General features: G+C 73.2%; 182 protein-coding genes, 13 tRNA genes, 1 other RNA gene, 3 pseudogenes and 1 riboswitch (1 of these 200 running past the window's edge). Of the genes and pseudogenes, 113 read left to right on the top strand and 86 right to left on the bottom strand.

The genetic code is table 11. The features are described 5' to 3' along the window. The 4 genes from gyrB to ACZ6KF_RS15265 form a co-directional block, all read left to right on the top strand. On the top strand, positions 1-526 hold the 3' end of the coding sequence (gene gyrB, locus ACZ6KF_RS15280) for a DNA topoisomerase (ATP-hydrolyzing) subunit B (protein ID WP_356629354.1). Its footprint begins 1,559 nt before the window's first position; only the last 526 of its 2,085 coding nucleotides appear in the window; its start codon lies beyond the left edge, outside the window; the stop codon is at positions 524-526. Between the two features lie 42 nt (positions 527-568). Further along, entirely contained in the window at positions 569-3,163 is a 2,595-nt protein-coding gene (gyrA, locus tag ACZ6KF_RS15275) for a DNA gyrase subunit A (protein ID WP_356629352.1), read from the top strand. A gap of 18 nt (positions 3,164-3,181) precedes the next feature. Next, the gene (locus tag ACZ6KF_RS15270) at positions 3,182-3,892 is read left to right on the top strand and encodes a DUF3566 domain-containing protein (RefSeq protein ID WP_356629350.1); all 711 of its coding nucleotides are present in this window, start codon (positions 3,182-3,184) and stop codon (positions 3,890-3,892) included. 93 nt (positions 3,893-3,985) lie between these two features. Beyond that, a tRNA-Ile gene (locus ACZ6KF_RS15265) sits at positions 3,986-4,062 on the top strand. 501 nt (positions 4,063-4,563) lie between these two features. Here ACZ6KF_RS15265 and ACZ6KF_RS15260 read toward each other — a convergent pair. After that, a complete protein-coding gene (locus ACZ6KF_RS15260; protein ID WP_469238656.1) occupies positions 4,564-4,929 on the bottom strand; it encodes a DUF6344 domain-containing protein in 366 nt (121 codons plus the stop codon). A gap of 314 nt (positions 4,930-5,243) precedes the next feature. On the opposite strand from ACZ6KF_RS15260, the gene ACZ6KF_RS15255 reads away from it, so the two are divergent. Both ACZ6KF_RS15255 and ACZ6KF_RS15250 read left to right on the top strand, forming a co-directional pair. Beyond that, the gene (locus ACZ6KF_RS15255; RefSeq protein ID WP_003999697.1) at positions 5,244-5,372 is read left to right on the top strand and encodes a DLW-39 family protein; all 129 of its coding nucleotides are present in this window, start codon (positions 5,244-5,246) and stop codon (positions 5,370-5,372) included. A 248-nt stretch (positions 5,373-5,620) separates the two neighbouring features. Further along, positions 5,621-6,910: a hypothetical protein gene (locus ACZ6KF_RS15250; protein WP_469238654.1), complete on the top strand. Its 1,290-nt coding sequence runs from the start codon at positions 5,621-5,623 to the stop codon at positions 6,908-6,910. A 28-nt stretch (positions 6,911-6,938) separates the two neighbouring features. Here the strand turns inward: ACZ6KF_RS15250 and ACZ6KF_RS15245 are convergent, their stop codons facing one another. Together ACZ6KF_RS15245 and ACZ6KF_RS15240 are read right to left on the bottom strand one after the other, a co-directional pair. Then, positions 6,939-8,468, bottom strand: a complete 1,530-nt coding sequence (locus ACZ6KF_RS15245; protein WP_469238652.1) for a serine/threonine-protein kinase — start codon at positions 8,466-8,468, stop codon at positions 6,939-6,941. A gap of 78 nt (positions 8,469-8,546) precedes the next feature. Beyond that, positions 8,547-9,095 carry a helix-turn-helix domain-containing protein gene (locus ACZ6KF_RS15240; RefSeq protein ID WP_356629325.1) on the bottom strand — a complete coding sequence of 183 codons (549 nt, stop codon included), beginning with the start codon at positions 9,093-9,095 and terminating at the stop codon, positions 8,547-8,549. Positions 9,096-9,277: 182 nt separating this feature from the next. Between ACZ6KF_RS15240 and ACZ6KF_RS15235 the strand changes: the two genes are divergently transcribed. Beyond that, positions 9,278-9,350 (top strand) — tRNA-Ala (locus ACZ6KF_RS15235). A 480-nt stretch (positions 9,351-9,830) separates the two neighbouring features. Here the strand turns inward: ACZ6KF_RS15235 and ACZ6KF_RS15230 are convergent. After that, positions 9,831-10,541, bottom strand: a complete 711-nt coding sequence (locus tag ACZ6KF_RS15230) for a DUF5324 family protein (RefSeq protein WP_356629323.1) — start codon at positions 10,539-10,541, stop codon at positions 9,831-9,833. A gap of 351 nt (positions 10,542-10,892) precedes the next feature. Here ACZ6KF_RS15230 and ACZ6KF_RS15225 point away from each other — a divergent pair, with 351 nt between their 5' ends. Both ACZ6KF_RS15225 and ACZ6KF_RS15220 read left to right on the top strand, forming a co-directional pair. Next, positions 10,893-11,426 (top strand): peptidylprolyl isomerase, encoded by a 534-nt coding sequence (locus ACZ6KF_RS15225; RefSeq protein ID WP_356629321.1) that lies wholly within the window; start codon positions 10,893-10,895, stop codon positions 11,424-11,426. Between the two features lie 142 nt (positions 11,427-11,568). After that, a complete protein-coding gene (locus tag ACZ6KF_RS15220; protein ID WP_356629319.1) occupies positions 11,569-12,456 on the top strand; it encodes a rhomboid family intramembrane serine protease in 888 nt (295 codons plus the stop codon). A gap of 251 nt (positions 12,457-12,707) precedes the next feature. Here the strand turns inward: ACZ6KF_RS15220 and crgA are convergent, their stop codons facing one another. Continuing rightward, a complete protein-coding gene (gene crgA, locus ACZ6KF_RS15215) occupies positions 12,708-12,962 on the bottom strand; it encodes a cell division protein CrgA (RefSeq protein WP_356629317.1) in 255 nt (84 codons plus the stop codon). Positions 12,963-13,103: 141 nt separating this feature from the next. Between crgA and ACZ6KF_RS15210 the strand changes: the two genes are divergently transcribed. Genes ACZ6KF_RS15210 through ACZ6KF_RS15190 form a run of 5 tightly spaced genes read left to right on the top strand, consistent with a single transcriptional unit; the run spans position 13,104 to position 16,687 of the window. Continuing rightward, positions 13,104-13,904 (top strand): DUF881 domain-containing protein, encoded by an 801-nt coding sequence (locus ACZ6KF_RS15210; RefSeq protein ID WP_356629315.1) that lies wholly within the window; start codon positions 13,104-13,106, stop codon positions 13,902-13,904. 52 nt (positions 13,905-13,956) lie between these two features. Further along, on the top strand, positions 13,957-14,118 hold the full coding sequence (locus ACZ6KF_RS15205) for a hypothetical protein (RefSeq protein WP_356629313.1): 162 nt from the start codon (positions 13,957-13,959) through the stop codon (positions 14,116-14,118). Further along, a complete protein-coding gene (locus tag ACZ6KF_RS15200) occupies positions 14,115-14,753 on the top strand; it encodes an aminodeoxychorismate/anthranilate synthase component II (protein ID WP_356629311.1) in 639 nt (212 codons plus the stop codon). Before ACZ6KF_RS15205 ends, ACZ6KF_RS15200 begins: the two co-directional genes overlap by 4 nt. Next, a complete protein-coding gene (locus ACZ6KF_RS15195) occupies positions 14,750-15,886 on the top strand; it encodes a class E sortase (RefSeq protein ID WP_469238650.1) in 1,137 nt (378 codons plus the stop codon). Before ACZ6KF_RS15200 ends, ACZ6KF_RS15195 begins: the two co-directional genes overlap by 4 nt. Before the next feature lie 42 nt (positions 15,887-15,928). Continuing rightward, positions 15,929-16,687, top strand: a complete 759-nt coding sequence (locus tag ACZ6KF_RS15190; protein WP_469238649.1) for a class E sortase — start codon at positions 15,929-15,931, stop codon at positions 16,685-16,687. An 82-nt stretch (positions 16,688-16,769) separates the two neighbouring features. Here ACZ6KF_RS15190 and pknB read toward each other — a convergent pair whose 3' ends face one another. From pknB to ACZ6KF_RS15160, 6 genes are all read right to left on the bottom strand, one after another. Next, the gene (gene pknB / locus ACZ6KF_RS15185; protein ID WP_469158860.1) at positions 16,770-18,782 is read right to left on the bottom strand and encodes a Stk1 family PASTA domain-containing Ser/Thr kinase; all 2,013 of its coding nucleotides are present in this window, start codon (positions 18,780-18,782) and stop codon (positions 16,770-16,772) included. A 173-nt stretch (positions 18,783-18,955) separates the two neighbouring features. Further along, the gene (locus ACZ6KF_RS15180) at positions 18,956-20,428 is read right to left on the bottom strand and encodes a peptidoglycan D,D-transpeptidase FtsI family protein (protein WP_356629303.1); all 1,473 of its coding nucleotides are present in this window, start codon (positions 20,426-20,428) and stop codon (positions 18,956-18,958) included. After that, complete coding sequence (locus tag ACZ6KF_RS15175) at positions 20,425-21,873, bottom strand: FtsW/RodA/SpoVE family cell cycle protein (RefSeq protein ID WP_356629301.1); 1,449 nt, start codon at positions 21,871-21,873, stop codon at positions 20,425-20,427. The genes ACZ6KF_RS15180 and ACZ6KF_RS15175 overlap by 4 nt, the downstream gene beginning before the upstream one ends. A 27-nt stretch (positions 21,874-21,900) precedes the next feature. Then, entirely contained in the window at positions 21,901-23,433 is a 1,533-nt protein-coding gene (locus ACZ6KF_RS15170; protein WP_356629299.1) for a Stp1/IreP family PP2C-type Ser/Thr phosphatase, read from the bottom strand. A gap of 140 nt (positions 23,434-23,573) precedes the next feature. Continuing rightward, entirely contained in the window at positions 23,574-24,089 is a 516-nt protein-coding gene (locus tag ACZ6KF_RS15165; RefSeq protein ID WP_356629297.1) for an FHA domain-containing protein FhaB/FipA, read from the bottom strand. A gap of 10 nt (positions 24,090-24,099) precedes the next feature. Then, on the bottom strand, positions 24,100-24,954 hold the full coding sequence (locus tag ACZ6KF_RS15160; RefSeq protein WP_356629295.1) for a DUF3662 and FHA domain-containing protein: 855 nt from the start codon (positions 24,952-24,954) through the stop codon (positions 24,100-24,102). A gap of 397 nt (positions 24,955-25,351) precedes the next feature. Here ACZ6KF_RS15160 and ACZ6KF_RS15155 point away from each other — a divergent pair. After that, positions 25,352-25,435, top strand: a tRNA-Leu gene (locus ACZ6KF_RS15155). Positions 25,436-25,736: 301 nt separating this feature from the next. Here ACZ6KF_RS15155 and ACZ6KF_RS15150 read toward each other — a convergent pair. Further along, positions 25,737-26,930, bottom strand: a complete 1,194-nt coding sequence (locus ACZ6KF_RS15150; RefSeq protein WP_356629293.1) for an MFS transporter — start codon at positions 26,928-26,930, stop codon at positions 25,737-25,739. A gap of 295 nt (positions 26,931-27,225) precedes the next feature. Between ACZ6KF_RS15150 and ACZ6KF_RS15145 the strand changes: the two genes are divergently transcribed. From ACZ6KF_RS15145 to ACZ6KF_RS15135, 3 genes are all read left to right on the top strand, one after another. Then, positions 27,226-28,692, top strand: coding sequence for a DUF2252 domain-containing protein (locus ACZ6KF_RS15145; RefSeq protein WP_469158915.1), 1,467 nt, complete (start codon positions 27,226-27,228; stop codon positions 28,690-28,692). Between the two features lie 288 nt (positions 28,693-28,980). Then, positions 28,981-29,829: a hypothetical protein gene (locus ACZ6KF_RS15140; protein ID WP_469238647.1), complete on the top strand. Its 849-nt coding sequence runs from the start codon at positions 28,981-28,983 to the stop codon at positions 29,827-29,829. A gap of 99 nt (positions 29,830-29,928) precedes the next feature. Next, positions 29,929-30,276, top strand: a complete 348-nt coding sequence (locus tag ACZ6KF_RS15135; RefSeq protein WP_469238644.1) for a rhodanese-like domain-containing protein — start codon at positions 29,929-29,931, stop codon at positions 30,274-30,276. A 138-nt stretch (positions 30,277-30,414) separates the two neighbouring features. Here ACZ6KF_RS15135 and ACZ6KF_RS15130 read toward each other — a convergent pair whose 3' ends face one another. From ACZ6KF_RS15130 to paaA, 5 genes are read right to left on the bottom strand one after another with little or no spacing between them, the layout of a single operon-like run. Further along, on the bottom strand, positions 30,415-31,497 hold the full coding sequence (locus ACZ6KF_RS15130) for a 2Fe-2S iron-sulfur cluster-binding protein (protein WP_469238642.1): 1,083 nt from the start codon (positions 31,495-31,497) through the stop codon (positions 30,415-30,417). Beyond that, complete coding sequence (gene paaD / locus ACZ6KF_RS15125) at positions 31,497-32,063, bottom strand: 1,2-phenylacetyl-CoA epoxidase subunit PaaD (RefSeq protein ID WP_356629285.1); 567 nt, start codon at positions 32,061-32,063, stop codon at positions 31,497-31,499. Before paaD ends, ACZ6KF_RS15130 begins: the two co-directional genes overlap by 1 nt. After that, the gene (paaC, locus tag ACZ6KF_RS15120; RefSeq protein WP_356629283.1) at positions 32,057-32,791 is read right to left on the bottom strand and encodes a 1,2-phenylacetyl-CoA epoxidase subunit PaaC; all 735 of its coding nucleotides are present in this window, start codon (positions 32,789-32,791) and stop codon (positions 32,057-32,059) included. The genes paaD and paaC overlap by 7 nt, the downstream gene beginning before the upstream one ends. Continuing rightward, complete coding sequence (gene paaB, locus ACZ6KF_RS15115) at positions 32,788-33,078, bottom strand: 1,2-phenylacetyl-CoA epoxidase subunit PaaB (RefSeq protein WP_356629281.1); 291 nt, start codon at positions 33,076-33,078, stop codon at positions 32,788-32,790. The genes paaC and paaB overlap by 4 nt, the downstream gene beginning before the upstream one ends. Next, positions 33,075-34,100, bottom strand: a complete 1,026-nt coding sequence (paaA, locus tag ACZ6KF_RS15110; RefSeq protein ID WP_469238640.1) for a 1,2-phenylacetyl-CoA epoxidase subunit PaaA — start codon at positions 34,098-34,100, stop codon at positions 33,075-33,077. The genes paaB and paaA overlap by 4 nt, the downstream gene beginning before the upstream one ends. A gap of 282 nt (positions 34,101-34,382) precedes the next feature. Between paaA and ACZ6KF_RS15105 the strand changes: the two genes are divergently transcribed. From ACZ6KF_RS15105 to ACZ6KF_RS15095, 3 genes are read left to right on the top strand one after another with little or no spacing between them, the layout of a single operon-like run. Further along, positions 34,383-35,288 (top strand): DUF5819 family protein, encoded by a 906-nt coding sequence (locus ACZ6KF_RS15105; protein ID WP_469238740.1) that lies wholly within the window; start codon positions 34,383-34,385, stop codon positions 35,286-35,288. After that, the gene (locus tag ACZ6KF_RS15100; RefSeq protein ID WP_469175710.1) at positions 35,285-36,520 is read left to right on the top strand and encodes an HTTM domain-containing protein; all 1,236 of its coding nucleotides are present in this window, start codon (positions 35,285-35,287) and stop codon (positions 36,518-36,520) included. Before ACZ6KF_RS15105 ends, ACZ6KF_RS15100 begins: the two co-directional genes overlap by 4 nt. Further along, positions 36,517-37,272, top strand: a complete 756-nt coding sequence (locus ACZ6KF_RS15095) for a TrmH family RNA methyltransferase (protein ID WP_469238638.1) — start codon at positions 36,517-36,519, stop codon at positions 37,270-37,272. Before ACZ6KF_RS15100 ends, ACZ6KF_RS15095 begins: the two co-directional genes overlap by 4 nt. A gap of 92 nt (positions 37,273-37,364) precedes the next feature. On the opposite strand, the gene paaN is transcribed toward ACZ6KF_RS15095, so the two are convergent. Then, the gene (gene paaN / locus ACZ6KF_RS15090; protein ID WP_356629273.1) at positions 37,365-39,056 is read right to left on the bottom strand and encodes a phenylacetic acid degradation protein PaaN; all 1,692 of its coding nucleotides are present in this window, start codon (positions 39,054-39,056) and stop codon (positions 37,365-37,367) included. Positions 39,057-39,248: 192 nt separating this feature from the next. Here paaN and ACZ6KF_RS15085 point away from each other — a divergent pair, with 192 nt between their 5' ends. Together ACZ6KF_RS15085 and ACZ6KF_RS15080 are read left to right on the top strand one after the other, a co-directional pair. Beyond that, positions 39,249-40,763: a 3-hydroxyacyl-CoA dehydrogenase gene (locus tag ACZ6KF_RS15085; RefSeq protein WP_469238636.1), complete on the top strand. Its 1,515-nt coding sequence runs from the start codon at positions 39,249-39,251 to the stop codon at positions 40,761-40,763. Next, the gene (locus ACZ6KF_RS15080) at positions 40,763-41,350 is read left to right on the top strand and encodes a TetR/AcrR family transcriptional regulator (protein ID WP_356629269.1); all 588 of its coding nucleotides are present in this window, start codon (positions 40,763-40,765) and stop codon (positions 41,348-41,350) included. Before ACZ6KF_RS15085 ends, ACZ6KF_RS15080 begins: the two co-directional genes overlap by 1 nt. A 14-nt stretch (positions 41,351-41,364) precedes the next feature. Here ACZ6KF_RS15080 and ACZ6KF_RS15075 read toward each other — a convergent pair whose 3' ends face one another. Further along, complete coding sequence (locus ACZ6KF_RS15075) at positions 41,365-41,865, bottom strand: Lrp/AsnC family transcriptional regulator (RefSeq protein WP_469158852.1); 501 nt, start codon at positions 41,863-41,865, stop codon at positions 41,365-41,367. Between the two features lie 175 nt (positions 41,866-42,040). Between ACZ6KF_RS15075 and pdhA (ACZ6KF_RS15070) the strand changes: the two genes are divergently transcribed. The 5 genes from pdhA (ACZ6KF_RS15070) (at position 42,041) to ACZ6KF_RS15050 (ending at position 48,923) form a co-directional block, all read left to right on the top strand. Beyond that, on the top strand, positions 42,041-43,177 hold the full coding sequence (gene pdhA / locus ACZ6KF_RS15070) for a pyruvate dehydrogenase (acetyl-transferring) E1 component subunit alpha (RefSeq protein ID WP_469238634.1): 1,137 nt from the start codon (positions 42,041-42,043) through the stop codon (positions 43,175-43,177). Further along, on the top strand, positions 43,174-44,178 hold the full coding sequence (locus tag ACZ6KF_RS15065; protein ID WP_356629265.1) for an alpha-ketoacid dehydrogenase subunit beta: 1,005 nt from the start codon (positions 43,174-43,176) through the stop codon (positions 44,176-44,178). The genes pdhA (ACZ6KF_RS15070) and ACZ6KF_RS15065 overlap by 4 nt, the downstream gene beginning before the upstream one ends. Next, on the top strand, positions 44,178-45,722 hold the full coding sequence (locus tag ACZ6KF_RS15060) for a dihydrolipoamide acetyltransferase family protein (RefSeq protein WP_469175707.1): 1,545 nt from the start codon (positions 44,178-44,180) through the stop codon (positions 45,720-45,722). The genes ACZ6KF_RS15065 and ACZ6KF_RS15060 overlap by 1 nt, the downstream gene beginning before the upstream one ends. Positions 45,723-46,455: 733 nt before the next feature. Next, positions 46,456-47,466 (top strand): NTP transferase domain-containing protein, encoded by a 1,011-nt coding sequence (locus tag ACZ6KF_RS15055; RefSeq protein ID WP_469238632.1) that lies wholly within the window; start codon positions 46,456-46,458, stop codon positions 47,464-47,466. Next, positions 47,463-48,923 carry a molybdopterin molybdotransferase MoeA gene (locus tag ACZ6KF_RS15050; protein ID WP_469238630.1) on the top strand — a complete coding sequence of 487 codons (1,461 nt, stop codon included), beginning with the start codon at positions 47,463-47,465 and terminating at the stop codon, positions 48,921-48,923. Before ACZ6KF_RS15055 ends, ACZ6KF_RS15050 begins: the two co-directional genes overlap by 4 nt. 103 nt (positions 48,924-49,026) lie before the next feature. Here the strand turns inward: ACZ6KF_RS15050 and ACZ6KF_RS15045 are convergent, their stop codons facing one another. Next, positions 49,027-50,163, bottom strand: coding sequence for a potassium channel family protein (locus tag ACZ6KF_RS15045; protein WP_356629257.1), 1,137 nt, complete (start codon positions 50,161-50,163; stop codon positions 49,027-49,029). A 212-nt stretch (positions 50,164-50,375) separates the two neighbouring features. Between ACZ6KF_RS15045 and ACZ6KF_RS15040 the strand changes: the two are divergent. Next, positions 50,376-51,056, top strand: a pseudogene (locus ACZ6KF_RS15040) (potassium channel family protein); the annotation flags it as partial. A 33-nt stretch (positions 51,057-51,089) separates the two neighbouring features. Here ACZ6KF_RS15040 and ACZ6KF_RS15035 read toward each other — a convergent pair. Beyond that, complete coding sequence (locus ACZ6KF_RS15035; protein ID WP_356629255.1) at positions 51,090-51,938, bottom strand: ABC transporter permease; 849 nt, start codon at positions 51,936-51,938, stop codon at positions 51,090-51,092. After that, a complete protein-coding gene (locus tag ACZ6KF_RS15030; protein WP_356629253.1) occupies positions 51,935-52,957 on the bottom strand; it encodes an ATP-binding cassette domain-containing protein in 1,023 nt (340 codons plus the stop codon). The genes ACZ6KF_RS15035 and ACZ6KF_RS15030 overlap by 4 nt, the downstream gene beginning before the upstream one ends. Before the next feature lie 125 nt (positions 52,958-53,082). Here ACZ6KF_RS15030 and ACZ6KF_RS15025 point away from each other — a divergent pair, with 125 nt between their 5' ends. The 3 genes from ACZ6KF_RS15025 (at position 53,083) to ACZ6KF_RS15015 (ending at position 55,717) form a co-directional block, all read left to right on the top strand. Further along, a complete protein-coding gene (locus ACZ6KF_RS15025; protein WP_356629251.1) occupies positions 53,083-54,063 on the top strand; it encodes an NAD(P)H-quinone oxidoreductase in 981 nt (326 codons plus the stop codon). A gap of 477 nt (positions 54,064-54,540) precedes the next feature. Continuing rightward, a complete protein-coding gene (locus ACZ6KF_RS15020) occupies positions 54,541-55,140 on the top strand; it encodes a hypothetical protein (protein ID WP_469238628.1) in 600 nt (199 codons plus the stop codon). Positions 55,141-55,174: 34 nt separating this feature from the next. After that, positions 55,175-55,717 (top strand): bacterial proteasome activator family protein, encoded by a 543-nt coding sequence (locus ACZ6KF_RS15015; protein WP_469238626.1) that lies wholly within the window; start codon positions 55,175-55,177, stop codon positions 55,715-55,717. Positions 55,718-55,848: 131 nt separating this feature from the next. On the opposite strand, the gene ACZ6KF_RS15010 is transcribed toward ACZ6KF_RS15015, so the two are convergent. Continuing rightward, complete coding sequence (locus tag ACZ6KF_RS15010; protein ID WP_356629245.1) at positions 55,849-57,489, bottom strand: protein kinase domain-containing protein; 1,641 nt, start codon at positions 57,487-57,489, stop codon at positions 55,849-55,851. Positions 57,490-57,841: 352 nt separating this feature from the next. Between ACZ6KF_RS15010 and ACZ6KF_RS15005 the strand changes: the two genes are divergently transcribed. Further along, entirely contained in the window at positions 57,842-59,506 is a 1,665-nt protein-coding gene (locus ACZ6KF_RS15005) for a protein kinase domain-containing protein (RefSeq protein ID WP_469158846.1), read from the top strand. Positions 59,507-59,521: 15 nt separating this feature from the next. Here the strand turns inward: ACZ6KF_RS15005 and ACZ6KF_RS15000 are convergent, their stop codons facing one another. Further along, positions 59,522-60,565, bottom strand: coding sequence for a phosphotransferase (locus tag ACZ6KF_RS15000; protein WP_356629241.1), 1,044 nt, complete (start codon positions 60,563-60,565; stop codon positions 59,522-59,524). A gap of 431 nt (positions 60,566-60,996) precedes the next feature. Here ACZ6KF_RS15000 and pdhA (ACZ6KF_RS14995) point away from each other — a divergent pair, with 431 nt between their 5' ends. From pdhA (ACZ6KF_RS14995) to ACZ6KF_RS14985, 3 genes are read left to right on the top strand one after another with little or no spacing between them, the layout of a single operon-like run. Further along, positions 60,997-62,196, top strand: coding sequence for a pyruvate dehydrogenase (acetyl-transferring) E1 component subunit alpha (pdhA, locus tag ACZ6KF_RS14995; RefSeq protein WP_469238624.1), 1,200 nt, complete (start codon positions 60,997-60,999; stop codon positions 62,194-62,196). A 1-nt stretch (position 62,197) separates the two neighbouring features. Further along, positions 62,198-63,175, top strand: a complete 978-nt coding sequence (locus tag ACZ6KF_RS14990; protein ID WP_356629237.1) for an alpha-ketoacid dehydrogenase subunit beta — start codon at positions 62,198-62,200, stop codon at positions 63,173-63,175. 19 nt (positions 63,176-63,194) lie between these two features. Then, on the top strand, positions 63,195-64,637 hold the full coding sequence (locus ACZ6KF_RS14985; RefSeq protein ID WP_469238738.1) for a dihydrolipoamide acetyltransferase family protein: 1,443 nt from the start codon (positions 63,195-63,197) through the stop codon (positions 64,635-64,637). A 74-nt stretch (positions 64,638-64,711) separates the two neighbouring features. Here ACZ6KF_RS14985 and ACZ6KF_RS14980 read toward each other — a convergent pair whose 3' ends face one another. Continuing rightward, entirely contained in the window at positions 64,712-65,611 is a 900-nt protein-coding gene (locus tag ACZ6KF_RS14980) for a D-alanyl-D-alanine carboxypeptidase family protein (RefSeq protein WP_356629233.1), read from the bottom strand. A gap of 204 nt (positions 65,612-65,815) precedes the next feature. On the opposite strand from ACZ6KF_RS14980, the gene ACZ6KF_RS14975 reads away from it, so the two are divergent. Then, positions 65,816-66,466: a GntR family transcriptional regulator gene (locus tag ACZ6KF_RS14975; protein WP_356629231.1), complete on the top strand. Its 651-nt coding sequence runs from the start codon at positions 65,816-65,818 to the stop codon at positions 66,464-66,466. Further along, positions 66,463-67,758: an MFS transporter gene (locus ACZ6KF_RS14970; RefSeq protein ID WP_356629229.1), complete on the top strand. Its 1,296-nt coding sequence runs from the start codon at positions 66,463-66,465 to the stop codon at positions 67,756-67,758. Before ACZ6KF_RS14975 ends, ACZ6KF_RS14970 begins: the two co-directional genes overlap by 4 nt. Positions 67,759-68,235: 477 nt before the next feature. Here ACZ6KF_RS14970 and ACZ6KF_RS14965 read toward each other — a convergent pair whose 3' ends face one another. Together ACZ6KF_RS14965 and ACZ6KF_RS14960 are read right to left on the bottom strand one after the other, a co-directional pair. Then, entirely contained in the window at positions 68,236-69,057 is an 822-nt protein-coding gene (locus ACZ6KF_RS14965) for an SAM-dependent methyltransferase (RefSeq protein ID WP_356629227.1), read from the bottom strand. A 165-nt stretch (positions 69,058-69,222) separates the two neighbouring features. After that, a complete protein-coding gene (locus ACZ6KF_RS14960) occupies positions 69,223-70,047 on the bottom strand; it encodes a maleylpyruvate isomerase family mycothiol-dependent enzyme (RefSeq protein WP_356629225.1) in 825 nt (274 codons plus the stop codon). 228 nt (positions 70,048-70,275) lie between these two features. Between ACZ6KF_RS14960 and ACZ6KF_RS14955 the strand changes: the two genes are divergently transcribed. Further along, complete coding sequence (locus tag ACZ6KF_RS14955) at positions 70,276-71,076, top strand: carbon-nitrogen family hydrolase (protein WP_469238622.1); 801 nt, start codon at positions 70,276-70,278, stop codon at positions 71,074-71,076. Between the two features lie 92 nt (positions 71,077-71,168). Here the strand turns inward: ACZ6KF_RS14955 and ACZ6KF_RS14950 are convergent, their stop codons facing one another. Next, complete coding sequence (locus ACZ6KF_RS14950) at positions 71,169-71,660, bottom strand: LURP-one-related/scramblase family protein (RefSeq protein WP_356629221.1); 492 nt, start codon at positions 71,658-71,660, stop codon at positions 71,169-71,171. Further along, on the bottom strand, positions 71,657-72,664 hold the full coding sequence (locus tag ACZ6KF_RS14945; RefSeq protein ID WP_469238620.1) for a helix-turn-helix domain-containing protein: 1,008 nt from the start codon (positions 72,662-72,664) through the stop codon (positions 71,657-71,659). The genes ACZ6KF_RS14950 and ACZ6KF_RS14945 overlap by 4 nt, the downstream gene beginning before the upstream one ends. Positions 72,665-72,715: 51 nt before the next feature. On the opposite strand from ACZ6KF_RS14945, the gene ACZ6KF_RS14940 reads away from it, so the two are divergent. Together ACZ6KF_RS14940 and ACZ6KF_RS14935 are read left to right on the top strand one after the other, a co-directional pair. Continuing rightward, complete coding sequence (locus ACZ6KF_RS14940; RefSeq protein WP_356629217.1) at positions 72,716-73,129, top strand: cupin domain-containing protein; 414 nt, start codon at positions 72,716-72,718, stop codon at positions 73,127-73,129. Positions 73,130-73,158: 29 nt separating this feature from the next. Beyond that, positions 73,159-75,024 carry an NHL domain-containing thioredoxin family protein gene (locus tag ACZ6KF_RS14935; protein WP_469238618.1) on the top strand — a complete coding sequence of 622 codons (1,866 nt, stop codon included), beginning with the start codon at positions 73,159-73,161 and terminating at the stop codon, positions 75,022-75,024. A gap of 181 nt (positions 75,025-75,205) precedes the next feature. On the opposite strand, the gene ACZ6KF_RS14930 is transcribed toward ACZ6KF_RS14935, so the two are convergent. The 3 genes from ACZ6KF_RS14930 to ACZ6KF_RS14920 form a co-directional block, all read right to left on the bottom strand. Next, positions 75,206-75,457, bottom strand: coding sequence for a DUF6458 family protein (locus tag ACZ6KF_RS14930; RefSeq protein ID WP_356629213.1), 252 nt, complete (start codon positions 75,455-75,457; stop codon positions 75,206-75,208). A gap of 159 nt (positions 75,458-75,616) precedes the next feature. Then, the gene (locus ACZ6KF_RS14925; protein ID WP_469238616.1) at positions 75,617-76,912 is read right to left on the bottom strand and encodes a M18 family aminopeptidase; all 1,296 of its coding nucleotides are present in this window, start codon (positions 76,910-76,912) and stop codon (positions 75,617-75,619) included. Between the two features lie 105 nt (positions 76,913-77,017). Beyond that, positions 77,018-78,844 (bottom strand): acyl-CoA dehydrogenase, encoded by a 1,827-nt coding sequence (locus ACZ6KF_RS14920; protein WP_356629209.1) that lies wholly within the window; start codon positions 78,842-78,844, stop codon positions 77,018-77,020. A 166-nt stretch (positions 78,845-79,010) separates the two neighbouring features. Here ACZ6KF_RS14920 and ACZ6KF_RS14915 point away from each other — a divergent pair, with 166 nt between their 5' ends. Together ACZ6KF_RS14915 and ACZ6KF_RS14910 are read left to right on the top strand one after the other, a co-directional pair. After that, positions 79,011-79,475, top strand: coding sequence for an SseB family protein (locus tag ACZ6KF_RS14915; protein ID WP_356629207.1), 465 nt, complete (start codon positions 79,011-79,013; stop codon positions 79,473-79,475). Between the two features lie 675 nt (positions 79,476-80,150). Next, complete coding sequence (locus ACZ6KF_RS14910; RefSeq protein ID WP_356629201.1) at positions 80,151-81,122, top strand: pirin family protein; 972 nt, start codon at positions 80,151-80,153, stop codon at positions 81,120-81,122. 156 nt (positions 81,123-81,278) lie between these two features. On the opposite strand, the gene ACZ6KF_RS14905 is transcribed toward ACZ6KF_RS14910, so the two are convergent. Further along, positions 81,279-83,429 carry a SpoIIE family protein phosphatase gene (locus tag ACZ6KF_RS14905; protein ID WP_356629199.1) on the bottom strand — a complete coding sequence of 717 codons (2,151 nt, stop codon included), beginning with the start codon at positions 83,427-83,429 and terminating at the stop codon, positions 81,279-81,281. A gap of 161 nt (positions 83,430-83,590) precedes the next feature. Between ACZ6KF_RS14905 and aspS the strand changes: the two genes are divergently transcribed. Further along, the gene (aspS, locus tag ACZ6KF_RS14900; protein WP_356629197.1) at positions 83,591-85,354 is read left to right on the top strand and encodes an aspartate--tRNA ligase; all 1,764 of its coding nucleotides are present in this window, start codon (positions 83,591-83,593) and stop codon (positions 85,352-85,354) included. 362 nt (positions 85,355-85,716) lie between these two features. Here the strand turns inward: aspS and ACZ6KF_RS14895 are convergent, their stop codons facing one another. From ACZ6KF_RS14895 to ACZ6KF_RS14880, 4 genes are all read right to left on the bottom strand, one after another. Beyond that, complete coding sequence (locus ACZ6KF_RS14895; protein WP_469238614.1) at positions 85,717-88,848, bottom strand: FG-GAP repeat domain-containing protein; 3,132 nt, start codon at positions 88,846-88,848, stop codon at positions 85,717-85,719. Between the two features lie 84 nt (positions 88,849-88,932). Further along, positions 88,933-89,298, bottom strand: coding sequence for a PH domain-containing protein (locus tag ACZ6KF_RS14890; RefSeq protein WP_469238612.1), 366 nt, complete (start codon positions 89,296-89,298; stop codon positions 88,933-88,935). A gap of 200 nt (positions 89,299-89,498) precedes the next feature. Continuing rightward, entirely contained in the window at positions 89,499-91,214 is a 1,716-nt protein-coding gene (gene metG, locus ACZ6KF_RS14885) for a methionine--tRNA ligase (RefSeq protein ID WP_469158833.1), read from the bottom strand. Between the two features lie 174 nt (positions 91,215-91,388). Next, a complete protein-coding gene (locus tag ACZ6KF_RS14880; RefSeq protein WP_469238610.1) occupies positions 91,389-93,164 on the bottom strand; it encodes a VWA domain-containing protein in 1,776 nt (591 codons plus the stop codon). Positions 93,165-93,423: 259 nt separating this feature from the next. Between ACZ6KF_RS14880 and ACZ6KF_RS14875 the strand changes: the two genes are divergently transcribed. Beyond that, positions 93,424-95,493, top strand: coding sequence for a PhoX family protein (locus tag ACZ6KF_RS14875; RefSeq protein ID WP_356631426.1), 2,070 nt, complete (start codon positions 93,424-93,426; stop codon positions 95,491-95,493). Between the two features lie 159 nt (positions 95,494-95,652). Here ACZ6KF_RS14875 and ACZ6KF_RS14870 read toward each other — a convergent pair whose 3' ends face one another. Next, on the bottom strand, positions 95,653-96,450 hold the full coding sequence (locus tag ACZ6KF_RS14870; RefSeq protein WP_356631424.1) for an alpha/beta fold hydrolase: 798 nt from the start codon (positions 96,448-96,450) through the stop codon (positions 95,653-95,655). 77 nt (positions 96,451-96,527) lie between these two features. On the opposite strand from ACZ6KF_RS14870, the gene ACZ6KF_RS14865 reads away from it, so the two are divergent. After that, positions 96,528-97,946 carry an aminotransferase-like domain-containing protein gene (locus tag ACZ6KF_RS14865; protein WP_469238608.1) on the top strand — a complete coding sequence of 473 codons (1,419 nt, stop codon included), beginning with the start codon at positions 96,528-96,530 and terminating at the stop codon, positions 97,944-97,946. Here ACZ6KF_RS14865 and ACZ6KF_RS14860 read toward each other — a convergent pair. Together ACZ6KF_RS14860 and ACZ6KF_RS14855 are read right to left on the bottom strand one after the other, a co-directional pair. Beyond that, on the bottom strand, positions 97,852-98,772 hold the full coding sequence (locus ACZ6KF_RS14860) for a hypothetical protein (protein WP_469238606.1): 921 nt from the start codon (positions 98,770-98,772) through the stop codon (positions 97,852-97,854). The genes ACZ6KF_RS14865 and ACZ6KF_RS14860 overlap by 95 nt on opposite strands. A 540-nt stretch (positions 98,773-99,312) precedes the next feature. Then, on the bottom strand, positions 99,313-99,819 hold the full coding sequence (locus ACZ6KF_RS14855) for a hypothetical protein (protein WP_356631418.1): 507 nt from the start codon (positions 99,817-99,819) through the stop codon (positions 99,313-99,315). Between the two features lie 345 nt (positions 99,820-100,164). Between ACZ6KF_RS14855 and ACZ6KF_RS14850 the strand changes: the two genes are divergently transcribed. The 3 genes from ACZ6KF_RS14850 (at position 100,165) to ACZ6KF_RS14840 (ending at position 103,472) form a co-directional block, all read left to right on the top strand. Then, positions 100,165-101,313, top strand: a complete 1,149-nt coding sequence (locus ACZ6KF_RS14850) for a PP2C family protein-serine/threonine phosphatase (protein WP_469238736.1) — start codon at positions 100,165-100,167, stop codon at positions 101,311-101,313. An 82-nt stretch (positions 101,314-101,395) separates the two neighbouring features. After that, a complete protein-coding gene (locus ACZ6KF_RS14845; protein WP_469238604.1) occupies positions 101,396-102,466 on the top strand; it encodes a hypothetical protein in 1,071 nt (356 codons plus the stop codon). 190 nt (positions 102,467-102,656) lie between these two features. Then, a complete protein-coding gene (locus tag ACZ6KF_RS14840; protein WP_356631412.1) occupies positions 102,657-103,472 on the top strand; it encodes a mechanosensitive ion channel family protein in 816 nt (271 codons plus the stop codon). A 67-nt stretch (positions 103,473-103,539) separates the two neighbouring features. On the opposite strand, the gene ACZ6KF_RS14835 is transcribed toward ACZ6KF_RS14840, so the two are convergent. Next, positions 103,540-103,875 carry a DUF6401 family natural product biosynthesis protein gene (locus ACZ6KF_RS14835; protein ID WP_356631410.1) on the bottom strand — a complete coding sequence of 112 codons (336 nt, stop codon included), beginning with the start codon at positions 103,873-103,875 and terminating at the stop codon, positions 103,540-103,542. Between the two features lie 58 nt (positions 103,876-103,933). Further along, on the bottom strand, positions 103,934-104,125 hold the full coding sequence (locus tag ACZ6KF_RS14830) for a hypothetical protein (protein ID WP_469175674.1): 192 nt from the start codon (positions 104,123-104,125) through the stop codon (positions 103,934-103,936). 192 nt (positions 104,126-104,317) lie between these two features. On the opposite strand from ACZ6KF_RS14830, the gene ACZ6KF_RS14825 reads away from it, so the two are divergent. Continuing rightward, the gene (locus ACZ6KF_RS14825; protein ID WP_356631408.1) at positions 104,318-104,992 is read left to right on the top strand and encodes a GAF and ANTAR domain-containing protein; all 675 of its coding nucleotides are present in this window, start codon (positions 104,318-104,320) and stop codon (positions 104,990-104,992) included. Between the two features lie 32 nt (positions 104,993-105,024). Here ACZ6KF_RS14825 and ACZ6KF_RS14820 read toward each other — a convergent pair whose 3' ends face one another. Next, positions 105,025-105,807: a hypothetical protein gene (locus ACZ6KF_RS14820; RefSeq protein ID WP_356631406.1), complete on the bottom strand. Its 783-nt coding sequence runs from the start codon at positions 105,805-105,807 to the stop codon at positions 105,025-105,027. 92 nt (positions 105,808-105,899) lie between these two features. Next, a complete protein-coding gene (locus tag ACZ6KF_RS14815; protein ID WP_469238602.1) occupies positions 105,900-106,874 on the bottom strand; it encodes a nucleoside hydrolase in 975 nt (324 codons plus the stop codon). Between the two features lie 178 nt (positions 106,875-107,052). On the opposite strand from ACZ6KF_RS14815, the gene ACZ6KF_RS14810 reads away from it, so the two are divergent. Beyond that, positions 107,053-108,708, top strand: coding sequence for a glycoside hydrolase family 13 protein (locus tag ACZ6KF_RS14810; protein ID WP_356631402.1), 1,656 nt, complete (start codon positions 107,053-107,055; stop codon positions 108,706-108,708). Positions 108,709-109,047: 339 nt separating this feature from the next. Here ACZ6KF_RS14810 and ACZ6KF_RS14805 read toward each other — a convergent pair whose 3' ends face one another. Continuing rightward, entirely contained in the window at positions 109,048-109,545 is a 498-nt protein-coding gene (locus tag ACZ6KF_RS14805) for a hypothetical protein (RefSeq protein ID WP_469238600.1), read from the bottom strand. 76 nt (positions 109,546-109,621) lie between these two features. Further along, the gene (locus ACZ6KF_RS14800; protein ID WP_469158828.1) at positions 109,622-109,810 is read right to left on the bottom strand and encodes a hypothetical protein; all 189 of its coding nucleotides are present in this window, start codon (positions 109,808-109,810) and stop codon (positions 109,622-109,624) included. Between the two features lie 137 nt (positions 109,811-109,947). Between ACZ6KF_RS14800 and ACZ6KF_RS14795 the strand changes: the two genes are divergently transcribed. Genes ACZ6KF_RS14795 through ACZ6KF_RS14785 form a run of 3 tightly spaced genes read left to right on the top strand, consistent with a single transcriptional unit; the run spans position 109,948 to position 111,406 of the window. Next, positions 109,948-110,319 carry a sortase-dependent protein gene (locus ACZ6KF_RS14795; protein WP_469238598.1) on the top strand — a complete coding sequence of 124 codons (372 nt, stop codon included), beginning with the start codon at positions 109,948-109,950 and terminating at the stop codon, positions 110,317-110,319. Beyond that, positions 110,316-110,918, top strand: a complete 603-nt coding sequence (locus ACZ6KF_RS14790) for a class F sortase (RefSeq protein WP_469238596.1) — start codon at positions 110,316-110,318, stop codon at positions 110,916-110,918. Before ACZ6KF_RS14795 ends, ACZ6KF_RS14790 begins: the two co-directional genes overlap by 4 nt. Next, positions 110,915-111,406: an RNA polymerase sigma factor gene (locus tag ACZ6KF_RS14785; protein ID WP_469175668.1), complete on the top strand. Its 492-nt coding sequence runs from the start codon at positions 110,915-110,917 to the stop codon at positions 111,404-111,406. The genes ACZ6KF_RS14790 and ACZ6KF_RS14785 overlap by 4 nt, the downstream gene beginning before the upstream one ends. A gap of 105 nt (positions 111,407-111,511) precedes the next feature. On the opposite strand, the gene ACZ6KF_RS14780 is transcribed toward ACZ6KF_RS14785, so the two are convergent. Beyond that, positions 111,512-111,805, bottom strand: a complete 294-nt coding sequence (locus ACZ6KF_RS14780; RefSeq protein ID WP_469238594.1) for a hypothetical protein — start codon at positions 111,803-111,805, stop codon at positions 111,512-111,514. Between the two features lie 297 nt (positions 111,806-112,102). On the opposite strand from ACZ6KF_RS14780, the gene ACZ6KF_RS14775 reads away from it, so the two are divergent. The 3 genes from ACZ6KF_RS14775 to ACZ6KF_RS14765 all read left to right on the top strand — a co-directional run bounded on the left by ACZ6KF_RS14775 (position 112,103) and on the right by ACZ6KF_RS14765 (position 113,075). Then, a complete protein-coding gene (locus ACZ6KF_RS14775) occupies positions 112,103-112,306 on the top strand; it encodes a cold-shock protein (RefSeq protein WP_257542945.1) in 204 nt (67 codons plus the stop codon). A 176-nt stretch (positions 112,307-112,482) separates the two neighbouring features. After that, a complete protein-coding gene (locus tag ACZ6KF_RS14770) occupies positions 112,483-112,749 on the top strand; it encodes an SCO5918 family protein (protein WP_356631390.1) in 267 nt (88 codons plus the stop codon). A gap of 104 nt (positions 112,750-112,853) precedes the next feature. Continuing rightward, positions 112,854-113,075 carry a DUF4287 domain-containing protein gene (locus tag ACZ6KF_RS14765; RefSeq protein ID WP_356631388.1) on the top strand — a complete coding sequence of 74 codons (222 nt, stop codon included), beginning with the start codon at positions 112,854-112,856 and terminating at the stop codon, positions 113,073-113,075. Between the two features lie 22 nt (positions 113,076-113,097). Here the strand turns inward: ACZ6KF_RS14765 and ACZ6KF_RS14760 are convergent, their stop codons facing one another. From ACZ6KF_RS14760 to ACZ6KF_RS14740, 5 genes are all read right to left on the bottom strand, one after another. After that, the gene (locus ACZ6KF_RS14760) at positions 113,098-113,469 is read right to left on the bottom strand and encodes a helix-turn-helix domain-containing protein (protein WP_356631386.1); all 372 of its coding nucleotides are present in this window, start codon (positions 113,467-113,469) and stop codon (positions 113,098-113,100) included. 278 nt (positions 113,470-113,747) lie between these two features. Further along, entirely contained in the window at positions 113,748-114,071 is a 324-nt protein-coding gene (locus ACZ6KF_RS14755) for an SCO5918 family protein (protein WP_356631384.1), read from the bottom strand. 17 nt (positions 114,072-114,088) lie between these two features. Next, positions 114,089-114,349, bottom strand: coding sequence for a CBS domain-containing protein (locus ACZ6KF_RS14750; RefSeq protein WP_469158823.1), 261 nt, complete (start codon positions 114,347-114,349; stop codon positions 114,089-114,091). Next, positions 114,346-115,920: a DEAD/DEAH box helicase gene (locus tag ACZ6KF_RS14745; RefSeq protein ID WP_356631382.1), complete on the bottom strand. Its 1,575-nt coding sequence runs from the start codon at positions 115,918-115,920 to the stop codon at positions 114,346-114,348. Before ACZ6KF_RS14745 ends, ACZ6KF_RS14750 begins: the two co-directional genes overlap by 4 nt. A 245-nt stretch (positions 115,921-116,165) precedes the next feature. Beyond that, the gene (locus ACZ6KF_RS14740) at positions 116,166-116,369 is read right to left on the bottom strand and encodes a cold-shock protein (protein ID WP_356631380.1); all 204 of its coding nucleotides are present in this window, start codon (positions 116,367-116,369) and stop codon (positions 116,166-116,168) included. A 532-nt stretch (positions 116,370-116,901) separates the two neighbouring features. Between ACZ6KF_RS14740 and ACZ6KF_RS14735 the strand changes: the two genes are divergently transcribed. Then, the gene (locus tag ACZ6KF_RS14735) at positions 116,902-117,492 is read left to right on the top strand and encodes a lytic polysaccharide monooxygenase auxiliary activity family 9 protein (protein ID WP_356631448.1); all 591 of its coding nucleotides are present in this window, start codon (positions 116,902-116,904) and stop codon (positions 117,490-117,492) included. 88 nt (positions 117,493-117,580) lie between these two features. On the opposite strand, the gene ACZ6KF_RS14730 is transcribed toward ACZ6KF_RS14735, so the two are convergent. From ACZ6KF_RS14730 to ACZ6KF_RS14720, 3 genes are all read right to left on the bottom strand, one after another. Further along, the gene (locus ACZ6KF_RS14730) at positions 117,581-118,486 is read right to left on the bottom strand and encodes a DUF2637 domain-containing protein (RefSeq protein ID WP_469238592.1); all 906 of its coding nucleotides are present in this window, start codon (positions 118,484-118,486) and stop codon (positions 117,581-117,583) included. Positions 118,487-118,960: 474 nt separating this feature from the next. Then, a complete protein-coding gene (locus tag ACZ6KF_RS14725) occupies positions 118,961-121,336 on the bottom strand; it encodes an endonuclease/exonuclease/phosphatase family protein (protein WP_469238734.1) in 2,376 nt (791 codons plus the stop codon). Positions 121,337-121,732: 396 nt separating this feature from the next. Then, the gene (locus tag ACZ6KF_RS14720) at positions 121,733-122,509 is read right to left on the bottom strand and encodes an SDR family NAD(P)-dependent oxidoreductase (protein WP_469238590.1); all 777 of its coding nucleotides are present in this window, start codon (positions 122,507-122,509) and stop codon (positions 121,733-121,735) included. Between the two features lie 252 nt (positions 122,510-122,761). Between ACZ6KF_RS14720 and ACZ6KF_RS14715 the strand changes: the two genes are divergently transcribed. The 3 genes from ACZ6KF_RS14715 to ACZ6KF_RS14705 all read left to right on the top strand — a co-directional run bounded on the left by ACZ6KF_RS14715 (position 122,762) and on the right by ACZ6KF_RS14705 (position 126,271). Next, on the top strand, positions 122,762-124,405 hold the full coding sequence (locus ACZ6KF_RS14715) for a serine/threonine-protein kinase (RefSeq protein WP_469158820.1): 1,644 nt from the start codon (positions 122,762-122,764) through the stop codon (positions 124,403-124,405). Continuing rightward, entirely contained in the window at positions 124,402-125,232 is an 831-nt protein-coding gene (locus ACZ6KF_RS14710) for a hypothetical protein (protein ID WP_469238588.1), read from the top strand. Before ACZ6KF_RS14715 ends, ACZ6KF_RS14710 begins: the two co-directional genes overlap by 4 nt. Before the next feature lie 376 nt (positions 125,233-125,608). Further along, positions 125,609-126,271: a fascin domain-containing protein gene (locus tag ACZ6KF_RS14705; RefSeq protein ID WP_469158910.1), complete on the top strand. Its 663-nt coding sequence runs from the start codon at positions 125,609-125,611 to the stop codon at positions 126,269-126,271. A gap of 117 nt (positions 126,272-126,388) precedes the next feature. Here the strand turns inward: ACZ6KF_RS14705 and ACZ6KF_RS14700 are convergent, their stop codons facing one another. Both ACZ6KF_RS14700 and ACZ6KF_RS14695 read right to left on the bottom strand, forming a co-directional pair. Further along, positions 126,389-128,707, bottom strand: a complete 2,319-nt coding sequence (locus tag ACZ6KF_RS14700) for an esterase-like activity of phytase family protein (RefSeq protein ID WP_469158818.1) — start codon at positions 128,705-128,707, stop codon at positions 126,389-126,391. 222 nt (positions 128,708-128,929) lie between these two features. Beyond that, positions 128,930-130,327, bottom strand: coding sequence for a COG1470 family protein (locus ACZ6KF_RS14695; RefSeq protein ID WP_469238586.1), 1,398 nt, complete (start codon positions 130,325-130,327; stop codon positions 128,930-128,932). A 242-nt stretch (positions 130,328-130,569) separates the two neighbouring features. Between ACZ6KF_RS14695 and ACZ6KF_RS14690 the strand changes: the two genes are divergently transcribed. From ACZ6KF_RS14690 to ACZ6KF_RS14675, 4 genes are all read left to right on the top strand, one after another. After that, on the top strand, positions 130,570-131,391 hold the full coding sequence (locus ACZ6KF_RS14690) for a helix-turn-helix transcriptional regulator (protein ID WP_469158817.1): 822 nt from the start codon (positions 130,570-130,572) through the stop codon (positions 131,389-131,391). Positions 131,392-131,728: 337 nt separating this feature from the next. Further along, complete coding sequence (locus tag ACZ6KF_RS14685; RefSeq protein WP_469238584.1) at positions 131,729-134,938, top strand: hypothetical protein; 3,210 nt, start codon at positions 131,729-131,731, stop codon at positions 134,936-134,938. Next, positions 134,935-135,642, top strand: coding sequence for a Pvc16 family protein (locus ACZ6KF_RS14680; protein WP_356631362.1), 708 nt, complete (start codon positions 134,935-134,937; stop codon positions 135,640-135,642). Before ACZ6KF_RS14685 ends, ACZ6KF_RS14680 begins: the two co-directional genes overlap by 4 nt. A gap of 449 nt (positions 135,643-136,091) precedes the next feature. Then, positions 136,092-138,161, top strand: coding sequence for an ATP-binding protein (locus ACZ6KF_RS14675; RefSeq protein ID WP_469238732.1), 2,070 nt, complete (start codon positions 136,092-136,094; stop codon positions 138,159-138,161). Positions 138,162-138,200: 39 nt separating this feature from the next. Here the strand turns inward: ACZ6KF_RS14675 and ACZ6KF_RS14670 are convergent, their stop codons facing one another. Next, positions 138,201-140,021, bottom strand: a complete 1,821-nt coding sequence (locus tag ACZ6KF_RS14670) for an eCIS core domain-containing protein (RefSeq protein ID WP_469175652.1) — start codon at positions 140,019-140,021, stop codon at positions 138,201-138,203. A 244-nt stretch (positions 140,022-140,265) separates the two neighbouring features. Here ACZ6KF_RS14670 and ACZ6KF_RS14665 point away from each other — a divergent pair, with 244 nt between their 5' ends. The 4 genes from ACZ6KF_RS14665 to ACZ6KF_RS14650 are packed head-to-tail and all read left to right on the top strand — an operon-like array spanning position 140,266 to position 142,941. After that, positions 140,266-141,816 carry a phage tail sheath family protein gene (locus ACZ6KF_RS14665; RefSeq protein WP_356631360.1) on the top strand — a complete coding sequence of 517 codons (1,551 nt, stop codon included), beginning with the start codon at positions 140,266-140,268 and terminating at the stop codon, positions 141,814-141,816. Positions 141,817-141,851: 35 nt separating this feature from the next. Then, positions 141,852-142,292, top strand: coding sequence for a phage tail protein (locus tag ACZ6KF_RS14660; protein WP_356631358.1), 441 nt, complete (start codon positions 141,852-141,854; stop codon positions 142,290-142,292). After that, a complete protein-coding gene (locus ACZ6KF_RS14655; protein ID WP_356631356.1) occupies positions 142,289-142,786 on the top strand; it encodes a hypothetical protein in 498 nt (165 codons plus the stop codon). Before ACZ6KF_RS14660 ends, ACZ6KF_RS14655 begins: the two co-directional genes overlap by 4 nt. Further along, positions 142,783-142,941, top strand: coding sequence for a DUF6760 family protein (locus ACZ6KF_RS14650; protein WP_356631354.1), 159 nt, complete (start codon positions 142,783-142,785; stop codon positions 142,939-142,941). The genes ACZ6KF_RS14655 and ACZ6KF_RS14650 overlap by 4 nt, the downstream gene beginning before the upstream one ends. 2,274 nt (positions 142,942-145,215) lie before the next feature. Here the strand turns inward: ACZ6KF_RS14650 and ACZ6KF_RS14645 are convergent. After that, positions 145,216-145,482, bottom strand: coding sequence for a hypothetical protein (locus ACZ6KF_RS14645; protein WP_469238582.1), 267 nt, complete (start codon positions 145,480-145,482; stop codon positions 145,216-145,218). Positions 145,483-145,747: 265 nt separating this feature from the next. Between ACZ6KF_RS14645 and ACZ6KF_RS14640 the strand changes: the two genes are divergently transcribed. The 9 genes from ACZ6KF_RS14640 (at position 145,748) to ACZ6KF_RS14600 (ending at position 153,772) form a co-directional block, all read left to right on the top strand. Then, entirely contained in the window at positions 145,748-146,035 is a 288-nt protein-coding gene (locus ACZ6KF_RS14640; RefSeq protein WP_356631352.1) for a hypothetical protein, read from the top strand. An 88-nt stretch (positions 146,036-146,123) separates the two neighbouring features. Further along, the gene (locus tag ACZ6KF_RS14635) at positions 146,124-146,549 is read left to right on the top strand and encodes a phage tail protein (RefSeq protein WP_356631350.1); all 426 of its coding nucleotides are present in this window, start codon (positions 146,124-146,126) and stop codon (positions 146,547-146,549) included. Between the two features lie 64 nt (positions 146,550-146,613). Next, on the top strand, positions 146,614-147,336 hold the full coding sequence (locus tag ACZ6KF_RS14630) for a CIS tube protein (protein ID WP_469238579.1): 723 nt from the start codon (positions 146,614-146,616) through the stop codon (positions 147,334-147,336). Next, positions 147,333-149,159 carry a VgrG-related protein gene (locus ACZ6KF_RS14625; protein WP_356631346.1) on the top strand — a complete coding sequence of 609 codons (1,827 nt, stop codon included), beginning with the start codon at positions 147,333-147,335 and terminating at the stop codon, positions 149,157-149,159. The genes ACZ6KF_RS14630 and ACZ6KF_RS14625 overlap by 4 nt, the downstream gene beginning before the upstream one ends. Positions 149,160-149,276: 117 nt before the next feature. Next, on the top strand, positions 149,277-149,594 hold the full coding sequence (locus ACZ6KF_RS14620) for a PAAR domain-containing protein (protein WP_469175649.1): 318 nt from the start codon (positions 149,277-149,279) through the stop codon (positions 149,592-149,594). Then, positions 149,594-150,016: a GPW/gp25 family protein gene (locus ACZ6KF_RS14615; RefSeq protein ID WP_356631342.1), complete on the top strand. Its 423-nt coding sequence runs from the start codon at positions 149,594-149,596 to the stop codon at positions 150,014-150,016. The genes ACZ6KF_RS14620 and ACZ6KF_RS14615 overlap by 1 nt, the downstream gene beginning before the upstream one ends. Then, positions 150,016-151,989 carry a putative baseplate assembly protein gene (locus ACZ6KF_RS14610; protein WP_469175647.1) on the top strand — a complete coding sequence of 658 codons (1,974 nt, stop codon included), beginning with the start codon at positions 150,016-150,018 and terminating at the stop codon, positions 151,987-151,989. The genes ACZ6KF_RS14615 and ACZ6KF_RS14610 overlap by 1 nt, the downstream gene beginning before the upstream one ends. Then, the gene (locus tag ACZ6KF_RS14605) at positions 151,986-152,552 is read left to right on the top strand and encodes a phage tail protein (RefSeq protein ID WP_469238577.1); all 567 of its coding nucleotides are present in this window, start codon (positions 151,986-151,988) and stop codon (positions 152,550-152,552) included. The genes ACZ6KF_RS14610 and ACZ6KF_RS14605 overlap by 4 nt, the downstream gene beginning before the upstream one ends. Positions 152,553-152,557: 5 nt before the next feature. After that, positions 152,558-153,772, top strand: a complete 1,215-nt coding sequence (locus ACZ6KF_RS14600) for an NADase-type glycan-binding domain-containing protein (RefSeq protein WP_469238575.1) — start codon at positions 152,558-152,560, stop codon at positions 153,770-153,772. Here the strand turns inward: ACZ6KF_RS14600 and ACZ6KF_RS14595 are convergent. Beyond that, positions 153,704-154,636 (bottom strand): DUF72 domain-containing protein, encoded by a 933-nt coding sequence (locus tag ACZ6KF_RS14595; RefSeq protein ID WP_469175641.1) that lies wholly within the window; start codon positions 154,634-154,636, stop codon positions 153,704-153,706. The two genes, ACZ6KF_RS14600 and ACZ6KF_RS14595, sit on opposite strands and share 69 nt — an antisense overlap. Before the next feature lie 23 nt (positions 154,637-154,659). Then, a complete protein-coding gene (locus ACZ6KF_RS14590; protein WP_356631332.1) occupies positions 154,660-154,947 on the bottom strand; it encodes a DUF4190 domain-containing protein in 288 nt (95 codons plus the stop codon). Between the two features lie 259 nt (positions 154,948-155,206). Between ACZ6KF_RS14590 and ACZ6KF_RS14585 the strand changes: the two genes are divergently transcribed. From ACZ6KF_RS14585 to ACZ6KF_RS14570, 4 genes are all read left to right on the top strand, one after another. Continuing rightward, positions 155,207-156,886, top strand: a complete 1,680-nt coding sequence (locus ACZ6KF_RS14585) for a PucR family transcriptional regulator (RefSeq protein ID WP_469238574.1) — start codon at positions 155,207-155,209, stop codon at positions 156,884-156,886. A gap of 233 nt (positions 156,887-157,119) precedes the next feature. Beyond that, a complete protein-coding gene (locus tag ACZ6KF_RS14580; protein WP_356631328.1) occupies positions 157,120-158,421 on the top strand; it encodes a type III PLP-dependent enzyme domain-containing protein in 1,302 nt (433 codons plus the stop codon). A gap of 24 nt (positions 158,422-158,445) precedes the next feature. Continuing rightward, on the top strand, positions 158,446-158,592 hold the full coding sequence (locus tag ACZ6KF_RS14575) for a hypothetical protein (protein WP_356631326.1): 147 nt from the start codon (positions 158,446-158,448) through the stop codon (positions 158,590-158,592). 403 nt (positions 158,593-158,995) lie between these two features. Beyond that, entirely contained in the window at positions 158,996-161,674 is a 2,679-nt protein-coding gene (locus tag ACZ6KF_RS14570; RefSeq protein WP_469238571.1) for a type 1 periplasmic-binding domain-containing protein, read from the top strand. 40 nt (positions 161,675-161,714) lie between these two features. Here the strand turns inward: ACZ6KF_RS14570 and ACZ6KF_RS14565 are convergent. Both ACZ6KF_RS14565 and ACZ6KF_RS14560 read right to left on the bottom strand, forming a co-directional pair. Beyond that, positions 161,715-162,173, bottom strand: a pseudogene (locus ACZ6KF_RS14565) (MBL fold metallo-hydrolase); the annotation flags it as partial. A gap of 162 nt (positions 162,174-162,335) precedes the next feature. Further along, positions 162,336-165,386, bottom strand: a complete 3,051-nt coding sequence (locus ACZ6KF_RS14560) for an FG-GAP-like repeat-containing protein (RefSeq protein WP_469238569.1) — start codon at positions 165,384-165,386, stop codon at positions 162,336-162,338. A 668-nt stretch (positions 165,387-166,054) separates the two neighbouring features. Here ACZ6KF_RS14560 and ACZ6KF_RS14555 point away from each other — a divergent pair. Together ACZ6KF_RS14555 and ACZ6KF_RS14550 are read left to right on the top strand one after the other, a co-directional pair. Next, on the top strand, positions 166,055-167,386 hold the full coding sequence (locus ACZ6KF_RS14555; RefSeq protein ID WP_469238730.1) for a DUF5933 domain-containing protein: 1,332 nt from the start codon (positions 166,055-166,057) through the stop codon (positions 167,384-167,386). Between the two features lie 291 nt (positions 167,387-167,677). After that, entirely contained in the window at positions 167,678-169,135 is a 1,458-nt protein-coding gene (locus ACZ6KF_RS14550) for an FG-GAP-like repeat-containing protein (protein ID WP_469238567.1), read from the top strand. Between the two features lie 473 nt (positions 169,136-169,608). Here ACZ6KF_RS14550 and ACZ6KF_RS14545 read toward each other — a convergent pair. Beyond that, a tRNA-Ser gene (locus tag ACZ6KF_RS14545) sits at positions 169,609-169,696 on the bottom strand. 72 nt (positions 169,697-169,768) lie between these two features. Between ACZ6KF_RS14545 and ffs the strand changes: the two genes are divergently transcribed. From ffs to ACZ6KF_RS14515, 6 genes are all read left to right on the top strand, one after another. Next, an RNA gene (gene ffs, locus ACZ6KF_RS14540) (signal recognition particle sRNA small type) lies at positions 169,769-169,867 on the top strand. An 86-nt stretch (positions 169,868-169,953) separates the two neighbouring features. Continuing rightward, positions 169,954-172,269: a DNA polymerase III subunit gamma and tau gene (locus tag ACZ6KF_RS14535; RefSeq protein WP_469238565.1), complete on the top strand. Its 2,316-nt coding sequence runs from the start codon at positions 169,954-169,956 to the stop codon at positions 172,267-172,269. A gap of 127 nt (positions 172,270-172,396) precedes the next feature. After that, complete coding sequence (gene purD, locus ACZ6KF_RS14530; protein WP_356631281.1) at positions 172,397-173,650, top strand: phosphoribosylamine--glycine ligase; 1,254 nt, start codon at positions 172,397-172,399, stop codon at positions 173,648-173,650. A 318-nt stretch (positions 173,651-173,968) separates the two neighbouring features. Further along, positions 173,969-175,918 carry a hypothetical protein gene (locus ACZ6KF_RS14525; protein ID WP_469238728.1) on the top strand — a complete coding sequence of 650 codons (1,950 nt, stop codon included), beginning with the start codon at positions 173,969-173,971 and terminating at the stop codon, positions 175,916-175,918. Between the two features lie 386 nt (positions 175,919-176,304). After that, the gene (locus tag ACZ6KF_RS14520; protein WP_356631279.1) at positions 176,305-177,819 is read left to right on the top strand and encodes a N,N-dimethylformamidase beta subunit family domain-containing protein; all 1,515 of its coding nucleotides are present in this window, start codon (positions 176,305-176,307) and stop codon (positions 177,817-177,819) included. Positions 177,820-177,890: 71 nt separating this feature from the next. Further along, on the top strand, positions 177,891-178,790 hold the full coding sequence (locus ACZ6KF_RS14515; protein WP_469175629.1) for a phosphoribosylaminoimidazolesuccinocarboxamide synthase: 900 nt from the start codon (positions 177,891-177,893) through the stop codon (positions 178,788-178,790). Positions 178,791-178,847: 57 nt separating this feature from the next. Here the strand turns inward: ACZ6KF_RS14515 and ACZ6KF_RS14510 are convergent. The 8 genes from ACZ6KF_RS14510 to ACZ6KF_RS14475 all read right to left on the bottom strand — a co-directional run bounded on the left by ACZ6KF_RS14510 (position 178,848) and on the right by ACZ6KF_RS14475 (position 183,555). Continuing rightward, positions 178,848-178,920: transfer RNA gene (locus tag ACZ6KF_RS14510), tRNA-Gly, on the bottom strand. A gap of 22 nt (positions 178,921-178,942) precedes the next feature. Further along, on the bottom strand, positions 178,943-179,551 hold the full coding sequence (locus ACZ6KF_RS14505) for a response regulator transcription factor (RefSeq protein WP_356631275.1): 609 nt from the start codon (positions 179,549-179,551) through the stop codon (positions 178,943-178,945). Then, complete coding sequence (locus ACZ6KF_RS14500; RefSeq protein WP_469158906.1) at positions 179,548-180,876, bottom strand: sensor histidine kinase; 1,329 nt, start codon at positions 180,874-180,876, stop codon at positions 179,548-179,550. Before ACZ6KF_RS14500 ends, ACZ6KF_RS14505 begins: the two co-directional genes overlap by 4 nt. A 74-nt stretch (positions 180,877-180,950) precedes the next feature. Continuing rightward, entirely contained in the window at positions 180,951-181,760 is an 810-nt protein-coding gene (locus tag ACZ6KF_RS14495) for an ABC transporter permease (protein ID WP_469158800.1), read from the bottom strand. Continuing rightward, a complete protein-coding gene (locus ACZ6KF_RS14490; RefSeq protein ID WP_356631271.1) occupies positions 181,757-182,722 on the bottom strand; it encodes an ABC transporter ATP-binding protein in 966 nt (321 codons plus the stop codon). Before ACZ6KF_RS14490 ends, ACZ6KF_RS14495 begins: the two co-directional genes overlap by 4 nt. A 145-nt stretch (positions 182,723-182,867) precedes the next feature. Then, positions 182,868-182,940: transfer RNA gene (locus ACZ6KF_RS14485), tRNA-Gly, on the bottom strand. A gap of 80 nt (positions 182,941-183,020) precedes the next feature. Next, positions 183,021-183,092, bottom strand: a tRNA-Gly gene (locus ACZ6KF_RS14480). A 145-nt stretch (positions 183,093-183,237) separates the two neighbouring features. Then, the gene (locus ACZ6KF_RS14475; RefSeq protein ID WP_356631269.1) at positions 183,238-183,555 is read right to left on the bottom strand and encodes a histone-like nucleoid-structuring protein Lsr2; all 318 of its coding nucleotides are present in this window, start codon (positions 183,553-183,555) and stop codon (positions 183,238-183,240) included. Between the two features lie 361 nt (positions 183,556-183,916). On the opposite strand from ACZ6KF_RS14475, the gene purS reads away from it, so the two are divergent. The 8 genes and pseudogenes from purS to purM all read left to right on the top strand — a co-directional run bounded on the left by purS (position 183,917) and on the right by purM (position 191,856). After that, a complete protein-coding gene (gene purS, locus ACZ6KF_RS14470) occupies positions 183,917-184,180 on the top strand; it encodes a phosphoribosylformylglycinamidine synthase subunit PurS (protein WP_020124274.1) in 264 nt (87 codons plus the stop codon). Next, entirely contained in the window at positions 184,177-184,881 is a 705-nt protein-coding gene (purQ, locus tag ACZ6KF_RS14465; RefSeq protein ID WP_356631267.1) for a phosphoribosylformylglycinamidine synthase subunit PurQ, read from the top strand. The genes purS and purQ overlap by 4 nt, the downstream gene beginning before the upstream one ends. Next, on the top strand, positions 184,878-187,136 hold the full coding sequence (purL, locus tag ACZ6KF_RS14460) for a phosphoribosylformylglycinamidine synthase subunit PurL (protein WP_469158799.1): 2,259 nt from the start codon (positions 184,878-184,880) through the stop codon (positions 187,134-187,136). The genes purQ and purL overlap by 4 nt, the downstream gene beginning before the upstream one ends. 63 nt (positions 187,137-187,199) lie before the next feature. Further along, positions 187,200-187,370 (top strand): annotated as a pseudogene (locus ACZ6KF_RS14455) (Uma2 family endonuclease); the annotation flags it as partial. 117 nt (positions 187,371-187,487) lie between these two features. Then, positions 187,488-188,285, top strand: coding sequence for a maleylpyruvate isomerase family mycothiol-dependent enzyme (locus ACZ6KF_RS14450; RefSeq protein WP_469238562.1), 798 nt, complete (start codon positions 187,488-187,490; stop codon positions 188,283-188,285). 40 nt (positions 188,286-188,325) lie between these two features. Further along, on the top strand, positions 188,326-189,144 hold the full coding sequence (locus tag ACZ6KF_RS14445) for an META domain-containing protein (RefSeq protein ID WP_469238560.1): 819 nt from the start codon (positions 188,326-188,328) through the stop codon (positions 189,142-189,144). A gap of 72 nt (positions 189,145-189,216) precedes the next feature. After that, positions 189,217-190,746: an amidophosphoribosyltransferase gene (gene purF / locus ACZ6KF_RS14440; protein ID WP_356631259.1), complete on the top strand. Its 1,530-nt coding sequence runs from the start codon at positions 189,217-189,219 to the stop codon at positions 190,744-190,746. A gap of 45 nt (positions 190,747-190,791) precedes the next feature. Continuing rightward, entirely contained in the window at positions 190,792-191,856 is a 1,065-nt protein-coding gene (purM, locus tag ACZ6KF_RS14435; protein WP_469175623.1) for a phosphoribosylformylglycinamidine cyclo-ligase, read from the top strand. A gap of 81 nt (positions 191,857-191,937) precedes the next feature. Here purM and ACZ6KF_RS14430 read toward each other — a convergent pair whose 3' ends face one another. Continuing rightward, a complete protein-coding gene (locus ACZ6KF_RS14430) occupies positions 191,938-192,189 on the bottom strand; it encodes a DUF3073 domain-containing protein (RefSeq protein WP_356631255.1) in 252 nt (83 codons plus the stop codon). Positions 192,190-192,503: 314 nt separating this feature from the next. Next, entirely contained in the window at positions 192,504-193,598 is a 1,095-nt protein-coding gene (locus tag ACZ6KF_RS14425) for a Leu/Phe/Val dehydrogenase (RefSeq protein WP_356631253.1), read from the bottom strand. A gap of 220 nt (positions 193,599-193,818) precedes the next feature. On the opposite strand from ACZ6KF_RS14425, the gene ACZ6KF_RS14420 reads away from it, so the two are divergent. Together ACZ6KF_RS14420 and bldC are read left to right on the top strand one after the other, a co-directional pair. Next, positions 193,819-194,670 carry a DUF8083 family protein gene (locus ACZ6KF_RS14420; protein ID WP_356631251.1) on the top strand — a complete coding sequence of 284 codons (852 nt, stop codon included), beginning with the start codon at positions 193,819-193,821 and terminating at the stop codon, positions 194,668-194,670. 541 nt (positions 194,671-195,211) lie between these two features. Beyond that, positions 195,212-195,418, top strand: coding sequence for a developmental transcriptional regulator BldC (gene bldC / locus ACZ6KF_RS14415; RefSeq protein WP_003949541.1), 207 nt, complete (start codon positions 195,212-195,214; stop codon positions 195,416-195,418). Positions 195,419-195,733: 315 nt separating this feature from the next. Here bldC and ACZ6KF_RS14410 read toward each other — a convergent pair whose 3' ends face one another. From ACZ6KF_RS14410 to hrpA, 3 genes are all read right to left on the bottom strand, one after another. Then, complete coding sequence (locus ACZ6KF_RS14410; RefSeq protein WP_356631249.1) at positions 195,734-195,919, bottom strand: DUF6274 family protein; 186 nt, start codon at positions 195,917-195,919, stop codon at positions 195,734-195,736. A gap of 258 nt (positions 195,920-196,177) precedes the next feature. Beyond that, positions 196,178-196,252, bottom strand: a tRNA-Asp gene (locus tag ACZ6KF_RS14405). Positions 196,253-196,345: 93 nt separating this feature from the next. Beyond that, a complete protein-coding gene (hrpA, locus tag ACZ6KF_RS14400) occupies positions 196,346-200,290 on the bottom strand; it encodes an ATP-dependent RNA helicase HrpA (RefSeq protein ID WP_469238559.1) in 3,945 nt (1,314 codons plus the stop codon). A gap of 76 nt (positions 200,291-200,366) precedes the next feature. On the opposite strand from hrpA, the gene ACZ6KF_RS14395 reads away from it, so the two are divergent. After that, on the top strand, positions 200,367-201,401 hold the full coding sequence (locus tag ACZ6KF_RS14395; protein ID WP_469238557.1) for an ABC transporter permease: 1,035 nt from the start codon (positions 200,367-200,369) through the stop codon (positions 201,399-201,401). A 17-nt stretch (positions 201,402-201,418) separates the two neighbouring features. Here the strand turns inward: ACZ6KF_RS14395 and ACZ6KF_RS14390 are convergent. From ACZ6KF_RS14390 to ACZ6KF_RS14375, 4 genes are all read right to left on the bottom strand, one after another. Beyond that, positions 201,419-201,492: transfer RNA gene (locus ACZ6KF_RS14390), tRNA-Phe, on the bottom strand. A 24-nt stretch (positions 201,493-201,516) separates the two neighbouring features. Further along, positions 201,517-201,591 (bottom strand) — tRNA-Asp (locus tag ACZ6KF_RS14385). Positions 201,592-201,641: 50 nt separating this feature from the next. Next, positions 201,642-201,714, bottom strand: a tRNA-Glu gene (locus ACZ6KF_RS14380). Positions 201,715-201,795: 81 nt separating this feature from the next. Then, the gene (locus ACZ6KF_RS14375) at positions 201,796-203,385 is read right to left on the bottom strand and encodes a metallophosphoesterase family protein (RefSeq protein WP_356631243.1); all 1,590 of its coding nucleotides are present in this window, start codon (positions 203,383-203,385) and stop codon (positions 201,796-201,798) included. A 107-nt stretch (positions 203,386-203,492) separates the two neighbouring features. Between ACZ6KF_RS14375 and ACZ6KF_RS14370 the strand changes: the two genes are divergently transcribed. From ACZ6KF_RS14370 to ACZ6KF_RS14320, 11 genes are all read left to right on the top strand, one after another. After that, positions 203,493-203,843, top strand: coding sequence for a metallopeptidase family protein (locus tag ACZ6KF_RS14370; RefSeq protein ID WP_356631241.1), 351 nt, complete (start codon positions 203,493-203,495; stop codon positions 203,841-203,843). Between the two features lie 161 nt (positions 203,844-204,004). Then, on the top strand, positions 204,005-204,553 hold the full coding sequence (locus ACZ6KF_RS14365) for a hypothetical protein (protein WP_469238555.1): 549 nt from the start codon (positions 204,005-204,007) through the stop codon (positions 204,551-204,553). A gap of 243 nt (positions 204,554-204,796) precedes the next feature. Next, positions 204,797-207,004 (top strand): DEAD/DEAH box helicase, encoded by a 2,208-nt coding sequence (locus ACZ6KF_RS14360; RefSeq protein ID WP_469175615.1) that lies wholly within the window; start codon positions 204,797-204,799, stop codon positions 207,002-207,004. A gap of 216 nt (positions 207,005-207,220) precedes the next feature. Then, the gene (locus tag ACZ6KF_RS14355; RefSeq protein WP_469238553.1) at positions 207,221-210,313 is read left to right on the top strand and encodes an FG-GAP repeat domain-containing protein; all 3,093 of its coding nucleotides are present in this window, start codon (positions 207,221-207,223) and stop codon (positions 210,311-210,313) included. A gap of 48 nt (positions 210,314-210,361) precedes the next feature. Continuing rightward, positions 210,362-211,897, top strand: a complete 1,536-nt coding sequence (locus tag ACZ6KF_RS14350; protein WP_469238551.1) for an amino acid permease — start codon at positions 210,362-210,364, stop codon at positions 211,895-211,897. Between the two features lie 99 nt (positions 211,898-211,996). After that, positions 211,997-212,069 (top strand) — tRNA-Lys (locus tag ACZ6KF_RS14345). A gap of 197 nt (positions 212,070-212,266) precedes the next feature. Next, the gene (locus ACZ6KF_RS14340) at positions 212,267-212,683 is read left to right on the top strand and encodes a VOC family protein (protein WP_356636955.1); all 417 of its coding nucleotides are present in this window, start codon (positions 212,267-212,269) and stop codon (positions 212,681-212,683) included. Between the two features lie 112 nt (positions 212,684-212,795). Next, positions 212,796-213,926 carry a dihydrofolate reductase family protein gene (locus ACZ6KF_RS14335; RefSeq protein WP_469238549.1) on the top strand — a complete coding sequence of 377 codons (1,131 nt, stop codon included), beginning with the start codon at positions 212,796-212,798 and terminating at the stop codon, positions 213,924-213,926. A 247-nt stretch (positions 213,927-214,173) separates the two neighbouring features. Beyond that, the gene (locus ACZ6KF_RS14330; RefSeq protein WP_469238543.1) at positions 214,174-215,280 is read left to right on the top strand and encodes an alginate lyase family protein; all 1,107 of its coding nucleotides are present in this window, start codon (positions 214,174-214,176) and stop codon (positions 215,278-215,280) included. Positions 215,281-215,353: 73 nt separating this feature from the next. After that, a tRNA-Met gene (locus tag ACZ6KF_RS14325) sits at positions 215,354-215,427 on the top strand. 327 nt (positions 215,428-215,754) lie between these two features. Beyond that, positions 215,755-215,912: riboswitch (cyclic di-AMP (ydaO/yuaA leader) on the top strand. 11 nt (positions 215,913-215,923) lie between these two features. Further along, entirely contained in the window at positions 215,924-216,973 is a 1,050-nt protein-coding gene (locus ACZ6KF_RS14320) for a M23 family metallopeptidase (protein WP_469238541.1), read from the top strand. Positions 216,974-217,057: 84 nt separating this feature from the next. Here ACZ6KF_RS14320 and ACZ6KF_RS14315 read toward each other — a convergent pair whose 3' ends face one another. The 4 genes from ACZ6KF_RS14315 to ACZ6KF_RS14300 form a co-directional block, all read right to left on the bottom strand. After that, entirely contained in the window at positions 217,058-218,353 is a 1,296-nt protein-coding gene (locus tag ACZ6KF_RS14315) for a PrsW family intramembrane metalloprotease (RefSeq protein ID WP_469238539.1), read from the bottom strand. Positions 218,354-218,362: 9 nt separating this feature from the next. After that, positions 218,363-219,184 carry a tRNA (guanosine(46)-N7)-methyltransferase TrmB gene (trmB, locus tag ACZ6KF_RS14310; protein ID WP_469238537.1) on the bottom strand — a complete coding sequence of 274 codons (822 nt, stop codon included), beginning with the start codon at positions 219,182-219,184 and terminating at the stop codon, positions 218,363-218,365. A 310-nt stretch (positions 219,185-219,494) separates the two neighbouring features. After that, positions 219,495-220,703 carry an L-2-hydroxyglutarate oxidase gene (lhgO, locus tag ACZ6KF_RS14305; protein WP_356636943.1) on the bottom strand — a complete coding sequence of 403 codons (1,209 nt, stop codon included), beginning with the start codon at positions 220,701-220,703 and terminating at the stop codon, positions 219,495-219,497. A gap of 111 nt (positions 220,704-220,814) precedes the next feature. Beyond that, on the bottom strand, positions 220,815-222,239 hold the full coding sequence (locus ACZ6KF_RS14300) for an MFS transporter (protein ID WP_469158787.1): 1,425 nt from the start codon (positions 222,237-222,239) through the stop codon (positions 220,815-220,817). A 738-nt stretch (positions 222,240-222,977) separates the two neighbouring features. Between ACZ6KF_RS14300 and ACZ6KF_RS14295 the strand changes: the two genes are divergently transcribed. Then, on the top strand, positions 222,978-225,062 hold the full coding sequence (locus ACZ6KF_RS14295) for an asparagine synthase-related protein (protein ID WP_356636939.1): 2,085 nt from the start codon (positions 222,978-222,980) through the stop codon (positions 225,060-225,062). 438 nt (positions 225,063-225,500) lie between these two features. Here ACZ6KF_RS14295 and ACZ6KF_RS14290 read toward each other — a convergent pair whose 3' ends face one another. Beyond that, a complete protein-coding gene (locus ACZ6KF_RS14290; RefSeq protein ID WP_469238534.1) occupies positions 225,501-227,426 on the bottom strand; it encodes a sigma-70 family RNA polymerase sigma factor in 1,926 nt (641 codons plus the stop codon). Positions 227,427-227,971: the final 545 nt, after the last annotated feature.

Genomic DNA, 227,971 nt, shown 5'->3' with positions numbered 1-227,971 from the left:
GGAGATCCAGGCGCTGATCTCCGCCTTCGGCACCGGGGTCCACGAGGACTTCGACATCGAGAAGCTCCGCTATCACAAGATCATCCTGATGGCGGACGCCGACGTCGACGGCCAGCACATCAACACCCTGCTGCTGACGTTCCTGTTCCGCTTCATGCGGCCCCTGGTCGAGGCGGGCCACGTGTTCCTGTCCCGTCCCCCGCTGTACAAGATCAAGTGGGGCCGCGAGGACGTGGAGTACGCGTACTCGGACCGCGAGCGCGACGCGCTGATCGAGATGGGCCGCCAGCGCGGCAAGCGCATCCGCGAGGACTCCATCCAGCGCTTCAAGGGTCTCGGCGAGATGAACGCCGAGGAGCTGCGCGTGACGACCATGGACCAGGAGCACCGCGTCCTCGGCCAGGTCACCCTCGACGACGCCGCCCAGGCCGACGAGCTGTTCTCGGTCCTGATGGGCGAGGACGTGGAGGCCCGGCGCCAGTTCATCCAGCGCAACGCCAAGGACGTCCGCTTCCTCGACATCTGAGTCGGTCTCAGCTGACCGCACCAGGAAGGATCTTCACCAGCAATGGCCGACGAGAACACTCCCGTCACCCCTGAACAGGGCGGCGACATCGCGATGCGCATCGAGCCCGTCGGGCTCGAGACCGAGATGCAGCGCTCGTACCTCGACTACGCGATGTCCGTCATCGTCTCGCGCGCGCTGCCCGACGTGCGGGACGGCCTCAAGCCCGTCCACCGCCGGGTGCTGTACGCCATGTACGACGGCGGCTACCGCCCCGAGCGCGGCTTCTACAAGTGCGCCCGCGTGGTCGGCGACGTCATGGGCAACTACCACCCCCACGGCGACAGCTCCATCTACGACGCGCTGGTCCGCCTCGCCCAGCCCTGGGCGATGCGCATGCCGCTCGTCGACTCCAACGGCAACTTCGGCTCGCCGGGCAACGACCCGGCGGCGGCCATGCGCTACACCGAGTGCAAGATGGCGCCGCTGTCGATGGAGATGGTCCGCGACATCGACGAGGAGACCGTCGACTTCACGGACAACTACGACGGCCGCTCCAAGGAGCCGACCGTCCTGCCGTCCCGCTTCCCGAACCTGCTGATCAACGGCTCGGCCGGCATCGCGGTCGGCATGGCGACCAACATCCCGCCGCACAACCTGGTCGAGGTCGCCGAGGGCGCGCAGTGGTACCTGCAGAACCCCGAGGCCTCGCACGAGGAACTGCTCGACGCCCTCATCGAGCGCATCAAGGGCCCCGACTTCCCCACCGGCGCGCTGGTGGTGGGCCGCAAGGGCATCGAGGAGGCGTACCGCACGGGCCGCGGCTCCATCACGATGCGTGCGGTCGTCCAGGTCGAGGAGATCCAGAACCGCCAGTGCCTGGTGGTCACGGAGCTGCCCTACCAGGTCAACCCCGACAACCTCGCGCAGAAGATCGCCGACCTGGTGAAGGACGGCAAGGTCGGCGGCATCGCCGACGTCCGCGACGAGACGTCCTCGCGCACCGGACAGCGCCTGGTCATCGTGCTCAAGCGGGACGCGGTCGCCAAGGTGGTGCTGAACAACCTCTACAAGCACACGGACCTGCAGACCAACTTCGGCGCCAACATGCTGGCCCTGGTCGACGGCGTCCCGCGCACCCTCTCCCTCGACGCGTTCATCCGCCACTGGGTGACCCACCAGATCGAGGTCGTCGTCCGCCGTACGCGCTTCAGGCTGCGCAAGGCCGAGGAGCGGGCGCACATCCTGCGCGGACTGCTGAAGGCCCTGGACGCCATCGACGAGGTCATCGCGCTGATCCGGCGCAGCGACACCGTCGACATCGCGCGCACGGGCCTGATGGAGCTGCTGGAGATCGACGAGATCCAGGCCAACGCCATCCTCGAGATGCAGCTGCGCCGGCTCGCCGCCCTGGAGCGCCAGAAGATCGTCCAGGAGCACGACGAGCTCCAGGCGAAGATCAACGAGTACAACGAGATCCTCGCCTCGCCGGTCCGCCAGCGCGGCATCGTCAGCGCGGAGCTGGCCGCGATCGTCGAGAAGTACGGCGACGAGCGCAAGACCCAGCTGATCCCCTACGACGGCGACATGTCCATCGAGGACCTCATCGCCGAGGAGGACATCGTCGTCACCGTCACGCGCGGCGGCTACGTCAAGCGCACCAAGACGGTCGACTACCGGGCGCAGAAGCGCGGCGGCAAGGGCGTGCGGGGCGCGAAGCTGAAGGAAGACGACATCGTCGACCACTTCTTCGTCTCCACCACCCACCACTGGCTGCTCTTCTTCACCAACAAGGGCCGCGTCTACCGCGCCAAGGCCTACGAGCTGCCCGACGCCGGCCGGGACGCGCGCGGCCAGCACGTCGCCAACCTGCTGGCCTTCCAGCCCGACGAGGCGATCGCCGAGATCCTCGCCATCCGCGACTACGAGGCGGCGCCGTACCTGGTGCTGGCCACGAAGGCGGGCCTGGTGAAGAAGACGCCGCTGAAGGACTACGACTCCCCGCGCTCGGGCGGCGTCATCGCGATCAACCTGCGCGAGCGGGAGGACGGCTCCGACGACGAACTGATCGGCGCCGAACTCGTCTCGTCCGAGGACGATCTTCTGCTGATCAGCAAGAAGGCGCAGTCGATCAGGTTCACCGCGACGGACGACGCGCTGCGCCCGATGGGCCGTGCCACCTCGGGTGTGAAGGGCATGAGTTTCCGCGAGGGCGACGAACTGCTCTCGATGAATGTCGTCCGACCCGGTACGTTCGTCTTCACTGCCACAGACGGCGGGTACGCGAAGCGGACCCCCGTCGACGAGTACCGCGTCCAGGGACGCGGCGGCCTCGGCATCAAGGCCGCCAAGATCGTCGAGGACCGCGGATCGCTCGTCGGCGCGCTGGTGGTCGAGGAGACCGACGAGATCCTCGCCATCACGCTGTCCGGTGGTGTGATTCGTACGCGAGTCAACGAGGTCAGGGAGACGGGCCGTGACACCATGGGCGTCCAACTGATCAATCTGGGCAAGCGCGATGCCGTGGTCGGCATCGCACGTAACGCCGAGGCGGGACGCGAGGCGGAGGAGGTCGACGGCGACGTGGCCGTCGACGAGGCCGCCGAGGGTGCCGTGACCACCGGCACGGACGAGGGCGAGGCGCCCTCCTCCGAGTAGCACGAGGAGTGAGTCAGCGTGAGCGGAGCCACGGGCGCCGGATCTGCCGGTACCTCGACCGGTCCCACGACCGGTTCGGAGACGGGCGGCGGCCGTGGCTCCGCCGCGACCGACGCAGCGGACGCGCACTCGACCCCTTTCGACACGCATGGATCCCAGGGGGGAACTGTGACGGACACCCGAGGCCCGCAGACCCAGCAGTACGCGGCTGAAGCGGACCCCGCCGCTCAGGGAGCCTCCCCGCTGCCCGGCGAGCGGCCCACGCAGCAGCCCGCCGGGCCCTACCACCCGCCGCAGGCCTACCAGACGCCCGCGGGCGCCGTACGCCGTCCTCGCACCGGCGCACGCACCACCCCGCGCGTGCGCAAGGCGCGCCTGCGGGTGGCCAAGGCCGACCCGTGGTCGGTGATGAAGGTCAGCTTCCTGCTCTCCATCGCCCTGGGCATCTGCACGATCGTCGCGTCGGCGGTGCTGTGGATGGTCATGGACGCGATGGGCGTCTTCTCGTCGGTCGGCGGCACCATCTCGGAGGCGACCGGCTCCAACGAGTCGAACGGCTTCGACCTGCAGGCCTTCCTGTCGCTCCCGAACGTCCTGATGTTCACCACGATCATCGCCGTCATCGACGTCGTCCTGGCGACGGCCCTGGCGACGCTCGGCGCGTTCATCTACAACCTCTCCGCCGGCTTCGTCGGCGGCGTGGAGCTGACCCTGGCCGAGGACGAGTGACCTGCGCTCTCCCGACTATCGATTTTGGGACTGCCGCTGTGGTGCGCTAATCTTCAGGAGTCAGCGCGCGGGACACACACCGCAGAGCGCGGCGGGGCTATAGCTCAGTTGGTTAGAGCGCATCCCTGATAAGGATGAGGCCACAGGTTCAAATCCTGTTAGCCCCACCAGCGTAAAGACCCCCAGCCGGTACCGGCTGGGGGTCTTTGGCGTCCATGGCTGCGTACAGCGGCACGGCGCTCGGGGGGAGCGCTAACCGACGCTCGGGAGGGGGCGACGCGGACCACGATCGCGATGCTCAGGACGAGCACGAACCAGATCTCCGAGCCCCACCTCGCGCCCTACCTGAACACGGCCTGCCTGCTGGGGGTCGAGCGCGCCCATGGTGACGACGGCCTGATGGCCTTCGCGCTGTCGCCGGCGAACTGGGCCGTCGCGGCCGTCGACGACGTCGCCCGGCACACCGGCCGCACCGCCGAGCAGGACATCGACCGGTACGAGACGGAGATCATGGCCGCGCGGGAGCCGCGGTGGGCATGGCAAGGCGGACGCGTTCCCAGAGGGAGGCGCCCGCCTTCGGTCGGTGCGTCGGTGCTGCTGGAGGGGTATGGCGGCGTACGCGTCTTCGCATTCGCCGTAACGTGCGTTGCCGACCGCCGGGCCCGGGGCCCTCAGCGCTGGAGCGGGGCCTCGGCGACCGGCGCCGACGGGGCGGAGGTCGCCGGCGAGCACTCGGCGGGTGCCGGCTCCGCGTCGTCCAGGGGGAGGTGGCGGCAGCTGGGGGACTTTCCGTGGGCTTCCGCGTGGATGCGCTGCTTCATCGTGGGGGGCAATGACCTGGCGTGGGACCAGGACCAGGGGGACATCGTCATCGGCGCCGTCGCGGGTGCGGTGCGTTCCCCGGCGCTGTTGCGCGTCGTCTCGGTCTGCGGTACCGCCGCGGCGGCCGTCGTCGTGACGAGTCCGAGCGCCGTGAACAGCGCGAGGAAGGCGGTGACGAGGACGTTCCACAGCTTCATGACCGTGTTCCGGGCCATGGCCCCTCACTTTCGGGTTGGGCGATTTGCGTACTTTCCTCATGATGTGTATGCGGCTCGCGAAGTGGTGGACCGACGCCCATGGCGCGTCGATGTTCCGATGAACACCACTCGGATGGCCGCAAGAGGGAGGAAAAGGCACAAAAGGCGATAGGAGGGGTGAACCGGAGGATAGGGAGCGGGGCGGATTGCGGACCTTCTGGGCTGCCTGGATGGTGAGTTGAGGGCCCGGCGCAGGTCACCGATCGGTATCGGTCGGTGTGTATAGTCGGGCGGCAGAGGTCCCCAACGTCAAGGAAAGACGAGGTCGCGCGGTGAAGAAGCTCCTCCTGGTCGCACTGGCCGCCATCGGCGGGCTCCTCGTGTACCGCCAGATCCAGGCGGATCGCGCCGAGCAGGATCTGTGGACGGAGGCGACCGACTCCGTGCCCACGGGTTCGTGAGTCCTGACATCCACAGACAGCCACCGATCCACTGACACCCGGTGGTGACGCCCGGTCCCGCACCGGGCGCGACAGGCCCCGGCCGCCCCTCGCGGTCGGGGTTTCGTGTGTCCGGGGCCGCGCGGCGCGGGACGGGCGGGGACGCGCTGTTGACGGGGGCGGGCGGCGGGGCAGGATGGGCGCGGGCACGGGCAGCGGAACGCCGGGACTTGCAGGGGTGGCGCGTGATGAGGCGGTGGGCGGGCGTCGTGCGTGCGGTTGCGGTGGGGGCGGTGATGTGCTCGGCGTCGGCCGCCCCGCCCGCCGCCGCCGACGAGGCGCCCGGTGCGTACGGCTTCGCCGAGGACGCCCGGACCGTCGAGGCGGGCGCCGGCACCGCGGACGCCGCCCCGCTGGAGCCCGGCACGCCGTACCGCAGCAGCCTTCCGGCCGGCGGCGCCGCGTACTACCGCCTCGACCTCGGCGCCGACTCCAGCGCCTACGTCTCGGCCACCGCCGTGCCCGCGCCGGACGCCGTCGTCGCCGCCGTCGAGGGGATCAAGGTGACCGTGCGGGACGCCGAGGGCGGGCTGTGCGACTCCGGCAGCACGACGTTCGGCAGCGGCCGAAGCCCCCACCCGATCGCCGCGTGGGCCGCGCGCGAGGCCGGGACCAGGCGGTGCCGGGCACCGGGCGTCCACTACGTCGTCGTCGAGCGCGTCGGCGCGAACGCCCCCGCACCCGACGCCTGGGACCTCGAACTCGCCGTGACCGAGGAGCCGCCCCTCGCCTCACCCCGGGCCGGCTCCACGCCCCCGCCCGACGACTGGGACTCGGCCACGCCCCGGCCGCCCACCGACAGCCCGCGACGGCGACCCGGCGGCACCGGCTTCTCCTCCGCCGCCCGCATCGGCGACGGTGTCTGGACCGCCGACCTGCGCCCCGGACAGACCCTCTTCTACGAGGTGCCGGTCGACTGGGGCCGGCAGCTGTACGCCACGGCCGAACTCGGCGGTGGCGGCGAGGGCTCGGGATACGTCGTCGGAGCCCTGGAACTCGCCGTCTACAACCCCGTGCGCGGATACGTCGAGGACGTGAGCGTCGGCTACGGCGGCAGGCCGCGCTCGGCCGCCCCCGCTCCCCTGCCGCCGGTCGCCCACGACAACCGCCGCTCCTTCACCGGGCGCGTGTCCGGGACGCGGTTCGCCGGCTCCTACTACCTGGCCGTGCACCTCGCCGGGCAGGTGGCCGGGACGTTCGGACAGGGGCCCTTCGCCGTGACGCTGCGCGTGCGGGTCACGGGGGAGGCCGAGGCGGGACCGGAGTACGCGGGGGAGTCCGTGCCCGAGGGGGTGTTCGAGGCCGCGGAGGACGGCGGACCGTTCGGGACCGCGGGGAGGGACGACGACGGGGGGACGGCGGTCCGGGGCGCGGCCGGGGGCGACGACGGGGCGATGCGAATGCTCGCCGTGGGCGGCATCGGAGGCGGGACCGTGATCCTCGCCGGGCTCGGGGTGTGGACGGCCGTCGCGCGGAGGAAGGGCGCGGTTCCGCGGTAGGGGCGGGGCCGCCCTCCCACGTCCCTCGTCATACGCGCGTCAGCGCCCAGAAGCCCACGGCGTAGCAGGCCAGGGCCAGCAGGAGGAGCGGGACCGTGACCTTGGCGGGCGGGCCGGTGCGTCGGGCGGCGCGGCGGCGGTGCCGGGACGGGCGAGCGGTCGCGGGGGGCTGCGGGTCCTGGGCGGTGTACGACGCTGTGGACGAGGCCGTGGACGTGCCGGCGCGCCGGGACGCCGGCGCCGGGGGCGGCGCGGGTGCGGGGGTCGGGACCGGGACCGGGGGTGCCGGGAGCCGAGGGGGGTACGGCGGCGGGGCGTACGTCGGCTCATGGCCGAACGCGGGGGCGGGCGCCGGAGACGGCGTGGGCCGCTGGTCCCGGGCGCCGGGCGGGGTGAACGCCGGCTGCGGAGGCGGTAAGGGGAAGCTGCCCGTGTCCGACATCGCCGGCGCACGGGACGTGCCCGCCGCCTGGGCTCCCGTGCCGCCACCAGCGCCCGCACCGGCGCCGGCACCCGCACCAGTGCCCGCACCGCCACCCGCACCAGTGCCCGCACCGCCAGCAACACCGGCGCCGGCACCCGCACCCGTCCCGGCACCGCCGCCCGTCCTCGTACCCCCCTGCCCGTCCCCGCGCGACGCCCCGGCGGCCTCCGCCCGCACCGCGCCCGAGATCAGCTCCGGCCCCCGCGGACCGAACCCGGGAGGCAGCGGACCGATCTGGTCGAAGATCTCGATCCGGTCGTCGTCCTCGGGCCCCGGCTCGGGCAGCAGCTCCACGGCCGCGGCGAGGGCCTTGCGCGCCCCCGTGGCCGTGCGGAACCGCGCCTCGGGGTCGGGCTGCAGCAGGGTCGCCACGACCTGCCACAGGGGCTCGGGGATGCCCTGGGGAGCGCCGGGCGTCCCGTGCTCCGCGAAGTACTGGATGATCGCCTTGGCGTCGGGTTTCGCGCCCTCCAGCAGATACAGCGCGACCAGGCCCACGGCGAACAGGTCGGCGGGGAAGTCGGGTTCGGCGCCCATCATCTGCTCGGGCGCGAGATAACCGGGCGTGCCCACGACGAGGTTGGTCTCGGTCAGCCGCGGCTCGCCGAACCGCATGGCGATGCCGAAGTCGGACAGGCGCAGCCGGGGCCGGCCGGTGCCGGTGGCCTCCAGGAGGACGTTGGCGGGCTTGATGTCCCGGTGGACGACGCCCTCGGCGTGCACGGCCGCCAGCCCGGACAGCAGCTGGTCGAGCAGCGTGCAGACGAAGGCGGACGGCAGGGGGCCGTAGTCGTTGACGAGGTGGACCAGTGAGCCCCCGGCGACCAGGTCCATGGTGAACAGGACCTTGTCGTCGTCGGCGGCCCAGCTGGCGGGCGCCAGGACATGCGGGTGGTCGATCCGCAGGGCCTGCTCGCGGACGAACCGCAGCAGCGAGTGCGCGTCGCTCTGCTGGAGGACCTTGGCGGCCACGTAGCGGCGGCGCCGGTGGTCCCAGGCGCGCCAGACCGCGCCGACCCCTCCGCGCCCGATCGGGTCGACCAGTTCGTACCGTCCGGCGAAGACCTCACCCATCGCTGTGCGCCGCTCCTCCCCCGCTCGGCCGTCGGCCCGGTGTGCCGTGTCCCCCCGCGGCGACCGGGCCGACGGGGGTCAGCTCTGGTGGGACTGGTAGTGGGCGACGGCGTCGGAGGTGCGGCCGGCGCCGTAGACCCGGAGGAACTCTGCCAGTTCGGGGTGGCTCGGGGCGAGGGTGTCCGCGGCCTCGATGATGTCGCCCGCGGCGGCGACCGAGCGCAGCAGCGACTGGATCTCGCGCACCACCCGCTTGACCGTGGGCGCGCCCGAACTGTTCGTCGTCTGCGTGGCGTTGCTGAGCACCGAGCCCCCCTGGGACCTCTTGATCTCCTCCATGCGGTCGGTGGCCTCGGCGGCGCTCACGCTGCCGTCCGCGACCTGCGCGGCCAGCTCCTGGAGCAGCTGCACCCGCTGGACCACGGCCGGGTTGCCGATCTTCGCGCGCTGACCGCTCATCAGCTGCGACAGCATCGGCGCCGACAGTCCCAGTACCCCCGCGAGACGAGCCTGGTTGAGTCCAAGATCGTCGATCAGCTTACGGAAGAGCGCCCCCAACGGCTCCCCGTACCAGTTCCGCTGCAGTTCCCGCGCTCTTGCGGTGGCTTCCTGCTGTGCGGCGTCCATTGCGTCTCCCCATCGCTTCCCCAGAACCGCGGTTCGCTGTAGCGAACCACGCCGAGCATCTTACGGAGAGTGGTCGTCCACGGGGACCCCCCAATCTTTTGCGAGAACCGGGCGGCGACCCGCTACTCTGGTCTGCGGCGCCGATCGGCACGCGGTTCAGCCGGCCGGCAGCTCCTCTTCCCGGGGCCTTAGCTCAGTTGGTAGAGCGCTGTCTTTGCATGGCAGATGTCAGGGGTTCGACTCCCCTAGGCTCCACCGGATCACGACCGGCCGGACGTCCTTCCGTGGGCGTCCGGCCGTTCTTGTGCGCGGGGTCCCGGCGTCCTCGTCGACCATGACCTGTGTCACGCCCGAGGGCGGACGGACGGCGGGGGACTCGTTGCGATTGTTTGCGCAAACGGGTGTGACGGGGTGTGTGCGAAGGGCGGGGCGCTGCGGGCGCGGCGGTGGTGCGCCGGCGCGCCGGGGAGTGCGGGGCGGGTGTGAGCTGCGCGAGCGGAATGAGGGTAACCGGACCGCCACGTTCCGTAGGCGAAATCTGCGCACGACCTCCACATCCGGACGTTGCAAACGGAACACGACCGCGGGGCGGGAGACCCTTGGGTCTCCCGCCCCGCGCCGTCTTTCCGGAGCGCCCGCGCGCCGTCGGGAATCAGCCGCGGTCAGCCGTGATCACGCTCGGCGGCGATCACGGCCTCCCGCCGTCCTCGGCACCCCGAGGGCCGTGAGGGCCGCTCAGCCGCGGTCCTCGCGGTCGGTCGCCTGTTCGTCGGCCTCCTTGGCCTGCACCTCGGGATCGAGCGAGGTGGCGCCGCTGCCGTCCACGGACGTCAGCCGGCCGCCCTCGGGGACCTCGGTCGCGGCGGGCGGCTCGACCAGCCAGTCGGGGTTGGCCTGCTTGTCCCACCACTTCCAGGCGGCGACGGCGCCGCCCGCGGCGAGGCCGAGCAGCACGAGGGTCTTCACGGCCTTGCCCCGCCTGGCCCGCCGCTGCTGCCTGCGGACCAGCTTCTGGATCTCCTCGGCCGAGACCTGACCGCGCAGCGCGGCCAGCGCGGCGGCGCCCCGCGACGCGGCCTCGTCCTTGACGGGACCGGCGACGGCCACCGCCTGCTCGATCCTGGGCCGGGAGAACTCGGCGGCGTGAAGTGCTGCCTTACGGGCGCGGAGAGCGGCTTCCTGGGCGCGGACGGCGGCCTCCTGGGCGGCGATGTCGACCTTCGGCGGCACATGCGAACGGGCCTGCTCCAGCCGCGGGGCGACAAGGGCCGCGTACTGGACGCGGGCCTGGGACACCTTCGGCGCGAGCCGGACCCGCGCCTCCTTCGTGTAGTGCGCGGCCCGGTCCTTGGCCGTGTCGGCGTAGGGCGCCACCACTTCCGCGGCGTGCAGCACGCTGTCCTTCGCCGAGCCGGTCGCGGCGCGCACGCTGTCGATGCGGGTCACGGGTTTCCTCCTCCTCGGTGGCGTACGGTATTTCGACTTTCCACCCTTTTACGGATCATGCCTCCCGGTGTGCGGTCGGGCATGTGAAGCGGGCATCCGGGTCACGCGATCGTGCGACGACGGAGCGGGACGGACCGTGCGACGGCGGACATGGGACGGATCGCGCGACGACGGAACGAAACGGCTCCTGCGACGACGGAACGGGACGACAGAACGAACCGGGTGAGCGTGGACAAGACGAACCTGTCGTCGACAATGCCACGGATCGTCGCCCGGCGCCCGTGCCGGGCGACGTACGGCGTGGGGCGTGCGAGGATCGGGGTGTCACAGGAAGACAACGGAAGGCAGATCGTGGCTGAGCAGCTCTACGCCACCCTGAAGACCAACAAGGGCGACATCGAGATCCGGCTCTTCCCGGACCATGCGCCCGAGACGGTCAAGAACTTCGTCGAGCTCGCCAAGGGCGAGCGGGAGTGGACGCACCCGGCCACCGGCGTGAAGGCCGCGGCCAAGCTGTACGACGGCACGGTCTTCCACCGGGTCATCAGCGGCTTCATGATCCAGGGCGGCGACCCGCTGGGCAACGGCACGGGCGGCCCCGGCTACCAGTTCAAGGACGAGTTCCACCCGGACCTGCGGTTCGACAAGCCGTACCTGCTGGCCATGGCCAACGCCGGCCCGGGCACCAACGGCTCGCAGTTCTTCATCACCGTCGCCCCGACGGCGTGGCTGAACCGCAAGCACACCATCTTCGGCGAGGTCGTCGAGGGCCCCAGCCAGAAGGTCGTGGACGCCATCGCGACGACGGACACCAACCCGCGCACCGACCGTCCGGTCAACGACGTCGTCATCGAGTCGGTCGTCGTGGAGAGCCGCCAGGGCTGATCCGCCGGACCGGTCCGGGACGGACGGCGCCGGCCGGACCGGTCCGACATCTCCCGCAGGGAACCGAACGCCCCGCTCGTCCGTAAAGATGAGCGGGGCGTTGGAGTGTCGAGGAAGACCGGGTGACGACCGAGGGGACCGCATGGACCAGGCGCACGACAGTCAGCAGGACGCCCGGAGCACCCCTGTCTGCTACCGGCACCCGGACCGTGAGACCGGCGTGCGCTGCACCCGCTGCGAGCGCCCGATCTGCCCCGAGTGCATGGTCAGCGCCTCCGTCGGCTTCCAGTGCCCGCAGTGCGTGCGGGAGGGCGCCGGCACCGGCCACGCACCGGGCGCCGCCCGCCCCCGCACCCTCGCGGGCGGCGCGGTGACGGCCGACCCGCGGCTGCTCACCAAGATCCTCATCGGTATCAACCTCGCGGTGTTCGTCGCCGTCCACGCGTCGTCGTCGCTGCTGAACGACCTGGTCCTGATCGGCGCCTGGCCGCCCGCCCCCTGGACTCCCACGGAGGGCGTCGCGGGCGGCGACTGGTACCGCCTGGTCACCTCGATGTTCACGCACGAGGAGATCTGGCACATCGCCTTCAACATGCTGAGCCTGTGGTGGCTCGGCGGACCCCTGGAGGCCGCCCTCGGCCGGGTCCGCTATCTCGCGCTCTACCTGGTCTCCGGGCTCGCCGGCAGCGCGCTGACGTATCTGCTGGCGGCGCCCTCGGCGGCCTCGCTCGGCGCCTCGGGCGCGGTCTTCGGGCTGTTCGGCGCGACCGCCGTGCTGATGCGGCGGCTCGACTACGACATGCGGCCGGTGATCGCTCTGCTGGCGATCAACCTGATCTTCACCTTCACCCCCGGTTTCAACATCGCGTGGCAGGCCCACATCGGGGGACTGGTGGCCGGAGTGGTCGTCGGCCACGCCATGGTGCACGCCCCGCGCGAGCGGCGGGCGCTGGTGCAGTACGGCGCCTGTGCCCTGGTCCTGGCGGTGGTGGCGGGCATGGTCCTGCTGCGCACGGTCCAGCTCACCTGAAGTCGGCGGCAGGGCCGCTGAAGGGGGCGCCGGGCCGCTCACCAGGCGTTGTCCACAGCGGGTGGCCGATCTTGTGCACAGTGTGCGGGAACAGCTGTGCCCCCTGTCACCGACCCGTGTTGACGCAGGTCAGGCAGGGGGCGAACAAGCTTTCGGGCACCGGTGTGTCTGTCACACCGGCGTCAACGCTCGATTGGTTATCCACAGATGGTCTTTCTTTTTCCCCACTGTGGACAACGGTTGTGGATAACTCACTTCCACTGCGTGGAGACGCCGAACCCGGCCGCGATGAAGCCGAAGCCCACCACGATGTTCCAGTTGCCCAGCGAGTCGATCGGAAGCGAACCGTCGGTGACATAGAAGACGACGATCCAGGCAAGCCCGATCAGGAACAGGGCGAGCATGACCGGTGCGACCCAGGAGCGGCTGTTCAGCTTGATGCTGGTCGCCTGCTTCGACGGCGGCGGAGTGAAATCTGCCTTCTTGCGGATACGTGACTTCGGCACGAGGGTCTCTCCTGTCGATGCGCTGCGTGGCCGCGCAGGTAACTGGGTCGGGCTCGGGGCAGCGTACAAGGGGACACTGAGTGCTCCCCCGGGCGTCCGTTAGCGTAGTGCTTCCGTGGCGCCGAAGGAGATAAGGGTACGTTGAGCAATTCTGCCGACTCTCCCGGGACCGGATCCAGCCCTGCCCCCGGAAATGTCCGCGCCGTCCGGTTCCGGCCGGTACGGGTGCTCACCGCGGGCGTCTTCGCGCTCGCCGGGCTGCTCTTCTTCCTCAGCTTCGACACCGCAAGGGGCACCGACATCCGCACGGACGCCTCCCTGCTGCGGCTGTCCGACCTCATCCACGAGCGCAGCCGCGACAACGCCGCCCTGGACGAGTCCAACGCCGCCCTGCGCGAGGACGTGGAGTCCCTCGCCGAACGCGACGACGGCAGCAGCAGGGCGGAGGACGACCGGCTCGCCGCCCTGGAGAAGAGCGCCGGCACCCAGGAGCTGACCGGCGAGGCGATCACCGTCACCCTGGACGACGCCCCGCCCGGCGCCACAGCGAGGCTCCCCGGCTATCCCGAGCCGCAGCCCGACTACCTGGTCATCCACCAGCAGGACCTCCAGGCCGTGGTGAACGCCCTGTGGCAGGGCGGCGCCAAGGGGATCAAGGTGATGGACCAGCGGCTCATCTCCACCAGCGCCGTCCGCTGCGTGGGCAACACCCTGATCCTCCAGGGCCGCGTCTACTCGCCCCCCTACAAGATCCAGGCCGTCGGCGACCCCGGGAAGCTCAAGAAGGCACTCTCCGCCTCCCCGGCGATCAAGAACTACATGGTCTACGTCAACGTCTACGGCCTCGGCTGGAAGGTCGAGGACGACGGCGAGGTCACCCTCCCGGGTTACTCGGGCACCGTCGACCTGCAGTACGCCGAACCCCTGGAGCAGCGCCGTTAGTCTGGTGACGTACGGCGTGTGTCTGGTGCCGTGGTGCGACGGAAGGGACGGCATGTACGGCTGGATCTGGCGGCATCTGCCGGGGAACGCGTGGGTGAAGGCCCTGCTCTCGCTCGTGCTGGTCGTGGCCGTGGTCTACATCCTGTTCCAGTACGTCTTCCCGTGGGCCGAACCGCTGCTGCCCTTCAACGATGTGACGGTGGACAACCAGTGAGCGCGCGCATTCTGGTCGTGGACAACTACGACAGCTTCGTTTTCAACCTCGTCCAGTACCTGTACCAGCTGGGCGCCGAGTGCGAGGTCGTGCGCAACGACGAGGTGTCGACCGCGCACGCCCAGGACGGCTTCGACGGCGTGCTGCTGTCCCCCGGTCCCGGCACTCCCGAGGAGGCCGGCGTCTGCGTCGAGATGGTCCGCCACTGCGCGGACACCGGCGTCCCCGTCTTCGGCGTCTGCCTCGGCATGCAGTCCATGCAGGTCGCCTACGGCGGCGTCGTCGACCGCGCCCCCGAGCTGCTGCACGGCAAGACCTCACCCGTCGAACACGAGGGCAAGGGCGTCTTCGCCGGCCTTCCCTCGCCCTTCACGGCGACCCGGTACCACTCGCTGGCCGCCGAGCCCCTGACCGTCCCGGCCGAGCTGGAGGTCACCGCCCGCACGCCGGACGGCATCGTGATGGGCCTGCGCCACCGGGAGCTGCCCGTCGAGGGCGTCCAGTTCCACCCCGAGTCGGTGCTCACCGAGCACGGCCACCGGATGCTGGCCAACTGGCTCACGGAGTGCGGCGACCACGGCGCGGTGGCGAGATCGACGGGGCTCGCCCCGGTGGTGGGCAGGGCCACGGCGTGACCGCGCTGCGCCCCGAGCGTGAGTCCGGCGCGGGCGCCCGCGACCAGGGCACCTCGTACGGGCAGCCGTACGGGGCCCCGGGCACGTTCGGGGAGCAGGACCGGCCACAGCAGCCGCACCAGTCACCGCAGCCACACGGCGCGCAGCCCCAGCCACACCGCGCACAGCCTCAGCCGCACCGGGCGCAACCGCAGTCGTACGGGACGCTCCGCGACGACGAGACGATGGCCCTGCGCGTCCCCGACCCGCCGGGCGGCCCTCAGCGGCCCTCCCAGGGCCCTGCGGGTTCCCCCGCCGACGGACCCGCGCCGGGCGGGCGAGCGGCCCGCAGAAGGGCGGCCAGGCGGCGTCACGGTCGTCGCGGCGCCCCGCCCCTGCCCCCGGAACCGTCCGGCGTCGCCGAGGAGCCCCGCGCCCCCCTCTCCCGCGTCGAGGCCCGCCGCCTCGCCCGCGCCCGCAGGCCCAGCCCCGGAGTGATCGCCAGCCGGGTCATCGGCGAGGTGTTCATCACGACCGGCGTGCTGATGCTGCTGTTCGTCACCTACCAACTGTGGTGGACCAACATCCGCGCCCACGCCCAGGCGGGCAGCGAGGCCAGCCAGCTCAAGGAGGACTGGGCGAGCGGCAAGCGCAACCCGGGCGTCTTCGAGCCGGGCCAGGGCTTCGCCCTGCTGCACATCCCGCGGCTGGACGTGGTGGTCCCGATCGCCGAGGGCATCGACAGCGAGAAGGTGCTGGACCGCGGGATGGTCGGCCACTACGCCGAGGGCGCGCTGAAGACCGCGATGCCCGACGCGAGGACCGGCAACTTCGGGCTCGCCGGCCACCGCAACACGCACGGCGAGCCGTTTCGCTACATCAACCGCCTCGAACCCGGCGACCCGATCGTCGTGGAGACGCAGGACCGGTACTACGTCTACAAGATGGCGTCCATCCTCCCGGTGACCTCGCCCGGCAACATCGGCGTCCTGGATCCCGTCCCACGGGGATCGGGCTTCACCCGGCCCGGCCGCTACATCACGCTGACGACGTGCACGCCGGAGTTCACCAGCAAGTACCGGATGATCGTCTGGGGAAAGATGGCCGAGGAACGGCCGCGCAGCAAGGGAAAGCCGGATGCGCTCGTCGACTAGGGCGTCGGTCGGGGCGGATGAACGTGGCAAGGGCGGATGAACGTGGCAGCGACCACCGATCGTGAAGAGCGCGAGGACGACGCCGGGACGTCCCCGCCCGTACCGGAGCCCGGGCGGCGCCGCCCCGGCCGGCTGGCCCTGGCGGTCAGCGTCCTCGGCGAACTCCTGATCACCGCGGGCCTGGTCCTCGGCCTGTTCGTCGTCTACTCCCTGTGGTGGACGAACGTCGTCGCGGACCGCAAGGCCGACCGCGAGGGCGACCGGGTCCGCGACGGCTGGGCCCGGGACGGCGGCTCGGGACCGGCCGCGTACGACAGCAGGGACGGCATCGGCTTCCTGCACGTCCCCGCGATGACCGGCGACGAGATACTCGTCAAGAAGGGCACCTCGGCGGGCCTGCTCGACGACGGCGTCGCCGGCTACTACACCGATCCCGTCAAGGCCGTCCTCCCAACCAGCGGCAAGAAGGGCAACTTCTCCCTCGCCGCCCACCGCGACGGCCACGGCGCCAAGTTCCACAACATCCACAAGCTGGGCAAGGGCGACCCGATCGTCTTCGAGACGAAGGAGAAGTGGTACGTCTACAAGGTGTACGCCGTCCTCCCCGAGACGTCGAAGTACAACGTCGCGGTGCTCGACCCGGTCCCGAAGGAGTCGGGCCGCACGAAGGCCGGCCGCTACATCACCCTGACGACCTGCACGCCGGTCTTCACCAGCCGCCACCGTTACGTGGTCTGGGGCGAGCTGGACCGGGTGGAGAAGGTGGACGAGCGGCGGACGCCGCCGGAGGAGATCCGCTGAACGGCCGGTCCGCGACGGACGAGGGGCCCCGCCGGTGCTCACCGGTGGGGCCCCGCTCTTGTCCTGCGCTCATGTCCCGGCGCTAGTCGCCGCCGCCTCCGAAGAGGCCGCCGCCGCCGTTCCCGCCGCCGCCGTTGTTGTTCCCGCCGCCGCCGAAGCCGATGGACTGCAGCGTGATCTGCGTCGCGGCCGGGTCGTCGACCTCCTGGTTCGGACCCGGGTTCTGGTTCACCACGAGGGCCGTGTCGCTCTGGTCGCTGCCGCCCGCGAACTGGATGTTCGTGAAGCCGGCCGCGGCCAGCTCGGCCTTGGCCTGGGCGACCGGCTTGTTGCGGACGTCCGGGACCTTGACCTTCTGCTTCTGCTCGAACTTGCCGACCTTGAGGGCGACCGTCGAGTTCTTGTCGACCTCGGTGCCGGCCCCCGGCGTGCTCTCCAGGACCTTGCCGTTCTGGTTCTGGTCCTCGGTCGGCACCTCGGTGCACGTGCCCGTGAGGTCGCTGGCCTCCAGTTGCTTCTGGGCCGCCTCACAGGTCTGGCCGACCACGTCCGGGACCGTGGCCTTCTCCTCGGCCTTGGCGACCGTGAGGGTGATCGTGGAGCCCTTCTCGAGCTCCTTGCCGGAGACCGGGTCCTGCTCCAGGACCGTGCCCGGGTCCTCCGACGCCTCGCGCGTCTCCGTCTTGACCACGAACTCGTAGTCGTCGCCCTCCAGCTTGGACTTGGCCTCGTCCAGCGAGAGCCCGATCACGCTGGGCACGGCGACCTTGGGAGCGCCCGTGGAGAGCACCAGGTTGATCGTGGAGCCCTTCGCCACGTTCTCGTCGGCCTTGACGTCCTGGTCGCAGACGTGGTCCTTCTGCTGGTCCTCGCAGGGCTTCGGGTCGAACGTGACCTTGAGGTCGCTGTTGACGGCCTGTGCCTCCGCGTCGCCCTTGGACAGGCCGACGAAGTTCGGAACGGGCACGTTGTCGCTGCCGACGCCGTCGCCGCCGACGACCCACCGCCCGATCAGCACCGCGCCCACCAGCACCAGCACGGCCGCCACGACCAGCAGGATCGTGGAGGTGTTGGACTTCTTCTGGCGGCGCCGGTCGGGGCGCTCGTCGTAGCCGTAACCGCCGTCGTCCGGGTTCATCGGGGGCAGCATCGTCGTGGCGCCGCCGCCCGCGTCGGCGCGCAGGGCCGTCGTCTGCTGGTCGTCGGGGTAGCCGCCGTAGCCGACCGCGCCCATCGCGGCCGTCGCGGCGACCGGCTGGCCGTCGAGGCAGGCCTCGATGTCGGCGCGCATCTCGTCGGCCGACTGGTAGCGGTAGTTCGGGTCCTTGGTCAGCGCCTTGAGGACGATGGCGTCCATCTCCGGCGTGATCTCCGGGTCGAAGACCGACGGCGGCTGGGGCTCCTCGCGGACGTGCTGGTAGGCCACCGCCACCGGGGAGTCGCCGACGAACGGGGGGCGCACGGTCAGCAGTTCGTAGAGCAGGCAGCCGGTGGAGTACAGGTCGGAACGGGCGTCCACCTGCTCGCCCTTGGCCTGCTCCGGGGAGAGGTACTGGGCGGTGCCGATGACGGCCGCGGTCTGGGTCATCGTCATCCCGGAGTCGCCCATGGCGCGGGCGATGCCGAAGTCCATCACCTTGACCTGGCCGCCGCGGGTCAGCATGACGTTGGCCGGCTTGATGTCCCGGTGCACGATGCCGTTGCGGTGGGCGTACTCCAGGCCCTGGAGGATGCCGATGGTCATCTCCATGGCCCGCTCGGGCAGCAGCTTGCGGCCGCTGTGCAGCAGCTCGCGGAGCGTGGAGCCGTCGACGTACTCCATCACGATGTACGGGATGGAGACCCCGTCGATGTAGTCCTCGCCCGTGTCGTAGACCGCCACGATCGCGGGATGGTTCAGCGAGGCGGCCGACTGGGCCTCCCGGCGGAACCGGGCCTGGAAGGACGGGTCGCGCGCGAGGTCGGCGCGCAGCGTCTTCACCGCCACCTGGCGACCGAGCCGGGTGTCATGCGCGTGATAGACCTCCGCCATGCCACCACGGCCGAGCACCGGGCCCAGCTCGTACCGGCCGCCGAGGCGACGCGGCTCTTCCATAGCTTCCTACCAGCCCTCTCCGTCGGTCCCGACCGGCACGGTGTGTGCGGTCGGAGGCTGCCCGTCCGGGCCTACCGTACCCGGCTCGCTTTGTGGGACCTGGCCAAGCCCGTCACCCGATACAGGACCGGTATCGCAACGTGCACCGATGTGAAGGCGACGTGACGGGCGTCTCACCCCTTGCTGTTGATGACCGCCTCCATCACGCTCTTCGCGATGGGGGCGGCGAGGCCGCCGCCGGAGATGTCGCCGCGGTCGGCGTTCTCGTCCTCGACCACCACGGCCACCGCCACCGGCGAACTGCCGTCGTCCAGCTTGGCGTAGGAGATGAACCAGGCGTACGGCTTCTCGCTGTTGTCGACGCCGTGCTGCGCGGTGCCGGTCTTGCCGCCGACGGTGACGCCGTCGATCCTGGCGTTGGAGCCGGTGCCCTTCTCGACGACCGTCTCCATCATCGACTGCAGGATCTGGGCGTTGTCCGAGGACAGCGGCCGGCTGAGCTCCTCCGGGTCGGTCTGCTCGATGGTGTCCACGTCGGACGCCTGGAGCTTGTCGACCATGTACGGCTTCATCAGCGTGCCGTCGTTGGCGACGGCCGAGGCGACCATGGCCATCTGCAGCGGGGTCGCCGCGGTGTTGAACTGGCCGATCGAGGACAGCGCGGTCTGCGACGGGTTCATGTCGTCGGAGAACACCGAGGCGTTGGCGCGGACCGGGGTGAACTGCTCGCTGGTGAAGCCGAACTCCTTCGCCGTCTCCAGCATCTTGTCGTTGCCGAGGTCCGCGCCGACCTTGCCGAAGACGGTGTTGCAGGACCACTGCAGGGCGACGCGCAGGGTGGCGTTCTCGCAGGGCAGGTTGCCGTCGTTCTTCAGCTCGGTGCGGGTGCCCGTCATGACCCACGGGAGCGGGGTGTCGGTCTTCTCGTCCGCGTCCTCGTACAGGCCGTGCTCCAGGGCCGCCGCCGCGGTGACCACCTTGAACGTGGAGCCCGGCGGGTAGGTCTCGCGCAGCGCCCGGTTCAGCATCGGGTCGTCGGGGTTGTTCTTCTTCTGGAGCTTGTTCCAGGCCTTCTGGTCCTCGGCGGAGTACCCGGCGAACGTCGACGGGTCGTACGACGGGTAGGAGGCCAGGGCCAGGATCTTGCCGGTGGACGGCTCGATGGCGGCGACGGCCCCCTTGCCCCGCTGGGCCAGACCCTCGTACGCGGCCTTCTGCGCCGCGGCGTTGAGGGTGGTGACGACGTTGCCGCCCTCCTTGTCCTTGCCGGTGAGCATGTCGAGGGTGTTGCGGAAGAAGAGGCGGTCGTCGTTGCCGGTGAGGATGCCGTCCTCGATGCTCTCCAACTGGTTGGTGCCGAACGCCTGCGAGGCGTAGCCGGTGACCGGCGCCCACATCGGGCCGTTCTTGTAGGTGCGCACGTAGTCGAAGTCGCCGCTGGTGGCCCGCTTGGAGCCGGTGATCGCCTTGCCCTCGACGATGATGTTGCCGCGCGGGGTGGCATAGCGCTCGATGGCGACCCGGCGGTTCTCGGTGTCGGTGGCCAGTTCGTCCGCCTTGACGTACTGGAGATAGTTGTTGCGGATCATCAGGGTCAGGATGAGCAGTCCGCAGAAGATCGCGATCCGGCGCAGGGGCTTGTTCATGACGGTCGGACCACCTGGGTCATCTCGGCGTCGGGGTTGGGGGCGGGGGCGGGCGCCGGACGGCGCGCGGTGTCGCTGATTCTCAGCAGAATGCCGATCAGCGCCCAGTTGGCGATGACCGCGCTGCCGCCGGAGGCCAGGAACGGCATCGTCATACCGGTCAGCGGGATGAGCCCCATGACGCCGCCCGCGACCACGAAGACCTGCAGCGCGAAGGCGCCGGACAGGCCGACGGCGAGCAGCTTGCCGAACGGGTCGCGGGCCGCCAGGGCGGTGCGGATGCCGCGCTCGATGATCAGGCCGTAGAGCAGCAGCAGCGCCATCACGCCGGCCAGGCCCAGTTCCTCGCCGAAGGTGGCGAGGATGAAGTCGGAGTTGGCGGCGAACCGGATCAGGTCGGAGTGGCCCTGGCCCCAGCCGGTGCCGAGGGTGCCGCCGGAACCGAACGCCCACAGGGCCTGCATGGCCTGCTCGGAGTGGACGATGCCGTCCTGGACGCCGGCGCGGCTCAGCTCGTACTCGTGCATCGGGTCCAGCCAGGCCTGCACACGCGTCTGGATGTGCGGCTCGAAGCTGGCCACGCCGACCGCGCCGACCGCGGACATCAGCAGACCGAAGACGATCCAGCTGGTCCGCTCGGTGGCGACGTACAGCATGATGACGAACATTCCGAAGAACAGCAGCGACGTGCCGAGGTCGGTCTCGAAGACCAGGATCAGGATCGAGATCGCCCACACCACGAGGATCGGGCCGAGATCCCGGCCGCGCGGCAGGTACAGGCCCATGAAGCGGCGGCTGGCCAGCGCGAGGGCGTCCCGCTTGACCATCAGATAGCCGGCGAAGAACACCGCGAGGACGATTTTCGCGAACTCGCCGGGCTGGATGGAGAATCCGGCGACCGAGATCCAGATCTTCGCGCCGTAAAGGTCCTTGCCGAGGCCGGGCACCAGCGGCAGCAGCAGCAGGATCAGCGCGCCGACCATCGAGATGTACGTGTAGCGCTGCAGGACGCGGTGGTCCTTGAGGAAGATCAGCACCACCACGAACAGCGCGATGCCCATCGCCGTGTAGAGCAGCTGACGCGGGGCCGCGCCGCCTGCCTGGCCGATGTCCTGGAGCAGCGGCGACTGGTCCAGCCGCCAGATGGCGACCAGCCCGAGGCCGTTGAGCAGCGTGGCCAGCGGGAGCATCAGCGGGTCGGCGTACGGCGCGAACCTGCGGACCACGAGGTGGCCGACGCCGGCCAGCAGGCCGAGGCCCAGGCCGTAGCCCAGCAGTCCGGTGGGGACCTCGTCGTTGAGGGCGAGGCCCACGTTGGCGTAGGCGAAGACCGGGATGACGACCGCGAACACCAGCAGCGCCAGCTCGGTGTTGCGCCGGCTCGGCGCGCCGATGGAGCCGATGGTGGACGTGTGGTGCGTCGGCGTGTTCGTAGAACTGCTCATCGTGTGACGGGGCCTCTCACGGCTTGCCTACTGCTTACCGCACATCGAGACGACCTTCTGCTCTTCCTCCGAGAGGCTGGGCCCGGGGCTGGGAGTGGCGGTCGCGGACGGGGACTTGGACGGGTTCGGGGACGCGGACGCCGTGGGGCTCGGCGTGGCCTTGGACGCGAGGGACGTCCGGCTGGTTCCGCCGTCCTCGTCCTCGCCCGGCTTCGCGCTGTTCCGGTTCTCGGCGGCCCGTCGCTGGGCCTCCTTCTTGCACGCGGAGGCCTGGACCGACAGTTCGTCGATCTTGGCCTGGGCGTTCTTCCGGTCGCCCTCCGCGATCGTGGCCTCGACCAGCTTGCGCTGGTACGGCGGCAGGTACTTGAGTTCGATCTCGGGGTGGTCCTTCTCCACCTTCGAGAGCGACACCCAGGCTAGGTCCTGGCTGATGCCGCGGTACAGGGCGACGTGCTCGCCGTTCGTGCCGACGTAGTACTGCGTCTGCGTCCAGCGGTAGCCGCCGTACAGGCCGCCGCCGACCACGGCCAGCGCCAGCGCGCCGTACAGGGACCGCTTCAGCCACCGGCGGCCGCCGCGCTGCTTGACGAAGTCGCCCTCGTCGTACGCGCCGAAGCCGCCCGCCGGAATGAAGCCGGTGGTGTCGCCGGAGCCGGGCGGGCCGAACTCGCCGCCCCCGCCGCCGCTTTGGCCGGGCACCTGGCGGCCGAGGCCCGCGGCTCGGCCGGCCGGGGTCTGCATGATGCCGTTGTCCTGCAGTTGGTTCTGGTTCTCGGCGACCGCGCCGACCACCACCGGGGTGTCGGACAGCTGCCCGGCGAGGGTGTCCCCGGTGTCCAGGTCGAGGACGTCGGCGACGATCACGGTGATGTTGTCGGGGCCGCCACCGCGCAGCGCGAGCTGGATCAGCTCCTGCACGGTCTCCTGGGGGCCCTGGTAGCTGGCGAGGGTGTCCTCCATCGTCTGGTGCGAGACGACTCCGGACAGCCCGTCGGAGCAGATCAGATAGCGGTCGCCGGCCCGCACCTCGCGGATCGACAGGTCCGGCTCGACGTGGTCGCCGCTGCCCAGCGCGCGCATCAGCAGGGAGCGCTGCGGGTGGGTGGTGGCCTCCTCCTCGGTGATGCGGCCCTCGTCCACCAGCCGCTGCACCCAGGTGTGGTCCTGCGTGATCTGGGTCAGCACCCCGTCGCGCAGCAGGTACGCGCGCGAGTCGCCGACGTGCACCAGGCCGAGGCGCCGGCCCGTCCACAGCAGGGCGGTGAGCGTGGTGCCCATGCCCTCCAGGGTCGGGTCGTCCTCGACCATCTGGCGCAACTGGTCGTTGGCCCGCTGGACCGCCGTGCCGAGCGAGGTGAGGATGTCGGAGCCGGGCACGTCGTCGTCGAGCGCGACGATGGTGGAGATCGCCTCGGAGGAGGCGACCTCGCCGGCCGCGGCGCCGCCCATGCCGTCGGCGATGGCGAGCAGGCGCGGACCGGCGTATCCGGAGTCCTCGTTGCCCTCGCGGATCATGCCCTTGTGCGAACCGGCGGCGAAGCGCAGTGACAGACTCATGCGCACCTCGCCCGTCGGCTCCGGGTACAGCCGATCGTGTCGAGCCACACTGCCCACCCTCCGGTCGGGAGCGCGCCGGGGCCCCGGGTGTGGACCGCCGCTGCGTGCTCGCTCCGCTCGCGCTCATTCATGATGCAGCACTACTTCCGCAGCTCGATGACGGTCTTGCCGATGCGGATCGGTGCTCCGAGCGGGATCGGCGTCGCGGTCGTGAGGCGGGTCCGGTCGAGGAACGTGCCGTTCGTGGACCCCAGGTCCTCGACGATCCACTGGCCGTCCCGGTCCGGGTAGATCCTGGCGTGCCGGCTGGAGGCGTAGTCGTCGTCCAGCACGATCGTGCTGTCGTGCGCGCGGCCCAGCGTGATGGTCTGGCCCTGGAGCGCGACGGTGGTGCCGGTGAGTGTGCCCTCGGTCACCACCAGTTTGGTGGGGGCGTTGCGGCGCGCCCGACCGCCGCCCGCCGGCTGCTGCTGGCGCTGCTGCGGGGGCGCCTGCCGCGCGGCCTGCTGCGGCCGGGCGGCTTCCCGTCGGGACCCGCGCTGAGTGACGCGCGTTCCGAACAGGTCGCTGCGGATGACCTGCACGGCCACGATCACGAACAGCCACAGTACGGCCAGGAAACCCAGCCGCATGACCGTGAGGGTCAGCTCTGACATTGCCCCCGGATCACCCTTCGGCTTGCCTATAGATAACGGTGGTACTGCCCACGACGATCCGCGAGCCGTCGCGGAGCGTAGCGCGGGTGGTGTGCTGCCCGTCCACCACGATGCCGTTGGTGGACCCGAGATCCTGGATCGTCGAGGGCGTTCCGGTCCGGATCTCACAGTGCCGGCGGGAGACGCCGGGGTCGTCGATCCGCACGTCGGCGTCGGTGCTGCGGCCGAGTACGAGCGTCTGGCGGGAGATCTGATGGCGGGTGCCGTTGATCTCGATCCAGTACCTGGTGCGCGCGCCGGGCGCGACGGCCGGGGGGGTGTGGGGGGCGGCGGGCTGCGGATAGCCGTAGCCGCCGGGGCGCCCGCCGGGCGGGGGCGCGGCGGGCATGGGAGGAGCGCCGGCGGGCGCGCCGGGCTGCGGGTAGCCGTAGCCGCCGGGACGGCGGGCGCCGGCGGCCGGCGGTGCGGCCTCGGGGCTCTGCTGGTTGGTGGAGGAGGCCAGGGTGCGGCTGCGCACCCGGTACAGGCCGGTGTCCAGGTCGTCCGCCTTCTCCAGGTGGACCTTGATCGGGCCCATGAAGGTGTAGCGCTGCTGCCTGGCGTAGTCGCGGACCATGCCGGCCAGCTCGTCGCCGAGCTGGCCCGAGTAGGGGCTGAGCCGCTCGAAGTCGGGCGTGCTCAGCTCCACGATGAAGTCGTTGGGGACCACGGTGCGGTCGCGGTTCCAGATGGTGGCGTTGTTGTCGCACTCGCGCTGGAGCGCGCCGGCGATCTCCACGGGCTGGACCTCGGACTTGAACACCTTGGCGAAGGTGCCGTTGACCAGACCTTCGAGACGCTGCTCGAACTTCTTCAGGACTCCCATGGGGCACCTCCTCCGTCGTTGCCGTCCTGTGTACAGGTACTGCTTACTGATCGTATCCACGCGCCGGTGGATCGGCTGGTTCCCCCTGTCGGCCCCGTCGGCGGATGCCGACGACTGACGAGGTTCCCTGCCGGGCCGCCCTTCGAACTCCTGCCATGGATCGTAGAGGCGGGCGCGGTCAAGTGTCCCGCACCGGACTGTGCGCCGGGTCCGCTCCCGGGAGGCGGGCGGGGACCGGTACGAGGTTGATACGTGCCGGGGGCGCGGCGGCGACAGTCGGGGCGGCCTCCCTCCCGCGCGGGGGAAAGGGATGTGAATCCATCCCGGCCAGCGTGCTAATGTTCTGCGTGTCGGAAGGCGCAGGCCCCCCAGGGGACAGCCCGAGGACACACCCAATGCGCGGGTGGCGGAATAGGCAGACGCGCTGGATTCAGGTTCCAGTGCCCGCAAGGGCGTGGGGGTTCAACTCCCCCCTCGCGCACATCGCCGGAACGGGCGGATCGTGATTCACGGTCCGCCCGTTCTGCTGTGTCCGGGGCCGGGTGTGACGAGAGTCTCAGGCCGCCGGGCGGCGGAGGTCAGCGGTGACGCCCCAGTCGCGCAGGGGCGCCGCGACGCCCAGTTCGTCGAGCAGGTGCAAGGCGCGGGGTGGAAGGCGGAGGCGCGGGAGGCCGTCGACAGGTCAAGGTCCCGGGCGGATTCCGGGACGGTGACCGGCACGCCGCCGGCAGGGACTCGGGGGGCGGTCGCCGGTCCGCAGTCGGGCAGGTCGGCCCCGAACCTCATACGAGTTCTCCGTTCTGCTCGGATCCCGGGCGCGGCGTCGCGTCCGGGGCCGGATGGGACACGCCTCGCCGGCGCCGATGGCCGAGGAGGTGCAGCGCGCAGGCCACCGCGGCGACGGCCGAGGCCAGCAGCGGCAGGTGGTCCGCGGGGACGCCGGCGGACAGCCCGGCCCCGCCGAGCGCCGAGCCGGCCGAGCCGCCGAGATAGGTGGCGGAGCTGTTCAGCGCGAGGACGGCCGTGCCGCCGGACGCCCCGAGGGCCAGCAGCCGGTGCTGCTGGGGCACCACGAACGCCCAGCCGACCGCTCCCCACACCACCAGCAGCGGAAGCACGGCCGCGCCGGTCGGCAGCGGGAGCGCGGCCAGGCACAGGGACAGCGCGGCCAGCAGCACCGCCACCTGCACGCCGGGCCGGCCCGTGCGGTCCAGCAGGGGTCCGATCAGGAAGCTGCCCGCGACCCCGCCCGCGCCCCACAGCCACAGACCCGTCCGGTGTCCGGCGAACTCCGCCGCGTCGAGCACCGTCGTCAGGTACGTGTAGAGACCCAGGCTGGCCACCGCCTGGAGGAAGGCGGTGAGCACCGCGAGGGCGACCCTGCGGTCCGCCAGCTCCGCGGCCCGCGCGCGCAGCCCGGGCATCCGGGCGCCGGGCACGTCCGGCAGCAGGGCCAGGATCCCGGTCAGCGACACCACGCCCAGCCCGGTCACCAGCCACAGCGCCGCCCGCCACCCGAAGTGCCCGGACAGGAACAGTCCGGCCGGCACCCCGGCGACGGTGCCCGAACTCAGCCCGCCCAGCACCACGGACAGCGCCCGGCCGCGGCGCTCCGGTGCGGCCAGCGCCGCCGCCGCGGTCGCCGCGACCGGGACGAACACCCCGGCGGCCACCCCGGCGACACCACGCGCCACGAGCAGCGCGGGCATGGAGGGCGCCACGGCACTGGCGGCGTTGGCCAGACAGAACAGGCCCAGCGCCCCGATCAGCACCTGCCGCACGCCCAGACGTCCCAGCGCCGCGCCCGCCAGGGGTGCGAGCAACGCGTAGCAGAGCATGAAGACCGTCGCGAGCTGACCGGTCACCGAGGCCGGTTCGTGCAGGTCCCCGCCGATCGCGGGCAGCAGACCCGCCGTCACATAGGCGTCGGTCCCCACCGACAGCGCCCCGAGCCCGAGCAGCAGCACGCGCAGCACGGTGCCTCCTCCCTCGTCGCCTCACCGCACGGGTCAAGCCTCACGCGGCGAGGGCCCCGGCGGGGGCGGTTCGGCAAGTTCGGCCAGGCCGCCGAACGGGCGCGCCACCCCCGCACTCATGGCAGGTCCCCGTTCCCGGCGACGACGGTTTTCCACAGGTCTGGAGTTGTCCACAGGGTCTGACGCATTTCGGCCGGTCGCTGTACGGTCGGCACGCATTGATGTTCGGCTTGATGTTCGGCGAGTGCCGCTGGTACGGGGGGAGGCGATCGGTGTGACGGACACCGGCGCAGGGATGGCTGAGGGCGGCGTGGAGGGTGCGCGGGCGCGGGCCGCGGGCGGCGGGCAGGAGGCCGGGCACCGCCTCGTGCCACGTCGGCTGCCGGCGGTGCCGGGCTTCGCCGAGTGGCCCTTCAAGGGGGCCCGGTCGCCGAAGGACGAGGGCAAGGCGCTGCGGGGCCGGGTGCCACGGCGCGAGCACGCCACCCTGGACCTCGACGGCTCCCGCCCGGACGCGGTGACCGCCGTCGAGGAGTCGAGCCGAGGACGCATCCCGGGGCTGGCACCGCTGCGGATCGGGCGCATGGCGGCGTCGCCGTTCGCTTTCCTGCGCGGCTCGGCCGGCCTCATGGCCCACGACCTGGCCCGCACCCCGATGACGCGCATACGCGCCCAGATATGCGGCGACGCCCACGCGGCCAACTTCGGCCTCTACGGCGACGCCCGCGGCGGCCTGGTCATCGACCTCAACGACTTCGACGAGACGGTGAACGGCCCCTGGGAGTGGGACCTGAAGCGGCTCGCGACCTCGCTCGTTCTCGCGGGCCGGGAGACGGGCGCGGACGAGGACACCTGCCGGGCCGCGGCGCACGACACGGTGGGGGCCTACCGCCGGACCATGCGGCTGCTGGCCAGGCTGCCGGTCCTGGACGCGTGGAACGCCATCACGGACGAGGAACTCGTCTCCCACACCGACGCGCACGACCTGCTCGGCACGCTGGAGCGGGTCAGTGAGAAGGCCCGCGCCAACACCAGCGGGCGCTTCGCCGCCAAGTCGACGGAGCCCACCGAGGACGGCGGCCGGCGCTTCGTCGACGCCCCGCCGGTGCTGCGGAGCGTGCCGGACGCGGAGGCGGCGGCCGTGGCGGCGTCCCTCGCCGAGTATCTGACGACGGTCTCCGAGGACCGGCTCCCCCTGCTGGCCCGCTACGCGGTGCACGACGTCGCCTTCCGCGTCGTCGGCACCGGCAGCGTGGGCACGCGCTCCTACGTGGTGCTCCTTCTGGACCACCGGGGCGAGGCGCTGATACTCCAGGTCAAGGAGGCCCGGCCGTCCGCGCTCGTCCCCCATCTGCTGACCGCCGGCTTCGACGCGCCCCCGGCCGGGCACGAGGGCCGCCGGGTCGTCCTCGGGCAGAAGCGCATGCAGGTCGTCAGCGACATCTTGTTGGGCTGGACGACCGTCGACGGCCGGCCCTACCAGGTGCGGCAGTTCCGCAACCGCAAGGGCAGCGTCGACCCCGCCGCCCTCTCCACCGACCAGCTGGACGACTACGCCCGCATGACCGGCGCCCTCCTGGCCCGCGCCCACTCCCACAGCGCAGACCCCCGCCTGATCGCCGGCTACTGCGGCAAGAACGAGGAACTCGACGAGGCCGTGGCCGCCTTCGCCGTCGCCTACGCCGACCGCACCGAGGCCGATCACGCCGAACTGGTGGCGGCGGTCCGGGCGGGGCGGGTCGCGGCGGAGATGGGGGGCTAGTGGGGCTGGTGAGGGGCCGGTGAAGGCTGGGTGAGGGTGATTCGGGGAGAGCGAAGGACGGTGGCGGGCGGCGGGGCGGTCGGGAAGGGGCGGTCGGGAAGGCGACGGTCGGTAAGGGGTCGGGCTCGGGCGGGGTTCGGTTGCGACGGGGTTTGGCCGAACGTGGTTGGCTGACCGACGGGTCGGCGGCGGCTGACCGAGGCTTGGTGTCGGCTGACCGTGGCGTCGGTGGCGCTGAGGCGATCCTCGGGCGGCGGTGCGGGTGAGGGCGTGGCCTACGCTGGTCGGGTGACTACCCCGGAAGCTGAGCAGGGTGGTGTCGCCGGTGATGAGCGGGCGACGCCCGAGGACGGTGCGCCCCGGCCCGAGGAACGGCTGGAGCGGGCGGTGCGGGCGGCCGAGCAGGCGCTGATCGAGTACGAGATCGCGGTCGAGACGTTCCGTGTCGAGGTCGAGAACTTCTCCCGGCTGCACCACCAGAAGCTCGGTCCCATGTACGCCCGGCTCGAGGAGCTGGACGCGCAGATAGCGGAGGCCAGGGCCGCGAGGAGCGGCGACCCCGAGGATCTGCGGCGCGCGCAGGAACTGCGGGCCCGGGTGGTGCCGATGCCCAGCGTGGAGGAGCTGTTCCACGGCTGGATGGACGGCGACGGCCTGTTCCCGGAGGCCGCCGCGATGCTCACCGACCAGCCGGTTCGGCCCCCGCAGCGGGTTCGCCCCAGCGAGGAGGCCCGCCGTCTCTATCGCGAGCTGGCCCGCAAGGCCCACCCCGACCTGGCGCAGGAGGAGGACGAGCGCAAGCGGCGTGAGGAGTTCATCACCCGCGTGAACACCGCGTACGCCCGTGGCGACGAGGCGCTGCTGCGCGAGCTGGCCGAGGAGTGGGCGGCCGGCCCGGCGCCCCGGGAGCGCGCGCCGAGCCCGAGCGAGGAGCTGTACGCCCGCCTCGACTGGCTCTCCCGGCGCAAGGAACTGCTCACCGTCATCGCCCGCGAGCTGGAGGAGAGCGCCATCGGCTCCATGCTGCGGCTCGCTCCGGAGGACCCCGACCGCCTCCTGGAGGAGATCGCCGAGCAACTGCTGGCGGAGGTCGCGGGCCGCGAGGCCGAGCTTGCGGAGCTGACCGCTCCCGACTGACCGGTCCCGGCCAGGCCTGAAGGGCGGCACGGGAGCGGTCGGCCCGGTCGGCCTCGTCCTCCGGTCGGGCTCGGCCGTCCGTCGGGTAGCGTCGGAGGCATGAACTTCGGAGCTGGTGTCCCCACGGTCGAGGTCACGGACCTCAAGGACGACGACTTCCTGCTGGACGTCCGCGAGAACGACGAGTGGCAGGCCGGCCATGCCGAGGGCGCGCAGCACATCCCGATCAGCGAGTTCGTCGCCCGCTACGACGAGCTGACCGAGGCTGCCCCGCAGGACGGCCGCGTCCATGTGATCTGCCGTTCGGGCGGGCGGTCGGCCCAGGTCACGATGTACCTCGTCCAGCGCGGCATCGACGCGGTGAACGTCGACGGAGGCATGCAGGTGTGGGCGGCGGCGGGCCGACCCGTCGTTACGGACCAGGGCGAACCGGGGTTCGTGCTGTAGCGCCCCCGGCGCTCGATGGTCCGGCGCCTGTCCGGCGCCTGTCCGGCGCCCGCTGACCGTCGGCCGTTCCTGCCGTCCGCCGTTCCTGCCGTCGGCCGTTCCTGGCGCCGACCGCTCGTTCACCGGCCGGCGCGGCCGTCATCTGTCGAAGTCCAGCTCAACCCTCTCCGTCACCGGATGCGACTGGCACGCCAGCACGTATCCGGCCTCCGTCTCCTCCGTCTCGAGCGCGAAGTTGCGGTCCATGCGGACCTCGCCGGAGACCAGGAAGGCCCGGCAGGTGCCGCACACCCCGCCCTTGCAGGCGTAGGGGGCGTCGGGGCGGTTGCGCAGGACCGTCTCCAGCAGGGACTCCCCGGCCCGGACGGGCCAGGTTCCGCCGCGGCCGTCGAGCCGGGCGGTGACCGTGCTGTGTGCGGGCGCGGGAGCGGTGGTGGCTGCCGTGGACGTGCCGGTGCCTCCCGTCTCGCCCGTCTCCACATGGAAGATCTCCTCGTGGATCCGGGCACGCGGGACGCCCAGCTCGCGCAGTGCCCGCTCGCCCTCCTGGACCAGCCCGTACGGCCCGCACAGGAACCAGCCCGCCACCTCGGCCACCGGCAGCAGCGCGGGCAGCAGCCCGGTCAGCCGCTCCCGGTCGAGCCGCCCGGAGGGCAGGCCCGCCTGCTGTTCCTCGCGGGAGAGGACCGTGACCAGCTGGAACCGCTGCGGGTAGCGGTCCTTCAGGTCGGCGACCTCTTCCAGGAACATCGTCGAGGCGGCGGTGCGGTCGCTGCGTATCAGGCAGAAGCGGGCCCGGGGTTCGCGTGCCAGCAGGGTCGAGACGATGGACAGCACCGGGGTGATCCCGCTGCCGCCGACGATCGCCGCGTACAGGCCGGGCGCCGGGTCCAGGGTGAAGCGGCCCGCCGGGGTCATCACCTCCAGCTCGTCCCCGATGTTGATCTCTTTGAGCGCGTACGTCGAGAACGCGCCACCCTCCAGCAGCCGCACCCCGACCCGCAGCGTGCGCGGTCCGGCGTCCGTGGCCGGGGCGGGGGAGCAGATCGAGTAGGTGCGCCGGACCTCCCTGCCGTCGATCTCCCGGCGCAGCGCGAGGTGCTGGCCGGGGGAGAAGCGGTACTGCTCGCGCAGTTCCTCGGGGACGGTGAGGGTGAGGGCGACGGAGTCGTCGGTGAGCCGGTCGACCGCGGCCACCGGGAGCGGGTGGAAGCGGGCCATCACAACTCCTTGAAGTGGTCGAACGGTTCACGGCAGGACAGGCACCGCCGCAGCGCCTTGCAGGCGGTGGAGGAGAAGCGGCTGAGCAGCTCCGTGTCGGCGGCCCCGCAGTGCGGGCAGCGGACCGGCTCGGGCTCCGGGGCGGGCGCGGGGGCCGTGCCCGTGCGGGGGGCGGCGCCCGCGTCCGTGCGGGTGCGGCCCAGTGTCACCGGCACCGGTCCCGAGGCGGTGCGCACGCGGGGCGGGGCTATGCCGAACTCGAGGAGCTTGCGCCGGCCCTCGGGGCTGATGTCGTCCGTCGACCAGGCGGGCGAGAGCACGGTGCGGACCGTGACCTCACGCACCCCGTGCTCGTGCAGCGCGCGCTCTATGTCCACGGACATGGCCTCGATGGCGGGGCAGCCGGTGTAGGTCGGGGTGAGGTCGACCTCGACGGCGTCCGTGCCGCGCAGCCGCACCGCGCGGACCACGCCCAGCTCGCGCAGGGTGAGTACGGGCAGTTCGGGGTCGGGCACCGAGCCGGCGACCTCCAGCAGCTCCGCCTCCAGGGCGGTGGCCGTCACCACGACGCCCCCGGATGGCTGCGGTGCAGGTGCTGCATCTCGGCGAGCATCCGCCCGAACGACTCGGTGTGCAGGCCCTGCCGGCCCGCGCCCGCCGTCCACGCGCCCGACTGCGGACCCTCGGGAAGCTCCAGCGTGGCACGGCGCAGGACGGCGCCGACCGACGCCAGCCAGTCCGCCTTCAGCGCCTCGCCGTCCACGTCCAGGCCCTCCACCGGCTGGAACATCTCGCCGGTGAATCGCCACAGCGCCTCGCACGCACGGTGCATCCGCTCATGGCTCAGCTGCGTGCCGTCGCCGAGCCGCAGCGTCCACTGCTCGGCGTGGTCGCGGTGGTAGGCGACCTCCTTGACGGCCTTGGCGGCCAGGGGCGCGAAGGGGCCGTCCCCGCCGGCCAGCCGGTCGTAGAGGAGGTGCTGGTAAGTGGAGAAGTACAGCTGGCGGGCGATGGTGTGGGCGAAGTCGCCGTTCGGCTGCTCCACCAGCTGGAGGTTGCAAAAGGCCCGCTCCTCGCGCAGGTAGGCCAGCTCGTCCTCGTCGCCGACCAGCGACAGCAGGACCCGGGCCTGGCCGAGCAGGTCCAGGGCGATGTTGGCGAGGGCGACCTCCTCCTCCAGCACGGGCGCCTGTCCGGCCCACTCCCCCAGGCGGTGGGAGAGCACCAGGGCGTCGTCGCCGAGGGCGAGGGCGGCCGTCGTGGGGACGGTGTCCTTGGCGGGCGTCGTGGTCACAGGTGCTGCACCCCCTCCGGGATGTCGTAGAACGTGGGATGGCGGTAGGGCTTGTCAGCGGCCGGGTCGAAGAAGGGGTCCTTCTCGTCGGGCGAGGAGGCCGTGATCGCGGCGGACGGGACGACCCAGAGGGATACGCCCTCGCCGCGCCGGGTGTACAGGTCGCGCGCGTTGCGCAGGGCCAGCTCGGCGTCCGGGGCGTGCAGGCTGCCCGCGTGGGTGTGGGACAGCCCGCGCCGGGAGCGGACGAAGACCTCCCACAGCGGCCAGTCGGTCGTGCTGCTCATGCGCGTGCCCCTTCGTGCTCGCCGGTGTGCTTGGCCGCGTACGCCGCGGCGGCCTCGCGGACCCACGCGCCGTCCTCGTGCGCCTGCCTGCGCCGGGACAGCCGCTGCTCGTTGCACGGGCCGGTCCCCTTGAGGACCTCCCAGAACTCGGTCCAGTCGATCGGACCGAAGTCGTAGTGCCCGCGCTCCTCGTTCCACTTCAGGTCGGGGTCCGGGAGGGTCAGGCCCAGGGACTCGGCCTGGGGGACGCAGATGTCGACGAAACGCTGGCGCAGCTCGTCGTTGGAGTGCCGCTTGATCTTCCAGGCCATCGACTGCGCGGAGTGCTGGGACTCGTCGTCGGGCGGCCCGAACATCATCAGGGACGGCCACCACCAGCGGTCCACGGCGTCCTGCGCCATCGCGTGCTGCTCGGGGGTGCCGCGGCTGAGCGCCAGCAGCAGCTCGTACCCCTGGCGCTGGTGGAAGGACTCCTCCTTGCAGATGCGCACCATCGCCCGCGCGTACGGACCGTAGGAGCAGCGGCACAGCGGCACCTGGTTGGTGATGGCGGCGCCGTCCACCAGCCAGCCGATCGCGCCGACGTCGGCCCAGGTCAGCGTGGGGTAGTTGAAGATCGAGGAGTACTTCTGGCGGCCGGAGTGGAGCTTGTCGAGCAGTTCGTCCCGGCTGGTGCCGAGCGTCTCGGCGGCGCTGTAGAGATACAGGCCGTGGCCCGCCTCGTCCTGAACCTTGGCCATGAGGATGGCCTTGCGGCGCAGTGAGGGGGCGCGGGTGATCCAGTTGGCCTCCGGCTGCATGCCGATGATCTCGGAGTGGGCGTGCTGGGCGATCTGACGGACGAGGGTCGCTCGGTAGGCGTCGGGCATCCAGTCACGGGGCTCGATGCGCTCGTCGGCGGCCACGGCGGCGTCGAAGGCGCGCTGGTGGGCGGCGATGGCGGCGGTGTCGTCGGTGGCTGTGGCGTCGTGGACGCCGACCGTCGCTGTGCGGTCCGTTGGGTGCGCGGCTGCTGTCGCCATGGGGTCCCCTCGCCTCGGCAGTGCCCGGAACAGTCTCCCGACCGATCGTTCGGTTCGTGCGATTCCATGGTCGGCCGAGCGCCGTAAGGTGTCAACCGCTGTGGACAACTCACGGGGCGGGCTGTGGAGAGGGCTGTGCCGGGCGGGGCGGGGCTGAGTACCGTTCGCCTGCGAGGGGCCGCCCGCGGGGCCGCCCACGAGGGGTGCTTGCGAAGGCCGCCTGCGAAAGGGCCGGGCCGCCGGGCGGCGGACGACTGACCGGAAAACGGGAAACGGGGCGTGATGGACGCGCAGGGCGCGAGGGAAACGGACGACGCCGCGGCGGGCGCTGCCGCCGCTCCGCCGGGCCGGGAGCCGGAGAGGGAGCCGCAGGGGGACCCGCGGCGGACCACGGGCGGAGCACGGGCCGGCGGCCTCGGCGATCCCCCGACGACGCCCGGGCCCGGGGCTCCGCCGAAGGCCGGGGCGCCCGCGGATTCGACGGTCGAGCCGGCGGCCGAGCCGGCGTCGGGCGACCCCCGCTTGGGCATAGCCGCCCTGTCCCCGCGCTACCAGGTCGGCGTCGCGCTCGCCCTCGCCGTCGTCGCGATCACCGTCTGCGTCCACCTCGGGATGGTGTTCCTGCACGTCGCGCCGTCGAACACGGTCACCAAGAAGCACGGCCAGGTCGTCCAGGACTGGGTCTATCCGGAGTTCGAGCAGAACTGGAAACTGTTCGCGCCCAACCCGCTCCAGCAGAACATCGCCGTTCAGGTGCGCGCCCAGACACGCGGCGCGGACGGCGCCTCGCGCGTCACCGGCTGGTACGACCTGTCGGCGCAGGACGGCCGGGCCATCGACGGCAACCTGCTGCCGAGCCACACCCAGCAGAACGAGCTGCGCCGCGCCTGGGACTTCTTCGCCGCCACGCACGACGGCGACAACCGCGCCACCGGCACGCGCGGGACGCTCAGCGAGTCGTACCTGCGCCGCATCGCCGTGCTGCGTCTCGACCGGGCGGAGGCCGCCGGGCCGGGCGGCACCATCGAGCTGGTGCAGCTCAGGGCCCGCACGACCAACGTCCGGCCGCCCGAGTGGAGCGGCGAGCGGGTCTCGCTGAAGCCCCTCGACCGGGTGCTGCCCTGGTGGTCCGTGCCGGCGGCCGAGGCCACGGGAGGCACCGACGAGGCCGCGGGGGGCAACCGATGAACCGCTGGGTCATGGCCGTCTCGCGCGGCATCGCCCGGGTCACCGAGTCCGCCCTCGGCCCCTACCAGACCGCCGTGATCCGCATCGGGTTCGCCGGCACCTGGCTGCTGTTCCTGCTGCGCGAGCTTCCCCACCGGCACGAGATGTACGGCCCCGACGGGCCGTGGTCCTGGGGCCTGGCCGAGCAGCTGATCTCGATGAACGGGGCGTTCACCGTCCTGATGTGGTCGGACTCGAAGGTGTGGTTCGAGGCCGTCTACCTGCTCGCCGTGGCGGCGAGCCTGCTGCTGGCGCTGGGCTGGCGCACCCGGACGACGTCCGTCCTGTTCATGGTCGGCGTGCTGTCGCTGCAGAACCGCAGCGTCTTCATGGGCGACGGCGGGGACAACGTCCTGCACCTGATGGCCATCTACCTGGTGTTCACGCGGTGCGGGCAGGTGTGGTCGCTGGACGCGCGGCGCGCCCGGCGCGAGGCGGCGGCACGCGCGCGGGGGGAGCGGGTCGCCGACCGGACCGGGCCGCTGCTGTGGGCCGTGCTGGGTGTGGCCCTGGTCGTGGTGACCGGGACCGGGCGGATGGAGTCGGGCTGGCTGGTGCCGGCGCTGCTGTGGGGGGTCTGGGCGGCTCAGGGCCTGTGGTGGGCCGTCGGGCGCCGCTCGCGGAGCGCCGAGCCCCGCATCCTGCTCGACGTGATCGCCAACGTGCTGCACAACGGCGCCCTGTTCGTGATCATGGCCGAGGCGTGCCTGATCTACGCCACGGCCGGCTGGTACAAGATCCAGGGCTCGCGCTGGCAGGACGGCACCGCCGTCTACTACCCGCTGCACCTCGACTACTTCTCGCCCTGGCCGGCGCTCGCCGATCTGCTGTCCGCGAGCGGACTCATGGTGATGGTTGTGACGTACGGGACCGTGCTGGTGCAGGTCGCCTTCCCGTTCACGCTGTTCCACCGGCGGGTGAAGAACGTCCTGCTGGCCGTCATGATCACCGAGCACGCGGTGATCGCGGTGGTGCTCGGACTGCCGTTCTTCTCGCTGGCGATGATCGCGGCGGACGCGGTGTTCCTGCCGACGCCGTTCCTGCGCCGCATCGGCGGCTGGGCGGCACGCGCGCGTGAGCGGGCGTTCCGGCGCGGCGCCGGCTCCGGCCCCGTCCCCGAATCGGTGCCGGAACGGCGGAAGCCGGACGACGCCGAGCGGCCCGGAGAGGCCCGCGTAGGCTTCACGGCATGACCGACCCCGTCAGCGACTGGCACCGGCTCGCCGGCGCCTGCGTCCTCCTCGACGGCTTCCACGCCCTCAAGCACGCCCTGCGCTTCGGGGCCGAGGTGCCGGTCGCGGTGGCCGCCGACCGGGACGCCGCGCTGGCCCTCGCCGACGAGCTGGCGCCGGACGTACGGGAGACGCTGGCCGCGCTGCTCACGCCGGTGCCGGAGCCGACGTACGCCTCGCTCGTGCCGCGTCCGCATCCCACCGGGGTGGCCGCGCTGGCCGTACGGCCCTCCCGCGAGGCGGGACTGCGGACGCTGGCCCGGTCGCCGCGGACGGCGCCGGTCGTCGTCCTCGACAACCCGCGCAACCTCGGCAACGCCGGGGCCGTGATCAGGCTGGCCGCCGGATTCGGGGCGACCGGGGTGGTCACCACCGGCACGCTCGACCCCTGGCACCCCACGGTCGTGCGCGGCGGCGCCGGGCTGCACTTCGCGACGGTGGTGGAGCGCCTGACCGTCGAGGCGCTGCCGCCCGGCCCCGTCTACGCCCTCGACCCGGAGGGCGAGGACATCCGCGCCCTGCAGCTCCCCGACGACGCCCTGCTGGCCTTCGGCTCGGAACGCACCGGTCTCTCCACCGCGCTGCGCGCCCGGGCCGACCACCTGGTGTCGCTTCCGATGCGCCCACAGGTGTCCAGCTACAACCTCGCCACGAGCGTGGCGATGACCCTGTACCACTGGAGCGCGTCGGGCGTCCGCGGGCTCGACGGCTGAAGGCCGCCGGACCCGTCGGCCGCCGGCTGGGCGGCCGGAGCGGGACCGGCGGCCGGGAGCGGGCGCGGTGTGCGCTCGCCCCCTCGCCCGTGTCAGGACTCGCGCCTGACCTCCACCACCCGGAAGCGGTTCGCCACGAACGCGCCGTCGCACAGGGCCGCGTTCGCCGCCGGGTTGCCGCCCGAGCCGTGGAAGTCGGAGAACGCCGCCGTCTGGTTGACGTAGACGCCGCCCGTGAGGTTGAGGGAGAGCTGGGCGGCCTCCTCCAGGCAGACCTCCTCGATGTCCCGCGCGACCTGCTCGTCGGTCGTGTACGCGCCGACCGTCATCGCGCCCTTCTCGCGCACCGTGCGCCGCAGCAGCTCCAGCGCGTCGGCGGTGGAGTCGACGGCGACGGCGAAGGAGACGGGGCCGAAGCACTCGCTCATGTAGGCGGCCTCGGCGTCGGGCTTGGCGCCGTCCAGCTTGACGACGACGGGCGAGCGCACCACCGCGCCCGGGAAGTCCGGGTTGGTGATCTCCCGTGAGGCGAGGGCGACCTCGCCCAGGCCGGCGGCGGCCTCCAGGCGGGCCTTCACGTCCGGATTGACGATCGCGCCGAGGAGGGCGTTCGCGCGCGCGTCGTCGCCGAGCAGGCCGTCGACCGCCTTGGCGAGGTCGGCGACCACCTCGTCGTAGGACTTGTGGCCCTGGTCGGTGCCGATGCCGTCGCGCGGGATGAGCAGGTTCTGCGGGGTGGTGCACATCTGGCCGCTGTAGAGGGACAGCGAGAACGCCAGGTTGGAGAGCATCCCCCGGTAGTCGGCGGTGGAGTCGACGACGATCGTGTTGACGCCGGCCTTCTCGGTGTAGACCTGCGCCTGGCGGGCGTTGGCCTCCAGCCATTCGCCGAACGCCGTGGACCCGGTGTAGTCGACGATCCGGATCGCCGGGTGGGTGGCGAGCGTCTTGGCGATGCCCTCGCCGGGGCGCTCCGCGGCCAGCGCGACGAGGTTCGGGTCGAAGCCCGCCTCGGCGAGCACCTGCCGCGCGACCCGCACGGTCAGCGCCAGCGGCAGCACCGCGCGCGGGTGGGGCTTGACCAGGACCGCGTTGCCGGTGGCCAGGGAGGCGAACAGGCCCGGATAGCCGTTCCACGTCGGGAAGGTGTTGCAGCCGATGAGCAGCGCGATCCCGCGCGGGACCGGGACGAACCGCTTGGTCAGCGTCAGCGGGTCCCGCTTGCCCTGCGGCTTGGTCCACTCGGCGGTCCCGGGCGTGCGGACCTGCTCGGCGTACGCATAAGCCACCGCCTCCAGGCCGCGGTCCTGCGCGTGCGGGCCGCCCGCCTGGAACGCCATCACGAACGCCTGCCCGGAGGTGTGCATGACCGCGTGGGCGAACTCGTGCGTCCGGTCGGAGATCCGCTTGAGGATCTCCAGGCACACCATCGCGCGCAGCTCCGCGCCCGCGTCCCGCCAGGCCCGCTGGCCGGCCTTCATGGCGGGCAGCAGGACCTCCGGGTCCGCGTGCGGATAGGTGACGCCCAGTTCGATCCCGTACGGCGAGACCTCGCCGCCCACCCAGTCGTCCGTGCCGGGCTGGCCCAGGTCGAGGCGGGTGCCGAGCAGGGCGTCGAAGGCGGCCTTGCCCGCCGCCGCGTCCAGGCTGCCGTTCTCCCCGTAGGCCTTGGGGTGCTCGGGATGCGGCGACCAGTACGCGCGCGTGCGGATCACTTCCAGCGCCTGGTCGAGGGTGGGCCGGTGCTGGGCGATCAGCGTGTGCGCGGTGAGTTCGGCGGGCATGCGGGACCAACTCCTCGTCTCGGGAGCTCTTCGTCGAGCTCGTGACCTGGGCACAGAGAGGGGCGGAGTGACGGAGTGACGGGTGGAGAGATGGGCGAGAAGGTGCGGACACGGTTAGAGTAACCGAACGATCGGTCGGGACAAGGGGGTCCGCCGCATCTGTGGACAACCCCGTGCGGGAGGATCGCGCACATGACAGCACTCGACCTCAGCAGCCCCATGGCGGTCGTCGGCACCGGCACCATGGGCCAGGGCATCGCCCAGGTGGCGCTGGTCGCGGGCCACCCCGTACGGCTGTACGACGCCGCCCCGGGCCGCGCCGCGGAAGCGGCCGCCGCGATCGGCGCCCGGCTCGACCGGCTCGTCGAGAAGGACCGCCTCACCGGCGCCGAACGCGACGCCGCCAAGACCAGGCTCCGGCCCGCCGAGAGCCTCGCGGAGCTGGCGGACTGCGCCCTGGTCGTCGAGGCCGTCCTGGAGCGCCTGGAGGTCAAGCAGGAGCTGTTCCGGGCGCTGGAGGACGTCGTGAGCGACGACTGTCTGCTGGCCACCAACACCTCCTCCCTGTCGGTCACCGCGATCGGCGGCGCCCTGCGCGCCCCGGGCCGCCTGGTCGGCCTGCACTTCTTCAACCCGGCGCCGCTGCTCCCGCTGGTCGAGGTGGTCTCCGGCTTCGCCACCGACGTCACGTCGGTCACGCGCGCGTACGAGACGGCACGCGCCTGGGGCAAGACGCCGGTCGCCTGCGCCGACACCCCCGGCTTCATCGTCAACCGCATCGCCCGGCCCTTCTACGCCGAGGCCTTCGCGGTCTACGAGGCGCAGGGCGCCGACCCCGCCACCATCGACGCGGTCCTGCGGGAGTCCGGCGGCTTCCGGATGGGCGCCTTCGAGCTGACCGACCTCATCGGGCAGGACGTCAACGAGTCCGTGACGCACTCCGTGTGGGAGTCGTTCTTCCGGGACGTGCGCTTCGCCCCCTCGCTCGCCCAGCGCCGCCTGGTGGAGTCCGGCCGGCTCGGCCGCAAGACCGGGCACGGCTGGTACGACCACCGCGAGGACGCCGAGCGCCCCGAGCCGCACACCGCCGAGCGGGCCGCCCCGCCCGCCCACGTCGTCGCCGAGGGCGACCTCGGGCCGGCCGGGGAACTCCTCGCGCTGATCCGCGAGGCCGGGATCGAGGTCCGTGAGGAGGACGAGGACCACGGCACGCGCCTGGTGCTGCCGAGCGGCGGCCAGCTGGTGCTCGCCGACGGGCAGACGTCCGTGGAGTTCCGCGACGTCGTCTACTTCGACCTCGCCCTGGACTACCGCCGCGCCACCCGGATCGCCCTCTCCGCCTCCCAGGACACCTCCGCGCAGACCCTCGCCGAGGCCACCGGCCTCTTCCAGGCGCTCGGCAAGAAGGTCAGCGTCATCGGCGACGTGCCCGGCATGATCGTCGCCCGCACGGTCGCCCGGATCGTCGACCTCGCGCACGACGCCGTCGCCAAGGGCGTCGCCACCGAGGAGGACATCGACACCGCCATGCGTCTGGGCGTCAACTACCCCCTCGGCCCCTTCGAGTGGAGCCGCCGCCTCGGCCGCGGCTGGGCGTACTCCCTCCTGGACGACCTGCACCTGCGCGACCCCTCCGGGCGCTACGCGCCGTCCCTGGCGCTCTACCGCCACGCCCACGCCTCCGAGAAGCGGGAGGGCGGCGCCTGATGACCACGGCCAGGCGGGACACGTACACCCCGGAGACGCTGCTCTCGGTCGCCGTCCAGGTCTTCAACGAGCGCGGCTACGACGGCACCTCCATGGAGCACCTGTCCAAGGCGGCCGGCATCTCCAAGTCGTCCATCTACCACCACGTCACGGGCAAGGAGGAGCTGCTGCGGCGGGCCGTCAGCCGGGCCCTGGACGGTCTCTTCGGAATCCTGGACGAGGAGCACGCGCGCGCGGGGCGCGCCGTGGACCGGCTCGAGCACGTCGTGCGGCGCACGGTGGAGGTGCTCATCGCGGAGCTGCCGTACGTGACGCTGCTGCTGCGGGTGCGCGGCAACACGGACACCGAGCGGTGGGCCCTGGAGCGGCGCCGCGACTTCGACCACCGGGTGGCCGAGCTGCTGAGGGCGGCCGTCGCGGAGGGCGACGTGCGCGGCGACGTGGAGGAACGGCTGGCGACCCGGCTGCTCTTCGGCATGATCAACTCGATCGTGGAGTGGTACCGGCCCGACGGCCGGGGCATGGCCGAGCGCGAGGTGGTCGACGCGGTGGTCCGGCTGGCCTTCGCCGGCCTGCGCGCGGGCTGAGCAGCCGCCGGGCGTCAGCCCTGGGGCTCCAGGTCCTCCTCCTCGAACACCAGCAGGGTGCGGGTGCTGAGGACCTCCGGCATCGCCTGGAGCCGGGTCAGGACCAGTTCGCGCAGGGCGCGGTTGTCCGGGGTGTGCACCAACAGCAGCACGTCGAAGTCGCCGCCCACCAGGGCGATGTGCGAGGCCCCGGGCAGCTGCCGGAGCTGTTCGCGCACCGTGCGCCAGGAGTTCTGGACGATCTTCAGGGTGATGTACGCCGAGGTGCCGTGGCCCGCGCGCTCATGGTCGACGCGGGCCCCGAAGCCGCGGATGACGCCGTCCTCGACCAGGCGGTTGATGCGCGCGTAGGCGTTCGCGCGCGAGACGTGGACCCGCTCGGCGACGGACCGTATCGACGCGCGGCCGTCCGCCTGGAGCATCCGCAGGATGTCCTGGTCGATGGCGTCGAGGGGACGCGGGGGCTGCGACGGGCCGCCGGGCTCCGGGCCGTCGGCCATTTGTTCAGATGCCATGTCCCCCCGCCTCGCCTCTGTGGACGTCCTGCGTCCATCACAGGCTGTGGAGAACCGTTTGTCCACAGCCTCGGGGGCCCTGTAGCCAAAATGTGCCGACGACCGAACAATCGGTTGGTGAGGCGCATCACACATGCCGCGCCTCCCTTCGCCGCCCCCACAAGGAGGTGCCGTCATGACGGTCATGGAGCAGCGTGGCGCGTATCGGCCGTCGCCGCCGCCCGCCTGGCAGCCCCGCACCGACCCCGCGCCGCTGCTGCCCGACCCGGCTCCGTACCGCGTCCTCGGCACCGAGGCCGCCGCGCAGGCCGACCCGGCGCTGCTGCGCCTGCTCTACGCCCACCTGGTGCGCGGCCGCCGCTACAACGCGCAGGCCACCGCCCTCACCAAGCAGGGCCGGCTCGCCGTCTACCCCTCCAGCACCGGCCAGGAGGCCTGCGAGGTCGTCGCCGCGCTCGTCCTGGAGGACCGTGACTGGCTCTTCCCCAGCTACCGCGACACGCTCGCCGCCATCGCCCGCGGCGTGGACCCGGTCGAGGCGCTCACCCTGCTGCGCGGCGACTGGCACACCGGCTACGACCCCTACGAGCACCGCGTGGCACCGCTCAGCACGCCGCTGGCGACGCAGCTCCCGCACGCCGTGGGCCTCGCGCACGCAGCCCGGCTCAAGGGCGACGACGTGGTCGCGCTCGCCATGGTCGGCGACGGCGGCACCAGCGAGGGCGACTTCCACGAGGCGCTGAACTTCGCCGCCGTCTGGCAGGCTCCCGTGGTCTTCCTGGTGCAGAACAACGGCTTCGCGATCTCCGTCCCGCTCGCCAAGCAGACCGCCGCGCCCTCCCTGGCCCACAAGGCCGTCGGGTACGGCATGCCGGGGCGGCTGGTCGACGGCAACGACGCCGCGGCCGTACACGAGGTGCTCTCCGACGCCGTACGCCGGGCGCGCGCGGGCGGCGGTCCGACCCTCGTGGAGGCGGTGACGTACCGCGTCGACGCGCACACCAACGCCGACGACGCCACCCGCTACCGCGACAACGCCGAAACGGACCTCTGGCGGGAGCACGATCCGATCCTGCTGCTGGAGCGGGAGCTGACCGCGCGCGGATGGCTCGACGACGCCGCCATGACGGCCGCCCGCGAGGACGCCGAGGCCCTCGCCGCCGACCTGCGCGCCCGCATGAACGAGGACGCCGAGCTGGACCCGATGGACCTGTTCGCCCACGTCTACGCCGAGCCCACCCCGCAGCTGCGCGAGCAGCGGGCCCAGCTGCTGGCCGAGATCGAGGCCGGCCAGGAAGGGGAACCCCGATGACCACGGTCGCCGTGAAGCCCGCCACCATGGCGCAGGCCCTCACGCGCGCCATGCGCGACGCCATGGCCGCCGATCCCGCGGTGCACGTCCTCGGCGAGGACGTCGGCACGCTCGGCGGCGTCTTCCGCGTCACGGACGGGCTCGCCGAGGAGTTCGGCGAGCACCGCTGCACGGACACCCCGCTCGCCGAGGCCGGCATCCTCGGAACGGCCGTCGGCATGGCGATGTACGGGCTGCGGCCGGTCGTGGAGATGCAGTTCGACGCCTTCGCCTACCCGGCCTTCGAGCAGCTCGTCTCGCACGTCGCGAAGATGCGCAACCGCACCCGCGGCGCCATGCCGCTGCCCCTGACCATCCGCGTGCCCTACGGCGGCGGCATCGGCGGCGTCGAGCACCACAGCGACTCCTCCGAGGCGTACTACATGGCCACCCCCGGGCTCCACGTCGTGACGCCCGCGACCGTCGCCGACGCCTACGGCCTGCTGCGCGCGGCAATCGCCTCCGACGACCCGGTCGTCTTCCTGGAGCCCAAGCGGCTGTACTGGTCCAAGGCCGCCTGGAACCCGCAGGACCCGCAGCACGTTGAACCCATCGGCCGCGCGGTGGTGCGGCGCTCCGGCCGGAGCGCCACGCTCATCACGTACGGGCCGTCGGTGCCCGTCTGCCTCGAAGCCGCCGAGGCGGCACGGGCCGAGGGGTGGGACCTCGAAGTGGTCGATCTGCGCTCCCTGGTGCCGTTCGACGACGAGACGGTCTGCGCCTCGGTGCGGCGGACCGGGCGGGCGGTCGTCGTGCACGAGTCGGGCGGGTTCGGCGGACCGGGAGGGGAGATCGCGGCCCGGGTCACGGAGCGCTGCTTCCACCACCTGGAGGCGCCGGTGCTGCGCGTGGCCGGGTTCGACATCCCTTATCCGCCGCCGATGCTGGAGAGGCATCACCTGCCCGGCGTGGACCGGATCCTGGACGCGGTGGCGCGTCTGCAATGGGAGGCCGAGAGCTGATGGCACAGGTGCTGGAGTTCAAACTCCCCGACCTCGGCGAGGGGCTGACCGAGGCGGAGATCGTGCGCTGGCTGGTGGAGGTGGGCGACGTGGTCGCCGTCGACCAGCCGGTGGTCGAGGTGGAGACGGCCAAGGCGATGGTGGAGGTGCCCTGCCCCTACGGCGGTGTGGTCACCGCCCGCTACGGCGAGGAGGGCACGGAACTGCCCGTGGGGGCGCCGCTGCTGACGGTCGCGGTGGGCGCGCCCGCCTCCGACGCGCCGCACACCGACGCGTCCGCGACCGGCACGGGCGTCGCCGGTCCGTCGGCCGGCGGCCCGTCGATCAACGGATCTTCCGCCAACGGCTCGTCCGCGGCGTCCGCTGCCGGGGTCCGCGCGGACGGCGGCTCCGAGGCCGGCCCGGGCGAGTCCTCCGGCAACGTCCTGGTGGGCTACGGCACCGGCGCCCCTCCGGCCCGGCGCAGAAGGGTCCGTCCGACGGCGCCGGCCGCCCGGGCGGTGGCCGCCGACGCCGGGGAAACCGCCGACCGGAGCGACGGCAACGGCAGCGGGGACGCCATGCGGGGCGAAGGTCCCGTGCCCGTCATCTCGCCCCTCGTCCGGCGGCTCGCCCGGGAGAACGGGCTGGATCTGCGGGAGCTGACCGGTTCCGGCCCGGACGGGCTGATCCTGCGCGCGGACGTGGAGTACGCCCTCCGGGCCGCCGCCGCCCAGGGACGCACCGCGCGCCCGCAGGCCGAACCGCGGCACGGGCAGGCCCTGCCCCAGCAGACCGCGCAGACCCCGCTGTCTCCCCAGGCGCCCGCAGCTGCACCGGTCGCGCGCCCCGCCCCCGCTCCGGCCTCCGTCCACGGCGACACCCGCATCCCCCTCAAGGGCGTCCGCGGCGCCGTGGCCGACAAGCTCTCCCGCAGCCGGCGTGAGATACCGGACGCCACCTGCTGGGTCGACGCCGACGCGACCGAGCTGATGCGGGCCCGCACGGCGATGAACGCCGCCGGGGGACCGAAGATCTCCCTGCTCGCGCTGCTGGCCCGGATCTGCACCGCAGCCCTGGCCCGCTTCCCCGAGCTGAACTCCACGGTGGACCAGGCGGCCAGGGAGATCGTCCGGTTCGACCGGGTGCACCTCGGCTTCGCCGCGCAGACCGAGCGGGGCCTGGTCGTCCCGGTGGTGCGGGACGCGCACGCACGGGACGCCGAGTCGCTGACCGCGGAGTTCGCGCGGCTGACCGAGGCGGCCCGCGCCGGCGCGCTCACGCCCGGGGAGCTGACCGGCGGCACGTTCACGCTGAACAACTACGGCGTGTTCGGCGTCGACGGCTCCACGCCGATCCTCAACCACCCCGAGGCCGCGATGCTCGGCGTCGGCCGCATCGTCCCCAGGCCGTGGGTGCACGAGGGCGAGCTGGCGGTCCGGCAGGTCGTCCAGCTGTCGCTCACCTTCGACCACCGGGTGTGCGACGGCGGCACGGCGGGCGGCTTCCTGCGGTACGTCGCGGACTGCGTGGAACAGCCGGCGGTGCTGCTGCGGACCCTGTGAGCCGGGCCGGCCCGGCCCGCACCGCCGCGGGGGCCAGGCGTGGCCGGGCGTGATCCCCGTGGGGCGTGGCGTGGCCGTGCGCGGGCCCGTGCCGGCCCCGAGGGCTGCGCAGGCCCGCGCGGCCCAGAGCTGTTGATGTGGCCTGCACGTCGGCCTCCGCGCGGCCTCGCATGCCCCTGCGGCTCGGCATGGACCGGCCTCGTGTGGCCCCGCAGGGCCGGCGTGGCCATCGCAGGCTCCGTGCGATGGGCGGCCCGGCGGGATTCCTCGGACAGGGGGCGGGGTGGCCCGGCGGTCGTCGGATGGTCTCGTAGGTTCGGCGTGACCCTGTGCGGCCTGGCGTGCCCGCGCATGCTCCGGGGCTTCGGTGTGGCCCGCAGGGCCTCACGCCGCCCCACATGGGATGGCCCCGCTGACCTGGGGGCCCGTATGCCCCGGCGTGACCCGGCAGCCTTGGCGTGACCGCGCGGCCTGGCGTGGCCCCCGCGTGCCCCGTGGGCCTGGGGCGGCGCGTATGGCCTTGGCGTGCCCCCTCCCGTGGGCCTCGGACGGCCCGCATGGAGCGTGCCCCCGCACGCTCCACACCCCTACGCCCCCACCCCACGCACCCCCACGCCTCCATCCCACCCCACGCACCCCTACGCCCCCACCCCGTCTGTGACGTCCGGCACCTCCGGCCCCCCGAGCACCGTTCGGAGGTGGCAACGATCTTCCGGGCGCTCATACTCGGGGAGTGACCTCGTACGACCCGACCCGTTCGCGGGGCGCCGCCGGTCCCGCGTACGACGCCGTCGTGCTCGCGGGCGGCGCCGCGCGGCGGCTCGGCGGCGCCGACAAGCCCGGTGTGCGCGTCGGCGGCCGGGCGCTGCTCGACCGGGTGCTCGCCGCCTGCGCCGACGCCCGCACCACGGTCGTCGTCGCCGACCCCCGGCCCACCGCGCGCCCGGTCGTCCGGGCGCGTGAGGAACCCCCCGGCGGCGGACCGCTCGCCGCCCTCGACGCCGGGTTGCGCCCGGTCACGGCGGACCGGGTGCTCGTGCTCTCCGCCGATCTGCCGTTCCTGGACCGGGACACCGTGCGGCGCCTGCTGGACGCCCTGGGCGCCGGCCGCGCCGACGGGGTGCTGCTCGTCGACGCCGAAGGCCGTGAGCAGCCGCTGGTCGCCGCCTACCGCACCCTCGTACTGCGCCGCGAGCTGACCGCGCTCACCGCCGAGCACGGCGCGCTGACCGGCCTGCCGCTGTGGCGGCTGACCGGCCGGCTCGACCTCGCCCGCATCACCGACCCCGTCGCGTCGTTCGACTGCGACACCTGGGCGGACATCGCCCGGGCCCGCGTACGCATCAGGGAGCATGGTCTCGTGTTGGACGAATGGATCTCCGCAGTCAAGGACGAGCTGGGCATCGACCTGGACGTCGACACCGGCCTGCTGCTCGACCTCGCCCGTGACGCCGCCCACGGCGTGGCACGCCCGGCGGCGCCGCTGACCACCTTCCTCGTCGGCTACGCGGCCGGCCGTGCCGAAGGCGGCCCCGACGCCGTCGCGGAGGCCTGCCGCAAGGCCGCCGCGCTGGCGCAGCGCTGGGCGGAAGAGGCCGACGCCGCCACCGGAGGCGCCCCTCCTGCCCCGGCCTCCGCCCCGGCCTCCGCCCCGGCCCCGGCCCCGGCCTCCGCCCCGGCCCCGGCCTCCGCCCCGGCCCCGGCCTCCGCCCCGGCCCCCGGCACCACCCCGGACGCCGGATGACCGGCCAGGGCGTTCGAGACGGCCGGGGACTGCGCGACAGCGGCGACCTCCGTGACGCCCCGGACGCCGACGACCTCGACGTCGAGGAGACCCTCGCCCTCGTGAACGAGCCGCGCGACGGCGTGCCCACGCCCCCCGCCGGGACCCCCCGCTCCTCCCCGGCCGCCCCAGCCCCCGCGGACCGGCACCACGCCACCGCCCGGCACGGCCACCCCACCCCCCGGCACGACCACGCCACCCCCTGGCCCGAGGCCCGCCGCATCGCCGCCCGGGCCGGCGCCCCCCGCACCTCGGCCCCCGTCTCCGTCCCCCTGCACGCCGCCCTCGGTCTCACCCTGGCCGCCCCCCTCACCGCCCTCACCGACCTGCCCTCCTTCGACACCTCGGCGATGGACGGCTGGGCGGTCGCCGGCCCCGGCCCTTGGGACGTGCGCGAGGAGGGCGTGCTGGCCGGCCACGCCGAGCACCCCCCGCTGGAGGACGGCGAGGCCGTCAGGATCGCCACCGGCGCCCGGATCCCGCCGGACACGACCGCCGTCCTGCGCAGCGAGCACGGCCGCGTCGACGACAAGGGGCGGCTGCACCCGGACCTCCCCCAGTCGCACCGGCCCGCGGAGGCGCCCGCGCTCGGGCACGGCCAGGACATCCGCCCGCGCGGCCAGGAGTGCCGCAGCGGAGACCTGCTGCTGCCGCCCGGCGCCCTGGTGACCCCGGCCGTCCTCGGTCTCGCCGCCGCCGCCGGATACGACGCCCTCACCACCGTGCCCCGACCGCGCGCCGAGCTGCTGGTCCTCGGCGACGAGCTGCTCACCGAGGGCCTCCCGCACGACGGCCTCATCCGGGACGCCCTCGGCCCCATGCTGCCGCCCTGGCTGCGGGCCCTCGGCGCCGAGGTCGTCTCGGTGCGCCGGCTCACCGACGACGCCGACACCCTCCGCCGGGCCCTCGAGGACAGCGACGCGGACCTGATCGTCACCACCGGCGGCACCGCCTCCGGGCCCGTCGACCACGTCCACCCCACCCTGCGCCGCATCGGGGCCGAGCTGCTGGTCGACGGGGTCCAGGTGCGCCCCGGCCACCCGATGCTGCTGGCCCGCACCGAGGAGGACCAGCATCTGGTCGGCCTGCCCGGCAACCCGCTGGCCGCCGTCTCCGGGCTGCTCACCCTCGCCGAGCCCTTGCTGCGGACGCTCGCGGCACGTCCGGCCCAGGAGCCGTACACGCTGCCGTTGACGGAGGCGGCGCACGGGCACCCGTGCGACACCCGGCTCGTTCCGGTCGTGCTGCGCGGCGACCATGCCGTGCCGTTGCACTACAACGGTCCGGCGATGCTGCGCGGGGTCGCCGCCGCCGACGCGCTGGCGGTCGTACCGCCGGGCGGGACGCGACCCGGTCAGGAGGCGGAGATCCTGGAGCTGCCGTGGGCGACGGCCGGGATCGCCGCGTGTTTCACGTGAAACATCGGCTGCACACCGCACCCGCGGCGACGGCTGCAACCGCAACCCCAACCGCACGCCACCGTGGCCGGGACAGGGGCCGCCGTGGGAACGCCATGCGGTCTCACTCGGCGTTCTCCGCCTGCGCCGCCTCGGACGTCACGGGCCGGCCGACGGTGATCACCCGGTCGCCGTGGCGCAGTTCGGTCCGCCAGCCGTCGGCGTAGCCCATCAGCTTCTTGTTGCGGACGACCGCGACGACCAGGTCGACGCACTCGCGGGGGGTGCGCCCGACCTCCTCCCGCGTCACCGACCGTTCGATGAGGTCCATGCCGCTGCCCAGGGTCATCAGGTCCTCCAGGGTGCGGGCGACGGGCGGGCGGGCCATGAAGGTGCCGAGGAGCCGGCCGGCCGAGCTGGAGCTGGTGACCACGGTGTCCGCGCCGGACTGCTTGAGCAGCGGGACGTTCTCGTCCTCCCGGACGGCGACGACGATCGTAGCCTGGCGGTTGAGCTGGCGGGCCGTGAGCGTGATGAGGGTGGCGGTCTCGTCGCGCTGCGGTGCGACGATCACCCGGGCCGCGCGGTGCACCTCGGCCTTGAGCAGGGTGTCGGACCGGGTGGCGTCGCCGGTCACCGCGACCAGGCCGTCGTCGCCGGCCGCCGCGGCCGTCTTGCGCTGCGCGTCCACGACGACGATCCGGTCCCGGCGGACACCCTGGCCGATCAGGGTCTCCACGGCGTGCCGGCCCTTGGTGCCGTACCCGATGACGACGATGTGGCCGCGGGTGCGGGCGCGCCAGCGGTGGATGCGGACCTGGTGGCGGGTGCGCTCGGTGAGCACCTCCAGGGTGGTGCCGACGAGGATGATCAGGAACAGCACGCGCAGCGGCGTGATCACGAAGATGTTGGTGAGCCGGGCGCCCTCGCTGACCGGGGTGATGTCGCCGTAGCCGGTGGTGGAGAGGGTGACGGTGGCGTAGTACGCGGCGTCGATCACGCCCAGGGGGCCGCCGGAGTTGTCGCGGTAGCCGTCGCGGTCGAGATAGACGATGACGACCGTCACGATCAGCACGACCAGGGCCATGGTCAGCCGCTGTATCACCTGCTGGAGGGGCGGTACGACGCTCTGCGTCGGCATGGTGATGGAGCGGCCCGCCTCGGCGTCGTCGCGGGCCTCCGTGCGCGAGCGGCTCCACAGTGAGCGCAGGATGGACTGCGTCACGCCTCGCGGGGACGGCGGCTTCTCGTCGTCCTTCATCACATGCCCCCTGTGCCTGCCTGCCCATGGCCGGCTGATCCGGTCGGTCGTCGGGACCATGGTTCCGCACCGGGTCCCCGGCCGGCGCCGGGGCCCCCCGCGCGACACGCCGACCGAGTGTTCAGCCGGGGACGCGGATCGGTAGCGTCGGTGGCGCGCCCGGGACCGCCTGCACCGCCCGGCGCCGGACAGGCACCCGTTCGCTGCGGATCCGCTGGAGGCTTCCCTTGCGCGACCACACCGTCGTCGTCGGCTACGGCACGAAGGGACGGGCCGCGATCCAGGCCGTCTGCGCCACCGGCGTGAGCAAGGACCAGGTCGTCGTGATCGACCCCAGCACCAAGGCGATCGACGCCGCGACGGCCCAGGGCTTCGAGAGCGCGCTCGGGGACGCGACCCGCAGCGACGTGCTGGGGCGGGCCGAGGTGCAGCGGGCGCGGCAGATCGTCATCGCCACCCAGCGCGACGACACGGCCGTGCTGGTGGCGCTGACGGCCCGACAGCTCAACCCGGGCGCGAAGATCGTGGCCGCGGTGCGCGAGGAGGAGAACGCGCCGCTGCTGAAGCAGTCCGGCGCCGACGAGGTGATCACCAGCGCGGGCGCGGCCGGCCGGCTGCTGGGGCTGTCCGTGCTGAGCCCCGCCGCCGGGCTGGTGATGGAGGACCTCATCCGCCGGGGCAGCGGGCTGGACATCGTGGAACGGCCGGTCACGAAGGCGGAGGTGGGCAGGACTCCGCGCGAGATGGACGATCCGGTGGTGAGCGTCGTCCGCGGGCACCGGGTGCTCGGCTACGACGATCCGGCGGTGGGGCGCCTGGAGCTGACGGACCGGCTGATCACCATCGTGCAGAAGGCCGCGCCGGACAACGGCCGGCGCGGCCCGTGGACGTGACCGGCCGCCGGGCGACCGGCACCGCCCCCTTGCTCACTTGCGGTTGTAGAGCCGCATCGTCACCGGACCGAAGACGAGGATGAACAGCCCCGCCCAGCCCAGCGTCCAGGCGATCTCGGCGGTCGGCCACTCGCCCGCCATCAGTTCCCGCACCGCGGACGCCAGATGCGTGATCGGGCTGTTGTTGACGAACGCCTGGAGCCAGCCCGGCATGGTCGTCGGGTCCACGAAGACGTTGGACAGGAAGGTCAGCGGGAAGAGCACCATCATGCTGACCCCCATCACCGACTTCTCGGTGCGCAGCAGCAGCCCGAACATCGTCCACACCCACGAGAACGCGAACGCGAACACGATCAGCAGGGCGATCCCGACGACCACACCGCCCACCCCGCCGTCCGGGCGGTAGCCGAGGACGATGCCGACGGTCAGCATCACCACGGACGCGATGGTGTAGCGCAGCGCGTCGCCGAGCAGATAGCCGACCATCACAGCCGGCCGCCAGACCGGCAGGCTGCGGAACCGGTCGAAGACGCCCTTCTCGATGTCGGTGTTGACCGAGACGCCGGTGTACATCGTGATCATCACGACCGACATCACCAGGATGCCCGGCAGCAGGAACTGGATGTACTCCTTCGGCGAACCGGCCAGCGCCCCGCCGAACAGGTACGTGTACATCAGCACCATCATGATCGGGAAGGCGGTGACGTCGAAAAGCTGCTCCGGCACGTGCTTGATCTTCAGCATCGCGCGCCAGCCGAAGGTGAGCGACGCCGACAGGGCGCTCGGCCGCGCCGGCCGCTCCTTCGCGACCAGCAGGGCGGCCAGGGACTCGGTGCTGACCGGGGCCAGTTCCCTGGCTTCGGCAGAGGTCGCTGTGCTCATGCGGCTGCCCCGTCCTTCGTGTCGAGGTGGTCGGTGTCCCGGTCCTTGGTGTCGTGACCGGTGAGGGCGAGGAAGACCTCGTCCAGGCTGGGTTGGCCCAGGGAGAAGTTGTCCACGACGACGCCGTCGCGGGCCAGTCGGGCGAGGGCCTCGGCGGCCTGCTCGGCCGCGACCCGGCCCTGGGCCGCGCCGTTTCCGACCCGGGCCGTCAGCGCCACCGGGTCGGGCTCCAGCTGGACGTCGGCGTCGAGCACCAGCCGCAGGATGCGGGATGCCTCCGGCCGCTGCCCGGGGTCCCGCAGCCGCAGATGCACCGACCCGGCGCCGACGGACGCCTTCAGCTCGCCCTTCGTTCCCTCGGCGATCACCTTGCCTCGGTCGATGACGGCGATCCGGGACGCCAGCTGGTCGGCCTCGTCGAGGTACTGGGTGGTCAGCAGCACCGTCGTGCCCTGCGAGACGACCGCGCGCACGATGTCCCACACCTGGTTGCGGCTGCGCGGGTCGAGGCCGGTCGTCGGCTCGTCCAGGAAGAGCAGGTCGGGCGTGTTCAGGATGGACGCGGCGATGTCGATGCGGCGCCGCATGCCGCCGGAGTAGTGCTTGACCTGCTTGCCGGCCGCGTCGGTCAGCCCGAACGCCTCCAGCAGCTGGGCGGCGCGCTCCCGCGCGGCCCGCTTGTGGTGGCCGAGGAGCCGGCCGAGCAGGACGAGGTTCTCGGTGCCGGTGAGGTCCTCGTCCACGGACGCGTACTGCCCGGTCAGGCTGACCCTGCCGCGGACCTCGTCCGCCTCCCGGACGACGTCGTGGCCGAAGACGTGGGCCTGCCCGCCGTCCGGTCTGAGCAGGGTGGCGAGCATCTTCACGGTGGTCGTCTTGCCGGCGCCGTTGGGGCCGAGCACTCCGTACACCGTCCCGGTGGGCACGGCCAGGTCGACGCCGTCGACGGCCCTCGTCTCGCCGAACGTCTTCACCAGCCCCGCCGTCTCGATCGCCAGGCCGGGCGTCTGCTGGCTCATGATGGGTGGTCCTTCCGCGTACTGGGGTGACGCAGGACAGACCTCCACGGTCCCGCAAACTCATCGGCCGCGCACAGGGATATTCGAACGGTCTCGGCCGGAGCGGGGCGGGTAGCGTCCCTTCCATGCATGCGATCACGATTCCCGAACCTGGTGGGCCCGAGGCGCTGGTGTGGGACGAGGTCCCCGACCCGGAGCCCGGCGAGGGCGAGGTCCTCGTCGAGGTGACGGCCAGTGCGGTCAACCGCGCGGACCTGCTGCAGCGGCAGGGCTTCTACGACCCTCCGCCCGGCGTGTCCCGGTATCCCGGCCTGGAGTGCGCCGGGCGCATCGCCGCGCTGGGGCCCGGCGTGGGCGGCTGGTCCGTCGGCGACGAGGTGTGCGCGCTGCTGTCCGGCGGCGGGTACGCCGAGAAGGTCGCGGTGCCGGCCGGTCAGCTGCTGCCGGTGCCCGACGGCATCGACCTGCGGCGGGCCGCGGCGCTGCCCGAGGTGGTCTGCACGGTGTGGTCCAACGTGTTCATGATCGCCCATCTGCGCCCGGGCGAGACCCTGCTGGTGCACGGCGGCTCCAGCGGCATCGGCACGATGGCGATCCAGCTGGCCAAGGCCGTGGGCGCGCGGGTCGCCGTCACCGCGGGCACCCGGGAGAAGCTGGAGCGCTGCGCGGAGCTGGGCGCGGACATCCTCGTCGACTACCGGGAGCAGGACTTCGTCGCCGAGGTGAAGAAGGCCACGGACGGGGCGGGCGCCGACGTGATCCTGGACAACATGGGCGCCAAGTACCTCGACCGCAACGTCCAGACCCTCGCCGTGAACGGCCGGCTGGCGATCATCGGCATGCAGGGCGGCGTCAAGGGCGAGCTGAACATCGGCGCGCTCCTGCGCAAGCGCGCCGCCATCAGCGCCACCACGCTGCGGGGCCGCCCGCTGGAGGAGAAGGCGGCCATCGTCGCGGCGGTCCGCGAACACGTCTGGCCCCTGGTGTCCGCCGGCCACGTCCGCCCGGTCGTCGACCGCGAACTGCCGATGCCGGACGCGGCGGAGGCCCACCGGACGGTGGAGGAGAGCACGCATGTGGGGAAGGTGCTGCTGGTCGTGCCGTAGGCGGTGACCGCCGGCGGGTCCGGTGCGGCCGGGTCGTCCGACGCGGCGGCTCGTCACGCCCCCTCCCGGCGGAGTCGTAGGCCGAGGAGGGCCAGGGCCAGGCCGAGGCCGATGAGGACCAGACCGCTGCCCAGGGGGAGGATCCGCACCACGGGCTCCGCGGGGGCCCCGGCCTCCCGTACGGCTGCGCGCGGTTCGGACGGGACGACCTCGGGGGCTCGTGTGGCCGGGGCGGGGGGCGTCGTCGCGGGCGGGGGCGTGGTCTCCCGTTCCGGTGGGCGTCCCGGCCGCATACGGCCCTCACCGGCCCGGCTGCCCGCCCGGCTCGGCCCGACCGATGGCTCCGAAGGGCGCGCGGACGTCGCCACGCCCTCGGCCTGCGGGGCGGGGGCGCCGTCGGCGGCCGTGGCGGTCGCGGTCGGGGAGGGGGACGGGCGTGTCGTGCCGTCGGAGGCACGGGTTGGAACGGGGACGGGCGTGGCGTCCGCGCCGCCGGGCGTGCGGCCGTCGGCGGAGGGTGCGGCGTCGGTCTTCTCCGGGGCGGTGGTCGCCGCGGTGGCCGACGGGCTCGGGGACGCCGACGGGCTGGGGGACGTCTTCCCGGCCGGGGAATCGGAAGGGGACGCGCTCGGGGCAGGGCCATGGGCGCCGGTGTCGCCGTCGGGGGCGTGCCGGCCGTCCGAGGGCGCGGCAGCCGGGGAGGCCGCGGGCCCGCTCTCCCCGCTCCCCGGCGTCTCCCGCCCGACGGCGGCGGACGTGACCCGCCCGCCGGTGCCGCCGTACGTCTCCGCCGCCCGGGCCTCGCACGGCACCCCCGCCACGGCGACGGCCCCGAGAACCAGCACCGCCCCCGCGACCCGTACCGCACCCGCCGCAAACACCGCAGGCCGCGAGCGCACCACAAGCCGCGAGCGCACCGCAGGCCCCGCCTGCGCCGCCCCCGCCCCACGCACCCCCGCCGCACGCACCGCCCGTGCCGCGGGCACCGTCCGCACCGTCCGTACCCAGGAAGTCACGGCACCCAGCCTCACCCCGCTCGCCGGTCCCGGCATTCCGGACGCCGCCGAAGGGACGTAACAGAGGCGAGCGGCTGTGCGACACAATGGGCCGCATGGAGATGCCGAGGAACGAAAGGTCGCCGGAGAGCGCTCAGAAGATCCTGGTCGTGGGCCAGGACGGAATGGCTCTCAGCGGCGGCGGCGACGAGGACTCCCACGAGACCCCGGTGACCGAGCAGGTCGAACAGCCCGCCAAGGTGATGCGGATCGGCAGCATGATCAAGCAGCTGCTGGAGGAGGTACGGGCGGCTCCCCTCGACGAGGCCAGCCGGGCGCGGCTGAAGGAGATCCACGCCAGCTCGGTGAAGGAGCTGGAGGACGGCCTGGCGCCGGAGCTGGTGGAGGAGCTGGAGCGGCTCTCCCTGCCCTTCGCGGACGAGGCGACGCCGAGCGACGCCGAACTGCGCATCGCGCAGGCCCAGCTGGTCGGCTGGCTGGAGGGCCTCTTCCACGGCATCCAGACCACGCTGTTCGCCCAGCAGATGGCGGCGCGGGCGCAGCTGGAGCAGATGCGCCGCGCCCTGCCGCCGGGCGTGGGCGGCGAGGGCGCGGAGGACCCGCGCACGGGCGGCCGCTCGGGCGGGCCGTACCTGTAGGGGCGGCCCTGGGGGAAGCCCTGGGGCAGCCGTAGGGACCGCCACCGGAACCGCCGCACCGACCGCGACCGGAACCGCTCAGCAGCAAGAAGGCCCGGCAACCGCCGGGCCTTTCCGCTGGGTCGTGAGTGTCAGGACGCCGGCGGGTACCCCGTCGACACCTCGAGCTGGATCTCGGGCATCTCGTCCGGGTCGACGTCCGTGCCGGGCGCCGGGAACTGCTTCATCACCGCGCCCTCGCCGTACGTGTTCTCCGGGTAGTCCACGATCTTCGACTGCCAGCCCGCCGCCTGGAGGCAGGCCTTGACCGAGTCGATGTGCTTGAACTTGAAGTCCGGGACCTGGATCTTGTCCTCGTCGTTGTAGGACTCCTGCGGCTCGCTGCACTCGGTCGGGTCGATGGTCTTCGACTTGTCGGGCCCGGTGTAGCCGGCCCCCGCGGCCGGGGACGCCGGCGCCGACGCCGACGTGCTCGCGCCCCCGCCGCCGCCCTGCTCCTCGGTCCCGCCGCCGTTCATCACCAGGGCCGTTATCAGGCCGCCCACCGCCAGCAGGGCCACCACCGCCGAGCCGACGATCACCGGCCTGTTGTTGCCCCGGCCGCCCCCGGAGGGCGCCGGCGTCGGGTGCTGGGGCGAGATGGTGTACGGCGGCGGCGTCTGCTGGCCGCCGTACGGGGACGGGGCCGGCGTCTGGTAGCCGCTCTGCTGGGGGTAGCCGTACGCCGGAGAGGGCGTGGGCGTGCCGTACGGGTTCGGCGTCGGCTGGTACGGCGTCTGGACGCCCGACGCGGCGGACGGCGACGACTGGTCGACCGGCGGGAACACCGCGGAGCCCACGCCCGAGCCGGCCTGCGCGGGCGCGCCCGGCACGATGCTCGGCGCGGCGGGCTGGAGGGAGGCGGCGACGCGCAGGCACTCGTCGCGCATGGCGACGGCGGTGGGGAAACGTTCGTTCGGGTTCTTCTTCAGCGCGCGGGCGACCAGCGCGTCCACGGCCGGCGGCAGCGCGCGGTTGATCGAGGAGGGCGCGACCGGCTCCTCCTGCACATGCGCGTAGGCGATGGCCAGCGGCGAGTCCGCGTCGAACGGCAGCCGCCCGGTGACCAGCTGGAACAGCATAATGCCGACCGAGTAGAGGTCGGAGCGCGCGTCCACGCCCCGCCCGAGGGCCTGCTCGGGCGAGAGGTACTGCGGGGTGCCGACGACCATGCCGGTCTGCGTCATCGAGGTCACGCCGGACTGCATGGCGCGCGCGATGCCGAAGTCCATCACCTTGACGACGTTGCGCTTCGTCATCATGACGTTGCCCGGCTTGATGTCCCGGTGGACCAGGCCCATCTCGTGGCTGATCTCCAGCGCCGCCAGCACGTCCGCGGTGATCTTCAGGGCCTTGTCGGCGGGCATCGCGCCGTACTGCCGGACGTCCTCGTCGAGCACCGAGCCGAGCGGGCGGCCCTCGACGTACTCCATGACGATGTACGGCATCGTCGCACCGTCGACGTCGTCCTCGCCGGTGTCGAACACCGACACGATGTTGGTGTGCGTGAGCTTCGCCACCGCCTGCGCCTCGCGGCGGAAACGCTCCCGGAACGCCTGCTCGCGGCCCAGCTCGGTGTGGAGCGTCTTGATCGCGACCTGGCGGTCGAGCACGGTGTCGTACGCGAGGTGCACCGAGGCCATGCCGCCCTGGCCGAGCAAGTCGCGCAGCTGGTAGCGGCCACCGGCCAGCGCCCGCCCCGTGTACCGGCCCTGTGCGCCGTCCTGGCTCATCTCTCTGCGTCCCCCATAGGCGCCGGCGACAGCGGCTCGTGTGCTCCCGCAATCCACCAGTGATCGAAAGTGCTATTCCCGGCCAAGTCTGCCCGAGGCCACTGACACGTCAAGCTCGGTGCCCGTTCCGTGACCGTACGCGAAAGAAGCGTCGCGGAAGCGTTACAGCGGGCGTACGGCCGGTACACGGGATTTGCACGGCCCGGTCGTGCCACGGTTGGATGACCGGTCCGTTCCGGTCCGGTTCCTCGCGCGCATCCCGGACCGGAGGCTTGCGCGGAGGCTGTAGCGTGGCCGACGGAGACCGCAACAACACCGCGCGCACCGCGGGCAGAAACGACGGCGAGGACTGATGGCACAGCAGCAGCGCGCTCAGGGCCCGTCCGACCCCGAGGCGACTGGCGGCGGGATGTCAGACGCGCCGGACATGTGGGGTAATGGCGGACTTGTCGGGGACGGCCGTTACCGGCTGACCCACCGGCTCGGCCGGGGCGGCATGGCCGAGGTGTTCGCGGCCGAGGACGTGCGCCTCGGACGCACCGTGGCGGTCAAGCTGCTGCGCGCCGACCTCGCCGAGGACCCGGTCTCCAAGGCGCGCTTCACGCGCGAGGCCCAGTCCGTCGCCGGCCTCAACCACCACGCGATCGTCGCCGTGTACGACTCCGGCGAGGACGTCGTCGGCGGCCAGTCGGTGCCGTACATCGTGATGGAGCTGGTCGAGGGCCGCACCATCCGCGACCTGCTGCTCAACGCCGAGGCGCCGGGCCCGGAGCAGGCGCTGATCATCGTCTCCGGCGTCCTGGAGGCGCTCGCCTACTCGCACCAGCACGGCATCGTGCACCGCGACATCAAGCCGGCCAACGTCATCATCACGCACAACGGCGCGGTGAAGGTGATGGACTTCGGCATCGCCCGCGCCCTGCACGGCGCGTCCACCACCATGACGCAGACCGGCATGGTGATGGGCACCCCGCAGTACCTCTCCCCGGAGCAGGCTCTCGGCAAGGCCGTCGACCACCGCTCCGACCTGTACGCGACGGGCTGTCTGCTCTACGAACTGCTCGCGCTGCGTCCGCCGTTCGTCGGCGAGACCCCGCTGTCGGTGGTCTACCAGCACGTCCAGGACATCCCGACCCCGCCGTCCGAGGTCTCCGACGCGGTGCCGCCGGAGCTGGACGGGCTGGTGATGCGCTCGCTGGCCAAGGAGCCCGACGACCGGTTCCAGACGGCCGAGGAGATGCGCGGGCTGGTCCAGTACGGCCTCCAGATGCTCTACGACCAGGGCGGCCACACCGGCACCTGGAACACCGGCCCGGTGGACCTGCGCGACAGCGGCGCCAGGACCGCCGTCATGGGCGTGGGCGGCGCCGCCGCGCTGCCCCACCCGGGCGATGGGCAGGGCACCGCGCAGATCCCGCAGCCGGTGGTCGGCGGCGGCTACGGCGGCCGGGACGACGGCGGTTTCGAGGGGCACGGCAACCGCGGCAGCGGACGCGGCAAGCTGTGGGTCCTCGCCGTGCTCGCGGTGATCGCCATCGCGGCGGGCGTCGCGCTGGCCCTGAACAACACCGGCGGCGGCGAGGGCGGCACCGACACCACCAAGTCGCCGACCAGCTCGCAGACCAAGGACGACCCGACGCCGTCCGAGAAGCCGACCGAGGAGAAGACCGAGGAGGAGACGGACGACTCCACCGAGGGCAGCGGCGGCGGCAGCGGCGGTGACGACTGGGACTACACCCCGTCGTACGAGCCCTCCGCCACGCCCTCCCAGACGGCCACGGACGAACCGACCGCGCAGCCCACGTCCGCCCAGCCGACCGAGACCGGCGGCACGGACGCCGGGGGCGCCGACGCGGGCGGCGCCGACGCCGGCGGGGCCGACGCGGGCGGGGCCGACGCCGGCGGGACCGACGCGGGCGGCACGGACGCGGGTGGCACCGACGCCGGCGGCACGGACGCGGGCGGGGCCGACGCGGGCGGGGCGCTGAACGCCGGCGCCCAGGGCGGCATCGAGTGATCCACGGCGGGGACGTCAGTCCACGAACGCCCCGCACACCGCGTCGTACTCCCGCGTCCACCACACGGCCAGCGCGGAGGCGGCCGGGAACTGCGGGTCCGCGCGCGTGTCGCCGCGCTCGTAGTGCCAGCGCAGCATCCAGAAGTCGTTGAGGCGCTCCCACCACACCCGGTGCACGGCCGCCGCCAGCTGCGAGGGCGTGGCCTGGGCGGCACGCCGGTACGCGCGCGCGTACGCGCGTACCTTCGGCAGGTCCAGCGTCCCGGTGGGCCGTACGAAGAAGATCGCGGCGGCGCGTACGGCCTCCTCCGCGCGCGGCTGCACACCGAGCCGGTCCCAGTCGACGATCGCGGCCGGTTTCTCCCCCCGGTAGAGCAGGTTGAACGGGTGGAAGTCGCCGTGCACCCAGCCCACCGAGTCGCCGCGCGGCGGCCGGCGGTCCGCGTGCCGCTCCAGCAGCGCCCGCCGCTCCACCAGGCGGTGGCGGGCGAGCTGGTCGAAGGAGTCGGCGGGGCGGTGCCGGCGCACGCGCGCGAGGAGGTCGTCGATCACCACGAACGTGTCGGCCGGGTCAGCGCTCTCCACCGGGTGCGGGCTCGTGGCGGGCGGGGTGCCCCGCTTGGGCGGCATCACCCGCTCCAGGCCCGCGTGGACGGCGCCCAGCAGCGCCCCGAGCCGCGCGCACTGACCGGTGCTGAGCTGGCCGCCGTGGCGGTGCCCGCCGTCGATCCACGGGTGCAGGGCGTAGGCGTGGCCGCCCACCACCGCGACCGTGCGGCCGTCCCGCCCGGCCAGCGGCGGGGCGACGGGGACGCCCAGGTCGGCCAGCCGCTGGGTGGCCCGGTGCCGGCGCTCGATGGCGGCCGGATCGGCGGTGTCGGGGTCGAAGTGGTGCTTGAGGAAGTAGCGGCCGCGGGTCGTCCGCAGCCGGTAGCCGCGGTTGAGCAGCCCCTGGTCGACGGGCTCGCAGGTGAGCGCGGAACCGGCGGCGTACTGCCGCAGAAGGGCGCTCAGCGGGGGCGCATGGGTCTTGGGGGGTGGTACACATCGCAGCGGCACGCGGCAGATGCTAGGGCACTGGGCGGGGCCCGTGAGCTGGGCGTTGTCACAGTCAGTCGTCGCTGGTCGCTTTCGGTCACGAGGTGGGCGCGAAGTGGCGACGCGCCCGGGAGCACCCGGATTTCCGGCTCTTCCCGTGACCTGGGTGCGCGGGATAACGTGCCCGTGTTCCGGCCACCTGCAAGGCGCTGACCAGTAACGGTTCCCGACTTTCGCGATTTACTTGGAAATCCAAGCAAAAACGCAGGTCAGGAAGGGTTTCGCAGAAATGTGAGTACCTGGGTAACGTGCCTTTTGCAGGGCGCTCGCCGGGGCACCTGTCACGCCTGTCTCCCGAAGAGCCGCACCCAACCCCGTGCGTCGGAGGGCGACCGGTGAGCCGCACTGGCACCCGGCGAACCCGGGACTGCCGGACCGACGGAGGAGCACACGTGACCGTGGAGAGCACTGCCGCGCGCAAACCGCGACGCAGCGCCGGTACAAAGAGCACGGCCGGCAAGCGAACGACCGCCAAAAAGAGCACCGACCCGGAACTCGTCCAGCTGCTGACGCCCGAGGGCGAGCGGGTCGAGAACGCCGAATACGACCCGTTCGTATCCGCCCTGACCCCGGAAGACCTGCGCGGCCTGTACCGCGACATGGTGCTCACCCGCCGCTTCGACGCCGAGGCCACCGCGCTGCAGCGCCAGGGCGAGCTGGGCCTGTGGGCGTCGCTGCTCGGCCAGGAGGCCGCCCAGATCGGCTCCGGCCGCGCCCTGCGCGACGACGACTACGTCTTCCCGACCTACCGCGAGCACGGCGTCGCCTGGTGCCGCGGGGTCGACCCGACCAACCTGCTCGGCATGTTCCGGGGCGTCAACAACGGCGGCTGGGACCCGAACAGCAACAACTTCCACCTGTACACGATCGTCATCGGCTCCCAGACGCTGCACGCCACCGGCTACGCCATGGGCGTCGCCAAGGACGGCGCGGACAGCGCCGTGATCGCCTACTTCGGCGACGGCGCCTCCAGCCAGGGCGACGTGGCGGAGTCGTTCACCTTCTCCGCCGTCTACAACGCCCCCGTGGTGTTCTTCTGCCAGAACAACCAGTGGGCCATCTCCGAGCCCACCGAGAAGCAGACCCGCGTCCCGCTCTACCAGCGCGCCCGCGGCTACGGCTTCCCCGGCGTCCGCGTCGACGGCAACGACGTGCTGGCCTGCCTCGCCGTCACCAAGTGGGCGCTGGAGCGGGCCCGCAGCGGCGAGGGCCCCACCCTGGTCGAGGCGTACACCTACCGGATGGGCGCCCACACCACCTCCGACGACCCCTCCCGCTACCGCCACGACGACGAGCGGCTCGCCTGGGAGGCGAAGGACCCGATCCTGCGCCTGCGCCGCCACCTCGAGGCGTCGAACCACGCGGACGACGGATTCTTCGCGGAACTGGAAGCCGAGAGCGAGGCGTTGGGCAGGCGAGTGCGCGAAGTGGTCCGCGCCATGCCCGACCCGGACCACTTCGCCATCTTCGAGAACGTGTACGCGGACGGGCACGCGCTCGTCGACGAGGAGCGCGCGCAGTTCGCCGCCTACCAGGCGTCGTTCGCGACGGAATTCGAGAGCGGCTTCGCCGCGGGTGAGGGGGGTCACTGACATGGCGGAGAAAATGGCTCTGGCCAAGGCGATCAACGAGTCGCTGCGGCGCGCCCTGGAGACCGACCCCAAGGTCCTGATCATGGGTGAGGACGTCGGCAAGCTCGGCGGCGTCTTCCGGGTCACCGACGGTCTCCAGAAGGACTTCGGCGAGAGCCGGGTCATCGACACGCCCCTCGCCGAGTCCGGCATCGTCGGCACGGCCATCGGGCTGGCGCTGCGCGGCTACCGTCCGGTGGTCGAGATCCAGTTCGACGGCTTCGTCTTCCCGGCGTACGACCAGATCGTCACCCAGCTCGCCAAGATGCACGCCCGCTCGCTGGGCAAGGTCAAGCTGCCCGTCGTCGTCCGCATCCCCTACGGCGGCGGCATCGGGGCGGTCGAGCACCACTCGGAGTCCCCGGAAGCGCTCTTCGCGCACGTCGCCGGTCTGAAGATCGTCTCCCCGTCGAACGCGTCCGACGCGTACTGGATGATGCAGCAGGCCATCCAGAGCGACGACCCGGTGATCTTCTTCGAGCCCAAGCGGCGCTACTGGGACAAGTCCGAGGTCAACACCGACGCCATCCCCGGCCCGCTGCACGCCGCGCGCGTGGCCCGCGAGGGCACGGACCTCACCCTGGCCGCCTACGGCCCCATGGTGAAGACCTGCCTGGAGGCCGCCGACGCCGCCGCCGAGGAGGGCAGGTCCCTGGAGGTCCTCGACCTGCGCTCGGTCTCCCCGCTCGACTTCGACGCCGTCCAGGCCTCGGTCGAGAAGACCCGCCGCCTGGTCGTCGTGCACGAGGCGCCGGTGTTCTTCGGCTCCGGCGCGGAGATCGCCGCCCGGATCACGGAGCGCTGCTTCTACCACCTGGAGGCCCCGGTGCTCAGGGTCGGCGGCTACCACGCCCCGTACCCGCCGGCCCGCCTGGAGGAGGAGTACCTGCCGGGCCTGGACCGTGTGCTCGACGCCGTCGACCGCGCGCTGGCGTACTGAGGAGAGGGGCGTGACGACGATGACGGAGAGCTCCGTGAGCTCCGTACGCGAGTTCAAGATGCCCGACGTGGGCGAGGGACTGACCGAGGCCGAGATCCTCAAGTGGTACGTCCGGCCCGGGGACACGGTCACCGACGGCCAGGTGGTGTGCGAGGTGGAGACGGCCAAGGCCGCCGTCGAGCTGCCCATCCCGTACGACGGCGTGGTCACCGCGCTGCACTTCCCCGAGGGCACCACGGTCGACGTGGGCACGTCGATCATCGCGGTCGAGGTCGGCGGTGGCGCCGCTGCCGGGGCGCCCGTGCAGCAGCCGGCCCCCGCGCAGGCCGCCGAGCCCGCCCGGCCCGCCGAGGCGAAGCCCGAGGGCCGCCAGCCGGTGCTGGTCGGCTACGGCGTGGCCGCCTCCTCGACCCGGCGCCGCCCGCGCAAGGGCCCGGAAGTGCCGGTCCCGCAGGCGTCCCCGGCGATCCAGTCCGAGCTGAACGGCCACGGCGCGCCCGCCCCCGCGGCGCCCCCGGCCCCGGCCGCCCCTGCGCAGCGCCCGCTCGCCAAGCCGCCGGTGCGCAAGCTGGCCAAGGACCTGGGCGTCGACCTGGCCACGGTCACCCCGTCCGGCCCGGACGGCATCATCACCCGCGAGGACGTCCACGCGGCGGCGTCCAGGGCGGCGCAGCCGGTGGAGGCGCCGGCGACCGCGGCGCCCGCGCCGGCGGAGTCGCCCGCTGCGGCGGCGTCCTCCGCGGCGGCCTCGTACGACACCGCGCGGGAGACCCGTATCCCGGTCAAGGGCGTCCGCAAGGCCACCGCCGCCGCGATGGTCGGCTCGGCCTTCACCGCCCCGCACGTCACGGAATTCGTGACGGTCGACGTGACCCGCACCATGAAGCTGGTCGAGGAGCTGAAGCAGGACAAGGAGTTCACCGGCCTGCGGGTGAACCCCCTCCTGCTCATCGCCAAGGCCCTGCTGGTCGCGATCCGGCGCAACCCGGACATCAACGCGTCCTGGGACGAGGCGAACCAGGAGATCGTGGTCAAGCACTACGTCAACCTGGGCATCGCCGCGGCCACCCCGCGCGGCCTGATCGTCCCGAACATCAAGGACGCGCACGCCAAGACGCTGCCGCAGCTGGCCGAGTCCCTCGGCGAGCTGGTGGCCACGGCACGCGAGGGCCGCACCAGCCCGGCCGCGATGCAGGGCGGCACGGTCACCATCACCAACGTCGGCGTCTTCGGCGTCGACACCGGCACCCCGATCCTCAACCCCGGCGAGTCCGCGATCCTCGCGGTCGGCGCGATCAAGCTCCAGCCGTGGGTGCACAAGGGCAAGGTCAAGCCGCGCCAGGTCACCACCCTGGCGCTCAGCTTCGACCACCGCCTGGTCGACGGCGAGCTGGGATCCAAGGTGCTGGCGGACGTGGCGGCGGTCCTGGAGCAGCCGAAGCGGCTGATCACCTGGGGCTGACGGCCCGACGGGCAAGGAGAAGGGGCCGGTCACCGCAGTGCGGTGACCGGCCCCTTCGGGTTCCTGGCGGTCGCTCAGCCCAGCACGGCGAAGCCGTAGTTGAGGATCCGCTTCGCGTCCGTCTCGCGCTGGGTCGCGGAGGTGGAGGTCAGCACGGTGCCGATGACGGTCTTGCCGTTGCGGGTCGCGGCGAAGACCAGGCAGTACTTGGCGATGCTGCCGGAACCGGTCTTCACGCCGATGGCGCCGCTGTAGTTGCTCAGCAGGGTGTTGGTGTTGCTCCAGCTGTAGTAGCGGTAACCGCCGTTGGCCGTGGTCACCTTCTGCTTGGTCGACTTCGTCTTCACGACCGTGCGGAAGGTGTAGCTCTTCATCGCGCTGCGGGCGAGCTTCGTCAGGTCGCGCGGCGTCGAGTAGTTGGAGCCGTTGCTGATGCCGTCGAAGGAGTCGAAGTGCGTGTTCGTCATGCCGAGCTCCTTCGCCTTGGCGTTCATCTTGCCGATGAACGACTTGACGCGGGCGGCTCGGGTGGTGCCGGTGCCGAACTTGTCGGCGAGCGCGTACGCGGCGTCGCAGCCGGACGGCAGCATCAGCCCGTACAGCAGCTGGCGGACGGTGACCTTGTCGCCGACGATCAGCCGCGCGGACGACGCGTTCTTGCTGACGATGTAGTCGCTGTACGCCTTCTGGACCGTGACCTTGGCGTCCAGGTTGAGGTTCGACTGCGACAGCACGACCTTGGCGGTCATGATCTTGGTGGTGGAGCCGGTGGCGCGCTTGGTGTCGGCCGCCTTGGTGTACAGCGTCTTGCCGTCGGCGCTGTTCATGGCGTAGCCGCCGAGAGCGGCGATGGTCGGCTTGGTGGCGGCCTGCGCGGGTGCCGCGGTGAGGGCCCCGGTGACGAACACGGCGCCGGCGGTCGCGCCCACGGCGACGGCTCTGCGGATCCGGATGCCCTTAATGCCGGTTATCAAGTCAGATACCCCGATTTATGTTGAATGCCCTTACGTTGCGGCCGAGTTGAGTGGCGACAGCGATGAGCCGCATAGGTGTGACACACGAGTCTCGCCGATGGTTGTGCGGCGGGCGAGAGAAAATCGGGCACTTTTCCCCGGGTGTTCGCCGGACGCTTCCCTGGCGTCCTTTTCTTGCGTACGTGTTGTATCTATGCTGTCCGCATGTCCCTCGCCCTGAAGCAGCCGCCCGCGGCCGACCGTGTCTACACCCATGTCAAGCAAGGCGTCCTGGAGCGCCGCTACGAGGGCGGCACCCTCCTCACCGAGGGGGAGCTGGCCGAGGCCGTCGGGGTCTCGCGCACGCCGGTGCGCGAGGCGCTGCTGCGGCTGGAGGTCGAGGGGCTGATCAGGCTCTACCCGAAGAAGGGCGCGCTCGTCCTGCCCGTCTCCGCGCAGGAGATCGCGGACGTCGTCGAGACCCGGCTGCTGGTCGAGGAGCACGCCGCCCGCAAGGCCGTGCCCGCGCCGCCGGGCCTCGTCGAGCGCCTCGAAGGGCTGCTGTCGCGGCAGAAGGAGCAGGCCGCGGCCGGCGACCTGGCGGGCGCGGCCGTCACCGACCGCTGTTTCCACGCCGAGATCGTCCGCAGCGGCGGCAACGAGATCCTCTCGCGCCTCTACGACCAGCTGCGCGACCGGCAGTTGCGGATGGGCGTCGCCGTGATGCACTCCCACCCCGACCGGATCGCCAAGACCCTCGCCGAGCACGAGGAGATCCTGGCGGCGCTGCGGGCCGGGGACGCCGACGCGGCCGTGGAGATCGTCCACCGGCACGTCGGCTGGTTCTCGCACCTCGCGCGGGGAGAGGTCCGATGAGCCGGGGCACGCTGCCCGGCGACCCGCCCGGCGGCCGGCGCGCCGTCGCCATCTGGAGCATCGGCGTCTCGGTCTACTTCGTCGCCGTCATCTTCCGCACCTCGCTCGGCGTGGCCGGACTGGACGCCGCGGACCGCTTCGGCGTGGGCGCGTCCGCGCTGTCCACGTTCTCCATCCTCCAGCTGATGGTCTACGCCGCCATGCAGATACCCGTCGGCCTGCTGGTCGACCGGCTCGGCACCAGGAAGGTGCTGGCGCTCGGCGCGGTGCTGTTCACGGCGGGACAGCTCGGGTTCGCGTTCTCCCCGACGTACGGCATGGCGCTGGCCTCGCGGGCACTGCTGGGGTGCGGCGACGCGCTGACGTTCATCAGCGTCCTGCGGCTGGGCAGCCGCTGGTTCCCGGCCCGGCGCGGACCGCTGATCGGGCAGCTCGCGGGTCTGGCCGGCATGACGGGCAACCTGGTCTCCACCCTCGTCATCGCCCGGCTGCTGCACGGCGTCGGCTGGACGGCGGCCTTCGCGGGCAGCGCGATCGCCGGGGCCGTGGTCTTCGTCCTGGTGCTGACCCTCCTCAAGGACCACCCCGAGGGGCACGAGCCGGAGCCGGTGCCGCACCGGGGCGCGGCGTACGTCCGGCGGCAGATCGCGATGTCCTGGCGGGAGCCGGGGACGCGGCTGGGGCTGTGGGTGCACTTCACGACGCAGTTCCCGGCGATGGTGTTCCTGCTGCTGTGGGGCCTGCCGTTCCTGGTCGAGTCGCAGGGCCTGTCCCGGGCGACCGCCGGTGAACTCCTCACGCTGGTCGTGCTCTCCAACATGGCGTTCGGGCTGGTGTACGGCCAGATCATCGCCCGGCACCACGAGGCGCGGCTGCCGCTGGCGCTGGGCACCATCGGGGCGACGGCGCTGCTGTGGGGGGCGACGATCGGCTATCCGGGCGAGCGGGCGCCGATGTGGCTGCTGATCACGCTGTGCGCGGTGCTCGGGGCCTGCGGCCCGGCCTCGATGATCGGCTTCGACTTCGCCCGCCCCGCCAATCCGCCGGAGCGTCAGGGAACGGCCTCCGGCATCACGAACATCGGCGGTTTCACCGCGTCGATGGTGACGCTGTTCGCCGTCGGCGTCCTGCTGGACGCGACGGACGACGACTACCGGATCGCGTTCTCGTCGGTGTTCGTCCTCCAGGCGCTGGGCATCTCCCAGATCCTGCGGCTGCGCCGACGGGTCGCGCGCCGGGAGCGGGAGCGCCTGGTGGCGAGCCGGGTGGAGACGGTGCATGTGCCGGCGTGAGGTGGTGAAGGGCTCGACCGGGCGAAGGGCCTGATCGGGCCGGGGCGGGCCCGTCGGGCGGGAGACGTCGGTCCGGCCGCCGCGACGATCCCGCGGCGGCGCCGACTGCGCGCGCCCACAGGAACGGGAGCGGCTGGTGGCGAGCCGGGACCCTCCCGGCCGGGCGGCACGTTCGCCCGGGACGTCTCACAGGCCGGGGTGGTCGGTGGGGCGTGCGCGGGCGTCGGTCCCGGTCCCGGTCGGGAACCCGGTCCCGGTCGTGAACCCGGTTCGGCCGGGTACGCCCGGTCGGCACAGGGCGGGCGGCGCTGCCGCCGCCGGGGCCGGCGTGGGGCACGCCCGGCCGGGGCGGTCGTCGGGTCGGGGAGGCCGTCGGGTCGGGGCAGCCCCACCGGTCGGTGCGGCCGTCCGGTTGGGGCGGCCCCACCGGCCAGGGCGGTCGTCGGGTCGGGGCGGCCCCGCCGGCCGGGGCGGTCGTCAGGCGGGCGCCGGTGTCGTCACCGGGACCAGCGTGAGGTACGCCAGGCCCAGGACGCCCCGGTAGGCAAGCCAGGCGGAGCGGTGGCGGTCGGCACGGGCGCGCAGTTCGGCGGCGCGGGGATGGCCGGGGTGGGCGGCGAGCCAGACCTCCGTGTCCGCCAGGTACGCGGACTCGAAGGCCTCCCATTCGTCCGTGTTGGCCGTCTCGATCCACTCCGGGCGGAACCCGGCCCCGACGGCGAGGCCGATGAGGGCCGCCAGGTCGTGGTGGTCGGCGGCGGAGGCGTTCGGCCACATGCGGGACAGTTCCGCCGGGGCCGGGGTGCGCTGCCAGAAGCCCTCGCCGAGCAGGACCCGGCCGCCGTCGGCGACGAGGCGGCGCAGTTCGCGCAGGGCGTGGGGGAGGTGGTCCCCGGCCTCCGGCCCGTCCGGCGCGAGCGCCTGGCTGGAGCCCACGCACAGCACCAGGTCGGCCGGGCCGCGCGCGGTCCCCGCCGCCGACTCCGCCACGAACAGCGCCCGCCCGTCCAGACCGCGCTCCCGCGCCGCCCCGCGACCCCGCTCCAGGTCCTCGGCGTGGAGGTCGATCCCCACACCGGTCGCCGCGGGCACGGCGGCCAGGACGCGCAGCATCAGCTCGCCCCAGCCGCAGCCGATGTCCAGCACGGTCGTGGGCGCGTTCCCCGCGAGCCGCCGTACCAGGTCGTCGGCGCGCGCCTCCGACAGGGGGCCGTGGAAGGGGAGGCGGGTGAGACGGGCGGGGCCGTCGTACGCGGCGGCGGAGGCGGCCGGGGCGGTGCTGGAGAGGTCGTCGCTCATGGGGCGCACGCTAGTGACGGCACGACCGCCGACGACAGCGAATAACCGACGCCGAACGACCGATGCCGAACGACCGGACTGAGCAACCGGGACTGAGCAACCGGGACCGAGTGCCCGGCGCCGAACAACCGGCGCCGGCGTCCGCGCGACGGACGCGGTGAAGTCCTACGGCGTCACCGTGAAGTTCCGCAGGATCGCCGCCGCCAGATCCGGGTCGCCCTCCGTCTTCACCCGGTCCGCCACCGCCTCCGGCGTCACCCGGCCGCAGGCCAGGCGGACGTACGTCTCCCAGTCGAGGGTGAGAGCGGCGGCCGGCCCGAGCGCGGGGGCCGTCTCCAGGGTGCCGCGGCCCTGGATGTCGACGCGGATCGTGCGCAGGAACTCCACCGGCCCGTTCACGTCGAAGACGATCGCCGAACTGCGCGGCGCCTGGGCCCTGTTCGCCACCACGTCCGGCAGCGCGTCCAGCAGCACGTCCCGCGCCACCTGCGCGCCGGGCGAGTCGAGGTTGCCGGGCCGGCCGAGGGCGGCGCGCAGGTCCTGCTCGTGCACCCACACGTTGAACGCGTGGCTGCGCATGGACTCCTCGAGGGTCAGCTCCGCGCCGAGCGGCCCGCGCACCTTGGCGCCCGGGGCGCGGGAGTCGTTGCGGATCTGCCGGTTGCGGCGGATGACCGTGTACTCCAGCTCGGACGTCATCTCCGGCGCCGTGTGGTGGCGGCGGACGTCGACCTGCATCTCCATGTACCGCTGGTGGTCGTTGGTGACGTGGAACAGGTCGCGCGGCAGCGCGTGAATGGGGCGCGGATCGCCGAGCATCTCGCAGTCCAGGCCGATGACATGGGACACGATGTCCCGCACGGACCAGCCCGGGCACGGCGTCCGCCGGTTCCAGTCCGCCTCCGCAAGCGGCAGCACCAGCTCGGATATCGCTTCGATGGAGTGCGTCCAGGCGTCGGCGTAGGGCTGGAGGGTGGGATGCAGACTCACGGAACGGGACCCCTCGGCGGTCGGTACACGGGCAGTTTGTGGCGGCGTTTGCCAGTGGGAGGTGGCTGTGGCTGCGGTCGGCGGTGGGCTCGGGACTCTCCCGTGTTCTCGGCTCGGCTCGAACAGGGAGGACCCCCAAGTTACGCTGCTCGCAGGCACCCCGGCAGTGCTTTCGTGTGACGATCGTAGGCCCGTATGGACGGCCTCCCATGCCAGGACGGTGGTAGTGTGCGCGCCTCTCTGATCCAGATCGCCGTAGACGAGGGCGAATCGGTCGCCGACCGCCGGCACCGGGCCGCCTCCCTGGTACGGGACCAGGCGGGCGCCGACCTCGTGGTGCTGCCGGAGCTGTGGACGACCGGCGCCTTCGCCTACGAGGAGTTCGCCCGGGAGGCCGAGCCCGTCGAGGGGCCGACGCACGAGGCCATGGCGAAGGCCGCGAGCGACGCGGGCGTCTGGCTGCACGCGGGCTCGATCCCGGAGCGCGACCCCGAGGGGCCGCTGTACAACACCTCTCTCGTCTTCTCCCCCTCCGGCGATCTGGTCGCCGCCTACCGCAAGGTGCACCGCTTCGGCTTCGACCAGGGCGAGGCGGTGCTGATGGCGGCGGGCCGCGAGCTGGTGACGGTCCGTCTGCCGGGCGCGACGACGCTCGGTCTGGCCACCTGCTACGACCTCCGTTTCCCCGAACTGTTCCGCGGCCTGGTGGACGCGGGCGCGGAGACCTTCGTCGTGTCGGCGGGGTGGCCGGAGCGACGGCGGTCCCACTGGACGCTGCTGGCTCAGGCGCGGGCGGTGGAGAACCAGTCGTTCGTCCTCGCGTGTGGAACGGCCGGCACCCACGCCGGAGTTCCCCAGGCGGGTCACTCGATCGTGGTCGATCCGTGGGGCGAGGTCCTGGCCGAGGCCGGCGCCGGCGAGGAGGTCCTCACGGTGGAGTTCGACCCCGCGAAGGTGCCGGCGACCAGGGAACAGTTCCCGGCGCTGAAGGACCGCGTCCTGGGTGTCGAGCCGCCGCCCCGCCCCTGAGCCACCACGACGGGACCGGCCGGCTCGGCGTCGGCCGCGGGGTTCGGCCGCCCCACCGGCCTCGGCCGTCCCGCCCGTGCCCAGCGCCTCCCTCAGTCCTCCCGCTCCTTGTCCGACAGCTGGATCACGCACACCGTCACCGCGATCAGCAGCGCCGGGTCGGCGTCCTCGCGCACCACGTCCACGCCGTACGTCTCCCGGACGTGCAGCCACCGGCGCGAGATCACGGCGAGCGGCTCACCGTCGTACTCGATGACGAACTCCCGGTCCAGGATGCGCCCGCTGACGTCCAGTTCCGTGCCGTCGACGAGGGTCACCCGGTAGTGGTTGCGCAGCAGCGACAGCCGCTTGCGCCGGACGGTCGCGAGGGGCTCGCCGTCCCGCTCGACGACCATCGTGTCCCGCAGGGCGAACATCTTCTGGCGGATGTCGATCAGGACCCGCCCCTCGCTGTCCTTCAGCTCGAAGGTGTCCCGCAGCCGCATGGCCTTGCCGTCGACCAGGAACACCTTGTCGCCGCTGTCGTTCTCGATCCAGTAGTCGTCGCCGAAGGCGAGGAGCCGGTCGCGCACGAGGTATCTCATGAGCACACCGCTTCCCCGGCGGCCGGCCCGAAACGCCGCCGGTAGGCCGATGGGCTGAGCCCCGTCTCGCGCCGCAGCCGGGCCCGCAGATTGGCCGCCGTGCCCAGTCCGCAGCGCTCGGCCACCACGTCGAGGCGTTCCTCGCCCCGCTCGATCAGCCGACAGGCCAGCGCCACCCGCTCCCCGGTGAGCCAGGCGAGCGGCGTCGTGCCGAGCTGGGCGCGGAACCGCCGGTGCAGGGTGGCCGGCGACACCGCCGCCCGCGCGGCCAGACCGGCCACCGTCAAGGGCTCGCCCAGCCGCTCCTGCGCCCACGCGAGCAGCGGGGCGAGCGACTCGTCGGGCGCCTCGGGCACCGGCCGCTCCACGAACTGCCGCTGCCCGCCGTCACGGTGCGCGGCGAAGACGAGCCGCCGCGCGACCGCGTTGGCGACCTCCGCGCCGTGGTCGCGCCGCCAGACGTACAGCCCGAGATCCAGGGCCGCCGCACTGCCGGCGGCGGTGAGGACGTCGCCCTCGTCCACGAACAGCACGTCCGGCTCCAGCCGCACCCGCGGATGCAGCCGCCGGAAGGAGTCCGCCCACATCCAGTGCGTCGTCGCCCGCCGGCCGTCCAGCAGCCCGGCCTCCGCGAGCGCGAACGTGCCGGTGCAGAAGCCGATGACGCGGACACCGCGCGCGTGGGCGCGCCGGACGGCGTCGAGCACGGCCTCCGCGCGCGGTACGACATTGTCCGGCCGGCCGGGGACGACGAGCGTGCCCGCCTCGTCCACGGCCTCCAGTCCGGGCAGGTCGCCGACGGTCAGGAACCCGTGGTTCATCCGGATGACGGGCGCGGGCCCGCACAGCGTGACGTCGTACAGCGGCTGCGCCGCCCCCAGCTCGGGCCGTGGCAGCCCGAACAGCTCGGTGGCGCAGCCGACCTCGAACGGATTGGTGCCCTCGTCGACGATCACGGCGACCCGGTGGGTGCCCGGCGAGGGCTGAGAGGATCGTTGCGGCATCTGCGATTTCTAGCACTCGTACGACGTTCCGGCCCCCGCGACGATGACGCCATGACGCAGATTCAGGCACGCACGCCGCAGGAGCCCGTCTCCCTCCCCGCCGCCCTCGCCTCCTTCGCCGAGCGGTGGAGCCCGCGCATCGTCACCGCCGTCAACGACTACGACGTCCGCGTGGCGAAGGTGGAGGGCGAGCACCTGTGGCACGTCCACGACCACACCGACGAGTTCTTCCTCGTCCTGGAGGGGGAGCTCCACATCGCCCTGCGCGAAGCTTCCGGGGAGCGCACGGTCGTCCTCCCCAAGGGCTCCGTCTTCACCGTCCCGCGCGGCACCGAGCACAAGCCGTACGCGCCCGTGCCCACCGAGATCCTCCTCTTCGAGCCCACCGGCACCCTCACGGTCGGCGACCGCCACGACGAGATCCCGGCGCACGTCGACGCCACGACGGGCCACGCGCTGGGGTGACTGCCGGCGCCGGGTGGCACCCTTGATCCATGAGCGACTCGTCCCCGGCCCCGACCCCGGATCCGACCCCGGCCAAGACCCCGGCCCCGACCGCCCGCCGTGCCCGCGTCCGCGCCCCCGAGCTGACCGGCAGGGGCGGCTGGCTGAACACGGGCGGGAAGCAGTACACCCTCGCCGACCTGCGGGGGCGGATCGTGCTGCTGGACTTCTGGACGTTCTGCTGTGTGAACTGCCTGCACGTCATCGACGAGCTGCGCGAGCTGGAGGAGAAGCACCGGGACACCCTCGTGGTGATCGGCGTCCACTCGCCGAAGTTCGTGCACGAGGCCGAGCACGCGGCGGTCGTCGACGCCGTCGAGCGGTACGGGGTGGAGCACCCGGTGCTGGACGACCCCGAGCTGGCGACCTGGAAGCAGTACGCGGTACGGGCCTGGCCCACGCTGGTGGTGATCGACCCGGAGGGGTACGTCGTCGCCCAGCACGCCGGTGAGGGGCATGTGCACGCCATTGAGCGGCTGGTGACGGAGCTGGAGGCGGAGCACGCCGCGAAGGGCACGCTGCGGCGCGGCGACGGCCCGTACGTCGCGCCCGAGCCGGAGCCCACGGTGCTGCGCTTCCCGGGCAAGGCGCTGCTGCTGCCCGGCGGGACCTTCCTGGTCAGCGACACGACCCGGCATCAGCTGGTGGAGCTGGCGGCCGACGGCGAGACGGTGGTGCGGCGGATCGGGTCCGGGGAGCGCGGCTTCGCCGACGGCGCCGCGGACCGGGCCGCGTTCAACGAGCCGCAAGGGCTCGCGCTGCTCGGCGACGGTTCCGTGGCCGTCGCCGACACCGTCAACCACGCCCTGCGCCGGCTGGACCCGGACACCGGCGAGGTCACCACCCTCGCGGGCACCGGCCGGCAGTGGTGGCAGGGCTCGCCCGCCTCGGGCCCGGCCCGCGAGGTCGACCTCTCCTCGCCGTGGGACGTCGCCTGGTGGCGGGGCAAGGTGTGGATCGCGATGGCGGGCGTGCACCAGCTGTGGACGTACGACCCGGCCGAGGGCACGGTCGGCGTCGCGGCCGGCACCACCAACGAGGGGCTGGTCGACGGGCCCGCCGCCCAGGCGTGGTTCGCGCAGCCCTCGGGGCTGGCGGCGACGGAGGAGCGGCTGTGGCTGGCCGACTCGGAGACGTCGGCGCTGCGGTGGGTGGACGTGGACGGCGTCGTCCACACGGCCGTCGGCACCGGCCTGTTCGACTTCGGGCACCGCGACGGCGCCGCCGGACAGGCCCTGCTCCAGCACCCGTTGGGCGTCACCGCGCTCCCGGACGGCTCGGTGGCGATCAGCGACACCTACAACCACGCCCTGCGCCGCTACGACCCCGTGACCGGAGACGTCACCACGCTGGCCACCGACCTGCGCGAGCCGAGCGACGCCGTGCTGGCCGGCGACGACATCGTGGTCGTGGAGTCCGCCCGGCACCGGCTCACCCGCCTGCGGCTGCCCGAGGAGGCGGTGCGCGTCGAGGCGGTCGCCCACCGCACGCGGCGCGCGGCGACCGAGGTGGCGCCGGGACGGCTGGAGCTGGACGTGATCTTCCAGGCGCCGGCCGGGCAGAAGCTGGACACCCGGTACGGGCCGTCCACCCGGCTGCTGGTCTCGGCCACGCCCCCCGAGCTGCTGCTGCACGGCGAAGGCGCGGGAACGGACCTGTCCCGCGCCCTGGAACTCAACCCCGCCGTCGTGGAAGGAGTCCTGCACGTCTCCGCGATGGCCGCGTCCTGCGACGACGACCCGGCCAACGAGTACCCGGCCTGCCATGTGCACCAGCAGGACTGGGGCGTCCCGGTCCGCCTGACCGAGGACGGCGCGGACCGCCTGCCCCTCGTCCTGGCCGGCCTGGACGCCTGAGCCGCGTCCGCCGCCGCGGGGGCGCCGAGGCGGCGGACGCGTCGCCCGCCGCCGCGAGGGGCGGAGCGTCCGCCGCGTCCCTGGCGGTCCGACGGGCCGAGGCGTTCGCCGCTTCGGCCGTTCGCCGTTTAGGCCCCCGCCGCGGCCGGCCAGGCTGCCGGATCCGGCTGTCGGATCGGGCTCAGACGCCGTACCCGTCGCTGTAGCCGTCGCGGCGGTGGGTGTGGGGAGCGTCCTCGACGACCGGCGACGCGGGCGGCACGACCACGCGCCTGCGCCGGGCGATGCTGCTGAAGGTCGTGACGCCGATCAGTCCGACGATCATCAGGATCACGCCGACCAGGTCGAGGTTGACACCCTGCATGTCCCAGTCGGTCGCGAACGTGAGGATGGCTCCCACGGCGATGAGGATGATGCACCCGCCGAGGCCCATGAGTTTGCCTCCCTCTTCCGGTCCGGTGATGCCGGGCGTTCCGGCGATTCCGGTGCGGATCGGGTACCCCGGCTTCCGGGAGGCAGTCCTCGGCAATTGTCAACCACCCGCGGTCGATTACCTCGAATCGATCGGCCGGCGTCGCCGACTCCCGGTCAACTACCCGCGCAGAAAGGCCACGAGCGAGTTCGCCAGCAGGAACGGGTCGTCCGCGCCGCACAACTCCCGTGCGCTGTGCATCGACAGGATCGCCACGCCGATGTCGACGGTCTTGATGCCGTGCCGGGCCGCGGTGATCGGCCCGATGGTGGTGCCGCAGGGCATGGAGTTGTTGGAGACGAACGACTGGAACGGCACGTCCGCCCGCTCGCAGGCCGCCGCCCACACCGCCCGGCCCGAACCGTCCGTGGCATAGCGGTTGTTGACGTTGACCTTGAGGATCGGGCCGCCGTTGACGCGCGGGTGGTGCGTCGGGTCGTGCCGTTCGGCGTAGTTGGGGTGCACGGCGTGCCCGGTGTCGGAGGACAGGCAGACGGTCCCGGCGAAGGCGCGCGCCCGGTCCTCGTACGACCCGCCGCGCGTGAACACCGAGCGCTCCAGCACGCCGCCGAGCAGCGGTCCGTCGGCGCCGGTGTCGGACTGCGAGCCGTTCTCCTCGTGGTCGAAGGCGGCGACGACGGGGATGTACGGCAGGTCGCCCGCCGCGGCGACCGCGGTGAGGGCGGCGATGCCGGCGTGCACGGAGAGCAGGTTGTCCATCCGCGGGCCGGCCACCAGTTCCTGGTCGCGGCCCAGGTAGGCGGCGGGCTCCACGGAGTGGACCATCAGGTCCCAGCCGGTGACCTCGCCGGCGCCCAGTCCGGCGTACTCCTCCAGGAAGGAGATCAGGTCGCCGTCGCGGACGTCGTTGCCGAGGCCCCAGACGGGCTGGAGGTGGCGCTGCTTGTCGAGTTTGAGGCCGTCCGTGGAGACCGCGCGGTCCAGGTGGATGGCGAGCTGCGGCACGCGCAGCAGCGGGCGGTCGACGTTGACCAGCCGGGTGGTGCCGTCGCGCAGGGAGAGCCGGCCGGCGAGGCCCAGGTCGCGGTCGAGCCAGGAGTTCAGCAGGGGTCCGCCGTAGATCTCCACGGCGACCTGGCGCCAGCCGTGCGCCCCGGTGTCGGGCAGCGGCTTGACGCGCAGGTTGGGGGAGTCGGTGTGGGCGCCGATGATGCGGAACGGGGTGTGGGCTGCGGCGCCCTCGGGGACGTACCACGCCACCAGCGCGCCGCCCCGCAGCACGTACTTGCCGCCGCTCGTCCCGTCCCAGGCGTCCGTCTCGGCGACCTGTTTGAAGCCGGCCTTCTCCAGTCGCTGGGCGGCGTTCGCCACGGCGTGGTACGGCGTGGGGCTCGCCGTCAGGAAGGACATCAGGTCGTCCGTGTGGCCGCGGTCGAAGCGTGAGGGTTCGCTCATGGGTTCACCTTAACGACGGCCGAAGGCCCGCTCGCGGCTAGGCGAGCGGGCCTTCGGGAGGAAAAGGACGGCGAGGAAAAAGGCGGCCGGGGAAAGGCGGCGGAACTAGAACGCGGCCTCGTCCAGCTCCATCAGGTCCAGGTCGACGCCCTCGGCGACCTTGCGGGCCAGGGTGACGCCCGGCAGGACGTTCGCCGCGAAGAACTTCGCCGCGGCGATCTTGCCGGTGTAGAAGGGGACGTCCTTGGCGGAGGCCGACTCCAGCTTCTCGGCCGCGACGGCGGCGCCCTTGAGGAGCAGGTAGCCGACGATCACGTCGCCGGAGGCCATCAGCAGGCGGGTGGTGTTCAGGCCCACCTTGTAGATGTTCTTGACGTCCTGCTCGGTGGCGGCGAGGTCGGTCAGCATCAGGCCGACGATCGCCTCCAGCTCGACGGCGGCCTTGGCGAGGTGCTCGCGGGCGCCGGCCAGCTGCTCGCCGCCGGTGCCGAGGGCGAGGAACTTCTTGATGTCCTCGGCGAGGGAGTTCAGGGCCGCGCCCTGGTTGCGGACGATCTTCCGGAAGAAGAAGTCCTGGCCCTGGATCGCCGTGGTGCCCTCGTACAGGGTGTCGATCTTGGAGTCCCGGATGTACTGCTCGATCGGGTACTCCTGGAGGAAGCCGGAGCCGCCGAAGGTCTGCAGCGACTGGGCGAGCTGCTCGTAGGCCTTCTCGGAGCCGTAGCCCTTGACGATCGGCAGGAGCAGGTCGTTCAGGGCGTGCTCGGCAGACGCGTCCTCGCCGGCGGCCTCCTTGACCTGGATCTCGTCCTGGACGGCGGCGGTGTACATCACCAGGGCGCGCATGCCCTCCGCGTACGCCTTCTGCGTCATGAGCGAGCGGCGCACGTCGGGGTGGTGGGTGATGGTGACCTTGGGCGCGGTCTTGTCCATGAAGTTCGCCAGGTCGGGGCCCTGGACGCGCTCCTTGGCGTACTCCAGCGCGTTGAGGTAGCCCGTCGACAGGGTGGAGATCGCCTTCGTTCCGACCATCATGCGGGCGAACTCGATGATGCGGAACATCTGGCGGATGCCGTCGTGCTTGTCGCCGATCAGCCAGCCCTTGGCGGGGTGCTGGTCGCCGAAGGTCATCTCGCAGGTGTTGGAGGCCTTCAGGCCCATCTTGTGCTCGACGTTGGTGGCGTAGACGCCGTTGCGCTCGCCCAGCTCGCCGGTCTCGAAGTCGAAGAGGTACTTCGGGACGAGGAAGAGGGACAGGCCCTTGGTGCCGGGGCCGGCGCCCTCGGGGCGGGCGAGGACGTAGTGGAGGATGTTCTCCGACATGTCGTGCTCGCCGGACGTGATGAAGCGCTTCACGCCCTCGATGTGCCAGGAGCCGTCCTCCTGCTGCACGGCCTTGGTGCGGCCGGCGCCCACGTCCGAGCCGGCGTCCGGCTCGGTGAGGACCATGGTGGAGCCCCACTGCTTCTCGACGGCGATCTTCGCGATGTGCTTCTGCACGTCGTTGCCCTCGTCGAAGAGGATGCCCGCGAAGGCCGGGCCGGAGGAGTACATCCACACGGCCGGGTTCGCGCCGAGGATCAGCTCCGCGTACGCCCAGATCAGGGAGCGCGGCGAGGTGGTGCCGCCGATCTCCTCGGGCAGGCCCAGACGCCAGTACTCGGAGTCCATGAAGGCCTGGTAGCTCTTCTTGAAGGACGCCGGCACCGGGGCGGTGTGGGTCTGCGGGTCGAAGACGGGCGGGTTGCGGTCCGCGTCGGCGAAGGATTCCGCCAGCTCGTTCTCCGAGAGCCGGGTCAGCTCGTCGAGGATGCTCTTGGCGGTGTCGACGTCCATCTCCGCGAACGGGCCGGTGCCGTACAGCTTGTCCCGCCCGAGGACTTCGAAGAGGTTGAACTCGATGTCGCGGAGATTCGACTTGTAGTGCCCCATGGCGACGGCTCCGTTAAAGAGAGGTATCGGCGAGGCACTGACTCCTCGCAGCTGATTTCGCGTACCAACAAGTAGCTACGATGATGCTACCCGTCGGTAATAAGAAGCAACCCCGATCCGGACATCTGTGACCCAGCCCTCTCGGGGTGTCAGTAGTCTGTGGGGCATGTACGGCTACGACCAGAACGTAGGGGCTCAGCAGGGTTACGTCCCGCCGCAGCAGCAGATGCCGGGCGGGTACGGCCAGCAGCCGCCGCTCTACCCCGAGCCGTCCCCGCCCTCCCTCGCGGACGCGGTGCGCGCCTTCACGACCGGCCAGATGGCGGCGGAGGACTTCCAGCAGGTCTTCGCCACCTCCAAGGTCTACTGCCCGCGCGGCGACAACCCCGGCTTCCTCGCCCTGCACAACACCCAGCAGCCGGTGATCCCCATGTTCACCTCGCTGAAGGAGCTGCGCCGCTACGCGGGCAAGGAGTCCAAGTACTTCGTCATCACCGGCGCCGAGGTGATCGACCTGCTCCCGACCGGCTACGGCTTCGTCCTGGACATGGAGGGCGAGCACCGGATGGTGTTCGACGCGAAGGCCGTCGAGCAGATGGTCGATTTCGCGATGCGCCGGATGTACGGCTGAACGCGCCCGGACGCACCGGCCGACGGGGCCCCGTCGGCCGACCCTGATCGAACGCCTGCGCGCCCGCCCCCGCGCTCCCTAGGGTTCCCGCGTGACGTGCTCCCTGCAGTTCCCGCGTGACGTCGCCCGAGAACGACCGCACCTCACCTCTCGTGCCGGCCCGGCTGTGTGCCGGGGAGGCTCCGCCGGAGCGCCGCGGGCTGCGCCACCGCATCCCCGTGGCGGCGGTCGAACGCGTCGAGGCGAGCGGGTGCGGAGGCCGGACCCTGATCCTCACGGTCGTCGCCCCGGACCCGCCGCCCCGGATCGCCGCGGCCGGCGCCCCGGCCGTGGCCGCGTTCGCCGGGGCGGTGCGGCGCCGGCCGCCCGACCGGGACGCCGCCGGTCCCCGGCCGGCGGTGGCCGTCGAGCGGGTGTGGAGGTTGCGCCTCAAGACCGAGCACCCGGTGGCGCCCTGGTCGCCGTGCCCCGACCGTCCTGCTCCTGCTGATCGTCAGGGGCGAGAGCGAATCCGGCGGGCTGCTGTGCGGCTTGGCGGCGACGGGCCGGACGGTCGCCGCGCTGCCGGGCACGCCGCCGGAGTGAGGGGAATGCCCGCCAAGGCGCCGCGGTTGAGGGTGGCAGGAAGTTCAATGCTCAACTAAAGTGGTCCGTACGCCGCCCAAGGAGGTCGACATGCCCGCCGTGACCGTCGAGAACCCGCTGACGCTTCCCCGTGTGACCGCGCCCGCCGGAGCCGTGGCCCGCCCCGTGCTCACCGTCACGACCGCGCCCAGCGGTTTCGAGGGCGAGGGCTTCCCGGTGCGCCGGGCGTTCGCGGGGATCAACTACCGCCACCTCGACCCGTTCATCATGATGGACCAGATGGGAGAGGTGGAGTACGCGCCCGGAGAGCCCAAGGGCACCCCCTGGCACCCCCACCGCGGCTTCGAGACGGTCACCTACATCATCGACGGCGTCTTCGACCACCAGGACTCCAACGGCGGCGGCGGCACCATCACCAACGGGGACACCCAGTGGATGACCGCGGGCGCGGGCCTCCTCCACATCGAGGCCCCGCCGGAGCACCTGGTCATGTCCGGCGGTCTCTTCCACGGCCTCCAGCTGTGGGTGAACCTCCCGGCCAAGGACAAGATGATGGCCCCGCGCTACCAGGACATCCGCGGCGGCAGCGTCCAGCTGCTGACCACGCCCGACGGCGGAGCGCTGCTGCGCGTCATCGCGGGCGAGCTGGACGGCCACGCCGGCCCCGGCATCACGCACACCCCGATCTCGATGATCCACGCCACGGTCGCGCCGGGCGCGGAGGTCACCCTGCCGTGGCGGGAGGACTTCAACGGCCTGGCATACGTGCTGGCGGGCCGGGGCTCGGTCGGCGCCGAACGCCGTCCGATCCACAGGGGGCAGACCGCGGTCTTCGGCGCCGGCGGTTCGCTGACCGTCCGCGCGGACGAGAAGCAGGACTCCCACACGCCGGACCTGGAGGTCGTCCTCCTCGGCGGACAGCCCATCCGCGAGCCCATGGCCCACTACGGCCCGTTCGTCATGAACACCCGCGAGGAACTCCAGCAGGCGTTCGAGGACTTCCAGAAGGGCCGGCTGGGGACGATCCCGGCGGTGCACGGGATGTCGGAGGGCGGGCTGTAGGGCCCGTCAGCCGCAAGCGGGCGGTCCCGTCCGGGGACGGACGGGACCGCCCGCGCCGCCCGATGGCCAACAGGTCGCAGGCACACGGCGGAGGGCTGGTCCAGAAGAGGACGCGCGTCGCTTCGACATGGACGAGCGGGCGATCGGGACCCGGGCCTACTCGTCCCGGGAGTCCTCCCCGGCCTCCCCGCCCTCCGCGCCCTCCCAGAACTCGAACCAGATGCTCTTCCCCTCGCCCCGCGGGTCGACGCCCCACGAGTCGGCCAGCATCTCGATGAGCATCAGCCCGCGCCCCGAGGACGCCAGTTCGCCGGGTCGGCGCTTGTGCGGCAGGTCGTCGCTGGTGTCGGCGACCTCCACCCGGATCCGCCGCCGCGGCGCCCGGCCCCCCACCTCCGCGGTGAGCAGCGCGTCGGTGTCGGTGTGCACCAGCACGTTGGTCAGCGTCTCCGACAGCAGCAGGACGGCGGAGTCGACCTGGTCCTCCGACGTCCAGTCGTGCAGCAGGTCCCGCAGCTGCTGCCGGGCCACCGCGACCCGTTCCGGCTCGGCCTGCGCCACCGTCAGCATGGTCCGGCGCACCGTCGGCCGCTCGGTCACCGGTTCCCCGCAGCCGCATCCGCCGCCGTGCCGGCACAGCAGCAGTACGGCGATGTCGTCCTCCCGCCGGTCGGCGAGCCGGCCCGTGGTGTGGTGGGAGGACGGTCCGTGCACGGCCTGCACCAGGGCGTCGGCCAGCTCCTCCAGGCCGCCCTCGCGGGCCTCCAGGACCGGCCGGATGCGCTGCCAGCCGCTGTCGAGGTCGTGGCCGCCGGTCTCGATCAGGCCGTCGGTGCACAGCAGCATCGTCTCGCCGGGTTCGAGGACGTGCCGGGTCGTGGGGTAGTCGGCGTCCGGGTCGATGCCGAGCGGCAGGCCGCCCGCGGTCGGCTGCCGGAGCACGGTGCCGTCGGCCATGCGGATCACCGGGTCCGGATGCCCGGCACGGGCTATGTCCAGCACCCCGGTCGCGGGGTCCGCCTCGACGTAGAGGCAGGTGGCGAAGCGCGCGTCGGCGGGGCCGTCGTCCGGGGCGGAGATGCCGTGCAGGAAGCGGGAGGCCCGGCTCAGCACGGCATCCGGCCGGTGGCCCTCCGAGGCGTAGGCGCGCAGCGCTATCCGCAGCTGGCCCATCAGCCCGGCCGCCCGCACGTCATGCCCCTGGACGTCGCCGATGACCAGCGCGAACCGTCCCGAGCCGGGCAGCGGGATCATGTCGTACCAGTCGCCGCCGACCTGGAGCCCGCCGCCGGTGGGGATGTAGCGGGCGGCGATGCTCATGCCGGGGATCTTGGGACCCAGCGTGGGCAGCATGGAGCGCTGGAGCCCGTCGGTCAGCTCCCGCTCGCTCTCGGCGGTACCGGCCCGCGTCAGGGCCTGCGCGAGCATGCGCGCCACGGTCGTCAGCACCGACCGCTCGTCCGGGGTGAAGGCGACCGGATAGCTGAAGGCGGCCATCCACGCGCCCATCGTCCGTCCGGCGACCGCCAGTGGCAGGAACGCCCAGGACTGCCGGCCGAACCGCTCGGCGAGCGGCCAGGTCAGCGGGTAGCGGGCCTTGTACTGCTCCGGCGAGGACAGGTACACCGCCCGCCCCGTGCGGACGACCTCGGCGGCCGGGTAGTCCGTCGTCAGCGCCATCTGGGTGAAGGGGTCCTCGTCGCCCGAGTTCTGCCCGTGGTGGCCGATGACCGTCAGCCGTTCGCCCTCCACGCCGAAGACCGCCAGCCCGTCCGGGGTGAACCCGGGCATCGACAGCCCCGCGGCGACGCGCAGTACCTCCTCCGTGGACCGAGCCTCGGCCAGCGCCCGGCCCGCGTCCAGCAGGAACGCCTCCCGGGAGCGCCGCCAGTCCCCGGTGACCGCGCGCCGCCCCGCCGGGGTACCCGGCGAGGGGTCGGTGACCTCCTGGAGGGTGCCGATCAGCTCGTAGGCCTTGCGCACGGGGTCGAAGGAGGGCTTGGAGCGGCTGCGGACGACGCGCAGCTGGCGCCCCTGGTCGTCCATGATCCGGATGCGCACCTCGGCGAGGGTCTCCTCGGCCACGGCGAGCTGGACGACGCCGGTGATCTCGTTCCAGTCGACGGGGTGCAGCCGGGCCCGCGCCTGGGCCTCGGTGAGGACGGTCTCCTCGGCGGGCAGCCCGAGCAGCCGCGCCGCCTCGGCGTCGACGGTGACCAGTCCCTTGGCGGTGTCCCAGTGCCACAGACCGGTCGCGAGGGAAGCGAGGACGTCCCCCACGGAGGGCAGGGGCTCACCAGTGCGCATTGCCCCACTGTAGGAACACGGGATCGAACCGTGCCACTGATCCCGATGGCCGGGCGGGGCAATGGAGGGGAGGCGATCATGGGTCGCCCGGTACCCTGGACCGTGTTTCACGTGAAACACGACCCACGACGCCCGATCCGCGAAGACTGGATGAAACGACGATGCATCGGTACAGGTCCCACACCTGCGGCGAGCTCCGCGCCTCTGACGTCGGCACCGACGTCCGGCTGAGCGGCTGGCTGCACAATCGGCGCGACCTGGGCGGCATCCTCTTCGTCGATCTGCGCGACCACTACGGCATCACGCAGCTCGTGGCCCGTCCCGGCACGCCCGCCTACGAGGCTCTGGACAAGGTCTCCAAGGAGTCCACGGTCCGCGTCGACGGCAAGGTCGTCTCGCGTGGCGCCGAGAACGTCAACCCGGACCTGCCGACCGGCGAGATCGAGGTCGAGGTCGGCGAGGTGGAGCTGCTCGGCGCCGCCCAGCCGCTGCCGTTCACGATCAACACCGAGGACGGGGTCAACGAGGAGCGGCGTCTGGAGTACCGCTTCCTGGACCTGCGTCGCGAGCGCATGCACCGCAACATCATGCTGCGTACGGCCGTCATCGCGGCGATCCGGCAGAAGATGGTCGCCCTCGGCTTCAACGAGATGGCGACGCCGATCCTCACGGCCACCTCCCCCGAGGGCGCTCGCGACTTCGTCGTCCCGTCCCGTCTGCACCCGGGCAGGTTCTACGCCCTCCCGCAGGCGCCGCAGCAGTTCAAGCAGCTGCTGATGATCTCCGGCTTCGACCGCTACTTCCAGATCGCGCCCTGCTTCCGCGACGAGGACGCCCGCGCCGACCGCTCGCCGGGCGAGTTCTACCAGCTCGACGTCGAGATGAGCTTCGTCGAGCAGGAGGACGTCTTCCAGCCGATCGAGAAGCTGATGACGGAGCTGTTCACCGAGTTCGGCAACGGCCGTGAGGTGACCTCCCCCTTCCCGCGCATCCCGTTCCGCGAGTCGATGCTGAAGTACGGTTCCGACAAGCCGGACCTGCGCGCCCGGCTGGAGCTGGTGGACATCACCGACGTCTTCGAGGGCTCGGAGTTCAAGGCGTTCGCCGGCAAGCACGTCCGCGCGCTGCCGGTGCCCGCGGTCCAGGACCAGCCCCGCAAGTTCTTCGACCAGCTCGGCGACTACGCCGTCTCCCAGGGCGCCAAGGGCCTGGCCTGGGTGCGCGTCGGCGAGGACGGGACGCTGTCCGGCCCGATCGCCAAGTTCCTCACCGAGGAGAACGTCAAGGTCCTCACCGAGCGGCTCGGTCTGGAGGCCGGTCACGCCGTGTTCTTCGGCGCGGGCGAGTTCGACGAGGTCTCGAAGATCATGGGCGCGGTGCGGGTCGAGGCCGCCAAGCGCGCCGGGCACTTCGAGGAGAACGTCTTCCGGTTCTGCTGGATCGTCGACTTCCCGATGTACGAGAAGGACGAGGAGACCGGGAAGATCGACTTCTCGCACAACCCGTTCTCGATGCCCCAGGGCGGCATGGAGGCCCTGGAGAGCCAGGACCCGCTGGACGTCCTGGCCTGGCAGTACGACATCGTCTGCAACGGCGTCGAACTGTCCTCCGGCGCGATCCGGAACCACGAGCCGGACATCATGATCAAGGCCTTCACCATCGCCGGCTACGACAGCGAGACCGTCGAGCGCGAGTTCGCCGGCATGCTCCGCGCGCTGCGCTTCGGCGCCCCGCCGCACGGTGGCATCGCCCCCGGCGTCGACCGCATCGTGATGCTCCTGGCCGACGAGCCGAACATCCGCGAGACCATCGCCTTCCCGCTCAACGGCAACGCCCAGGACCTGATGATGGGCGCGCCGACGGAGCTGGAGGAGGCCCGGCTGAGGGAACTGCACCTGTCGGTGCGCAAGCCGCAGCCGAAGTAACCATCCGCGCTGACCTTCAAGGCGCCCGGAGCCCGAGGAGGGCTCCGGGCGCCTTCGCGTCCCGCTGCGCCAGGCCGCTCGGTACAGGCGCTCAGTGCGCGGCAGGGTCGGGGTCTGGCTCCGGGAAGAGGTCTTCGGCGCGGGTGACGGCGCTGACGCGGCGGAGCCAGTGGTCGAGGACATCGGCGTCGGTGCAGGTCGTGATGCGTTCGCGGACGTCGTCGGAGAGGGGATTCCGCGTGCCTCGAGCACTGTGTCCAGTCGCCCCGCCCTCCTTCATGGAGGAAGCCGTGCTCGCCTGAACGACCGAAGGCGCCCGGAGTACCAGACCCCGGGCGCCTTCCTCGTGTCCGTGGCAGGCGTCAGGACACCGACTTATAGCCGCTCCAGCCCGTCGCGATCTTCACTCGGCCGCCGAACGAGCCCTTGCCGTCACCGCTGTTGCGGTACAGGTTGCCGCCGCTGTCGCGGGAGACCAGGTCGGCCTTGCCGTCGTCGGTGATGTCGCCGACGCCGACGACGGCGTTGTACGAGGCGCCCCAGTCGGTGAACAGCTTCACGCGGGAGGCGAAGGTGCCGTCGCCCTTGCCGGAGTAGCGGTAGAGGACGTTCGACCTGTCCTGGGCGACCAGGTCGCCGATGCCGTCGCCGTTGAGGTCTCCGGCGCCCACGATCTTCTTGTACGTCTTCCAGTCGTCGTACAGCTTGACGCGCGAGGACAGCTTGCCGGTGCTCGTGCCCTTGTAGAGGTAGACGGCGCCGGTGGAGGAGTTGCGGGCGACCAGGTCCGGGCGGCCGTCCCTGGTGACGTCACCGGGCGAGGTGAGGACGTCGTACTGGTTCCAGCCGGAGCCCGTCGCGATCGTGGTGTAGGCCGTCGACGGCTTGAGCGGGGCGTTGCGGCCCGGCTTGAAGAGCCGCACGGTGCCGCTGCTGAAGCGGACCAGGACGTCGTTGTACCGGTCCCCGCTCAGGTCGCCGAAGGGGACGACCCGCGCCGAGGTCGGCCAGCCGCCGGCGGAGACCTTCTCGCCGAACTTCCCGGTGCCGGTGCCGGAGTGGTACGTCACGCCGCCCGAGGAGTTCAGGGTGACCAGGTCGCCGCGCCCGTCGGGGCCGTCGGCGCTGGTGAAGTCGCGGCGGACGGGGGCGCCGCGCTGGAGGAAGCCCTTGCCGGTGGCGGCCGTGGAGGCGGTGGAGGCGCCGAGGCCGGTCGCCTTCAGCGTCCAGATGAAGTGGCCGTTGGGGAAGGGGTCGCCGCTCGACGTGCGGCCGGTCCACTGCGCCGACACGTACGACGTGGTCGGGCCGCCGGTGAGGGTGCGGGTCGCCCGTCCCTTGGGGCCGCTCTGCACCGACGTGAAGGTCAGCGACCAGGAGGTGGCCGGACGGGACAGCTGCCAGTGGGCGGTCCAGGGGTACGACGTGGACGGCTGGGCGTAGTCCGGGGCCTCCGCGCGGAAGACGGTGACCGGGGACGGGGCGATGCCGGTGGTGGCGACGTGCGTCTGCTCGTAGACGTCGAACCAGGCCACCAGGCCGGTGTACTCGTCGAGCGTCCAGCGGATCCGGCGGTCGGCGGCGAGGCCGGTGTCCGGGACTTCGGAGGCGAGCACGCGGGTGGCGCCGGTGGCCGCCTCGGTGAGCACGAGCCGCTGCCCGGCGTGGTCGTGCCGGACGGTGAAGCCGTCCCCGAGCAGGACGTCGCCCGGCGTCACCGCGCGGGAGACGCCCGCCTTGGTGTCGTACACGCCGGCCGAGGAGGTACCGCACGCCCAGTACACCCAGCGGCCCGCCGCCTGCAGCTCGCTCGGCACGCAGCCGAGGCCCGGGACGGTCACCGAGGTCAGCGTCTTCTTCGCGGTGAGGCTGTACGGGGTGAGGGTGCCCGGCGTGGACGTGGCGCTCCAGAGGGTGGAGCCGTTGAGGGCGGCGGCGCGCACGGAGCGCTTCAGCAGTTGCCCGTAGCCGAACTCGCCGACGTACTGCGCCGGAGACGAGCCGCCGGAGTTGTAGACGGCGTACTCGTCGGAGACGTCCACGATCGTGCCGCCCGCGGTGTCGAACCGCAGCGGGTTGTAGCCGATGCTGATCAGCTGGTCGGCGTTGCCGAGGCCGCTGCCGCCCTCGTCGGAGTCGTCGAAGGTGTCGAGGTACACGTCGAGGGGCTCGGTCCCGTCGTGGTTGGCCCACAGCGGCGCGCAGACGGTCCCCGGGTACGGGCACTTGGGGCTGATCGTGACGCTGTCGGTGGCGGCGGACGCCGACAGCGTCGTGCCGCCGTTCGTGGTCAGCGTGCGCACGAAGGTCGTCAGTGCCCCGGAGGCGGTGCGCTCGACGACGCGGAGGCTGCCGCGGCCCAGGGCGAGACCGGCCTTCGGGTTCTCCGGCGCGGGGACGCGGTGCAGCTTCTCCAGCGTCGGCGTGCCGTCTTCGGCGAGGCTCAGCCGCTGCGTCCACCAGTCGTCGGCGGAGGTCCCGCCGGTGACGAGCGCGGTGTCGCCGGGGCCGGGGGCCAGGTACGGGTCGGCCGAGTGGAGGAAGGTCCGCGTCGAGCCGTCGGTCAGGGAGACCGCGGTCAGGGCGGAGGTCGCCCTACCGGTGTAGAGGGGCATCACGAGCCAGTCGCCGATGAGGACGGCGTCACCGTCGGGAACCCCCTGGGAGGGCAGGTCGAACACCTGGGCCGGGGCAGCGAGATCGCCGCGGGACTTGAGCCGCACCTCACCCGTCCCGGAGTCGAACCAGCCGATCCGGTCGTCGCTCATCAGGAAGTGGTCGGCGTAGCCGGAGTTGTCGAAGACCGGCGTGTTCACGGCTGTCTCGACGTCGACGTACGTCATGTCGCCACCGGCGTAACGCGAGATCAGCACGCCCTTCGCGTCGGCGGCCACGACATCCTTGTCCTGGAAGCCCGCGAACTCGCCGGTGATCGTGCGCTCGCGCTGCTTCCCGTCCACGAAGTCGATCAGGGTGTTGCGGGTGAGGACGGTGTCCCCGGCCAGCGCGCGGAAGTTGTCGTACGAGCTCGCCGAGGTCATCGTCCTGGTGTTCCGGGTCGCCGGGTCCCACAGGGTGACCGTCGGGCTGCTCAGCGATGACGGCAGCGCGACCAGGTCGCTCTCCGAGCCGTACCAGGCCGTACGGCACTCCGAGCCGAGCGACGTGCAGCCCGAACCGGGCGTGTACACGCCGTCCGCGTTCTCGACCGTGACGGACGTGCCGGAGGCGTAGTCCGTCCACAGCAGGCCCGGAACGCCGGACTGCCGGTGCAGATAGCCGCTCGTGCCGGCGACGAAGGGCCGGTCGGTGCGCGCGGTGGCCGAGCTCGGGTCGGCCAGCGTGATCTCCGCGGTGCCGGCTGCGGGGGCCGCCTGCGCCGTACCGCCGCCCTCCGGCAGGAGCACGACGACGGCGGAAGCGGCCGCGACGGCGACCGCGAGCGAGGAGACGGCAGCGGCGAGACCGCCCCGTCTCAGGGCGTGTCTGCCCACGTGAAGGTTCCCTCCCGGCGAGGATCTCCGCCCTCGCACAAGTGAGCGGATATTACCAGCGCCGGTACGGGCCCCCTGGGCCGTCTAGCGGGCCACGAACTGCGTGAGGATCGCCTGCACTTCGTAGATGTCGACGCCCTTGGTGAAGGTCTTCTGGATCGGCATCGCCGCGCCGGACAGCCAGATCTTCAACTCGGCGTCGAGGTCGAACGTGCCGGCCGTCTCCACCGAGAAGTGCGTGATGCTGCGGTACGGGATGGAGTGGTACTCCGTCTTCTTCCCCGTGATGCCCTGCTTGTCGACCAGGATCAGCCGCCGGTCGGTGAACAGGAGGGTGTCGCGGATCAGCAGATACGCGGCGTGCACCCGCTCACCCTGCCCCAGCAGCCGCGCGCAGTCCTGCTGCGCCTGGGCCGGGTCGACGGCGTGCGCGTTGCCGAAGAGCGCCATGAACGAACTCACATGTGGTGGACCGGTGTGACTCTGTCCCAACACGTCACGAGGCACGTCGGCGGTTCCCGGATTGAGCGGTGACGGTGCCGGCACCTGCCCTACGCGCGGCGGCGCTCGAGGCTCGGAGCTGCGCCACGGCAACGGGCCCGGTGACGCCGTGCGGTGTCACCGGGCCCTTGGGCTGCCGTGCCGGAGGTCTACTCCGAGGCGCCGCCGAAGCGCTCCTTGTACGCCTCCAGGTCGTCGTCCGTCAGCTTGGCGAACAGGACCGGCGGGACCGTGAAGCGGGTGCCGGCGGGGACGGAGGCCAGGGTCTTCGCCTCGTCCGCGGTGACCCAGGTCGCCGTGTCGTCGGTGAGGGCGAACACCCGGCGCATCGCCGCCGCGGTCGTCGGGATGAACGGCTCCGAGACCACCGCGTACAGGTGGATCAGGTTCATCGCCGTACGCAGCGTCAGCGCCGCGCCCTCCGGGTTGGTCTTGATCTCCAGCCAGGGGGCCTTCTCCTCCAGGTAGGAGTTGCCCGCCGACCACAGGGCGCGCAGCGCCGCCGCCGCCTTGCGGAACTGGATGGCCTCCATCTGCTCCTCGTACTCCGCGAGCAGACGGGCGATCTCCTCGCCGAGCCGCGCCTCCGCCTCGCCGGGCTCCGCGCCCGCCGGGACCTCCTCGCCGAAGCGCTTCTTGGAGAACGACAGGACGCGGTTGACGAAGTTGCCGAGGGTGTCGGCGAGGTCCTTGTTCACCGTGGCCGTGAAGTGCTCCCAGGTGAACGACGCGTCGTCCGACTCGGGGGCGTTGGCCATCATGAAGTAGCGCCAGTAGTCGGCGGGCAGCACGTCCAGCGCGTCGTGGGTGAAGACGCCTCGGCGCTGCGAGGTGGAGAACTTGCCGCCGTAGTAGTTCAGCCAGTTGAAGGCCTTGATGACGTCGACCTTCTTCCACGGCGCCCGGGTGCCCAGCAGGGTCGCCGGGAACATCACGCTGTGGAAGGGGACGTTGTCCTTGCCCATGAACTGCGTGTAGCGGACGTCCGCGTCGGACTCCCACCACCACGAACGCCAGTCGCGGTTCTCCGGGTCCTGGTCCGCCCACTCCTTCGTCGCGCCGATGTACTCGATCGGCGCGTCGAACCACACGTAGAACACCTTGCCCTCGGCGGCCAGCTCGGGCCAGGTGTCCGCCGGCACCGGCACGCCCCAGTCGAGGTCGCGGGTGATCGCGCGGTCGTGCAGGCCCTCGGTCAGCCACTTGCGGGCGATGGAGGAGGCCAGGACCGGCCACTCGTCGGCGCGCTCGTCGACCCACGCCTCGACCTCGCCGGCCAGGGCCGACTGGAGCAGGAAGAGGTGCTTGGTCTCACGGACCTCCAGCTCGCTGCTGCCGCTGATCGCGGAGCGGGGCTCGATGAGGTCGGTGGGGTCCAGGACGCGGGTGCAGTTCTCGCACTGGTCGCCGCGGGCCTTGTCGTAGCCGCAGTGGGGACAGGTGCCGATGATGTAGCGGTCGGGCAGGAAGCGGCCGTCCGCGATCGAGTACACCTGGCGGATCGCCCGCTCCTCGATGAACCCGTTCGCCTTCAGCTCGCGTGCGATCTCCTGGGTGATCTCGTGGTTCTGCGGGGAGCTGCTGCGGCCGAAGTAGTCGAAGGCGAGGCCGAAGCCGCCGTAGATCGCCTTCTGCGCCTCGTGCGCCTGCGCGCAGAACTCGCTGACCGGGATGTTCTGCTCCTTCGCGGCGAGTTCGGCGGGCGTGCCGTGCTCGTCGGTGGCGCAGATGTAGAGGACGTCGTGGCCGCGCTGGCGCAGGTACCGGGAGTAGACGTCCGCCGGGAGCATGGACCCCACCATGTTGCCCAGGTGCTTGATCCCGTTGATGTACGGAAGGGCGCTGGTGATGAGGTGTCGAGCCATCGGGGGCTGCTCCCAGGTCGGTCGTTTTGTGAACCTTGGAATCGTAGCCGACATGGGTGGGCCGCCCGCTTCCCGTTTTGAGGGGTGGAAGGGGCGGCCTTCTCTTGTGGGGGCCGGGGCCGGGGGCTGGTGACCAGGGCCGAGGGCTGGGGCCGGTGACTGAGGGCTGGGGGCCTACGGGCGCCAGTTCGCCAGGATGCCCTCGTACAGCTCCGCGTCGGTGAGTTCACGCGGGGTGGGGCCCGCGTGGAAGAAGGCGGTGTTGCCCGTCTTCAGCTTGCGGAGGTAGTCGAAGGCCTTGTTGTCGTGCTCGCCGAACGCGACGAACGAGAAGAAGACCTTGGGGTGCTTCTTCGCGGCGTCCGTGAGGGACTGGGTCGCCGGGGTCTTGGCGTCCGGCGCGCCGTCGGTCTGGAAGACCACGAGGGCGGGGGTGCGGGGGGCCGTCCTGCGGTGGTGGGCCACGACTTCCTCGACGGCGACGTGGTAGCTCGTACGTCCCATCCGGCCGAGGGACGCGTGCAGGGTGTCGACCTTGTCCTCGTGATCGTCGAGGGTCAGCTCGCCGGTTCCGTCCAGCTCCGTGGAGAAGAAGACGACGTGCACCTCGGCCTCGGGGTCGAGGTGCGCGGCCAGAGCCAGGGTCTGCTCGCCGAGTGCCTGGGCGGAGCCGTCCTTGTAGTACGGGCGCATGGAGGCGGAGCGGTCGAGGACGAGGTAGACCTTGGCGGTGGTGTCGGTGAGGCCGTGGGCGGCCAGGGCGCTGGCTGCGGCGGAGTGGGCGGTGGTGAGGGTGGGGGGGATGGCGGGCGGCTCGGCCTCGGCTTCGGTGTCGTTCCCACCCGCACCACCCGTGCGGGATGCGTCGTCGGGTGCGGGTGGCCCCTGCGGGGCGGACTCGCCGTCGGCGGCTGCGGGCTCCGGGGTGGTCGGGGCTTCGGCCTCCGGCGCGGAAGCGGGCTCGGGCCCGGTTTCCGGCCCGGTTGCGGGCTGGGCTTCCGGCTCGGCGTCCGCCGTCGGGTCGGCCTCAGCCGCCGTCTCCGGCTCCGTCTTCGGCTCAGCGGCAGCTTCCGGCTCAGGCGTCGGCTCCGCCGCCGTCTCCGTCTCCGGCTCCGTCTCAGCCGCAGCCTCCGGCTCAGGCGTCGGCTCCGTCTCAGCCTCCGGCTGCTCCGTCGTCGGCTCCGGCTTCTCGGTGGGCGTCGGCTCGTCGGCGGGCGTAGGCGTGGGCTCCTCGGCGGACTCGGCGTCCTTCGCCGCCGCGGGGGTCGGCTCCTCGGCGGGCGCGGCTTCCCCGGTCGCCTCGGGCTCCGGGGCGGCGGCGGGCGCCGGCTCCTCCTCCGCCGTCGGCGTCTCCGGCTCCGCCGCCGGCTTCGGCGCCTCGACCGTCGCGGGCTCGGGTTCCTGTTCCGGCGCCGCGGAAGCCTCGGGCCCGGACTCCGGGGCCCCGGTCTTCGCGGGCTCCGGCTCCGGCTCGGTCTTCAGGGCCTCGGCGGGCACCGGCTCCGGGGTCTCCGGGGTCACCGGCTCCAAGACCTCGGCCGCCGCAGGGGTCGGCTTCTCCTCCGCCGTCTCCGCCGCCTCGGGCTCCGGCTTCTCGGTGGTCGCGGCCACGGGCGCCTCGGCCGCCGCCGGGGCCGGCTCCTCCGCTGCCGCCGGCGCCGGGGGCTCGGTCGGGGCGTCGGACTCCGGGGCCGTCCTCGGCTCCGGCTGTTTCGGGACCGTCACCTTGTCGAAAGCCGCCGCGACCAGTTCGTGCTCCTCGCGCCGCTCCCGCTCCTCGCGCTCCGCACGCCCTTCGGCCTCCGTGCGCTCCTCGCGCTCTTCGCGCTGTTCGGGCAGCCGAGGGGTGGCCTCCGGCTGCTCGGGCGACCCCGGGGCACCCTCTGCCTCGGCCGTCCGGCCCTTGCGTGACCGGCCGAATGCGTTCCGCAGGAGAGTGAGAATGCCCATGTGCGCAACCCTTCGCGTGAGTTGATGCCCGTGAATCCCTGGCCAGGACGGACACGTAAGGTTAGCGGTCTCTGGTGGCGATCTTGGGGCGGGTGGGGGCGGGACCCGGGGTTCCGTCAAGGCGGCATCGCGCCAGAACGCCAATCGCCGTAAGGCCACCCCCACTTCACCTGTCGTTCACTCGATCGCCCCGCTCCCGCACAAACGTGCTCCTACCGTCCGTCACGCTGGATACAAGGGGAAGCAAGGGGAGTAAAAGGTGCGCATACCGCTGCCGATCATCAAAACCTCGAATGGCTCACACCCGGGTGGCCGATCCGCCCTGACCTGCCGTTTCCGCTGTGGTGACGCCTGCTTCCACGAGGTGCCGAACACCACCGCCAACCCGTACGTCGGCGACGTCATCGCCGGCGCCCTCAGCCGTCGCAGCGTCATGCGCGCCGCCGCCGTCGTCACGGCGGCCGCCGCGGCCGGCACCGCCGGTGTCGCCGCCGCCCCGCAGGCCGAGGCCGCGCCCGCCGCCGGCCGGCACGGGGCCGGCAGCGCCAAGGGCGCCCGCGGTCTGCGCTTCGCGCCCGTCGCGCCGAACACCGCCGACGCCGTCACCGTCCCCGAGGGCTACGGCCAGAACGTCGTCATCCGCTGGGGCGAGCCGATCCTGCGCGGCGCCCCCGCCTTCGACCCGGAGAACCAGACCGCCGCCGCCCAGGCCGGCCAGTTCGGGTACAACTGCGACTTCCTGGCGCTGCTGCCCCTGCCCGGCGAGCGAGGCCGGCAGATCCTCGTCGCGAACCACGAGTACACCGACGAGATCCTCATGTTCCGCGACTACGACGCCGCGAACCCCACCAAGGAGCAGGTGGAGATCGCCTGGGCCGCCCACGGCCTGTCCGCCGTCGTCGTCGAGGGCGACCGCCGCACCGGACGGCTCACCCCCGTCCTGCGCCACCCCCTCAACCGGCGCATCACCGCCACCACCGAGTTCCGGATCACCGGCCCCGCCGCCGGCTCCGACCTGCTGAAGACCTCCGCCGACCCGACCGGCACCAAGGCCCTCGGCACCCTGAACAACTGCGCCGGCGGCGTCACCCCCTGGGGCACCACGCTGCACGGCGAGGAGAACTTCAACCAGTACTTCGCCAACAGCAGCCGCCCGACCGACAAGCGGTACGGCATCGGCACCGGCGCCACCGAACGCAAGTGGGAGCGTTTCGACAAGCGCTTCGACGTCGCCCAGGAGCCCAACGAGGTCCACCGCTTCGGCTACGTCGTCGAGCTGGACCCGTACGACCCCGACTCCACCCCCCGCAAGCACACCGCGCTCGGCCGCTTCAAGCACGAGGGCGCGACCGTGCGGCTCACCGACGACGGCCGCCCGGTCGTCTACTCGGGCGACGACGAGCGCTTCGACTACTTCTACAAGTTCGTCGGCAGCAAGCGGATGAAGAAGGGCTCGAGCCGCGCCGCCCGCGAGCACAACCTCTCCCTGCTGGACGAGGGCACCCTCTACGTCGCCAAGCTCACCGGCGACTCCCCCGCCATCGAGATCGACGGCACCGGCAAGCTGCCGGCCGACGGCGAGTTCGACGGCAGCGGCGAGTGGATCCCGCTGGCCACCGCGACCGCCGACGGCGCCGTCAGCCACGTCGAGGGCATGACCGCCGAGGAGGTGTTCGTCTTCACCCGTCTCGCCGGTGACAAGGTCGGCGCGACGAAGATGGACCGCCCCGAGGACATCGAGCCCAACCCGCACACGGGCAAGGTGTACCTGGCCCTGACCAACAACTCCAACCGCGGCGTCGGCGCGAACCCCAAGGCGGACGAGGCCAACCCGCGCAACGCCAACAAGCACGGCCAGGTCCTGGAGCTGACCGAGCGCTGGAACCGCGCCGACAGCACCAGGTTCGCCTGGAGCCTGTTCCTCGTGGCCGGCGACCCGAACGACCCGGCCACCTACTTCGCCGGGTTCCCGAAGGACCAGGTCAGCCCGATCTCCTGCCCGGACAACGTCGCCTTCGACCCGTACGGCAACCTGTGGATCTCCACCGACGGCGCCCAGCTCGGCTCGCACGACGGCCTCTTCGGCGTGGCCACCCGCGGTGAGCGGCGCGGCGAGCTGAAGCAGTTCCTGACCGTGCCGATCGGCGCCGAGACCTGCGGCCCGATCATCCAGGACCGCCGCGTCGTCGTCGCCGTGCAGCACCCCGGCGAGATCAACGGCGCCACCGTCGACAACCCCGCCAGCGCCTGGCCCGACGGCCCCGGCAAGATGGTCCGCCCGGCGGTCGTGGCCGTCTGGCGCAAGGACGGCTGCGACGTCGGCGTCTGACGTCCGTCCCGCGGCGTCCTACGGCGTCCGCCGACGTTCGGCCGCCGGCGTACGGCGTCCGTCCGGCGACCGTCCGACCGCGGTTCGCGGCTGAGTGCCGCACACCGAACCGGGGCGCCCCCATCCCACCGGGGGCGCCCCCTCGTCGTACCGCGACCGCTACGCGTCCTCGTCCTCGGTGTCGACCGCGGCCAGGAACGCTCCCAGGACCGCGTTGAACTCCTCCGGCCGTTCCAGGTTCGGCATGTGGGCGCATCCCTCGATCACCCGCAGCTCCGCCTCCGGCAGCAGGGCGTGCAGGGAACGGGCCTGGTCCACCGGCGTGAACTCGTCGTCCGCGCCGACCACCACCAGCGCGGGAACCGTCACGCGGGTCAGCAGGTCCCGGTAGTCGGGGCGCTCCGCCCGGCCGCGCAGGGCCGCCGCGGCGCCCTCCGGCGAGGTGGCCGTCATCATGCGGTGGACGTGCGCCTTCACGGCCGGGTCGGCGTAGGGGGCGACCATCTTCTCCAGGACCTCGTCGGCATAGCCCCGCATGCCCTCCCGCAGCAGCCTCTCCGCCGCCGCCCGCCGGGCCTCCCTGCCCTGCTCCGTCTCCGCCTCCGCGAAGGTGTCGGCGAGGACCAGGCCCCCGATGCGTTCGGGGCCCCACTGGCGGTAGCACTCCATCGCGATCTGCCCGCCCATCGACAGGCCGGCCAGGACGAACCGCCGCACCCCGAGATCGTCCAGCAGGCCGCCGACGTCCTCGGCGAACCGGGACAGCGGCGTGACGCCCGGGGTGACCGGGGACATGCCGTACCCGCGCAGGTCGGGAGCGATCACCCGGCGGCTCGGTGCGAACGCCTCGGTCTGCGGGGCCCACATCGTGCGGTCGAAGGGGTGGCCGTGGACGAGGACGAGCGGAAGCCGTGAGGTATCGGTGCCTTTGTCCTCGTATGCAAGGAAGGGTGCCATGGAGGCGACCCTAGGGCGGCCCAACTTCTCGGTGCAATAAGATCTTTGCCCTCGGTGCAATGTGAGGGCGGGGAGGCATGGCGGACGGCGACTTCCGGCGGATCGCCGACCGGATCGCCGGTGACATCGCCTCCGGGCGGCTCGCGCCGGGGCAGCGACTGCCGCCCCAGCGGTGGTTCGCGCGCCGGCACGGCATCGCCGCCTCCACCGCCGGGCGCGTCTACGGCGAACTCGTGCGGCGCGGGCTGGTGGTGGGCGAGGTCGGACGCGGCACGTTCGTACGGGCCTCGCCGGTCGCCGCGGGGCAGGCACGGGCGCTGGTCGAGGCCGCCGGGGCCGACGCCGCGCCGGTGAGCGGCGAGGGCGCCGGGACCGTTCCCCTGATCGGCCAAGCCGTCGGCGCCGGTGCCGCACCGGTGAATCTGCAGCTGAACTACCCCTCCGCGCCGGGGCAGTCGGAGCTGCTCGCCCCCGCCCTCGGGCCGCTGCTGCGACCCGACGTGCTCGCCGAGGCGCTGCGGCCCGCCGCCGCCACCGGCACGCCGTCCGCCCGTGACGCCGTCGCCGGACTGCTCGCGCTTCCCGGCTGGCGGCCCGGTCCCGGGCAGGTGGTCTTCACGGGCAACGCCCGGCAGGCCATCGCCGCCGTGCTGGCCTCCCTGGTCCGTCCCGGCGGCCGGGTCGGCGTGGAGGAGCTGACGTATCCCCTGGTCAAGGAGATCGCCGGCCGGCTCGGCATCACGCTGGTGCCGCTCCCCTCGGACGCGGAGGGACCCCGCCCGGACGCCGTCGCCGCCGCCCACCGCACCGCCCCGCTCTCCGCGCTCTACCTCCAGCCCGCCCTGCACAACCCGACCTCGCTGCGCACCTCCCCGGACCGGTGCCGCGAACTGGGCGAGACGGTCGTGCGGTTGGCGCTGCCCGTGGTGGAGGACCGGATCTGGTCCTTCCTGCACGACGACGACGCCGTGCCGGTGGCCGCCCACGCGCCCGACCTGGCGCACGTGGTCGACGGGCTGTCCAAGCGGGTCGCGCCCGGGCTGACGGTCGGCTTCGCCGTCGTGCCGCCGCGGCGGGTGGAGGCCGTGGGGGCGGCGGTGCGCTCCGGAGGGTGGAGCGCGGGGCGGTTCGCGCTGGAGGCGGCCGTGCGGTGGATCGCCGACGGGACCGTGGAGTCGCTGGTGGCGGCCAAGCGGGAGGACGCGCGGCGGCGGCAGCGGCTGGTCGCCGCCTGTCTGGAGGGGTTCGCCGTACGGGCCGACCCGCGCGCCTATTTCGCCTGGTGGGAGCTGCCCGCACCGTGGCGCGCCGACACCTTCACGGCCGCCGCGGCCGAGCACGGCATCGCCGTCACGCCGGGTACCGCCTTCGCCGTCGATCCGCACCGCACGCCGGATGCCGTCAGGCTCGGGCTCGCGTCGGCCGGGGTTCCGGAGCTGGAGCGGGCGCTGCGGACGCTTGCCGGCGTTGCGCGAGCGGGGCGCACCGGCCGCTGAGCCAGGCCGCGCCGGCCACCGCGAGGCCGAGGGCGAGGAGCAGCCAGGACGCCGTGCGCAGGCTCGCGGTCAGGGCGTCGTAGACCGCGCCGGCGGCCGGGCGGGAGACGTCGGCGGGGACGTCGGACAGGGTCAGCCGGCGGCCGACCGCGACGGCGAGGGCGAGCAGCGCGCCGCCCAGGGCCGTGCCGAGGGCGGTCGCGGTGAGCGCGCGGCGGCGCCGGGTCGCCAGCGCGATGCCGGCGACGGCGCAGGCGACGGCCGCCGACGGGAGCCAGAACGCGGCGACTTCGAGCATGTGGAAACCCTTCCTCAGCCGGTCCAGGTCCCGCTCCGGCAGCACGGAGATCTCAGTGCGCTCGACGGGGATGCGGTCCGCCAGCGGCACGTTCTCCGCGGACAACCGGTGTTTGATCTGCGCGGTCACGGGCGCGAGGTCGACCGTCACCGGGCCGCTCGCCCGGTGGTCGTCGCGCAGGGCGCTCAGCACGGCGTCGTGCGTGACCCGGTTCGCCGCGTCCCAGCCGGCGCGGAACGCCTCCGTACGGGTGAACGAGTGGATCGCGTCGTCCACGAAGGAGCGCAGGGGAGTCGGCATCGGCAGCGTGCCCCGGACCTCGGCGGCCACGGTCCGGGCGACCTCCTCGCGGACGGCCGGATCACAGGCCAGCGGCGCCATGGCGCGGACGTAGCGCCCGGTGTCGGTCAGTCCGTACGCCGCCCACGCCGCCACCGTGCCGAGCGGCGCGAGCAGACAGCACAGGGCGATCAGCGTGGCCGACACGGTGTCGCGGCGGCGCCGGGGGCGTGGGGGACGGGAGGACACGCCTCCAGCGAAGGCCGCCGCGGCGGGGGCGGCGAGCGGGACGCCGCCGAACGGGTGGTCCGTGAGGGGGGACTGGCTCGGGAGGTCCCCAGCCACGCTCGGGGGCGGCTCGGAAGTCCGAGTCGCGAGGACTGCTCGGGCCGTCGAGCTGCGGGTTCTCGCCTCCGGTGGAGGGTTCGCCCGAACGGGTGTTTCCTGGTGGGGAGGGATGAGGGAAAGCGAAGGACCCCGGCCCACCCCGCCGGGGTCCACGCATGTCCGGAAGCCCGGGAGCCGGGAAGTCCGGGGGTCCGGGGAAGTCCGGAGGTCCGGGGAAGCCGGGGAGTCCGGGAGCCGGGAAGTCCGGGGGGCCGGGGAAGTCCGGAGGTCCGGGGAAGCCGGGGAGTCCGGGAGCCGGGAAGTCCAGAGGTTCGGGGAAGCCCGGGAGTCAGGGAGTCCGGGAGTCCGGGAGCCGGGAAGTCCGGAAGCCCGAAAGCCCAGGAGCCCGGGTGACCGGCGCCCCGGATGACCGGAGTCGCCGGTACGGCCGGTGCGCCGGGTTCAGGGACGTCGCCGGTGACGTGGGGAACGGCGCTCGTCGGCCCCCGCGTCCGCGTCCACGTTCGGGCGTGTCGTGTAGCGGTAGTACAGCGCCGCGAAGACGCCTGCCCCCACCAGCAGCGCCAGCACCGTCGAGCGCAGCACCGACATGCCGGACAGGCTGAACAACAGGCCCAGCGTGGTCGCGGCGAACGCCGCCCACATCACGGCGTGCCGGCCCTCGCTCAACCGCGGAACGAGCGCCCGCAGGGCGACGTAGGCGACGATGAACACGAGCGCCGTGACGAAGCCGAACAACAGGTTCCAGCCGGTGATCGGGCCCGCCTCGCGGCGGTTGGCCGCCGCCCAGTAGCCGTAGACCAGCCCGAGCGCCACGGGCCAGGCCCACGCGGCGGCCCGGTGCACGCGCGGGCCGAAGACGTCGGGTGGGCGGGCGCGGTCGGACGGGCGGGTGCGGGCGGGGCCGGTGTGACGGCCGCGGCCGGAGGACGGTAGCGCTTGAGCCATGGACAGCACTCCTCTCTCTCCTCGCCCCCGCATTCCAGGGCACACCCCGGGCGCACGGGCGGCAAGTCGGCCCCTGCCGTGCCGCGCGCGCCGCCCGGACCGCCCGCGGCACCTGGACCGCGCGCGGAGCCCGGACCGCCGGTGGCGTCCGCCCCGCCCGTGGTGTCCGGCGCGGTCCCGGACGGGATGCGCGGTCGGCGGGCGCGTGCTTCCCTGGGCGGCATGAAGCCCGTTTCGCCGGGACTGGAACGCATGAGGCCCGGGCGCCGCGGCGAAGGCGGGAGCCGGCGGCTGCCCGGCCGCCTTCGGCAGGCCGACCGGTACTCCGTCGGCGGCGGGTCTTCCATGGGCGGGCGGTATGCCGTCACCGGGCGCGGGGACCTCGTGCGCCAGCCGCCCGTGCTGCGCGTGCGCGGCCGCAGCGTCGCCTGGGTGCCGCCGCTGCTGCTGAGCCTCGCCATCGCCCTGATCGACGTCAACACCCCCGGCGACTTCCGGATCGTCTCCTGGATCGTGCTCGTCCCCGGCATCGCCTCCGCGATCTGCGGGGTGTGGGGCACGGCCGCGTTCGCGGTGATCGGCCTCGTCACCTACGTCGCCCTGGACGGCGCCTGGCCCAACGAGTACCGGGCCGGGCTGCCCGACTTCATCCTGGTCGCCGTCGGCGGACTGCTGGCCACCGCCGCGTGCGCCGTACGGGTGCGCGCGGAGCGGCGGATGGTGCACATGCGGGACATCGCCGAGACGACGCGCGGAACCGTGCTGCGCCCGCTGCCCGACGGGTGGGGCGGCCTCGACCACGCGGAGGTGTACCTCGCCGCGGACAGCGAGGCGCGCGTCGGCGGCGACTTCTACGACATCCAGCCCGGCCCCCACGGCACCCGGGTCCTGGTCGGGGACGTGCAGGGCAAGGGGCTGGGCGCGGTGGAGACCGCGGCGGCGCTGCTGGGGACGTTCCGCGAGGCGGGGTACCACGAGGCGGAGTTGTCGGTCGTCGCCGAGCGGCTGGAGGTGCGGCTGCGGCGGCACCGGGAGCACATGGCCGCGCTGGGCCGCGAGGGCGGCGACCGGTTCGCCACGGCCGTGCTGATCGACTTCCCGGCGGGCGTGCGGGACGCGGTGGACGTCGTCAATTTCGGACACGAGCCGCCGCTGGTGGTGGGGGAGGCGGGGGTGCGGGCCCTGCCGGCCGGTGAGGGGCTGCCGCTGGGATTCGGCGAACTCGCCCCGGCGGGCCGGACGGTGCCGCCCGTGCGGAGGTTTCCGCTGGCCCCCGGGGAGACGCTGCTGCTCACCACCGACGGGGTGACGGAGGCGCGCGGTGCCGACGGCGGGTTCTATCCGCTGGTCGCCGAGGTGACCCGGCGGTTCGCGGCGGACCCGCGGCCGGCCGGACCCCGGCAGCTGGTCGCCTTCGTCCGGGACGGGGTGCTGGGGCACTGCGACGGGCGCCTCCGGGACGACACGACGGTGTTCGCCGTGCGGCGGGCGTGAACGTCATTGCCCGCAGGGCGTGGGTGCCGCCCGCGGTCAGCGGCTACGGTGGCGGTACGTGATCGACAGGGGAGGGGAAACCATGCCCGGAACCGTGCTGCTGCTCGCCGCCTCGCCCGTGGGCAAGGGCCGGTTGGTGGACGCCGCGGGCGTGCTTCCGGTGCTCGCGGCGGTCGCGCCGGGCGTGCTGGCCGGCGCCGAGACCGCCAACGTCGTGGAGCTCGCCGACCCGCTGGAGCCGCAGGCCGTGCTGACCCGGCTGCGCGCCGCCGCCACCGCGCCCGGACCGCTCACCGTGTTCGTCACCGGCCAGGTCCAGCTGGACCGCCGCCAGAGCCTGCCCCACCTCGCGCTGGCCCGCACCACGCCCGCCACGGTCCGCTACACGGCGTTGCCCTGGCACTGGTTCCGGGAGGAGCTGCGGCTGCGCCCGCCCGGCACGACCACCCTCTTCGTCGACCTGCACGCCGACGCCGACGCCTGGGAGGTGCTCGCCCGCGCCCCGCTGGACGCCGGGACCAACGCCGCCCTCTACGGACGCGTCGCGCCCCCGCCCTCCCGGCGGGCGGTCGGCGGACCGGCGTACATGAAGGCCGTCGCCACGATCCTGCGCAGCGGTCACCGCCCGCCCGTCGAGCAGCTCCACCAGCAGGCGCTGGCCCGGCTGGCCGGCGAGGAGAGCGTCGTCGGCCTGGTGCTCGCCGCGCGGCCGCCCGCGGTGAGCGACCCGCACGCCGCGATCACCGCCGCCGTGCAGGCCGGCCGGCACGCCGACGCCGACGGGCTGGCCGAGCGCTGGGAGCAGGCCGCCGTACGGGCGCACGGGCCGGCCTCCGAGGAGGCGCTGCACTGGGCGGAGGTCCGCGCCGACCTGGCGATGTTCGCCGGCGACGCGGTCCGCAGCTGCCGCACCTGGCTCCACGTCGCCGCCGTCCGGCTGGCCGCCGGGCAGCCGCCGGACGCGCCCGCCGTCGAGGCCGCCGTCGACCGGGCGCACCACCAGTGGGGCGAGGTCCGCGACCGGTCCGCCGCGCGGGAGCTGGGCACGGCGCTGGTGGAGCTGCGCGGCCGGGTGCCGGGCCGGCGGGAGGGCGCGCTGGAGCATGTGCGCGGCCAGCTGCGGCAGCTGGAAGGGCTCCAGGCGCAGAGCTGACCGGACAGCCGCCCGCGGAGCCGATCACCGAGCCGAGCGCGGGCGTGTGCTTCCGCGGAGGGCGCGCGGGCGTACGGCCCCGGGAGCGCACCGGTTCCACCCGTTCGGCGGTGTCCACCGGGCCGCTCGCCGAGCGCGCTGCTATCCACGAAGGAGGGGTCGTCCGTACCCGACGAAGGAAGTGCAGCGCATGGCCACCACTTTCTCCACGAGCTCCACGAGTCTGTCCATCGACTTCACCTCGGGAATCAACGACGCCTGGTCGAGGATCGCCACGTTCGTGCCGAAGCTCGTCGGCTTCCTGGTGATCCTGGCCATCGGCTGGTTCGTGTCCAAGATGATCGCCCGTGTGCTGGACCGGGTCCTGCGCAAGGTGGGCTCCGAGCGGCTGTCGGAGCGGGCGGGCGCGTCGCGGATGCTGAGGGAGTCCAAGTACGACCTGACCGGCATCGTCTGCAAGATCGTGTACTACGCGCTGATGCTGATCACCCTCCAGCTGGCGCTGGGCGTCTTCGGCACGAACCCCGTCAGCCGGATGATCGACGGCATCGTCTCCTGGATCCCGCGCGGCATCGTGGCCGTGGTGCTGATCGTGGTGGCCATGGCCATCGCCAACGCGGTGCGCGGGATCGTGCAGAGCGCGCTGTCCTCGATGTCGTACGGCCGCACGGTCGCGACCATCGCCTGGGCCTGCATCGTCGGCCTCGGCGTGATCGCCGCCCTGGGCCAGGCGGGCATCGCGGTCGCCGTGACGCAGCCGGTGCTGTACGCGGCGCTGGCCGCGGCGGCGGGCATCCTGATCGTCGGCGTCGGCGGCGGCATGATCATGCCGATGCGGCAGCGCTGGGAGCGGTGGCTGGACACCGCCGAGCAGGAGACGGCCCGCGCGCGGGGCGGCGCCTCGGCCTACCAGGCGGGGCGTGAGGACGCGATGTCGAACCAGCCGGCGCGGGAGCGCACGGACATGCCGGGCCGCACGGACCGGCCCGGGTCGACGGGCATGTGACCCGCCGGCCGCCGGGGCCGTGTGCGGGCCTGCCCTCCCGGGCCGGAGAGGGGTCTCCCGGTTCCGGCTAGGACAGGCCCCGGCCCTGTGCCGGGGAGTCGTCCTCGGTGAGCAGGCCGTGCCGGTGGACCAGCCAGCTGATGGCGGTCAGCCGGCACACCGCGTAGTCGTGGCCGACCGGCTCGCGCCAGTCCAGCTCCTCCAGGGCGTCCAGGAAGCCGAGGGCGTAGTCGGCGAGGTCCTCCCGGTGCGGCGGACGCGGGACCAGGCCGGAGCCGTTCGCCGACAGGCGGTCCCTGACCTCGGCGACGTGCTGGTCGACGGCGGCCGTGAAACCGGGTTCGAAGGCGAACTCCGCGAAGCGGGGCGCGAACGCGCTGCTGATCCTGGCCAGGGCAGACATGCCCTCCACGCTAAGGGGGCCGCGGCCGTGCCCGGTCCCGGATGCGCGGAGATTTCCGTCACGGGCCGCCGCCCGCGGGAGAGGCCGTACGGCGCCCCTCGCCCGCCCGCTCCACCGGTTCCGGCGCCTGCCCGGGCCCCGCACCGGCCGCGGTGACCAGGGCGAGCGTGGCGAAGACGGCGGCGGCGACGGCACGGGCGTAACGGGCGGTCGGGCTGGGGCGGGTGACGGATGTGGGGGGTCCGAACACGGCAACCTCATCATGACTGCGACGTGACTGCGGTACGAGTGCGACATGAGTGCGAAGGATCGAGCCTCACCCCAAGCTAGGGGTCCCGGGTCCCGCCCGGAAGAGGTCCAGGCCACTCGGGGCCGCCGGTTTCGGTGCGGGGGCCACGGGTAGTCGGCCCTCGTTTCCGGCCTGCCGGTGGAGGGAGTGACCGTGCGGCCCAGAGACGAACACGAGGACATCCCGAGGAGGCTGTGCCGTGTCGCGGTCCGCGTCCTGCCCGTGAGCTGCGCGAGCGTGTCGTTGTGCCACGACGGCATGCCCGTGCCGCTGAGCGCCAGCGACGACCGGGCGGCGTACCTGATGGAGATCCAGGCCACCCTCGGCGAGGGCCCCTGCCTGCACGCCGCGCGGACCGGCGGCCCGGTGATCGCCGCCGACCTGACCGGCGGCCGGGACGCCGGGCGCTGGCCGGTCTTCGCCCAGCAGGCCACCGAGGTCGGCGTCCGGGCGGTGTACGCGCTGCCGCTGCACGACGACGCCGGCTGCGTCGGCACCCTCGACCTCTACCGCGACACCCCCGGCGGGCTCAGCCCCGAGGAACTGCGGACGGCGACCCTGATGGCGGGCGTGATGACGAACGCGCTGACGGTGCTGCCGCTCGGTGAGGTGAGCGGGGACCGCTCACCCGACCGGCCCTGGCTCAGCGAGCTGGCCACCGAGCACGACGAGGTCTACCAGGCCGTCGGCATGATCATGGCGCAGCTCGGCGTCGACGCGGACGAGGCCCTGGCCCGCCTGCGCGGGCACGCGTTCGCGCAGGGCAGGACGGTGCTGGTGGCAGCGCACGAGGTGGTGACCCGCAGGGATCGGTTCGAGCGGGACTGACGGGCCGGCGAGGCCGAGGGCGGACGCATCCCTCACACCTGTACCCGCCCCTGCCGGCGCACCTGCGCCAGCCGCTCGGCGCCCAGTTCCGCCGCCGCCCGGGTCACCTCGGCGTAGACCTCGCCCAGGCCGCCGTTGGTCAGGGCGAACGCGTCCTCCCCGACGCGGACCGCCACGACGTCCAGGGTGAGGGTGACGGGCTCGCCGTCGTAACCGCGCTGGTCCTGCGCCCGCACGGTGACCCGCAGGCCCTGGCGGGCGTCCCCCACCTCCGGCAGGTCGGCCTCCTCGACCTCGACCCCGCGCCGGGCGCCGCCCGCGGTGGTGGCCGTGAACTTCGCGCAGGTCCGGGGGAGGGTCCTCAGCCAGGCCAGGGTGTCGTCCACGTCCCGGGGCGGCCGGGAGGTGACCTGGTAGCGCAGCTGCGCCTCGTCCCAGCCGTCGTCCAGCCCGACGACCGCGCGGGCGGGCGCGCCGAGCAACTCCTCGGCGTACAGCACGTCGAGCAGCCGCCGGCAGTCGGGCAGGTTCGCCGGGACGCCCGCCTTGAGGAAGCCGTCCCGCCAGGTCGCCGCGCCCTCGGTCGGGGCCCACGGCTCGCCGAGATCCTTCTCCGTGATGAGGGCGGCCCTCGCCTGGGCCTCGGTGAGGCTGGGCGGCGCGCTGGGGGAGGCCGGCGAGGCGGGCGCGGACGACACGGGCGCCGCCGGCCGTCCCTCCCGAGCGATCTGCTCCCCGCCCGTGGAACAGGCGCTCAGCATCCCCGCCGACAGCACAGCGGCGGCGATCGCGCGGGCGGCCGGAACGCGTTCCATCGAGGGTGCCTCCAGGGGGACGTGCCGACGGGGTCACGTCCACGGCATCACCCCGCGCCGCCGGCGGCCAGCGCGGCGGCCCGTCCGGGTGATCACCCGTGCGCCGGGTGTCCCTCCACCGTCGTCAGGAACAGGTCGACATAGCGCCGTACGTCGACGTCCAGGGCCACGTCGACGAGGGGCTGGGGACGGACGCCCTCGTGGATCTCGGACTCGCCGGGGCGGGGCCGGCGGTCCACGACGGTCTGGCCGCGGGCCGGGCCCGGCGCGAGGCAGATCTCCACCGGGAGGAGTTCGGTGGTGAGTCCGGCCGGGTCGGCGACCGCGCAGACCGCGCCCGCGTCGCCGAGACCGCCCGCCGGCTCGTCCTCCGGGTCGGAGCCGGGCGTGGCGGGGCGGTGGGAGAGCAGGTCGCCCGCCAGACGGGCGCCCGGCTCGGTGCTCGCGCGCAGCCGCCGCACGTCCGCCGACGGCACGACGACCCGCTGGAACACGTCGAGCCCGTACATCGTCGTCGGCACCCCGGCCGTGAGCAGGATCGCGGCGGCCTCCGGGTCGTGCCAGACGTTGAACTCGGCGACCGCCGTCGCGTTCCCCGTGGCCACCGCACCGCCCATGAACACGATCCGCTCGATGCCCCGCACCACCTCCGGGTGGGTCCGCAGCAGCAGGGCGATGTTGGTCAACGGCGCCGTGGGAATCAGGGTGACCGGGCGCGGGGAGGCGAGGATCTCGCGGCGCAGCAGGGTGACGGCGTCCACGTCGGCCGGGCGGCGGGCCGGGGCGGGCAGACCGAGGTCTCCCATGCCGTCGTGGCCGTGGACGTGCCGGGCCGAGCGCGGCGCCTCGATCAGCGGCCGTTCGGCGCCCCGGGCCACCGGGACGCCGGGCGCGCCGGCCCGCTCCAGCACGGTGAGGGTGTTGCGGACGACGCCCGTCACATCCGTGTTCCCGGCGACGCAGGTCACCGCCCGCAGATCCAGACGCGGGTGACGCACGGCGAACAGCAGGGCCAGGGCGTCGTCCACGCCGGTGTCACAGTCGATGATCACGGGGATTCGCTCCACGGGGGGACCTTATGACGCGGCGTCTGTTTCCGCCCGGTCCGCCACCGGGGCGTGCCGCGTGACCGCCACCGGGGCGCCCCGCCGTCACCGCGACCGCGCGCCTGCCCCCCGATGTTCGCTTTTCCGGCCAAGTGGACAGATTCTCTGTGTTCTGTCCGCCCTCTGTTACGGAGACCGCGTGCCCGATCTCTCCCCGCAGAATCCCGACTGGTGGCGCCAGGCCGTCATCTACCAGGTCTACCCCCGCAGTTTCGCCGACGCCGACGGTGACGGCCTCGGCGACCTCAAGGGCGTCACACGGCGGCTGACCCATCTCGCCGCGCTCGGCGTCGACGCCCTGTGGCTGAGCCCCTTCTACCCCTCCGAACTCGCCGACGGCGGCTACGACGTCGCCGACTACCGCGACGTCGACCCGCGCCTGGGCACCCTGGACGACTTCGACGCGATGGTCGCCGAGGCGCACCGGCTCGGTCTGAAGGTCATCGTCGACGTCGTCCCCAACCACACCTCCCACCAGCACGTCTGGTTCCAGGAGGCGCTGCGCGCCGGCCCCGGCTCGGCCGCCCGCGACCGGTACGTCTTCCGCGACGGACGCGGCGGGAGCGGCGAACTGCCGCCCACCGACTGGCAGTCCGTCTTCGGCGGCAGCGCCTGGCGGCGCGTCCCGGACGGGCAGTGGTACCTCCATCTGTTCGCCCCCCAGCAGCCCGACCTCAACTGGGAGAACGAGGAGGTCCGCGCCGACTTCCGCACCACCCTCCGGTTCTGGTGCGACCGCGGCGTCGACGGCTTCCGCGTCGACGTCGCCCACGCCCTCGCCAAGGACCTGAGCGAGCCGCTGCGCGACCTGGGCGCGCCCGAACTGAGCGACGAGGCCGCCCTCGCCACCCTGCCGCCCGGCAGCCACCCCTTCTACGACCGCGACGAGGTCCACGAGATCTACCGCGACTGGCGCAAGATCCTCGACGCCTACTCACCGCCCCGCATGGCCGTCGCCGAGGCCTGGGTCCCGGGCGTCCGCCGCGCCCTGTACGCCCGTCCGGACGAACTGGGCCAGGCATTCAACTTCGAGTACCTCAAGACCGGCTGGGACGCCGGCGAACTGCGCCGGGTCATCACCGCTTCCCTCGCCGACGCGCGCGCCGCCGGCGCCTCCGCCACCTGGGTGCTGTCCAACCACGACGTCGTCCGCCACGCCACCCGGCTGATGCTCCCGCCCGGCACCGACGACAACGCCTGGCTGCTGACCGGCGGCCGGGCCCCCGCGATCGACACCGCCGCGGGACTGCGCCGGGCCCGCGCGGCCACACTGCTGATGCTGGCGCTGCCCGGTTCGTCGTACGTCTACCAGGGCGAGGAACTGGGCCTGCCCGAGGTCGCCGACCTGCCCACCCAGGTGCTCCAGGACCCGATCTGGGAACAGACCGGCCACACCCGCAAGGGCCGCGACGGCTGCCGGGTGCCGCTGCCGTGGACGACGACCGGTCCCTCGTACGGCTTCGGCGCGGGCGGCGCGTGGCTGCCGCAGCCGCCGGAGTTCGCGTCGTACGCCGTCGAGGCGCAGGACGGGGTGGAGGGATCGACCCTGGAGCTGTACCGCGCGGCCCTGCGGCTGCGGCGCAAGCTGCTCGACGGGGAGGAGCTGGCCTGGGCCGACCCCGGCGACACCCCGCCCGGCGTGCTGCACTTCACCCGCTCGCCCGGCTGGCGGTGCGTGACGAACCTGTCCGGCGCCTCCGTGCCGCTGCCCTCCGGCGAGGTCCTGCTGAGCAGCGCCCCGCTGGACGAGGACGGACGGCTGGGGCCGGACACCACCGTCTGGCTGGGCCGGTGACCCACTCGCCGGCCCGGCCCTGACCTGCCGCCGCCCGGGGCTGCCCGGACCGTGTGACCGGATCGTCGCAGCTCACCGGTGCGAGGAGGCCGCGGGCACGGGCCCCGGGCGGCGAGCGCCGGATGGCGGAGCGACCGGAGGCCGCCGTGGCGCTGCACGAGCGGTGTGCACCGGGGGGGGAGGACCCAGTGCGCACGGAGGACGAGGCGGGTCCCCGGCGCTGATCCGGCTGATCCGGCTAATCCGGCTGATTCGGACGACCGGGACCGCCCGGTCGCGTCCTGACGGGCTGACCCGGACGGCCGGGACCGCCCGGTCGCGCCCTGACCGGGCGGTGGCTCAGTGGCGCACCGCCCGTGCCACTTCCGCGCGCACCTCGCCGGACAGGTCGTGGGTGCTGCGTGCGGTGGCCCGGCCGGTCTCGCCGGGCGGGACGTCGGAGACGGTGACGACGACCGTGTCACGGAACGCGCCGTCCGCGTTCTTGAAGTCGACCTGGACGGTGAAGGACCTGCGGTCCCCGGTGGTGTTGCGGGCGCCGACCTCGACGGTCGTACGGCCGTCGCCGTCGGTGGCGGGCTTGCCCAGGGTGACGTCCTTCTTGGCGTCGACACCGTCCTTGACGTCCTCGAACCTGCGCCCCGCCTTCGCGGTCGCCGACGCGAGCGCGTCCTGACCGCGCGACGCCGCCGACTCCGCGGCCGAGGCGGCCCTGCTCGCGACGTTCCCCGGGGAGTCCTCTCCGGAGCACCCCGCGACCCCCGCCGTCACCGCCAGTACCAGCACCACCGCCGGCACCGCCTCGCCGACCGCCCAGCGCCTGCGCCGTCCGGCCATGTCGCCTCCCTGGAGTCGTGAGTACGCCTTCCCCCAGTGAAGTGCGGACCGTGCGGGGCGGCCACTCGACGCGCGCTCAGCGCTTCAGCGCCCGGTAGCGCCTCATCAGCCCGGTGATCCGCTCCCGGTCCCCGGCGCCGTTCGGCTCGGCGAGCAGGTCGTCCGGGCAGACCTCGTAGAAGTCGCCCCACCGGCCGCGGCGCCGGTTGTCGCGGATGCGGTAGCCGCCGGGCACACCGCGAGCGACATCACCTCGTCCGCCCATACCGATCCCGCTCCCTCCCCTTCGCGACCCCCGTCCGAGGATGCCCGCCCTCCTCGCCTTTGCGATTCTTTTACAACCCGGCGCCCCGTTGCCTCGTCTCTCCGCTCGACCGCACCCCAACGAAGGAGAACGACCCCATGCGCCGCACCGTCCTCACCGCCGTGGCCCTCGCCGCCGCCCTGCTCACCGGCGCCGCTCCCGCGTTCGCCGACGACCCGACGGTGGCCCCCACGGCTCGGCCGAGCGCCGTGCCCAGCACCGCGCCCAGCCCGGCCGCCCCGAGCGGCGAACCCACCGAGGCCCCCAGCCCGGCCCCGAGCGGCGAACCCACCGAGGCCCCCGCGACCGACGACGGCCAGGTGTCCGTCGTGCCCGAGGGAGCCCCCGACACCGGGGCGCCCGCCTCCGGCGGCGGCGGAAACCTGCTCGGCGGGGGCGTCGTCGCGCTGGCCGGGGCCGGCGGCGCCGCGTTCCTCGTCGTGCGCCGCCGCCGGGCGACCGGGGCATGAGCCTTCTGTCCCGGCGCGCGTTCGCCACGGCGGCGACGGCCTCGCTGCTCACGGGCTGCGGGGGCGGCGGGCGACGGGAACACCCCGCCGCCCCCGCAGCCCCGACAGCCACCGGTGACCGCCCCGACCGCCCGACCCCCGGCGCCCGTCCCGTGCCCGTCCGGCTGCGCATCGCGGCCATCGGCGTCGACGCCCCCGTCATCGCCCTCGGACTGGCGCCGGACGGGACGGTCGAGGTGCCGCGGGTCACGGCCGACGATCCGGTGGGCTGGTACCGGCACTCGCCGCCGCCCGGCCGCGTCGGTCCCTGCGTTCTGCTCGGCCACGTCACCGTCGGCCGCCACGGCGACGGCGTCTTCCGCCACCTCGCCCGGCTGCGGCGCGGCGACGGGATCACGGCGGGCCTGGACGACGGCACGGCCCCCCGGTTCACCGTCCGCGCCGTGCGCACGGTCGCCAGGGCGCACTTCCCGTCCGACGCCGTCTACGGCGACACCCGCCGGCCCGAGCTGCGGCTCATCACCTGCGCGGGGCCCCGTACCGGCGACGGATACCGGGACAACGTGATCGTCTTCGCCGCCGCGGCGGGAGAGCGGTGAAACGGTCCCGTGACAGGGCGGCGTCCGAACTGTTCGCCGTCCTCTACCCCCGCCTGGCCGGCTGGTGCCGCCGCCTCGTGGACGACGACGAGACGGCCCACGAGATCGCCTCGGAGGCGTTCACCCGGCTGTGGGCCCGCTGGACGAAGGTCGAAGAGCCCCGCGGCTTCCTCTACGTCACCGCCGCCAACCTGGTGCGCGACCACTGGCGCAAGCTGGAACGCGAGCGCCGGGCCGTCCACCGGGCCACCTCCGAGGCCGCCGTCCGCCCCCACGCCGAACCGGCCGACCCCTCGGTACGGCTCCTGGTGCAGTCGCTCCCCGAACGGCTCCGGGTGCCGATCCTCCTGCACTATTACGCCGACATGCCGATCCGGGACGTGTCCGCGCTGACCGGGCGCAAGGAGGGGACCGTCAAGGCCGACCTGCACGCGGCCCGAGAACTGCTGCGCGTCCATCTGAGGAGGAGCCTTGACCACACGTCTTGACGGAGATTGCGGAGATTTCGGGCTCCCCTCCGAGGACGACCCGCTCACAGTGCTCCTGCGGGCGGATTCCGGCCACCCCGGTCACCTCGGCCCCCCGCCCGGCCGCTACGAGGCGATCCGCCGCGCCGCCTCCCGCCGCCGGCTGCTGCGCACCGCCGTCGGCGCGGCGGCGACCTGCGCCGCGGCCCTGCTGATCGCGCTGCCACCGCTGCTGTCGGACGCCGCGAGGCCCCCTTCCCCGACGGTCCCGCTGGCACCGCCGACGCCACCGGCGCCCGCGAGCACGTCGTCTCCGTCGCCGACTCCCGATCCGTCGTCACCCACGGAGGCGCCGTCCGCCGAGCCGTCCGCCGGACCGTCCACCCGGCCGTCCGACCGGCCGTCCGCGGGGCGGCCCACCGGGCCGCCCGCAGGGCAGTCGACGGGGCCGTCCGCGACGCCCTCGCCGATGCCGGAAATCTGATGCGGGCGGCACAGATATTCACCGGACGCCGGAAAAGTTTTATTGCCTCAATTAGGTCTTCGGCCTTCCGTGTGATTTATCCCCCGTGCCTTCGGCGGCATTCATGCTAGGCTCGACGTCAGTTGCAGTTGTGGTTGCCATTTGAGTTACCGGTTTTTCCGGGCAGGTGATCATCGCAGCGGATGAGAAGGCCCGCACAGTGCGGGCCTCCAGCACTGCCTAGGAGTTTTGATATGGCCACCGGTACTGTGAAGTGGTTCAACGCGGAAAAGGGCTTCGGCTTCATCGCGCAGGACGGCGGCGGCGCCGACGTCTTCGCCCACTACTCGAACATCGCCACCCAGGGCTTCCGCGAGCTGCAGGAAGGCCAGAAGGTGACCTTCGACGTCACCCAGGGCCAGAAGGGCCCGCAGGCCGAGAACATCGTTCCCGCCTGACGCGTCCGAATCCCGTGCGGTATTCACCTCGTCCGACGCGACGAGGCGTGACGTCACGAACGTCGCCTGAATTCCGCATGAGCTGACGGCTTCACAGGGCCCGCACCCAGGGTGCGGGCCCTGTCCGTTTTCCACGATCGGCTCCCCCGACCGGCCCCGACCCTGGTGAGGCACCCATGCGCTGTGTGATCGCCCATTACCCGTTCGAACTGGTGAAGTCGGAGGTCGAGGCGTCCATGCACGGCGTCGCCCCCGAACCCGCCACCGGCGCCTGCGTCGTCATCGGCCGGCAGGTCTACCCGGTCAAGCAGGTGGGCGAGGTGATCACCCGGCAGGACCGCCGCGACTTCACGGCGTTCGAGATGACCAGGGCGCTCACCCGACTGGGCTTCGCCTGCCACACGGCGCCCGCCCCTCAGCCGTCCCCCGAACCGGGTCTGTGACGACGTCGGCCCGCTTCCCGCGGAACCGATGACTTTCCGGCCGTCCCCCGGTCTTCCCTCACGGCACACCTCGTGACGTGAACACCAGGGAGAGGACGACCGCCATGAGCGCACCGGTGAAGGGCCCCGCGAGCTACTTCCCGTCGATCGAGAAGAAGTACGGCCGCCCGGTCGCCGAGTGGAAGACGCTGATCCGCGCCTCGCCGCTGGTCAAGCACATGGAGCTGGTCGCCTGGCTCAAGGCCGAGCACGGCCTGGGCCACGGCCATGCCAACGCCCTGGTGGCCCACACCCTCGCCGAGGACTCCGCCGACCGCGGCAAGTGAGCACCGGGGGCGCGAGCGCGGCTCAGTGCGCGCCGGCGTCGTCCGGCCCCGGACCGCCGGGCGCCTCGCCCCGCTGGGCGTTCACCGCGCGGCGGTACTCCGCGTTGATGCGCTGGGCCTCCTCCAGCTGGTCCTCGAGGATCACGATGCGGCAGGCCGCCTCGATCGGCGTGCCCCGGTCGACCAGCTCCCGGGCGCGTGCGGCGACCCGCAGCTGATACCGCGAGTAGCGGCGGTGCCCGCCCTCCGAGCGCAGCGGGGTGATCAGACGAGCCTCCCCGATGGCGCGCAGGAAGCCCGGGGTGGTGCCGAGCATCTCTGCGGCCCGGCCCATCGTGTAGGCGGGGTAGTCGTCGTCGTCGAGTCGATCGCTGAGCGGAGAATCTGCTGTCATGTCACCTCGTAGTGCAACGCGTCCAGGGGCTCTGATGCCGTAACGGCGCCAGAGCCCCGTACGAATTCAACACCATCCGGGGACCTTTCCTTCCTTCCGCAGCTCAGATTTTCGTTCCCCGACGGCCCCGCGACAGTCCTCGGACGGCCTCCCGACGCCCCGCGACGCACTTCCGGCAGCCCTCCCGCCGCGGCCCGGGACGCCCCGCCCGACGGTGGCCGGACAGCGGCGAGGGCCCTGCCGACGCGCGTCGGCAGGGCCCTCGGTAGGTGCGCCCTCTAGGCGTCCAGGGGCTCGGGGTCGGCGGTGCCGAGCAGCGCCGAGGCGGTCTGGAGCGGGGTGAGGGCGGGTGCGGCCGGCACGGCCTCGGGGTGCGGGTGACAGGTGAAGCCGAGGCGGGCCATGGCCCGGACGACCTCGCCGGCGGAGAAGTCCCGGCGGTCCTGGCGGGTGATGACCTCGCCCACCTGCTTGACGGGGTAGCGGCGGCGGCCGATGGTCACCGACTCAGCGGTGACGAGTTCGGGCGTGACGCCCTTCATGGACTCCAGCACACCGGTCTTGGTCAGATCGAACGGGTACCGGGCGATGACGCAGCGCATGATGCCTCACAGGGGGATCACAGGGGGAGAGGGGAGAGAGCGGGGACCGGCCGGGCGAGGACGTCCCGCAGCCGGGTCCGGTCCGTGCAGTCGGCGCCGGCGCGCAGGGCGGCGAGCTCGGCGAGGGTCACCGAGCCCGTGCACTCGTCGTCCCCGTCGCACACCAGCAGCCGTTCGACCCGGGCGCCGACCATGACGGACAGGGCCACCTCGACGGTCATGTCGTCGAGGACGCGCGGGTCCGGGCTGTTCCGGTCGTCGATGAGGGTCACGTTCACGCCGCCGGGTCGGAGACGGTCCGGCGCTGCGGCCTGCGGCGGGCCGCCTCGCCGGCGGGACGGCCGCCGGTCTGGCCGCCGCGTCCGCCCTGGCCCCCGGCCTGGCCGCCGCCGCTCTGCGCCGGGCCGCGTCCGCGACGCCCGCGGGAGGACGACGAGGAGGAGGCGGAACGCCGGGGGCGCTCCGCGACCGGCGCCGTGATGACGACCGGCACGCCGGAGGGGGCCTGCGCGCCGGTGATGCGGCTCAGCTCGGCCTCGCCGGAGCGGACCGCGGTGACGACCGGGGAGATCCCGGCCGCCGCCATCAGCCGGCTCATGCCGCGCCGCTGGTCGGGCGTGACCAGGGTGACGACGACACCGGACTCGCCGGCCCGGGCGGTCCGGCCGCCGCGGTGCAGGTAGTCCTTGTGGTCGCTGGGCGGATCGACGTTGACGACCAGGTCGAGGTTGTCGACGTGGATGCCGCGCGCGGCGACGTTCGTCGCGACCAGCACGGACACGTGACCGCTCTTGAACTGGGTGAGGGTGCGGGTGCGCTGCGGCTGGGACTTGCCGCCGTGCAGGGCCGCCGCCCGGACGCCGTTGGCAAGCAGGTGCTTGGTGAGCCGGTCCACCGCGTGCTTGGTGTCCAGGAACATGATCACCCGGCCCTCGCGCGCGGCGATCTCGGTGGTGGTGCGGTGCTTGTCCGTGTCGTGCACGTGGAGCAGGTGGTGCTCCATGGTGGTGACCGCGCCGGCCGAGGGGTCGACCGAGTGCACCACCGGGTCGTTCAGGTAGCGCCGGACGAGCAGGTCGACGTTGCGGTCGAGGGTCGCGGAGAACAGCAGCCGCTGACCGTCGGGGCGTACCTGGTCGAGGAGCGCGGTGACCTGGGGCATGAAGCCCATGTCGGTCATCTGGTCGGCCTCGTCGAGGACGGTGATGGCGACGTCGTCGAGCCGGCAGTCGCCGCGGTCGATGAGGTCCTTCAGCCGTCCCGGCGTGGCGACGACGACCTCGGCGCCCGCGCGCAGGGCGCTGGACTGGCGGCCGATCGACATGCCGCCGACGACGGTCGCGAGTCGCAGCCGCAGGGAGCGGGCGTAGGGAGTGAGCGCGTCGGTGACCTGCTGGGCCAGCTCGCGGGTGGGCACCAGGACCAGCGCGAGCGGGCGACGGGGCTCGGCGCGGCGGCCGTCGGTGCGGGCCAGCAGCGCGAGACCGAAGGCCAGCGTCTTGCCGGAGCCGGTGCGGCCGCGGCCGAGGACGTCACGGCCGGCCAGCGAGTTCGGCAGCGTCGCCGCCTGGATCGGGAACGGCACGGTCACGCCCTCGTGGCCGAGCGCGGCCAGCAGCCCCTCCGGCATGCCGAGGTCCGCGAAGGACTCGACGGCGGGGAGGGCGGGGGTGATCGTCTGCGGCAGGGCGAACTCGCCGTGCACGGCCGACTGGCGGCCGCCGCCGTAGCCGCCCTTGGAACCGGAGCGGCGCGGGGCGCCGCCGGAGCGTCCGGCGGAACCGGAACCACCGGCGCCGCCGCGGCTTCGGGTACGGGTGTAGCGATCGTTCGTTCGTACGCGGTTCATGCAGAACCTTCCTTGATATGGCACGTATCAAGGAATTTCCGCAGCGAAGGAACAGCGCGGAGAATCGCAAGAACGAGCCGGATGACGAGGGCCGGATCGGAATGCGGAGATGTCCGGGAGGAGATCTCCGGGTGTTTCTTTCCGTCGGGGGCAGCCGGCGTGCCCCGAAAAGCAGCGAGCTGGGGCCCGCACCCCAAGGTGCGGGCCCCAGCTGCGAAGTAACGCGTCAGTGTGATGCGTCAGAGTCAGGCGGGAACGATGTTCTCGGCCGTCGGGCCCTTCTGGCCCTGGGCGATGTCGAACGTGACCTTCTGACCTTCCAGCAGCTCACGGAAGCCCTGGGTGGCGATGTTCGAGTAGTGGGCGAAGACGTCGGGGCCGCCGCCGTCCTGCTCGATGAAGCCGAAGCCCTTTTCCGCGTTGAACCACTTGACGGTGCCGGAAGCCATTTGTTTCTCCTTCGGGACGGTGCTCGGAGCGGACCCTGTGCCCGCTCCGGTCGCCGTGATGATCAACCCGTCGGACAAACCTCTAGGCAACCACAACTGCAACTGAGAACGACACTAGCATGCCGTGTTCGGCGGAGCCCGGCGGACAATTCGCCGCCGGGTGCTGCCCGGGGAATATTCCCGGCGGCCGGTATCGATTTCTCATGTCGCCGGAACAGATATTGCTCCGCTCCGGTCGCAGCCTTCCCGGCGCGGGCGCGGGCCCGCGCGCGTGACCTCCCCCGATGCCGTCGGGGCGGCGGGACAGGGGTCGGCGTCGGAGGCGCCGTACCGAGACGAAGGCCACACTTGGTGATCGTTTCGAAAGTGTCCTGTTTTAGGTGTTGCCGGTGTGGCGTGGGGCCCTCAGCCTGGCTTTTGGGAGCGCTCCCATGGATTCCCCCCACTCCCCACCCCCACTGGAAGGAGGGAGACCGTGTTGCGCCGTACCGCGACACCTCTCCTCAGCGCCCTCGCGGCCTTTCTGCTCTTGATGATCCCCTGGAGCGGCACCGCGACGGCCCACGGGTCGGTCGTCGACCCGGCGTCCCGCAACTACGGTTGCTGGCAGCGCTGGGGCAGCGACTTCCAGAACCCGAACATGGCCCAGCAGGACCCCATGTGCTGGCAGGCATGGCAGTACAACCCGAACGGCATGTGGAACTGGAACGGCCTCTACCGCAATGGTTCCGGTGGCAACTTCCAGGCGGTGGTCCCCGACGGCCAGCTGTGCAGCGGCGGCCGGACCGAGGGCGGACGCTACAACTCCCTGGACTCGCCGGGCGCGTGGAAGATGCAGGACGTCGGCAGCAACTTCACGATCAAGCTGCACGACCAGGCGAGCCACGGCGCCGACTACCTCCTGGTCTACGTCACCAAGCAGGGCTTCAACGCCACGACGCAGCCCCTGAAGTGGAGCGACCTCGAGCTGGTCAAGCGCACCGGCAGGTACGCGCCGAGCCAGAACTACCTGGTCGACGTGAGCGCCTCGGGCCGTAGCGGCCGCCACATCGTCTACACGATCTGGCAGGCGTCGCACATGGACCAGACGTACTTCATCTGCAGCGACGTCAACTTCCGGTAGCAGCCGGCCGACGTCGCAGAGGCCCGGGCCGCCGTTCGTCTCGGCGGCCCGGGCCTTGCGGCCGTCCTGTGCCGGTGCGGGCCGTGGCTCAGTGGAGGCCGTGCGACCTGCGGGTCCTGCCCGGGCCGGTGGAGGGGGCGGCGTGCTTCGGGCGGACCGGGGAGGGGACCTGGCCGATGAGTTCCCAGAAGCACACCAGGGCGGTGACCGGCGGAATCCCGATGATCACCAGGGAGAGCAGCGTGTGGGACGTATGGGCGACGCACAGCGCCATCGCCATCGCGGAGGCGGTGAGGATGACGGCCCAGGACCGCACGGCGGACCGGTGCTGAATGGTCGCCCGCAGGATCGACAGGGCCGCCACGAACCACGGCCCGAACACGGTGAGCGGCCACCACACCGCCATCCGGCCGGGCAGCACCGACGAGGCGACGCCGCGCAGCTGGTCGTACGAGTAGGCGATGGACCAGCCCAGCATCGCGACGGAGCTGACCGTGATGGCGGCGATCAGCAGGGTGATGTGGGTGACGCGCCGGCCGCCGTCGAGGAAGTGCGAGTCCGGGGGGAGCCTGCGCCGGCTGCGGCGGCGCCGAGGGCGGCCGTTGAGCGGGCCGTTCAGGGAGCCGTTCAGGGAGCCGCTCAACGGAGTGTTCAGCGGACCGGTGAGCGGGCCGTTGTAAGGGCTCGTGAGCGGGCTGTTGAGGGGACTGTTCAGCGGGCTGTGGAGCGAGCCGTTCAGCGGGCTCGTCATCGGACCCGTCATCGGGCCGGAGACCGTCTGCGTCCGGGCCGCGCCGGCCAGCATCTCGGCCAGCTCCTCGGCCGGGTCCCAGCCGCCCGGAGCGCCGTCCTGGTCGGGTACGGCCCACATGTGCTGGGTGTCGACGGAGATCGGGTAGCCGGTGTCGTAGCGGTGCGTACTCAAAGGATCGTGGCCCGCTCTCAGGGTGTACCCAAGGTCGTCGAGGCCGGCTTCGCCGCGAATCCTGTCCATCCGACCGTCCCTTCACACCGAGGCGCGGGATTCGCGCCGGGACGCGAATCAGCCATGGCCCGGAGGTATTCCCTTTCCATCTGACTGATTCTTCTCAGAAAATCATCCAGCAGGTCCGAGCAGTGCTCGGACGGTGCCAGGGGATCAGTCGGATGATTATCGGCTGGGTGTGTCTCCGTCCGTTTCACGATGGACTAACGAGCGCCGCACGAGCCGAGGTGCCGGGCATTCGGGGGAACCGGTGTCCCTCGAAAGTGGAGTTCCGAGTGTCGGGTCGTGCGGCGCTGGTTCGGTGTTCTCGGCGGACGTTATGAGTGAGGGATCATGAGAAAAGCGCCTTGTAGCTCTGCCATCCGGTGGCGATCCTGACCCGGCCGGAGAATGGTCACCGCCCGTTGCCGCTGTTGCGCCACAGGCGGGAAACGGGACGGCGCCCGCCGGTGGCGGGCGCCGTCGCGCGTGCTGAGGCCGGGACTACTTACGGCACTTGCGGACGTCGATGCGGACGATCTGAGGGTCGTGGTCGCTCGCCTGGTCGGCGAACTCCGCGTTGATGTGCACGATGTCGTAGTCGAAATGCGTGATCGCCGGGCTGGTCAGGATGTGGTCCAGGGTCTGCGAGTTGCCGTCGAAGACGTAGGTGTAGCGCTCGGCGGCGGGCAGGGTGTTCACCAGCGGGTTCAGCACGTCGCCGTCGGTGAGGGTGGTCAGCGTCTTCGAGAACTCGAAGTCGTTGAGGTCGCCGAGGACCACGGCCTTGGCGTCGCGGTCGGCCGCGAGCAGGGACTTGACGAAGGTGTTCACCTCGGCGGCCTGGGCGTGGCGCTTGGTCTCCGAGCTGCGGTTCGGCTCCTGGTAGCGGCCGTGCAGGGGCTGGTCGCCGCCCTTGGAGCCGAAGTGGTTGGCGATGACGAAGACGCGCTCGCCGCGGAAGACGAACTCGCCCACCAGAGGCTTGCGGCTGTCCTCCCAGGCGGCGGAGGCGGGGTTGATGCGGCCGGGCGAGTGGCTGAGCCGGGCGCCCTTCTTGGTCTTCACGACGCTCGTCGCGGTGGTGGCGTCGCCGCCGGGCCGGTCGGCGAAGTCGACCCGCTCGGGGTCGAAGAGGAAGGCGAGGCGGATGTTGCCGCCGGGCTCGCCGCCGTCCTGGTTGTTCTCGGGGGCGACGTACCGCCAGGAGTAGCGGGGGCCGCCGGCCGCGACGATGGCGTCCGTGAAGCGGGTGAGGGTCTGCTCGGCCGTGACGGTGCCGTCGTTCACGGCGCCGTTGTCGTCCTGGATCTCCTCCAGGGCGACGATGTCGGGCGAGCCGAGGCTGACCGCGACGCCCTCGGCGAGGCGGTCGAACTTCTCCTGGTCGTCGAGCGCGTCGAGGTTCTCGACGTTGTACGTGGCGACGGAGAGTTCCTTGTTCTTCTGCGCCCGGGTCACCTCGGGCTCCAGGCCGCCGTCGGCGAGCGTGCCGAGGCGGGTGGCCTGGAGGTTGTAGCCGCCGTAGGTGGAGTAGTCGAGGGGGCCGCTGGTGGTGCCGGTCAGCTCGTCGCCGACGTTCGCCACCGGGAAGGCGGCGGCGGTGTCGAGGGACATCACCTTCATACGGCCGGTGCCGGGCTGGTCGTACGAGGAGTACCGGGTGCCGCCGCGGGCGCTCGGGTTCTCGTCGGGCTTGACGGTCACCCACAGCTCGTCGTACTGGGTGGTCGCGCCGACCACGCGGGCGTCGGAGACCTCGACGCGCATGCCCTCCAGCGACTCGTAGAAGTCCAGGGCGTACGTGGCGGGTTCGAGGGGCAGCGCGTCGATGCTGCCGCCGCCGGCGGTGGGCACGTAGGCGTCCGGGACGGTGGCGGCGTTCAGCACGGCGGTGCCGGGGAGGGCGTTGCCGCTGGACAGGACGGTCTGCGTGGGGCCGGTGATCTCGGTGACCGACTGGCTGGTGCTGCTCGGGTAATACTCGGTGACCTTGCCGCTGACCAGCACCGAGTCGCCGACGGCGACGGCCGGGTCGGCGGAGCCGGTGTAGACGAACACGGCCTCGCTGGTGCGCGGGTCGGCGTCGGCCTGCGGGTCCTGGATCCAGTAGCCCTTGGAGCCGCTGGTGCGCACGCCGGTGACGACGCCCGGCACCCGGGTGACCGTCTGCCCGTTGAGCGGGGACAGGCGGGTGGTGCCCTGGATGTCGCGCACCCGGACGGCGCCCGGCTCGGTGGAGCCGCCGCCGTCCCCGCCGCCGTCGCCGGAACCCGGCGTCTGACCTGCGGAGTTGACCGGCGAGGGCCCGCCCGCGGCCAGGTCGGCGGCGTTGTCGTCGGTGTCGGCGAGGGACGCGGCGCGGGCGACGGAGGCGGTGTTGGAGGCGCCGGCGGCGGGGCCGCTGCCCTCGCGCACCACGGCGCTGCCGTAGCCGACGAGGTCGACGATCCGGCCCTCGGCGGCGCAGTCCGCGGCGGTCTTGCAGGTCAGGGCGGTGGTGCCGGAGACGAGGGCGACGGTGCCGCTGGAGGCGCTCATCGCGATCGAGCCGGTGGCGTCGGGCGTCGGCAGGGCCGTCGTACCGCCGCTGCCGGCCGCCTCGGCGACCAGGTACCGCTTGCCGGGGGCGATCGAGCCGCTGAGCGGGGTCACCTGCCACTGGGAGGACGCCGACGGCGAGCCGGACAGGTACTGCACGCTGAGCCCGGAGAGGTCGTACGCCCCCGACCCGGCGTTGCCGAGCTCGATGAAGTCCCGGACCAGCGTCGCGCCCGAGTTGCCGCCGCCGCCGTACACCTCGGCGATCACGGCGGTGGCGGACGGCGCGGCGAACGCGGAGGGCAGCGCGGTGAACGCGAACGCGCCCGTCACCCCCACGGATATCAGCGCGTGGCGGGTGCGGTACGCGCGGGGTCGGCTTCCTGCGGAATTGGACACGCTGGCGGTCTCCTCGTACTTCGGGTACGTCGTCGTGCACGGCAACGTCCGCGCGCTCGCTGACTCGTGCGCGAGGCCGCATGCTGCCGGGTGGGGGAGTCGGCTCAAGTTACGCGCGTAGAGGCGGGATCGCCAAGAGGGCGGAGGTTAATTCCGGGGAACGAAAGGGGATTGGGGGCGGTGCGGCGGGGTGCGGGCGGGGGTCTCCGCATTTCCGGGGGACGGTGCCGGTGTGGGGTGTTCGATACGGAATCGGCACGCGCGGGTGGCTCCCGGGCAGGGCCGGGAGCCACCCGTCGCGGGCTCGGTCACGGCCGGGAGCCGCCCGTGGCAGGCTCAGGACGCCTTCAGGGTCTCCCCGGTGATGTCGGCGAGGACGGTCAGGAGGCGGTCCTGGACGTGGCGGTCGTAGGCGGCGGGGTTGGCCTTCAGGGAGACGCGGTGCTTGAGGTAGCGGCCGGTGAGCAGGGCCTCCGGGTCGTCGGACGAGGCCAGCCACGCCGGGGTGTCGGCGCCGTCCGGGAGGGCGTCCGTGGCGTTCGGGCCGCCCATCCGGGTGCGGACCCAGCCCGGGTCGACCGCGTTGACCACGGTGTCCGGCCACATCCGCGCCACGGCGAACGCCAGCACCACGTCCATCAGCTTGCTGTCGGAATAGGCCTGCATGCCGTCCCACGGCCGCTTCTCGAACGTCAGGTCGTCGAAGTCGAGGCGGCCCTCGGACTCCAGCCCCGAGGTGAGGTACACCAGGCGCGCGGGACGCGGGGACAGCGCGGTCAGCAGATAGGGCGCCACGACGTTGACCTGGAAGATCTGGCCCAGGCCGTCGGCGGTGACCACCCGCTCGGGGACGTCGCCGCCCAGGCCCGCGTTGTGGATCACCGTGTCGAACGGGCCCGCCTCGGCCATCGCGGCGGCCAGGGCGCGGGTGGACTTCAGGGACGCCAGGTCGCCGGTGAGCACGGCCGCCGCGTCCGGCAGGGAGGCGCGCAGCGCGGTCGCGCGCTCCTCGTCGCGGGCGTGGGCGACGACACGGTGCCCGGCCCCGATCAGCGTCCGGGCGGTCTCGTGGCCGATGCCCTGGGCGGAACCGGTGATGAAGATGCTGCTCACGGTGTTCTTCTCCCCTGCCGGGTCGGTGCGTAGGCGCGGTGGCCCGAAAACGTCCGCCGCACAGCTTTGGGAGCGCTCCCAAAGCTGCCCCGCGAGCCTTCCACCGCCCTCCCTCGCACGTCAACCGCCCTCCGCGGGAGCGGCGTACGGGAGCTGCAACCGCGGTGGCCGAAATGTGTGTCCTCCAGGGCATGGCCCACGGCCCCGGCGCGGAGGAGAATCCGGGGCGCGGCGGGGCCGTGGGGGGCTGGAATGAGCACATGGGCGGTGCCCGGGTACGCCGAGTCGCTTCAGCTCGGGGCCGGGGCGAGCGGGCGGGTCGTGCTGGCCGTGCACGAGGAGACCGGGGTGCCGGTCGCCGTGAAGTACCTGAGCGAGTCGCTGCGCACGCGGCCGGGCTTCGTCCACGGGTTCCGGGCGGAGGCGCGGCTGCTGAGCGGGCTGGAGAGTCCGCACGTCGCCGGGCTGTACGAGTACGTGGAGAGCCCGGACGGCGCGGCCATCGTGATGGAACTGGTGGAGGGCGTCTCGCTGCGGGCCCTGCTGAAGACGCGGGGGCCGCTGCCGCCCGAGGCGGCGCTGGTGGTGCTGAAGGGGTCGCTGCTCGGGCTCGCCGACGCCCACCGGGTCGGCGTCGTGCACCGGGACTACAAGCCGGACAACGTCCTGGTCCTGCCGGACGGCGGCTCCAAGCTGGTCGACTTCGGCATCGCGGCGGACGCCGGGACCAGCGCCGGCGTGGCGGGCACCCCGCCCTACATGGCCCCGGAGCAGTGGACCGGCGCGCCCGCCTCGCCCGCCGCCGACGTCTACGCGGCGACCGCGACGTTCTTCGAGTGCCTGACCGGTCACCGGCCCTACGCGGGCGACAACCTCGCCGAACTCGCCCTCCGGCACGTCGACGCGCCGATCCCGGCCGACGAGGTCCCCGAGTCCGTACGGGACCTGGTCCGGCACGGACTGGCGAAGGACCCGGCGCTGCGGCCGGCGCACGCCGAGGCGTTCGTCGCCGAGCTGGAGGCCGCCGCCGCAGCCTCCTACGGTCCCGGCTGGGAGGAACGCGGCCGGCGTGCGCTCGCCGGGCTGGTGGCCCTGCTGGCACTGCTGCTGCCCTCGGCCCGGAGCCCGCGGACGACCACCGACACCGCCCGCACGGTGCTGGGCCGCACGCCGGGCGGGGCGGGGACGTGGCTGCCCGGCCCGGCGGGGATGCTGGTCTCCGGGGCGGCCGTCCTGCTGGGCCTCCTCCTGACGTACGGCCTCGCGTACCTCCCGGCGGCGGCCGACCGGCAGGAGACGGCGGCGCGGGCGCTGGCCACCACCAGCGCGGCGCCCGGCGGGGAGGAGCCCGCGGGACCGGCCGCCTCGCCCCTGCCGTCCTCGTCCGCGTCGTCGTCCTCGCCCTCGTCCGCGGAGCCGGCCGAACCGTCGCCCTCGGACCCGGAGTCCACCGCTCCCACCACGGCCGTCCCCGCGGAGGAGACGACGGACCCCGCCGAGGCCCCGCCCGCGACGGCCCCGACGTCCGCCCCGCCGACCACCCCCGCGCCCCCGTCCGCCCCCTCCGCGCCCGCCGTCAAGGACGTCACCGTCTCCGAGTTCCGCCAGACCGGCCCCACGACCGCCACCGCGACCGTCACCGTCACCGCCGACGGGCCCGGACCGCTGTCGATCACCTTCGCCTGGTTCACGGGCAGCAGCGCGGGCCAGCCCGGCGTCCAGGACGGCGCGCCGGAGACGTACGAGCGCAGCGGCGCGACCCAGTACACGCTCACCGTCACCCACGCCTTCCGGAGCGCCGGCTGCTACTGGACCGTGCGCTCCACGACCGCGCCCGCCTCCGCCGACGGCGGCGCCTCGCAGCAACTGCTGACCAGGGGGTGCGACCTCCAGTGAACCGACCCGCCGCCGAGGACGACCCCGAGTACAGCGCCACGGTCCTGGCCAGCCACTGGATCCAGGGCCCCGACCCGGACGCGGCTCGTCCGGACCCGGACGCGGCTCGCACGGACCCGGACGCGACCCGTCCCGATCCGGACGCGGCCCGCCTGGACCCGGACGCGACCCGTCCCGTCCCGACCCTCCCGGGCGGCGTCCCGCCGGCGGAGCCGGACCGCACCGAGGGCACGGTGCTGCGCTTCGGGCCCGGAGTGACCGCGGCGGTGGCCCGGCGCACCCACCGGACCCAGGGCGCCCACCGGACCCAGGGCGCCCACCGGACCCAGGGCGCCCACCGGACCCAGGGCGCCCAGGGGGCCCTGTGGCCCCAGGGCGCCGACCGGACCGACCGCACCCTGCCCGTCGTACCGGCGTCGCAGGCCGCGTCCCGGCGTCGGGGGTGGCGGCGCCACGCCCTGCCCGCGCTGGTGCTCGTCGCCGTCCTGGCGTTCCTCGCCTGGCACCGGCTCGGCCCGTCCGTCGCGGTGCGGGAGGCGACGGTCGCCGTCACGCCCACGGTCCTCGGCTGCGACGCCACCGCGGACATCACCGCCCGCGTCACCACCGACGGCCGCCCCGGCACGCTCACCTACCGCTGGGTCCGCAGCGACGGCACGGACTCGGAGGTCCTGGAGGAGGAGGTGACGCGGGGGCAGAGGGAGGCCCGGCTTCGTCTCCTGTGGACCTTCGAGGGCAGGGGCCGCTACCCGGCCCGCGCCGAACTGCGCATCCTCACGCCGGATCCCCGTACGGCGAGCGTGAGGTTCGCGTACGACTGCCGGTGACGCCGCGGGCCGCGGGAATGCGCGACGGCGGTTCGGCGGAATGATGTGATCCGGCGTACGGGAATGCGACGGAAGGGTTAATTCATGATGGCGCCGTTCCGGCGTGTCTGCTTTTCCCTTAATCCGCTGCGACGACAGCACCCCGCCGATACGCTGAAGTCGCTCGGCCGAGGAGGGGCAGCGGCCGTCGAGGCGCCCAGGGAAGGGTGCCCGCGGCGGTTTTCGAAGCGGGGGTACATCGGGGGACGGCGTCGCCGCGCGCGGAGGAATTCCTGCGTGGAAAAACGCATCGTCCTGCCGATTTCCGGAACGGAATTCTGTGTGCCTCGACGGGCTTCGACGACAACGACGACGGCGAGGAATTCCTGTGCGACGCATCACTTCCGTTCTCCTGTCCGTGAGCGCCCTGCTGGCGGGCTCGGCGCTGGTCGCTCCCGCGGCCGGCGCCGCCCCGGCGACCGACCGTCCGGCCGGCGTGCCCAGCGGGTGGCAGGCCGTGGACGCCGCCGAACTGGAGCGGATCGCCGGTGAGCGGGGCGCCCTGCGGGCCCCGTCCGCCGCCGGTGAGAAGGTCTCCGCTCTGGCCGAGGAGGAGGTGCTGGCCATCCAGTCGGTCCGCAACAGCCGTTTCGTCGCCGCCGAGGTGACCTACCCGGCGCCGAACACCGGTGTGCTACGCGCCCGTTCCGCCGCGGTCGGCGGCTCCTGGGAGAGCTTCGGCTTCCAGTACGACGAGACGACCGACACCTGGTCGCTGAGGTCCCTCGCCAACAACCGCTACGTGGCGGTGGAGAAGAACTTCACCGGCAGCGCGCAGAACGTGCTGCGCGCCCGCTCCACGAGCGTCGGCGGCTGGGAGCGGTTCACGCTGTGGGTCCACGAGACGGAGCAGCGCTGGGCGCTCCAGTCCGAGCTGAACGGCATGTTCGTCACCATGGAGAACAACTACGCCGGTTCCCTCCAGTACGCCCTGCGCGCCCGCTCCACCGACATCACCGGGTCGTGGGAGGAGTTCGTGCTGTACGACCTGGAGGCCTGACGGCCGTACGCCGGGAGCAGCGCGCCCGGCGGGCACCCCCCGGCCCAGCCCACGCACGAAGGCCCAGGTCACCGACCTGGGCCTTCGTCGTGTGCGGGGGCGGGCGTCCCCGGCGGGTCAGTGGCGGCCGAACAGCTTGCGGCTGCTGCCGAGGTCCAGCAGGACCGTCTCGCCGGTGGAGTCGTCCAGGCCGTCGTTGTCGGTGACGGCGTAGACGCGGCCGTTGCCGGCGACGGTGAGGCCCTCCAGCTTCTCCTGGGTCCAGCCGTTGGTGGCCCGCAGGTCGGGGAGGGCGTCGTACGCGAGGGTCTTCGGCAGGACGGGGAGGGCGCCCGCGGGGGCGGCGGCGTCCGGGATGCCGACCGTGTAGACGCGCTTGACCCGTGCGGCCGGGCCGTTCAGCTTGTCGCGCTCGACGAGGGCCAGCTCGCCGCCGACCGCGGTGATCTCGGACAGGCCGATCCAGTCGCCGGCCGTGGTGGTCGTGCCGATGCGGTAGCCGTACCAGCTCCAGGCGCCGGCCCGGACGTCGTAGCGGCCGATCCGGACGACGCCCGCCGGGTCGGACTTGACCTCGCGCTGGAGGGTGGCCCAGACGATTTCGCGGCCGTCGGCGCCGGTGGTGGCGGTGACGCCCTCGAAGCCCTGCGAGCCGAGGCCCGCGGCGACGTCGGCGGGCAGCGGGACGACCTGCCGGGTGACGCCGTCGGCGTCCAGGCGCACCAACTGGTTGCCGGCGCCGGTCCTGCCCTCGACGGCCAGCCAGAATCCGCCCTGCGTTCGGGCGTGCACGCCCTCGGCGTCGTAGGCGGCCGGGTTGCCCGCGGCGTCCTTGACGGTCAGCTCCCGCTTGATGACGGCGGGCTTGCTGCGGGTGTCGACGGTGAGGATGCGGGTGGTGGCGTACGCGGCGTCGGTGACCGTGTACAGCTCGCCGGGGCGGCCCGGTACGGCCGAGAGCGCGCCGAGCGCGCCCCAGCCGATCGGCGTGCCCGCGGCGTCGGAGGCCGAGACCAGCGTCGGGTACGCGGGGGCTTTCTTGCCCAGCCGGAACAGGCTCACCGAGGCGCGCACGCCCGCGCCGGCGTCGTCCTCCTCGCTGGAGACCGCGAGCAGGCCGCGCGACGGGATCGGCAGCAGGCCCTCGGGACCGTTGGTGGTGGGCAGCACCTGCCGGAAGACCGGCTCGGTGGGCTTGCTCAGGTCGTACACGGCGACGAAGTTGCTGCGCTCCGAGCCGACGAAGGCGTACCGCACCCCGTCGTACTCGGCGATCGCGAGGCCCTCCGGCTCGGTGCCCTTGTTCTCGGCACGGCCCTCGTTGAGCAGGCCGTGACGTGCGGCGATCCGCTCGAAGGTGTTGCCGGCGTCCCAGACGACCTTCCCGGTGCGGCTGTCGAAGACGGTCCAGCCGCGGGTGCCGCCCTTCCAGTCGCCCTCGTTGGCGGTCGCCAGGTAGCGGTCGTCGATCCAGCCGACGGCGTCGGGCTCGCGCGGCACGTCGGTGAGGGAGCCGGTCTGGTCGATGACGTCGTCCTCGACGGTGTCGACGCCGGTCAGGGACGCGGTGCCCGCGCTGAATGCCTTGGTGACGCGGCCCGACGCGAGGTCGACGGTGACGATGCCGTTGTTCTCCTGCAGCGTCACGGCCAGCTGGCCGCGGCCGTTGACGGAGACGTACTCCGGCTCCGGGTCGGCGGGCGCGGCGATCCCGGCGTCGGCCAGCACGGGCAGCGCGGAGCCGTCGGCGTTCGTCAGCGGCACCTCGCGGAGGCTCCAGCCGGCGGGCGAGGCGCCCTTGAGGTCCACGATCTGCACGAAACCGCCGGGCGCCTGCGGCAGGTCGCCCTCCTCGCCGCCGGCCGGGGTCGCCTCCTCGTCGCGCTCGTTCTCGATGGCCACGGCGGCGTACCGCTTGTCCTTGCTGAGCGCGATGGAGTCGGGCTGGCCGCCCAGGTCGAAGCTCGCCACCCGCTCGCGGCCCCGCAGCGAGATGACGTCGAGTCGGCCGGACGGCTCGGTGTGACTCGCGCTGGTGTTCACGACGACCAGCACGTACTGGCCGACGACGGAGACGGAGGTCGGTTCGTCGTCGGCGTTGCCCAGGGTGGCGAGGGACAGCGTGCCGAAGCCCTGGGGCCGGCGGGGGTCGCCGAGGTCGAGGAAGCCGATGCGCTTGGCGGCGGCGTCCGTGTAGACGAGGGTGCGGCCGTCCTCGCTGGTCGCGGAGATCTCGGCGACGGTCTCGGAGGCGGCGTCCTCGCCGGCCGGACGGTTTTGGAAGACGGGGTAGGTGGCGGTGCGTTCGAACGCCGCCGGCCGCCGCGGTGCGTGGTCCGCGCCGCCTCGCTGGTCCGCGTGGGCCAGTCCCGCGGACAGGGCGCCCGCGGTGACGGCCAGGGCCGCGAGCGCGGCGGGTGTTCTCTTGGGGAGCATCGTTCCTCCGGTGTCGTGCACGGCGGAGCGGATCGTCGCACGGGGGAGGAGGGCGGACGGGGCGCGCGGGTGAACAGTCGGCGAAGAACGGGAGCGCCGGTCGTCGCCGGGGCGGAGGGCCGTTTTTGGAAACGGCGTTAATGATTTCCGGCCGGAAGGAAGGGCGGCCCTTTACAGGCCGCGCCTTCACCGGCGAACAATGGCCGGGCGGCGGGTCCCGATCTAGCGCGCGGTGCTGCGGAGCGTGCCGCTCACGTGCAGGACCTCGTGACACTGCTGCGCCCGTCGGCCGGTCGCCGGCGTGCCCGGTTCCGCACAGGTCACCTCCATGGTGACGGTGTCGTTCGCGGGGATCTCGATGGGGGTGACCCAGTGGTAGTCCTGGTTGCGGAAGGTCTCCAGCGCGATCGTCGTGATCTTGCGCTCCCCGAACGTGATGGTCAGCACCCCTTCGTCGCCCTGGAAGTTGGCGACGACGATGTCCGTCACCTCGAACACGCTGTCCTCGGGCACCGGGTAGGCGCCGGGGCTGGTCTCCCCGGCGGACGTCTGCACGTCGATGGTCGCCGAGTGCTGCCGGCCCACGCCGGCCGCGGCGCCGTCGCCGGCCGCGGCCCCGTCACCGCCGGCCCCGTCGCCCGCCGTGCCGGCCTCGCCGCCGGGTCCGGTCGACGCGCCCGCCGCCGGGCCGCCGCCGGGCCGGGCGTCCGCACCGGCGTCGGTCCCGCCGCCGGGGGCCTGCCCGGCCTCCCCGGCGGGCGTGGGGCGAGGCTGGACCGCCTCGGTCGCGGCCTCCTTGGCCGCGCTGCGCACCGCCGGACGCACCAGCGTGAACCAGGCGATCAGCAGCGCGATGAGCACCGCCAGCACCGCGAGCAGCCACCTCGGGAAGACGGGGATCTGCACGAACTCCGCGTCCAGGGGCGGCCGTACGGCGTCCTCCTCGCGTCGGGCCGCCTCCGTTCCGTCGGGAGCGTCCGCCGCGTCGGACGCGGTCGTCCCGGCGACGCCCACGGTGAACGGCCAGACCACCGGCGTGCCGAACCACACCGGCTTGCCCGTGCGGACCCGCAGCCCCGTCTCCGCCGACTCGCCCGGCTCCAGCGCCAGTTCCGCCGGGGCGAACGCGAACCCCAGTTCCTCGCCCGCCTGTCCGGGGGTGAAGCCCACCCGCACCGGGGTGTTGCCCTGGTTGCGCACCGCCAGCCGGTAACGGCCGCGCAGCCAGCCGCGCCGCCGGCGCGGGGCCAGTTCGGTGCGCAGTTCGTGGAACGCCTCGACGTGCACGGTGGTTTCGGGCACGCGCACCGACTCGGGGTGCTCGGCGGGCAGGACCCGCACGCCGAGCGGCACCTCGCCGGCCCGGACCTCCGGGGAGCGCGGCGGCGAGAGGCGGATCGTCACCGTCTCGGAGGTGCCCGGGTACAGGGAGATCCGCGCCGGTTCCACGGTCGCCCAGGCGGCGCAGTCCCCGACGACCTGGAGGCTGTACGCCTCGACGATGTCGCCGTCGTTGCGGACGGTCAGGCTCGTCGTGACGGTGTCGCCCGGCGTCACCGTCACCGCGGGGATGTCGAGGCCGGGAGCGCCGGGGCCGGAAGTGGATGCGGAAGGCGTCACGTCGCCACGGTAGGAGCGGGCCCGTCGGCACGACGAGGAACGGGAGGGCAACGCCGAGGCAGTCGCGGTGCCCCGGGGGCCGGGGGCGGCCCCCTCGCCGGCCCGGTCCGTCAGCGGGCCCCGCCGCTGCCGCCGCCCCGGCCCAGGCGCGTCCGCCGCCCGCCCCGCCGTTGCCGTGGCCCGGTCCAGGCGCGTGCGCCCCGCACGAGTCCCACCCCGCGAACACGTGAAACAGGTGCCCCATGTCCCGTGTCGACGAGAACCGTCCCGCCCTGCCGCCCACGACGTCATCCGTGCCCGCCACGTCGTCCGTGCCCGCCACGTCGTCCGTGCCCGCCACGTCATCCGCGTCCGCGACGTCATCCGTGCCCGCCACGTCGTCCGTGCCCTCCGCGCCCGCCCAGGCCCGGGCCGACCACCGGACCGCCGGCTCCGCACGCCCGGAACGGGTGGGCGTGGCCGTCTACGCCGCCGACCCCGTGCTGCGCGTCGGGGTCGTCCACCAGTTACGCCAGCGGCCCGAGGTCCACCTGCTCGGGGACGCCGACGCGGAGCGCGCCGGGGTGTCGCTGGTCGTCGTGGACCAGGTCGACGACGACACGACCGTCCTCCTGCACCGGCTGCGCCGCAACACCGACACCCGCACCGGCCTCGTGGTCGGCTCCCTCGGGGCCGGTGCGCTCCAGCGCGTCATCGAGTGCGGCGTCGTGGCGGTGCTGCGCCGCGTCGAGGCCGACGAGGACCGGCTCCTGCACCTGGTCCTGGCGATGGCGAAGGGGGAGGGGGTGCTGCCGGGCGACCTGCTGGGCACCCTCCTCGCCCACATGGGCAGCCCGCAGCGCTCCGGCCTCGACCCGCGCGCCCTGTCCCTGTCCACGCTGACCACCCGCGAGGCGGACATGCTGCGCCTGGTGGCGGAGGGCCTGGACACCGCGGAGATCGCCCGCAAAACCGCGTACTCGGAACGCACCGTCAAGAACGTCCTGCACGAGATCATTACCCGGCTCCAACTGCGCAACCGGGCCCACGCGGTCGGGTACGCGCTGCGCAACGGGCTCATCTGACGGCGGGCCGGCGACGGACGGGCCCCCGCCGCTGAGCGACGGGCACAACCGGCACGACGGGCGCACGGGCACACGGGGGCACGGACGCACGGGTGATGCGGCGCTCCCGGCGATGCCGCCGCGACCGGTGACGCGGGCACCGTGGGCCAACGGGCCGATGGGCCGACGGGCTCGTCCGACGCCGGCCGCCGCCCGCCGGGCCCTTCGCACTGCCCGAAAGCGCACCGGGCGTTTCCCCCGGATGCGGCCCCGCCGCCCTGCCGTGCCGCGCGTGGCCGTCGCAAGGTGGCGGGGGCACATCCGCGGCACTGCCGCACCGGAACCGCGAGGGGGCACCGTGAGGGGAACCGCCGGGCCCGGCGGACGGTACGACCGCCTGGGCAGACTCGGCACGGCGTTGCTGCTGCTGATCCCGCTGGTCGGCGCGACGGCGGCCGGCGGTCGGGAGGACGCCGCCTCCCGGGCGCCGGCGGTCGGGACGGCCGACGCCCCGGAGACCCGGATCGCGTACGCCGGCACCCGGCACCGCAGCCTCGGCCGGGTCACCGGCGACACCCTGAGCACACCGCTGTTCGACAAGGGACCGGCCCACTTCGACGTCCAGCCGTCCGCCCTCGGCGACACGCTGGTCTTCGCGAGCCGCCGCGACGAGCCGGACCCGCAGATCTACCTCCGCTCCGCCGACGGCTCCGTACTGCGCCTGACCAGAGGCCGGGAAGCGGCGCACCCGCGGCTGACGCCGGACGGCCGCGCGGTGGTGTTCGACTCGGCCGAGCCCGGCGGCCCGGGCGGCCGGGACCAGCGCGACCTGTGGCTGGTGCGCACGGACGGCAGCGGTCGCATGACGCGGCTCACCCACACCCCGTACGACGAGCAGTGGCCGACGGTCTCCCCGGACGGGCAGCGGCTGGCGTACTCCGGGAACGCCGAACCGGCCGCCGGACGGCAGATCTACGTACGGTCCCTGGCCGGCGGCCCCGCCTCCCGCATCACCGGCCCCGAGAACGGCACGGCCACCGAGCCGGTGTGGAACCCGGTCGACGATCCCGCGCACCGGGACCGGATCGCGTACACCGCCACCACGACCGTCTACGGCCAGGGGGAGGTGCGCCGGCTCCGGGTGACGGACGGGACCACGGACGGGCCGCTGCTCGCGGGCGCGCAGGCCGGGTGGCGCACCCACGGGGCGGCCTGGCTGCCCGGCGGGGACGAGGTGCTGTTCCTCAGCCCCGAGCGCACCTGCGAGTGCGAGGGCGACTGGGACCACGTGTACCGGGTGCCGGCCCACTCCGACCGGGTCCCGGACCTCGTGCTCAGCGAGGACCGGGAGGTCCTTTCGCCCACCTGGCTCGGCCCCCTCCAGGGCGGCGGCGCCGTGGTCGAGCGCACCTCCGCGGACGGGCCGCACCAGGTGACGCTGCAGGACGTCCGCACCGACGGGGCCGACCCGCGCGACCTGGGCCTGACGATCCTGCGGGAGGACCCGGAGGCCGACACCGAAACGGACCCCGCCCGGGACCCGCTGTTCCGGCCCCGTCCCGGCTACGACCCGTGGACCGAGCGGCAGAGCTACACGCCCGACGGGCGGCGGATCGTCGTCACCCGCTTCGAGGGCGAGCCCGGCAGCCGCATCCAGCGGATCTGGCTCGCGGACGCGGACGGCGCGAACGCGGCGCCCCTGCGGCTCGCGGGGCGCGGGCCCACCGACCGGGACACCGACCCGGCGCTGTCCCCGGACGGCACCCGCCTCGCCTTCACCCGGACCACCCCGGGCACGGGCGGGGCCGCGGACTCCAGCCGCATCCTCGTCGCGGACCTGGCCGACGGCGCGATCCAGGGCGAGATCGTCCCGCCGGCCGGAGAGCTCCGCGGCGGCGACGCCCAGCCCACCTGGTCCCCCGACGGGACCACCCTCGCCTTCACCCGCAACCACGTCCTCTACGGGAACGGCGCCAACAAGCACGTCTGGACCGTGCCCGTGGACAAGCTGGACCAGCAGGACGACCTGAGCGCCAGGATCTGCCCGGACGGCTGCCGGGTCATCGACGACAGCCCGGCCTTCTCCCCGGACGGGCGGACCATCGCCTTCAACCGGAAGAACGGCGGCGGACGGGTCGACGAGCGGAACGGCATCCTGCTGACGTCCCTGTCCGGCAACGCCTGCCGCGTGCTGCTGCCCGCCGCCGCGCGCGACGTGCCCGGCGCCTGCCGGCAGGAGCTGCCGGACACCTCCGTCACCGGTCCTCACCAGCCGCGCGACGCCGCCTGGACGGCCGACGGCGCGGGCATGGTGATCAGCTCCCGCGCCGGCCTTGCGGCCAACAGCCCCGAGAAGCTGAGCCTGCTGGACGTCGCGTCCGGCGCCCTCACCCCGCTCACCGCATCCCTCCCCGGCCGGCAGAAGGAACCCGCCGTCCAGCAGTCCGTGGACCTCGCGGTCCGCGCGCCCGGCGCCGTTCCGGCGGTCGCCGTCGGCAGCTCCACCACGGTCCGCGTGGAGGTCGTCAACAACGGGCCCGCCGCCTCGCCCGGCACCCGGCTGACCGTCACCCCGCCGGACGGCGTGCGGGTCACCCGGCTGACCCGGCCCAGGGGGAGGTGCGACGCCGCCTCCCTGCAGTGCGACGTCGGGGTCGTGCAGCCCGGAGGCGCCGTGCCGGTGGACGTCACCCTCACCGGTGTCCTGGTCGGCGACGCGCCCGTCGACTGGTCGGTCACCGGGGCGGTCGTGGATCCGCGGCCGGGCGACAACGCGGGGCGGACGGTCGTGCCAGTGCGCGAGGCGGCGCCGAGCCCCACCCCGACTCCCACCCCGACCTCCACCCCGACTCCTCCTCCGTCGCCCGTTCCGCCGCCGCCCGCCCCGCCCCGGCCCGTGCCCCCGCCGCCGGCCGAGCCCGACGCCGGGCCCGGGGTGCGCGTCACGGCCCGGCCGAACCCCGGCTACGTCGGCGGGCGCGTGGTGGTGACGTACACCGTCCGCAACGGCCGCAACGCCCTGGCCACCGGGCTGCGCCTGCGCATCGGCCTGCCCCCGGGCGTCCCGCACAACGGGCCGCCGCCGGGCTGCGACCGCTCCTGGGTGTGCGCGCTGCCCGACCTGGACCCCGGCCAGAGCACCGTCGTCAGCGTGGTCCTCAGCCCCGACAGGGCGCTGACCGGCCGGGTCACCGGCACCCTCACCACCACCGGCACGGACGCCGACCCGCGCGACAACACCGCCCGGCAGCGGCTGCGGATCCTCCGGCCGCGCATCGTCGCCGTGCCGAAGGTCGGCAAGCCCGGCTTCGTCACCTCGGTGCGCGGCAGGGACTTCCCGCCGGGAGTGCCGGTGCGGTTCACCTGGAATCCGGGGATCACCGCGGCGGCGGCGCCGACCGTGCCCGGCCCGGACGGCACGTTCATCGGGCAGCTGCTCATCCTGGCCAAGGACCAGACGGGGCCGCGCAGGATCACCGCCCGGGGCGCCGGGTTCGCGTCGGCGAGGACGGACTTCCTGGTGGTCGGCGGCAGCGTGCAGCCGCCGGACGAGGTGAGCCGCCGGTGATCCACGAGGTCGACGAGGGGCTGCGCCGGCTGCTCGGCGGGTCCGGCCTGGAGGCGTCGGGCGTCGAGGTCGTCTTCGACGCCCCCACCCGGGACTGGGCGGCCCGCCGCAACGCCCCGACGGTCTGCGTCTTCCTGTACGACATCAGGGAGGACGCCGGGCGGCGCGGCAGCGGCGCCGGGGAGGTGTACGACGCGGACGGCAGACTGGTGGCGCGGCGCGACCCGCCGCGCTGGTTCGAGCTGACGTACCTGGTCACGGCGTGGGCGAACCGCCCGCAGGACGAACACCGGCTGCTCTCCCAGGTGCTGACGACCCTGGTGGCGACCGACACGCTGCCCGCCCGCCTGCTCACCGGCACGCTCGCCGAACTCGGCCTGACCGTGACCCTGGACACCGCGGGGCCGGGCCCCGACTCGCCCGCCGTCTCCGACGTGTGGTCGGCGCTGGGCGGCGAGCTGAAGGCGTCGCTGGGGGTGCGGGTGCGGGCGCCGCTGGCCGGGGTGAGCACGGCGGTCGCCCCGCCGGTGACCGAGGGGCTGGTCGTGCGCAGCGCCGCCCGGCGCGAGGGCGGGACCGCGTCGCCGGGCCGCCGGCTGCGCTACACGGAGACGACCGACCCGGGCCCGACGGGCGGCCTCGCCGGTCCGCGCGAGCGGGGGGCGGCACAGGGCCGCCGCCGCAGGGGGGACCGCCAACCGTGATTCCCCCGCCCGGACCGGCCACGGGGCCGGCTCACGATCCTGCCGGGGCGGGGCGGCCCGTCGGGGCCCTCCCCGAGGGCGCTCCGGCCGACACCGGTTCGCAGGACCGGTCGGCTGCCGGGCCCGGCGGCCCTGCCGCGCCGGCCGCCGACCTTGGGCCTTTGCGGCCTGTGGGAGTCCTGGACGGCGAGGCTGTCGCCGCCCGCGTGAGGGTTGGGGCTGGTGTGGAGGCGGAGGCTGTCGTCGGTTTGGAGGGGCGGTCGGCTGCCGGGCCCGGCGGCCCTGCCGTGCCCGCCGCCGACCCCGGGACCCCGCCGTCCGTCGGAGCGCTCGCCGACGACCCTGTCCCCGCCCGCGCGGACGCCGGCGCCGGTGTCGGCGCCCGCGCGGCGACGGAGGCCGACGCCGGTTCCGAGGGCCGGGCGGCTGCCCGGACCGGCGGCTCCGCCGTGCCCGCCGCCGGCGCCGGGCCCCGTCCCTCCGGCGCCGGGCACCTCTGGGCGCGGCTGCGGCTGGTCGAGGAGCGGGTGCGGTTCGCCGTGGCGGCCCGCCGCGCGGCCGACCCCGATCCCGACGACCCGTACCGGGGCCAGTACCTCGGTCCCGACGCCGTCGCCCGCATCCTGGACGAGCCGGGCGGGCTCGACGTACCCCCGTACGAGCCCCGCCGCCCGCCGGCCGGTTCCGTCCTCGACGGCCTCGCCCGGCGGTTCGGCCTCGACCCGCTGGACCTGGACCTGCTCCTGGTGGCGGTGGCGCCCGACCTGGACGCGCGGTTCGAGCGGCTGTACGGCTATCTCAACGACGACCTGACACGCCGCCGGCCGACGGTCGGCCTCGCCCTTGAGCTGTGCGGGCTCGCCGGGGCGGCGTCCGCGCGGTTCCGGCTGGCCCCCGGAGCGCCCCTGATCGCGGGCGGCCTGGTCGAGGTCACCGAGCCGGAACGGCCGCCGCTTTCCCGCGTGCTGGCGGTCCCCGACCGGGTCACCGGGCATCTGCTGGGCGACGCGCGGCCGGACGCCCGGCTCGCGGCGGTGCTCGGCGAAGCCCGGCCCGACCCGACCGCCGAGGCGGCGCAGATCCGGCGGACGGCCGCCGCGGCGGCGACCGGCGTCGGCCTCGTCCACCTGCGCGGCCGGGGCGGCGACGCCGAGGGCCTGGCCTGCGCCGCCCTGCACGCGGCCGGACTGCGCCCGCTGGTCCTGGACGCCGCGGCCGTCGCCCGGCGCCCCGGCGACGCACCGGAACTGGCCCGGGTCTCCGCCCTGGAGGCCCGGCTGAGCGGCGCCGGGGTCGTCCTCGGCCCGCTGGACGCGCTGCCCGCCGAGCCCGCCGAACGGACCCGCACGCTCGCGGCGCTGTGCGCGGCGCTCCGGGGCATCCCGCTGCTGACGCACGGCGGCGTCGGCTGGGACCCGGCGTGGGCGGCCGACAGCCCCGTCGTGCTGACCGTGCCGGCGCCCTCCCCCGAACGGCAGGCCGCGCGCTGGCGCCACGCCCTCGAACAGGCCGCGGGCGTCGTCGGCGACGCCGGGGCGCTCGCCGACGCGGTCGCCGCGCACCGCCTGGACTCCGGGCAGCTGCACCGTGCGGCGGAGGTGGCGGCGCGCACGGCCGCCGTCGAGGGACGCCCGGTCGGCCCCGACGACCTGCGGACCGCCGTACGCGCCCAGAACGGCGCGGGACTCGACCGCCTGGCCCGCCGCATCGAACCGGCGGTCGGCTGGGACGACCTGGTGCTGCCGCCGGCCACGCACCGGCGGCTGCGGGAACTCGCGCTGCGCGCCCGCCACCGCGAACAGGTCCTCGGCCAGTGGGGGATGCGGCCCGGCGGCGGCCGGGGGCGCGGGGTGATCGCGCTGTTCGCCGGGGAGTCGGGCACCGGCAAGACCATGTCCGCGGAGGTCGTCGCGGCGGACCTGGGCATGGACCTGTACGTGGTGGACCTGTCCACAGTGGTGGACAAATACGTCGGCGAGACCGAGAAGAACCTGGAGCGCATCTTCACCGAGGCGTCCGCCGTCAACGCGGTGCTGCTCTTCGACGAGGCCGACGCGATCTTCGGCAAGCGCTCGGAGGTGAAGGACGCGCACGACCGGCACGCCAACATCGAGTCGGCGTACCTGCTCCAGCGCATGGAGTCCTTCGACGGGATCGCCGTCCTGACCACCAACCTGCGGGCCAACCTGGACGAGGCGTTCACCCGCCGCCTGGACGTGGTGGCCGACTTCCCGGTGCCCGACGCCGCCGGACGCCTCGCCCTGTGGGAACGGTGCCTGGGCGACCGGCTGCCCCGCGCCGCCGACCTGGACCTCGCCTTCTGCGCGGACCGCTTCGAACTGGCCGGCGGCTCGATCCGCGCCTGCGCGGTGACGGCGGCCTACCTCGCGGCGGAGTCCGGCGGCCCGCTCACGATGGGACAGCTGGTGACGGCGATCGCCCAGGAGTACCGCAAGCTCGGACGGCTGGTGCTGGAGGGGGAGTTCGGGGCGTGGCTGGGGATGGCCCTGGACGCGTGAGGAGGCGGTGCGGGGCAGTGGCGGCGCTTTCGCCGGCCGTCACGTCTCCTGGGGGTTGAGCCGTTCGTCGCCGGTCGCCTCACCGACCAACCGAGCGATGAATTCGGCCAGTGGAGTCCACTGCTCTTTGGGCATCTTTTCGTACGATTTCCTTCCCAGGGCGCGCATCTCGAAGAGGGAAAGCCCTTCCCCGTCGGTCGACATGGCGCCGAGCCCCTGGTCCGTCGATTCTCCCGTGTGCCGGGGATACCCGGGCGGGGGTGAGAGCTCGTCCTTGGCGACCGACGCGTCCCCGCTGAGGACCGGATCCAGCCAGGTGCGGCGCGACAACCGCCAATCGCGGCCGTCGTTGGGCACCTCCATCTTGTACCGGCCGCCGAACACGCGCTCGTCGACAGGGAAACCCTCGTCCGTCATGGCGGTGTAGACGTCGCCACGGTGGCCCGACAGCCATGTGGTCGCCGCGTCCGACATGCTCTTGAACATGGTGACGAAATCTGTGCGCGGCATCATCGAGAAGAAGTACTTGGGATCCACCAATCCCTCGTTCGTGCCGCCGGCGTCGTCCAGAGTCTTCATGACCACGGTGAGGAACCCGGTCACCTCCTTCACGGAGTCGTCCGCCGGGGCGTCGGCGGTCCGAGCGGCGACGGCATCGACGATTCGCTTGGCGCGTTCGTTGTTCTTCTGGAGGTTGGACAGCCCGCTGGTCACGCGGTTGCTGATCTCCCGCTGTTCCTTGCTCCCGGCGCCGGCGGAGCGCAGCAAGCGTGTACTCTTCGCCGGTGGCGGCGCGTCCTCCTGCTCCATCCGCCGGCGCAGCGTTTCCACCAGAGCGCCGATGTCCTGCATCCGGATGCCGAAGGTGGCCTGCGGTCTGGCTTGCCCCTCGCCCCGCGCGGTGATCGTGTAAGCCCCTTCGCGATAAGGCCGCTTGCCGGCCGCCAGCCTGTCATGAAATTCGACGATGTCTTTCAGAGCCGCGCGAACCTGGTCGAGGGTGTCCAGCGGCCTGGTGACGAACTCCACGTTGCCGTTGTCGGCGGCAACGTACGACAGGTCCTGCTTCAGTTTGATGAGTTCCTTCTTCGTATCGCTCTTTTTGTGCCCGTCCTCCTTGAATTCCCAGCCCTCGTCGGCCACTTCGAACTCGAACCCGACGGCCCGCTGAACCTGGTGGGCGTCCGGCGCCGCCGCCGGTCCCGGGCCGGCAGCCGTGGTCGCGGCGTCGGCGGTGCGGGCCGCCGGCACGGGCCCGGTCAGCACCCGGCGGGCGTTCGCCTCCGCCTCCCGCTCGAACCGGTCGGAGGGGTCGGAGATGCTCAGCCCGGCCCCGTTGTCCGTGCCCGCGACCGGGCCGGTGCGCTGCTGGACGACGTGGGTCAGCTCGTGGGCCAGGGTGTGCTTGTCGCCGCCGCCCTCCCCGATGACCACATGGCTCCCGCTGGTGTAGGCGCGCGCCCCGATGGCGCGGGCCGAGCGGGCCGCGGCGGCGCCGGTGTGCAGGCGGACGTCGGAGAAGTCGGCCCCGAGCCGGGACTCCATCTCCTGGCGTACCGGCTCGGCCAGCGGGCGGCCGGTCGAACGCAGGACCTCGTGCACCCCGGTGTCCGGCTGCTGCGGGGCGGGTGCGGCGGCCGCCCGGCGGGCGATCATGGCGGTCACCGCGGCGTTGCCCGCGCCGCGCTGGGCCGCCCGGAGCACGTCGGCGGTGAGCGGGGGCGGTACGGCCGCGCCGCTCGCGGGCGTCTCACGCCGGGCGGCGCCGCTCCCGGACGTCTCCCGTGGCGCGGCGGCCGGCCGGCCGCGCGCCGCTTGCCGGGCGTCGGCGTTCTCCGTGTGAGCCTTGGACGTCCCCATCTGCCCCTCCTCGCCGGAGCATCCCTGCCGCCTCCAGTGGAGCGGCCGGACCCGGGGGCGTCCAGGTCCGCACGGGCAACGCGAGGGCAGGGCCGGGTGATCCCCGGGCGGTCGGCGCGGGGAGTACGGAAAGGCAGCCGCCCTGCCCCCGGCCAGGTCCCCGCGTCCCTGCCGGCCCGCGCCGGTCCTCCCACAGACTCGGCCTGGACACAGGTGACCGCCGTCAGGACGCGAAGGAGCGAGCATGCCGACGTACCTCACCCCGGGTGTGTACGTGGAGGAGGTGCAGTCCGGCGCCCGGCCGATCGAAGGGGTCGGCACGGCCGTCGCCGCGTTCGTCGGGTTCGCCGGGAAGGGCCCCTTCCACGAGCCGACCCTGGTGACCGGCTGGGACCAGTACACCCAGCACTTCGGCGGCTTCACCGAGGGCGCCTACCTGGCCCACGCGGTCTACGGCTACTTCGCCAACGGCGGCGGCGCGGCGTACGTCGTGCGCATCGGCGGGTCCGCCGAGGACGCCTCCGCCCCGGCGGCGGACGGTACGCAGCGGCCGGCGGCGGCGCCCGTGGAGCTGGGCGGCTTCCTGATCGCGGCCCGGCCGGGCGTGACCGGCGTGTCCGTGGAGATCGCCGACGCGGACGGCGAGAACGCCCCGGAGGACCGCTTCAAGCTGCTGGTCCGCCAGGGCGACCAGGTCGTGGAGACGTACGACGCCTCCACCCGCAAGAACGTCAAGAGCTACCTGGTCGGCCAGGCCCGCGCCTCCCGGCTGATCGAGGTCACCGAGCAGCGGGGCGCCGCCCAGAGCAGGCCCGCCGCCCAGACCGTGGCGCTCCCGGACGCGCCCGCCGCCCCCGCCGCGACCGGTCCCGGGACGGTGTCGCGCATCGACCCCGGGGAGTACGTCGGCGACGCCGCCGCCCGCACCGGGTTCGGCGGCCTGGAGACGATCGACGAGATCACCATGGTCGCCGTGCCGGACCTGATGGGCGCCTACCAGCGCGGCGACATCGACGCCGAGGCCGTGCGCACCGTGCAGCTCGCCGTCATCTCGCACTGCGAGCAGATGGGCGACCGCGTCGCCGTGCTCGACGCCCCGCCCGGCCTCAACGCCCAGCAGGTCCGCGCCTGGCGCAACGACGAGGCGGGCTACGACTCCCGCTACGCCACCCTCTACTACCCGTGGGTGCGGGTCTTCGACCCGGCCCTCGGACGCAACACCACCGTCCCGCCGAGCGGGCACGTCGCCGGCGTGTGGGCGCGCAGCGACGCCGAGCGCGGCGTGCACAAGGCGCCCGCCAACGAGGTGATCCGCGGCGCGGTCGACCTGGAGCTGCGGCTCAGCAAGGGCGAGCAGGACCTGCTCAACCCGATCGGCGTGAACTGCATCCGCGCCTTCCCCGGCCGCGGCATCCGGATCTGGGGCGCCCGCACCCTCTCCTCCGACCCGGCCTGGCGCTACCTGAACGTGCGCCGCCTGTTCAACTACCTCGAGGAGTCCATCCTGCTCGGCACCCAGTGGGTGGTCTTCGAGCCCAACGACGACCGGCTGTGGTCGAGCATCCGGCGCAACGTCACCGCGTTCCTCCAGGAGGAGTGGCGCCGGGGCGCGCTGTTCGGCCGGACTGCCGCCGAGGCGTTCTACGTCAAGTGCGACCGCGACAACAACCCGCAGGAGTCCATCGACCAGGGCCGGGTCGTCTGCGAGATCGGTGTCGCACCGGTCAAGCCCGCGGAGTTCGTGGTGTTCCGGCTGGCCCAGTTCTCCGACACCACCAGTCTCATCGACGAGTGACCCGCGGGTCCGAAAGGGAAGGTTGACAGACTGTCATGGCAACGGGCGACGCTCTTTCCACCCACGTCTTCGGCGTGCAGCTCGGCGGATACCTGGTCGAGTCGATCCAGGAGATCAGCGGCTTCACCGTCGAGGAGGACGTCGTCGAGGTCAAGCAGGTGACCTCGGACGGCAAGCAGATCATCCGCAAGCAGCCGGGCGCCCGGCAGGCCGGCGAGATCACGATCACCCGAGGGCTCGACCAGAGCAGCGAGTTCACCAACTGGATCAAGGAGACGCTCAACAACGGGGCGGTGAACTCCGCGCGCCAGAACCTCACGATCGAGATCAAGGACTCCGAGGGCGCCACCGTCCGCCGCATCCAGCTGCTGCAGGGCTGGGCCTCCAAGTGGGAGGGCCCGTCCCTGAAGGCGGGCGAGTCCTCCCCGGCCACCGAGACCGTCACGATCGTGTTCGAGGAGATCGTCGTCGAATGAGGCGTCGTACGGTGACGGCGGGCAACCTGGAGGAACTCCTCCAGGCGACGGCGCCCGCCCAGGGGCAGGAGCAGACGGCGGCCGCCGCCCCGGAGGCCGCCCCGCCGCCCCGGCAGGACCACGGGCTGCGCACCGAGTTCGAGTTCGAGCTGCCGCGCGGGTACGTGGACGAGTCGGGCACGCTGCACCGGCACGGCGCGATGCGCCTGGCCACCGCCCGCGACGAACTGCGGCCCCAGATCGACCTGCGGGTCAAGGAGAACCCCGCGTACCTGAGCGTGGTGCTGCTGAGCCAGGTCATCACCCGGCTCGGCACGATCACCGACGTGCACGCCGGGGTCGTGGAGCGGATGTACGCCACCGACGTCGCCTTCCTCCAGGACTTCTACCGCCGCGTCAACAGCGAGGGCCACACCCGGGCCGCGGTGACCTGCCCGCACTGCGAGGGCGGCTTCGAGGTCGACCTGTCGGGTGGGCGCCTGGGGGAATCGTGACGTACGCGCTTCCCCGGCTCCGGGAGGAGATCGCGTACATCGCCTACCACTTCCACTGGCAGCGCGACGAGATCCTCGACCTGACCCACGACGAACGCCGTCAGTGGGTCGCCGAGATCGCTCGCATCAACCAGCGCGTCAACGAAGGCGGTTGAGCACATGGCATGGCGGGACCGACTGCGCCGCCGCCGGGCCGCCGCCACGGGGCCTGCGGGTCCGGCGGGACCTGCGGGCGGCGTGGAACGGGGTGGCTCCGCCGGGGGCGGGGGTACGTCCGCGCCCGCGTCCGGGACCTCTTCGGCGTCCGGAGCCCCTTGGGAGCTCGGGGATTCTTCCGTGCCCCGGGACTGGGACGGCGGCTGGCGTCGGGTGGGCCCGCCCCGGCCGACCGTGTCCCGGGCGCCGCTCGGCGTCAGCGACGGGCTCGCCTTCCGCGCCGGCCTCGCCGCCTGGCAGAACCCGTCCTTCGACACCGGCCTCGGTCACGCCGTCCTGCCCACCGCCCCGGCCGGCCTGGTCCACGGCGTCACCGGCCCCGCCGCCCCGCGGCCCGTCCACACCGGCGGGGGGCCTCTGCTGCTCCGCGCGCTGCGGCAAGACGGGGCGGAGGAGGCGGAGGCGGTTGGGCCGGCCTCCGAGGGCGTCGCACGGGTTCCGCGCGGGACGCAGGCGTCTTCCAGGAGTTTCGGCGGCGGTCCGGCTGCGGTGGGCGGGGGCTCGGGAGCTGGGTCCGCTGCGGGGCGGGGTGGCGCGCCGGACGCCGTGCGGGGTTCCCACCGGGCGGCCGCGTCTTCGCCGGGTGCCTCCGGCTCCGGGGCTTCCGGGGCCTCCGGTGGCCGCGGTGCGGCGGGCCGGGATTCCGGGCCGGGGCCGGTGGCGGAGCGTGCCGCCGGAACGGCGACAGGGGACGCCGTGCAGGCGTCTCGTCGGGCGGCCCCCTCGTCGCGTGACGCCTCCGGTGACGCCGGGACTCCGGCCGAGGCGGACGGCACGCCCCGGACCCGTGGACTCGCGTCCGCCGCATCCCCCGCCGTGCTCTCCCCGTCGCTCCCTCCCGTTCAACGGGCCGCGCAGCCGGGCGCCGGGCCGGTCGTGAGCCCCGCCGACCACGGTCGGTGGCCCGCTGCCCCGCGCCTTGTGCCCGTACGGCGGGTGGCGGTGATCCCCGGTGGGCACGGACCGGACTCCGGGCGAGCCTCCCGGTCGCCGGCTGCGCCCGCCCATCCCGTCGGCCGGCGCGCCACGGCCGACGCGGCAGGAGCGTCCGCCGCCGCCCCGCCGGTCGTCCGGCCCCGCCCGGTGGGGCCCTCGCCGGCCGCCGCCCCGCGCCCGGACCGACCCTCGCGCCGCCTCCCCGCGGTCCCGCCCCCCGTCACCACGACGGCACCGGCTGCCGGGACCGGGGAGTCCGCCGCCTCCTCACAGCGCGCCGCCACGCCCGCACGGCGCGCCGCCGCCCGCCCGGCGAGCCGCGCCCCGCTCGGCGCCCCGCTGAACGAACTCCCCTCCACCGCCGTGCCGGCGCCGAAGCCGACCCCTCCCGCCACCGGCCCGGCGCTGCCCGTCGTCCAGCGTCGGGCGGAGAGCCCCGCCGCACCGGCGACGACCCCCGGCCGACCCGGACCTCGCACACGCAGCGGTCTGGGCGCACCCCTTCCGGCGCTGCCCCCGACCGCGGACGTACCCGGCGACACCGGGCCGAGCACGGACGCCCGGCGCGCTCCCGCACCGCCGCCCGCCCCGTCTCCCGGCCGGACGCCCGCCGCGCCGCTGCTGGGGGCGTCCGACGTCCGGCGCAGCCTCGCGGATCGGCCTCCCGCCGGGGGCGCCGCGGAACCGGGCCCGGCGGAGGCGGCTCCCGCCAGTGCCGGGCCGCCGGACGCGCGCCCGGTGACCCGCCCGGTGACGCCGGAAGCCGTCGTGAAGCCGACGGGCGAGGACGCAAACGCCCGACGCCCCGGCGGACAGCAGCCGCCTCATCGGCCCACCCCTCTGACGCCGGCCGTCCTCCAGCGTGCCGCGACCGAAGCGGCGTCGAGTCCTGCCGGTGCTCCGGGCGTCCGGCCTGCTCCCGCCACGAGTCCTGCCGGTGCTCCGGACGTCCGGCCTGTTCCCGCCACGAGTCCTGCCGGTGCCCAGGGCGTTCGGCCCACTCGCGCCCCGAGCACCGCCGGCACTCCGGGTATCCGGCGCGCTCCCACCCCGCCCCGCACGCTCCCGCTGATCGCCGCCCGCCCGCTCGTCCTGAACACCCGGCCGCCCGAAGGCGCTCCCACGACCCCCGCCGGCGGACGTCCTCCGGTCGTGGCGGCACGTTGGCCCGCCGCACCCGCTGCGGACACGGCGCACGGACCCGGGACCGCCCCCCGTTCCGGAGCCGTCCCCGGACCCGGGACCTCTCCGGCGGCACCCGCGCACCACGGCCCACCTCAATCCGCCCCACCGACGGCGACGGCGACGGCGACCGCGGTCCAGCGGGCCGCTGCCCCGCCCGCCGCGACCCGGCCGGCGCCGCCGCCCGCCGCGGCCCCCGCACCCACCGCCGGACGGACCCGGCCCCGCCCGGCGAGCACCCCTGCCGGAGCGGGCACCGCGCCCGTGGTCCGGCCCGCCCTGCCGCGCGCGGACACCTCGGCGAAGGCCCCCGCGCCCACCGGCGTACCGGCCCGCCCCCTGCCGGCGATCGCACCATCCACCGGAGCGGACAGCGGCCCGCCCGCGATGCGGCCCGCACGGGACGAGGTCCGCCCGCCCGCCCGACCGGCCCTCGCACCCACCCCCGTGGTCCGCCCCGCACCGCCCCGCGGCGACGCAACCCGCCCGGCTCTCACCCCCGTACCGCCCGGCTCCCCGCCGCCCACGACCACCCCTCACGCGCACCCGCACCCGCCCACAGCCCCGGCCCAGGCGTTCACCGCCCCCGTGGTCCAACGGGCGGCGAGGGCCGAGCAGGCGCCCGCCGTGGGCAGACAAGCCCCCGGCAAGCCGGCGGCGCCGGTCCCGCGCGACGCGCCCCGCCGCGGGCACGCCGCACCCACAGCCGTACCCCACGCGGCCTCCGCACCCCGCGCCCGGCCGGCCCCTTCCCCCGGCAAGGGCGCCGCCCCGCCACCGGACCCCGCTCTCGGCCCCGGTCTCGACCTCGACGACCTGGCCCGCCGGCTGCTCGACCCGGTGGCCCGGTTGCTCCGCGCCGAGCTGCGGCGCGGCCGGGAACGCACCGGACGCCCCTACGACGGACGCCGCTGAGGGCCATGGACGAGGCAATGGACGACGGCACGGGAGAGGGCATGGGACGAGGGCACGGGACGGACGACGACGGACGGATGACGCACCGATGACCGACAGCATCTTCGCCACGAGCGTGTTCTTCCGGCTCGCGATCGGCGGCAACGACCTGGGCGCCTTCCACACCTGCTCCGGCATGGGCGCCGAGGTCGAGATCGAGAGTTACGCCGAGGGCGGCAACAACGGCTTCGCCTGGCAGCTGCCGGGGCGGGTCACCTGGTCGAACATCACGCTCACCCGGCCGGTCACCGCCGACACGGCGAAGATCGGCCGCTGGCTGGACGAGACGCTGCGACGGGTCGAGCCCAAGGACGGCGAGATCGTGGCGCTGAAACCGGACCTGACCCGGATCATCAGCTGGCAGGTGTTCGGGATCGTCCCCGTGCGCTGGCAGGGCCCGTCCTTCGACCCCGCCACCTCGCAGGCGGCGGTGGAGACCCTGGAGATCGCCCACGAGGGACTGCGGCCGGTCTGACCCCCACGCGGCCGACGCGCCTCTCCCCGATCCCGAACCCCGCACACCCGGAAGGAGGTTCCGCATGACCCCAGCGGTCCGCGCCAGTCGGGCCAGGGCCCAGCTGACCCTGAAGGAGCCGCCCGCCTCGGTCGGCGCGAAGCCCGGCGGCACGATCGCGCGGCTCGACCTCCAGTTCAACCCGGCCACCCTGGAGCTGCGCAAGACCACCGAGTGGCGGCGCACCCCGTCCCGGAACGCGGCGGAGTCGGCGCTGCCCGAGTTCGTCGGCAGCGGCCCGCGCGCGCTGAGCCTGGAGGTGTTCCTGGACGCCACCGCCACCCACGACGACTCCGTGGAACGGGCGGTGGAGAAGCTGATGAAGGCGTGTGTGCCGACGCCGGCCAGCCTGGGCCGCAAGAAGCCGGCCAGCCCCTGGGTGCGCTTCGAGTGGGGCACTGCGCGGACCACGTCGTTCGACGGGGTGCTGTCGAGCCTGTCCGTGACGTACACGCTGTTCGACGTGGACGGCAGGCCGCTGCGGGCCACCTGCGCCCTGTCGATCGAGGAGGCGAGCGTCGACCCGCCGGGCCAGAACCCGACGTCCGGCGCGCGCACCGGCCGCAGCACGCACACCGTCGTCGCGGGCGACAGCCTGGCCCTGCTGGCCTGGCGGGAGTACGGCGACGCGACCGCCTGGCGGGCCATCGCGGAGGCGAACGGAATCGACGACCCGATGGTGCTCGAACCCGGCGCCGAACTCGTGGTGCCGGGGCTGCGGGACGCCGGCGGGGAGGAGGAACGGTGACCAAGGCCGAGTCGCGGGGAGCCCGCTCGTTCGCGGCGGACCCGATTGTGGAGACGCCCGCCGAACTGCCGCCGGTGTGGGCCGCCCAGCTGGTGAGCTGCGTGGTCGACGAGAACGTGGGGCTGCCGGACGCCGCGGTGCTGTCCTTCCGCGACCCCGACCACGAGTTCCTCCAGGCGACCGGCATCACGATCGGCACCCCGCTGCGGGTGTCGGTCGTCACCGTGAACGGGCGGGCACGCGAGCGGCTGTTCAGCGGTGAGGTGACGGCGCTGGAACTGGACCGGGACGGCACCGGCTCGTTCACGGTGGTGCGCGCCTACTCCAAGGCGCACCGCCTCCAGCGGGGCCGGAAGGTGGTGGCGTACCGGAACATGACGGCGGCGGCGATCGTGCGCAAGGTCGCCGCCGGGGCCGGGCTGGCCTGCGGGACCGTGCAGGCCGCGCCGGTCACCTACCGGCAGCTGTCGCAGGCGAACGTGTCCGACTGGGACTTCCTGCAGTTCCTCGCGGGCGAGAGCGGCGCGCAGGTGCGCGTCGACGACAAGGGGCTGCTCCAGTTCACCCGGCCGCGGAAGGCGTCCGGCGCGCCCGCGCCGTCGACCACCGCGGCCCGCGACCCGATGGTGCTGGAGTACGGGCGGAACCTGCTGTCGCTGCGGGCCTCGCTGTCGGCCGCGGACGGGGCGTCGTCGGTGGAGGTGCGCGGCTGGGACGTCACCACGAAGCGGCCGCTGGTGGCCCGGCACCCGTCGGTGAACGCCGACACCGTGCTGCCGGGGCTCAGCCCCGCCACGGCCGCCGCCCGGTTCGGCAAGGCCGCCAAGGTGACCGTCACGGACACCCCGTACCGCACGCAGGCCGAGACGACCGCGGCGGCGGGCGCGGTCGCCGGCCAGGTCGCCGCGGGTTTCGCGGAGCTGGAGGCGACGGCCGAGGGCAACCCCCGGCTGCGGGCCGGCCTGCCCGTGACGCTCGGCAACGTGGGCCGGGCGTTCTCGGGCAAGTACACGGCGACGGCGGTGCAGCACGTCCTGGAGCCGCACGGCGGCTACCGCACGACCGTGTGGGTGAGCGCCAGCCCCGACCGCTCCCTCACCGGGCTGGTGACCGGCGCCAACGCGCCCGCCCGCGGCCCGCGCATGCCGGGACTGGCGATCGGCGTGGTGACGGACGTGCGCGAGCCGGCCGGCGCCGAACGCGGCGCGGTGCGGCTGAGGTTCCCCTGGCTGGACGACACGTACGTCACCGACTGGGTGCGCACCGTCCAGTGGGGCGGCAAGGGCGGCGGGGGCGTGATCAGCCCCGAGGTCAACGACGAGGTCCTGGTCGGGTTCGAACAGGGGCTGCTGGACAGCCCGTACGTCATCGGCGGTCTCTACAACGGCGTGGACCGGCCCTCCCCCCACGACGTGCCGCTGATCGACAGGACCAGCGGCAGGGTCAACCGCCGCTCGGTGGCGTCCCGTTCGGGACACCGGGTGGAGCTGCTGGACGCGCGGGCGCCGGGCCCCTCCGGACTGCGGCTCGTCACCGGGGACGAGCGGCTCGAGGTACGGCTCGACGACCGGCTCGGCCGGATCGAGCTGACGGTGTACGCCGGGCGCGGCAGACCGCTCACCTCCGTCCAGCTCGACAGGAACGGGATCACGCTGGACGCGGGGGCGGGCGACGTGAGCGTCAAGGGCCGGCAGGTGGACATCGACGGCACGGCCGGGGTCCGGATCGGCGGCCGTTCGGTGGAGGTCACCGGCCGCACCGGCGTCACGGTCGACGGCGGCCTGCTGGGCGTCCTCAAGGCCCGCCTCGTCCGGATCAACTGACACCCGGGGGCGTCCGGGTCGACCGACGCCCGAGGGACCGAGAAGAGTCACCGACGCCCGAGGAACAGGAAGAGTCACAGCCGTGACGCCCGAGGAACCAGGAAAGAGGAGCACCCCATGCCGGCCGCAGCCCGTACCGGTGACCCGACCGACCACGGCGGTGTGATCGCCACCCCGCCGCCCGCCGCGGCCGCCGCGGTGGCGCGTGTGCTGATCGGCGGCCGGCCCGCCGCCGTCGTCGGCAGTGTGCACGCCTGCGCGACGCCGCCGCACGCACTCCTGGGGCCGGGCAACGTCGTCCTGCCCAACCCCGCCGCCGCCGTGTCCGGCGCCGTCCTGATCGGCGGCGTGCCGGCGGCGCGGGCGCGCGACCGGACGACGTGCGGCGCGATGATCCTGACCGGCGCCCCGAACGTCCTGATCGGCGGTGTGTGATGAGCGAGCGGTTCATCGGGCGCGGCTGGGCGTTCCCGCTGCGGGTCGGGCCGACCGGCGGGATCGCGATGGCCGAACGGGAGCAGGAGATCGAGGAGGCGATCCGGCTGGTGCTCGGCACCGCGCCCGGCGAGCGCCCGATGCGCCCCGAGTTCGGCTGCGGCATCCACGACCACGTCTTCGCCCCCGGCGACGGCGCCACCGCGGGACGGGTCGGACGGCAGGTGCGCGAGGCCCTGGAGCGGTGGGAGCCGCGCATCACGGTGGACGACGTGGTGGTCGCCTTCGACGCGGTCGAGGCCGGCACCCTCTACATCGACGTGCACTACACCGTGCGCTCCACCAACGACCGGCGCAACCTGGTCTTCCCCTTCTACACGATCCCCTCCGAGGAGCCGCCCGGCGAACGGGGCGCCGACTGATGGCCCTGCCCTCGCCCAACCTGGACGACCGGCGGTTCCAGGAACTCGTCGACGAGGCCAAGCGGTACGTCCAGCAGCGCGCCCCGGAGTGGACCGACCACAACGTCTCCGACCCCGGCGTCACCCTGATCGAGACGTTCGCCTACCTGGTGGACCAGTTGCTGTACCGGCTGAACCGGGTGCCGGACAAGAACTACACCGCGTTCCTCGACCTGCTGGGCATCGGCCTGTTCCCGCCCGCCGCGGCCGGTACCGACGTCGACTTCTGGCTGTCGGCGCCGCAGCCCGACACGGTGGTGCTGCCCGCGGGCACCGAGGTGACCACCGCGCGCGGTGAGACCGACGAGAGCGACGAGGCCGTCGTGTTCGCGACCACGGACGAACTGCGCATCGTCCCCAGCGAGTTGATCCGACTGGTGACCGCGCCCCGGACCGGCGAGCAGACCGACCGCACCGGGGAGCTCGGCGAGGGCCGCGACGTGCGCTGCTTCCAGCCGGCCCCGCAGCCGGGCGACGCGCTGCTGTTCGGCCTGCCGACGGCGGTGCCGCGCTGCGTGGTCGCCGTGCGCCTGGACAGCCGCGTGGAGGGCGTCGGCGTCGACCCGCGCCAGCCGCCGCTGGCGTGGGAGGCGTGGGACGGCGGCGGCTGGCGGCCGTGCGAGACCGGCACGGACACCACCGGCGGCCTCAACCGCCCCGGCGAGGTCGTCCTGTACGTGCCGGCCGGGCACACCGCGTCGGTGATCGGCGGCGCCCGGGCGGGCTGGCTGCGCTGCCGCGTCACCGAACCGGAACCGGGCCAGCCGTTCTACTCGGAGTCCCCGACCGTCCGCGAGGCGGCGGTGTTCACCGTGGGCGGCACGATGTCCGTGGAGCACGCCGAGACCGTGACCGATGTGCCGCTCGGCGTGTCGGAGGGTGTGGCGGGGCAGACGTTCCGGCTCGGCCGCCCGCCCGTCCTGCTCGACGGCGAGCCCCCGGTGGTGGAGGTGTCCTCCGACGACGGCTGGGTCCGCTGGGAGGTCGTGGAGCACTTCGGCCGCTCCTCTCCCGACGACCGGCACGTCCGGGTGGACGCCACCACCGGCGAGTTCCTCTTCCCGCCGGTGCTGCGCGAGCCGGACGGCACGCTGCGGCACTGCGGCGCCGTGCCGCCGAAGGGCGCCCACGTGCGGGTGGCCCGTTACCGCACCGGCGGAGGCCCGGCGGGCAACGTGCCCCGCGGCGCGATCTCCGTGCTGCGCAGCTCGGTTCCGTACGTCGCCCAGGTGGTGAACCGGGAGGCGGCGCGCGGCGGCGTCGCCGGTGAGACGGTCGCCAACGCCAAGCTGCGGGCGCCCGAGGCGCTGCGCACGCAGGAGCGGGCGGTCACCGCCGAGGACCACGAGATCATCGCCCGCCGCGCGGCGCCCTCGGTGCGCCGGGTGCGCTGTGTGCCCGCCGCGGACGGCGGCGCGGGCGCCGTGCGCATCCTGGTGGTGCCGGACGCGGTGGCCGACGAGGGCGACGACCGGCTCCGCTTCGAGCAGCTGATCCCCTCGGACCAGGTGCTGACGGCGATCGCGGCGAGTCTCGACGAGCGCCGCCTGATCGGCACCCGCCTGGTGGTGGAGCCGCCGGTCTACCAGGGCGTCACCGTGGTGGCCCGGCTCGCCGCCCCGCCCGCCGACGCCGACCGGGTGCGCCAGGCGGCACTCGACGCGCTGTTCCGGCACCTCAACCCGCTGCGCGGCGGCCCGGACGGGACCGGCTGGCCGTTCGGGCGGGCCGTGCAGTACGGGGAGGTGTTCGGCGTGCTGCAACGTGCCACCGGCGACGCGCTGATCGAGGACATCCGGCTGTTCCCCGCCGACCCGGTCACCGGCCGTCGGGGCGCCCCGACGGACCGCGTCGACGTGGCCGCGGGCGCGCTCGTCTTCTCGTACCAGCACCAGGTGGTCGTCACGGCCCTCGGACCCGAGGAGGGCCGATGAGCCGCGCCGCGGTACCGGGCCTGCCGAGCCGCCACCCCATCGGCGCGCAGCTGCCCGCCCTCTACGCCGACGACGACTTCGCGCAGCGGTTCACCGCCGGCCTCGACACCGTCCTCGCCCCCGTCTTCGCGACCCTCGACAACCTGACCGCCTACCTCGACCCCCGCGTGGCCCCGCCGGACTTCGTGGCCTGGCTGGCGTCCTGGGTGGCCGTCGCCGACGACCCCGGCAGGCCCCTGGAGCGGCGCCGCGAGGCGGTCGTGCGCGCGGTGGAGCTGCACCGGTGGCGCGGTACGCGCCGCGGCCTGGTCGAGGGCCTGCGGCTCGCACTGGGCGTGCACGCCGAGGTGACCGGCGACGGCGGCACGGCCTGGTCCGCCGCTCCCGGCGCCGGCCTGCCGCCGGAGAGTCCTCCCGGACCTCTCGTCCGGGTGTGGCCGGACCCCGGGGCGGACGCGCCGGACGCGGGCCGGGTCCACGACATCGTCCGGGCCCTGTGCCCGGCGCACACCGTCTGCCGGGTGGAGATCCTCACGGGCCCGCCCGCCCCCGAAGGAAGGTGACGCGGATGCGCGCGTGTCCCGCGTGCGGGGCGTCCAACGGCGCCACGGACGACTTCTGCGGCAACTGCGGCGCGTACCTGGGGTGGTCGGACGCGGGGGCGGGGTCCCCGGAGGCGCCGGGGCCCGGGACGTCGCCCGGTCCCGCCCCGTCACCGGGACCCGCTTCGACGACCGCGGCCCGGACGACGGCGACGGGGCACGGACCCGGTGACGGCGAGGCGGCGAACCCGGCGCCGGCCGCGGACGACACCGGCAGGACGGCCGCCGCGCCCGCCGCGGACACCGACCGTACGCCCGCCGCACCCGACCGCCGGCACCGCCCCACCGGCGGCGCCCCCGGCGACGACCCCCACCCCGACACCTCCGCAACCACCCCCGCACCCGCGCCCCCACCCCCATCCCCATCCCCGGCTTCGTCCCCGTCCCCGCCTTCGTCCCCGCCCCCCGTGCTGCCGGTCCGCCCCGCCAGGCCGGTGGCCCCGCGTCCCGTCGTACGGCCCGTGCCGGCCCCGGAGGAGTCGGACGGCGCGCCCTGCCCCGACTGCGGTGTGCCCAACCTGCCGGGCCGCCGTTTCTGCCGGCGCTGCGCGGCGCCCCTGAACCCCGCGCCGAAGCCCGCCCCGCTGCCGTGGTGGCGGACCGTGTGGCCGTTCCGCCGCCGGGTGCGGGCGGGTTCGGGCCGCGGGGTCCGTCTCGTGGTGATCCTCGTGGCGGTGGCCGCCCTGTGCGCGGCCGGCGTGGCGCTGCTGCCGGCCGGCCGGGCCCTGTTCGAGGACACCCGGGACAAGCTGGGCAAGCCCAGGCCCGTGACGCCGGCGACCAGCCGGGCGAGCGCCGAGGTCTCCGGGCACCCGGTGGGAAGGACCACGGACGGGGTGACCAACAGCTACTGGGGCGCGCCCGCGCCGGGCGCCTCGGTGACGTACACCTTCCGCAAGCCGTTCCGGCTGGTCGACGTGATCATCACCAACGGTCCGTCCAAGAACGCGCGGCAGTACGCCCGCCAGGCGCGCGCACTCGAAATGGACCTCGTGGTGACGACGTCGGACGGCGAGCAGCGCACCAGGAAGCTCGCGCTCAGCGACAAACCGGGCCCGCAGCCGTTCCGGACCGGCTTCAGCGACGTGAAGTCGATCCGGCTGGTCCTGCGTTCACCCGTCGGTCTGACCGCGGGTCGTCATCTGGCCCTCGCTGAGGTGGAGTTCTTCCAGCGCACCTGAACGGCCGGTCGCGGGCGGGGTGGACCCGAGCAGCCGTGTCATCTCCTCGGCGGCCCGCACGGACGCCGGGCCGCAGCAGTTGTTGAACAGGACGTGCACCTGGCCGGTCCGCCCGGCCAGGTGGCGCAACCGCGGTACCCACTCGGCGAGTTCGTGCTCACCGTACGCGTGCCGGTACCGCTCCTCCTTGTTCCCGTGCTGCCACGCGGCACTGCGCCCGTGGAACCGCACGACGGACAGCCGGGGCGTGGTGACGGGGGTGACCGGCGGCACGGAGGCCGCGAACCCCTGCGGCATGTCGACGGCGACGGCGGCCATCCCGTACCGCGCGAGCAACGCCCGCGTGGCCGGCGCCCGTTCCTCGCGCCACCACGAGGAGTGCCGGAACTCGACGGCGAGGGGCCATCCTTCGCACCGCCGTGCGGTGTCCGCCAGAACCTCCTCCGCCCGCGCCCCGGGCCGCAACCACGGCGGGAACTGGAACAGCACGCACCCGAGCCGCCCGGCCCGCCGCAGGGGCTCGATCCCTGCGGCGAACCGCGCCCACACCTCGTCCAGCACCCCCGGGTCCCGCGCGTCGGCGGGCAGCCCGTCCGGCATCACCGCGCTGCGCGTCGGATGCCCGGTGAGCAGCGAGAACGCCTTCACATCGAACACGAACCCGTCCGGCGTGCGCTCCACCCACAACCGGCTGTTGCGCTCACCCGGCAGGGCGTAGTACGAGGCGTCCACCTCCACCACGGGGAACCGCTCCCCGTAGTACCGCAACCGCCCCTCGGCGTCCCGCCGCCCGGCGGGGTACCACCCGCTGCGCACGAGCGCCGGGTCGGTCCACGAACACGTCCCCACGAGGATGTCGCCCATGGTGGCTCGGTCACCCGGAGGCGTCAGCCGTTCAGGTACCAGCCGAACCCGCCGTTGTTCGCGGCGACGAGCAGGACGATCAGCCAGAGCACGATGTCGATGACACCGAGGACGATGCCCGCCTTGGCCATGCCGGCGCCGTTCCCGGCCCCCGCCTGACGGCGGGCGACCATACCGAAGACGATGGCCAGCGGGCCCAGCACCATGTTGAGGAAGAACAGCCCGACGACGCCGCAGCACAGGCTCGCGACGGCCATGCCGTTGGTGCGCGAGCCGGAGGACGCGGAAGGGGAACCGCCGTAACTGGTCATGGAACACTCCCGGTTGTCGATGGTGATCCGCACTTTTGACTTGATTGCCCGGATTCCCCCTCGATGCGGGGTCATGTCCCCTGTCGGCAAAGGTTCTTGTACCCCGCCGCCCCGTGCCGATACGCGCACGGGCCCTGACGCCCGCCCGCCGATGGCGGAAACGCATGATGAGCAGTATCCGGATACAGCGGTCATTTCCCCCGCCCGCCCCGCTACGCTACGCGCCAGGGCAAGGGGGCCGAAGGGCGAGGGGGGCCGGATGGTGCCGAACGGTGCGGGCGGGCAGGGGGACGCCGCGGCGGGGCCGACGCTGGAGAAACTGCTGGCGGTCATGGGGGCCGGGACGCTGGAGACGTACGCGGCGCCGCGAGGGCTCGGGGACGTGGTCGAGGGCGTCACGGTGCTCGACCCGCTGGAGCCGCGGCCGGCGCGGGGACAGGTGCTGTTGGCGGTGGGCGTCGATCCGCGGTCGGCCGCCGCCGTCGACGCCGTGCGCGACGCCGCCGGATCGGGAGCCGTCGCGGTGGTCTTCGGCCCGGGCCGGACCGGGCCGTCCCCGGACGCGTCGGGGAACCGGCCGGGGCGGTCCCCGGACGCGTTACGGGCGGCGGCCGAGGAGGCCGGCGCGGCGGTGCTGTTCCGGACGGCGTGGTGCGAGTGGACCGAGCTGATCGGCGCGCTGCGGGCCGGTCTCGTCCTGTGCGGAGTCCCCGCGGACCCGGCCGTGGCGGCCGTCGCGCCGGGGGACCTGAACGGGCTGGCCGACGCGATCGCCGTGCTGGTCGGCGGATCGGTGACGATCGAGGACGTGGAGTCCCGGGTGCTGGGCTACTCCTCCACGCGCGAGGACGTGGACGAGCTGCGCCGGCTGACGATCCTCGGCCGGCGGGTGCCTCAGTGGCGGGTGGCCGCCATGCGGGAGGACGGTTTCTTCCAGGCGCTGTGGAGTTCGGGGGACGTCATCCACCGGCCGGCGCACGGCGACAACCCCGAGCGGCTCGTCGTGGCCGTCACGGCGGGCCGGGAGAACCTGGGCTCGATCTGGGTGGCCGCCGCGGGCGGAGAGGGCTTCCCGTCGCACGCCGCCGACACGCTGCGGTCGGCGGCGCGGGTGGCCGCCGTGCACCTGCTCCACCACCACCGCTCCCGGCGCACGCACGCCCGGCTCGTCGAGGACGCGGCCCGGGCCCTGCTCGACGGACGCGGCTCCGCCGGAGCGGTGGCCGAGCACACCGGAATCCCGGTACGGGGACACTGCGCCGTGCTGGCGGTGCGCGCCGGCGCCCCCTGCAAGGGCGAGGACAGCGGCAGACTGTGCGCGCTGCTGGCGGTGCGCTGCGGCTCGTCCGGCCTCACCCCGGTCGTGGTGCCGGTCGACCAGGGGGCGCTGGTCGTCGTCGGCGCGCTGCACCGGGACGCGGGACGGGCCGTCGAGCAGGTGGCACGGCTGGGCAAGGCGCTGGCCGAGCAGGTGGCCCGCATGTTCGGGCCCGAGACGCGGATCGGTCTGGGCACGTTGGCCGACGGCCTGGCCAGCCTGCCCGAGTCCCGCCGGTCGGCCGACCTGGCGCTGAGCGCGCTGCTCACGAAGGGCGGGGACCGCACCGTCGCCTTCGCGAGCGAGGTGGCCGAGACGATCGCCCTGCACCAGATGCTCGACGCGCTGCCCGGCCCGGACCCCGCTCCGGACACGCCGGTGGCCCGCCTGGTGGCGTACGACGCCGGACCGGGCGGCGGCACCATGGTGGAGACCCTGCGCGCGTACCTCGACCACTTCGGCAACGTCCCGAACACCGCCCGCGCCCTGGGCGTCCACGCCAACAGCCTCCGGCACCGGATCACCCGCCTCACCGAGGTGTCCGCCCTCGACCTGCGCGACCCCGACGCCCGCCTCCTCGCCCACCTCCAGCTGCGCCTTCTGGACCGCGGCGACGCCTAGTCCTCCGAGTCGGGAGAGGGCCCTCTCGGACGCCGCCACCATGAACGGCCGCCTCCGTCGTGCCCGCGCACGACGGAGGCTGTGCGACGCCCGCGGTCGCGCCCCGGGGCGAGAAGCGCGCGGCGCGACACCGGGCCTCCCGACGAAGACGCCCGTGGCGCTTCGGCGCGAGTCTGATGACACCGCCCGCGGTAGCAGTGGGCGGTGAGAACCCGACTCAGGGAGAGTGCACGATGACTGGTTCCGACAAGGCCGGCCGGCGCGAGCTGATTCTGCGGGCGGCCGTACGGCAGGGACTCCTGGACCCCGAGACGGCCCTGCTGGCCGGCTTCGTCGACCTCGACGGAGTCGAGGCGACCGTCGCGTCCCTGCGCGGCGCGTTCCCCGACTCGCTGCGGGTCCTGCACGCGTTCGCGGCCAAGGCGAACTGCCTGGTCCCCGTGCTGGAGCAGGTGCGTCTGCACGGCATGGGCTGCGAGGTCGCCAGCGCCGGCGAGCTGGCCCAGGCGCTGGAGGCCGGCTTCGAGCCCGCGCACATCGTGTTCGACTCCCCGGCCAAGACCCGCGCGGAACTGGTCCACGCCCTGAGCCTCGGCGTCGCGGTGAACGCCGACAGCTTCCAGGAGCTCGACCGCATCGACGACATCCTCGCCACCCGCCCCTCCGACTCGCGGATCGGCGTGCGCGTCAACCCCCAGGTCGGTGCCGGTGCGATCTCCGCCATGAGCACCGCGACCGCCACCTCCAAGTTCGGCATCCCCCTGGAGGACGAGGGCAACCGGCGGCGGCTGCTCCAGGCGTACCGCGACCGCCCCTGGCTCACCTGGGTCCACACGCACGTCGGCTCGCAGGGCTGCCCCCTCGACCTGATCGCCCGCGGCATCGCGAAGGCCGTCGACCTCGCCGAGGAGATCAACGCGCACCTCGGCCGCCGCCAGGTCACCGGCATCGACATCGGCGGCGGACTGCCCGTCAACTTCGCCGACGACGAGACGACGCCCGGCTTCGACGCCTACGTCGAGCAGCTGCGCGAGCACGCGCCGGCCCTGTTCTCCGGCAGGTACGAGGTCGTCACCGAGTTCGGCCGGTCCGTGCTGGCCAAGAACGGATTCATGGCGGCGTACGTCGAGTACACCAAGACCGTCGGCGGGCGCCCCATCGCCATCACCCACGCCGGTGCGCAGGTCGCCACCAGGACGGTGTTCGCCCCCGACGCCTGGCCGCTGCGCATCGAGGCCCACGACGCCGAGGGCCGCGCCAAGCAGGGCCCGCCCGTCGCGCAGGACGTCGCCGGCCCCTGCTGCTTCGCCGGGGACCTGCTGGCCCGCGACCGCGCCCTGCCCCTCCTCGACGCCGGCGACCTGATCGTCGTACCGGACACGGGCGCCTACTACTTCTCGACGCCCTTCCACTACAACAGCCTGCCCGAGCCCGCCGTGCACGGCGTCCGCGTCGACGCCGCGGGCCGGGTCGCGTTCACCCTCCTCCGCCCCGCCCAGGCACCCCACCCGGTCCCGGCGTACGCCGGCCGGTGAGCCGACGGAAGCAGGTGCGACGCCATGGACGTGCGACGCGTCACGCGCGACGCGGCCCGGTGGCTCTCACGCCGCCGCCGTGTCGCCGCCGATCAGTTCCTCCGGGGCGCGTGCTACGGAGCGGGCACGGCCGCGGTGGGCCTGCTGGCGGTGTGGCTGCAGACCCGCTGAGCCGGAAGCTTGGGGCGGGACGGGGGCCCGCAGCGAAACGGAGGCCCCGGACGACGCCGAAGCCCGGGGCGACACACAAGCCAAGCCCCGGGCCGGGACGGGCTGTTGGTCCGGTCTCGGCCGTCGGTCGGTCCGGTCCCGGCCGTCGGTGGGTCCAGGTTCCCGGCCGTCGGTCGGTCCGGTCCCGGCCGTCGGTGGGTCCAGGTTTCGGCCGTCGGTCGGTCCGGTCCCCGTCGTCGGTCGGTCCAGGTTTCGGCCGTCGGTCGGTCCCGCCTCCGGCCGTCGGTCGGGCCGGGCCGTCAATCCCGGTCCCGGCCTCCTGCCCGGTTCGGGACGACCCCGTTGTGACGCCCGCCACAACGCCGCTATCCTTCAACTCCTTTTCCGCGGGGGAGTTGCGCAGATGAACGCACCGATCGACGGCCCCAGATTCCCCAACGATCAAGCGATCGAGTTCGTACGGGAGTTCAGGGTCACCGTGGCCCCCGCGTACGAGAACCGGGCGAAACTTGCGACCAGTCCACCACTGTTCCTGTTACGCGTGCCGCAGGAGTCGTACCGCGGCGGCGTGGACCGCGTCGTCGCCGCCCTGACCGGAGCGCTGCGGCAGCGGGTGCCGTTCGCCCACCTCCCGGCCGGCACCGGTGCGGACGCCGACGCCCGGCTGCTGTCGGCCGGCGCGGGGACGCAGCTGTACCGCAGCGCCCCGCAGCACATGACCCCCGACCGCTTCCCGCACTTCCACGTCATGTGCGACCTGGTGGACTACATCAGGGCGCACCCCGACGAGTGGGCGACCAACGCCGACCAGGAAGCGCAACTGCGGGCGTACGCCGGCGAACAGCGGGCGGCACGCGGCGGCCCGCTCGCCTTCACCCGCATGGAGGGCCCCGCCCTCGACGGGGTCGCCGGCTTCCTGGCCGGCCTCAGCTGGCTGTCGTTCGTCCAGCTGTTCCCGCGCTGGTTATGGGCCCGCCGCGTCTCCCGCAAGGTCATGCGCGGCTGGCTCGGCGCCGAACCGGTGGCCCAGGGCAGCAACAACCTGTTCCGCGTGCTGGACCACGTGGCCGCCGAGCGCGCCGTCCAGCTCATGGACGACGCCGGTCACGAAGACGCGCTCCAGGAGTTCGACCGGCTGGTGCTGCGCGCGCTGCTGGAGGACCTGCGCCGGCCGGCGATAGGCCGCTTCCTGCCCGGCCGCCGCCGCAGAACCGGCCGCCCGGTCCTGTTCGTCGAGCTGCCCCCGCCGGGCGAGCCGGGCGCCCGCGCCGCGGAGCGGTTCCTGCGCGCCCTGGTCCTGGCCCGGGCCACCGCCCGTCCGCCGGGCCCGCTCGTCGTCGCCGTGGGCGTCCCCTCCGCGGCGCTGCTGCGGGACCTGGGCGACCCCCAGGAGAGCACCTTCCCGGAGGCGAGCGTGCGGCTCGCCGACGACGCCGGCCCGGGCGAGCCCGCCGTCCTGGTCGACGTCTCCGAGGCCGCCCTCGCCGCGCGCGGCGTGCCCGTCCTGCCCGTCGCGCCGCGGACGTTCCGGTTCGGCCGGCGCGTCCCGGCCGCCCTCGCGAGCGGGGTGGCCGTGCTCGCCCTGCTCGCCGGAGGCCTGCTGCTCCCGCCCGTCCTCTTCCCCCCGCCGCGCGACTGCCTGGGCGGCACCGGCTCCGTGGCGGAGTCGGCCCCCACCGAACCGACACCGGTGAAGGCCACCGACTGGTACGAAGCGGCCCTGGAGACCATCCGCGTCCAGAACGAGCGCGTCGCGGACTACGCCGCCCAGGGCCGCAAGGTGCGCAGGGTCGTCGTCTTCGTGTCCGACCGGCCGAGGACCGACGAGCAGACCCGCTTCGACGGGACGATCCCGGAGCTGCGCGGCATCGCCATGTGGCAGGAGAGGCTGAACGAGGACGCCGAGGCCAACAACTCCCTGATCCCCCTGCACGTGGACGTGCGCCAGGCCGGAGTCGCCTTCCGCGACGCCGAGCGCGAGGCGAAGCGGCTCGTCGCGGAGATGGCGGACGAACGGAACCTCCCGGCGTCCCGGCGGATCGTGGGCGTGCTGGGCTACGCGCAGAGCCGCAAGGAGACCCAGGCGGCGCTCCAGGTCCTGGGCCGGGCGGGCATCCCCACGATCGGCACCACCGCGACCGCCGACGAGATGCTCGGCGGCGACGCCGCACGCACCTACTGGCCCTCCACCCCGTTCAACTCCCGTGAGGCCAGGATCCAGGCGGACTTCGCGCACACGCGGCACATCGTGGCCGAGCGCGGACACGAGGACCGCTGCACCCCGGCCGAGCACGCCATCGTGATCGAAAGCTCCGCCGACCTCTACAGCCACAGCCTCGCCCAGCGGTTCGTCGACGAGTTCGACGGCACACACCAGGTGTTCGACTTCAACCAGGAGGGCGAGTTCAGCCCCGACCCGGTGAGCGGGGCGGTGACCCAGCCCGACGCCGATCTGCTGGCGGCGTCACTGTGCGAGGCGCTGGAGAAGAAGCCCCGGTCGGTGGTCTTCTGGTCGGCGCGCGCCAAGGACTTCACCGCGCTCATCAACTCCATGGACACCGCGGGCACCTGCACCGAGCGCGACGTGACGGTGCTCGGCGGCAACGAGCTGACCAACGTGGCGCAGACCGGCGCGTTCGCCGACAAGGAGTGGCTGCGCCTGTACTACTCCGCGCACCGGCTGCCCGACGACCATCCCGACGCCAGCGACCGGACCGACAGGTTCGTCGAGGACTACGTCGCCTATGTGGAGACCACCACCACGGGGACGGACCCCTGGAAGCAGGACGGCCACTCCGCGGTCTCGTACGACGCCTTCCACGTCCTGTCGGAGGCGGTGCGCGAGGCCGGCCTGGCCGACCCGGAGGTCGACCGCAAGTCCGTCCTGCTGGTCCTCGGCAACGGCGTCGCCTTCAACGGCGCCACCGGGTACGTCTCCTACGAGGGCGCCAACGCACCGCCCGACGACAAGACCCTCGTCCTGCTGCGCCAGTCCGGGAACCACCCGAAGGCCGTCCTGGTCTGCGGCGCCTACCGCCAGGGGGAGTCGAGCGAGAAGCAGGGCAAGCCGTGCGCGGGCTGAACGGCCGTGCGGCAACGTCCGCTTCACGCCGTGCGCCCCGTCACCCCACCTCCGTCACCGGCCGCATCGCGGCGTCGTACACCGTGCGGTAGTCCGGGACGACGACCCGCGTGTCCGGGGACGCCTGCCCGATCCGGGCGACGAAGTCCGCCACGTCCATGGACGGATCGGGCTGCGGCGAACCCTTCAGGGCCACCTCGAAGTCGTCCCGGTGCACGGGCACGGCCACGGGAGGACGGTCCAGCGCGCTGAGCAGCCGGGGCGCACAGCGGTGGGTGTACGTGCTGTTCGGCACGGCGATCGTCGCGAGGTCGGGACCGAGGCCCCGCACCGCCCGCTCCGAGAAGCCGCCGGCCCCCGTCAGGAACGCCGACGGGCCGTCCGCGCCGACGGTCACCTGGAAGACGAGGGTGTCGCCCTCGGGCAGGTCCTCGATGGTCCTCGGACGCTCCGCGGGCGGGGAGTTCAGGGTGCCCGGGACGAAGCAGGAGCACTTCTTCGCGGAGCCGGCGGCCGGGGTTTCGACCCGCGACCGCACGGCGGCCTCGGGACGCGGGGGCGCCCCGAGGCCGCCGGACGAGGCGCCGCGCCCGTGGTCGATGGTCCACGGCTGACGGGAAAGGGGGAGGTCCACTTGCTGACGGCAGGGGAGGCGGAGGGCTCAGAAAACGCCCTTGTACCCCTGCCACCCCGTGGCGATCCGCGTACGGCTCCCGAAGGACCCCTTGCCGTTGCCGTTGACCCGCCACACCGCCCCGGACGTGTCACGGGCCACCAGATCGCCCTTGCCGTCCCCGGTGACGTCGCCCACGCCCACCAGCACGTTGTACGACGACCCCCAGTCGCTGAAGACCTTCACCCGGCTCTTGAACCTGCCGGTTCCGGTGCCGTCGTAGCGCCACAGTTCGTTGGACCCGTCCTGGGCGAGCAGGTCGCCGTGGCCGTCGCCGTTGAGGTCGCCGGCGCCGACGATCTTCTTGTAGCCGGTCCAGCCGGAGGCGATCTTCACCCGGGTCGCGAACTTGCCGGTGCTGGTGGCCTTGTGGAGGTAGACGTCGCCGGTGGACGACTTGCGGGTGATCAGGTCGGCACGGCCGTCGCCGCTGACGTCGCCCGGCGAGGTGAGCACGTTGTACTGGTCCCAGCCCGTGCCCAGCGACGTGTACGGCGTCGACGGCGTCACCGCCGCGCCGCACGCCGGCCGGTAGGCGCGCAGGGTCCCGCTGCTGTACCGCACGAGCACGTCGTTGCACCGGTCGCCGTTCAGGTCGCCGAACGGCACGGCCTTCACCGTCGTGGGCCACCCGGAGCCCGTCCGCTTCCCCGTGAACGTCCCCTTGCCGGACCCGTACTGGTACGTCAGTCCGCCCGAGCCGTTCAGCGTCAGCACCTCGCCGAAACCGTCCGAGGCGACGAAGTCACGCCAGGCCGCCGCGGCGCCCGAGACCTTCACCGTGCCCGTCTTCGTCAGGGCCGCGCCCTGCCCGTCCGCCGGGTCGACGGTGAGCGACCAGGTGTACGCCCCGTTGCGGACCAGCCGGCCGGCGGTGTCCTTCCCGTTCCACGACGCGGCCACCACGCCGGGCGCCGGGCCGCCGGACAGGGTGCGCACGACCGTGCCCGTCGCCTTGTGCCTGACGACGAGCTGCCAGGAGGCGGCCGCCTTGTTCAGCCACCACTTAGGGGCCCACCGCCCCGCCCCGCCCTTGACGTCGGCCGACGCGGCGACCGTGGCGTCGCGCTGGACGAGCGGGGAGACGGGGACGCCGCTGGGGGTCAGGACGACGCCGTTGTCGGAGCGCAGCTGGGCGATGACGCCGGTGTACGGGTCGACGTCCCAGGTGCCCCACTCGAACGTCCCCGCGAAGTGCGGCACGGGCGTCCCGCCGCGGACGTCGATCACCTTGAGCCGGCTGTCCTCGACGGTCGCCACGAAGCCGTCGCCGAGCCGCGCCTGCTCCCAGCTGTCGCCGTCGGCCAGCGTGATGTTCCGGTCGGTGACCGTGTCGTAGACGCCCTGGCCCTCGGAGTTGAGCACGCAGTGCCACAGCAGCCAGCGGCCGACGGCCTGGAAGTCGTTCAGCAGGCAGCCGCGCCCGAACGACACCCAGTCGACCTCCTGCCCGGTGAGCAGGTCGACGGCGGTCACGGAGCCGCCGCCGGACCGCACCCAGAGGGTGGTGCCCGAGATGGCCGCGACGTTCTCCGTCGTCGTGTACAGCGTCCGCCCGCTGTCCAGGTCGACGACGCGGGTGAGCGCCTTGCCGTCGCTGTCCCACGGCTCCGTCAGGGCGGCGAAGCGGCCACTGGCGGCGGCCACGGTCTGGTACGTGCGGGAGCCGTCGATCAGCGTGCCGGGCAGGGACTGGCCGGGGCCGAGGAGCCGGGGCTGCTCGGCGGCGGAGGTGCCGTAGCCGGAGATGACGGTGCGTCCGTCGCCGGTGGGGAAGATGCGGGGGCGGCCCTCGGTGTAGTCCACCGCCGCGATCCGGCCGAGGTTGGCGCGCGGCCCGACGAAGGGGGCGCCGGTCAGACCGGTCTCACGGGTGTGGAGGTACGTCATCTCGCCCAGGGGGTCCTCCTCGACGGTGGTCAGCCGCCCCTGGTCGTACGTCATCTGGGACACCGTGTGCACGGCCTGCCGCGGGTACGCGTCGGCGATCCGGCGCACGGTGACCCCGCCGCCCTCGGCCGCCTCGACGAGGGACACGCCCCACCCGTCCGTGTCGGGGCCGCCCGGCACCAGGAGCCCGCCGTCCGGAGTGGCCATGGCGTGGTGGGACGACCTGGCCATGACCGTGCGGGACGGGGAGCCGTCCAGCGGCACGGCGTCGACCCGCCACACCGGGAGGTGTTCCTGGTGCCAGCCCAGGGAGGGCTCGTGCCGGGCCATGAGGACGGTGTCGCCGACCAGACCGAGCACCGACCCGGGGTCCGCGGGCACCTTCCGGGGGGCGGCGGTCAGGTCGTCGCGGGAGGCGATGTTCAGGGCGCCGTCGTACCACCACACCAGGTGCGTGGCACTGAGCGCGACCTGGCTGTACCAGGGCTCCACGTTGTACGGCAGGGTGATCAGGCGCCCCTGCTCGACGTCGAGCCAGGCGGTGAAGGTCTTCTCGTCCTTCTCGTACCGCACCACCTGTCCGTCCGCGTCGGTCAGCGTCGAGTTCCACAGGTAGGCGCCGGCGGGCGCCCCCTCCACCGTGCGGACGGCGACGGAGCCGTCGTCCCGGACGTCCAGCAGATGCCAGGTGGTGCCGGTCCGGTACGTGCCCGTGCTCGTGACGACGGTCGAGCCGAGAGTGCTCAGGTAGGAGTGCCCCTCGGGCAGCGCGACCTCGTTGACCTCGCCGGACTTCATGTTCCGCAGCGTGACGGTCCTCCGGGAGCCGTCGAGGCGGGCGACGACGTCCGAGCCCGCGCCGGAGCCGAAGGACCGGTACGTGTTCCAGCCGTCCGGGTCGACGACCGTGTCGACACCGTCGTAGCCCGTCCACAGGTGACCGCGCCCCTGCTCGTAGCGGAGGAAGCCCGAGGGCCCCGCGCTCAGCAGGCTCGTGGAGGGCAGCGCCGACGTGGTCGCCGGCACGACCACCTCCCCGGCGGCCGGGGCGGCGTGCACGCTGCCGGCCGTCAGCGGGCCGAGCCCGAGGGCGAGCGAGAAGGAAACGACGGCGGCGGTGGCGCCTCGTACGAGCACACGTCTGCCCATGCGGACCTCTCCGGGACGGGGGCGGAAGGCAGGGAGAGGCTTGCGCGTGCGCGCCGCCGAGCCGCAGGTCGTGACCGGCGGACGGACATGGCGTTCGGACACCCCCCGGCCAAGTGGCCGGATCGTAGCAGTCGGACGGGTCCATGATCACGAGGTGGGGTACATGTCCCTGACACGCTGGTCGGGTCGACGTGATCCCGCCCGCCCCGGTACGGCACCGCCGCCGACGTACCCGCACGCACCCGCATGGTTATTGACCTGCGCAGATGCGCTGTGCTTCGCTCAGCGCGAGAACCTGGGGGCACCGCCGACGACCACGGCCGTCCGCTCCGGGGGAAACTGCAGGGGCACGGATGGCGTGCGGGGGCGAAACAGGGGGGTACGAGGTGTCTTCGGCATGGGGTCCGCCACCTGACGGCCGCCGTCCGCCTGGGCCGGGCCGGCCCGAACACCCCGACTGACCCGTCCGAGGCGGCCGTTCCGCGCGACGACGCCCGCCCCGTCCCACCCCACCCCGCGCTTTCCCGCCTGAGCACCTCACCGCCGAACGAAGCTGACAGAAGTTGAGACACATACCACCGCAGAACCTTGCCCGCCCGCGGCGAATACCCGAGGGCGCCGCGGCCGCCCGGCCCGCGGGCGGCCGCGCACGGTTCGTCCTCTGGTCCCTGGCCGCCGTCGTGACCCTCGGGTTCCTCGTCGCGCTCGAGGTCGCCGCACGGCACTACGGCGCACCGGGCCCGATCACCACCCAGGCGCGGGAGGTGATCCACGCCCCCAAGTCGGCCGGTCTGCTCTACGCCGCCCTGGCGCTGACGCTGGTGGTGCTCCCCTGGCGGCAGCGGTTCATCGCCGTGGGGGCGGCCCTCGGCATCGACACCGTCTTCCTCGCCGTGCGGTGGGCGGCCGGCATCGAGACGCACGGCGGCCACCCCTTCGGCAACGGGGCACTGTGGGCGATCCTCGGCTGCGCGGTCGTCGCGGTCACCCGCCGCACGGGCCCCGAACGCGTCCTGCTGCTGAAGGGCGCGGGGCTCGGCCTCCTGCTGATGGCCGGCCGCAAGACCGGCGACACCTGGCTGCTCCTCACCTCCAAGACCCGCCCCGGCGTCCTCGACCAGTACGTGGCCACCGCCGACCACGCCCTGGGCAACCCGTCGTGGCTGGCCGGCCGGATCGTGACGGCGAGCGGCTCCGTCGGCTTCAACTTCCTCGACTTCGTCTACGGCAACCTCGCGGTGGCCGCGGTCCTCGCCGCCCTCTACCAACTGCGCAAGGTGGCCGCCGAACGCCGCTTCCCCCGCCATCACCTGGTCCGCACGTTCCTGGTGATCGGCCTCATCGGCCCCGCCTTCTACATGATCTTCCCGGTGGTCGGCCCGATCTTCGCCTACGGCACCGGCGCCGCCCACTGGGCGGAGGTCAGCCTGTGGGCGCCGGACATGCCGCCCAGCGCGCCCTGGGCCGTGGCCGACCTGTGGCCGCGGACGCTGCCGCCGATCGGCGCCCCGGAGCCGATGCCGTTCGACGGGATCACCCCGCGCAACTGCATGCCCAGCCTGCACACGGCATGGGCGGTCGCCATCTTCCTCCACACCCGCAAGGGCCCGCGCGCACTGCGCCACGCGGGAACGTTCTGGCTGGTCGCCACCCTGGCCGCGACGCTGGGCTTCGGCTACCACTACGGCGTGGACCTCGTCGCCGGTGTGGTCTTCACCCTCACCATCGAGGCGGCCCTGCGCGCCCACGACCAGGGCTGGGACCGCGCGGGCATCCGGCTGGTCGCCCACGGCACGACGGTGTTCACCGCCCTCCTGACGTCGTACCGCTGGCTGCCGGTCCAGATGGCCGAACACCCTTGGCTGTCCGGCCCGCTGCTCTTGCTGGCGATGGCCTCGGTGATCTACGCGTACGCACGGACGACGGCGACCTGGTCCCGGGGCCGGGCGCCGGCGCGCGCACCGGAACGGGAGCCGGAACCGGCGCCGGAGCCGGCCTGAGCGGAGACCGGCGACGACGGAACGCACCTCGACACCGGCCTGCGCAACACGCTTTCCCCGAGGCCCGGCCGTCCGCCGCCTCCGCCCCGGTCCCCGGCGTGCGGGGCGGTGTCCGCCGTCGCCCCGGAACAGCGGGCCGAGCGGGAGTGCGCTCGGCACCCGCGGCCGTGTGCGCCCGGACCCGCCGGACGCCGTACGACCTCCGTATCGGCGAACTCTCCTTTCCCGTACAACCTTTCGGGCTCCCCAGAGGTCAAATCCTGGCTCGTACGTATGCCTGGAGAGGAACTCATGCCCCGGTCCCACCACGAACGCTCCCGTCGTCGCGCCGTCCTCGGCGCCACCGCCGTCGCGGTCGCCCTCGCCGGCGGCCTGCTCGTCGCCCTGCCCGGCGGGGCGAGTGCCGCCCCGTCGGGCCTCGCCGACGACTTCAACGGCGACGGCTACCGCGATCTGGCGATCGGCGCCCCCGGCGCCGTCGCGGGCGGGAAGGCGAAGGCGGGTGCCGTGGTCGTCACCTACGGCTCGGCCGGCGGCATCAGCCCCGCGCGCCGCAAGACCACCTCGCAGGAATCCGCCGGCGTGCCGGGCTCCTCGGAGACCTCCGACCGCTTCGGCACCGAACTCGCGCACGGTGACCTCAACGCGGACGGCTACGGCGATCTCGTCGTGGGCACACCGCTGGAGGACGTCGGCGGCGACACCGACGGCGGTTCGGTCACCATCCTGTGGGGAGGCTCGTCCGGCCTGTCGGGCGGCACGGTGATCGGCGACCCGAACGCGTCGGGCCACGACCGGTTCGGCCAGTCCCTCGCGGTCGGCGACTTCACCGGTGACGGGAGGACCGACCTGGCCGTCGGTTCCACCGGCAAGGACGTGTGGATCTTCAAGGGCGGCTTCACCAAGTCCGGCGGCGCGGCCGGCAAGCTGCGCTTCGACGCGAAGATCGAGTCCGGCGCGTATCCCAGGGGCGCCGTCGAGCTGGCTGCCGGCGACTTCGACGACGACCGGGTGGACGACGTGGTGGTGGGATCCTCCACGGGCAACTTCGTCCACCGGGGCACCCCGACCGGGCCCGTCTTCCAGACCGAGGCGGGCCCCGGGTACGCGGGCGCGCTCACCGCGGCCGACTTCGACCGCGACGGGCACGACGACCTGGTCGTCGGCACCGACTTCCTCGACATCTTCGACCAGACGGCCGAGGGCGGCTACGTCACGGTGTTCTACGGCGGTACCGCGGGCGTCGACACCACCCGCAGCGCCGCCTTCAGCCAGGACACCGCGGGTGTACCGGGAGCGGACGAGTCCGACGACTCGTTCGGCGGCTCACTCGCCGCGGGCGACGTCAACGGCGACGGCCACCCGGACCTCGCCGTCGGCGCGAACTTCGAGACCATCGGCTCCGCGAGCCACGCGGGCAACGTCTGGGTGCTGCGCGGCGGCGCCTCCGGCCTGACGGCCACCGGCGCCCAGTCCTTCAACCAGGGCACCTCGGGGGTCCCGGGCGCCAACGAGTCCTCGGACCTGTTCGGCGGCGCCGTCCACCTCGCCGACCACAACAGGGACGGCCGCGCCGATCTGTCGGTGGGCGCGGCCGGCGAGAACAGCGACGACGGCGCCGTCTGGGTCCTGCGCGGCTCCGCCAAGGGCGTCACGACCACCGGTGCGGTGAACTTCGGCGCGTCGTCCGTGGGCATCGGAAAGCCGGGCCACGACCCCGTCTTCGGGCGCGTCATGTCGGGCTCCTGAGCACACGGACGGACGGCCGAAAGGGGCGGCACCCACAGAATCCCGGGTCCGCCCCTTCCCCGCACACCGCCGGGCGGACGCCGGACGCGCCGGCCCTGGACGCAGAAGCCGACGCATCGGGGAGCGGGGCGACCGAAGGCGTGGCCTCCTCGGAGCGGCCGACGCCTGCCCCATTCCGACGACCGCCACGTCGACCTCGTGACCGGTACGGGCGTTGGGGTCGTGAACGACACCGCGTCCGACGCGGGCCGGTGGACGGCCGAGCAGTTCGGGGCGGCCGACGATCTCCGCCATGGGCTTGGGGATGAGGTCCAGCACCACCGGAGCACGACCTGCGGGTCGTCGGCCTGGCGGCAGATGTCGGACAGTCCCTCCCAGGTCCCGCGCCGATCCGATCACACCGGCTGAGACCAGGCACGTCGAAGGGCCCCCTGTTTCCAGGGGGCCCTTCGACATCGTGCCCGGTGAGGCACTGGCGGAGGATACGAGATTCGAACTCGTGAGGGGTTGCCCCCAACACGCTTTCCAAGCGTGCGCCCTAGGCCTCTAGGCGAATCCTCCGTCGGAAACATTACATGACCCGGAGGAGTGCTCGCGAACTCGTTCGTGCCGGTCGGCATCGGGTACTCTGTGCGGAGCCCCTCACGCGGCGCTATCTGACTGAACTCCCCCAGGGCCGGAAGGCAGCAAGGGTAGGTTGGCTCTGGCGGGTGCGTGGGGGGCGCTTGCGTTCCCGGGCGAGGTCGGCCGGTCGCCGGTGGCGCTCGCCACTGACGGGCCGGGGCCCGTTGTCAGTGCGCGCCTATAACCTCGTAAGCGTGTCGTCTCTCGCGTTGTACCGCCGCTACCGCCCGGAGTCCTTCGCCGAGGTCATCGGGCAGGAGCATGTCACCGACCCGCTGCAGCAGGCGCTGCGGAACAACCGGGTCAATCACGCGTACCTGTTCAGCGGGCCGCGCGGGTGTGGCAAGACGACCAGCGCGCGGATTCTGGCCCGGTGCCTGAACTGCGAAGAGGGACCCACGCCCACCCCCTGCGGCGAGTGCCAGTCCTGTCAGGACCTCGCCCGCAACGGCCCCGGCTCGATCGACGTCATCGAGATCGACGCCGCTTCCCACGGTGGCGTGGACGACGCCCGTGACCTGCGGGAAAAGGCCTTCTTCGGCCCCGCCCGCAGCCGTTACAAGATCTACATCATCGACGAGGCCCACATGGTCACGTCGGCCGGCTTCAACGCGCTGCTCAAGGTCGTCGAGGAGCCGCCGGAGCATCTGAAGTTCATCTTCGCCACCACCGAGCCCGAGAAGGTCATCGGGACGATCCGGTCCCGGACGCATCACTACCCGTTCCGGCTGGTCCCGCCCGGCACGCTGCGCGAGTACCTCGCGGAGGTCTGCCAGAAGGAGGGCATCCCCGTCGAGGAGGGCGTCCTGCCGCTCGTCGTGCGCGCGGGCGCCGGATCCGTGCGTGACTCCATGTCCGTCATGGACCAGCTGCTCGCCGGCGCCGCCGCGGACGGCGTGACGTACGCCATGGCCACCTCACTCCTCGGCTACACCGACGGCTCCCTCCTCGACTCCGTCGTGGAAGCCTTCGCCACCGGCGACGGCGCCGCCGCCTTCGAGGTCGTGGACCGTGTCATCGAGCGCGGCAACGACCCCCGCCGCTTCGTCGCCGACCTGCTGGAGCGCCTGCGCGACCTGGTCATCCTCGCCGCCGTGCCGGACGCCGCCGACAAGGGCCTCATCGACGCCCCGGCCGACGTGCTGGAGCGGATGCAGGCCCAGGCGAGCACGTTCGGCCCCGCCGAGCTGAGCCGGGCCGCCGACATCGTCAACGAAGGGCTCACCGAGATGCGCGGCGCCACCTCGCCGCGCCTCCAGCTCGAACTGATCTGCGCCCGCGTCCTGCTCCCGGCCGCCTACGGCGACGAACGGTCCCTGATGGCCCGCCTCGACCGGATCGAGCGCGGTGTGAACTTCTCCTCGGGGAGCGGTGCGCCGACGATGGCGTACGTTCCCGGTCCCGAGGCGCACGGGGGAGCGGGGCAGGGGCCTGCGGCCGTCGCCGGCCCCGCGGGTGGGGTCGCTGCGGCGCGGGCCGCCGTGCGCGGGCCCGGGCCCGAGAGCGGTGGTTCCGGGGCAGGTACGGGCGCGGGCCATGTTCCCTCGCCGGGCGTGCCGACCGGCGGTGCTCCCGCCCCCGCCACTCCCGCCACCCCCGTGGCAGCCCAAGCCGCCCCCTCCGCCCCCGCCACGCCTTCCGCGCCCCCGCCCGCCGCACCGGCCCCCACCCCCGGTGCCTGGCCCACCGCCGCATCCGCCGGCACCGGAGCCGGCACCGGCACCGGAGCGGGCACCGCCCCCGCCCGCCGCCCCGGCGGCTGGCCCACCGCGGCACCCCCCGGCGGAGGCCCCGCCCCCGCCCGCACCGCTGCCCCCACCCCCGGCCCCGCCGCCCCTGTCACCCCGGCCACCTCTTCGTCCCCGCCCCCGTCCGCCGGCGGCCTCGACCCCCGTGCCCTCTGGCCGAACATCCTCGAGGTCGTGAAGAACCGCCGCCGGTTCACCTGGATCCTGCTCAGCCAGAACGCCCAGGTCGTCGGCTTCGACGGCACGACCCTGCAACTCGGCTTCGTCAACGCCGGCGCCCGCGACAACTTCATGAGCAGCGGCAGTGAGGACGTGCTGCGCCAGGCGCTGGCCGAGCAGTTCAACGTCCACTGGAAGATCGAGGCGGTCGTCGACCCCTCGGGCGGCGGCTCCGCGCCCCCGCCGGCTCCGGCCGGTGGGTTCAGCGGCGGCGGCAGCGGTCCCGCGGGCGGTTACGGCGGCGGTCCCGCCACCGCCGGTGGCTACGGCGGCACCGCGACGGCCGTCCAGCAGCGCCCCGCGCCCCCGGCCCGGCAGCAGACGTCCGCCGCGTCGCCCCCGCACCCGGCCCCGACGGCGTCCGCCCCCGCCGCACATCCCACGCCCGCATCCGCACCGGCCCCGGAGCCGCCGCCCGTCTCCCCCGAGGACGACGTCCCCGAGGACGACGACCCCGACCTCGACGAGTCGGCCCTCTCCGGGCAGGAGCTGATCGTGCGGGAGCTGGGCGCGACGGTGGTCGAGGAGTTCACGAACGAGTAGGCGGACGGCAAGCGGCCACGCGACCGCTACTCGCGATGCCCATTCGGAGGAACCCACAACCCCTCCACCCCCACCCCCTCGGCATCCCCCACAAATGCCGCCCGCCCCCTGCGGTTAGGCTGACCCCGTGAAGGTCCTCGTCATCGGCAGCGGCGCCCGCGAACACGCCCTGTGCCGCTCCCTGTCCCTCGACCCCGCCGTGACCGCGCTCCACTGCGCGCCCGGCAACGCCGGCATCGCCGAGGTCGCCGAGCTGCACCCGGTCGACGCCCTCGACGGCGCCGCCGTGTCCGCGCTGGCGCGGCGGCTCGGCGCCGAACTGGTGGTCGTCGGCCCGGAGGCCCCGCTCGTCGCGGGCGTCGCCGACGCCGTGCGCGAGGCCGGCATCCCGGTGTTCGGCCCCTCCAAGGAGGCCGCGCAGCTCGAGGGCTCCAAGGCCTTCGCCAAGGACGTGATGGCCGCGGCTGCCGTGCCCACGGCGCGGTCCTACGTGTGCACCACCGCGGCCGAGGTCGAGGAGGCGCTCGACGCCTTCGGAGCGCCGTACGTCGTCAAGGACGACGGTCTCGCCGCGGGCAAGGGCGTCGTCGTCACCGACGACCTGGAGCAGGCCAAGGCGCACGCCGCCGGCTGCGAGCGGGTCGTCGTCGAGGAGTACCTCGACGGCCCCGAGGTCTCCCTCTTCGCCGTCACCGACGGCGAGACGGTCGTCCCGCTGCGCCCCGCCCAGGACTTCAAGCGCGCCCTCGACGGCGACGAGGGCCCGAACACCGGCGGCATGGGCGCGTACTCCCCGCTGCCCTGGGCCGACCCGAAGCTGGTCGACGAGGTCATGGAGACGGTGCTGCAGCCGACCGTCGACGAGATGCGGCGGCGCGGCACCCCGTTCTCCGGCCTGCTCTACGCCGGGCTCGCGATCACCTCGCGCGGCGTCCGCGTCATCGAGTTCAACGCACGCTTCGGCGACCCCGAGACCCAGGTCGTCCTGGCCCGGCTGAGGACCCCGCTGGCCGGCGTCCTCATGGCCGCCGCCACCGGCAACCTCGCCGACCTGCCGCCCCTGCGCTGGAGCGAGGAGGCCGCCGTCACCGTGGTCGTCGCCTCCCACAACTACCCCGGCACCCCCCGCACCGGCGACCCGATCACCGGCCTCGACGAGGTGGCCGCCCAGGACGCCCCGCACGCCTACGTCCTGCACGCAGGCACCCGGCGCGAGGGCGACTCGGTGGTCAGCGCGGGCGGACGCGTCCTGTCCGTCACCGCGACCGGCGCGGACCTCGCCGAGGCGCGCGAACGGGCCTACCGCGCCGTCGGGCGCATCCGCCTCGACGGCTCCCAGCACCGCACGGACATCGCGGCCAAGGCGGCGTCGGGCGCGTAACGGCGCTGACCAGGCAGGCACTCATCAGGCCCCGGAGTTCACCCGAACCCGGGGCCTGATCCTTGCCCTCTGTCGATCACCTCTCCCCAAAGCCATTCCATCGAGTGACCGATGTCCCATCCGGCTGACTGGGGGCGCACCCCCAACTAGGGTGCGGCGCAAGCGGTCCGGCACCTGGCCCACCCGCGTGGCCACTTGGCCCACCGGCATTGCGATGTCGGTGGCGGGTGCCACAGTGGGGGGAGTGAGCAACGCCAGGACGGCAGGACCGTCGGGACCGGTGAGGACGGCAGGGGGTGAGGACGGATCGTGACCGGTATGGACGTGGAAGTGGGCGCGCAGGCCGCGCGATCCCGGGCGCTGGCCGTGCTGCGCATCCGCAGCCGGGCGCTGGCCGCCGCCGTGCTGCCGGGCGCCGCCGCGGTGGTCCTGCTCGCCGGCGGCTCCACCGGCCACCTCGTGGGCGGCGGCTGGGACGCCGCCCGCTGGGCGGTGGGCGCCTTCGCGCTGCTCGTACTGCTGCTCGCCGGCGGCTTCGCGCTGCTGGTCGCCCGTGCCCGCCCCGCCATGAGCCCCACGGTCCCGATCGCCGAGGACGCCGCCCCGGATCTGTACCGGCTGGTGCGCGACCTCGCCGACCGCCTCGGCGTCCCCGCCCCCTCCGCGATAGCCGTGACCCCGGACTGCGACAGCTGGCTGGAGGACCGCACCCACCCTGCACACGCCCCTCCACGGACCGCCTCGGCCCGCCGGGGCGGTCAGGCGCACGGAGGCGACCCGGGCGGCGCTCCCGGCTCGGGCATATCCGGCGGCCGACCGGGGCATCGCCGTACGACGGCCGCCCCCGTCCTCGTCATCGGCTCGCCGTTCCTGTGGTGGATGCGCGTCGGTGAGCTGCGTGCCGTGCTCGCCCCGGTCGTCGCCGGCACGGGTCCTTCCGCGCACCCCGACATAGCCGCGGCCCGGCGCTTCGTCCGGGGCCTGGACGCCGCGGTCGCCGCCGTCTCCCGACCGGGCCGTCCGCCCGTCGTGCGCACGGTGTGCGCCGGCCTCGGCTGGCTGACCCGCCTGCTGCTGCGCGGCTGCCGGGAGCACGCGGCGCAGATGGAGCGCGGGGTCGCGGCGGCCGCCGCCGAGCGTGCACAGGCTGTGGATTACGGGCTGCGGATCGTCGCGCAGGAACAGGTGGGGCTGGCGTACGCCGGCTGGGACCGGCTGCTCACGCGGGTCGCGCTGCCCGCGTGGCGGATGGGCCGCTGGCCCTCCCGGCTGGACGCGGGCGTCGTCGCGGCCCTCACCGAGCTGTCCCGCCGCGACCGGCTGGCCGAGGGCTTCGCCACCCGTCTCGGCGAGCGGCCCGCCTGCGACCTGCTCGAAGAGCCCGGCGCGGTGGACGAGGCCGCCTCGCTGCTCGCCGCCCGCCTCTTCCACGGCGGCCCCGCCGGGCCCAACCCGGACTGGTCGCCGGTGGACTGGCAGGAGTACCCGGAGGAGGTCGTCGACCGCAAGTGGCGCACCGACGCGGCCCGCCTCCACCGCGTCCTGGACACCCTCGGCGTCCGTCGCACCGCCACCGGCCACCACGGCGACGGAGACGGCGGCGGCCCCACCCTGTCCCGAGTCCTCGATCACCTCACGGCCCCGGCCACCCCGCCGGCCCCCGCCCCGTCGGCCCCGTCGGCCGCCGCCCAGCCGCCCGTACGGGGCGGCCCCCGCGAGGAACCGGCCGAAACAGCCGCGACGGCCGGGACGACGGACGACCCGCCACCCCCCGACCCCCACCGCGCCGCCCCCGACCCCCACCGCGCCGCCCCCGACCCCCACCGCGCCGCCGCCGACGACCCCCCGAGCGCCGCCTCCGGCTCCCGCTGCGCCGCCCTCGCCACCGGCCTCAGCGCGGAACTCGCCCGTGAGGAAGCCGCCGGCCCGGCGCCCCGCACCGTCCCGGCCTCCGGCCCCGCCGCCGACGACCCCGCCCTCTGGGACGACGGGACGCTCCCGCTGTTCCCCCTCCAGCCGCCCCGCACCCCCCGCGAACTGCTCGCCGACCACGTCACCGCGATGGTCTGCTGCGCCGCGATGGACACGGCCGGGGCGACCCCGGGGCTGGACTGGCTCGACGGCCCGTCCCTCCTGGTCAACGGCGAACGCGCGACCGACCTGGCCCCGAAGGTCCTCAGCCTCATAGAGGACGGCGACGCGGAGCCCCTGCGGGCCTGGCTGGCCCGGATGGGGATACGCCCCGAGAAGCCCGTACGCCTGGTCTGACGGTCTGGCTGACGGTCTGACCGACGGCCGCCCGGTATGACGACCGGACAACGGCACCCGGATCCAGTCGTTCCGCTTCTGGTCAATTCAGAACGAACAGTGACGGACTCGGCGCAGTATGTGATGTGCTGGGACTGAACGAGCTCGTGGCAAGCGCAGTCGACATAGGACAGTCGTGCGGCCGATCAAGCACAACGAGCCAACCACCAGAACGGCCACCACCAGCACGACCGGTACAACCAGCACGAGCGCGACAGCACGACAAGCGCAACAGCACGACGAGCGCCACAAGTACGACAAGCGCCACAAGCGCGACAAACAACCCCAAGCGCACAGCAAGCAGCGCAAGCGCAAGGAAAAAAGAACACCAGGGGAGGGGAGCGGCCATGGGATCGGAGCGGATCCGGCGCTGGGAGTCGGGAGCACTGGCGCATGCCGTGACGGATCCTTTCGGCCAGGGCCCCCTCCCGTGGCTGCGCGGCAGCGAGACGTACTTCGACGACACCGGCCAGGTCGTCCCCTGGTACGCCGACCCCGCGCCCGGCGCCGAGTACCCGCACTTCCCGTCCCCGCGCCACGCCACCCGCCCGGCGGCCCGCCCGCCCCGCCCCGTCGGCCCCCGCACCGCCGACGACGTGCGCCTCCAGATCAAGGGGTTCACGTCCACCGGAGCGGTGGCGCCGGGTGAGGCCGTCGACTTCCACGTGACCGTCGACCCGCCCCAGGAGTTCGGCGTCGACGTCTACCGCATCGGCCACTACGGCGGCGACGGCGCGGCGAAGGTCACCAGCAGCCCTCGCCTGTCCGGCATCGTCCAGCCCTCGCCGCTCACCGCCGACCGCACGGTCTCCTGCCACCACTGGTGGCTGTCCTGGCGGCTCCAGATCCCGTCGTACTGGAGCACCGGCGCCTATGTCGCCGTCCTCACCACGGCCGACGGCTACCGTTCGCACGTCCCCTTCACGGTCCGCGACGACCAGCCGGCCGACCTGCTCCTGCTGCTGCCGGACGTCACCTGGCAGGCGTACAACCTCTACCCGGAGGACGGCCGCACCGGCGCGAGCCTCTACCACGCCTGGGACGAGGAGGGCCGGCTCCTCGGCGAGGCCGACGCCGCGACGACCGTCTCCTTCGACCGCCCGTACGCGGGCGCGGGCCTGCCGCTGCACGTCGGCCACGCCTACGACGTGATCCGCTGGGCCGAGCGCTACGGCTACGACCTCGCCTACGCCGACGCCCGCGATCTGCACGCCGGCCGGGTGGACCCCACCCGCTACCGGGGCCTGATCTTCCCGGGCCACGACGAGTACTGGTCCGCGAACATGCGCCGCTCCGCGGAACGCGCCCGTGAGCACGGCACGTCCCTGGTCTTCCTCTCCTCCAACTCCATGTATTGGCGCGTGGAGTTGGGGCCGTCCCCGTCCGGCGCCCCGGACCGGCTGCTGACCTGCCGCAAACGCAAGGGTCCGGGGCGGCCCGTGCTCTGGCGCGAAGTGGACCTGCCCGAACAGGAGCTGATCGGCATTCAGTACGCCGGCCGGGTCCCCGAGCCGCACCCGATGATCGTCCGCAACGCCGGCCACTGGCTGTGGGAGGCGACCGGCGCGCACGAGGGCGACGAGATCGAAGGGCTGGTCGCCGGCGAGGCGGACCGTTACTTCCCGCGCACCCGCCTGCCCGACCACGACGAACGCATCCTGCTCGCCCACTCCCCGTACACCGACGGCGACGGCGTCCTGCGCCACCAGGAGACGTCCCTGTACCGCGCGCCCTCCGGGGCATGGGTCTTCGCCTCCGGCACCTTCGCCTGGTCGCCGGCCCTGGACCGTCCCGGCCACGTGGACCCCCGTATCCAGCGCGCCACCGCCAACCTGCTCGACCGCATCTGCAAACGCGACTGACCCCCCGTCCCCGGCCGTTCCCCCGCATACGGGAGAATCGAGTCACTTGGACAGAACCACGGGGAGGAACCGTGTCCGGATTCGTCGAAAAGCCCGAGCCGCTTGAGGTTCCGGGCCTGGTGCATCTGCACACCGGCAAGGTGCGCGAGCTGTACCGGAACGAGGCGGGCGACCTCGTGATGGTCGCCAGCGACCGCATCTCCGCCTACGACTGGGTGCTGCCGACCGAGATCCCCGACAAGGGGCGGGTCCTCACCCAGCTCTCCCTGTGGTGGTTCGACCAGCTCGCCGACCTGGTGCCCAGCCACGTCCTGAGCACCGAGCTGCCCGCGGGCGCCCCCGCCGACTGGGCCGGCCGCACCCTGGTGTGCAAGTCCCTGCGGATGGTCCCGGTGGAGTGCGTGGCCCGCGGCTACCTCACCGGCTCGGGGCTCGCGGAATACCAGGAGTCCCGTACCGTCTGCGGCCTCGGCCTCCCCGAGGGCCTGGTCGACGGCTCCGAGCTGCCCGGCCCGATCTTCACCCCGGCCACCAAGGCCGAGGTCGGCGAGCACGACGAGAACGTCTCCTACGAGGAGGTGGCCCGCCAGGTCGGCGCCGACATCGCGGCCGAGCTGCGCCAGGCGACGCTGGCCGTGTACTCGCGCGCCCGTGACATCGCCCGGGACCGGGGGATCATCCTCGCGGACACCAAGTTCGAGTTCGGCTTCGACGGCGACGACCTGGTCCTCGCCGACGAGGTCCTCACCCCGGACTCCTCCCGCTTCTGGCCGGCCGACCAGTGGCAGCCGGGCCGCGCGCAGCCGTCGTACGACAAGCAGTACGTCCGTGACTGGCTGACCTCGGCCGAGTCGGGCTGGGACCGCAGGAGCGAGCAGCCGCCGCCCGCGCTGCCGGAGCCGGTCGTCGAGGCGACCCGGGCCAAGTACGTGGAGGCGTACGAGCGCCTGACCGGAGCGCGCTGGTCGTAGCGGCGGCGTAGGAAAGAGCAGAAGGCCCCCGGTGAGAGCCGGGGGCCTTCTGCAGCGAGCGGACGACGAGGCTCGAACTCGCGACCTCAACCTTGGCAAGGTTGCGCTCTACCAACTGAGCTACGTCCGCATGCGCCGTGGCGCGACAGCCACTATACCCAACCTCGCTCGCGTGCGAGACGCACCGCGGTATGACGGTTCTCCACCCCGAGCTTGGACACGGCCGAGGACAGGTAGTTCCGCACCGTCCCCGGCGACAGCGCGGCCCGCTCGGCGATCTCCGCGACCGGCGCCCCGTCGGCGGCCAGCTCCAGCACCTCGGCCTCCCGCGCGGTCAGCGGCGAGTCCCCGGCGGAGATCGCGTCGGCCGCCAACTCCGGGTCGACGTAACGGTTTCCGGCGTGCACCGTGCGGATGATCTCGGCGAGCCGCTGAGCGCTCACCGTTTTCGGGACGAACCCCCGCACACCCGCCGACAGTGCCCGCTTCAGATGTCCGGGCCGGCCGTGGCTGGTGACGATCAGGACCTGGCAGCCGGGGAGTTCGGCGCGCAGGGATGTGGCCACCTTCACACCGTCCGCGCCGGGCATCTGCAGATCGAGGACGGCGACATCGGGCCGGTGCGCCCGGGCCATCGCCAGCGCCTCCGGGCCGGTGGCGGCCTCGGCGACGACCATCAGATCATCCTCCAGCGACAGCAGCGCGGCGAGTGCGCCCCGGATCAGATGCTCGTCGTCGGCGAGCAGCAGCCGCACGGTCACGAGGCGACCTCGGGCACACCCGCGCCCACCGGGGCCCCGGAGCTCTCGGACGCCCCATCGGCCTCGGCCACCCCGTCGCCCTCCGGAACACCGCGAGTCATGGGAATCCCCTCCGACACAGGCACCTCGGCAATGACCCGGAACACCCCTCCACCTCCCACGACCCCCGCCGCCAACGTCCCCCCGACCGCCGCCAGCCGTTCCCGCAGCCCGGCGAGCCCGGAGCCGAGCCCCACGCAGTCACCGGGCCCTTCGCCCACGCCGTCGTTCTCCACCGTCAGCACCACGCGCCCCCCGCTCACCCGCAGCGCCACCTCGCACCGCCGCGCGTCCCCGTGGCGCAGCACGTTGGTCGTGGCCTCGCGCACCACCCACCCGAGCGCCGACTGCACCTCACCCGGCAGCCCGGCCGCCGCCGTCTCGCCGGACGTCTCGCAGCCGATGCCCGCTGCCGTCAACACGCCCTGTGCTCCCGCCAGTTCCGCCCCCAGGTCGGCCTCGCGGTAGCCGCGGACGACGTCCCGGACCTCGCGCTGGGACTCCCGTGCGATCCGCTGCACCTCGATCATCTGCTCCACCGCCTCGGGCCGCCCCCGCCGGGCCAGTTGCACGGCCAGTTCGCTCTTGAGCGCGATGACGGCGAGGTTGCGGCCCATCACGTCGTGCAGGTCGCGCCCGAACCGCAGTCGTTCCTCGGCGACGGCGAGGCGGGCCCGGGTCTCGCGGGCGGCGTCGAGTTCGTAGACGGCGCCCAGCAGCCAGCCGGAGAAGATGCAGGTGAACGCGACGAACCCGGAGCCGAGCAGCACCGCGGCGGCGGTGGCCAGGGCCTCGACGCCGGACGCGCCGAGCGGGAAGGTCACCAGCCCGGCGCCGGCGGCGAATCCGCCGATGAGGGCGAGCACGCGGCGCCGGTCGCGGACGCCGAGGGCGATGTTCCCGGCGCCGAAGATCAGCACGACGGCGAAGACGGCGCCGGCGGTGGAGTCGACGCGCTCGGCGTCCGGTCCGTGCTCGGCGATCATGAGCGCGGCGACCGCGATCACGGCGGTGGCCACGGACAGCGTCCACACCAGGGCGACGGGCTGGGGACGGGTGCCGCGGTCCCAGTCCAGCGCGCGCGAGGCGGTGACGGCGCAGATGACGGCGTGCAGGGCCACCATCGCCGTCAACGGCCCGCCGGCCCGGCTCCCCGCCTGCCCCACGGCCGGGAGCCCCGCGGTCAGGAACTCCACGACCGCGAAGAAGTGGAAGGACCACCGGGTGTACGTCTCGACCTTCGCGGGGGTGCTCTTCCCCCGCCACCACCGCTCCGGCCTGCGCACCCGCCCCGGCCTGTGCACCTGCTCCCGCTCCCGCTCGGGCCTGCCCACCCGCATCCCGCCCCCTCTCCGGTCCGTCAGCGTCGGGGCTCCCACCGGAACCACCGCCCTACAGCAAACACGGCGACCGCGGTCCAGGCCAGCCCGGTGGCGAGCGCCCCGAGCGCCTCGTAGGCCGACAGGTCGCCGGTCCACGCGCCGCGCACCAGGGTGATCACCGGGGTGAAGGGCAGCAGTTCGCAGACGGAGGCGGCCCGGTCGGGCAGCATCTCCAGCGGGACGGCGACGCCCGAGCCGAGCATGGACGCGAACAGCATCGGCAGGCTCGTCACCTGCGCGCTCTCCGCGGTTCTGGTGACCGCGGACGTCACCGCCGCCAGCGCCACGCACAGCACCAGGCCGAGCAGCACGCCGAGCACCGCGAGGTGCGGCTCGGTGGGCGCCCCCAGGTCGAGGAAGACGGTGCAGCCCACCGTCAGCAGCACGCACTGCGCCAGCCCGATCCCCGAGGCCGGCAGCGCGGCGCCGACGAGGATCTCCCGGTCGCGCAGTTCCCCGGTGCGCAGCCGCTTGAGCACCAGTTCCTCGCGGCGGACGACGTAGGAGCTGGTCAGGGCGGCGTACACGGCGAACAGCAGGGAGAAGCCGATCGCGGCGGGCAGCATCACCAGGCCGACGGACAGGCCGGCGTCGGCCAGGTCGTCCTCGGCGAAGGCGGAGCGCACGGTCAGCGGGAGCATCAGCGGCACCAGCACTGCCGTCACCAGGGTGGCCCGGCTGCGTACGAGCAGCGTCAGCTCGGCCCGCGCCAGCGCGCCCATCCGTCCCGCGGTGGTCGTCGTGGCGCGGTCGGCCGCCGCGGTCCGGTCCGTCGAGGTCGTGGTCATGCGGAAGCCCCTTCCCTGTGCGCCCCGGCGTCCGCCGCGGCCCGTCCGGCGATCCCGAGGAACGCCTCCTCCAGCGAGGCCGACCGCACGTCCAGCCGGCCCAGTTCCACCCCGGCGTCGCGCGCCCACAGCAGCAGCCCGGTCGCCGCGCGCTGGAGTTCGTACGTCCGCAGCCGCACGAGCCGCCCCTCGGTGGAGTGGCCGACGACGCCCAGCTCGCCGAGGGCGGGCAGGTCGCCGAGGAAGTAGCCGTCGGGCAGTTCGAAGGAGATCCGGGCCGGCTGGGAGGCGGTCACCTCGGCCGGGGTGCCGGTGGCGGCGATGCGGCCCTCGTGCAGGATCGCCAGCCGGTCCGCGAGGCCCTCGGCCTCCTCCAGGTAGTGCGTGGTCAGCAGCACGGTCGTGCCGCCGTCGCGCAGCCGCCGGATCAGTTCCCAGGTGTCGTGCCGCCCTTCGGCGTCCAGACCCGTGGTCGGCTCGTCGAGGAAGAGCACCTCGGGGTCGCCGAGCAGCGCCAGCGCCAGGTCCAGCCGCCGCCGCTCGCCCCCGGACAGCTGCTTCACCCGTACGCCGGCCCGCGCCGCCAGCCCGACCAGTTCCAGCGCCTCGTCGGTCGGCCGGGCGCCGCTCGTGCAGCCGGCCCACATCCGCACGGTCTCCGCGACGGTCAGCTCGGACGGGAACCCGCCCTCCTGGAGCATCACCCCGGTCCGCGGGCGTACGGCGGCCCGCTCGGCGCAGGGATCGTGGCCCAGGACCCGCACCCGGCCCCCGGCCGGTTCCGCGAGCCCTTCCAGCAGCTCGACCGTGGACGTCTTGCCCGCCCCGTTGGTGCCGAGCAGCGCGAAGACCTCCCCGCGGCCGACGTGGAAGGAGATTCCGCGCACGGCCTCGAACCCGCCCCCGTACACACGCCGCAGGTCGGTGACCTCGATCACGTGCTCGTGTTCGTTGGTGTTCATGACACCAGCGTCTCCGCCACGGGCCCCTTCCGGCAGTGCGCGCTGTCACCGCCCGGCATGACAAATGTCAGGCGCCACGGGGCCGGCGGCCGGATGAGGACGCACGAAAAGACCCCGGTCCAGAAGGACCGGGGTCTCATTCCCGAGCGGACGACGAGGCTCGAACTCGCGACCTCAACCTTGGCAAGGTTGCGCTCTACCAACTGAGCTACGTCCGCATTGCCTCCGACCGGCTTTCACCGATCGGCGCGAGCACCAGCCTACCTGATCCACAGCAGTGGTCCGGACGGCGATGCAGAGCGGGTGACAGGAATCGCACACTGCGCCTTCCCCCTGGAAGGGGGATGTTCTACTACTGAACTACACCCGCGTGTTCCGTGAGCTGGGCTTTTCCGGCCCCGCCCTCGGCGTGCTCCAGACATTAGCTGATCAGCGGGGGGGTTGCGCAAGTCGGTTGTCCCGAGGGGCCCGGCGGGAGCGGCCCGCGGGCCCCGGGACGGCCGACTCGCCCGGCGTCACTGCGCCTCGGCGAACGCCTCGTAGACCTTCTTGGGGATGCGGCCGCGGGCCGGCACGTCCATCTTGTTGGCCTGCGCCCAGGCCCGGACCGCCGCCGGGTCGGGGGCCACCTCGGTCTGCCGGTAGGCGCGGCCCGACCGCGACCGCTTGCGGCCGGCCTCCACGTAGGGCTCGAGAGCCCTGCGGAGCTTCTCGGCGTTTGCTTCGTTCAGGTCGATCTCGTACGACTTGCCGTCGAGTCCGAAGGCGATCGTTTCCGCCGCTTCCGAGCCGTCGATGTCGTCAAAGAGAGTGACCACGACACGCTGCGCCACGAATATCGGTCCCTTCGTGCGACCTCTCTGCGATGACGTGCCAGGACGTCGCGAAGATGCCGCGGAGATGTCGGCTGTCCGCCAGTTATCGAGGAAAGTATCGGCTATTGCCAATTCATTTGTACAGTGCCCGGCAAAGCAATGTGAAGCCCGACTAAATCTCCCCGCGTGTCTCCGGCGCAATAGGTATCGCGTGCGGATCGCGGATCTTTCCCGGAACTTTTCGTGAACAGGCCCCTCCGATGCCGGACCGTGACCATGGTTCTGTGGCTTCCTACAACTCTACTCGCGTAGAAATTTTGTGCGGGTACGCTGAAGTCACTGCAGGAACCTGCTCAGCACCACACCACCGGGAGTGCCCGTGGCACGCGTCGTAGTCGACGTCATGCTCAAGCCGGAGATCCTCGACCCCCAGGGCCAGGCGGTCCAGCGTGCGCTGCCGCGTCTGGGTTTCGAAGGGATCTCGGACGTACGTCAGGGAAAGCGATTCGAACTGGAAGTTGACGGACCGGTCGACGAGGCCGTGCTCGCCCGCATCCACGATCTTGCCGAATCCTTCCTCGCCAACACCGTGATCGAGGACTTCACCGTGAAGGTCGAGGAAGTGGCGGAGGCGGCCAAGTGACCGCTCGTATCGGCGTCGTCACTTTCCCGGGCAGCCTCGACGACCGGGACACCCAGCGCGCCATCCGCCTCGCCGGCGCCGAGCCCGTCGCCCTCTGGCACAAGGACAAGGACCTCAAGCAGGTCGACGCCGTGGTGCTGTGCGGCGGCTTCTCCTACGGCGACTACCTGCGCGCCGGGGCCATCGCGCGGTTCTCGCCGGTGATGGAGCCGCTCATCGAGCAGGCGAAGGCCGGGTTGCCGGTCCTCGGCATCTGCAACGGCTTCCAGATCCTCACCGAGGCCCACCTGCTGCCCGGCGCGATGCTCGGCAACGACCACCTGCACTTCATCTGCCGCGACCAGAAGCTGCGGGTGGAGAACGCGGACACGGCCTGGACGACCGACTACACGGCGGGCCAGGAGATCCACATCCCGCTGAAGAACATGGACGGCCGCTACGTCGCCGACGCCTACACGCTGGACGAACTGGAGGCCGAGGGCCGGGTCGCGTTCCGCTACGTGGCCCGCGACGGAGTCGCTGATGAGCACTACAACCCCAACGGCTCGCTGCGCGACATCGCCGGCATCACCAACGCCGCCGGCAACATCGTCGGCCTGATGCCGCACCCCGAGCACGCCGTGGAGCCCCTCATCGGGTCGGGCCGCACCGACGGCCTGCCGTTCTTCACCTCGATCCTCAAGAAGCTGGTCAACGCATGAGCCGGACGCCTCTGGACACGGTCGAGCACGCGGCCGCGACCCCCGACGTCGAGCTGCCCTGGGCCGAACTGGGCCTGAAGAAGGACGAGTACGAGAGGGTCGTGGAGATCCTCGGCCGCCGTCCCACCGGCGCCGAACTCGCCATGTACTCCGTCATGTGGTCCGAGCACTGCTCGTACAAGAGCAGCAAGGTCCACCTGCGCCAGTTCGGCGAGAAGGCCCCGCAGTCCGACGCCCTCCTCGTGGGCATCGGCGAGAACGCCGGCGTGGTCGACGTCGGCCAGGGCTACGCAGTCACCTTCAAGGTCGAGTCGCACAACCACCCGTCGTACGTGGAGCCCTACCAGGGCGCGGCCACCGGCGTGGGAGGCATCGTGCGCGACATCATCGCGATGGGCGCGCGCCCGGTCGCCGTGGTCGACCCGCTGCGCTTCGGCGCCGCCGACCACCCCGACACCAAGCGCGTGCTGCCCGGCGTCGTCGCCGGCATCGGCGGCTACGGCAACTGCCTGGGCCTGCCCAACATCGGCGGCGAGGTCGTCTTCGACGCCTGCTACCAGGGCAACCCGCTGGTCAACGCCGGCGCCATCGGCGTGATGCGGCACGAGGACATCCACCTCGCGAAGGCGTCCGGCGCGGGCAACAAGGTCATCCTGTACGGCGCCCGGACCGGCGGCGACGGCATCGGCGGCGCCTCGATCCTGGCCTCCGAGACCTTCGACGACGCGAAGCCCTCCAAGCGTCCCGCCGTCCAGGTCGGCGACCCCTTCCAGGAGAAGCTCCTCATCGAGTGCACCCTGGAGGCGTTCGCCGAGAAGCTGGTCGTCGGCATCCAGGACCTCGGCGCGGCGGGCCTGTCCTGCGCCACGTCCGAGCTGGCGTCGAACGGCTCCGGCGGCATGCGGGTCACCCTGGACGACGTACCGCTGCGCGACTCCACGCTCTCGCCCGAGGAGATCCTCATGAGCGAGTCGCAGGAGCGCATGTGCGCGGTCGTGGAGCCCGACAAGGTCGACCGCTTCCTCGCCATCTGCGACAAGTGGGACGTCATCGCCACCGTCATCGGCGAGGTCACCGACGGCGACCGGCTGGAGATCTTCTGGCACGGCGAGAAGATCGTGGACGTCGACCCGCGCACCGTCGCCCACGACGGCCCGGTCTACGAGCGCCCCTACGCCCGCCCGTCCTGGCAGGACGCCCTCCAGGCCGACGACGCGAACAAGCTGCCCCGCCCGGCGACGTCCGAGGAGCTGAGGGACCAGGTCCTCAGACTGGTGGCGTCCCCGAACCAGGCGTCCAAGTCCTGGATCACCTCCCAGTACGACCACTTCGTGCAGGGCAACACGGTCCTCGCCCAGCCCGAGGACTCCGGCATGATCCGGATCGACGAGGAGACCGGCCTCGGCGTCGCCATCGCCACGGACGGCAACGGCCGGTACGCCAAGCTCGACCCGTACAAGGGCGCGCAGCTGGCCCTCGCCGAGGCGTACCGCAACGTCGCGACGACCGGCGCCAAGCCGCTCGCCGTCTCCGACTGCCTGAACTTCGGCTCGCCCGAGGACCCGGCCGTCATGTGGCAGTTCGCGGAGGCCGTACGCGGTCTCGCGGACGCCTGCCGGCAGCTCGGCACCCCGGTGACCGGCGGCAACGTCTCGCTCTACAACCAGACGGGCGAGGCGGCCATCCACCCGACGCCGGTCGTCGCCGTCCTCGGCGTGATCGACGACGTGGCGCGCCGCACGCCGGTCGCGTTCCGGGAGGAGGGCCAGCTGATCTACCTCCTCGGCGACACCCGCGAGGAGTTCGGCGGCTCGGCCTGGTCCCAGGTGATCCACGACCACCTCGGCGGGCTGCCGCCCGAGGTCGACCTGGAGCGCGAGCGCCTGCTCGCCGAGATCCTGATCTCCGCCTCCCGCGACGGCATGATCGACGCCGCGCACGACCTGTCCGACGGCGGCCTGATCCAGGCGGTCGTGGAGTCGGCGCTGCTCGGCGGCAAGGGCGCCCGCCTGATCGTCCCCGACGGTCTGGACGCCTTTACCTTCCTGTTCTCCGAGTCCGCCGGCCGCGCGATCGTCTCGGTCCCGCGCTCCGAGGAACTCCGCTTCAACGACATGTGCGGCGCCCGGGGCCTCCCGGTCACCCGCATCGGCGTCGTGGACGGCGACACGGTGGAGGTCCAGGGCGAGTTCACGCTCTCCCTGGCGGAACTGCGCGAGGCGCACGAGGCGACGATTCCGGCGCTGCTCGCCTGAGCGGTGCGCACGGGAACGAGGTCCCGCCCGACTCCGGGCGGGACCTCGTCGTGCCTCGGCGCGGGAGCTCTCATGGTCGTCGAGGTCACCTCGTACGACTCGGACACGGACCGGCGGGACCGGCACGAGAAGCCCGCCATTCACGGCGAGTGCGGCATCCCGCCGTACCTCTTGACCGACCGGGACGCCTGCACGGTCATCGCGCACAGCTTCCCGGATCGGGAGGTCGGCGGCTGACCGCCATGCTGCCCCCCTTCCCGGCACCGTCCAGTGTCGTCGGCCGCCGCCCCACCCGGGCCTCTTTCCCGGACGTACGCACGTACGAGTGGCGCCCTCCCTAGACTCGATCGCATGCCACCGGCCAGGAAGCGCCCCCGCGCCTACGATCCCGCCAGGACCCGTGCCGCCGTCCTCGCGCAGTTCGGCCACGTCCGGGCGGCCGTCCGGACGCTCACCCCCGAGCAGCTGGCGCTGCCCACCCGGCTGGGGGAGTGGACGGTACGGGACCTCGCGGCGCACGTCGGGATGGCGCTGCGGGCCGTCGGGCTGCTCGTGGCCGAGCCGGAACCGGCCCGACAGGACGCGGCGCTGCTGGACTGGCCGTCCGCCATCGCCGCCGACGCCGGGCGGATCGCCGACACCGCCCGTGAGCTGGCCGGACGCCACTCCGACCTGGACGCCTACCTCGGCGAGGTCGAGCAGCGCTTCACCGACGCCCTCGACGCGCACCCCGGGTCGCGGCTGCTGCCCACCAGCGCGGGCGCCCTTCCGCTCGCCGACTACGTCGTCACCCGCACCGTCGAGCTGGTCGTCCACACCGACGACCTGAACGCCGCGGTGCCGGGCCTGGAGGTGCCGTACGACCGGCAGGCCCTGGCCGCCTGCACGCGGCTGCTCGCCGACGCGCTCGCCGCGAAGGCGCCCGGCGGCGCGACGGAGGTGCGGATTCCACCGTACGCCGTGGTGCAGTGCGCCGAGGGGCCCCGGCACACCCGGGGCACCCCGCCCAACGTGGTCGAGACCGACCCGCTGACCTGGGTGCGGCTCGCCACCGGACGGACGTGCTGGCAGGAGGCGCTCGACGGGGCGCGGGTGAGCGCCAGCGGTGAGCGGGCGGATCTGAGCGCGTATCTGCCGCTGCTGGCGTGAGCCGGTGGAACCGCTCGCGGACCTGCGCCGTCGAACCGGCATGTACAGGCAGAAGCAGCTCATCGCCCGCACGGCCGCCGCCCTCGTCCTGCTCCCGCTCGCCGCGGCCTGCGGCACGGAGAAGGCCGACGGCGGCAGGGGAACCGCCGGCGCCGGGAAGCCGGCCGGGGTCACCGGCGTCCACTGGTCCGTCGACAGCGTCACCGCCGACGGCAGGACCCGCAAGGCGCCCGCGTCGGCCCACGTCACCATCGACGACAAGGGCAGGGCGCAGGGCAGCTACGGCTGCAACCAGTTCAGCGCCCGCGCCTCCTTCGTCGGCGACCGCGTCACCCTCGGCGAGGCCTCGGCGACCGAGATGGCCTGTGAGGAACCGGCGATGACCTTCGAGGAGACCTTCGCCCGCATCCTCGCCGACGGCGCCCTGAAGACCGACGTCGGCAAGGGCCGGCTCACCCTCACGACCGACGCGGGAGACACCGTGCGACTGAGCGAAGAGAAGAGCGCCCCCCTGCACGGCACCAAGTGGACGGTCACGGGCACCGGCGCCGACGGCGTCGTGCAGTCCCTGCCGCAGGGCGCCGAGGGCAGGGCCCACCTGGTGTTCGACGAGCGGACCGGCGCCGTCGGCGGCAGGCTGGCCTGCAACCGGGTCAACGCCGAGGCCACCGTGAGCGACGGCCGCATCACCCTGGGCACCGCCTCGACGACCCGGATGATGTGCGACGCCTCACTCATGGAGACGGAAAAGCGTCTGCTGGCGTTCTTCGACCAGACCGTCAGTTATCGGATCGATCACCGAACCCTCACGCTGACCAGGGAAAACGGTGAGACCCTGACCGCGGTGGCGAGCGAGTGACCCGGCGCGCCGCGGGCCGGGCGCAGATTCCCCAATTCGGACCAGTGGTCGATCTCGCCTACACTCGGTGGCGTGCCACGTGGTGACGGTCGACTCAATCACGATCTGCTTCCCGGCGAGAAGGGCCCCCAGGACGCGTGTGGCGTCTTCGGTGTCTGGGCTCCGGGCGAAGAGGTCGCAAAGCTCACGTACTTCGGGCTCTACGCCCTCCAGCATCGAGGTCAGGAATCCGCGGGGATCGCGGTCAGCAACGGCTCCCAGATCCTCGTCTTCAAGGACATGGGCCTGGTCTCCCAGGTCTTCGACGAGACGTCCCTCGGTTCGCTCCAGGGCCACATCGCGGTCGGTCACGCCCGCTACTCGACCACCGGCGCCTCCGTCTGGGAGAACGCCCAGCCGACGTTCCGCGCCACCGCGCACGGCTCGATCGCGCTCGGCCACAACGGCAACCTGGTCAACACCGCGCAGCTCGCGGAGATGGTCGCCGGCCTGCCCAAGCAGGAGGGGGGCCGCAGCACCCGTGTGGCCGCCACGAACGACACCGACCTGCTGACCGCGCTCCTCGCGGCGCAGACCGACGAGGACGGCAAGCCGCTGACCATCGAGGCGGGGGCCCACCAGGTCCTCCCCCAGGTGCGCGGCGCCTTCTCCCTCGTCTTCATGGACGAGCACACCCTGTACGCCGCCCGTGACCCGCAGGGCATCCGCCCGCTGGTCCTCGGCCGCCTGGAGCGCGGCTGGGTCGTCGCCTCCGAGTCCGCCGCACTCGACATCTGCGGCGCGAGCTATGTGCGCGAGGTGGAGCCGGGCGAGTTCCTCGCCATCGACGAGAACGGTCTGCGCAGCTCCCGATTCGCGGAAGCGAAGCCCAAGGGCTGTGTCTTCGAGTACGTGTACCTGGCCCGCCCGGACACCGACATCGCCGGCCGGAACGTCTACCTGTCCCGTGTGGAGATGGGCCGCAGGCTCGCCGCCGAAGCCCCGGTCGAGGCCGATCTGGTCATACCCACGCCGGAGTCGGGCACCCCGGCCGCGATCGGCTACGCGGAGGCCTCCGGCATCCCCTTCGGCGCCGGCCTGGTGAAGAACGCCTACGTCGGGCGTACGTTCATCCAGCCCTCGCAGACCATCCGGCAGCTCGGCATCCGGCTCAAGCTGAACCCGCTGAAGGAAGTCATCAAGGGCAAGCGGCTGGTCGTCGTGGACGACTCCATCGTCCGCGGCAACACCCAGCGGGCCCTGGTGCGGATGCTGCGCGAGGCGGGCGCCGCCGAGGTCCACATCCGGATCTCCTCGCCGCCAGTGAAGTGGCCCTGCTTCTTCGGCATCGACTTCGCCACCCGCGCCGAGCTGATCGCCAACGGCATGACCATCGACGAGATCGGCACCTCGCTCGGCGCCGACTCCCTGGCGTACATCTCCATCGACGGCATGATCGAGGCGACCACCATCGCCAAGCCGAACCTGTGCCGCGCCTGCTTCGACGGCGAGTACCCGATGGAGCTGCCGGACCCCGAGCTGCTCGGCAAGCAGCTGCTGGAGACCGAGCTGGCCGCCGGGCCCGCCGCCACGGCCGCGGCCGACGCCATCCGCCGCCCGTAGGGCGCCCGCCACACCCTGCCGTACGACACGAAGGTTCTCATCGCCATGTCTGAGACAACTGGTGCCAGCTACGCAGCAGCGGGCGTCGACATCGAAGCGGGCGACCGCGCCGTCGAGCTGATGAAGGAGTGGGTGAAGAAGACGCAGCGCCCCGAGGTCCTCGGCGGCCTCGGCGGCTTCGCCGGCCTCTTCGACGCCTCCGCCCTCAAGCGCTACGAGCGTCCGCTGCTCGCCTCCGCCACCGACGGCGTCGGCACCAAGGTCGACATCGCCCGTCGAATGGGCGTGTACGACACGATCGGCCACGACCTGGTCGCCATGGTCATGGACGACATCGTCGTCTGCGGCGCAGAGCCGCTGTTCATGACCGACTACATCTGCGTCGGCAAGGTCCACCCCGAGCGGGTCGCCGCGATCGTCAAGGGCATAGCGGAGGGCTGTGTGCTGGCCGGCTGCGCCCTGGTGGGCGGCGAGACGGCCGAGCACCCCGGTCTGCTGGGCGAGGACGACTTCGACGTCGCCGGCGCCGGCACGGGCGTGGTGGAGGCCGACCGGCTGCTCGGCGCGGACCGCATCCGCAAGGGGGACACGGTCATCGCGATGGCCTCCTCCGGGCTTCACTCGAACGGGTACTCGCTGGTCCGTCACGTCCTGCTGGACCGGGCCGGAATGGCCCTGGACGCCCGCGTGGAGGACTTCGGCCGCACCCTCGGCGAGGAACTGCTGGAGCCCACCAAGATCTACTCGCTGGACTGCCTGGCGCTGACCCGCACCGCCGAGGTGCACGCCTTCAGCCACATCACCGGCGGCGGGCTCGCCGCCAACCTGGCCCGGGTGATCCCGGACGGACTGCACGCGATCGTGGACCGTTCCACCTGGACGCCGGCCCCGGTCTTCGACGTCGTCGGACGGACGGGCGACGTGGAGCGGCTGGAGCTGGAGAAGACGCTGAACATGGGCGTCGGCATGATGGCGATCGTGCCCGAGGAGTCCGCCGACGTGGCGCTGGCCACGCTCGCGGACCGCGGAGTGGACGCCTGGGTGGCCGGCGAGATCACCGACCGCGAGGAGCGCACGACGGGAGCCGAGCTGGTGGGCGACTACGCGTAGGACGCGCGTCGGCAGCACGAAACCCGGTCCGGCGCTGGTCGCCCCGGACCGGGTGAAGACACGGCAGAGCCGCTGTAGGCGTCAGGCGCCGCGACGGTGTTGCGAGGAGGACTGGCCGTCCTCTTCCTCGTCGTCGTCCTCATAGAGGTCGGCGTACTTTGCGTACAGGTCGTCGTCGTGCTCATCGTCCTCGAAACGGTCGCCGTTTGGCGACGGATTCGACGTCGATGCGCCCAGCTCCTCAGCCAGGCGTGAGAGGTCAGTCCCACCGCTGTTGTACTTCAGCTGGCGGGCGACCTTCGTCTGCTTGGCCTTGGCCCGGCCGCGCCCCATGGCTCGACCCCCTCAACGACGGGGCTCGACGGCCCCAGAGTCTTGACACGCGTTCATGATCCGGAACGGACTCTCCGCGGAGAGACCGGTCCGTAGGGCTTCCACGGTACCTGAGCCCACGCCCATACGGTACGTCGCCCGCAGCACGCGCGTGTGCCCAGAACCTTTGAGGCGCCCCGTCCTCGCTGGTCAGTGGCGATTTTAACCACTTATCCACGGGCGACCCGCCGGGAGAAGTGAGAGTTCTCTCCAACCGCCCCCCGGCAGGTACCGCGCAAACCCCGGTCAGGCCGCTCGCGCGGCCGGCCGGAATGTCACCTTCCGCGTGCCGCGGCGGCCTCGTGCATCCGCTGTTCGGCGATCCGGTCGGCCGCGGCGGCCGGCGGAATACCGTCTTCCTTCGCACGTGCGAATATCGCCAGCGTGGTGTCGTAGATCTTCGCGGCCTTCGCCCTGCACCGCTCGAAGTCGAAGCCGTGCAGCTCGTCGGCGACCTGGATCACCCCGCCGGCGTTCACCACGTAGTCGGGCGCGTAGAGGATCCCGCGGTCCGCGAGGTCCTTCTCCACGCCGGGGTGGGCGAGCTGGTTGTTGGCCGCGCCGCACACCACGCGCGCCGTGAGCACCGGCACGGTGTCGTCGTTCAGGGCCCCGCCGAGCGCGCAGGGGGCGTAGACGTCCAGGCCCTCCACGCGGATCAGCGCCTCGGTGTCGGCGACGGCCGACACGCCCTGCGGGTGCCGGTCGAGGATCCGCCGTACGGCGTCCTCGCGCACGTCCGTGATCACGACCTCGGCGCCCTCGGCGCGCAGGTGCTCCACCAGGTGGTGGCCGACCTTGCCGACGCCGGCGATGCCGACGCGGCGTCCGCGCAGCGAGGGATCGCCCCACAGGTGCTGCGCGGAGGCGCGCATGCCCTGGTAGACGCCGAAGGCGGTGAGGACGGAGGAGTCGCCGGCGCCGCCGTTCTCCGGGGAGCGGCCGGTGGTCCAGCGGCACTCGCGGGCCACGACGTCCATGTCGGCCACGTAGGTGCCGACGTCGCAGGCGGTGACGTAGCGGCCGCCGAGCGAGGCGACGAACCGGCCGTAGGCCAGCAGCAGTTCCTCGGTCTTGATCCTCTCGGGGTCCCCGATGATCACGGCCTTGCCGCCGCCGTGGTCCAGCCCGGCCATGGCGTTCTTGTACGACATCCCGCGGGCGAGGTTGAGCGCGTCGGCGACGGCCTCCGCCTCGGTCGCGTACGGGTAGAAGCGGGTGCCGCCCAGCGCGGGGCCCAGGGCAGTGGAGTGGATGGCGATGACGGCCTTGAGGCCGCTGGCGCGGTCCTGACAGAGCACGACTTGCTCGTGGCCCCCCTGCTCCGAGTGGAAGAGGGTGTGCAGGACGCCGTCGGTTACCTCGGTCACTGTGGTGACTCCTGATGTGAAGCGGCGGTGGTGGCGGCTCCCGTGATGGTGGCGGGGGCCTGTGAGCACGAGATTAAGCCCTTCCGGGCCGCCCGGAAGGGCAGTGGCGGGGATCACCTACGGAAGAGGTACGGGCGTGCGACGATTTGCAGGGATTTCCCGCGGCGCCGCCGTCGGGACCACCGGTTTTCCCCGGCGCCGGCCGGGGGAGGGAGCAGGCGTGCCCAAGGTGTCCTCGGTGATCGTGCCGTACGCGGCGTACCTGCGCGTGTACGAGCCGCTGGCCGCCTTCCCGGAGCCGGAGCGCGGCCACTGGGCGCGCTACGCCCGCCGCCCCGACCTCCCGTCCTGCCAGGACGAACTGCGCCGCTCCCTGGCCGACTTGCTGCCCACCCCGCCGGTCCCGGTGCCGGTGCACGAGAGCGGCGACGCCTTCGTGCTGGAGTCCGACGGCGTGGTGCACGTCTGCCCGTGGCGCACTCGGCTGCGCGGCTGGCAGGCCCTGGGGGACCTCGCCGAGGAGCTGCCGCCGCCGCTGCTGGACGTCGTCCTGCCGCCGCTGGTGCGCCACCAGGCCACCCAGGACTACGAGCGCTGGCTGGCCGCCAACCCGGACGCCCGCCCGTGGATCCGCACGGCGACCTGGCAGGTGCCGCTGAGCTGGTTCGTGCTGGTCTCCGACGACGAGCGGGAGTACGCCGAGGGGACCGGGGAGCCCGGGCGGGCCGCGCCCGTGCTGCGCTACCGCACGCCCATGGTGCAGGCCCGCCGGCGGGTGGCCCGGGGGCTGCGGACGCTGCGCGCGGCGATGGACGAGGGGCCGCTGATCGACGGCCTGCTGGACGTGGGGCGCTGGCTGGAGGAGTTCCACCCGCGCTCGCTGGTCGAGCTGGACTACGGCGGGCTGGTGCACGCCCTGCCGGCGGCCGATCTGGCGGGCGACCACTCGGCGGCCGACGTGGCCGAGGGGATCGAGGCGCTGCGCACCGGGGACGGCCCGGCGGCGGGCGAGGCGTACGCGCGGCTGGTGGAGCGGTGGCGGTCGGTGCGGGACCTGCGTTCGGCGAACTGACGTCCTCCGCCGTGCCGTACGGTGCCGTCGCGGGAGGGGCCGGGGAACGGGCTTACGGGGCGTCAACAACGGACTTCGACAGCGATCCGGGCGATTCTGTCAAGCATGTGACCCAGGCGACAAGCGTGATGGAGCGCACTTACCCGGCCCTTGCGCCGCTTGCCCCTCCTCATGCCAAAATAGGACAAGGAGTCCGGGGAGGGCTCCTTCCGTCCCATGTGCTCAACTGTGGGCGGGATCTCAGCATTGCACGCTTTGGGGGGTCTGGTGACTCCTGATCGTCCTGTGACTGATCGTCACAGTGGCGTGACTGTCCGCTATGGCATGGTCCATCGGCTTCCGTCGCTGATGAACACCTGGGAGGGCAATTCCATCGGTTTGGCCGACGCGGCTGGACAGATGGTGTAGTTGTAGTGCCGAGGACAAGCCGTTCGTCCTATAACCGACTCGACTCGCGTCCGCCATTTCGGGCAACGCGGGTCAAGGTGCAGAATTTAGAGGAAAGAACCGAGATGGTTCGGTTCTCCCGAGGAGGCCGCTCATGACCGCTCGCACCCCTGATGCCGAGCCGCTGCTGACCCCGGCTGAAGTCGCCACGATGTTCCGCGTCGACCCGAAGACGGTCACGCGGTGGGCGAAGGCCGGCAAGCTCACGTCGATCCGCACGCTGGGCGGGCATCGGCGCTACCGCGAGGCCGAGGTCCGCGCACTGCTCGCGGGCATCCCGCAGCAGCGCAGCGAGGCCTGAACAACTGAATAGCCGGGCAAGGCGGCTGGTCCCCCACCGGCCGGTGCGCCCGTCACCACAGCTCCAACCGACGTGAGGGACTGCCCCAACAGAACTTTTCGTCGTCGATCGCGCTGGACTCCGCCGGGTCCAGCGCGATCTTTTTTGTGCCCGGTTGGTGGGGACTGTTGAGCGTCTGTGAGGGCGGTGCAATTGCACATATTAAATTGACCCGTTCCGGGCAACGGGTCGATACCGCCGCTTCAAAAACTCATGCAGTGACACCCGTCACATGCCGTTCCGCTTGTCACGACAGACGGGCTCGGGCTAATGGAACTAGTCGATCCGCTCGTCGACGCGCTCGTCCGGGCCGCCCTGCGGCTGCCGGGGCGCGGAGTCCATCGCCAGGCGCAGCAGGCGGTGGCAGATCGGGCAGTGCCGGGCCCGGTGTCCGTAGGACGACGCGGCCGACAGATGCGCGCGCAGCAGCGCCCGCGTCGCGTGCCTGGCCGATGCCGCCATACGCCACCCCCGGGGGCCGTACCGGAACACTGCCTGGTTTCTGGGTACCGACGGAACGTGACGTCGTCAAGCCGCGGGGGAGCGCTTGAGCCACGAGCGGCCGACCGGCGGCGTCCGGGGCCGTGCTGCGACCGCAGGCCGCCGACAAGCCGCCCGGAAGCCGCCGGAAGGGCCTCCGGGGCCGCGCCGGGGGCGAGTTGGCCGGCCCGGGAACGACCGAGGCCCGCCTCCCCTTGGGAGACGGGCCTCACTTCGCTGCGGTCCTGACGGGATTTGAACCCGCGGCCTCCACCTTGACAGGGTGGCGAGCACTCCAAACTGCTCCACAGGACCAGGTTTCGCGGCGCGATTTCCGCGTTGCGCTGCGAGAAGAGACTCTACAGGAGGGTGAGCCCCGGGTCGAACTCACCCAGTGTGCGGGGCCCGTTACGGGACGGCGGCGTCGATGGCCTTCACGATGCGCTTGTCCGAGACGGGGTACGCCGTGCCGAGGGCGTGGGCGAAGTAGCTGACCCGCAGCTCCTCGATCATCCAGCGGATGTCCAGGACCGACGCCGGCACGGGCCGCCCCTGCGGCATCTGCTCCAGCAGCCACGCGTACTCGTCCTGCATCTCCCGGACCTTCTCCATCCGGGTGGTGTCCCGCTGGACGTTGGTCGGCATCTGCTGCAGGCGCCGGTCCGCCGCGACCAGATACCGCATCAGGTCCGGCAGTCGCCGCAGCCCCGTCGCCGTGACGAAGCCGGGCCTCACCAGGGCGTCCAGCTGCTCCCGGACGTCCTGGAGGTTCGGCAGCAGCGCGGGGCTGCGTACGGCCTTCAGGCGGCGCTCACAGGCCTGCCAGGCGGCCAGCACCTGCTGGACCCGGTCCACCGTCCGCACGGTCGTGTCCACGATCTCCGCGCGCACCTTGTCGTAGAGCTTGCGGTACGACTCCTCGTCCCAGGCCGGTCCTCCGAAGTCGGCGATCAGCCGGTCCGCCGCGGCCGTCGCGCAGTCCTCGAACAGGGCCTGGACGGAACCGTGCGGATTGGCCGACAACGCCAGCTTCTGAGCGTTCGTCAGCTTTTCGGATGCGAACTTCGCGGGGTTGACCGGAATGTTGCGCAGGATCAGCCGGCGGGTGCCCTTCCACATCGCCTCCGCCTGCTCCGCCTCGGTGTCGAAGAGGCGTACGCAGACCGTGTCGCCGTCGTCCACGAGCGCCGGGTACGCCTTGACGGGCTGGCCGGCGCGGCGGGTCTCGAAGACGCGGGTGAGCGAGCCGATCGTCCAGTCGGTGAGCCCGGAGCGCTCCAGCGACTCGCCGCCCTGCCGCTCGGCCGTGGCCGCGGCGGCCTGGGAGAGGGCCTGGCGGGCCTTCGGCCGCAGCCGCAGCTTCAGCGCCTCCAGGTCCTTGTCCTCGGCCAGCTTGCGCCGCCGCTCGTCGACGATCCGGAAGGTGATCCGCAGGTGGTCCGGCACCTTCGCCCAGTCGAAGTCGTCCGCGGTGAACGGCACGCCGACCATCCGCTTCAGCTCGCGGGCCATGGTCGTGGTCAGCGGCTCCTGGAGGGGCACGGCCGCGTCCAGGAAGCGCTTGGCGAAGTTCGGCGCCGGGACGTAGTTGCGGCGGATCGGCTTGGGCAGGGAGCGGATCAGCTCGGTGACCAGTTCCTCGCGCAGGCCCGGGATCTGCCAGTCGAAGCCCTCGTCGGTGACCTGGTTGAGGACCTGGAGCGGGATGTGCACGGTGACGCCGTCGGCGTCCGCACCCGGCTCGAACTGGTAGGTGACGCGAAACTTCAGCGGCCCCTGCCGCCAGGTGTCCGGGTAGTCGGCCTTGGTGACCGCCTCCGCCGACTCCCGGATGAGCATCTCCCGCTCGAAGTCGAGGAAGTCGGGCTGCTCGTGCCGCTTGCGCTTCCACCAGGAGTCGAAGTGCGCCCCGGACACGACGTGTTCGGGGACCCGCTGGTCGTAGAAGTCGAACAGCGTCTCGTCGTCGACGACGATGTCCCGGCGCCGCGCCCGGTGCTCCAGCTCCTCGACCTCGCTCAGCAGCCGGCGGTTGTCGGCGAAGAACTTGTGGTGCGTGCGCCAGTCGCCCTCCACGAGGGCGTTGCGGATGAACAGCTCCCGGCTGACCTCGGGGTCGATCCGGCCGTAGTTCACCTTCCGCTGAGCGACGATCGGGACGCCGTACAGCGTCACCTTCTCGTACGCCATCACCGCGGCCTGGTCCTTCTCCCAGTGCGGCTCGGAGTACGTGCGCTTGAGCAGGTGCCCGGCGAGCGGCTCGACCCACTCGGGCTCGATCTTCGCGTTGACCCGCGCCCACAGCCGGCTCGTCTCCACCAGCTCTGCGGACATCAGGAACCGGGGCTGCTTCTTGAACAGCGCCGAGCCGGGGAAGATCGCGAACTTGGCGTTGCGGGCGCCCAGGTACTCGTTCTTGTTGCCGTCCTTCACGTCCTTCATCCCGATGTGGGACAGCAGGCCCGCGAGGAGGGAGACGTGGACGCGGTCGGCGGGGGCGTCGTCCTCGTTGAGGTGGATGCCCATCTGCTTGGCGACCGTGCGCAGCTGGCTGTAGATGTCCTGCCATTCGCGGATGCGCAGGAAGTTGAGGTACTCCTGCTTGCACATCCGCCGGAAGGAGGAGGAACCGCGCTCCTTCTGCTGCTCGCGGATGTAACGCCACAGGTTGAGGTAGGCGAGGAAGTCGCTGGTCTCGTCCTTGAAGCGGGCGTGCTGCTGGTCGGCCTGGGTCTGCTTGTCGGCGGGGCGCTCGCGCGGGTCCTGGATGGACAGCGCGGCGGCTATCACCATGACCTCGCGGGCGCAGCCGTTCCTGTCGGCCTCCAGCACCATCCGGGCCAGGCGCGGGTCGACGGGCAGCTGGGCCAGCTTGCGGCCCATGTCGGTGAGGCGCTTGCGCGGGTCCTTCTGCGCCGGGTCGAGCGCGCCGAGCTCCTGGAGGAGCTGGACGCCGTCGCGGATGTTGCGGTGGTCCGGCGGGTCGATGAAGGGGAACTTCTCGATGTCGCCGAGGCCGGCCGCGGTCATCTGGAGGATGACGGAGGCGAGGTTGGTCCGCAGGATCTCCGCGTCGGTGAACTCCGGGCGGGCGGCGAAGTCCTCCTCGCTGTAGAGGCGGATGCAGATGCCGTCGGAGGTGCGGCCGCAGCGGCCCTTGCGCTGGTTGGCGCTGGCCTGGGAGATCGGCTCGATGGGCAGCCGCTGCACCTTGGTGCGGTGGCTGTAGCGGCTGATCCGGGCGAAGCCGGGGTCGATGACGTACTTGATGCCGGGGACGGTCAGCGAGGTCTCGGCGACGTTGGTCGCCAGCACGATCCGGCGGCCGGTGTGCGGCTGGAAGACGCGGTGCTGCTCGGCGTGCGACAGCCGTGCGTACAGGGGCAGCACCTCGGTGAAGCGGTACTGCTTCTTGTTGAGCGCGTCCGCGGTGTCCCGGATCTCGCGCTCGCCGGAGAGGAAGACGAGGATGTCGCCCTGCCCCTCCGCCATCAGCTCCTCGACGGCGTCGGTGATCGCGGTGATCTGGTCGCGGTCGGCGTCCTCGGCGTCCTCCTCGAGCAGCGGCCGGTAGCGCACCTCGACCGGGTAGGTCCGGCCGCTGACCTCGACGATCGGGGCGTCGCCGAAGTGCCGGGAGAAGCGCTCCGGGTCGATGGTCGCCGAGGTGATGACGACCTTGAGGTCGGGCCGCTTGGGCAGCAGCTGGGCGAGGTAGCCCAGCAGGAAGTCGATGTTCAGCGACCGCTCGTGCGCCTCGTCGATGATGATCGTGTCGTAGGCGCGCAGCTCGCGGTCGGTCTGGATCTCGGCGAGCAGGATGCCGTCCGTCATCAGCTTGACGAAGGTGGCGTCCGGGTTGACCTGGTCGGTGAACCGCACCTTCCAGCCGACGGCCTCGCCGAGCGGGGTGCGCAGCTCGTCGGCGACGCGCTCGGCGACCGTGCGGGCGGCGATCCGGCGGGGCTGGGTGTGCCCGATCATGCCGCGCACGCCCCGGCCCAGCTCCAGGCAGATCTTGGGGATCTGCGTGGTCTTCCCGGACCCGGTCTCACCGGCGACGATGACGACCTGGTGATCGCGGATGGCGGCCGCGATCTCGTCCTTCTTCTGGCTGACGGGCAGCTGCTCGGGATACGTGACCTCGGGGACCTTGGCCCGGCGCTCGCTCATCCGCGCCTCCGCCCTGGTCGCCTCGGCCTCGATCTCGGCGAGGACGGCGGCGCGGGCCTCCGGCTTGCGGATCCGGCGCGCGCCTTCGAGCCTCCGGCCGAGGCGGTGGGCGTCGCGCAGCGACAGCTCGGTCAGGCGGGAGGCGAGGGTGCCGAGGGCGGGGGCGGGGTGCGTAGACATACGGCTTCCAGGATCTCACCTCGGGGAAATCGGTGGCGACCGGATTTGCCGGTGCCGATGATCTAGCTTGGGCCTTATGTCCGATTCCGCGCAGAGTGGGTCCCCGTTCCTGCCGGCGGCCGTGCTGACGCTGATCATCGCCGCCGCTGCCGGTCTCTTCGCCGGTTCCTACACGTACGCCATGGCCGACCCGACCCCGCGCACCGTCCCGGCGGCGGTGGTCGGCGCCTACGAGCAGGAGCCGGGCCGGCGTTTCATCGCCGGGCTGGAGCAGGCGCTGGACGCCTCCGTGAAGCTGCATCCCTACGGCAGCCGGGACGCGGCGATGGAGGCGGTGGACGACCAGGAGGTGTTCGCGGTGCTGGACGTCCCGGCCGGCCGGGACGCCGTCACGCTGGACGTCTCCGGGGCCTCGGGGGCGTCGGTCGCCGAGGTCCTGGAGAAGGCGGCGGCGGAGGTGGGCGAGCAGACCGGGATCACGGTGACCGTGAAGGACCTCACACCCCTCCAGGAGGGCGATCCGCGGGGCCTGGCGATCTTCTACATCTCCCTCGCGGCCGTGATCATCGGCTTCGTCGGCGCGATCCAGCTGAGCGTCCACGCCCGTGGGCTCAATCCACTCGAACGGATCGCCTTCACCGCCGGATACGCCCTGCTCGGCGGGCTCGCGATCGCCGCGGCGGTCGACTGGCTGCTGGACGCCCTCGATCTGCCGTTCGTGCAGTCCTGGATGATCCTGTCGCTGACCATGTTCGCGTCCGGCATGGTCTTCACGATGTTCAACACCCTGTTCGGGCGCTGGGCCATGCTGCCGACCTGGGGCCTGATGGTCCTGATCGGCAACCCGTCCTCGGGCGGCGCCGTCTCCTGGCCGCTGCTGCCGTCCCCGTTCGGCCTGATCGGCCAGTGGCTGCCGCCCGGCGCCTCGGTCAACGCCCAGCACACGGCCGTGTACTTCCCCGGCCACCAGCACGCCTTCCCGTTCCTGGTGCTGGCCGGCTGGGCCCTGGTCTCCTGCGCGGTCTTCTGGACCTGGCGCCACCGCCACCCGGGCGGCCGGGAGGCGGAACCCGTCGAGTCCGTCCGGCACGACGAAAGCCCCGCTCACTGAGCGGGGCTTCCGGGGTGTGGCTGGGGCCGGGGTCGAACCGGCGACCTATCGCTTTTCAGGCGATCGCTCGTACCAACTGAGCTACCCAGCCACGAGGTTTCGTACGAAACCTCAGCGGTCCTGACGGGATTTGAACCCGCGGCCTCCACCTTGACAGGGTGGCGAGCACTCCAAACTGCTCCACAGGACCAAGCTGTCGTGTGCGAACCGACGAACGTAAGTGTCGCACACCGTACTGCGTGCCCCCAACGGGATTCGAACCCGTGCTACCGCCTTGAAAGGGCGGCGTCCTAGGCCGCTAGACGATGAGGGCTATCGGCCCGCCTGGGCGCTTCTCAGCGCGTCGGGGACGTGAGAAGCATATGGGATGGCGAGAGGTATCGCCAAAACGGTTTCACGGCCCGGAAGGCGGGGCGGGGGAGGAGACGGCGGGCGAGCCGCTCGCCGGGGCCGTCGGGGACGGGGTCGCCCCGGGCTGGTTCTCCTCCACCAGATGGCGGCTGACCTCGGCCGTCGTCAGCCCGAGCCCGCCGAGCCGGATGGCGTCCCAGGCCTGGAGGCGGCGGCTGTCGCGGTCGAAGTACAGGATCGACGCCTCGATCGGGTCCGGCTCGTCGTCCTCGATCGCGCGCAGGCCGCTGCCGCCGGTGGAGCCCTCGATGCGCAGCCGGGTGCCGTAGGGCAGCACCTCCATCTCCTGGTGGTGCAGATGGCCGGCCAGCACCAGCGGGACCGCGCCGTCCGTCTGCCGGGCGGCGGCCGGCTCGTGGGCGATCGCCACGTCCACCGGCCTGCCTGCGGCCCGCTGGTCGCGCAGGGCCGACGCCAGGCGGGCGCCGGCCAGCTCCTGGGAGGCCTCCGCGCCGGGCTCGGCCGAGCGGTCGGGGGTGAACTGGGGATCGCCGATGCCCGCGAACCGCAGGCCCGCGACGGTCTTGGCCCGGCCGTCGTCCAGGACGTGCACGTTCCTGAGTCCCTCCAGATAGCGCTGGGTGAGCGTCGAGTCGTGGTTCCCGCGCACCCAGACGTACGGGGCGCCCAGGTCCTCGATCGGGTCCAGGAAGCCGTTCTCCGCCGCCGTGCCGTGGTCCATCGTGTCGCCCGAGTCGACGATCACGTCCACCCGGTACTGCTCGACCAGCGAGGCGATGATCTTCCAGCTCGCCGGGTTGAGGTGGATGTCGGAGACGTGCAGGACGCGGATGGTGGTGGGGTCGGGGGCGTAAGTGGGGAGCGTGGAGGTGGCGTCGTACAGCTTGGTCACGTTGGTCACCAGGCGGGCCAGTTCGCGCTGGTAGACGTCGAACTCGGTGACGATGCTGCGGGCGTCGCCGACCAGGGAGGGGGCGGAGGAGAGCAGCCCGGAGAACCTCGGCTCCAGGACCGACTTGGGGTTCCAGGTGGCGTACGCCGTCGTCCCGGAGGCCGCCAGCAGGGCCAGCGCCAGACCGCCCGCCGCCAGCGCCCGGCGGGGCCGCCGGTAGACGGCGAGGCCGAGCGCGGTGGCGCCCGAGACGACGGCGACGCACGAGCGCAGGGCCAGGTCGCGCGCGCCGTGCCCGACGTCCCGGGCGACCTCGTCCTGGAGGCCGGACAGGCGCTCGGGGTGGTCCACCAGGGCCTGGGCGCGGTCCGGGTCGAGCTGGTCGACGTTGACGTCCAGGCGGACCGGCGCGACGTGGCTGTCCAGGCCGAGGGCGCCCAGCGGGGAGACGTTGATCTTCGTGCCGCCGGTGAGTGAGGGGCGCAGCGTCATCGTCGTGTCCATCGGGCCGACCGGGACCCGGACGTTGCCGACGATCAGCAGGCCAAGCCAGGCGCCCAGCAGGACGACGGCCATGAGCCCGAGGGCGCGCACCCAGGGCCGTGGCGCGGGATCGGCGCCGGGGCGCGGGCCGGGACGGCGGGGCTTCTTCGCGGGGTCGGTCGGGGACGGGTTCCTACGGGCGAACAGGTGCGTGAAGGCGGCCGGGACGCGTGCCATTGGTGCCGTATGCCCATGTCCGTGGCTGGATATGCGGGTGTCCCGCCGGGTGGCGGATGCGTGCGCGCGGGTCTCCCTCGGGGGTGTCGTACCCGACAATGGGCCGTGTGCTGGAGATGACGCGCGAGGAGTTCGAGGAACTGGTCGCCGAGGCCCTGGACCGGATCCCGCCGGAGCTGACCCGACTGATGGACAACGTCGCGGTGTTCGTGGAGGACGAACCGCCCGCCGACGATCCCGAGCTGCTCGGGCTCTACGAGGGGACCCCGCTGACCGACCGGGGCGAGTGGTACGCGGGGGTGCTGCCCGACCGGATCACGATCTACCGGGGGCCGACCCTGCGGATGTGCGAGTCGCGGGAGGACGTCGTCGCGGAGACGGAGATCACCGTGGTGCACGAGATCGCCCACCACTTCGGCATCGACGACGCGCGGCTGCACGCGCTCGGGTACGGGTGACCCGGGCACGGTCGGGTGCGGCTCGGGCACACGCGGCGCGGGCACGGGCAGGCGTGAGCCGGGCGCGGTGACGGGGGCGGTCGTGCGGGGCGCGTGTCCTCTCAGGGGTGGCGGGAGTTGGGCACGTTGACTCCTTCACCCTCCACCGGAGGTGGCTGCCCGTGCGCCCCTTGTCCGTTCCCGTCCGCCTGGCCGCCACGGTCGTCGCCGTCGTCGCCGCCACCACCACCGGTTGCATGAGCGTCGGCGACGACGGACGCCGCGCCGAACCGTCCCACTCCGCCGGACAGCGGGGCGGCGAGGACCCCGGCGCGGACCGGGCCGCCCCCGGTGCCGGCGCCGGGCACGGCGGGGCCGTGGGCGACGCGGAGCACGCGCGCGACAAGCGCGGCAAGGACGGCGAGAAGCCCAAGCCGGGGAAGTCCAGCACGCCCTTCTCCAAGGCCGAGGACCCGCGCGCCGACGCCCCCGCCTCGCCGCCCTCCGGACACGGCGGCCCCGCCGGACCGGGAGGCGTCGCCCCCACGCCGGGAGAGCCGACGCCGAGCGGCGACGCCCCGACGGCCGAGCCGCCCGCCCCGTCGCCGGAGCCGCCCGCCTCCCCCGCCCCCACGGCCGCCGAGCCCTCGTCCTCCGCGAACCCGGATCCCGCACCGCAGCTCGGGCACCGGGAACCGGCTCCCGCGCAGGCGGCGGCCGTTCCCGGCTGACCGGCGGCGGCCGGACCCGCGCCGACGGGGTGTGACCCACGTCAACCGGAACCGGTTTGCCTTGCGGGGTGGAGGGTGCGTATGGTGGTAGATCGTTTGATCCCATTTGCCCGGCGCCACCACAGAGCGCGCCGTGTGGCGCGTTCTCTCCCTTGCCGTGGCTGACCGCATTGAGGCGGTCGTATTGCGAACACGGAGTTGACGGGCGCGTGCCGACGAGACTCCGGAAGGTTTCGCATACGTATGTCCATGTCCAGCACCGATCTGATCGTCGTGCCCGAGAGCACCGACACCCTCGACACCACCCTCGACGCCGACACCACCGCGGAAGCCGTCGAGACCCTCGAAGCCGTCGAGGCCTCTGACGCCACCCCCGAACCGACGTTCGCGGAGCTGGGGCTCCCCGAGGGCGTCGTGCGCAAGCTCGCGCAGAACGGCGTGACGGTCCCCTTCCCGATCCAGGCGGCGACCATCCCGGACGCGCTGGCCGGGAAGGACATCCTGGGCCGTGGCCGCACCGGCTCCGGCAAGACCCTGTCCTTCGGTCTGCCGACCCTGGCCACCCTGGCCGGCGGCCGCACCGAGAAGAAGAAGCCCCGCGCCGTCATCCTGACCCCGACGCGCGAACTCGCCATGCAGGTGGCGGACGCCCTCCAGCCGTACGGCGACGTCCTCGGCCTGAAGATGAAGGTCGTCTGCGGCGGCACCTCGATGGGCAACCAGATCTACGCCCTGGAGCGCGGCGTCGACGTCCTCGTCGCCACGCCGGGCCGCCTGCGCGACATCATCAACCGCGGCGCCTGCTCCCTGGAGGACGTGCGGATCACCGTCCTCGACGAGGCCGACCAGATGTCGGACCTGGGCTTCCTGCCCGAGGTGACCGAGCTGCTCGACCAGGTCCCGGCGGGCGGCCAGCGGATGCTGTTCTCCGCGACCATGGAGAACGAGATCCAGACCCTCGTCCAGCGCTACCTGACCGACCCGGCGACCCACGAGGTCGACGCGGCGCAGGGCGCGGTGACGACCATGTCCCACCACATCCTGATCGTGAAGCCCAAGGACAAGGCGCCGGTCACCGCGGCCATCGCCTCCCGCAAGGGCCGCACCATCATCTTCGTGCGCACCCAGCTGGGCGCCGACCGGGTCGCCGAGCAGCTGCGCGACTCCGGCGCCAAGGCCGAGGCGCTGCACGGCGGCATGACCCAGGGCGCCCGCACCCGGACGCTGGCCGACTTCAAGGACGGGTACGTCAACGTCCTGGTCGCCACCGACGTCGCCGCACGCGGCATCCACGTGGACGGCATCGACCTGGTCCTCAACGTCGACCCGGCCGGCGACCACAAGGACTACCTGCACCGGGCCGGCCGCACCGCCCGCGCGGGCCGCACCGGCACCGTCGTCTCCCTGGCCCTGCCGCACCAGCGGCGCCAGATCTTCCGGCTGATGGAGGACGCGGGCGTCGACGCCACGCGCCACATCATCCAGGGCGCCGGCGCCTTCGACCCCGAGGTCGCCGAGATCACCGGCGCCCGCTCGATGACCGAGGTCCAGGCCGAGTCGGCGGGCCACGCCGCCCAGCAGGCCGAGCGCGAGGTCGCCCAGCTCGCCAAGCAGCTGGAGCGGGCGCAGCGCCGCGCGGCCGAGCTGCGCGAGGAGGCCGACCGCCTGGTCGCCCGGCTCGCCCGGGAGCGGGGGGAGGACCCGCAGGCAGCGGTGAACGCGGTGACCGAGGCGGAGGGCGCCGCGGGGGCCGTGACGGCGGAGACGACCGTGGTGGCCGAGGAGGCCGCCGTGGTGGTACCGGAGCAGCCGGCCGCGCAGGACGTGGACCGGGTGGAGCGCGTCGAGCGGACGGAGCGCTTCGAGCGCGCCGAGCGGCCGGAGCGTGCCGAGCGCTTCGACCGTCGTGACGACCGTCGTGACGGCGACCGTGGTGGCCGTTCCTTCGAGCGTCGTGACGACCGCGGGGGCGACCGTGGTGGTTTCCGTCGTGACGACCGTGGCGGTGAGCGTCGTCCGTTCAACCGGGACGACCGTGACAACCGCGGCGGTGGCCGTTCCTTCGACCGTCGTGACGACCGTCGCGACGGCGACCGCGGTGGCCGCACCTTCGAGCGCCGCGACGAGCGCCGTCCGTTCGACCGCGACCGTGACAACCGCGGCGGCGGCTTCAACCGCGACGACCGTGACAACCGCGGCGGCGGCCGTTCCTTCGAGCGCCGTGACGACCGCGGCGGCGACCGCGGCGGCTTCCGCCGTGACGACCGCACCGGTCACCGCGGCAGCGACCGCCCCTTCAACCGCGACCGCCAGGGCGACCGCCCCGGCTTCCGCACCGGCGGCCACGACCGCCCGTACGGCCGCCGCGACGACCACCGGGGCAGCACCGGCACCGGCACCGGCTCGTTCGGCCGCCGCGACGACAAGCCGCGCTGGAAGCGCAACGGCTGACACCGGCCGATGTGACTGAACGCCCTGTGGCCTCCACCGACTCACCGGTGGGGGCCACGGTCGTCTCCCCCCGGCCCGGTCGAAACCCCTTTCCCTCAAGGCGTGAACGGCCGGTATGATCAGCCGACTTCTGAGACGGATGCGGCGCCTGGGGCGAGGGGCACTGAGGGAACGGTGCGCGTCCCGTCTCGTGCTCGCTCTCGGGGAGGGTCTCCTTTGGCTCGTCATGCCTCCGCACGCCTCGGTCTCGTCGCCGCCACCGCCGTACTGGCGGCCGGCCTGAGCCCGCTGCTGCCCTCGACCGCCGTCGCGGACACACCGCAGGAGTCGGTGGTGCCGGCGACGCTTCGCAGCACCTACCTGGGCGGCCGGCTCTACGGCAACTCGACGTACTCCGGCCAGGACGGCGCCGGAGCGCAGGGCGTCTTCCACACCCTGGAGGGGAGCGGGCTGGTCTGGACGCGGTATGCCGACGGCGGTTCCGTGCCCGTGACCCGGCCGTCCGGCGGTTCGGTGCCGGCCACCACGGGCGGCGACGCGCTGGCGTACCGCCACACCGACGGCCGGATCGACCTGGTGGACGCCGCAGACGGCACCATCCGCACGCTTCGGGTGCCCTCGGGCCTGCAGTTCCTCACCGCCTACGCGGATCTGGCGGTGGCCTTCCGCAACGTGACGGACGAGAACGGCACGGCCACGCGCGAGACGCACCTGCTCGTCCCGGACGGCGACGGCGGCACGCGGGACCTTCCGGTCACGGGGGTGCCCGAGGGGCTGTCGCTGGGCCGGCCCCTGGGCGGGGACGTGGACGGGCTGCTGTTCCTGGCCGGCACGCCCGGGCAGTTCGAGGGGTACCGGGCGGTCATGGTGGACCGCGGTACCGGCCGGGTCACGGACATGACGCCGGAGTACCCGGATCCCTACGCCAGGGCCCAGGTCTCCGGGAAGCACGTCGCCCTGTTCACCATCAGCGATCCGTCCGTGCTGGTGTTCGACCGCTCGGACCTGTCCGCCGCCCCGACCGAGGCCGTGCTGGACGGCGGCGGTGTGAATCCCACCCAGGATCTCGTGGTGGTGGGCGACTGGCTGGTCCACCGGCCCAGCTCGGGCACGGGGCTGTTCGCCGAGCACGTCACCAGCGGCTCGCGGGTGACCCTCGCACAGCACTCCTCGTACGGCGTCTCCGCCGCCCCGGACGGCACCGCCGTCGTCTTCGCCACCGGCCCGGACGGCTACGGCGTCCACCGCATCCAGCCCGGCCCCGACGGCACGCCGGTGCTGACCATGGTCAAGGCTCTGCCCAAGCCGCCCGCCAGGATCCGGGGGATCTCCCTGGACCAGGGCCGCCTGGTCGTCGCCGACGACAGCAAGGACGGGGTGCGGGACGACTACGCGCGCACCGTGGCCGCGACCGGCGCACCCCAGTTCGGGGAGCGCTCGTCCTTCACGCCCGGAACCGGCACCGAGGACACGCCCGGCGTCTGCTCCACCGACCCGGCCTGCTCGCGGCTGTTCGGCACCGCCGACGGCAGGGTGGCCTGGATGCGGTACGGCAGCACGGACAACGAGGTCAGGGTCAACGGCCCGGCGGACGGTGACCTCTGGGGCGTGAACATCCCCGGGGAGGGCCGGATCGTCGACGTGTCGGGGCGGTACCTCCTCTACACGGACCCGGGCACGCGGTACGTGTACGAGATCGGCGGCGAAGGAAAGCCCGTCGCCGAGGCGTCCGGCGCCGCCGCGATCTCCGGGGACGTGCTGTGGACGACGGCCACCACCCCGGGCAGCCTCAAGGCGCTGAACCTGTCCACCAAGACGTCCAGCACGGTCACCACCGACGCCGGCTGCACGCCCACCGAAATCCAGGCGCTCGGCCGCTACCTGTACTGGACCTGCGACGGCCGGGCCGGGGTCTACGACCGTACGGCGAAGACCTCGACGCCCGTGCCGACGGGAGAGGCCAAGCTGGGCGACGGTTACGTCGTCACCCACGACCGTGAGGCGGGCAGGCTGACGCTCACGACCGTCGTGGGCGGCACGCCCGTGAGCCGGGTGATCGGCGACCTGCCCGGCGGCGCCGAATCGCTGCGGGACGTGCGCTGGACGGTGGACGAGTCGGGGTCCAACGCCGCGTTCGTCGACGACCGGGAACGCGTCCACCTGGTGCCGTCCGGGGTGCCGCAGCAGCCCCTGCGGCTGCTCGGGCCCGCCCGGAGCGCCGCGCACGTCGTGTCGCGCGAGGGGGACGAGGTCCCGGACACGCTGACCACGGTGCTGCTGTCCAAGCCGTCCGCGAGCTGGCGGCTGACCGTGCGCAACGCGGCGACCGGTCAGGTCGTCGACACCCGCACCGGCGGAGCGGCGCGGGGCGAGCTGAGTGTCGGCTGGGCCGGCCGGGACGCCACGTCGTCCAGGCGCCTCCCCAATGGCTCCTACGACTGGACGCTGTCCGTGGCCCCGGCCGACGGGGTGGGGGCCGCCCTGGAAGTGCGGGGCACGGTCGGGCTGCGCAAGGGCAGCGCCGTGCGCCGTGACCACGCGGGCCCGTCGGGCCACCCGGACGGCATCGGCGACCTGCTCACCCTCAACTCCTCCGGCAGCCTCACCTTCCACCAGGGCACCGGCGAGGGCGGATTCTCCGGGAAGGCGAGCGGCGGCGGCTGGGCGACGAGCGTGCGGCCGGTGCCGATCGGCGACCTGAGCGGGGATCGCTGCAACGACGTCCTGGTCCGTTTCGGCAGCGGCACGGTGCGCCTGTACCGGCCGGCCTGCGGAGCTGCGCTCAAGCCGTCGACGGCCTACACCACGATCGCGACGGGCTCCGGCTGGAACCAGTACGACGTCCTCACCTCGCCCGGTGACGTCACCAGGGACGGCCGCCCGGACCTGGTCGCCCGCAACTCCTCCACCGGCGCCGTCTACCTCTACAAGGGCACGAGCACCGGCAAGCTGTCCTCGCGCGTCAAGCTGTACGACGACTGGAAGACGTACAAGAAGATCGTGGGCGCCGGAGACCTCAACGGCGACGGCATCGGCGACCTGGTCGCCCAGGACAGGTCGAACGTCCTCTACCGCTACTTCGGCAAGGGCGACGGCACCTTCGCCTCCCGCGTGAAGCTGTTCACCGACTGGGGCGCCTCGTACAACGCCGTCGTCGGCGTCGGCGACATCACCGACGACGGCAAGGCCGACCTGGTCGCCCGCGACAGCGGCGGCAACCTGTACCGCAACAGCGGTGACGGCAAGGGCTCGTTCGGCGGCCGAGTGAAGATCGCGACGGGCTGGAGCGGCTACAAGGGCCTCTTCTAGCCGTTTCGTGACGTGTGTCACGCCCCCGGCATGGGCATCGCTGGGGGCATGACAGATGACGCCATCGCGAGCGGGCCGTCGGACGAGGAACGGCTGGCCCAGCTCGGCTACACGCAGGTTCTCGCCCGCCGCATGTCGGCGTTCTCCAACTACGCGGTCTCCTTCACGATCATCTCCGTCCTGTCGGGCTGTCTGACCCTCTATCTGTTCGGCATGAACACGGGCGGCCCGGCGGTGATCACCTGGGGCTGGGTCGCCGTCGGCCTGATGACGCTGTTCGTCGGCCTGGCGATGGCCGAGATCTGCTCGGCGTACCCGACGTCGGCGGGCCTGTACTTCTGGGCCCACCGCCTCGCGCCCGCCCGCACGGCCGCCGCGTGGGCCTGGTTCACGGGCTGGTTCAACGTGCTCGGCCAGGTCGCCGTGACGGCCGGCATCGACTTCGGCGCGGCGTCCTTCCTCGGGGCCTATCTGAACCTCCAGTTCGGCTGGGAGGTCACCCCGGGCCGCACGATCCTCCTCTTCGCCGGGATCCTCGTCCTGCACGGCCTGCTGAACACGTTCGGCGTCCGGATCGTCGCCCTCCTCAACGGCGTCAGCGTGTGGTGGCACGTGCTCGGCGTCGCGGTGATCGTCGGCGCGCTGACCTTCGTGCCGGACGAGCACCGGTCCGCGTCGTTCGTCTTCGGCGAGTTCGTCAACAACACGGGCTGGGGCAGCAGCGCCTACGTCGTCGCCCTCGGCCTCCTGATGGCGCAGTACACCTTCACCGGGTACGACGCCTCCGCGCACATGACCGAGGAGACCCGCGACGCCTCCACGGCCGGCCCGAAGGGCATCGTCCGCTCCATCTGGACGTCCTGGATCGCGGGCTTCGTGCTGCTGCTCGGCTTCACCTTCGCCATCCAGTCCTACGAGGGCGCCCGCACCTCCGCGACCGGCGCCCCGCCCGCCCAGATCCTCCTCGACGCCCTCGGCGCCACCGCGGGCAAGCTGCTGCTGCTCGTCGTGATCGGCGCGCAGCTGTTCTGCGGGATGGCGTCGGTGACGGCCAACAGCCGCATGATCTACGCCTTCTCCCGCGACGGCGCACTGCCCTTCTCCCACGTCTGGCACACGGTCAGCCCCCGCACCAGAACGCCCGTGGCCGCGGTGTGGCTCGCCGCGGGCGGCGCCCTCGCGCTCGGCCTGCCGTACCTGATCAACGTCACCGCCTACGCGGCCGTCACCTCGATCGCCGTGATCGGCCTCTACATCGCCTACGTCATCCCCACCCTGCTGCGCCTGCGCAAGGGCGACGCCTTCGAACGGGGCCCCTGGCACCTGGGCCGCTGGTCCCGGGCGATCGGCGTGGTGGCGGTGGCCTGGGTCGGCGTGATCACGGTCCTGTTCATGCTGCCGCAGGTCTCCCCGGTCACCCCGGAGACCTTCAACTACGCCCCCGTCGCCGTCCTGGTCGTCCTCGGCTTCGCCGCGACCTGGTGGCTGGCCTCGGCGCGCCACTGGTTCCTCAACCCCGACCACCCCCGCGCCCGCGCCCACGCCGGACCCCGCGTCACGGCCCCGGAACCGGCCGACCCGTGACCCCCGACGCCCTGCCGCCGACGCGGAGACAGCGCGTTGTCCGATACCCGATCGGCGACAGGGCGTCGTCCGGCTATGCTCGGGGAGGCAACATCGCCTGGGCCCTTAGCTCAATTGGCAGAGCAGTGGACTTTTAATCCATTGGTTGTGGGTTCGAGTCCCACAGGGCCTACACCTCACAGCGCCCCGGCCTGGTTCACGAACAGGCCGGGGCGCTGCTGCGTTGGACGTTCCCGCGATGCCGTGCGGTGTCCCTCACCAGGCCCTGAGCCCGCCCGGCAGGCCGTTGTCAGTGGGGGGCGTTAGTCTCCGCGTATCCGGATCGTTCGGCTGTTTCGTCCCGATTCGGGGCGGTTTCAGGAGGGCATCATGGCATCGCGTCTCAACCCCTACATCAGCTTCGACGGCGACGCCCGGCAGGCGCTGGAGTTCTACAAGGAGGTCTTCGGCGGCACGCTCCGGCTCAGCACCTTCGGCGAGATGGGCCAGGGGGAGGGCCCCGACGCCGAGAAGATCATGCACGGCATGCTGGAGACGCCCGCCGGCTTCACCCTGATGGGCGCCGACAACCCGCCCGGGATGCCCTACACGCCCGGCACCGACCACGCGGTGAGCGTCAGCGGCGACGACGACGCCGAGCTGCGCGGCTACTGGGAGAAGCTCTCCGCCGACGGCACCGTCACCGTGCCGCTGGAGAAGCAGATGTGGGGCGACGTCTTCGGGATGTGCACGGACCGGTTCGGGGTGCAGTGGATGGTCGACATCGCGGAGCCGGAGGAGGGCTGAGGCGGCGAAGGCGGCCGCAAGGGCGAGACGGGGGACGGCGGCAGGTGCGAGGCCGGGACGGTCAGACTGAGGGCGAGTCCTGTCCGTTCCTGCTCCCCGGGTGGATACGCCGATGCCCCTTCCCCACGTCCTGCTCTCCGCCGCCGTCTCCCTCGACGGCTACCTGGACGACACCGGCCCCGACCGCCTGATGCTGTCCGGCCGGGCCGACTTCGACCGGGTCGACGAGGTACGGGCGTCCGTCGACGCCGTCCTCGTCGGCGCCGGCACCATCCGGGCCGACAACCCGCGGCTGCTGGTCAACTCCCCCGAGCGGCGGGCGGCGAGGGTGGCGGCCGGCAAGCCCGCGTACCCGCTCAAGGCGACCGTCAGCGGCTCCGGCGACCTCGACCCCGGCGCCGACTTCTGGCACACCGGCGGGGAGAAGGTCGTCTACACGACCGCCTCCGGCGCCGAGCGACTGCGCGCCGCCCGGATCGCCGCGGACGTCGTCGCCATCGGGGACGCCCTCGACTGGCGGGCCGTGCTGCGGCACCTGCACGAAGAACGCGGCGTTGGGCGGCTGATGGTCGAGGGGGGCGGCGTCGTCCACACGCAACTGCTGCGGGCCGGGCTCGCCGACGAACTCCAGCTGGTACTGGCCCCGTTGCTCGTCGGGCAGCCGGACGCCCCCCGGCTCTTCGGACCCGGCCCCTACCAGGGCGGACGGCTGCGGCTCGTGGAGACGCGGGCCATCGAGGACGTCGTCCTCATGCGCTACGAGCCCACCGCACCCGGCGCCGGGCAGCTGCCGTCGGCCGCCGACCGGCGCTGGCTGGCGCTCGCCTGCGAGCTGGCGGAGCGGTGCCCGCCCTCGCGCACGGCGTTCAGCGTGGGGGCCGTGGTCGTCGCGGCGGACGGCGCCGAACTGGCCCGCGGGCACTCGCGCGAGGGCGGGGACCCGGTCGTCCACGCGGAGGAGGCGGCGCTCGCGAAGATCGCCCCGGACGATCCGCGGCTCGCCGGAGCCACGGTGTACAGCAGCCTGGAGCCGTGCGCCCGACGCGCCTCCCGGCCGCGCCCCTGCGCCCGGCTGATTCTGGACGCGGGTGTCCGCCGGGTGGTGACCGCCTGGCGGGAGCCGGACACCTTCGTCACCGGCGCGGACGGCAGCGGACTGCTCGCCGCGGCCGGCGCCGACGTCGTCGTCCTGCCGGAACTGGAGGAGCGGGCCAAGGCGCCCAACCGTCACCTGGCGGGGTGAGGAGTGTCCGTCGCCGGTGGTGCGGAGCAGCGGTGGAGCGGGCGGGGCGCGCCCTCCCGTCCGGCCGGTGCGCTGCCCGCTCCCCGTCCGGCGGACCGCCCATCGGCCCAACATCCGCTGCGCCCCGCCGCGCGCCGGGTCACGCTGCCCCTGGGTGAAGCAGCACGGCAGGACGGACGCGGAGGCGGCGCGCATGAGGGCCATGAGAGCCACGAGGGCTGTGAGAGCCACGAGGGGCACGAGGGTTGTGAGCAGGCGGGTGGTCCTGGGCGTGGCCGGCGCGGGGCTCGCGGCGGCGCTGGCCGGCGGGCTGGTCGGGGCGTGCGGGGTCATGGACGCCGGGGGACGGACCATGGTGCGCGCGCTGCCCGCCGACGCCGGGTTCACCCACCCCGGCGTGCTGGTCAACGCCCGGCAGCTGGACGTCGTACGCGAGAACGTCACCGCCGGACGGCAGCCGTGGCTGAAGGCCTACCTCGACATGCGGGACAGCCCGTACGGGTCGTACCGGCACCGGGCGCGGCCGGTGAGGACCGTCCACTGCCCCGGCGGCAGGGCCGGGCGCGGCTGCGCCGCCGAGCGAAAGGACGCGATCGCCGCCTACACGCAGGCGCTCCTGTACGGCGTCACCGGCAAGCGGCAGCACGCCGAAAAGGCGATCGAGATCATGGACGCGTGGTCGGAGAGGCTGCGCCGGCACACCGGGGGCGACGCCGCGCTGCAGGCCGCGTGGACCGGCGGGACCTGGGCGCGGGCCGCCGAGATCGTGCGGCACGCACCGGGCGCCGGATGGGAGGCCGGGTACATGCGGCGGTTCGAGGGGATGCTGCGCACCGTCCATCTGCCCGAGGTCACCCGGCCGGGCCGGGCCGACGACGGTCACCGGGAGCTCGTCGCCGCCGACGCCGCCCTCGGCATGGCCGTCTTCCTCGACGACCACCGGGCCTTCGACGCCGCCCTCCGCCGCTTCCGCGAGCACGTCCCCGCCCAGTTCCCGCTGGAGCGGGGCCGGTCCGCCGCCCGCACGGACTGCCGGCACCTGCGGCGGACCGGCGCCTCGCTCGCCGCCGCCGCGCACATCGCCGAGACCGCCTGGCACCAGGGCGTCGACGTGTACAGCGAGGTGGAGGACCGGCTCAGGGCCACGCTCGACCGGCAGGCGGCGGGGCTGCGGCGGTGCGGGGGGACGGCCGGGCCGCCGCCGGCGGTCGTCCTCAACCACCTGGAACAGCGGCTCGACAAGCCCGCCGCGGCCGCCCGCAGCGCTGCTGCCCGGCCCGGGGCCCTTTCCGGCACCGACCACCGCTTCGTCGCCTGGGAGAGCCTCACCCACACCGGCAACCCCGGCGGTTGAGGAGCGGGCGGTCCGGGTCGGCGAAAACCCTGGCGTGAGGGCTCCCGCGGATGGCGTACACTGGATTCATCGACGCGGGGTGGAGCAGCTCGGTAGCTCGCTGGGCTCATAACCCAGAGGTCGCAGGTTCAAATCCTGTCCCCGCTACTGAAGGCCCAGGGCCGGAATCCTGATCAGCAGATCATGGGTTCCGGCCCTGAGTGTTGTCCGCGCCGACCGCGCTGTCCGCGGCACGCCCCCCACCTCGGTCACGTCAGGTAGTCGTACGACCGTGCACGGGTAACATCTGAGACACCGTCATAAACTCGTCCGCACCTGAGCCCGGGTCAACTCGCCCGGTTTTCGCCGCTCGTGAGCCGTACGTCCCGGCCGAAAACGTTAATGATCAAGCTGAACGGCTTGGAATTCAGGCCCCGGTTCTATTAACGTCCGATAACGCAGCGCGGTCGTCCCAGCCGTCACAAGAGGCGGCTCCGTGCGCACACGCCGAATCCCGCAAGGGAACCGGGGAACCATCACCTTGGGGTGAATCGGGCGTAGGCCGCCGTATCGGCACGGATGGTTTACGCGCGTAGGAGACCTTCCTGCTCCGAACCCGTCAGCTAACCCGGTAGGCGAGAAGGAAGGAAAGGAGTACGCCCACGTGGCGTCCAACCCGCCTGCCCCGCAAGCCCCGTTCTTCCCGGCACCGCGCTCCGAGGACACCGTCGTCTACGGCGGACAGCGCACCGACGAGGGGCCGTGGGAGGAGTGGAACCCCACCGCCGACTCCGTCCGCCCCGTCCGTGGCAAGCACCGCGTCGCCAAGCAGCGCGGCGGCGGACTCGCCCGCAGCTCCACCGTTCTCGGCGTCGGCGTCATAGCGGCCGTCGGCGCGGGCGGCATGGCCACCGCGCAGACCGGCAAGCCGCCGGTGTCGATCTCGATGCCCGACCTGCCCAACGTCGGCTCCCTGCTCTCGGACGACGCCGAGGACGCCGCCGACACCGCCGTCGCGCAGACCGCCGCCGCACCGCTCAGCGGCGCCGGTGTCACCACCGCCGACACCGCCCTGGGCACCACCGACGCCGGCGAGGCCCTGCGCGCCCGGATCATCGCCCAGGCCGAACAGCAGCAGGAGCAGGTCGAGAGCAAGGCCGCCGCGGAGGCCGTCGCCGCTGCCGAGAAGGCCGCCGCCGAAGCCGCCGCCAAGGCCGAGAAGGAGGCGGAGGCCAAGGCCGCCGCCGCCAAGGCCGCAGCGGAAGAGGAGGCCCGCAAGAAGGCCGAGGCCGAGCGCCTCGCCGAGCTGGCCCGCCAGTACACGCTGCCGACCTCCTCGTACACCCTCACCTCGACGTACGGCCAGGCCGGCGCCATGTGGTCGTCCGGCTACCACACCGGCGTCGACTTCGCCGCCCCCACCGGCACCCTCATCAAGGCCGTCCACACCGGCACCATCACGCAGGCCGGCTGGGACGGGTCGTACGGCTACAAGACCGTGCTCACCCTCGAGGACGGCACCGAGATCCTCTACGCCCACCAGTCGTCGATCAGCGTCACCGTGGGCCAGAAGGTCAACACCGGCGACGTGATCGGGCGCGTGGGCGCCACCGGCAACGTCACCGGCCCCCACCTCCACCTCGAGGTGCGCACCGGCGACGGCGGCGCCGTCGACCCCATCGCCTGGCTGCGCGACAAGGGCCTCAACCCCTGACGTCCGCCGCCGACGCGGCACACCTTCGATCCCCGGCGGTCCTGACGGCACCCCCCGGACGTCAGGGCTGCCGGTCGTGGGTCCTCACGTCCGGTACGGGTTGTACTGCGCCGGGTGCCACGCCTGCGGCCCCGCCGCCCACGGGGGTACGGCCACCGGTGCCACCGGCGCGGTGACGCGCGCCGCGTGCTCCAGCGCCGGACGGGCGACCTCCCGCCGGGACCACAGCTCCCGCAGCAGCTCACCCTCCCGCACGGCGAAGTCCGCCCCCGCCCTTCCCTGCCGCAGCCGGCGGCGCAGCTGCGCCAGCGAGGTCGCGCGGGACTGGTACTCGGCCACCGTGCGCGCCGCCGGCCGGCCCAGATGGTGGCCGGCGTACTCGCGGGCCAGCCGCCGCGCCCGCAGCGAGCCCAGCGCGTACGGCTCGGCCGGAGCGAGCCAGCCGGCCGCGGCGTAGGCGGGCAGTTCCTCGCGCACCGTGCGCAGTGCACGCTGCCGGCTCCAGATCACCAGCCACGTCAGCAGGCCGAACACCGGCACCATGAAACCGCCGTACACCGCGAAGAAGCCGTACTCGCCGAAGGTCGCCGAACCGTTCCACAGGGCGTGCATGCCCATCGCGAGCAGCAGCCCGCCCAGCGGCGGCAGGATCCGGCGCAGCCGCTGCCGCTCCCCGGCGAGGGCCGCGAGTCCGAAGCCGATGCCGGTCAGGACGGTGAACAGGGGATGCGCGAAGGGCGACATGACGACCCGGACGAAGAACGTCGCCGCCGTGACCGTGGCGATGCCGTCACCGCTGAGCCGGTCGGCGCCGAAGGCGTTGCCCAGGTAGAGGATGTTCTCGGTGAAGGCGAAGCCGGTCGCGGTGATCCCGGCCAGGACGACGCCGTCGACGATGCCGGTGAGATCGCGGCGGCGGAAGAGGAACAGCAGCAGGACGGCGACGGCTTTGGTGGTCTCCTCGACGACCGGCGCTATCACCGTCGCGCCTAGGGTGTTCGCGCTCGCCGGGTCGGCGGTCGCCGTGGCGATCCAGCGGACGGCGAAGCTGTTGGCGACGATCGCCATCAGCGCCGCCGCACAGGCGCCCCAGGCGAAGGCGAAGGCCAGATTGCGCCAGGGGCCGGGATCGACGCGGTCCAGCCAGCGGAAGACGGCTATGAGCAGCGGCACCGGCAGGACGGCGAGTCCGAGGCCGACCAGGAACCCGTCGGTGCCGGTCTCCTCGCGGACCAGGGCGAGGATGACCAGCCCCGACATCGCCAGCAGCGTGGTCAGCGCGGCGTAGCCCAGCCGGCGCCGCCGCCACCAGGGCGCGTGCGCCGGGACGCCGCCGTCCGGAGCGGCTAAGGGCGTCGGGTGCGGGGGACCGGTGGCCACTGCGCCCCCTTACGGCAAGGACCGGTGCGGTACGCGGCGGAAGAGCAGGTCGTTCACGGCATGGCCCTTGTCCAGGCCCTGGCCCTCGAAGCGGGTGAGGGGGCGGAAGGCGGGGCGTGGCGCGAAACCGCCGTCGGGGCTGGTGTTCTCGTACGCGGGGTGCGCGGTGAGCACCTCCAGCATCTGCTCGGCGTACGGCTCCCAGTCCGTGGCGCAGTGCAGGATCGCCCCCGGCTTCAGCCGGGCTGCGGCGAGGGTGAGGAAGTCCGGCTGGATCAGCCGCCGCTTGTGGTGCCGCTTCTTCGGCCAGGGGTCGGGGAAGAAGACGCGCAGACCGTCGAGGGAGTCGGGGGCCAGCATCTCGCGCAGCAGGATGATGGCGTCGCCGTTGCCGACCCGGACGTTGGCCAGGCCGTTGCGCTCGGCCAGGCCCAGCAGGTTGCCCTGGCCGGGGGTGTGCACGTCGACGGCGAGGATGTTGGTGCCGGGGTCGGCGGCGGCCATCTGGGCGGTGGCCTCGCCCATGCCGAAGCCGATCTCCAGGACGACGGGGTGGTCGTTGCCGAACAGCTCGGCCAGGTCGAGGACGCGCTGCCCGTCGATGTCCAGGCCCCACCGGTGCCACAGCCGTTGCAGGGCGTCCGCCTGCCCGGCGGTCACCCGGCTCCGGCGGGGCTGGAAGCTCCGGATCCGCCGCTCGAAGTGCGACCCGGCGGGATCCGCCTTGGGCCCGTCCGGGAACCTCGGCTCCGCCTTGTCCCGGCCGCGCGACGGAGCGGTGCCGGGGGAGGCGGAGCGGAGGGCTTCGGGGGTGTTCACGGAGTCAGACACAGTGGGGTCGATTTTACGGGCGGCGGGGGCGTGCGGCGTGCGGAGACGGTGCCGGTGCCATCCCCGGCGCGGTCCGCGGGGCGCCGACGCCCGTACGCGGTTCTGCGTTCGCCGGGTTGTCGGTGGCATGCGGTCCCGCGCCCGCCCGGCTTCCATCGGTGCGCGGTTCCGTGCCCGTCCGGCCCTCGCGAGGGCGCGGTTCCGTGCCCGCCCGGCTCCCGCCGGTGCGCGGTTCCGCGGCTGCCCCGTCCTCGGTGACACGCGACCTTGCGTTCCTCCGGACCTCGGCGGCACGCGCACCCCCTCACGCTCACGCCCCACTCAGCACCCCCAGCACCCGCCGCGCCACCTCCCGGCCGATCGGCAGCGACGCCGTGGCCGCCGGGGACGGGGCGTTCAGAACGTGGACGACGCGCGGCGACTCCCGGATCAGGAAGTCGTCGGCGAGGGAGCCGTCGCGCAGCACCGCCTGGGCGCGCACCCCGGACGACGCCGGGACCAGGTCGTCCTGCGTCACCGCCGGGAGCAGCCGGCGCACCGCCTCGGTGAACGCCGCCTTCGAGGCGGAGCGGCGCAGCTCCCCGGCGCCGTACCGCCAGTGGCGGCGGGCCATCCGCCAGGCGCCCGGCCAGGTGAGGCTCAGCGCCAGCTCGCGCGGGCGGACCACGCCCGGACCGTAGCCCTCGCGGGCGAGCGCCGGGACGGCGTTGGGACCGATGTGGACGCCGCCGTCGATGCCGCGGGTGAGGTGCACGCCGAGGAACGGGAACGCCGGGTCGGGGACGGGATAGACCAGGCCGCGGACCAGCTCGGGCCGGGCCAGCTCGTAGTACTCGCCGCGGAAGGGGATGATCCGCATGCCCGGGTCGTCGCCGGTGAGCCGGGCGATCCGGTCGCAGTACAGCCCGGCGCAGTTCACCAGGGCCCTGCCGCGCAGCACCGCGCCGGCCGCCGTGCGCACGGCCACGCCCAGGGACGGGCGGCGGTCGACGGCGACGACCTCGGCGTCGTAGTGGATCCGCGCGCCGGAGGCGTCGGCGAGCCGGCGGGCGACCTCGGAGTAGTCGCAGACGCCCGTGGTGCCGACGTGTATGGCGGCCAGGCCCCGCACCTCGGGCTCGTACTCGGCGATCTGCGCGGCGACCAGCTCCCGCACCGGTATGCCGTTCTCCCGGCCGCGCTGGACCAGGGCGTGCAGCCGGGGCAGCTCGGACCGCTCGGTGGCCACGATGAGCTTGCCGGTGACGGCGTGCGGGATGTCGTACTCGGCGCAGAACTTCACCAGCTCGGCGGCGCCGCGCACCGCGAACCGCGCCTTGAGGGAGCCGGGGCGGTAGTAGACGCCGCTGTGGATGACGCCGCTGTTGCGGCCGGTCTGGTGGCGGGCCGGGCCCGGCTCCTTCTCCAGCACGGTCACGCGGGTGCCCGGCGCGGCGCGGGTGATCGCGTACGCCGTCGACAGGCCGACGATCCCTCCGCCGATCACCAGCACGTCGCAGTCGTAGGCGATCTTGTGCACCTGTTTCACCTCCCGGCTTCGATAGTGCACTGCGCCACTGACAATGCCCTCAAAGCCGGGTTCCCGCCCGGAACCGCCCGGCGGGCCGTCCCGGGCCGTCGCCGTACCCGGTCAGGCGGGCGCCATGAGCAGCGGCCGGGCCCGCTCGCGCAGCTCCACGACCCGCGGCTCGTCGCCGTACGGCTCCAGGCGGTGCAGGAGGTCCCGCACGTACTCGGTGGTGCGTGCGGAGGAGATCCGGCCGGCGACCTCGACCGCCCGCACGCCCTGCTCGCAGGCCGCGTCCAGGTTGCCGGACTCCAGTTCGGCGACGGCGGAGACGACGAGCCGCAGCCCGTGCGAGCGGACGAACTCCTCGGTGGGCCGGGACAGGGCCTGCTCGGTGAAGCGGCGGACCTGGCGCGGGGCCTTCAGGTCGCGGTAGCACTCGGCGGCGTCGGCGGCGAACCGGTCGTAGCCGTAGAAGCCGAGCCAGGAGGGGTCGTTGTCGCCGTCGCGGGAGCGCTCCAGCCAGGCTTCGGCCGACTTCAGGGCCGCGCCGGCGGCCTGGGCGTCCCCGGCGCGCGCGTGCGCGCGTGCCTCGACGAGACGGAAGAAGCTCATGGTGCGGGCGGTGGCCAGCCCGCGGTTGCGCTCCAGGGCGGCCTGCGCGAGGTCGACGCCCTCGTCGCCGAAGCCGCGGTAGGTGGCCTGGAGGGACATGGAGGCCAGGACGTAGCCCCCGAGGGGGACGTCGGCCGCCGCGCGCGCGAGACGCAGCGCCTGGATGTAGTACCGCTGGGCGGCCTCCTGCTGGCCGGTGTCGAAGGCCATCCAGCCCGCGAGCCGGGTCAGTTCGGCTGAGGCGCCGAACAGGGCGCGGCCCACCTCGTCGGAGTAGGAGCCGAGCAGCAGCGGCGCGGCCTCCACCCGCAGGCACTCCGGCACCATCGACGAACGCCAGTCGCCGCCCCCGTACTTGGAGTCCCAGCGCCGGGCGTCCTCCGCGGCCTCCCGCAGCTTGCGCACGTCGCTGTGGCCGACCTTGATCGGCGTCCCGGCGGCCTCGGCGGGGCCGGCGTCGCGGGCGACCGAGCTGTCGGCGGGCGTTATCAGCCACCGCGAGGCGGGGGTGGCATAGGCGCTGACCGCGAACGACCCGGCGAGCGACTGCCAGATGCCGCCCGAGCCCGCCCGCCGGCCGGCGAGGTCCAGCCGGTACAGCTCCGTCGCCGAGCGCACCGCCTGTCCGACGTCCCGGGGGAAGGCGAGGCCCACCTCCGGAGCGGGGTCCGCGTCCGCCAGCCCGATCTCGTGGAGCGGCACAGGGCGGCCGAGCTTCTGCCCTATCGCGGCGGCGATCAGGTGCGGCGCGGCGCCCTGCGGCACCATGCCCTTCGACACCCAGCGCGCCACGGAGGTCTTGTCGTAGCGAAGCGTCAACCCGCGTTGCGCGCCAAGGTCGTTGACGCGTCGCGCGAGGCCGGCGTTGCTGATTCCCGCGAGGGCGAGAACGGCGCCGAGTTTTTCGTTCGGCCCGCGTTGCTCCCTGGACATGCGCCACCCCTCGACACAGACGGCTGCCGCTCTGGCATAACCGCGCGGCATTCGTAAACCCAGCGTAGTTCGCCGCATCCCAAGCGTTAAGAGGCATAGTTCCGGATGGCGGGATTGTGGCGCGTACGGAAGTACGGTCCCGGTACGGACTGTTGCGGCGTGCCCGGCGCGTGCCCCGGGGTGTGTGGCCATGCGCCCGCCCGTGCGCTCTCCTCCGGCCGGCCGGGCGGGGGTTCCATGGCTGTGCGTGGGTCGGCCCGCTGTACTGGACCAGTGGGCTGGGGGATACCGCCGCCTACATCCCCGCTGGCGGCGGACCGGTCCGGGAGGCGAGTGGCGTCTCCCGGACCGCGCGCGTGCGCCGGTGGTGCGCCCAACCTGTACGGAGCGTGTGCGCGGCGCGCGCAGCTGCCGGACCCGGCCCGGGATTTGGCCGAAAATATACCCCTGTCCATGAAGGTCAATTCCCGCTGCTACCACGGGATTTGAGGGCGCATTGGCGGTTTGCGGGGAGCGCGCCGGGGGCGCATTCGCATCGGCTCCGCGTGCACCGCGGCGGATGCCGGACGCCGCACCGGGGAGAAGTGTGCACATGCGACCGGCACTTGGCAGGAGTGCGCGGGCGCATTTCGATGGCCTCCGAGCGGCTCCGCCGCCGCTCCGCGGCGCGTCCTTCGTGGCAGCATGGGGAACCGGTTCCGGAAGTGCACTGGTTGTCCACAGCTTGTGGAGGCGTCGATGCGGTGGTTGGTGGGATGGAGCAGCACCGCCGCGGGCGTCGCCGGTCCCGGCTCGGCGGGCGCGACCGGTCACGACGGCGAGACCCTGCACCCGGTGGGTTCCCAACTCCTGTGGGGCGACCCCGATCCGCTGTGGGCGGTCGGCGACTGGCGCCCCGACGAGGTGCGCGTCGTCACGGCCGACCCGGACACCCGGATCGCGGTGCTCGGCACCTGCGGCGCCTCCGACGAGGCCCTGCGCGTCGGCCTGTTCGCCGCGCGCGGCGGGGCGCTGCGTCATCTGACGGCCTGGTCCGGCAGCTACACGGCGGTCGTGCGGATCGGCCGGCGGATCACCGTCTGCGGCGACATCGCCGGCGCCCGGCCCGTCTTCCACACCCCCTGGGCCGGCGGCACCGCCTACGCCACCGCCGCGCTGCCGCTCGCCGACCTCATCGAGGCCAACCTCGACTTCGGCCACCTCGCCGCCCTGCTGGCCGCCCCCGACGTCCCCGACGCGCTGCACGACTCCACCCCCTACGACGGCGTACGGCGCGTTCCGCCCGGGCACGCTCTGATCCTGCGCGCCGGTGCCCGCGAGGTTGCCGGGTACGAGCCGGTCGCCTCCCTCGCGGTGGCCGCGCCGCCCGCCGACCCGGATAGCGCCGTGGACGGCGTGCGCGAGGCGCTCGTCGAGGCCGTACGCGCCCGCCTCGCCGCGCCCCGCCACGTCCCCGGCGCCGACATGGACCCCGGCCCCGTGCCCGGCATGGGACCGGCCGAGCGGCGCGCCGCGCGCGGCATGCCGGTGCCCGGCATCGGGGCCGACCTCTCCGGCGGCCCGGCGTCGGCGACGCTCGCCCTGCTCGCGGCGGGCCTGCCCGGAATGCCGGGCACCATCCTGGGACACGGCACGGGCGCGGGGGAGCGGCTGCTGGCGGTCACCTTCAACGATCTGGCGGTCGGCGGCCAGGAGGCCGAGCTGGAGCGGGCCGGGGCCCTGGCGGCCAACCCGCGCCTGCACCACGTGGTGGTGACCGGCGGCGAGGACACCCTGCCGTACGCCCATCTGGAAGGGCCGCTGACCGACGAGCCGGCGTCCACCCTGGTGACGGCCGCCCGCCACCGCGCCCGCCTCGCCGCCGGCAGCGCCGACCACCTCACCGGCCACGGCGCCCGCCAGGTGCTCGACGCCCACCCCGCCCGCCTCGCCGACCTGCTGATGGACCGGCAGCGGCGGCACCTGGTCCGCCCGGTGGCCGCGCTGGCCAGGGCCGACGGCTCGGTCCTGGTTCCCGCGCGGGTGTACGCGGCGGCGCGGCGGCTGGCCCGCACCACCTATCGGGAGGGCCTGGAGAGCCTCGCCGACCAGCTGCGCCGGCACCGCTTCGAGGACCCCGGCGGAGCGGTGGAGGCTTCGCTGGCCGCGCTGACCTGGGCGAGACCGGGGCCGGCGGCGCGCTGGCTGACCGGGGAGGCGCTGGCCGAAGTATCGATTCGCTTGCAGCGGGCGACCCACCGCTCGGGCATCGGCCCGGGCCTGCGTCCCGGCGACTTCCGCGCGCGGGCGGCCCTGGCGCGGGCCGCGGCCGACCTGCGGGTCCTGGAGCAGGCGGCGGAGATCCGCTTCCAGCGGCTGCACGCCCCGTTCCTCGACAACCAGGTCGTCCGCGCCTGTCTGGCCCTGCCCGAGTCGCTGCGGGTCAAGCCGGGGGCGCGGGCGGCGATCCTGCGCACGGTGTTGAAGGGGGCGGGCGTCGACGGCCTGCCGCCGGGTTGGGGCGCGCCCTCGCAGGCCCCGGCGGCCGCCGCCGAACGGACGGGGCTGAGGGTGGCCGTGGACTCGCTCGTGGAGCTGTTCGACACGCCGCTGCTGGCCGAGGCGGGGCTGGTGGAGGCGCGGGTCGTCCGCAAGGCGCTGCGCGCGGCGGCCCAGGGCGAGCCCCTGCCGCTGGACGGCCTCGCGGACCTGGTCTCCCTGGAGCTGTGGCTGCGCCGTCTGCTCGCCCGCCGGGGCACCTGCTGGACGGGAACTCCGGCGCGTGCGCGTGCGGTGCCGACGGGCATCCAGCCGCGGCGGGGGGCGCTGGCGCCGGGTGGGTAGTGCGGGCCGCTAGGCGGGGTGTTGAGGGCGGATCGGTGCTTCGAAGCAGGAGCAGCGCTCTCGCATGTATGCAGTGATCTGGCACAGGTGCTCTGCTCTGGGTGGCGACCGCTGCCCAAAGTCGGGAGCACTGATCCGCTTCCTGTGCACCGCTCCGGACCGAGCGCTCCGCTCCAACAGATGTGCACCGCTCCGGATCAAGCGTCCCGCTCCGAGGGGTGTGCGCCGCTCCGGATCGAGCGTCCCGCTCCAAAATGTGTACAGCGCTCCCGGTTGAGCATCCTGCTCCAAGATGTGTGCACCGCTCTCCGGACTGAGCCGCCCAGCCCCCAGCAACCAACGTGTGCACCGCTCCAGGCGCACGGCTCTCCCGCCGGACGGGCGTGAGCGGGTTCGCCCAGGAGGACGCGCGAGGCTTCGCCGAAACCTTTCGGCGTCTCAGGAGCAGGTGAAGGACGAGTTCGCCCAGTCCGCCAGCGCCACGTCGTCGAAGTGGCTGTGCGGCTCGACCACCAGGCGCACGGTCTCGCGCCCGGCGAGGCTCACACGGATCGGCACCGCCGCGTCGCCGCCCTTGATCCGGCCCGACCTCCACAGCTGGTCGCCGTCCGCGTAGACGGAGAAGTAGACGTGGCCGAGCTTCTGCGTCAGGTCGTCCACCCCGACCACGGCGTCGTACGAGGTGCAGGCCCGGTTGAGGTCGATGGTGACGGAGGAACTGCCCTGCACCGTCGCGCCGTGCGCGTACGTCGTGTCGCCGATCGACAGGCCCTGGCGCTGCCAGACCCAGCTGCTCTCCGCCATCCGCAGCTCGGGCCCGGTGCCGTCGCCGTTGACGTCGTACGACAGCTCGCTCAGCTCGAAGGCGGCCGGAGCGGGCGGCGGCGTCGGAGCCGGGGTGGGTGTGGGGGTCGGGGTGGGCGTCGGGGTCGGGGTCGGGGTGGGCGTGGGGCTCGGCTTCCGGGAAGGGGTCGGCGTGGGGGCGGTCGGTGTCGGGGTGGGCGTGGGCGTCGGGGCCGCCGCCGGGACGGCGGGGGGCTGCGGCTCGGGCTCCTCGGGGGCCGGGACCGGGGCGGGCGGCTCGGGCAGGGCGGCCGGCGCCGACACGGGCGGTCCGGCCTCCGGCTTGCGGGCCGGGGCCTCGCCGCCGACCAGCGCGAGCGCCAGGGCCGCCGCGGCTGCGACCGCGACGACACCGGCCGCGATCCCCGCCTTCACCGGTGCGCCCAGCCCTTCCGAGGCCGCCGCGCCACCGCCCGCGCCCGCTCCGCCGGACGAACCGCCCGCCGTCGCGGCAGCGCCGGCGGCGCCCGCCGCACCGGCTCCCGCGCCCCCGGCGACGAGCCCGGCCGCCTTGGCGTACCCGGCGGCGCCGAACCAGCCGATGACCGCGACCGGCACGACCGCGGGGATGCCGCCGGCGAGCTCCTCGATCTGGCTCGCCGCCAGTCGGCACCTGGCGCACTCCTCCAGGTGCTTGCGCAGCCCCCGCTCCGCGCGCGTGCGGAGCCTTCGGCGGGCGTACGTGCCGAGCTGGTCGGCGTAGCGGGCGCAGCCCTCGTCGTCCGCGAGGGACGTGCTGACGTGGGCCTGGAGGTAGGCCTGCTTGAGGCCCTCGCGGGCGCGGCTGGCCAGCACGCGCGTGCCGTTGGCGTCCAGCCCGAAGAGCGTGGCGACCTCGCTCGGCGACTCGTCCTCGACCTCGGTGTGCCACAGCACGGCCTGCCAGCGCTCGGGCAGCGAGCGGAACGCCTGCATCGCCAGCGACTGCTCGGCCTCGTGCATCGCCCGCACGTCGGCGCCCAGGTCGAGCGTGTCGGTGTCGGACACCTCCGAGGTGCGCGTCGCCTGTGCGGCGAACACCGCGAAGTCGTCGACCAGGTGCTCCCGCTTGGCGGAACTCGTCCAGTTCGCGGCGACCCGGCGGACCGTGGTGAGCAGATAGGCGCGCACGGCGTGCTCGGGCCCGGAGCCGCCGCGCACCGCCTGGAGCACGCGCGCGAAGACCTCGGCGGTGAGGTCGTCCGCCGTGTGGGCGTCCCGGCAGCAGGTGCGCGCATACCGGCGCACGGCTTCGGCATGGCGCCGGTACAGCTCCTCGTACGCCGTGTCGTCACCCTCGCGCATCCGCCCGATCAGCTCGGCGTCGGACGGCGGCAGCTCCACCGGCGGCGGCAGGACGCCGTCCTCCCGCCAGTCGCGCTGCGCCGGGACGCCGTAGGGCAGGTCGTCGGCGTAGTCGGCATGGTCGGCGTACTGGACGTCCGGTCGCTCCTTCTGGCTCGGCACCAGCGGCGACGGCACGGCGTCGCCGGTCTCCGCGCCGCTCTCGCCGAGTGCCTCGTCCCGCCCGTCAACGCTCATCGCGCCGCCCCCGCCGCCTGCCGAACCGTCCAGAACACCGGGTCAGACTGCCATATTCGAATGTGTTCCGGACGGGCCCCGGGGACCATTTACCTGTTCGTGGGGTTTCACCGCGAACCAGTGCAAGACGTCACTCGAACGGGGCAGAATGCAACCGCCTCCGCCCCGCATCGAGTTGACGGACCTCACCCGCACGGGCCGGACCGGCGTCGGCGAGCGCGGTCGGCGGCTCCGCCTCGGGACCCCACCGCAGGCCCGGACCGCACGGAGCCCCTCCGCACTCGCACCGGCCCCGTCCGCCGCGAACCGCGTCCGCGCCGGACCACCGCGTGTCCGGACCACCGCGTGTCCGGACCACCGCGCGTCCGCGGCGAACGCCGTCCGCGCCGGACCACCGCGCCACGACGGACCTCACCCGCCCCGGACCACCGCGCGCTCACGCCGGTCCGCACCCGCCCCGGACCACCGCGCGCTCACGCCGGTCCGCACCCGCCCCGGACCACCGCGCGCTCACGCCGGTCCGCACCCGCCCCGGACCACCGCGT

It is taken from the genome of Streptomyces sp. NPDC046379, assembly GCF_055587785.1.
The sequence above is the reverse complement of the archived record's forward strand: the minus strand, read 5'-3'. Positions and strand labels throughout refer to the sequence as shown.

What these genes read in the sequence shown, in the direction of transcription:
- ACZ6KF_RS15135 (WP_469238644.1), top strand. Translation starts at nt 29,929, where the DNA reads ATGAACTTCGGAGCTGGTGTCCCCACGGTCGAGGTCACGGACCTCAAG.
- ACZ6KF_RS14290 (WP_469238534.1), bottom strand. Translation starts at nt 227,426, where the DNA reads ATGAGCGTTGACGGGCGGGACGAGGCACTCGGCGAGAGCGGCGCGGAG.
- paaB (WP_356629281.1), bottom strand. Translation starts at nt 33,078, where the DNA reads ATGAGCAGCACGACCGACTGGCCGCTGTGGGAGGTCTTCGTCCGCTCC.
- ACZ6KF_RS14665 (WP_356631360.1), top strand. Translation starts at nt 140,266, where the DNA reads ATGCCGACGTACCTCACCCCGGGTGTGTACGTGGAGGAGGTGCAGTCC.
- ACZ6KF_RS14965 (WP_356629227.1), bottom strand. Translation starts at nt 69,057, where the DNA reads ATGAGCGACGACCTCTCCAGCACCGCCCCGGCCGCCTCCGCCGCCGCG.
- ACZ6KF_RS14760 (WP_356631386.1), bottom strand. Translation starts at nt 113,469, where the DNA reads ATGACAGCAGATTCTCCGCTCAGCGATCGACTCGACGACGACGACTAC.
- ACZ6KF_RS14835 (WP_356631410.1), bottom strand. Translation starts at nt 103,875, where the DNA reads ATGTCTGCCCTGGCCAGGATCAGCAGCGCGTTCGCGCCCCGCTTCGCG.
- ACZ6KF_RS14970 (WP_356629229.1), top strand. Translation starts at nt 66,463, where the DNA reads ATGAGCCGGGGCACGCTGCCCGGCGACCCGCCCGGCGGCCGGCGCGCC.
- ACZ6KF_RS14910 (WP_356629201.1), top strand. Translation starts at nt 80,151, where the DNA reads ATGCCCGCCGTGACCGTCGAGAACCCGCTGACGCTTCCCCGTGTGACC.
- ACZ6KF_RS14920 (WP_356629209.1), bottom strand. Translation starts at nt 78,844, where the DNA reads ATGGGGCACTACAAGTCGAATCTCCGCGACATCGAGTTCAACCTCTTC.
- ACZ6KF_RS14560 (WP_469238569.1), bottom strand. Translation starts at nt 165,386, where the DNA reads ATGGGCAGACGTGTGCTCGTACGAGGCGCCACCGCCGCCGTCGTTTCC.
- ACZ6KF_RS15145 (WP_469158915.1), top strand. Translation starts at nt 27,226, where the DNA reads ATGGCTGAGGGCGGCGTGGAGGGTGCGCGGGCGCGGGCCGCGGGCGGC.
- ACZ6KF_RS14375 (WP_356631243.1), bottom strand. Translation starts at nt 203,385, where the DNA reads ATGGCACGCGTCCCGGCCGCCTTCACGCACCTGTTCGCCCGTAGGAAC.
- ACZ6KF_RS14585 (WP_469238574.1), top strand. Translation starts at nt 155,207, where the DNA reads ATGGTGCCGAACGGTGCGGGCGGGCAGGGGGACGCCGCGGCGGGGCCG.
- ACZ6KF_RS14790 (WP_469238596.1), top strand. Translation starts at nt 110,316, where the DNA reads ATGAGCCTTCTGTCCCGGCGCGCGTTCGCCACGGCGGCGACGGCCTCG.
- ACZ6KF_RS14915 (WP_356629207.1), top strand. Translation starts at nt 79,011, where the DNA reads ATGTACGGCTACGACCAGAACGTAGGGGCTCAGCAGGGTTACGTCCCG.
- ACZ6KF_RS14595 (WP_469175641.1), bottom strand. Translation starts at nt 154,636, where the DNA reads ATGGGCGACATCCTCGTGGGGACGTGTTCGTGGACCGACCCGGCGCTC.
- ACZ6KF_RS15025 (WP_356629251.1), top strand. Translation starts at nt 53,083, where the DNA reads ATGCATGCGATCACGATTCCCGAACCTGGTGGGCCCGAGGCGCTGGTG.
- ACZ6KF_RS14450 (WP_469238562.1), top strand. Translation starts at nt 187,488, where the DNA reads ATGCCACCGGCCAGGAAGCGCCCCCGCGCCTACGATCCCGCCAGGACC.
- ACZ6KF_RS14775 (WP_257542945.1), top strand. Translation starts at nt 112,103, where the DNA reads ATGGCCACCGGTACTGTGAAGTGGTTCAACGCGGAAAAGGGCTTCGGC.
- ACZ6KF_RS14855 (WP_356631418.1), bottom strand. Translation starts at nt 99,819, where the DNA reads ATGGCTCAAGCGCTACCGTCCTCCGGCCGCGGCCGTCACACCGGCCCC.
- ACZ6KF_RS14925 (WP_469238616.1), bottom strand. Translation starts at nt 76,912, where the DNA reads ATGAGCGAACCCTCACGCTTCGACCGCGGCCACACGGACGACCTGATG.
- ACZ6KF_RS14580 (WP_356631328.1), top strand. Translation starts at nt 157,120, where the DNA reads ATGACTGGTTCCGACAAGGCCGGCCGGCGCGAGCTGATTCTGCGGGCG.
- ACZ6KF_RS14350 (WP_469238551.1), top strand. Translation starts at nt 210,362, where the DNA reads ATGACAGATGACGCCATCGCGAGCGGGCCGTCGGACGAGGAACGGCTG.
- ACZ6KF_RS14690 (WP_469158817.1), top strand. Translation starts at nt 130,570, where the DNA reads ATGTCCCGTGTCGACGAGAACCGTCCCGCCCTGCCGCCCACGACGTCA.
- ACZ6KF_RS14930 (WP_356629213.1), bottom strand. Translation starts at nt 75,457, where the DNA reads ATGGGCCTCGGCGGGTGCATCATCCTCATCGCCGTGGGAGCCATCCTC.
- pknB (WP_469158860.1), bottom strand. Translation starts at nt 18,782, where the DNA reads ATGGAAGAGCCGCGTCGCCTCGGCGGCCGGTACGAGCTGGGCCCGGTG.
- ACZ6KF_RS14635 (WP_356631350.1), top strand. Translation starts at nt 146,124, where the DNA reads ATGACCGACAGCATCTTCGCCACGAGCGTGTTCTTCCGGCTCGCGATC.
- ACZ6KF_RS15095 (WP_469238638.1), top strand. Translation starts at nt 36,517, where the DNA reads ATGACCGACCCCGTCAGCGACTGGCACCGGCTCGCCGGCGCCTGCGTC.
- ACZ6KF_RS14700 (WP_469158818.1), bottom strand. Translation starts at nt 128,707, where the DNA reads ATGCTCCCCAAGAGAACACCCGCCGCGCTCGCGGCCCTGGCCGTCACC.
- ACZ6KF_RS14890 (WP_469238612.1), bottom strand. Translation starts at nt 89,298, where the DNA reads ATGGCGCTCTTCGGCAACGCGCACGCCGTCGACCCGGCCCAGGCGCAG.
- ACZ6KF_RS14880 (WP_469238610.1), bottom strand. Translation starts at nt 93,164, where the DNA reads ATGGGCATTCTCACTCTCCTGCGGAACGCATTCGGCCGGTCACGCAAG.
- ACZ6KF_RS15240 (WP_356629325.1), bottom strand. Translation starts at nt 9,095, where the DNA reads ATGGACGCCGCACAGCAGGAAGCCACCGCAAGAGCGCGGGAACTGCAG.
- ACZ6KF_RS15005 (WP_469158846.1), top strand. Translation starts at nt 57,842, where the DNA reads ATGGCACAGCAGCAGCGCGCTCAGGGCCCGTCCGACCCCGAGGCGACT.
- ACZ6KF_RS15035 (WP_356629255.1), bottom strand. Translation starts at nt 51,938, where the DNA reads ATGAGCACAGCGACCTCTGCCGAAGCCAGGGAACTGGCCCCGGTCAGC.
- ACZ6KF_RS14845 (WP_469238604.1), top strand. Translation starts at nt 101,396, where the DNA reads ATGCCCGGAACCGTGCTGCTGCTCGCCGCCTCGCCCGTGGGCAAGGGC.
- ACZ6KF_RS14800 (WP_469158828.1), bottom strand. Translation starts at nt 109,810, where the DNA reads ATGGGCGGACGAGGTGATGTCGCTCGCGGTGTGCCCGGCGGCTACCGC.
- ACZ6KF_RS14660 (WP_356631358.1), top strand. Translation starts at nt 141,852, where the DNA reads ATGGCAACGGGCGACGCTCTTTCCACCCACGTCTTCGGCGTGCAGCTC.
- metG (WP_469158833.1), bottom strand. Translation starts at nt 91,214, where the DNA reads ATGGCTCGACACCTCATCACCAGCGCCCTTCCGTACATCAACGGGATC.
- purM (WP_469175623.1), top strand. Translation starts at nt 190,792, where the DNA reads ATGTCTGAGACAACTGGTGCCAGCTACGCAGCAGCGGGCGTCGACATC.
- ACZ6KF_RS14295 (WP_356636939.1), top strand. Translation starts at nt 222,978, where the DNA reads ATGCGGTGGTTGGTGGGATGGAGCAGCACCGCCGCGGGCGTCGCCGGT.
- ACZ6KF_RS15170 (WP_356629299.1), bottom strand. Translation starts at nt 23,433, where the DNA reads ATGAGTCTGTCACTGCGCTTCGCCGCCGGTTCGCACAAGGGCATGATC.
- hrpA (WP_469238559.1), bottom strand. Translation starts at nt 200,290, where the DNA reads ATGTCTACGCACCCCGCCCCCGCCCTCGGCACCCTCGCCTCCCGCCTG.
- ACZ6KF_RS14985 (WP_469238738.1), top strand. Translation starts at nt 63,195, where the DNA reads ATGACGGAGAGCTCCGTGAGCTCCGTACGCGAGTTCAAGATGCCCGAC.
- ACZ6KF_RS14615 (WP_356631342.1), top strand. Translation starts at nt 149,594, where the DNA reads ATGAGCGAGCGGTTCATCGGGCGCGGCTGGGCGTTCCCGCTGCGGGTC.
- ACZ6KF_RS14610 (WP_469175647.1), top strand. Translation starts at nt 150,016, where the DNA reads ATGGCCCTGCCCTCGCCCAACCTGGACGACCGGCGGTTCCAGGAACTC.
- ACZ6KF_RS14300 (WP_469158787.1), bottom strand. Translation starts at nt 222,239, where the DNA reads ATGTCCAGGGAGCAACGCGGGCCGAACGAAAAACTCGGCGCCGTTCTC.
- ACZ6KF_RS14745 (WP_356631382.1), bottom strand. Translation starts at nt 115,920, where the DNA reads ATGAACCGCGTACGAACGAACGATCGCTACACCCGTACCCGAAGCCGC.
- ACZ6KF_RS14360 (WP_469175615.1), top strand. Translation starts at nt 204,797, where the DNA reads ATGTCCATGTCCAGCACCGATCTGATCGTCGTGCCCGAGAGCACCGAC.
- ACZ6KF_RS14525 (WP_469238728.1), top strand. Translation starts at nt 173,969, where the DNA reads ATGGACGTGGAAGTGGGCGCGCAGGCCGCGCGATCCCGGGCGCTGGCC.
- ACZ6KF_RS14410 (WP_356631249.1), bottom strand. Translation starts at nt 195,919, where the DNA reads ATGGCGGCATCGGCCAGGCACGCGACGCGGGCGCTGCTGCGCGCGCAT.
- ACZ6KF_RS14765 (WP_356631388.1), top strand. Translation starts at nt 112,854, where the DNA reads ATGAGCGCACCGGTGAAGGGCCCCGCGAGCTACTTCCCGTCGATCGAG.
- ACZ6KF_RS15030 (WP_356629253.1), bottom strand. Translation starts at nt 52,957, where the DNA reads ATGAGCCAGCAGACGCCCGGCCTGGCGATCGAGACGGCGGGGCTGGTG.
- ACZ6KF_RS15085 (WP_469238636.1), top strand. Translation starts at nt 39,249, where the DNA reads ATGACAGCACTCGACCTCAGCAGCCCCATGGCGGTCGTCGGCACCGGC.
- ACZ6KF_RS14805 (WP_469238600.1), bottom strand. Translation starts at nt 109,545, where the DNA reads ATGGCCGGACGGCGCAGGCGCTGGGCGGTCGGCGAGGCGGTGCCGGCG.
- ACZ6KF_RS14605 (WP_469238577.1), top strand. Translation starts at nt 151,986, where the DNA reads ATGAGCCGCGCCGCGGTACCGGGCCTGCCGAGCCGCCACCCCATCGGC.
- ACZ6KF_RS15205 (WP_356629313.1), top strand. Translation starts at nt 13,957, where the DNA reads ATGTACGGCTGGATCTGGCGGCATCTGCCGGGGAACGCGTGGGTGAAG.
- ACZ6KF_RS14770 (WP_356631390.1), top strand. Translation starts at nt 112,483, where the DNA reads ATGCGCTGTGTGATCGCCCATTACCCGTTCGAACTGGTGAAGTCGGAG.
- ACZ6KF_RS15050 (WP_469238630.1), top strand. Translation starts at nt 47,463, where the DNA reads ATGACCGGCCAGGGCGTTCGAGACGGCCGGGGACTGCGCGACAGCGGC.
- ACZ6KF_RS14600 (WP_469238575.1), top strand. Translation starts at nt 152,558, where the DNA reads ATGCGCGCGTGTCCCGCGTGCGGGGCGTCCAACGGCGCCACGGACGAC.
- ACZ6KF_RS15060 (WP_469175707.1), top strand. Translation starts at nt 44,178, where the DNA reads ATGGCACAGGTGCTGGAGTTCAAACTCCCCGACCTCGGCGAGGGGCTG.
- ACZ6KF_RS14335 (WP_469238549.1), top strand. Translation starts at nt 212,796, where the DNA reads ATGCCCCTTCCCCACGTCCTGCTCTCCGCCGCCGTCTCCCTCGACGGC.
- ACZ6KF_RS14755 (WP_356631384.1), bottom strand. Translation starts at nt 114,071, where the DNA reads ATGCGCTGCGTCATCGCCCGGTACCCGTTCGATCTGACCAAGACCGGT.
- ACZ6KF_RS14395 (WP_469238557.1), top strand. Translation starts at nt 200,367, where the DNA reads ATGTCCGATTCCGCGCAGAGTGGGTCCCCGTTCCTGCCGGCGGCCGTG.
- ACZ6KF_RS15015 (WP_469238626.1), top strand. Translation starts at nt 55,175, where the DNA reads ATGGAGATGCCGAGGAACGAAAGGTCGCCGGAGAGCGCTCAGAAGATC.
- ACZ6KF_RS15165 (WP_356629297.1), bottom strand. Translation starts at nt 24,089, where the DNA reads ATGTCAGAGCTGACCCTCACGGTCATGCGGCTGGGTTTCCTGGCCGTA.
- paaA (WP_469238640.1), bottom strand. Translation starts at nt 34,100, where the DNA reads ATGGCGACAGCAGCCGCGCACCCAACGGACCGCACAGCGACGGTCGGC.
- ACZ6KF_RS14430 (WP_356631255.1), bottom strand. Translation starts at nt 192,189, where the DNA reads ATGGGGCGCGGCCGGGCCAAGGCCAAGCAGACGAAGGTCGCCCGCCAG.
- ACZ6KF_RS14730 (WP_469238592.1), bottom strand. Translation starts at nt 118,486, where the DNA reads ATGGACAGGATTCGCGGCGAAGCCGGCCTCGACGACCTTGGGTACACC.
- ACZ6KF_RS14865 (WP_469238608.1), top strand. Translation starts at nt 96,528, where the DNA reads ATGGCGGACGGCGACTTCCGGCGGATCGCCGACCGGATCGCCGGTGAC.
- ACZ6KF_RS14905 (WP_356629199.1), bottom strand. Translation starts at nt 83,429, where the DNA reads ATGCGCACTGGTGAGCCCCTGCCCTCCGTGGGGGACGTCCTCGCTTCC.
- ACZ6KF_RS14340 (WP_356636955.1), top strand. Translation starts at nt 212,267, where the DNA reads ATGGCATCGCGTCTCAACCCCTACATCAGCTTCGACGGCGACGCCCGG.
- ACZ6KF_RS15080 (WP_356629269.1), top strand. Translation starts at nt 40,763, where the DNA reads ATGACCACGGCCAGGCGGGACACGTACACCCCGGAGACGCTGCTCTCG.
- ACZ6KF_RS14975 (WP_356629231.1), top strand. Translation starts at nt 65,816, where the DNA reads ATGTCCCTCGCCCTGAAGCAGCCGCCCGCGGCCGACCGTGTCTACACC.
- ACZ6KF_RS14620 (WP_469175649.1), top strand. Translation starts at nt 149,277, where the DNA reads ATGCCGGCCGCAGCCCGTACCGGTGACCCGACCGACCACGGCGGTGTG.
- bldC (WP_003949541.1), top strand. Translation starts at nt 195,212, where the DNA reads ATGACCGCTCGCACCCCTGATGCCGAGCCGCTGCTGACCCCGGCTGAA.
- ACZ6KF_RS14550 (WP_469238567.1), top strand. Translation starts at nt 167,678, where the DNA reads ATGCCCCGGTCCCACCACGAACGCTCCCGTCGTCGCGCCGTCCTCGGC.
- ACZ6KF_RS14740 (WP_356631380.1), bottom strand. Translation starts at nt 116,369, where the DNA reads ATGGCTTCCGGCACCGTCAAGTGGTTCAACGCGGAAAAGGGCTTCGGC.
- ACZ6KF_RS15180 (WP_356629303.1), bottom strand. Translation starts at nt 20,428, where the DNA reads ATGAACAAGCCCCTGCGCCGGATCGCGATCTTCTGCGGACTGCTCATC.
- ACZ6KF_RS15245 (WP_469238652.1), bottom strand. Translation starts at nt 8,468, where the DNA reads ATGGGTGAGGTCTTCGCCGGACGGTACGAACTGGTCGACCCGATCGGG.
- ACZ6KF_RS14870 (WP_356631424.1), bottom strand. Translation starts at nt 96,450, where the DNA reads ATGGCACCCTTCCTTGCATACGAGGACAAAGGCACCGATACCTCACGG.
- ACZ6KF_RS14590 (WP_356631332.1), bottom strand. Translation starts at nt 154,947, where the DNA reads ATGACCAGTTACGGCGGTTCCCCTTCCGCGTCCTCCGGCTCGCGCACC.
- ACZ6KF_RS14670 (WP_469175652.1), bottom strand. Translation starts at nt 140,021, where the DNA reads ATGGGGACGTCCAAGGCTCACACGGAGAACGCCGACGCCCGGCAAGCG.
- ACZ6KF_RS14840 (WP_356631412.1), top strand. Translation starts at nt 102,657, where the DNA reads ATGGCCACCACTTTCTCCACGAGCTCCACGAGTCTGTCCATCGACTTC.
- ACZ6KF_RS14570 (WP_469238571.1), top strand. Translation starts at nt 158,996, where the DNA reads ATGAACGCACCGATCGACGGCCCCAGATTCCCCAACGATCAAGCGATC.
- paaN (WP_356629273.1), bottom strand. Translation starts at nt 39,056, where the DNA reads ATGCCCGCCGAACTCACCGCGCACACGCTGATCGCCCAGCACCGGCCC.
- ACZ6KF_RS14795 (WP_469238598.1), top strand. Translation starts at nt 109,948, where the DNA reads ATGCGCCGCACCGTCCTCACCGCCGTGGCCCTCGCCGCCGCCCTGCTC.
- ACZ6KF_RS14490 (WP_356631271.1), bottom strand. Translation starts at nt 182,722, where the DNA reads ATGAACACCAACGAACACGAGCACGTGATCGAGGTCACCGACCTGCGG.
- gyrA (WP_356629352.1), top strand. Translation starts at nt 569, where the DNA reads ATGGCCGACGAGAACACTCCCGTCACCCCTGAACAGGGCGGCGACATC.
- ACZ6KF_RS15160 (WP_356629295.1), bottom strand. Translation starts at nt 24,954, where the DNA reads ATGGGAGTCCTGAAGAAGTTCGAGCAGCGTCTCGAAGGTCTGGTCAAC.
- ACZ6KF_RS15075 (WP_469158852.1), bottom strand. Translation starts at nt 41,865, where the DNA reads ATGGCATCTGAACAAATGGCCGACGGCCCGGAGCCCGGCGGCCCGTCG.
- ACZ6KF_RS14935 (WP_469238618.1), top strand. Translation starts at nt 73,159, where the DNA reads ATGAGCGACTCGTCCCCGGCCCCGACCCCGGATCCGACCCCGGCCAAG.
- ACZ6KF_RS15130 (WP_469238642.1), bottom strand. Translation starts at nt 31,497, where the DNA reads ATGGCCCGCTTCCACCCGCTCCCGGTGGCCGCGGTCGACCGGCTCACC.
- aspS (WP_356629197.1), top strand. Translation starts at nt 83,591, where the DNA reads ATGCATCGGTACAGGTCCCACACCTGCGGCGAGCTCCGCGCCTCTGAC.
- ACZ6KF_RS14850 (WP_469238736.1), top strand. Translation starts at nt 100,165, where the DNA reads ATGGGCGGGCGGTATGCCGTCACCGGGCGCGGGGACCTCGTGCGCCAG.
- ACZ6KF_RS15105 (WP_469238740.1), top strand. Translation starts at nt 34,383, where the DNA reads ATGGACGCGCAGGGCGCGAGGGAAACGGACGACGCCGCGGCGGGCGCT.
- ACZ6KF_RS14735 (WP_356631448.1), top strand. Translation starts at nt 116,902, where the DNA reads ATGATCCCCTGGAGCGGCACCGCGACGGCCCACGGGTCGGTCGTCGAC.
- ACZ6KF_RS14520 (WP_356631279.1), top strand. Translation starts at nt 176,305, where the DNA reads ATGGGATCGGAGCGGATCCGGCGCTGGGAGTCGGGAGCACTGGCGCAT.
- ACZ6KF_RS15010 (WP_356629245.1), bottom strand. Translation starts at nt 57,489, where the DNA reads ATGAGCCAGGACGGCGCACAGGGCCGGTACACGGGGCGGGCGCTGGCC.
- pdhA (WP_469238634.1), top strand. Translation starts at nt 42,041, where the DNA reads ATGACGGTCATGGAGCAGCGTGGCGCGTATCGGCCGTCGCCGCCGCCC.
- ACZ6KF_RS15045 (WP_356629257.1), bottom strand. Translation starts at nt 50,163, where the DNA reads ATGAAGGACGACGAGAAGCCGCCGTCCCCGCGAGGCGTGACGCAGTCC.
- ACZ6KF_RS14655 (WP_356631356.1), top strand. Translation starts at nt 142,289, where the DNA reads ATGAGGCGTCGTACGGTGACGGCGGGCAACCTGGAGGAACTCCTCCAG.
- ACZ6KF_RS14990 (WP_356629237.1), top strand. Translation starts at nt 62,198, where the DNA reads ATGGCGGAGAAAATGGCTCTGGCCAAGGCGATCAACGAGTCGCTGCGG.
- ACZ6KF_RS14630 (WP_469238579.1), top strand. Translation starts at nt 146,614, where the DNA reads ATGACCCCAGCGGTCCGCGCCAGTCGGGCCAGGGCCCAGCTGACCCTG.
- ACZ6KF_RS14575 (WP_356631326.1), top strand. Translation starts at nt 158,446, where the DNA reads ATGGACGTGCGACGCGTCACGCGCGACGCGGCCCGGTGGCTCTCACGC.
- ACZ6KF_RS14445 (WP_469238560.1), top strand. Translation starts at nt 188,326, where the DNA reads ATGTACAGGCAGAAGCAGCTCATCGCCCGCACGGCCGCCGCCCTCGTC.
- ACZ6KF_RS14495 (WP_469158800.1), bottom strand. Translation starts at nt 181,760, where the DNA reads ATGACCACGACCTCGACGGACCGGACCGCGGCGGCCGACCGCGCCACG.
- ACZ6KF_RS15175 (WP_356629301.1), bottom strand. Translation starts at nt 21,873, where the DNA reads ATGAGCAGTTCTACGAACACGCCGACGCACCACACGTCCACCATCGGC.
- ACZ6KF_RS15065 (WP_356629265.1), top strand. Translation starts at nt 43,174, where the DNA reads ATGACCACGGTCGCCGTGAAGCCCGCCACCATGGCGCAGGCCCTCACG.
- ACZ6KF_RS14940 (WP_356629217.1), top strand. Translation starts at nt 72,716, where the DNA reads ATGACGCAGATTCAGGCACGCACGCCGCAGGAGCCCGTCTCCCTCCCC.
- ACZ6KF_RS15260 (WP_469238656.1), bottom strand. Translation starts at nt 4,929, where the DNA reads ATGGCCCGGAACACGGTCATGAAGCTGTGGAACGTCCTCGTCACCGCC.
- ACZ6KF_RS15100 (WP_469175710.1), top strand. Translation starts at nt 35,285, where the DNA reads ATGAACCGCTGGGTCATGGCCGTCTCGCGCGGCATCGCCCGGGTCACC.
- ACZ6KF_RS14950 (WP_356629221.1), bottom strand. Translation starts at nt 71,660, where the DNA reads ATGAGATACCTCGTGCGCGACCGGCTCCTCGCCTTCGGCGACGACTAC.
- ACZ6KF_RS14945 (WP_469238620.1), bottom strand. Translation starts at nt 72,664, where the DNA reads ATGCCGCAACGATCCTCTCAGCCCTCGCCGGGCACCCACCGGGTCGCC.
- ACZ6KF_RS15220 (WP_356629319.1), top strand. Translation starts at nt 11,569, where the DNA reads ATGGACCAGGCGCACGACAGTCAGCAGGACGCCCGGAGCACCCCTGTC.
- ACZ6KF_RS14715 (WP_469158820.1), top strand. Translation starts at nt 122,762, where the DNA reads ATGAGCACATGGGCGGTGCCCGGGTACGCCGAGTCGCTTCAGCTCGGG.
- ACZ6KF_RS14820 (WP_356631406.1), bottom strand. Translation starts at nt 105,807, where the DNA reads ATGGAACGCGTTCCGGCCGCCCGCGCGATCGCCGCCGCTGTGCTGTCG.
- purL (WP_469158799.1), top strand. Translation starts at nt 184,878, where the DNA reads ATGAGCCGGACGCCTCTGGACACGGTCGAGCACGCGGCCGCGACCCCC.